Origin of the sequence: Serratia sp. JKS296 (assembly GCF_900215445.1) — a bacterium.
In the GTDB taxonomy this organism is placed as follows: Bacteria; Pseudomonadota; Gammaproteobacteria; order Enterobacterales; family Enterobacteriaceae; genus Serratia; species Serratia marcescens.
The window spans coordinates 2,047,156-2,271,605 of sequence record NZ_OCMX01000001.1; the positions used below are offsets into that span (position 1 = coordinate 2,047,156).

Sequence of the window (224,450 nt, forward strand, 5' to 3'; positions counted from 1 at the left end):
GCTAGATAAGTCTCGCCGTTTTTCTCCCGAACGTATTTATCCCCAGTGGCAACAGCTCATTGAGTGAGGACAGAATGGAAAAGATATCCGTGATAATGCCCGCCTACAACGCGGCAAACTCTATCAAAGAATCGATCCTTGGCGTGCTGAACCAGCAATTTACCGACTATCACCTGTATGTGATCGATGATGCGTCCACCGACAACACCGCCGAGGTGGTGCGGCCGTTTATCCACGATCGCCTCACCTATATACGCAATGAGCATAACCAGGGCGTGGCGGAAACGCGCAACATCGGCATTGAGGCGGCGAGCGGGGACTATATCGCCTTCTGCGACAGTGATGACGTATGGCTCCCCAACAAGCTGTCGCGCCAGGCGAGCATTTTGCAAACCCGCCGCTATGACGTGGTGTGTTCCCATTATTACACCTTCGAAGACGACCTGAAATTGATCAAAAACACCCGTGGTGCGGATGAGCTTATCGGCTATCAGGACATGTTGAAAAGCAACTGGATCGGCAATCTCACCGGCATCTATAACCAGAAGCGCATCGGTAAGGTATATCAGCAAAAAGTGGGGCATGAGGACTACTTGATGTGGCTGGCGGTGCTGCAGAAGGCGCGTAACGGCCTGGCCTACTGCATTCCCGAACCGCTGGCCTGTTACCGGTTGTCTACCCATTCGCTGTCGGGCAACAAAATCCGCGCTGCGGACTGGCAATGGCGGATTTACCGTCAGCATTTGGGGCTGTCTTACCAGAAATCCTGCTATTTGTTCGCCACCTATCTGTTCAATGCCGTGGTGAAAAGGAAATGACCATGAGGGGGATGTATCAGCGGGCGGCTCTGGGCTGTTGCGCCTTGTGGGGCGCAGCGGCTCTGGCGCAGAACTGCCAACCCAATCTGTTGACCAACCCCGGCTTTGAGCAGGGGCTCAGCGGCTGGCGAGCGCAGGGCGCGCAGGCCGACGGCGATACGCACAGTGGCAGGGGGAGTCTACGTTATGACAATGCAGATATAGCGCGATACCGTACCTTCAACCAGGCGCTGCAGGTTGAGCCCGGACAGACGATAGATTTCGGCGTCTGGCTCAAGACCCGCGGCGTGCGCGGGCAAAGCCGCGACGGCGGGGCTGGGGTTTATCTGCAGAGCTTTGATGCGCAGGGGCGCTTTCTGGAAGGCAGTTATCCGGCTGGGGTGACCGGCGACAGCGGCTGGCGGCAGGTGAACGCCAGCTATACCGTGCCGCCGCAGGCGGCGCGAATCACTTTTGGCGTTTATCTGCGTAAGGGGAGCACCGGTACCGCCTGGTTTGACGACGCCTATGCGTGTGCTCGCGCGTCTATGCCGGCGTTGTATCAGCTCGGCGCGTCGGCGCAGGGAAAGGTCGACACGTTGGTCGTCACTGCGCAGCCGCAGCATTTGCAGGTCGACAGCGAATTGCTCAATGCCGAGGGGCAGGTTGTTCACCGTAGCCGCGACCGTTATCAGGTTGAAGGGCAGCGCCGTATCGAATACCAACCGCCGGCCGGCCTGGCACAGGGGGAATACCGCCTGCGTCAGCAGGTCACCGGTCAGCAATCCCAGCCGGCACAGGGCAGCGAGCTGTCTTTTCGCGTCGGGCAGCCTGCGGCCAAAGTCGCGATCGACAGCGAAGGCTTTACCCTGCGCGATGGTCAACGGCTTTTTCCGTTGGGCATTTACGCCAACGTGGCTACCGATGAGCATTTGGCGCGCATCGCCTCGGCGGGATTCAACACGGTGCTGAATTATGATTATGGGGAAAAGAAAGATCCTTACGCCTTTTTCCGCAACGCAGGCAAGCGCGGGCTGCTGGTCATTTACTCCGTCAAAGATCAGTACCGCGGCAGCCGCTTCGCGCCGGCCGCGCGCGGTGGCGACTACGCGGCGATGACGGCCTGGTACGTGCAGCGCTTGCGCTCTCAGCCCAACCTGCTCGCCTGGTACATCAACGATGAACTGGGGCCGGAATATCTCGATAAGATCGAGGAAAAAAACCTGCAAATAAAGCGGCTTGACGGCGATCATCCCACCTTCCAGGTGTTGAACAAAACCGGGGAGTTGGACGCCTACTTTAACAGCAGCGACATTTTGGCGACCGACCCTTACCCGGTGGGGAACGATCGCGATCTGACGCGCACGACGCGTTATACCGAACTGACGGTGCAGGCCGCCCGCCAGGCACGCGGAGCCTGGGTGGTGATGCAAATCATGGATCACGCCGCTTATGACGCCCGCCGCAAGCCACATCCGCCGTCAGAGGCGGAAATTCGCAATCAGGCCTGGCAGGCGCTGATCGGCGGCGCCAAGGGGCTGTTGTTTTATTCTTATACCGATCTGTTTTATAAGCGTAAAACCGGCCGCTTCGACCAACGGGAGTTTGACGCCACCTGGCGTGGCGTGGCTGCCGTGTCGCAGCAAATCGCCGCCTTCACCCCTTATCTGCTGACGGGAAAATCGACGCCGCTGGCGGGAAGCGACCCGCAAATGCCGGCGCGGATGTTTATTCTGGGCGATCGCGCCTTGCTGTTGGTAGCCAATCCTTACTATCGAGAGGGAAGCACCCGCTTGCGCCTTCCGGCGGGTTGGCGGCAGCAGGGAGAGGGCACGGAGGTCAAGCTGACGTTGCCCGCCGTGGGTACCGCGACGCTGTGGCTTCAACGCTGAAAGCGACGAGTCAGCATCACGCGGGAGGTTTCTCCCGCGTCCTACCCCCAAATACCCCGCCTTGCCTCCCAGCTGTCCGCCTTCATCTTGATATTCTCCTTTATTCATTTTAATTCAATTAATTAACCTAATTTATCGCACCTATACTTTGGTGGTATTTCACCCCCGACGCGCGCGTCGCCTCCCGCTTTCTCTTGATCGCAATCAATTTGCCGCCGGTTGGCCGTCAGTAGGCTGGCGGCAGATTGAGCATGTCTTCTTATAACGACAAGAGCCTTCAGGAGCATTCCGGATGAGCAAATTTTTAGACCGTTTCCGCTATTTCAAGCAGTTGGCGGAGCCTTTTTCTGGCGAGCACGGCCAGACCTTGAACACTAACCGCGACTGGGAAGACGGCTACCGCAGCCGTTGGCAGCACGACAAAGTGGTGCGTTCCACCCACGGCGTGAACTGCACCGGTTCCTGCAGTTGGAAAATCTACGTGAAGAATGGTCTGGTGACCTGGGAAACCCAGCAAACCGACTATCCGCGCACCCGTCCCGATCTGCCCAACCATGAACCGCGCGGCTGCCCGCGCGGCGCCAGTTACTCCTGGTACCTGTACAGCGCCAACCGGCTGAAATACCCGCTGATGCGCAAGCGTCTGCTCAAACTGTGGCGCGAAGCGAAAGCGCAGCACAGCGATCCGGTCACGGCCTGGGGCTCTATCGTCGGCGATGCGGAAAAAGCCAAAAGTTACAAGGTGGCGCGCGGCCGCGGCGGTTTCGTCCGCTCCAGCTGGCAAGAGGTCAATGAACTGATCGCCGCCGCCAACGTCTATACCGCCAAAACCTTCGGCCCTGACCGCATTATCGGCTTCTCGCCGATCCCGGCGATGTCGATGGTGTCCTACGCCGCCGGCGCCCGCTACCTGTCGCTGATCGGCGGTGCCTGCCTGAGCTTCTACGACTGGTATTGCGATTTGCCGCCGGCCTCGCCGATGACCTGGGGCGAGCAGACCGACGTGCCGGAATCTGCCGACTGGTACAACTCCTCCTACATTATCGCCTGGGGCTCCAACGTGCCGCAGACGCGCACCCCGGACGCCCACTTCTTTACCGAAGTGCGTTACAAGGGCACCAAAACCGTGGCGGTGACGCCGGACTATGCCGAAGTCGCCAAGCTGTGCGACCACTGGCTGAATCCGAAGCAGGGCACCGACAGCGCGATGGCGCTGGCGATGGGCCACGTGATGCTGAAAGAGTTCCATCTCGATCGCGAAGTCGGCTACTTCCGCGACTATGTGCGCTGTTATACCGACATGCCGATGCTGGTGCTGCTGGAGCCGCGTGAAGGCGGCCACTACGCCGCCGGCCGCCTGCTGCGCGCCGCCGATCTGGTGGACGGATTGGGCCAGGAAAACAACCCCGAGTGGAAAACCGTCGCTATCGACAACCGCAGCGGCGATCTGGTGGCGCCGCAGGGCTCCATCGGTTTCCGCTGGGGCGAGAAGGGCAAGTGGAACCTGGAACAGCGTGAAGGCAAGGCGCAACAGGAAGTCGAGCTGCAGCTCAGCCTGTTGGGCATGCATGACGACGTCGCCGAGGTGGGTTTCCCGTACTTCGGCGGCGCCGACAGCGAGCATTTCAACAGCGTGGCGTTGGACGAGATCCTGCTGCACAAGCTGCCGGTGAAACGCCTGCGGCTGGCGGACGGCAGCGAAGCGCTGGTGACCAGCGTGTACGATCTGACGCTGGCCAATTACGGCCTGGAGCGCGGGTTGGGCGACGCCAACTGCGCCGCCGACTATGACGAGGTCAAGGCTTACAGCCCGGCCTGGGCCGAGCAGATCACCGGCGTATCGCGCCACAACATCATCCGCATTGCCCGCGAGTTCGCGGAAAACGCCGAGAAGACCCACGGCCGTTCGATGATCATCGTCGGTGCCGGCGTCAACCACTGGTATCACATGGACATGACCTACCGCGGCCTGATCAATATGCTGATCTTCTGCGGTTGCGTCGGCCAGAGCGGCGGCGGCTGGGCGCACTACGTCGGCCAGGAAAAACTGCGGCCGCAAACCGGCTGGCTGCCGCTGGCGTTCGGCCTCGACTGGCAGCGCCCGCCGCGCCACATGAACAGCACCTCGTTCTTCTACAACCATTCCAGTCAATGGCGCTATGAAACCGTCGGCACCGACGAGCTGCTGTCGCCGCTGGCGGACAAGTCGCGCTTCGGCGGCAGCCTGATCGACTTTAACGTGCGCGCCGAACGCATGGGCTGGCTGCCGTCTGCGCCGCAGCTGGGCGCTAACCCGCTGCGCCTGGCGGAGCAGGCACGCGCGGCCGGCCAATCGCCGGTCGAATTTACCGTCGACAGCCTGAAGAACGGCTCGCTGGGCTTCGCCGCCGAGCAGCCGGACAATCCGCAGAACTTCCCGCGTAACCTGTTCGTCTGGCGATCCAACCTGCTGGGCTCCTCCGGCAAGGGTCATGAGTACATGCTCAAATACCTGTTGGGCACCGAAAATGGCATCCAGGGGAAAGATCTCGGCCAGCAGGGCGGCGTGATGCCGCAGGAAGTGGAATGGCGCGAGCAGGGCGGCGAAGGCAAGCTGGATCTGGTGGTGACGCTCGATTTCCGCATGTCGAGCACCTGCCTGTACTCCGACGTGGTGCTGCCGACCGCCACCTGGTACGAAAAAGACGACATGAACACCTCCGATATGCACCCGTTCATTCATCCGCTGTCGGCGGCGGTCGATCCGGCCTGGGACTCGAAGAGCGACTGGGAAATCTACAAGGGCATCGCCAAGGCCTTCTCCGAGGTGTGCGTCGGCCATCTGGGCCAGGAAACCGACGTGGTGACCCTGCCTATCCAGCACGACTCCGCCGCCGAGCTGGCGCAGCCTTACGGCGTACAGGACTGGAAGAAGGGCGAGTGCGATCTGATCCCCGGTAAAACCGCGCCGCACATCATCGCGGTGGAGCGTGATTACCCGGCCACCTACGAGCGCTTTACCTCACTGGGGCCGCTGCTGGACAAACTGGGCAACGGCGGCAAGGGCATCAGTTGGAACACCCAAACCGAGGTCGACTTCCTCAAGCAGCTTAACTATGTCAAGGCCGACGGCCCGGCGGCGGGGCGGCCGAAGATCGAGAGCGCGATAGACGCGGCGGAAGTGATCCTGTCGCTGGCGCCGGAAACCAACGGCCAGGTGGCGGTGAAAGCCTGGGAAGCCCTGAGCAACGTCACCGGCCGCGATCACCGGCATCTGGCGCTGAACAAGGAAGACGAGAAAATTCGCTTCCGCGACATTCAGGCGCAGCCGCGCAAAATCATCTCCAGCCCGACCTGGTCCGGTCTGGAGGACGAACACGTTTCCTATAACGCCTGCTACACCAACGTGCACGAGCTGATCCCGTGGCGCACCCTCAGCGGCCGTCAACAGCTGTATCAGGACCATGAGTGGATGCGCGCCTTCGGTGAAAGCCTGCTGGTATACCGGCCGCCGATCGACACCCGCGCCGCGCGGCCGCTGCTGAACAGCAAGCCGAACGGCAACAAGGAGAAGGCGCTGAACTTCCTGACGCCGCACCAGAAGTGGGGCATTCACTCCACCTACAGCGACAACCTGCTGATGCTGACGCTGTCGCGCGGCGGCCCGATCGTCTGGCTGAGCGAAGACGACGCCAAAGATCTGGGCATTGCGGACAACGACTGGATCGAGGCCTTCAACGCCAACGGCGCGCTGACGGCGCGCGCGGTGGTGAGCCAGCGTATCCCGGCCGGCATGACCATGATGTACCACGCACAGGAGCGCATTGTGAATCTGCCGGGGTCGGAGATCACTCGCCAACGCGGCGGCATCCACAACTCGGTGACCCGCGCCTGTCCGAAGCCGACCCACATGATCGGCGGCTATGCGCAGTTGGCCTACGGCTTCAACTACTACGGCACCGTCGGTTCCAACCGCGACGAGTTCGTGGTGGTGCGCAAGATGAACCGCATTGATTGGTTGGACGACGAAGGCAACGACTACGCGCAGGGCAGTCAGCAGGAGAACAGCAAATGAAAATTCGTTCGCAAGTCGGCATGGTGCTGAATCTGGACAAGTGCATCGGTTGCCACACCTGTTCGGTCACCTGCAAAAACGTCTGGACCAGCCGCGAGGGTATGGAGTACGCCTGGTTCAATAACGTGGAAAGCAAGCCCGGCGTCGGGTATCCGCACGCCTGGGAAGATCAGGAAAAATGGAAGGGCGGCTGGATCCGTAAAATCAACGGCAAGCTGGAGCCGCGCATGGGCAGCCGCGTCGGCGTATTGTCGAAAATCTTCGCCAACCCGGACGTGCCGGCGCTGGACGACTACTACGAGCCGTTCGATTACGACTACCAGCATCTGCACACCGCCAAACAGGGCAAGCACCAGCCGGTGGCGCGCCCGCGCTCGCTGATCACCGGGCAGCGCATGAACAAGATCGAAAGCGGCCCGAACTGGGAAGAGATCCTCGGCGGGGAGTTCGAAAAACGATCGCAGGACAAGAACTTCGACAACCTGCAGAAGGCGATGTACGGCCAGTTCGAAAACACCTTCATGATGTATCTGCCGCGCCTGTGCGAACACTGCCTCAACCCGGCCTGCGTCGCCACCTGCCCGAGCGGGGCGATCTACAAGCGCGGCGAAGACGGCATCGTGCTGATCGACCAGGACAAGTGCCGCGGCTGGCGCATGTGCCTGACTGGCTGCCCGTACAAGAAAATCTATTTCAACTGGAAAAGCGGCAAGTCCGAGAAGTGCATCTTCTGTTACCCGCGTATCGAAGCCGGCCAGCCGACGGTCTGTTCGGAGACCTGCGTGGGCCGCATCCGCTACCTCGGCGTGCTGCTGTACGACGCCGATCGCATCGAGCAGGCGGCGGCGGTGGAGAACGACAAGGATCTGTACCAGAGTCAGCTCGATATTTTCCTCGATCCGCATGATCCGAAGGTGATTGCTCAGGCGCTGGCGGACGGCGTGCCGCAGGGCGTCATTGAAGCCGCTCAGCAGTCGCCGGTGTACAAAATGGCGATGGACTGGAAGCTGGCGCTGCCGCTGCACCCGGAATACCGCACGTTGCCGATGGTGTGGTACGTGCCGCCGTTGTCACCGATTCAATCGGCCGCCGACGCCGGCGAGCTGGCGCACAGCGGCGTATTGCCGGACGTCGAGAGCCTGCGCATCCCGGTGCAGTATCTGGCGAACCTATTGACCGCCGGCGATACCGAGCCGGTGCTGCTGGCGCTGAAACGCATGCTGGCGATGCGCCACTACAAGCGGGCGGAAACCGTCGACGGCGTGGTGGACACCAGCGCGCTGGAGCAGGTCGGTCTGAGTGAAGCGCAGGCGCAGGAGATGTATCGCTACCTGGCGATCGCCAACTATGAAGATCGCTTCGTGGTGCCGTCGAGCCACCGCGAGCTGGCGCGCGAAGCCTTCCCGGAAAGCAAGGGGTGCGGCTTCAGCTTCGGCGACGGCTGCCACGGCAGCGATGGCAAGTTCAATCTGTTCAACAGCCGCCGTATCGATGCCATCGACGTGACCGCGAAAACCGCGCGGCCGGAGGATGCCTCATGATCAGCCTGAAAGTGATCGCCCGCCTGCTGGATTACCCGGAGCAGGCGCTGTTTGACCATCAGCAGGCGCTGATCGAAGCGCTGGAGCCGGCCAGCGAGCTGGATCTGCACCACAGCGCGCAGCTGATTCTGTTTATCCGCCGCCTGTGCGCGCGCCCGTTGCTGGACGCGCAGGCTGACTATTGCGAACTGTTCGATCGCGGCCGCGCCACCTCGCTGCTGCTGTTTGAGCATGTGCACGGCGAGTCGCGCGATCGCGGCCAGGCGATGGTTGACCTGATGGCGCAGTACCGCGCCGCCGGGCTGGAGATCGACAGCCGTGAGCTGCCGGACTTCCTGCCGCTGTACCTGGAGTATTTGGCCAGCCGCAGCGCGGCGCAGGCGAGGGAAGGGCTGCGGGACATCGCGCCGATCCTGGCGCTGCTGGGCGCGCGTCTGCAGCAGCGCGAAAGCCCGTACGCGGTGCTGTTTGATCTGCTGCTGGCGCTGTCCGGCAGCGAGGTGCAGGCCCAGGCGTTGGAGACGCAGGTGGCGCAAGAGGCGCGCGACGATACGCCGCAGGCGCTGGATGCGGTGTGGGAAGAGGAGCAGATCAAGTTTCTCGGCGAACAAGGCTGCGCCTCCGCCCAGCAGACGGCGCACCAGCGGCGCTTCGCCGGCGCGGTGGCGCCACAGTATCTGGACCTGACGGATGCGTTAACCGGAACCAAAGGACGCTAATCATGCAATTTTTGAATCAGTTCTTCTTCGATATCTACCCTTATCTGGCCGGCGCAGTGTTCCTGATCGGCAGCTGGCTGCGTTACGACTACGGGCAGTACAGCTGGCGCGCCGGCTCCAGCCAGATGCTGGATAAAAAGGGCATGCGGCTGGCGTCCAACCTGTTCCACATCGGCATTATCGGCATCTTCGCGGGCCACTTCCTCGGCATGCTGACGCCGCACTGGATGTATGAGGCCTTCCTGCCGATCGACGTGAAGCAGAAGCTGGCGATGATCGCCGGCGGCGCCTGCGGCCTGATGACGCTGATCGGCGGCGCGCTGTTGCTGAAGCGCCGGTTGACCAACCCGCGGGTACGCGCCACCAGCAGCTTCGCCGACATCATGATCCTGACGTTGTTGGTGGTGCAGGTGTGTCTGGGGCTGCTGACCATTCCGTTCTCCGCCCAGCATATGGACGGCAGCGAAATGATGAAGCTGGTGGCCTGGGCGCAGGCGGTAGTGACCTTCCACGCCGGCGCCTCTGCGCACCTGGCAGGGGTGGCGATTATCTTTAAACTGCACATGGTGCTGGGCATGACGCTGTTCGTGCTGTTCCCGTTCTGCCGCCTGGTGCATATCTGGAGCGCGCCGGTAGAGTACCTGACCCGCCGTTATCAACTGGTGCGCAACCGCCGCTGAGCCTGACCCCGCCGCCGCCGATCGCCAGCGGCGGCGCTATTCCGATAATTCCCCCGCCGTCTGCCCATTCTCGCCGCCTTGTCGTAAACTCACTATCTCAGTTATGTTACGCTTATGCTTCCGCCGACGGACGTCGGCCCGTGGTAGCCGATAACAAGAGATACCGCCTTGATGAAAGGCTTTTTGGGACATAAAAACCGGGGATGATCCGCGTGGCCTTCGTGCCGTGCGGGAGAATCGCTTTATGGATAGTCAGGTTAATCAATAACAATAATGACCACACAATGTCGCTCACCCGAGCTGTTGCCTCTGAAAATCATCGCCACCGGGGCCGCATTGCCGCCCAACCGCGTGGCCTCCTCTACGCTCGACGCTCGCCTGGGGAAACCGGCCGGTTACGTTGAAAAACGCTCGGGCATCGTTTACCGCTATCACGCCGCCGACGACGCCAGCCAGGCCGAGCTCGCCGCCGCTTCGCTGCAAGATGCGCTGGCTCGCCGCGCCATTCCGGCAGACTCGATCGATCTGCTGATCTCCGCCTCGGCGATTTCGGTGCAGGCATTGCCGTGCACCGCCGCGCATATTCTCAAGGTGGCGGGGCTGGCGGCGGGCACGCCAGGCTTCGACATCAACAGCAGCTGCGTCAGCTTTATCTCTGCGCTGCAGGTGGCGGCGGGGCTGCTGAACGCCGGAACGTATCGGCGTATTGCCATCGTCTCAGCGGATCTCGCTTCACGCGGCATCGACTGGCAGCATGAAGAGTCGTCGCTGATCTTCGGCGACGGCGCCGCCTGCGCTATCGTAGAGCGCGGCGACGGCGCCAGCGGCATCCTCGCCAGCCTGGTGGAAACCTACCCCGGCGGCAGCGAACTTTGCGAGATCCGCGCCGGCGGCACGCGCCGCAACCCGCGCGCCGGCATGTGCGAGCAAGACTTCCTGTTTCATATGCAGGGCAAGCCGCTGTTCCGTCAGGCGTCGGCGCTGATTGAGGGCTACCTCGATCGGCTGCTGAGCGCCAGCGGCTTGACCCTGGCGCAGATCGCCACCGTGGTGCCACACCAGGCCAGCCATTTGTCGCTCGAACACATGCGCAAGCGGCTGCACGTTTCGAGCGAGGCGCTGGTAGATATCTACCGCCACCACGGCAACCAGGTGGCGGCGTCCATCCCGACGGCGCTGCATGCCGCCGTGACCACCGGGCGCTTCAACCCCGGCCAGCCGGTGATGCTGATCGGCACCGCCGCGGGGCTGGCGTTGGCCGGCATGGTGTTGCTGCCATGAGGGTGCTGGTCACCGGGGCGACCAGCGGGCTGGGGCGCAACGCGGCGCAGTGGCTGCTGGAAGCCGGACATCAGGTGCGAGCCACCGGCCGCGATGAACGGGCCGGCGAAGCGTTGCGTCAGCTGGGCGCCGAGTTTTGTGCGCTCGATCTGGCGCAGGTGACGCCGCAGCAGTGCCGGCAGTTGGTGACCGACTGCGAGTGGGTGTGGCACTGCGCGGCCAAGTCTTCCCCCTGGGGCGGCAAAGCGGAGTTTCACCGCATCAACGCCGCGGCGACGGAGAAGCTGGCGGAGGCGGCGGGGCGCTGCGGCGTGCGGCGCTTCGTGCATATCTCCACGCCGGCAATCTACTTCGATTTTCAGCCGCATTACGATCTTGACGAGGGTTACCGCGCCCGGCGCTTCGCCAATCACTATGCCGCCAGCAAGCACGCCGCCGAACAACGCCTGTTGGCGCAGGCGAAGATCTATCCGCAAACCACCTACATTATGCTGCGACCACGCGGCCTGTTTGGCCCGCACGATCGGGTGATCGTGCCGCGGCTGTTGCAGCAGCTCGAACGCGATCGCGGCGTATTGCGATTGCCCGGCGGCGGACAAGCGCTGCTGGATCTGACCTTTGCCCCCAACGTGGTGCACGCGATGGATCTGGCCAGTCGGCAGCGCGGATTGCCGTCCGGCGCCGTGTACAACATCACCAACCACCAACCGCAGCGGCTGGCGGAGATGCTGGATGCGCTGCTGCGTCAGGAGCTGGGGCTGAGTTACCGGCTGCAGGCCGTGCCCTATCCGCTGCTGCATACGCTGGCCGGCGGCATGGAGCTGTGGGCGACGCTGAGCGGCAAGGAACCGCTGCTGACGCGCTACAGCGTGGCGGCGGTGCATTTTGACATGACGCTGAACCAGACTCGTGCGATCGAAGAGTTGGGCTATCGGCCGCGTTATTCGATGGAAGAGGGCATTCGTCTGACCGGCGAGTGGCTGCGGCGGCAAGGAGGCGGACAGCATGGCTAAGGTCACCGTTTTTGACGTGGGCTATTGCACGCATATCGGCTGCATGGCGCTGCGCGGCGCCGGGTTCCGGGTATGCAAATTCCCGGCGCGCGCCTATCTGCTGGAGGTGGGGGAGCGCCGCTGGTTGTGGGATACCGGCTACGCGCGTTATTTTCAGCAGCACACGCAGTCGGGGGTGTTCAGCCTTTATCGCCGCATGACGCCGGTCTATTTCGATCCCGCCGAGTCGCTGGCGCACCAACTGCGCGAAGCCGGTTACGCCGAGGGCGATATTCAGGCGCTGATCGTCTCGCATTTTCACGCGGACCACATCGCCGGGCTGCAGGATTTCAGCCAACTCGACTTTATTTGCTCCGGCGAAGGCTGGCGGCAAACCCGTGGATTGCGCGGTTTCGCGGCGCTGAAGCGCGCCTTTATTCCCGGCCTGATCCCGGCGGATTTCGAGAGCCGCCTGCAGTTTATGGAGGCTTTTCCCTCGGTGGCGTTGCCCGCGCTGCTGGCGCCGTTCGATCGCGGTTACGCGCTGCCGGGCAGCGAAGGGCAGATCGTGTTGGTGCCGCTGCCGGGGCATGCGGCCGGCCATATCGGCGCCTTTATTCTCACCGACGCCGGCTGGACGCTGCTGGCCAGCGACGCCGCCTGGTCGCCGCAGAGTTACCAGACGCTGCGCGGGCCTTCGCGCCTGGCCAATCTGGTGATGGACGATGCGGCGGCGTACACCCGCACGCTGGAGCGGCTCAACCAGCTGTGGGCGGGCGGGCAGGTCAACATTTTGCTGTGCCACGAGGGGGATCTGTGATCCCTTTCATGACCCTTTGGCACTATTTCCGCGCCCGGCGCCTGCGCTTTGGCGATCGTGCGGCGCTGGAGGCGCATCAGGCCCGGCAGCTTGAGAGCTTTGCCCGCCGGGTGCTGAGCAAGAGCCCCTATTTTCAGCGTTTCAGCCGCCGGCCGTTCGCCGAATGGCCGCAGATGGACAAGGCGCTGATGATGGCGCAGTTCGACCGGATGAACACCGCCGGGCTGCAGCGCGATGCGGTGCTGGCCTGCGCGCAGCGCAGCGAGGCGGATCGCGATTTCACGCCGAAGATCGGGCGCTACAGCGTCGGATTGTCGTCCGGTACCTCCGGGCAGCGCGGCGTGTTTGTCGTCAGCCCGCGCGAGCAGCAGGTGTGGGCCGGCGGCATGCTGGCGAAGATGCTGCCGGACGGGCTGTTGGCCGGCGAGCGCGTTGCGCTGTTTCTGCGGGCGGACAATAATCTCTATCACAGCGTGAACAACCGTTGGCTGAGCCTGGCGTTTTACGATCTGCTTGCGCCGTTCAGCGAGCATTTGCCCGCATTGGAACGGCAGGCGCCCAGCATCATCGTGGCCCCGGCGCAGGTGCTGCGCGCCTTGGCGCTGGCGGTGCTGGCCGGGCAGGTGAAATTGCCGGTCAAAAAAGCGATCTCGGTGGCCGAGGTGTTGGAAGAGCAGGACCGCCGCCTGCTGCTGCAGGTATTTCCGGCGGTCGGCGAAGTGTATCAGGCCACCGAAGGATTTCTTGCCGCAACCTGCGCGCACGGTACGCTGCATCTGAACGAAGAGTTTTTGCATATCGAACCGCAGTGGATCGACGAACGGCGTTTTACGCCGTTGATCACCGACTTTACCCGCAGCACGCAGCCGATCGTGCGTTATCGGCTGGACGATGTACTGGTGCTGCGCAAGGAACCCTGCCCGTGCGGGCAACCGACGCGGGCGATCGCCCGTATCGAGGGGCGGCGCGACGATCAACTGATGCTGCCCGATGCGCAGCGGCAACCGCAGGCGGTGTTCGCCGATGCCTGCAGCCGAACGATCGCCAATGCGCTGCCGCTGACCAGCGATTACCGCCTGATCCAGCGCGGCGAACGGCGGTTGGAATTGATTGCCGATTGCAGCCCGGCGGCGTTGGCGCATTGTCAGGCGCAGCTGATCGCGCTGTTCGCTCGCCAGGGCATCGCCACTGAGCGCCTCGAATGGCGGCTGACGGCGCAGACGGTACTGCCGCAGTTCGATCGCAAGCGGCGGCGCATCGTTCGCCAGGCGGAGGAAACATGAAAAATACGCTGTTCAGACTAGGACACATGTTGCTCGGCTGGGGCACGGTCGGGGTGGTGTATAGCCTGACCGATCGCTTGCAGGGAGCGGGAACCTTGCTGCCGCCGTCGGCGCTTGACCGGGCGATCCCGTTCAGCCCCACGGCCATCTGGCTCTATCTCTCTTTCTTCCTCATCGTTCCGGCGGGTTATCTGCTGGCGCCGCTGCAGCGGGTCACATGGCTGACGCGGGCGATGCAGCTCACCGCGCTGGGCGCCGGGGCGGTTTATCTGCTGTGGCCGACCACCATGGCTTATCCGCAGAACGATGGCGTCGGGATCAGCGCGCAACTGCTGGCGGCGTTAACCCAGGTGGACTCGCCGCAGAACTGCCTGCCTTCGCTGCATATGGCGCTGACGGTGCTGGCGGTGTGGGCGCTGAGCGACGGCGAGCGCAAAGTGCGCACGGCGCTGTGGATGCTGTGGGGCGTGGCGATCGCGTTCTCGATTCTGCAACTGCGCCGGCATTTGTTTGTCGATTTGGCCGGCGGCGCGCTGCTGGCGCTGTTCGCCGGCTGGCTGGCCCTGCGCATGAACACCCTGCGCCGGCGCGCGGTTAAAGGAGAAGTGGGATGAGCGATCTGGCATTGCCGATAGTGTTCATGCTGTTCATCGTGGTGGCCGAGGCGGTGGCGCTGCAGTGGGGGCGTCGCGAGCCGGTCAACTGGCACGATCTGGTGTTCAACCTGAACTCCGGCCATATCATGCTGTGGCTGTTCCGCGGGCTGGAGATCACCTGCTACGGCTACGTGGCCGCGCATTTCAGCCTGGGGCTGCTGGACGCCTGGCCGCCGCTGTTGATGTGGCTGTTTGCTTTGCTGGCGTGGGACTTCGGTTTCTACTGGCTGCACCGTCTGCATCATCGTTTCCGCCTGCTGTGGGCGGTGCATGTGGTGCACCATCAGGGCGAGCATTTCAATCTGTCGCTGGGGGTGCGCAACTCTTGGTATTCGTCACTGACGTCCATCCCGTTCTTTTTGCTGCTGGCGCTGGCGGGCGTGCCATTGCCGGTGTTCGTCGCGGTCTCGATTTTTCACTACAGCATTCAGCTGTTCAATCACAACGCGCTGACGCCGAAGCTTGGCGTGCTGGAGAAAGTCCTGGTCACGCCGGCGCATCACCGAGTGCATCACGTCAAGGACATGGCCTATTCCAATAAGAATTTCGGCGGCAGCTTTATCTTCTGGGACAAGCTGTTCGGCACCTTCTGCCCGGCATTGCCGACCACGCCGTTCAGCTACGGCGTCAGCGGCGACAGGCCATCCGCCAACCCGTTCTGGGCGAGCAATCTGCCGTTCCTGCGCTATTTCCGTATGGCATGGCGCCCGGCGCCGGGCCGGCTACGCGACCGCCGTTCGGCGCTCAGCGTATTCAGCGGCGCCATGCTGCTGTTCTCGCTGGTGGTCGGTTACGTCTACCAATACGGTTACGGCTACGGCGACATCAGCTGGCCGCAAATGGCGCTGCTGGTGCTGCTGGCGTTGGGCTCGGTGGCGCTGGGCGGCATGACGGAAGGGCGATCTTGGGCGAGCGCCGTCTGGTTGCTGGTCGCGTTGGGCATGCCGCTGCTGTTTATCGGCTACCTCGGCTGGCCGCAGCGTTATTGGCATATCGCCATGGCCGCCGTGGCGTTGCATGCCCTGTGCGTCGCGCTGGGCTGGGGACGGGGGGCCGCACCGGCCGCCGTGGAGGAACCGCATGGCTGAAACATTGCCGCCGCTGCGTTTTCCCGCCGATGGCGAACAGGCATTCCACCGCGATCTCAAGCGCGCGGCGCACGCCTGCCTGGCGGGCGATCATCGCTATGCCGATGCCGCGCGATTGGCCAAGGCTGCGCTGTTGCTGGCGCTGTGCGCCGGGTTTTACGCGCTGAGCCTGCTGCAGCATCAGCCCTGGGCGTTTTTCCTCTGCTATTTCCTGTTCGTGGCCATGGGCATGCTGCTCAACGTCAACGTCAACCACGATGCTTCGCATAACGCCTTCTTGCGCGCGCCCTGGGCGAATCGCCTGGTGGGGCGACTGGTGACGCTGCCGCTGGGCGTCGATCCGGACTATTGGCGCACGCGGCACGTGGATTACCACCACGTCTACGCCAACGTCGAACACTACGATCTGGACACCGAAGAGAATGGCTTTTTCCGCCAGACGCCGTTCCAGCGCTGGCGACCGCATATGCGCTATCAGCATCTGTACTGGCCGCTGATCGCCGCGCTCTCCTTGCCTTACATCGCGTGGATTTTCGATTGGTCCGATCGGCTCGATAAAACGCCGCTGCGGGAAAAACGCGTGCTGGCGGAACGCGGCGGTTGGGCGTTGTTCGTGCTGAGCAAGTTGCTTCATGTGGCGCTGGTGCTGGTGGTGCCGCTGATCGTGGGCCACCAGCACGGCATCGGTTGGGGCTGGGTGTTGCTGGCCTATGCGGTCGGCCAGATGTGCGCCTCGCTGCTGGTGGTGTTCCTGCTGCTGGGCACCCACTGGGCGCAGGCCGAGTTTTACCCGGCGCCGACGGGTGACAGCATGCCGCAAGGCTGGTACCGGCACAATTTCGCCACCGCCTGCGACTGGCAACCCGAGCCGCACTGGCTGGAGCACCTGACCGGCGGGCTGAACTATCACCTGACGCATCACCTGTTCCCCGGCTGGAATCACCGCCACTACCCTGCGTTGGCCGCGGCGCTGGCGGAGGTGGCACAGCGGCACGGCATGGCGTATCGCTGCATCGGCTATCGTGAATTGCTGGCGCAACAACAGCGCTTTTTGCGCCGGATGGGGCAGCCGTGAAACCGCTGCGTCCGTTAGCCTATCGGCGCGACGACAGCGGGTTGCACCGCGCGCTGATGCAGGCCGCCCAGCACTATCTGGCGGCCAACGGCGATCACCGTTTCGCCGACGGCGGCATGTTGGCGAAGGTGGCGCTGCTGCTGGCGCTGTGTGGCCTGTGTTACGGGCTGGGCCTGCAGCAGCAGAACGGCTGGGCATTTTTCGCCTGCTATTTCGGTTTTATCTTTATCGGCATGTTCCTGACGGTGAACGTGGTGCACGACGCCTCGCACAACGCGTTTTTCCGTCGGCCCTGGGCCAACCGCGGGCTGAATGCCCTGGTGAGCGTGCCGCTGGGGCTGGATCCGGACTGCTGGCGCGTGCGGCACGTGCTGTTCCATCATGCCCATAACAACATCGAACATTACGATCCCGACATCGACGCCAATGGCGTGCTGCGGCAAACGCCGTTCCAGCGCTGGCGGCCCTTTATGCGCGCGCAGCGTTACTATTGGCCGCTGGTGGCGGCGCTGACGTTCCCGTACTACATCTGGCTGTTCGATTGGCTGGACAGGGCGGGCCGCACCCGCGTGGCGGCGCGCATGGCGCAGCAGGGCGCGCGCGGCTGGTGCGCGTTTCTGGCGGGTAAGGCGGCGCACCTGCTGCTGGCGCTGGCGATCCCGTGCTGGCTGCTGCCGCCGGCTATCGGCATCGGGCAAATTCTGCTGGTCTACTTGCTGAGCCAAATGCTTTCTTCCTTGCTGTTCGTGATGTTGATCATCGGCACCCACTGGGCCAAGGCCAACTTTTATCAGGCGCCGGCGCAGGGCGCGATGCCGCACGGCTGGTATCACCACGTGTTCGCCACCACCTTCGACTGGCTGACCCGGCCGCGCTGGCTGGGATACTGGCTCGGCGGAGCGAACCTGCATTTGACGCATCATCTGTTTCCGCACTGGAGCCACCGCCATTACCCGGCGCTGAGCCGCATCATCGGCGAGGTGGCGCCGCGTTTCGGCATCGACTACCGCCTGCTGGAACTGGAGGAGCTGCTGCGCCTGCAGCAACGTTTCCTCAGCGCGATGGGGCGCAAGCCGCGATAGCGTTGCATGCGGATTGTGCGAGGCGTTACGCAGTTCACTAATTGAACGATATTTGGCGTTCCAGTAGACTTTCCCTCGGCGAATCAACGACCACAGGAGGTGGAGTATGCGCAGCTTGCCGATTCGGTTATCCAATGAAATCGACGACAGTTTGAACGATATTGCCCGGCGTCACGGGATGGCCAAAACCGACGTCATACGCCTGGCGTTTGCTTTAATGACGATTGCCGACCGTGAGTGGATGAAACAGGATGGTTCCCGCCTCGGTATCGTGCGTGAAAGCGACGAGGGGCTGGAGGCAGTCGCCGTGGTGGTGGGGATTTTTCCATGAAGCCGCAACATGAGCGCCCGCAGCTCGATGCTGAAAGGTTATATTTGGATCCTTCGCTGGTCTTCGACGAAATGGAGCGGCTGCGCCTGGCGCGCCAGGTACTGTGCGGGATATTTGCGGTCAGCGTGGGCGTATTCGCCGCCCACGCGTATTGGGACAAAAACGAAGCGCTCGGTCAAGTGTTCGAGCTGGTGAAGATCGGCGCCTTGCCGCTGGTCACGCTGGTGGTCTCTTTTTACTTTCCCAACAGCGCGTCCAGATAAGGCGCCGCGTTAATGCGACTTCATGCCCGCCGCGGTCATCAGCAGGCGGAACAGCGAGGCGACCACGAACAGCCCCAGCACGCTGGCGCTCCAGATGATCACCAGCCAACCGATGCGTTTCCACCAGGGCGCCGGAGCGGCGGCTGCCGTTTTATCTTGCATAGCGTCCTCCCTCCTCAGTGATAGCCGTGCTCATGGCTGATCTTGCCGCGGAACACATAGTAGCTCCAGAAGGTGTAGACCAGGATGATCGGGATGATGAACAGCGCGCCCACCAGCATAAAGCCGAGGCTCTGCGGCGGCGCGGCGGCGTCCCACAGGCTGATGGCCGGCGGGATCAGGTGCGGCCAGATGCTGATGCCAAGCCCGCTCAGGCCGAGGAACACCAGCAGCAGCGTCAGCATGAACGGCGAGTAGTGCGCGCCGCGTTTCACCCCGCGGTGAATGCCCCAGGCGCTGAGCAGCACCAGCAGCGGCACCGGCAGCAGCCAGAACAGGTTCGGCAGCGTAAACCAGCGGGCGGCGATTTCCGGATGGGCGATCGGCGTCCAGACACTGACCGCAGCCAGCACCAGCAACAGGATCGCCAGCAGCGGCGTCGCCAGGTGATACATGCGCGCCTGCAGATCACCGGCGGTTTTCATCACCAGCCAGGTGCAACCGAGCAGGGCGTAGGTCACCACCAGCCCCAGCCCGCAGAACAGCGCGAACGGCGTAAGCCAGTCCAGCGCGCCGCCGGCGTAGGTGCGGCCTTCGACCGGGAAGCCGTTGATCACGGCGCCCACCACCACACCCTGGCTGAAGGTGGCGAACAGTGAGCCCCAGATAAACGCCTTGTCCCAGATATGGCGCTTCTCCGGCGTCGCCTTGAAGCGAAACTCGAAGGCCACGCCGCGGAAAATCAGCCCAATCAGCATCAGCGTCAGCGGGATCGCCAGCGCGTCGAGGATCACTGAATAGGCCAGCGGGAAGGCGCCGAACAGCGCCGCGCCGCCCAGCACCAGCCAGGTCTCATTGCCGTCCCACACCGGGGCGACGGTGTTCATCATCAGATCGCGGTCGCCGCTCTCTTTCACCCACGGAAACAGGATGCCGATGCCCAGGTCGAAACCGTCCATCACCACGTACATCATGGTGCTGAACACGATGATGACAAACCAAATCAGCGGAAGATCGATACCCATGTTCAGCTCCTGTCGTCCAGAGTGTCGTTGACCGCGGACAGCGGACGCGCCGGGCGGCCCTCGGTATTGTCTTCTTGGTGTTCATGCGGCTGCGGCCCTTTGCGGATCAGGCGCATCATGTAGGAATACCCCACGCCGAACACCGAGCAGTAGACGATAATGAACGCCAGCAGGCTGATGCTCATGTGCAGATCGCCGTGCGCGGAGACCGCATCCTTGGTGCGCAGCAGGCCGTACACCACCCACGGCTGGCGGCCGATCTCGGTGGTGAACCAGCCCGCCAGCAGCGCCAGCAGTCCGGATGGACCCATCCACAGAATGAAGTACAGGAACGGGCGCGACTGATACAGCCCGCCGCGCCAGCGCAGCCACAGGCTCCACACCCCGGCCAGAATCATCAGCATGCCCAGCCCGACCATGATGCGGAACGACCAGAACACCACGGTGGAGTTGGGGCGATCTTCCGGCGGGAACGATTTGAGCGCCGGCACCTGCTCGGTCAGGCTGTGCGTCAGGATCAGGCTGCCGAGGTAGGGCACTTCCAGCTTGAAGCGGGTCTCTTCACGCTGCATGTCCGGCCAACCGACCAGGATCAGCGGCGTGGCTTCGCCCGGCGGGTTTTCCCAGTGGCCTTCGATGGCGGCGATCTTCGCCGGCTGATGTTTCAGCGTATTCAGGCCGTGCGCATCGCCGATCATCGCCTGCACCGGCGCGACGATCAGCGCCATCCACATCGCCATAGACAGCATTTTGCGCATCGCCGGGGTATCGCGGCCGCGCAGCAGATGCCAGGCGGCAGAGGCGCCGACGAAGAACGCCGAGGAGAGGAAGGCGGCGGTGGACATGTGTAACAGGCGGTACGGGAAGGACGGGTTGAAGATCACCTTCAGCCAGTCGACCGGCACCACCTGGCCATTGATGATTTCATGCCCCTGCGGCGTCTGCATCCAGCTGTTGGAGGCCAGGATCCAGAAGGTGGAGATCAGTGTGCCGAGCGCGACCATGCAGGTGGCGAAGAAGTGCAGCCCTGGGCCGACGCGGTTCCAGCCGAACAACATCACGCCGAGGAAACCGGCTTCGAGGAAGAAGGCGGTCAGCACTTCATAAGTCAGCAGCGGCCCGGTAATGCTGCCGGCAAACTCGGAGAAGAAGCTCCAGTTGGTGCCGAACTGATAGGCCATCACCAGCCCGGACACCACGCCCATGCCGAAGTTAACGGCGAAAATCTTTGACCAGAAGTGGTAAAGCTCACGGTAGGCTTCATTGTGCGTTTTCAACCATAATCCTTCCAGCACCGCCAGATAGCTGGCTAAACCGATGGTGATGGCGGGGAAAATGATATGGAAAGACACGGTGAAGGCGAACTGTATTCTGGCGAGTTCCAGTGCATCAAGACCCAGCATGGCGCCTCCTAGGGTTGAACATAAATTAACCTCTTGAGTATAGCTGTCATTTTTATGTGAAAAGCTTGGCGTTAAGTTAATCACGAAGTACAGTGACTATAATAGTGACAGTTATTTTACTTTTTCATATAACAGTTAATGGTTATGACCCGATACGAGCAGCTTGCGCAGCAGATTAGAGAACAGATCCAGAACCGGGTGTGGCGGGCGGGCGACAAGCTGCCTTCGCTGCGCGAGAGCGGCAAACGCGCCGGATTGAGCCTGATGACGGTGGTGCAGTCTTATCAACTGCTGGAGAGCCAGGGGTGGATCGTCGCCCGGCCGCAGTCGGGCTACTATGTGGCGGCGCGTCCGCAGCCGCTGCCTCAGCCTTCGCGCGGCGAGAAACTGCTGCTGAGCGAGCAGGTGGACATTAACGCCTTTATTTTCGACGTGCTGCAGGCCTGCAAGGATCCGGACATCGTGCCTTTCGGTTCGGCGTTTCCCGACGCCACGCTGTTCGCCCAGCCGAAGCTGGCGCGGGCGCTGAGCAGCGTAGCGCGCAAGTTCACGCCGCACAGTTCGCTGGCCAACCTGCCGCCGGGCAACGACGCGCTGCGGCGGCACATTGCCCAACGATATGCGCTGAGCGGCATGCAGGTTGCGCCGGACGAAATTGTCATCACCGCCGGGGCGATGGAGTCGCTCAGCCTCAGCCTGCAGGCGGTGACCCAACCTGGCGACTATGTGGCGATCGAGTCGCCGGCGTTTTACGGCGCGTTGCAGGCGCTGGAACGGCTGCGGTTGAAGGCGGTGGCGATCGCCACCCATCCGCAGGACGGCATCGATCTGGACGCGCTGCAGCAGGCGGTGGAACAGTATCCGATCAAAGCCTGCTGGTTGATGACCCACTTCCAGAACCCGCAGGGCGCCACCCTGCCGGAAGCTAACAAACAGCGTCTGGTGGCGCTGCTGCGCGAACGGCAGATCTCGCTGATCGAAGACGATGTCTACGGCGAGCTGTACTTCAGCGCCGAACGGCCATTGCCGGCCAAGGCGCTCGACAGCGGCGGCCAAATTCTGCACTGTTCGTCGTTTTCCAAATGCCTGGCGCCGGGCTTTCGCGTCGGCTGGGTGGCGGCGGGGCGTTATGCGCAGCAGATCCAGCGTTTGCAGCTGATGAGCACCGTTTCCACCAGTGTGCCGACCCAGATGGCGCTGGCGGATTATCTGCTGCACGGCGGCTACGACACCCACCTGCGGCGGTTGCGCCGCCTGCTGGCCCAGCGCCAAAGCGCGATGCGTCAGGCGATCGCCCACCATTTCCCGCCGACGGTGAAGGTCAGCCAGCCCGACGGCGGTTACTTCCTGTGGCTGGAGCTCGATCCGGCGCTGTCGTCGATGGAGCTGTACCGGCGGGCCCTTTCCCGGGGCATCAGCATCGCGCCGGGGCGCATGTTCACCACCGGCGACCATTTCAACCACTGCTTCCGTCTCAACGCCTCTTTTGAATGGAATGACCGCTTTGAAGAGGCGATAAAAACCTTAGCCAAACTTATCCGGGGGCTGGCGGCGGCCGGCTGAACCGCATTTTTCCCGCCGCTTCGCCCCAGAAAAATTCATAATGCTTTTTTCGGCAATGGAATGCCGGTTTCGTTGTTAGACAGCCCTCCAGCCGCCCATTACTCTGCGATAAATTTTGTCACATTTTTATCAACGGGTAGACGAGGGGCAGTGGGTGAGTAGAATAAAAAACAAGCTAAACAAACTGTTGCGTTATCGGTTGACGCCGCTGGCGTTGATCTGCGCGCTGGGATTGAGCGCCGGCGCGCAGGCGGAAACGCTGGCTGAAGGCATCACGCCGGCCAGCGACGTCAGCCGGGTGCCGGCCGCCGCCAAGCTGCGCAAAGACACCGTGGTGGCGGGCATCTCGGAACCGCAGGGGATTTTCAACCCGTATCTGTTCACCAACGGCTGGGACGAGAACGTGACCGACGTGATCTTCAGCCGCCTGATCGGCCTGGACAGCCAGGGCAAGCCGGAAGGGCGCCTGGCGGAATCCTGGCAGGTCAGCCCCGATAATCTGACCTATACCATCAAGCTGCGGCCGAATCTGGTCTACAGCGACGGCTCGCCGCTGAAAGCCGACGATATCGCCTTTACCCTGACGCTGCTGCACGATCCGGCCTATGACAGCGACACCGATATCACGCCGGCGCACATCCAGGGCGGCGCCGAGTATAAAAACGGTACCGCCGCCGGCATCAGCGGGCTGAAGGTGATCGACGATCGCACCATTCAGATCGTCACCACCCAACCGGGCGCGACCACGTTGCAACTGATTGGCGGGCCGGTATTGTCGCGGGCTTACTACGGCAAAGACTATCAGCGCGGCAAGCTCGACAGCGTGCGCGCTTTCAACGGCAAGCCGCTCGGCAACGGCCCCTATATTTACGACAAGTACGTGCCGGGGCAGGAGATCCGCTTCCACGCCAACCCGAACTTCTACCTCGGCCCGCCGCCGATGGCGCGCTTTATCTACCGCGTCACCAACCCGGCCACCAACTTCCAGTTGTTCCAGACCGGTGAGACCGACTACGACGCCTTTACCGCCAAGCCGGACGATATCGAACAGCTCAAGCTGCTCGGCTTCGCCAATATCAACCTTTACAGCTCAAGCGATTACAGCCGCGTTGATTTCAACCTCAGACGCCCGGCGCTGCAGGACAAGCGGGTGCGTCAGGCGCTGATTTACGGCCTGGATCGGCAAAAATTGATCGCCGTGGTGTACCAAGGGTATGGCAAGGTCGCCAACCAGCCGATTTCGCCGATCTCCTGGGCTTACGACGCCAACGGCATCAATCCTTACGCTTACGATCTCGATAAGGCCAAAAAGCTGTTGGACGAGGCTGGCTGGCAGGTGGGCGCTGACGGCATCCGGCAGAAAGACGGTAAAAAGCTGGAGCTGACGCTGCTGGTGACCAAAAAGCTGATCAACGACGCGCTGGTGCCGATCGCCAAGGATAACTACCGCCGGCTCGGCGTGGTGCTGAAACCGCAGGTATTGGATTTCAACGCGCTGCTGGCGCAGCGCAAGGCGGGCAATTACGACCTGGCGTCCCTCAGCACCAGTACGCTGAACGATCCGCACGACGGCGTGCGCGATTTCATCAGCCGCGAGAGCGAGACCGGCTACCATAACCCACAGGTGGATGCGCTGATCGCCAGGGCCAACGCCACGCTGGATATCGCCCAGCGCAAGCCGCTGTACCACCAGCTGTATCAGGCGCTGTCGGACGATCCGCCGGTGATCCTGCTCGGCAACCGCGAGATTTTGAGCGCCAGCAGCGCGCGCGTCACCGGCTTTAAACCGGATATCTATAACGGATTGGTCGGCAGCCTGCCGAACGTCAAACCGGCGCCGTAACGCCCTGACGCCGCCGCGCCATTCCGGGCGGCGGCGATGGAACCTGCGATGAGAAACTTTATCTTGCGCCGTCTGTTGCAGACTATCCCGATGCTGTTGTTGGCTTCCTTGCTGATTTTTTGCATTTTCGCCCTGGCGCCCGGCGACTTTATCGACGGCAACATCAACCTGACCGCGCAACGCGCCGCCGAGCTGCGGGCGCTGTACGGGCTGGATCAGCCGTTGTTCAGCCGCTATCTGCACTGGCTTGGCCGGCTGCTGCAGGGCGACCTCGGCTTTTCACTGCAGTACCAGATCCCGGTCAGCACGCTGCTGAACCAATACATCTGGAACTCGTTCCTGCTGGCGGCGGTGGCGATGGTGTTGTATTGGGGCATCGCGCTGGCGGTGGGGGTGATCTCGGCGATGAAACCCTATTCACTGTTCGATCATCTGATCACCGTGGCGGTGTTCGCCGCCATGTCGTTTCCGACGTTCTTCCTGTGCCTGTTGCTGATCAAATGGTTCGCCGTCGATCTGCACTGGCTGCCGGCGGGCGGCATGCTGCGCACCGGCAGCGAGGCGAGCGGGCTGGCCTGGGCGCTGGAGGTGGCGGCGCACCTGCTGTTGCCGGTGCTGGCGCTGGTGATGCTGCAGGCCGGCAGCCTGACGCGCTATTTCCGCGCCAGCATGCTGGAGGTGATCCGCATGGACTATATTCGCACCGCGCGCGCCAAAGGGCTCAGGGAGAAAACGGTGATCCTCAAACACGCGCTGCGCAATGCGCTGTTGCCGATCATCACCCTGCTGGGGTTCGAGCTGCCGGGATTGTTCTCCGGCGCGCTGATCACCGAAAAAATCTTCAACTGGCCGGGCGCCGGACATATCCATATCGATTCGCTGGCGGCGCGTGATTACCCGGTATTGATGGGGTTCACGCTGTTTCTGGCCGCCTTGACCATTCTCGGCAATCTGCTGGCGGACATTCTGTACGCCTACGCCGATCCACGCATTCGCTTGAGGTAACACGATGTTGGCTACGTTGTTTTTCGGCCGCCGTCGCCGCTGGCGCCAGGCGCAACTGTCGCCACCGCCCGCGGCGCAGGCCTGGCGACGGCTGCGCCGCCACCGGCCGGCGATGATTTCGCTGGCGTTGCTGGTGCTGTTGGCGTTGCTGTGCCTGATTGGGCCGTCGTTGTCGCCGTGGCGCGACGATGCCGGCGATGTGCTGAATATCAATCAGGCGCCCAGCGGCGCGCACTGGTTGGGCACCGACTTTCTCGGCCGCGATATCTGCACCCGGCTGCTGCTGGCGGGGCGGATATCGCTGACCATCGGCCTGGTGTCGATGCTGCTGTCGGTGACGCTGGGCTACGTGCTGGGGGCGCTTTCCGGTTATCTGGGCGGCGTGGCGGATCGGCTGATCATGCGCTTCGCCGATCTGCTGATGACCATTCCCGGCCTGCCGCTGTTGATCATCATGGGCGCGATGCTGACCGAACTCGATGTGTCGCCGGACTACCGCATCTACATGGTGATGATCATGCTGAGCCTGCTGGGCTGGCCGTCACTGGCGCGGCTGGTGCGCGGCCAGATCCTGTCGCTGCGCGAGCGGGATTTCATGTTGGCCACCGAAGTGCTGGGGCTCTCCACCCGGCGGCGCCTCTTCGGCCATCTGTTGCCCAATACCGTGCCGATTTTGGTGGTGGTCGCCACCATGGCGGTGGCCAACGCCATCCTCAGCGAGTCGGCGTTGAGCTACCTTGGGCTGGGCGTGGTGCCGCCGACGCCGTCGTGGGGCAACATGATGGACGCCGCCAACAGCCTGATCGACTTTCAGCGCCGCCCTTGGCTGTGGATGCCGCCGGGGCTGGCGATCTTCGTCACCGTGGTGGCGATCAATATCTTGGGCGACGGCCTGCGGGACGCGCTCGATCCGAAAATGAGCGGGGTAAAACGATGAGTCAACCGCTGGTGGCGTTCGACCGGCTGTCGGTGTCGTTTCAGGGCGAGCAGGGGCCGGTGCGGGCGGTGCAACAGGTCAGCCTGGAACTGCAGGCCGGGCAAACGCTGGGGATCGTCGGTGAATCGGGCTGCGGCAAAAGCGTGACCGCCATGGCGCTGATGGGGCTGTTGCCGCAGCCGCTGGCGCAGATAGACGGCGGTGAGATTCGCTTTGAAGGGCAAAACCTGCTGTCGCTGCGGGCATCCAAGATGGCGGATCTGCGCGGCAACCGGCTGGCGATGATCTTTCAAGAGCCGATGAGCGCGCTGAATCCGGTGTTGACCCTCGGCGAACAGCTGGTGGAGCCGCTGATCAGGCACTTGCTTCTGTCGCCGAAAGCGGCCTGGCGTCAGGCGATTCAACTCTTGACGGAAGTGGGGTTGGCGCGCGCGGAGGCGCTGATGCGCTGCTACCCGCATCAGCTTTCCGGCGGCATGCTGCAGCGCGTGATGATCGCTATGGCGATCGGGTGCCGCCCGGCGCTGTTGATCGCCGACGAACCGACTACGGCGCTCGACGTTACGGTGCAGGCGCAGATCCTGGCGTTGCTGCGCGAGCAGAGCCGGCGACACAACATGGCGATGATCTTGATCACCCACGATCTCGGGGTGATCGCCCAGATGGCCGATCGGCTGGCGGTGATGTACGCCGGGCGCGTCGTCGAGCAGGGAACGACCCGGGAAGTGCTGGACGAGCCGAGGCATCCCTATACGCAGGGGCTGATCGCCTCGCGGCCGGTGCCGGGGCAGCGGCGACGCCGCTTGTACTCCATTCCCGGTCAGGTGCCGGATCTGGCGCGGCTGCCGGAGCATTGCGCTTTCGCCGAGCGCTGCGCGCAGGCCTCCGCTCGCTGCCGCGACGGCATTCCGCCGCTGTACGGCTCCCGTCAGCGTCAGTCCGCCTGTTTTCTCAATGCCGGAGGGCATCCGTATGTCGACTGAACCTTTGGTGGAGGTAAAGGGGTTAAAGAAATATTTTCCGCTGCGCGACGGGCTGTTCGGGCGCACCACCGGCCAACTGAAGGCGGTGGATGATGTCAGCTTCAGCATCCGCAAGGGGCGCGTTTTCGGGCTGGTGGGCGAGTCCGGCAGCGGCAAAACCACCGTCGGCCGCACGCTGCTCGGCCTGCACGATAAAACCGCCGGCGAGGTGCTGTTCAAAGGGCAGGCGCTGGATAGCCTCAACAAAGACGCGCTGCGCGCCCTGCGGCCGAAAATGCAGCTGGTGTTTCAGGATCCGTACAGCTCGCTGAACCCGCGTCTGCGCGTGGGCGACGCCATCGGCGAAGCGCTGTTGCAGCACGGCCTGGCAAGCAAGACGGAACTGCGCGAACGGGTGCTCGATACCCTGGCGATCTGCGGGCTGTCGCCGCAGCATTACGGGCGGTTTCCACATGAGTTTTCTGGCGGCCAGCGGCAGCGCATCGGCATCGCGCGCGCGCTGATCCTGCAACCGGAATTTATCGTCGCCGATGAACCGATATCGGCGCTCGACGTGTCGATCCAGGCGCAGATCATCAATCTGTTTTCCGATTTGCAGGAACGGCAGGGGGTGACGCTGCTGTTTATTTCGCACGATCTCGGCGTGGTGGAGCATCTGTGCCAGGACGTGGCGGTGATGTATCTGGGGCAGATCGTCGAGAGCGCCGACCGCGATTCGCTGTTTCGCCAGCCGCTGCATCCCTACACGCAGGCCTTGTTGGCGGCGGTGCCGACGTTGGATGCGCAACGTTCGCCGGCGTGGGCGGCCGGCGGCGAGCCGCCGAACCCCGCCAACCCGCCGCGCGGCTGCCGCTTCCATCCCCGCTGCCCGCTGGCCACGGCGCAATGCCGTGAACAGGCGCCGCATCTGCGCAGCGTGGCTCCCAGCCATCAGGTGGCTTGCCACGTGGTTGGCTAGCGTCAGGACAGATAGTGCTTCAATGCGCGCCCGGCCTGGTGGATCGCCGAATGCACCGCCGGGACGTGGGCGAGCGGATTCAACAGGCCGTAATCGTGGATCAGGCCGTTGTAGCGGGTGGCGGTGACCTCGACGCCGGCGGCGTCAAGCAGACGCGCGTAAGCTTCCCCTTCATCGCGCAACACGTCCAGCTCGGCGGTTTGCACCAGCGCCGGCGGCAAGCCCCGCAGCTGTTCCGACGTGGCGTTGAGCGGCGAGGCGTAGATGTTTTTGCGCTGCGCCTTATCGGGCGCATAGCTGTCCCAAAACCACTTCATCATGTTGCGGGTCAGGAAATGGCCTTCGGCGAACTGATGATAGGAATCGGTATCAAAATGGGCGTGCGTGACGGGCCACAGCAGGATCTGGCAACGCAGCGCCGGTATGCCTTTCTCTTTGGCCATCAGGCTGACCACCGCCGCCATATTGCCGCCGACGCTGTTGCCGACCACCGCCAGCCGTGACCCATCGACGTTGATTTTTTCGCCGTACTCGGCCACCCATTCCGTGGCGGCATAGGCCAGATTGATCGCCTGTGGGTAATGCGCTTCCGGGGAACGGGGGTAGTTGACGAACACCGCCGCCGCGCCGGAGCTGTAAACCAGATCGCGCACCAGCCGTTCATGGGTGGGAAAATCGCCCAGCACCCAGCCGCCGCCGTGAAAGAACATGAATACCGGCAACGCCTCCTTGACCCTGGCCGGTCGCACCAGATGCAGCAGAATATCCTGGCCCTCAACGTGGATGGTTTTCTCGCTGATTTCCACCTCGCGCAGCGGCACCTCGACGCTGCGTTGCGCGTCCTCCAAAACCCTGCGCGCCTCTTTGGGCTTCATCTGCTCCATGGGTTTACCGCCGGCGGCATTCAGCGCGTCGAGAAACGCGCGGATGTCGTGTTGGGCGTGCGGCTGGCTGAGATCGACGGTTTTCTTGGGCATGGTGGCTCCTTGTGCGCAGAAGAGAAGGGGCGGTCAGGATCACAGTGTAGTCGCTGGCGTACAAAGCAGGAACCGCGGTCAACGCGGCTCCTTTTGCGCGAGCATAGCGGGTGGCGTCGCTGCCGCGTTGCACCATGCTGGCGCGCCGCCGCACCCGATGGGGGCAAAAAGTGTGATAGCGAGCAAATTGGGTGAAATTATTTTTGCGAGCCCGATCAGAAATCCTGAAGTTTTTCGTAATTGAATAGGATTTCGCACGCAATGATGATTTTAGGCCTTATTTTTTAATTTATGCATTACCAATGCATAGAAAATGAATAAATATTCACTATAAGCCGTTGTTTTAACGTAAAAAATAGCAAAATCCGGCAAAAATCCCGTTTTGGCACGATAGCTGCTCTACACTCTTTATCAAACGACATGTATTTTAACTGCTCGTTAACATTTACTCCCCGTTCAGGGACCGGATATACGCCATAAATAGTGAAAAACCGATTTTATGTAACAGATTTGTTTCTAAATCAGCGGTGAGGGACAGCATTTTCTCCGCCGCGAAAGTCGGTTTTGAACAACGGTTTTTTTGCATTGTGGCGGTCTAACCGGGCTTGAGCGGCCCTTACAGTCAAAATTCAGCCTTTGCTGAGATTATGAGGTCACTATGGAACAGCCAATCGCAGTTACCCGCCAGTCTTTCGATGACTGGATGGTCCCGGTTTATGCCCCTGCCGATTTTATTCTGGTGCGTGGCGAAGGATCGCAGGTGTGGGATCAGCAGGGTAAGTCTTACATCGATTTCGCCGGCGGCATCGCGGTTAACGCGTTGGGCCATGCGCACCCGGCGGTCAAGGCGGCGCTGGTGGAGCAGGCGGGCAAACTGTGGCATCTGGGCAATGGTTATACCAACGAACCGGTACTGCGTCTGGCCAAAAAACTGATCGACGCCACGTTCGCCGACAAGGTGTTTTTCTGTAATTCGGGTGCAGAAGCCAACGAAGCGGCGCTGAAACTGGCGCGCAAGCATGCGCACGACCAGCACGGCGCCGGTAAAGATCAGATTGTGGCGTTCAACAACGCGTTCCACGGCCGTACGCTGTTCACCGTTTCCGCCGGCGGCCAGCCGAAATATTCGCAGGATTTTGCGCCGCTGCCGGGCGGCATCACCCATACGCCGTATAACGATCTGGCCGCAGCGGCCGAGCTTATCAACGATCGCACCTGCGCGGTGATCGTCGAGCCGATCCAGGGCGAGGGCGGCGTGCTGCCGGCGGAGGCCAGTTTCCTGCAGGGGCTGCGTGAACTGTGCGATCGTCATAACGCGCTGCTGATCTTCGACGAAGTGCAGACCGGCGTCGGCCGCACCGGCCACCTGTATGCCTACATGCAGTACGGCGTGGTGCCGGACGTGCTGACGACCGCCAAAGCGCTGGGCGGCGGCTTCCCGATCGGCGCGATGCTGACCACCGATGCGCTGGCGAAAACGCTGGGCGTCGGCACCCACGGCACCACCTACGGCGGCAACCCGCTGGCGACGGCGGTGGCGGGGGAAGTGTTCTCCATCATCAACACGCCGGAAGTGCTGGAAGGCGTCAAGCAACGTCACCAGTGGTTCATCGACGGGTTGAACGACATCAACCGCCAGTACCCGATCTTCGCCGAGATCCGCGGGGGCGGTTTGCTGATCGGCTGCCAATTGAAGAAAGATTATGCCGGCAAAGCGAAGCAGATCACCCAACTGGCCAACGAAGAAGGCGTTATCGCGCTGATCGCCGGCCCGGATGTGGTGCGTTTCACGCCGTCGCTGATCATCCCTGAGCAGGATGTGAAAGAGGGGCTGGCGCGATTCGCGCGCGCCGTGGCGCGCATTTGCAGCTAATCAGCGGGCTGCGCCTTCACCGGCGCAGCCTGATTCAGAAGAGGTTCGCATTATGATGATTATTCGCCCTATAGAGCGTCGCGATCTGGCGGATTTACTGACGCTTGCCGGTAAATCCGGCATCGGTCTCACTTCACTGCCGCAGAATGAAGATACCTTGTCGGCACGCATTGAGCGGGCGTTAAAAACCTGGCAAGGCGAACTTCCGCAAAGTGACCAGTGTTATTTGTTCGTGTTGGAAGACAGCGAGCGCCGGCAGGCGGTGGGGGTCTGCGCGATCGAAGTGGCCGTCGGCCTGGCGGAACCCTGGTACAGCTTCCGCGTCGGCACGCAGGTGCACGCTTCCAAACAGCTGAACGTCTATAAATCGGTGCCGACGCTGTTCCTCAGCAACGACCATACCGGGCATTCGGAACTGTGCACGCTGTTCCTCGATCCGGATTATCGCCACGGCGAGAACGGCAAACTGCTGTCGAAGGTGCGTTTCCTGTTTATCGCCGCGTTCCGTGAACGCTTCTCCCGCCGTCTGATCGCCGAGATGCGCGGTTTCTCCGATGAAAACGGCCGTTCGCCGTTCTGGGAGAGCGTCGGCCACCGTTTCTTCTCCATCGAGTTCGCCAAGGCGGACTACCTGAGCGGCACCGGGCAAAAGGCGTTTATCGCCGAGCTGATGCCGAAACACCCGTTGTATGTCGATTTTCTGGCCGAAGATGCGCAGAAAGTGATTGGCGAAGTGCACCCGCAAACCCTGCCGGCGCGCCGGTTGCTGGAGGCGGAAGGCCTGAGCTATCAGGGCTACGTCGATATCTTCGACGGCGGTCCGACGCTGGAAGCGGAGATCGACCATATCCGCGCGGTCAAGCAGAGCCGCCTGGTGAAAGTGGTGCTGGATGACACGCCGATGCGCGCCGATGCGCCGGTGCATCTGGTGGCCAACGACAACTATCAGAATTACCGCGCACTGTTGGTCAATGCCGATCTGTATGACGACCGCCTGCATATCAACGCCGCCACCGCTGCGGCGCTGGGCGTCGAACAGGGCAGCCCGGTGCGGGTGCTCCCCCTTATTGCACAGGAGAAAGCATGATGTCCCATCCTGCTCTGTTGATTAACGGCGTCTGGCGGCAGGGCCGCGGCGCCGAGTTCGGCAAGGCCGATCCGGTCGGCAACCAGCCGCTGTGGCGCGCTAACGCCGCCGACGCCGACGACGTCGCCGCCGCCTGCGAAGCCGCGCGCGCCGCGTTCCCCGCTTGGGCGCGCACGCCGTTCGAGCAGCGCGAACTGCTGGTGAAACGCTTCGCCGCCTTGCTGGAAGAACACAAGCAGTCGCTGGCGGAAACCATCAGCCGCGAGACAGGCAAGCCGCGTTGGGAAACGCTGACTGAAATTCAGGCGATGATCGGCAAAGTGGGCATTTCGCTGCAGGCCTATCAGACGCGCACCGGTTTTAGCCAGACGGCGATGGCCGACGGCGCTTCGGTGCTGCGCCACCGTCCGCACGGCGTGCTGGCGGTGTTTGGGCCTTACAATTTTCCCGGCCATCTGCCGAACGGCCATATCGTGCCGGCGCTGTTGGCCGGTAACTGCGTGGTATTCAAACCGAGCGAGCTGACGCCGTTGACCGCCGAGGAGACCCTGAAACTGTGGCTGCGGGCCGGTCTGCCGGACGGGGTGATCAATCTGGTGCAAGGCGGCCGCGAAACCGGCGAAGCGTTGGCGGCCAGTGCGGATATCGACGGTCTGCTGTTCACCGGCAGCGCCGGCACCGGCTATCACCTGCATCGCCAATTGGCGGGGCAGCCGGAGAAGATCCTGGCGCTGGAGATGGGCGGCAACAATGCGCTGATCGTCGACGGCTTCGAGGATCGCGACGCGGCGGTCAACCTGGCTATCCAGTCGGCGTTTATCTCCGCCGGCCAACGCTGCACCTGTTCGCGTCGGATTCTGGTGAAGCAAGGGGCGGAAGGCGACGCTTTTATCGCGCGTTTGGTTCAGGTGGCGGGCGAACTGCGCGTCGGCCGTTGGGATGCCGAACCGCAGCCGTTCATGGGCGGGGTGGTGTCGGCGGCCGCGGCGGAAAACATGCTGAAAGCGCAGCAACGTTTGCTGGCGCTGGGCGGCAAATCGCTGCTGAGCATGCGTCTGCTGGAGCCGGGCAGTTCGCTGCTCAGCCCGGGCATCGTCGATCTGACCGGCGTGGCCGGCGTACCGGACGAAGAGTATTTCGGGCCGTTGACCACCATCGTGCGTTATCGCGATTTTGACGAGGCGCTGCAGCTCGCCAACCGGACACGCTACGGCCTGTCGGTGGGGCTGGTATCGCCGCAGCGCGAGCTGTTCGAGCGGCTGTTGCTGGAAGCGCGCGCCGGCATCGTCAACTGGAACAAGCCGCTGACCGGGGCGTCCAGCGCTGCGCCGTTCGGTGGCGTGGGGGCCTCCGGCAACCATCGCCCAAGCGCCTTCTATGCGGCGGACTATTGCGCCTGGCCGATGGCTTCGCTGGAAAGCGAAAGCCTGTCGCTGCCGGCCACGCTCTCGCCGGGCTTGTCGTTCCGTTAATCGTCTGCGGCGGCGCGATGGCGCTGCCGCACGCTATCCCCAGGGGATAAACATGTCAGGATATGAAGTCAATTTCGACGGTTTGGTGGGGCCGACGCACCACTATGCCGGGCTGTCGTTCGGCAACGAGGCGTCAACGCTGCATCAAAACAGCGTATCGAACCCGAAGCTGGCGGCGAAACAAGGTTTGCTGAAAATGAAGGCGCTGGCCGATCTCGGTTTCCAGCAAGGGGTCTTGCCGCCGCAGGAGCGGCCGCATTTGCCGATGCTGCGTCGCCTGGGTTTCAGCGGCAGCGATGAGGCGGTGCTGGCGCAGGCGATGCGTCAGTCGCCGCGCCTGCTGTCGGCGCTCAGCTCGGCGTCGTGCATGTGGACCGCCAATGCGGCCACCGTGTCGCCTTCGGCGGACAGCGCCGACGGCAAGGTGCACTTCACCGCCGCCAACCTGAACAACAAATTCCACCGCGCCATCGAAGCGGAGACCACCACCGCCGTATTGCGGGCGATGTTCAGCGACGATCGGCATTTCGCCCACCACGAGGCGCTGCCGCAGGTGGCGTTGTTCGGCGACGAAGGGGCGGCCAACCATAACCGTTTGGGCGGTGATTACGCCAAGCGCAGCGTGCAGGTGTTCGTCTATGGTCGTCAGGAATTCGGCGGCGAAACGGCGCCGGCGCGTTATCCGGCGCGCCAGACGCGCGAAGCCGGCGAGGCGATCGCTCGCCTGCACCAATTGGATGAACAGCATACGGTCTTCGTGCAGCAAAACCCGGCGGTGATCGATCAGGGCGTGTTCCATAACGACGTGATTGCGGTCAGCAACCAGAACGTGCTGTTCCATCATCAGCAGGCGTTTTACCGCCAGCAACAGGCGCTGGATGAAGTGCGCCGCAAGATGGCGACGCTGGACAGCGAGCTGGTGGCGATCGAAGTGCCGACAGAGCGCGTCTCGGTAGCGGACGCGGTGGCGACCTATCTGTTCAACAGCCAAATTCTTACCAAACCGAACGGCAAGATGATGATCGTCGTGCCGGAGGAGTCGCGTCAGCACGCCGGCGTGTGGCGTTACCTCAACGATATGGTCGGCAGCGGCGGCCCGATCGATGAAATCCGCGTGTTCGACCTGCGTGAAAGCATGCGCAACGGCGGCGGCCCTGCCTGCCTGCGGTTGCGGGTGGCGCTCAACGAACAAGAGCTGAGAGCGGTCAATCCGCGCGTGATGATGAACGATCGGCTGTTCGCAACATTGAACGAGTGGGTCGATCGTCATTACCGCGACCGCCTGACGCAGGATGACCTGGCCGATCCGCTGCTGCTGCGCGAAGGGCGCGAGGCGTTGGATGCGTTGACGTCGATCCTCGGTCTCGGCGCCATTTATCCGTTCCAACGCTAAGGGAGGCAGCATGATCGATCTACTGCCCCTGACGCTGGAAGGGAACGAACCCGTCGAATGGCAAGGTGAAACACCGCAGCTGCGGTGGCGCTGGCAGGGGGAAGGGGTGCTGGAGCTTACGCCGCGACAGCCTTACCGCCAGGCGATGGTGATGTCGGCGGGCGTGCACGGCAATGAAACCGCGCCGATTGAACTGCTCAATCAACTGGTCGGCGATCTCCTTGCCGGCCGGTTGCCGCTGACGGCGCGACTGTTGGTGGTGCTGGGCAACCCGGCGGCGATGCGGGCCGGCAAGCGTTATCTGCACAGCGATATGAACCGCATGTTCGGCGGCCGCTACCGCAACTTCGCCGCCAGCGGCGAAACCGTGCGCGCGCAACAGTTGGAGCGTGCGCTCGCCGCCTTTTTCGATGGGGAGCAGGCGGCGCGTTTCCATTACGATTTGCACACCGCCATCCGCGAATCGCGTTTGCCGCGTTTCGGCATTCTGCCCTTTCAGAAACGCCCGTACAGTGAGCCGATGTTGAAGCTGCTGGATGCCGCCGATCTGGATGCGTTGGTGGTACACAGTGCGCCGGGCGGGACGTTTAGCCATTACTCCAGCGAACATCTCAATGCGGCGAGCTGTACGCTCGAGCTGGGCAAGGCGCGGCCGTTCGGCAGCAACGATCTGCAGCAGTTCGCCGCCATCGATCGCGCTCTGCGGGCGGCGGTCAGCGAAGGGGCGCTGCCGGCGCGTGCGGGCGCCGAGATTCGGGTTTTCCGTGTGATGCACTCGTTGATCAAGCACAGCGAAGATTTCAAACTGCATCTGGACGATGACACGGCCAACTTCACCGAGCTGGAACCGGGCATGTTGCTGTGCGAGCAGCCGCAGGAGGACTATCGCGTCGGCCAGGAGGGGGCGTGGATACTGTTCCCTAACCCCAGCGTGGCGTTGGGCCTGCGTGCCGGCATGTTGTTGAGCGAAGTTTCCCGCTCTACGCTGTATTGATTTATCCACGGTGGCGCCGTCAGCGCGCCGCCGTTATTCCTTTCATTATTTTAATCTGCTATTTCCCGCTATTTTTATTCCCGTAAGGCGAGTTTTATTCGTCACGAATCCGTGTCTTTATGCGAATGAATAGAAGGCAGTGTCAGGTCGTTATCTGAAAGCCTTAATTGCCTGGTGAATTTGTTAAGATAAAAATGTGAAATAAGTAACGTTTTTAATAACCATGCTAATTTTGTTGTTACTTTTGAATCGCGCAGAAAGCACGCAAAACGAAACTGAATTGCACTATGATGGTGCATTGCACCGTTTTGGTTATAACTTATGTGATAAAAAATTCTTATATTCAATGGGTTGAGTGATTTCTTTTTTGTAATATTTGGTTACACATAAACATGCTTTCTCCTCGTTGTTTCATGAACTTTTTGATTTTAAGTTTTGATTCATGATGCTAATGTCACATCACCCCGGCATTAGGGGAGCTCATAAAATACCAAAAGATAAAATCACAGCCCAAATTATAAATTGGGCGTGACGGGCAGGGTTCTAATTATAATATCTAGGAAAATAAATGATGAAACGCAGTGTATTAGCCTTAGCTGTCGCCCTCGGGGCGATCACCTCCTTTGCCAACGCGGCTGAAATCTACAATAAGGATGGCAATAAACTCGACCTGTACGGCCGCGTTAACGCCAAGCATTATTTCAGCGACAGTAAGTCCAACGACGGTGATATGACCTATGTTCGCCTGGGCTTCAAAGGCGAAACGCAAATCAATGACCAGTTGACCGGCTACGGCCAGTGGGAATACAACGTCCAGGCCAATCACGACGAAGCGCAGGGCACCGCCGGCACCAAAACGCGTCTGGGCTTCGCGGGGCTGAAATTCGGCAACTACGGTTCTTTCGACTACGGCCGTAACTACGGCGTGGTGTATGACGCCGAGGCTTACACCGACATGCTGCCGGAATTCGGCGGCGACTCCTACAGCTATACCGATAACTTTATGACCGCCCGTTCCAACGGTTTGGCCACCTACCGCAACCGTGATTTCTTCGGTTTGGTGGAAGGCCTGAACCTGGCTGTGCAGTATCAGGGTAAAAACGACGGTGACGGCCGCAGCGTGACCAAGCAAAACGGCGACGGTTACGGCCTGTCTCTGGATTATCAGGACATCGGCGGCACCGGCATCGGCGTAGCGGCGGCGTTCTCTGATTCCAACCGCACCAGCAAGCAAAAAGAGCTGCAGTATGGCAAGGGTGACAGCGCTACCGCCTGGACCACCGCGGTGAAATACGACGCCAACCAGGTTTACCTGGCCGCGATGTATGCTGAAACCCGTAACATGACGCCGATCAGCGTCAACGGCACTTCCGGCTTCGCCAATAAAACGCAAAACTTCGAAGTGGTGGCTCAGTATCAATTTGAGAACGGCCTGCGTCCTTCCGTGGCTTACGTGCAGTCCAAAGGCAAGGATATCGAAGGGATCGGTGATGCCGACCTGGTGAAATACGTGGAAGTGGGGGCGACTTACTACTTCAACAAAAATATGTACACCTACGTCGATTATCAAATCAACCAGCTGAGCGACGATAACAAACTGAAACTGGCCAACGATGATATCGTTGCCGTCAGCCTGACGTATCGTTTCTAATTCTGCAATTTCATTACCTTCATCCTGTGTCGGGATTGGTAATCAGGCAGGGCGCAAGCCCTGCCTTTGTTTTATCGGGAACTCAGCCTTTTGGCGCCAACCCGACCAGCTCAATGGCGGAACGCAGCGCGGCGAAACGTTGCTGATCCTGCTCCCGCTCTATTTCGGTCACCAGCTGTGAAAGAATATTGCCGCCGGATACCTTTTTATGGTTTTTGATTAACTGCAACACTGCGTCGCCTAACGCCAGGCTGACGTCGCGCAGCAGAGTTTCATATTGCTCGTTGGAATGAGCCGATACTGGCATGACCTTTCTCTGTCTCTCTCTTCTTCGGGAGCCGCAATTTAGCAAAACAGCGGCCTTATGCCTCGGAGGAAGACGAAGTTTCCGATGAAATCAGAAATTCCTCAGCATCGCGCGGGGAGGAGGTTAAAAATCGGAATATTCGCTGGCTGGCAACCAGAAGCCGTCGATAAACTCTTCCATGGGATAACAGCCGGCGTGTCGCAAGTTCTGTTCCTTCATCGCGACCAGGCATTGCGGCTCGTCGCGCAATATATCGACCACCATTTCACTGCAGCCGCCATCCAGATAACAGACAAACATCACCAATGCGTACATCGTTGCACGCCTCCTTCGTCGAGTTACCTTGTCTGCAACAGTGTAGGTAGAAAAGCGCGATTTTTCAGCATCATTGCGCGATTAATCGCCATGGAAACGCCGCTGACGACACTTTCGGAATACTCTACCCATTTCTGACGCCGTAAGCGGATGGCATATCCTTTTGTCGATGCTAAGCTTAACAAGCCTTACTTAAACGCATTACTGCAACCATCAAAAGGAGTGAATATGGGCTTGTTTAACTTCGTCAAAGAAGCGGGCGAAAAACTGTGGGATACAGTCACCGGCAATGCCTCCGCCGAAGATCAAAGCGCCAAACTCAAGGAACATCTCGATAAGAGCGGCCTGCCGGGCACCGACAAAGTTGATGTGCAGGTGGTCGATGGTAAAGCCGTAGTGACCGGCGACGCCGTCAGCCAGGAGTTAAAAGAGAAGATCCTGGTGGCTATCGGCAACGTGGCGGGGATCAGCGGCGTGGAAGACAAGGTGGCGGTAGCGCAATCCGACGCCGAGAGCCGCTTCTATACCGTGAAGAAGGGCGATACGCTGAGCGCGATCTCTAAAGAGATGTACGGCAACGCCAATCTGTACAACAAGATTTTCGAAGCCAACAAGCCGATGCTGTCGAGCCCGGACAAGATTTATCCGGGGCAGGTGTTGCGTATCCCGCAATAACGCATCGGTCTACCCAGGCCCGGTTACGTACCGGGCTTTTTTTTGTCCTCTGCAATAGGCGTCTCTTATTTCCCTGCGATCTCCATTCCAGTTACATCTCCCCTGTGTACCTGCTCGCTCGCCGGCAGGCGCGGTGTTGACCCTGATGGGGAAAATTGATAGCGTCATCCCCCGGTTGAGGCCGGAGCGACCAAGTCAGCGACGTTGGCGCCTTATTCTGAGGGGATGTTTTGCCCCGTCAAACAGCAATGCAGCAGTTGAACGAGTGAAAACCGATTTAGTGAAACAACAGCGTAACGCCTCAACGGATAAAAATTATCGAGAAACCTTGGGTGATGCGCAATTTGCGATCGTCGTGTTGGCGGTGGCGTCCTGCTCACTGATTATCTTTACGCTGGCGGTCACGCTGTGGGTGACCTGACGCGATTAACTAGGGGAGATAAAATGGAGCCTAATCTCCATGATGAAACCAAACTGCTGGCGATCATCGGCCTGTTGGTGTCCGTGCTGCTGGTGGTATCAATTCTCTTTGGCGTGACCTATTTCTCCGATCTCAGGCACGCGCATGATGATATAGACATCAAGAGCTGCTATATCAAAGCACCCTGAACCGCGCGGACGTGCCTGCACGTCGTCGCTCTGCGGGGGAGCTGTCCTGTGTTAAGCTTGGGCGGTTACCCTTGGCGAATCGGCGCCATTCAGGAGGTCTTTGCGATGAGTCAGCCACGTCCTACGCTCTCTTCACCTTCACGCGAGTGCCCCGTCGTTGACGGCGTGCGCCAGATACAACGTATTGCCGTGCGTAACGCCGAAGTGGGGGGCATTCCGATCAACCGCGCATTGCCAACCCGGGAGCGGCGCACCGTCGGCGCCTGGTGTTTTCTCGATCACGCCGGGCCGACGGTATTCAACGGCACTTCGCCCGGCATGGATGTGGGGCCGCATCCGCACACCGGGCTGCAAACGTTCACCTGGATGATAGAGGGTGAGGTGCTGCACCGAGACAGCCTCGGCAGTGAGCAGGTGATTCGCCCGGGGCAGGTTAACCTGATGACCGCGGGGCACGGCATTGCGCATACGGAACAGTCGGTGGGCGAGCAGCGGCGGTTGCATGCTGCGCAATTATGGATCGCGCTGCCGGCCGAACATGCCGACATGGCGCCACGCTTCGATCATTATCCTGACTTGCCGCAATGGCAGAATAACGGCGTGAATCATCGTTTGTTGGTCGGGGAATTTGGCGCTTATCGTTCACCGGTGTTTACTCTTTCGCCATTAATCGCCATTGATCTGGAATGGGAAGAAGCGGCAAGAATCGAATTGCCGTTGCGCGATGATTATGAAATCGGCTTTTTGCCCCTTATTGGTGCATTTGAACTTAATGGTGAAATCTTTTCACCTGATGAATTCGCCTATTTGGGCATGAAGAATAACTCTATTGGGTTAAATGCACAGAAGGGGAGCCGGGGATTACTCATCGGTGGGGCGCCATTAAACGAAGAGATCCTTATCTGGTGGAATTTCGTTGGCCATACCAAGGCTGAAATTACTCGGGCTCAGCATGATTGGGAACAAGGCGCGCCGCGTTTCCCGACGGTTAGCGGTTATTCTGGTGAGCGCATGACCGCACCACGCCTGCCTTGGAACGATGTTTGATAGCGTTAGGATATAATCGCCGCGATTATTCGGCTTATTTCGCTCTAATAAGGCGTAATTAATGTGATCGCGGCTCCAGCTTTACGACAATATAAGGGTTCTCGGCGGAAAAGTGATCTGGCGCATATAACGACAGTGAGAAGAAGTTTAGGATAATCCTCAGGAAGTCAGGTTGTCTCCCGTTAGTCAGATGTCAGTGAGGTCATTATGAGCCAGGTACTTTATCGTGCAAGATTGTCCCATGTCGTGGTTGCCACGGCGCTGTTTTGGGTCTCTGTCGCGGCATTGTTGGTCGCCGTATTAAACTAACCTCAAAAAATGACTCCTGCATAAACCCGCTTCGGCGGGTTTTTTTATCTCCGCCGATGGGATGGTGAGCGAAGGAGTTTATAATTGATGACATCTTCAATAAACGACTGGAACCACCATGAAGTTCTTTGCCGATATTTTGCTGCTGCTCATCGCAGCGCTCCATCTTTATATCCTGGTGCTGGAAATGTTCCTGTGGCGTACGCCACTCGGCAGGCGCGCATTCGGCACAACGGCGGATTTCGCCGCAGCCACGCGGGTGTTAGCCGCCAATCAGGGGCTGTACAACGGCTTTCTGGCCTTGGGGTTGGCATGGAGCTACTGGCGTGAGGATATGGCACTGCAGCTGTTCTTTCTCGGGTGTGTGCTGGCGGCCGGGGTGTTCGGCGGGTTGAGCGCCAGCCGCAAAATTCTGTGGGTGCAGGCGCTGCCGGCCACGATTGCGATGCTGGCGGTCTGGGGGGCGCGTTAACCCGCCGATTTGCGGCGGGCTTCAGGCGGATTTTTGGTGAATGACGTGCAGCGGCGGATCGATGTGCAGGTCAACGCTCAAATCCTGGCGGAAATCATAGGGTGTGATATTAAAACGCTTTCTGAACATGTAGGTGAAGTGGGACTGAGAACCGAAGCCAAAGTCCAGGGCGATGTCGAAGATCGACGCTTCACTGCTGCGCAGTTGATAGACCGCGCCGGCCAGACGGCGTTCGCGAATGTATTTACCGAGCGAAATCCCTGTCGCTTCTTTGAACAGCTTCTGCATGTGCCACAGCGAGTAGCCGGAGTACTCGGCCAGCTCTTCGAGATGGATCACTCGTCCGAGGTGAGTTTCGACCCATTTGCTGAGGGCGCAGACCAACGAGAGGTGGTGTTCTTGTATCATCAGTGCGTCAGTGTGAGACCTACATAGCGGTGAAGTATACACAACTTGCCGCCGTGGACAAAAATGCCGCCCGTGACGGGGGGCAATTATTCGGAAAAACCGTTTGACCGCCGCTTGTCAGCCGAAAGGAAAAACGGCTAATCTGGGACTGTCGCCGCCGCGGTGGGGAACGCAAAGAAAGCCGCAGCAAGAACCGCCAAAACAGAGTCAGCCGTAACAACTCAACGTTGATGGGGTGATCGCATGTTAATGACAGTGATTATTACTCTGGTTGTAATCGTGGGCGTCGGCGCTTTTATGGCGACGCCGGTGATGAGCATGAAAAATGCGGAAGGTGTGGGAGGTGAAGAACCGTGAGAGCAAGAGACATGCACGCCGCTGAGCGGGGCGAGCGCTAATCGGGAAAGCCTGGGTCAGAAACCCGGGCTTTTTGTTGCGTAACCGCTCAAACGTTTTTCCGCTCGACGGTTTCCTCTCCCCAATAAAGCTGGTCGGCGGTGGTTTTGGCAAAGGCCTTCTCCAGCGCCTCATCACTGCCTTCTTCCCAGATTTTCTGCGCCAACACTTCATCGTTCCCTGCCAGCTCAAAAATGGCTTCGGCGATTTCCACCGAAGTTTCACGCACTGTCGCCCAGGATTTCACATTGTGATTCGCCATAACTTTCTCCTGTTGGTTGTGGCTTGCGGGTGGTTTTTACCACCGCCATGCAGCAAGTATAGGCCAATCCGCCGCAGGCTTTTGCCCGCCGGTGCGCAGAATGGGGAAAAAGACGGGGAGAGCGGGCAATGGCGCGGACGCCATGCTATTCTGTGCGGCGTTTGAATCAAGAAGGAAATTTATTATGTCTGACATGCTGAGCAACGAGCAGGAACTGGCTTCCGATCTGGTCGCTTGCCAACTGGTCATCAAACAGATTCTGGACGTTATCGACGTGATTGCGCCGACCGAAGTGCGCGACAAGATGGCGGGTCAGCTCAAAAGCATCGATTTCTCCACGCATCCTGCCGGCGCCGATCCGGTGACCCGCCGAGCGATTGACAAGGCGATTGCGCTGATCGAGATGAAGTTTACCCGCAACTGAGGCGGGGCCGCCGCAGAGCGGCGGCGTCGGGCGGTGGCGGTTAATCCACCACCGTTTCGATTTTCTTGAACAGCGGGCAGTCGGATACGCCGATGAAACCGTTGTCGCCATTCACGTACTGGGCGATCGCCACGTTGCGCGCCGTCAGGTATTTGCACTGCAATCCCAACCCGCCAACGTTTTTGTTGCTGCCGATCAGCACGCCGTAGCCCGAGATCAAAAAGCCGCCGTAAATGACCGCCAACACCAATACCCACTTAATCAATTTGCTCATCGTATTTCCTCGTTATCCCTGAGAGTTCATCTAGCCACGGCGCCTATGCGAGGGCAAGGGTAACAGTCTGAAAACCGGGCGATAGCCAGAAATCTAAACGGAAAGTTAAACTTCGTTTAACTTCGCTGTGATAACATGCGCGATAGATTACCAAGATAACAATGAGGCTGCTAAATTTGTTGCGAAAAAAAATCCTCGTGATAATGACGGCCGTCGCTGCCTGCCTGTTTTTCTACCTGCTGGCGCTGGACAGCTATTGCGACGATGGTGGAAATTTTGCGTTGGGCATCTGTTCGGTGACCCGCTTCGTGCCCTGGTAAGCAATTTTTGGCAGGGATGTTCGCACGGCCGCCGCGAGTGTTAAGATGGCGGCCTGAATTTCGCAGTAGATAGGGTTGTCCATGTACGATTTAGGTTTTGGCCAGAACGGCCTGTTGTCGCTGGCCCTCGCCGCCGTGGCGTTGCTGGCCGGGCTGTGGGTCTGGTTCCTGGTGAACCGCGCCAGCGTGCGCGCCAACGAGCAGATTCGCCTGCTGCAGGAGATTGCCGAGCAACAACGCCAGCAAACGGCGCTGTTGAAGCGTATGGCGCACCGCGCCGGCGCAGACGGCGCCGCTGCTGCTGACGACGATCTCAACCCCGCGCTGGATTTCAAAGGTTTCATCCCCGAACGTTGAGCATGATGCCCCGGCCGACGGCTGCGTCGCCGGGGCGCCTCAGTAAAACACCATGCCCTGATACGGCTTTTCCCGGCATGCCGCCAGGCGGCTGGCCAAATCGCCGGCATGGATCTCCAATTGATGCCCATCGGGATCGAGAAAATAGAGTGATTCGCCTTCGCTGCGATTGCTTTTCCACTCTTCGACGCCGGCCTGGCGCAACCGCTCGCTGACCTGCTCAATGTGTTCCGGCGCGACGCTGAAGGCGTAATGGGTGTAATCGCGCTCGCGTTGTTGCATGCGCGTTTCATCCAGCGACAGGCATAGCCACAACGGCCCTAACGAAAGATAGGCGCCGCCTTGCCAGCGGGCGTGCGGGATAAATCCCAACAGATGACGATAAAAATCGAAGCTGCGATCGAGATTGCTGACGGCGAGCGTCAGATGGTTAAGGCCGGTCAACATGCATGCGTTCTCTGGGCGCTGAACAGGGAGAAAAGTTTACGCAGGCGCTAAGGAAAGATAAAGGGGACAAAGCATTAGTAGAGATAATGTGAAAACCGGCGGCGCTGTCATAAAACTGTCGTACAGACATCGTAATGTAGCGCGAACCTTACGAAAGATGGATGAAGCCGATGATTAAATGGTACGAAGAAAGCGATGCCGAAGTGAACCGCAGCATTGCGCTGCTGACCGGAGAGAACCCGGACAAGTGGTATCCCTACGGTGGTGTGAAAGGTAAAGATTACTGCAAGAATCCCTCCGATGCCTGGCCGATCATTTGCGCCAACAAAATCAGTCTGAACCCCGACAACCAAAGCGACAGCCCGCAGTGGCAGGCGCGCATGAGCACTCAGGGCGGTGAATGGCAGGCGGACAGCGCCAGCCCGCTGCGCGCGGCGATGATCTGCTTCCTGATGAGCCGACAGGTTAACTGAGTCGAACAATACCGGTGATTGGTAAGAGTTTCTCCTTTTTCTAATAACAGAGCTGTCGTTGGCGGAGGCTGTTTATGAAGCGCATCATCAAAGGTGATAAAAACTTGTCTCATCTGGTGATTGCCCATGCGGCGATCGATCGTCATGCCGAAAGCTTCGGCCAGCGCCGTCAGGGCTGGCCCTCGACCTACCTGATAAAATATCAAAACGATCGCGTGGCGGTGGAAGTGGTCACGCGTAGCCAATCTTATGTCGCCACGCTGATGATCGGCGCGCGCAATCTGACCAAACTGTGCGGTATGCCTGGCTGAACGCTGCCGTTATCCGCTTTCTCGCGGTAAAAAAATCGCGCTCCGGCCTGCCGTCTCGGGGCGCTTCTCCTTGATGCTCACGGGGTTAAGTGTTAAAAAGCCGCCCGCAGATACATTTATTGATTGGTGAAATCTTGGCCGATAGCGGCAAGGGTATACGCCATATGAGGATAAGATGGGCGGTCAGCATCAGGATACTCCGCTAAAACGCGGTTTAAAAAACAGACACATACAGCTTATTGCCCTCGGGGGCGCCATTGGTACCGGTTTATTTCTCGGCATTGCGCAAACCATTAAAATGGCCGGCCCCGCCGTGCTGCTGGGCTACGCCATCGGCGGTTTTATCGCATTTTTGATCATGCGCCAGCTGGGCGAAATGGTGGTGGAGGAGCCGGTCGCCGGCTCTTTCAGTCACTTTGCCTATAAATACTGGGGCGATTTCGCCGGCTTCCTTTCCGGCTGGAACTACTGGGCAATGTTCATTCTGGTCGGCATGGCGGAATTGACCGCCGTCGGCATCTACATTCAGTACTGGTGGCCGGAGATCCCCACCTGGGCCTCCGCCGCGCTGTTTTTCGTGCTGATCAATCTGATTAACCTGGTGAACGTGCGCCTGTACGGCGAAACCGAGTTCTGGTTCGCCATCATCAAGGTGGTGGCGATTGTCGGCATGATCGTCTTCGGCGCCTGGCTGTTGGCCAGCGGTAACGGCGGGCCGCAGGCCAGCATCACCAACCTGTGGCAGCAGGGCGGCTTTATGCCGCACGGCTTCTCGGGGCTGGTGATGGCGATGGCGGTGATCATGTTCTCGTTTGGCGGCCTGGAAATGGTCGGCATCACCGCGGCGGAAGCCGCCGATCCGCGTCGCAGCATTCCCAAAGCCACCAATCAGGTGGTGTACCGCATCCTGATCTTCTATATCGGCTCGCTGACCGTGCTGCTGTCGCTCTATCCGTGGGGGCAAGTGGTGGAGGGCGGCAGCCCGTTCGTGCTGATCTTCCATGCGCTGAACAGCAATCTGGTGGCAACGGTGCTCAACGTAGTGGTATTGACCGCCGCGCTGTCGGTCTACAACAGCGGCGTTTATGCCAACAGCCGCATGCTGTTCGGGCTGGCCAGCCAGGGCAATGCGCCGAAGGCGCTGACGCGCGTGAATAAACGCGGCGTGCCGGTGCTGTCCATCGCGCTGTCGGCGTTGATTACTTCGATCGGCGTGCTGATCAACTACCTGATGCCCGGCAAGGCGTTTGAGCTGCTGATGGCGCTGGTGGTTTCAACGTTGGTGATCAACTGGGTGATGATCTGCCTGGCGCACTTGAAATTCCGCGCCGCCAAGAACCGCCAGGGCGTCATTCCCAGCTTTAAGGCGCTGTGGTATCCGTTCGGCAACTACCTGTGTCTGGCGTTCCTCGGCCTGATTCTGGTGATCATGTATTTCAGCGAAGGGATCCGCATTTCGGTGTTGCTGATGCCGGTGTGGGTTGCGGTGCTGTGGTGCGGGTTTATGCTGACGCGCCGCAAAGGCGGCAAGCGTTAATCCGTGTGCTGCGGAGGCGTATGGCACGCCTCCGCTCCTTTTCTCGTTAGCCGCGCGGCATAAAGGCGCGGCCCTCACCGTGACCCCGCCCCAGCAGTTTCCGGCACAGCAGCAGCAGAGTGCTGATCACGTCGATGGCGACTACGCTGAGCATCAGCAGAGTCAACATGAAGAATCCAAGCAGCGAACCGCCCAGCAGCACCAACGGTGCAGGCACGCGCAGCCGGCGGAACTTCATGGCGAAATACATTTTCCAGTATTGCTTCTGCGCCAGCAGCGCGCTGCGAATACGGCGCCCCAGGCTTGAGCCTGATTTGCGGGATGTAGAACGACTCATAACTTCTCCTTTTCTGTATGCCCTACAAGTCAATCACAAAGATCTTAAGAGAGTCTTAACGGGCTCTTGGCGGCCCTGGCTTTCCATCGGAGTGAGACAACAGCATACGGCAAAAGGTCCCGAGATGCAGCGCACGGCTGACAAAGTGCGAGCTTCATCGGGTTTGTTACACTGAAAGTCATGCCCGCGCAGGGCGCAGTGGTCGGGAGAAAAGGCAGGATGAAAAGAATCAACCGTTATTACGACGCGGCCAAGGCGCATCATACGCCGGAGGGATTTCGCAACCTGGAACCTTCGCGGCGTCAGGAGGGCGATCTTCAGCGTTGGCAAGATGAACGCAAGCGGCAGGGGCTGCCCAGACCGCCGCAGCAGGGCTACGCACAATTTACCGAACGCTGGTGGCAACCTGCCGATCTCAGCGGCAGCGACGACTGCGTTTGGTGGTTGGGGCATGCCTCGATGCTGCTGCGGTTGAGCGGGCGTTATATCCTGATCGATCCGGTGTTGTCCGAACGCGCATCGCCACTGAGCTTTTACGGCCCGAAGCGCAGAACGCCACCGCCGCTGACGGTGGAGCAGCTGCCGGCGGTGGATGCGGTGCTGATCTCCCATAACCATTATGACCACCTTGACAGGCGCACGGTGCGGCAATTGGCGCGGCGTTTCCCTCAGGCCGAGTTCATCGTGCCGCTTGGCTTGAAGCGCTGGTTCCGCCGTTATCGGCTGAAGGCGCATGAGCTGGACTGGTGGCAGAGTCTGCCGTTGGGCGAGCTGACGGTCTACGCCACGCCGGCGCGGCACTGGAGCATGCGCACGCTGTGGGATCGCAATCGCTCGCTGTGGTGCGGGTGGGTGATCCACCATCCGGCGCTGCGGTTTTATTTTTCCGGCGACAGCGGTTATTCGGAACGGCTGGCGGAGATCGGTCAACGGCTGGGGCCGTTCGACGTGGCTGCGCTGCCGATTGGCGCCTATGCGCCGCGCTGGTTTATGCAGGAGCAGCATATGGATCCGCAGCAGTCGGTGGCGCTGTATCGCGAGCTGAATCAGCCGCGCGCCATTCCCATCCATTGGGGGGTATTCGAACTGGCGGATGAATCGCTGGACGAACCGCCGCAGCAGTTGAACCTGGCCCTGAGCGAGGCGGGGTTGGAGCAGCATCAATTCCTCCCGCTGAAGATTGGCGAGCGCATCGCGTTGCAGGATGCTCAGCAAGCGTTGTCTCTTCGCCCTGCGGTACAGAGGAAAGAATAAGAGCAACGGTTTGAAAGCGCGGCAGTAATTAGCAAAATTGATAAGATCGGGTGGTGATTCAAATAACCACCCGATCTTCAGGATTTAATTCAACGCCACACTTTTGCTATTCATAAGATTATTCCGGCTATTGGGGATAATGACCTTCGGATTATTTATGATGGAACCACAGGCAAGCGGGATATGTGCCGGCGCTTTGCATGCTTATGCATCCGTTGCGCAGGGCGGAGACGTCGCCGCCGACCCGCGCGCCGTTGTCGCCCGCGCCGTTTGGCGGCAGGGCTGAAAGCCGATGATGAATGGGCTTTCCGGCGGTAAATGGTCGGAGGAGCGATGAATAAATTGGCCCCCGTTCATCGATATTCAGATGTTGCATATCAAATTCCATAAAGATTCAAATTTTTTAACGCTATAAGCGGCCAAAAAGCGGAAATGATGAGACGGAAAGGCGTCAATACGATGAAAGTTTTGTTAAAACTCCAGCAGAATGCGGGGTCTGGCGCAGTGATTTTGGCAAGCAGAAAATAGCCGATGCTTCAACATCTTTTGGCCTATTTAAGCAAATGTGGCGCTCGACCGTTTCAAATATGTGCGACATGTCGTTCAGTGATTAAAAATGGCTTGCCATCGCATACAGAGTATGTGATAACGCATCTGGGTAAAACGAGGTACAGTTCTGTATATGTGTGGCATTTTCAGTAAAGAAGTTCTGAGTAAAGACGTTAGCGTTGAATACCGCTTCTCTGCCGATCCTTATCTTAGTGCCTCAAGCAGTAACGACTCTAGTTTGTCTATGTAACGCCCTCGGGCGGTTTAAACAATCCAAAGGAAATACTCAAGATGGCAAAGATCAAAGGTCAAGTTAAGTGGTTCAACGAGTCTAAAGGTTTCGGTTTCATCACCCCGGCTGACGGCAGCAAAGACGTGTTCGTACACTTCTCTGCAATCCAGGGTAACGGCTTCAAAACCCTGGCTGAAGGCCAGAACGTTGAGTTCGAAATCCAAGATGGCCAGAAAGGCCCATCTGCAGTAAACGTTACTGCTATCTAATCAGCGTCAGCTGTACAAAAAGCCCGCCTTCGCGCGGGCTTTTTCGTTTCCGTCATCCGGCGGCGATGATGATGCCGGCGTACTGGTTGCGGCCTTTGATCCCCGGATGCGTCGGATCCTGCGCGCGCCGGTGGCTGTTGCGGCGATAGCTGGTGTATTTGAAGCGCTGCGGCCGCTGCGGGTCGACGTCCGGCGTGCAGATGGTGCAACTGCCGGCGCGGTCAACGGCGGCGAAGCCGAGCGCCGCCAGCTTGTATTCGGCAATTGCGGCCAGATCCAGATGCCGGTAATGCGGGCTGATCAGCGTGGCGGGCAGCGGCAGGCGCTGTTTAAAACTCTCCACCAGCGCTTCATCGACTTCGTAGCAGCACGGGCCGGCGGCAGGGCCGATGGAGACGACCCAATCGGCGGTGTCGCCGTCCTGGCGAATGCGCGCTGCCATCTGTTCCAGAATGCCGTCAAGCAGTCCGCGCCAGCCGGCGTGAACCGCTGCGATGGCGCCGCCGTCACGGCGGCTGAACAGCACCGGCAGGCAATCCGCCGTCAGTACGCTGAGCAGAATGCCGGGCTGGCGAGTGTAGAAACCATCGGCCTCGCCGCACGCCTGCGCCGGCTGCAGCACGTCGACGATGCGGGTGCCGTGCACCTGTTTTTTTTCCGGCAGCGTGGCGCTGTAGGGCAGCAGGTGCCCGGGCAGCAGCGCGAGTTTGCTGCCGAAGCCGTGCTGAATATGGGGCACCGCATCGAGCAGCGCGGAACGATCGCTCATAAGTTATGTTCACCTGCGTGAGAAAACAAACTCTCAGTGTAGCCAGCTTTTTCCCCGCTTGGCCAGGTGTTGTTGGCGGCGAAAGCGAGCGGGGATGCGCCTTGCATCAAGCCGACGCCTTCTTTAGACTAGCCGCGCCCTGTCTTTCTGGAAGCCCATTCATGTCTTATCAATGCCCTCTGTGTCATCAACCGCTGTATTTTTCATCACAACACTGGCGTTGTGACGGCAATCATCAGTTCGATCAAGCCAAAGAAGGCTACGTGAATCTGCTGCCGGTGCAGCACAAACGATCGAAGCAGCCGGGAGACAGCGCGGAAATGATGCAGGCGCGGCGCGCGTTTCTCGACGGTGGATATTATCAGCCGTTGCAAGCGCAGGTGGCCGAGTGGCTGGATTTGGCGCTGGCGGCCGATGCAGGCACGTTATTGGACATCGGCTGTGGGGAAGGGTATTACACCGCCGCCGTGGCCGCCAGGCTGGCGCAGGAGCGCACTATGGCGGTCTATGGGCTGGATGTCGCCAAGGTGGCGATCCGCTATGCCGCTAAACGTTATCCGGCGGTCTCGTTCTGCGTTGCCTCCAGTCACCGTTTGCCGTTCGCCGACGGGGCGCTGGATGCGGTCTTGCGCATTTATGCACCCTGCAAGGCGGAGGAGCTGGCGCGAGTAGTGAAGCCGGGCGGCGTGGTGCTGACGGTGTCGCCGGGCCCGCGTCATTTGTACCAGCTGAAAGAGCAGGTGTACCAGCAGGTGCAGCTGCATGCCGAACAGGATGAACAGTTCGACGGATTCGACTGCGAGCGCAAAGAGGCGCTGGCCTATACGATGACCCTACCGGGCGCGCAGGCCGCCAATCTGCTGCAGATGACGCCGTTCGCCTGGCGCGCTACGCCGGAGGTGCAACAGCGGTTGGCCGAGGGCGGCGAGTTTGTGTGCGAGACGGATTTCGTGCTGGCGTTGTACCGACGTCGCGCTTAAGGGGCCTTGAACTCAGAAACAAAAAAACCTGCCGCGGCAGGTTTTTTTGCAGTTCGGTCACCTCAGGCCAGGTAGCCGAGGTGCTCCAGCAGGATGTTGACGCCGATACCGATCAACACCACGCCGCCGAGGATTTCGGCGCGTTTGCCCAGCAGCGGGCCGATAAAGCGGCCGATCATCATGCCCAGGGTCGCCATGATCATGGTGGCGCAGCCGATGGCCATCGCGGTGTGCACGATGTTCACCTGCAGGAAGGCCAGACCGACGCCGATCGCCATGGCGTCGAGGCTGGTGGCGATGGCGGTGGCCACCAGCAACCAGAAACCATGACGTTTGACCTTCTCTTCTTCGTCGGGCCTGTTGCGCACCCCTTCGACGATCATGCGCATGCCGAGAATAAACAGCAGCGAGAAGGCGACCCAGTGATCCCATTCCATGATGTATTGGCTGGCGAACAGGCCGATGGCCCAACCGATGAGCGGGGTGATCGCTTCGACCACGCCGAAGATCAGGCCGGTGCGGATCGCTTCGCGAAAGCGCGGTTGATGCAGACTGGCACCTTTGCCGATCGAAGCGGCGAAAGCATCCATGGACATGCCGAAAGCGAGAATAAGCGTTGCTGAAAGGTTCATGTGAAATAGCCTCGGCCGGGTGGCTCCATATACACGTAACCCACCCCCAACCAAACGACGGAGTTACGTGTCTATGGTCTCGCCAACCTTACCTGGCTGCCCGCACCACGTTTCATACGGCGAAACGAGTATGTTGATACGGGCGTTTCTGGTTTTTATTCTCCAGAAACCGGCTACTCCCCAATGACGGCGCAACCATACCATATTATTTCCGGTGCCGACAACTTTATTCTGGCGTGATTTTTGTTCTTAATTGAGACTCGTTTTCATTAATCTGAGTTCATGTGGGAATATAATGTAGACGCGGGTAACAATGTTGCGGAAATAATAGTCAGAAAGGAAATGGCGCTGCCGATTAATTATCCACAAGCAGCGCAAGGTTTGAGCGAAAGTAAAATGAGTTTTTCTTTACTTATTGATTATCAATGAAAAAGTGGTAAATCTTCTCCAGGTCGTCCAAGTGCGTCACCTGAACCAACAGCCGGCGCTGTTCCAGGTCGACGGCCAGAATGCCGTCCTCCGATAAATTCATGGCTTTAATGCGGTTATATTCGACAAACACATTGGCGAAGAAAAATCCGTGCGCTTTAAACACCATCTTGGGCGCGCGAATATAAGAAACATAGATAGCGAGCAGCGCCAAAGAAATAAGCAGATAGGTGGTTAATACCGCGCCGTTGTCGGTGACATTGCGGTAAATCAGAATGGCGATCAGGCCGACGAAAATCAGGCTGTCGAGGCGGTTACGGCGTTTGAGCGGCACTTTGAGCCGCGTTTTGCCTTTCAGCAGATCCATGCCGAATTCGTCATACAGCGAATACAGCAACAGCAGGGCGATAAACAGCATCAGTACGGCGTCGGTCAGTGACATCTCTTGCTCCACACATAAAAAAGCCGGGGGTTGCCCCCCGGCCGTTTCGAACGATTACAGGCCCAGCAGGCCAATCCAATAGCCAAAGATGCCAATGACGAAGAAGCCGATAATGATCCACAGCGCGTTGACTTTCTTGCGCAGCAGCCACATACAGGCGAAGGTCAGCAGCAACGGCACCAGGCCCGGCATCAGCTGGTCGAGGATGGTCTGCACCGTGGTGACGTTGGTATGCCCGGTCTGGTCGGTTATCTTGGACACCACCAGCGGGATATTCACGTGCGTCCACTTGTTGACCAGCGCCCCCATGACAAACAGGCCGAGAATGGACGCTCCTTCCGTCAGTTTCTGCAGGAAGCCGCCGCCCATGTCGTTGACGATATCGACCCCTTTGCGGTAACCGTAGGCCACGCCGTAGTAGCGGGTCAGCAGGCGCACCAGGTTGAACAGCACGAAGAACAGGATCGGTCCAAGCAGGCTGCCGCTCATGGCGATGCCCGCCCCAAGCGCGGCGAATACCGGCCGCACGGTGCCCCAGAAGATCGGGTCACCGACGCCCGCTAGAGGCCCCATCAAACCGACCTTGATGCCGTTGATTGCGGCGTCGTCGATCGGCGCGCCGTTGGCGCGTTGTTCTTCCATCGCCATGGTCACGCCGAGCACCGGCGCCGCCACGTAAGGGTGGGTGTTGAAGAACTCCAGGTGACGCTTGATCGCCTGTTTGCGATCGTCATTGTTTTCCGGATACAGGCGACGGATCACCGGCACCATCGAGAAACAAAAACCCAGCGCCTGCATGCGTTCGAAGTTCCATGAACCCTGGAACAGGTTCGAACGCAGGAATACGCCGCGAATATCGGCCGGCGTGAGTTTCTTTTGAGCAGTTGTATCAACCATTTCTCTCACCTATTCCTAGTCGAGTTCGTTATCGAGATCGTTCGCGTTAGCCGGGCCGGCCTGGACAACCTGAGACTTGTTGTATTTCGGGCTGAGCTGGATATACAGCACGGCCATCACCACGCCGATGACGCCGAGCGCCACCAAGTTGAAGTTGGTGAAGGCGGCGGTAACGAAACCGAGATAGAAGAACGGCATCAGGTAGCCGGCGCGCATCATGTTAATCACCATTGCGTAACCGACCACCACGATCATGCCGCCGGCGATGTTCAGGCCGCTGGTGACCACTTCCGGGATCGAGTTGAGCAGGGCGTGCACTCCGGCGGTGCCCACCGAGATGGCGACGATGACCGCCGGGATGGCGATACGCATCGCCTGCAGCAGCAGGGCACCGACATGGATCCAGCTAATGGCGCGCAGGCTGCCGCGCTCCGCCGCGCTGTCGGCTGCGTGCTGGAAGGCCACGGTGAGGGTTCGCACGATGATGGTTAACACCTGGCCGGCCGCCGCCAGCGGAATGGCCAGGGCGATACCGGCGCCGACGCTTTGCCCACCGGCAATGACCAGGATGGTCGAGATGATGGACGCCAGGGCGGCATCCGGCGCGACCGCCGCGCCGATGTTCATCCAGCCGAGCGCGATCATTTCCAGCGTACCGCCGATGATGATGCCGGTTTTCATATCGCCGAGAATGAAGCCGATCAGGGTACAGGCGACCAGCGGACGGTGGAACTGGAACTCGTCGAGGACGGAACCCATCCCGGCGATACAGGCAACGATAAATATCAGCACAATCTGAAGAGTGGTGATCTCCATTGCACTTCTCCTATGACCAAAAAAGCTCTGAGTAAAATAATCAGCGGCTGGCGCCACTAATTGAGTTTGTTAATCAGGTCCATCATTTTTAGCCGGCTGTCGGACGAGACCTTACGCACCTCCAGCTCGATACCGCGATCGTTCAGTTTCTTAAACGCTTCGATATCTTTTTCATCGACGGAAACGGCGTTGTTCACCTGGGTTTTCCCCTGGCGGAACGCCATGCCGCCGATATTGACGGATTGAATATCCACGCCGCCCTCCACCAGACGCCAGACGTCGGTCGGATTGGTAAACAACAGCATCACGCGGTCGTTGGCGTATTTGGGGTTGTTCCAGACGCGGATAGCCTTCGCCACGTCCACCACGTGGGCGGTGACGCCCGGCGGGGCAACCTGAGTCAGCAGGGTTTTGCGCACATGGTCGGCGGCGACTTCATCGCTGACGACGATAATACGGCTGACGTTGGTCTCTTTGGTCCAGCGGGTAGCGACCTGGCCGTGGATTAAGCGATCATCGATGCGCGCCAGGCCGATTTTCATGTGGTCGTTCGGCCCCAACGGCGCCTGAGGGGCAGCGGCTTTGGCGACGGGCGCTGCGGGTTTTGCGGGTTCTTCCTGCGGTTTTTTCAGCGCTTTCACGCCTTCTCGGCCGGTTTCCAACGCCAGCGCCACCAGTTCATCGAAAGCGGGGTTGTCGTCCCGCGCCATGAAGGTTTCCACCAGCATCGGGATGTTGACCCCGGTGACGACCTCATAGTTTTCTTTGTCGACCGCAATGCGGCTGGCGGCGTTGAACGGGCTGCCGCCCCAGGTATCCACCAGGAACAGCACGCCGCCGCTGGTATCCAATCCACTGATTTTCTCGTTGTACTTGACGATTAACGTTTCGGCATTCTCACCGGGAACGAAGTCTATAAAGGCGACGTTGTCCTGCTCGCCCAATAGCATCTCCGCCGTTTTCAGCAGTTGTTCCGCTGCAGCCCCGTGTGTGCCGATGATAATAGCTATTGCCACTCGCTACCTCCTCGTTGAACTCCAGACGCGGTTTGTGTCGTTTCTCCGCGCCGTCTTGGCAGTCACTTCCGCGGTTCAGATACATTATGGTAGAAAAAAAGAAACGCACGCCTAACATTTCTCACGCAGTTTCAAATGCCTGTGCGTGATACTTCACGAACGCGAGATTTATTTTAGTGAGTGAAAAAATATTTTTTGTGACGCTGCTCCGCTATTGAATGCTCGGAGAAATCTTAGCTGTCGCAGACGATATGGCGTGGCGTCACCCTAAACCGCCGTTGAAAAAGCCGCTTTGTCCCCCAGAAAAATCCTGATACAGTAATTTCCTCTTTCATCACTAAGGAGTGAAGGGCCTCAGCCCTCCCTATGGACTGTCACCGAAGTAACTGTTTTTCCAGGTTTCACCCGCCACCTGCTGGCGTTGCATATGCTGTTCGGCCCTTCGGCCATCTCCCGGTAATCCCATCCCGTCACTTTGCTATTGTCGACTGCGCCCATGCAGCGGTGGCATCGTCACGTTTGAGCGGCGTGCGCTCATTCCCACTTTTCTCTGGAGTCTGATATGGAATTTTTAATGGACCCCTCTATTTGGGCGGGGTTGCTTACGCTGGTGGTGCTGGAAATCGTGTTGGGCATCGACAACCTGGTGTTCATCGCCATTTTGGCCGACAAACTGCCGCCTAAGCAGCGCGATAAGGCGCGCGTCATCGGCCTGTCGCTGGCATTGCTGATGCGTTTGGGCCTGCTGTCGGTGATCTCCTGGATGGTAACCCTGACCACGCCGCTGTTCAGCGTCGGCGATTTCAGCTTCTCCGGCCGCGATCTTATCCTGCTGTTCGGCGGGGTATTCCTGCTGTTCAAGGCCACCATGGAGCTGCATGAACGGCTGGAAGGGCAGACGCACCAGGATGGCGCCAACCGCGGTTACGCCAAGTTCTGGGCGGTGGTGGTGCAAATCGTGATCCTTGACGCGGTGTTTTCGCTCGATGCGGTGATTACCGCCGTGGGCATGGTGAACGATCTGCCGGTGATGATGGCGGCGGTGGTGATCGCGATGGCGGTGATGCTGCTGGCGTCCAAACCGTTGACCAACTTCGTCAACGCGCACCCGACCATTGTGGTGCTGTGCCTGAGCTTCCTGTTGATGATCGGTCTGAGCCTGATCGCCGAAGGCTTCGGCTTGCATATTCCTAAAGGCTATCTGTACGCCGCGATCGGCTTCTCGATCCTGATTGAATTGTTCAATCAGATCGCGCGTCGCAACTTCATCAAGCATCAGGCGCGTCGCCCGATGCGCGAGCGCACCGCGGAAGCGATCATGCGCCTGATGGGGCAGCAGCGCGCGCAGCAGGCGGACGATGAGGTCGCCTTGCCGCGGGATGAAACCTTTGCGGCGGAAGAGCGTTATATGATCAGCGGCGTGCTGACGCTGGCCTCGCGCTCATTGCGCAGCGTGATGACGCCGCGCACGGATATCTCCTGGGTCGACTGCGAGCGCTCCCGTGAGGAGGTGCGCGCACAGTTGCTGGATACGCCGCACAGCCTGTTCCCGGTGTGTCGCGACTCTGTGGATGAGATCGTCGGCGTGGTACGCGCCAAGGATCTGCTGGTGGCGCTGGAGCAAGGGGAAGATATCGCCGAGTTTGCCGCGCGCACGCCGCCGATCGTGGTGCCGGAAACCATGGATGTCATCAAGCTGCTGGCGGTGCTGCGCCGCGCCAAAGGGCGCCTGGTGGTGGTCACCAACGAGTTCGGCGTGGTGCAGGGGCTGGTGACGCCGCTGGACGTGCTGGAAGCGATCGCCGGCGAGTTTCCGGACGAAGATGAAACGCCGGACATCGTGGCGGAAGGCGACGGCTGGCTGGTCAAAGGCGGAACCGACCTGCACTCGCTGGAACAGGCGCTGGCCTGTGACGACCTGGTCAGCCCAACCGCAGACTACGCCACTCTGGCGGGGCTGCTGTTAGCCCACTACGGCCAGATGCCGGTGGTGGGGGACACCATTGAACTGAACCACCTGCGCTTCGATATTGTCGAGGTCTCCGACTATCGCATCGAGTTGGTGCGTGTCACCCGCGCCGTCTTCGACGAACCGGCGCACTCGTAACCCATCCGCCGGAGGCTCAGGCCTCCGGCGGATGCTCTTCCGCTTTCCTGACGCGCGATTCGTACTGCTGCAACCACAGCGGGAAAACGTGGATCGGCATCGGCTTGGCGAAATAATACCCCTGCAGGGCATTGACCTCGCGTGAGCGCAGATAGTCGGCCTGTTCCGCCGTTTCTACCCCCTCCGCCACCAGCTTTAGTTTCAGCCGCTGCGCTAGCGTAATGATGGTATCGGTCACCGTGGCGTTGACCGCGTCGGTGCCGATGGCCGCGGTAAACCCGCGGTCGATCTTTAACACGTCCGGGCTAAGGTTCTTCAGGTAGCTCAGCGAGCTGTGGCCGGTGCCGAAATCGTCGATGGCCAGCATGATCCCCATGTCTTTCAGCGTCCGGATCTGGTCATGCTGGATCGCCGACAGCGCGGTGCGCTCGGTCAGCTCCAGCATCAGTGACGGCATCGGATGCGCCGGCAGCCAAATCCGGCGGATATCGTCGATGATGTTGAGCGTTTTAAAGTGTTCGGCGGCGACGTTGATGCTGATGTAGAACGACGGTCGCGGCGGGAACAGCTGCAGATTTTCCGTCACGGTGTTCATCAGATAACGGGTCAGCGGAATGATCAGCTCATGCTGCTCGGCCAGCGGAATAAACACGTCGGGGGAGATCCACCCTTGACGCTTCTTTTTCCAGCGCAGCAGCATTTCGACGCCGGCGCAGCGCCCGGTGTCGCTATGAATGATGGGCTGGCAATAGACGCGGAACTCGCGATGGGTGATGGCATGGCCGATGTGATAAGACAGGCTCATACGGTTAGCGGTGAGCAGATAGACCACATAGGCGGCCAACAGGCTGATCAGCAGCGCCAGCGGGATATGGCGCGGCAGTGCGGAAAGCGCCAGCATGCCGATCTGCGGGCCGAACAGCGAAATCGAGAACGGGTATAGCGCAGAGCCGGCGGTGTAGCGCAGATCGTTGGTCAGGGTGTCGCGGCTCAAGATTTCGCGTCGGCCGTATTCCAGGCTGCTGTCAGCCACGTTCAGCACCACGCGCTGAACGTAAGGCTCCTGTGGCTCGAGTAAAAAGTTGGACAACAGCTCGATATTAAACACGTGCAGCACGCCACTGGTTTTATCGCGTGGGGATGGCGTCCACATCACCAGCGTGGGCAGGCCTTTGCTCACCGCCAGCGAGGGGCGCAGCGCCAGCCTGGCGTTGCTGTTGACGAAGGTAGGCATGACCGCGGCCAGCTGATAATGACGGGAACCAAACAGGCTGGAGCAGTAAATAATGCCGTTTTTTACCAGCAACATGGCGCGTAGCGCCTGATTCTGCGCGGCGCGAAAGCGCAGGGTCGACGAAACGTTCTCGCAGGGCTGGTCCAGCATGTCCATGCTGCGCTCCGCCTGCAGCTGAGCCGGTGTCAGCAACTGGTTGAGCTTGCCGACGGTGCGGGTGGCCAATGTCTGTTGGCTCAGCTCGATACTTTTGACCTCTTGATAATAACGGGTATACAGCGATACCAACAGAATAGCCGCGCCCACCGCTCCGGCCAGCAGCCAACGGTAATAACGATATCGGGACGCGGCGAGGTGGGTCATCAACATCCGGTAAATCCTTGTTCGGTAATCCAGCCCCGAGTCACGGTCAGGTCATAGATCCTTAAGTTGCGCTCGGCTAATTCTAGCCTGAGGTTATACAAGATTGATGGTAACTCAGTAAATTATTTCGATTTGGCAAAACAGAAGGTCAATTTGCAGGCTAACCGCCGGATCGATGAGAGAAATGCAGGATTTTTTCTGGTGACATTGTCACAAAAAGCGGCCAATGAATTGATTACCCACAAAAAACCCCGCCGGATGGCGGGGTTGTCTGTCAGTCGCATTGCACCTTGATTGCCAGGCCGCCGCGTGACGTTTCGCGGTACTTGGCGTTCATGTCTTTGCCGGTTTCGTACATGGTCTCGATCACCTTATCCAGCGAAACGCGCGGCTCGCTGGTGCGGCGCAGGGCCATGCGGGCGGCGTTGATCGCCTTGACCGAGGCGATGGCGTTGCGCTCGATGCACGGCACCTGCACCTGGCCGGCGACCGGGTCACAGGTCAGACCCAGGTTGTGTTCCATGCCGATCTCCGCCGCCACACAGACCTGCTCAGGGCTGCCGCCCAGCAGTTCGGCCAGACCGGCCGCCGCCATGGAGCAGGCAACGCCGACTTCACCCTGGCAACCGACTTCGGCGCCGGAAATGGAGGCGTTCATCTTGTACAACGCGCCGATGGCGCCCGCCGCCATAAAGTAGCGGATGTAGATATCCGGGCTGACGGACTCGATGAAGTGATCGTAGTAAGCCAGCACCGCAGGCACGATGCCGCAGGCGCCGTTGGTCGGCGCAGTGACCACGCGGCCGCCGGCGGCGTTTTCTTCGTTAACCGCCAGCGCGAACATATTGACCCAGTCGATCACGTTCATCGGATCGCTGGACAGTTTGTCCGACGCCACCAGCATGCGGCGCAGCGCGGAGGCACGGCGCGGTACGCGCAGCGGCCCCGGCAGTACGCCTTCGGTGTTCAGACCGCGATCGATACAGGCGCGCATGGTTTGCCACACGTTGCCGAAGTAGGTCTCGATCTCTTGCTTGCTGTGCAGCGCCAGTTCGTTCTGCATCACCATGCCGGACAGCGACAGGCCGGTCTCGCGGCAGTGGTCGAGCATTTCGCGCGCGGAGTTGAACGGATATGGCATTTGCAGTTCTTGCTCGGCGGCCTTGCCGAAATTCTCCTCGTCGACGATGAAACCGCCGCCGATAGAGTAATAGGTCTTGCTGTACACTTCTTTATCGCCGGCGAAGGCGTGGATCTGCATGCCGTTTTCGTGCAGCGGCAGGTTGTCGCTGCGGAAGACCATGCCGCCGTCGCGAGGGAAATCGACTTCATGCAGGCCGTTGGCCAGCATCAGGCGTTGACGTTGTTCTACATCGCGAATAAAACCCGGAATGCTATCGATATCGACGGTGTCCGGCATGTTGCCGGCCAGGCCGAGAATGATGGCGATATCGGTATGGTGACCTTTGCCGGTCAATGAGAGTGAGCCGTAAACGTCTACGGCAACACGCGTGATAGAAGGCATCAGGCCTTTATTTACCAGATCGTCGACAAACTGTTTGCCGGCTTTCATCGGTCCAACCGTATGAGAGCTGGACGGGCCGATGCCGATCTTAAACATGTCGAAAACGCTAATCACGCTAAAACTCCTTAAAGAGACGTATTGTTATGGCTGCGGCGGTCAAAAACCGCGCAGGGAACAGCGATATTGTAAAAGGGCCGTGCGGGTTCAGCTGCCTTTTTCGCATGAAATTAAATAATCCTTGGTGTCGCTTTTTTTACTGATTACCCGGGGCGAACCCTTGTGCGGGGTATCCGCTTTCGCCCAAGCTCCATTAACGGTAATCGCGCCAGCTTTCCGTGCTGAACGCCGCCGGCTTAATCCCTGTTTCTACAGTGGTTTATCTCGGACGGTGGTATTTTACAGGTATTTCGTAAGGTTTAAGAGAGGGTTTACAGTTTTTTTAAAACCATTCAAACGGAACGGTAGTTGAAAAAGCGATCAAATGAAGTGATATCGATCGCTTTACCCGCCGCGGAGGCCGGCAACCGTGCCAGATTGCGAGTCAGATCACGTAATGCGGGCTAAATACTGACCTGTTGCGCCAGGCGCCGAATGATGGCGGCGGTCAGCCCCCAGATAAACTGGCTGTGATACCAGGAGAGGTAGATGCGGTGGGTATGGCCGGCGCGATGAATATCCAGCGGATAGTAACGCGACAGGGTCAGCGCTTCCCGCAGGGGCATCTCGAACACATCCGCCACTTCGCCTTCATTGGCGTGGAACTGCACGTCCGGTGGGATGAGGCCGACGATAGGGGTAACCTGAAATCCGGTGCTGCTGTCGAGCGGCGCCATTTGGCCGAGGACAGTCACCGCTTGCGGCGGTATCGCCACTTCTTCCTGCGCTTCTCGCAGCGCCGTGACGATCGCCGATCCGTCTTCGGCGTCGGTTTTTCCGCCGGGGAAGGCCACTTGACCGGCATGTTTGCGCAGCGAGTCGGCACGGCGGGTCAACAGCAGCGTCGGCTCGGCGCGGCAGACGATCGGGATCAGCACCGCCGCCGGGCGCACATTGTGCGAAATCTGCGTCGCCTGCGGCAGCTGCAGTTGAAAGCGGCTGATAAAGGCGCGCAGTGAGGCCGGTGAGTTCGATGGGATCACGACAGGGCATACTCCCCTAGCTGCGGCAAAATGCGGCCAACCTTGTCGAAGGTCTCCTGGTATTCCGCCTGCTCCTGGCTGTCCGCCACGATGCCGCCGCCGGCGGAGCAGTGGATGCGACCGTTTTCGGTGACGAGCGTGCGAATGGTGATATTGGTGTCCATGGTGCCGCAGGCGCTCAGGTAACCGATGCTGCCGCAATAGGCGTTGCGGCGCTGCGGCTCCAGCTCTTCGATGATTTCCATCGCTCGCACCTTGGGCGCGCCGGTGATCGAACCGCCGGGGAAGCAGGCGCGCAGCAGTTCGGCCGCCGAGGTATGGTTTGGCAGGGTCGCGGTGATGGTGCTCACCAGGTGATGCACAGCGGGGAATGGCTCCACGGCGAACAGTTCCGGCACCCGTACGCTGCCTGGTTGGGCGACGCGGCCGATATCGTTGCGCAGCAGATCGACGATCATCAGATTTTCAGCGCGATCCTTGGGTGAATCGGCCAAACGGCGAGCCTGCGCGGCGTCCTGTTCCGCGTCCGCCAACCGCGGCAGCGTGCCCTTGATCGGGCGGGTTTGGATGCGTTGCTGCTCCAGCCACAGGAAGCGCTCGGGAGAGACGCTCAGTACGCTGTTGTGCGGCAAGCGCAGGAAGGCCGAGAATGGCGCGCGGTTGCAGGCGCTCAGGCGGCAGAACGCCTGCCATTCATCCCCCAGATAGTCGGCGGAGAACCGTTGGGCCAGATTAATTTGGTAACAGTCGCCGCTGCGCAGGTAGTGCTGAATACGTTGGAACTTCTCGCCGTATTGCCGCCGGCTCATATTGGCGCGCCAGTCGCTCAGCAGCGTGAAAGGGCGTTCTGTAGGCGCAGTTTGGCTATTGAGCCAGCGCCAGCGCTGCTCGACATCGCCATAGCTGAGCAGCGTCAGGGTTTGCAATTGGTGGTCGGCGATCACTGCCCAGTCATAAATGCCCACTGCCATATCCGGCAAGGCGAGGTCGGCTTCGGCCAACTGCGGCAGGGTTTCCACCCGGCGCCCGAGATCGTAGCCGAACAGCCCCAGAGCTCCGCCCTGAAACGGCAGGTCCGGATTAAACGCCGGCTGCCAGCCTTGCGCCGCCAGTTGCTGCTGCAGCAGGGAGAACGGATCTTCCTGCGACTGAATGGTGACGCTGTCACTTTCAATTGTCGTGCCGGCACCGTGGGTGGTGAGTGTAACGCGCGGTTGTGCGACCAGGATATCGAAACGGTTATGCGAATGGTCGGCGAAGCCCGAATGCAGCAGCATCGCCCAAGGTTGCGATGAAAGCGGGGCGAAAAGCGTCATCAGGGCACGGCGGCTGTAGGGCAAAGATTTTATGTTTGGGGCGGTTACGCTCATGAACGTCAATAAACCTGGATGTGAGGACGGCGATATCTGGCGGCTAGTGTGCCATAGACGGTCACGTCATGCATGTTTTGCCATGCGCGACATGCAGCACAGTTCACATAAACGGCAGTTCAATAAACCTGAAATAAGGCATTTTTTGCGCCATTGATTATACTTCGATATGTTAAAAATTTAACATCAAATGCACTGGAAGCCTATTTATCGAGGGCGCAATACCCGAGAAATATAAAAAAAGATTCGTTAATTTCATAAATTTATTATTTCTGCTTGTTATTAGAAGCGGGAGGGATGTTGTTATGCCCGATTTTAGCCAACGTCGCCGCCCTTTGGAATTAATGGCTTAATTACTCAGCGCTTTTCTGGCGCTGGTTTGAGAAAGAAAGGCCGGTTCGGTCCCATTAGTCACTGCGGGAATTTGCAGGTTTCACGCCTATCCCAAGCGTACGCTGACCGAATGAGTCTTTTAGAAAAATAAAATTATTATTTTGTTACATTATCATTGAAGAGCTGACTATGTCGTTAATGCTGAGCGTGATCGTCCCGATGCACAATGCGGGGGAGTTATTGGAGCCTTTCCTGGCCTCGCTGCTGGCCCAGCGTGAGCAACGGTTGGAGGTGATCATCGTCAATGATGGTTCCACTGACGGTTCGGGAGAGATCGCACACCGTTACGCGGCGGTACATCCGCATATTCGTGTGATCGATCAGGCCAATGCCGGTGTTTCTAACGCGCGTAATGCCGGGCTTGCCGTTGCCCAAGGCAAATATGTGGCGTTTCCCGATGCCGACGACTTGCTGGCGCCGGAGATGTATTCCACGCTGCTGGAACAGGCGGAACAACATCAATTAGACGTGATGCAATGTAATGGCGAACGCTATTTTACCAGCCAAGATGAATTGCAGCTGATTTTTCCTGAGGCGCGTTTGCGCACCACCGACGTTATCACCGGCGTGCAGTGGTTTGAACGTGCGCTGAAATCGCGAAAGTTTATTCACGTTGTATGGCTGGCAATATATCGCCTCGACTTTATTCGCCAGCATCGGCTTTATTTCGAGCCGGGATTACATCACCAGGATATTCCCTGGACGACGGAAGTCATGTTTAATGCCAAACGGGTCAAATATTTAAGTACGCCGCTGTACCGTCAACGGGTGCACGACAAGTCGATCAGTAACCGTCGCCGCATCGGTAAGGCGAACGTGGAGTATCAACGCCACTATATGAAAATCGTAGAAATGCTGGAGCGGCTCAACCAGCGCTATGCGGGCACTGTCGCCATTCGTCCGGCTTTCCATTGGCAAATCACCCGCGAAGCGCTGGGCATTTGCCACAGCATTCGTCGTGAGCCGGAACCGGCCGCTCAGAGTCAGATCACCGAAGAGTTCTATCAGCGCGGCATCGACAGAGCGATGTTCGCCAATGCGCGCGGCCTGAAGCAGGGGTGGCATGTCATGCTGTGGCGGCATCGCCTGAAGCAGTGGCGCAACGATAACGGCTGTTCGCAACCGGCCTGAGGCACCAGACGTTGGGATCCGCCGCGTTAGCGCGTATACTCCTTCTCCCTTTTGCCGGAGAGAACGACACATGCATGCAGGTATGCCATTACTGAATCACGCGGAGCAGCAGGAAGCGGCGGATCGCATCCATCAACTGATGGAGCAGGGCATGAGCAGCGGTGAGGCCATTGCTCGCGTTGCGCAGGAAATTCGCGAGAAGCATCAGGGCGCTCAGGTTGCGGTACTGTTCGATGATGAAGACGAGCAGCATGAGGCCGCACCGGAGGCGTCGCGGGATGACGATGCTGAAGAAGACGAAGACTATTGACGTTATCGGGGCCGCGCATGCGGCCCCGTGAGTATCAGCCGTTGACCGCCACGGCGGCGGCGGCTTGTTTCGCTTGCTCCACCGCCAGTTCCGTCGTGCTCGCCGTCGCCAGCGCCACGCCCAGGCGACGCTGCCCGGCGATCTCCGGTTTGCCGAACAGACGCAGCTGGTTGTGCCCGCGCAGCGCATTTTCCAGGCTGCTGAAACGCACATCGCTGCTGGTGAGCTGCGGCAGGATCACCGCTGAAGCGGAAGGGCCGAACTGGCGGATGGCGCCAATCGGCAACCCGAGAAACGCGCGAACGTGCAGGGCGAACTCGGACAGATCCTGTGAGATCAACGTAACCATGCCGGTATCGTGCGGCCGCGGAGACACTTCGCTGAAGATCACGTCGTCGCCGCAGACGAACAGCTCCACGCCGAACAGTCCGAACCCGCCCAGGGCTTTCACCACCTTCTCCGCGATAGCCTGAGCACGGCTCAACGCCGTAGCTGACATGCGCTGCGGTTGCCAGGATTCGCGATAATCTCCGTCTTCCTGACGATGGCCGATCGGCTCGCAGAAATGTACGCCGTCCACGGCGCTGATGGTCAGCAACGTAATTTCAAAATCAAATCTTACCAACCCTTCGACGATCACCCGGCCGCCGCCGGCGCGTCCGCCCTGTTGCGCGTAATCCCAGGCGCTTTGCAGCTGCTCAGGCGTGCGGATCAGGCTTTGTCCTTTGCCGGAAGAACTCATCACCGGTTTGACGATGCACGGGTAGCCGATGTGCTCGACCGCTTGCCGGAAAGTCGCTTCGCTGTCGGCAAAGCGGTAGCTGGAGGTGGGCAGGCCAAGTTCTTCCGCCGCCAGACGGCGGATGCCTTCGCGGTTCATGGTCAGGCGCGTGGCTTCGGCGCAGGGCACCACGCGGTGGCCCTGACGTTCAAGTTCGACCAGCATGGCGGTGGCGATCGCTTCGATTTCGGGAACGATATAGTCCGGCCGCTCTTGTTCGATAACGGCTTTCAGCGCGTCACCGTCCAGCATATTGATGACGTGACTGCGGTGCGCCACATGCATGGCGGGGGCGTCGGCATAGCGATCGACGGCGATCACTTCCAGACCGAGGCGCTGGCATTCAATGGCGACTTCTTTACCCAGCTCCCCGGAGCCGAGCAACATGACGCGGGTGGCGGAAGGACGCAGGGCGGTTCCAATCGTTAACATAGTTTCGTACCTGGATCGGTGAAAGTAAGCGGATTGATGATCGGCGGGCAGTATATACGAAAACGATTGCGTTCACAGCCGCCACGCCAGGTTTGTTGCTAACTTACTGTTTTTATAACAAGCAGAAATATTTGCCCTGCCTGGGCGATTGTGCGTTAATAAGCGACGGCGAAAGAAGGCCTATATATAGCAAGGTTTTCGCGTCTCGTGCCGTCAAGGCAGGTTTATCAAGTAAAGGAAACACAAATGAGCAAGATCACTGGTCACGTTAAATGGTTCAACGAAAGCAAAGGCTTCGGCTTCATTACGCCTGCCGACGGTTCTAAAGACGTTTTCGTTCATTTTTCCGCTATCGTTAGCGATGGTTTCAAGACCCTGGCTGAAGGCCAGCAGGTTGAATTCTCCATCCAGGACAGCCAACGTGGCCCTGCCGCAGCCAACGTCGTTGCGATTTAACGACTGCGTTGCCAAGAAACCCGCCGCCGGCGGGTTTTTTTATGCCCGCAGCCCGTAACGCCGCCCATCTCTGTTATCATTTACCGCTGATTCGGCGCCAACCTGCGGGCGCGCCGCCATTCCATTCGTCATATAAGAGTTATCGCCGTGAGCACAGTTTCTTTTTCTTCCCTGCCGCTGCCAGCCGAACAGTTGGCCAACCTCAACGAACTGGGGTACGCCGAAATGACGCCGGTGCAGGCCGCCGCGTTGCCCGCTATCCTGCAAGGGCGAGACGTGCGCGCCAAGGCGAAAACCGGCAGCGGCAAAACGGCGGCATTTGGCATTGGCTTGCTGAATAACATCGTCGTTACTCAGGTTGCCACACAGGCGCTGGTGCTCTGTCCCACCCGCGAGTTGGCCGATCAGGTGAGCAAAGAGCTGCGTCGCTTGGCGCGTTTCACGCAAAACATCAAAATTCTGACGCTGTGCGGCGGCCAACCGATGGGGCCGCAGCTCGATTCGCTGGTGCATGCGCCGCACATCGTGGTGGGGACGCCGGGCCGTATCCAGGAACACCTGCGCAAGAAAACGCTGCAGCTGGACGAGCTGAAGGTGCTGGTGCTGGATGAGGCCGATCGCATGCTGGACATGGGGTTCGCCGACGACATCGACGATGTGATCAGCTATACGCCGCCGCAACGTCAGACGTTGCTGTTTTCCGCCACGTACCCGGCAGGCATCGAGCGCATCAGCGCGCGCGTTCAACGCCAGCCGCTAAGCGTCGAGGTGGACGATGGCGAAGCGCAGACCTCCATTGAACAACGCTTTTATGAGACTACGCGCGATCAGCGCCCAGCGCTGCTGGTGTCGGCCATTCGCTATCATCAACCTGCGTCTTGCGTGGTGTTCTGCAATACCAAACGCGACTGTCAGACGGTGCTTGAGGCCCTGGAGGCCCGCGGCATCAGCGCGCTGGCGCTGCATGGCGATCTGGAACAGCGCGACCGCGACCAGGTGTTGGTGCGTTTCGCCAACCGCAGTTGCCGGGTATTGGTGGCGACCGACGTCGCCGCACGCGGGCTGGATATTAAAGAGCTGGAGCTGGTGGTCAACTACGAACTGGCGTTCGATCCCGAAGTGCATGTGCACCGTATCGGCCGCACCGGCCGCGCCGGCATGAGCGGGCTGGCGATCAGCCTGTGCACGCCGCAGGAAATGGCGCGTGCGCACGCGATTGAAGACTATCTGCAGATGAGCGTCGACTGGTCGCCGGTGTCCGAGCTGAGCGGGGCGGCCAACGGCTCGCTGGAGGCGGAAATGGTGACGCTGTGCATCGACGGCGGCCGCAAGGCGAAGATTCGTCCCGGCGATATCCTTGGCGCGCTGACCGGCGACGCCGGGCTGACGGCGGCGGAAGTGGGCAAGATAGACATGTTCCCGGTGCATGCCTACGTCGCGATCCGCAAAGCCAGCGCGCGCAAGGCGCTGCAACAGTTGCAGCAGGGCAAAATCAAAGGCAAAAGCTGCAAGGTGCGGCTGCTGAAATAAGCCGAAGGCGGGCGGCGGTTTGCCTTCCCGCCACGATCTATTTATGCTGTACATAATTACAGTGATTTGAGTATTTGAGGACGCACGCATGGCGGTTGAAGTTAAATATGTGGTGGTGAGAAACGGTGAGGAAAAAATGACTTTCGCGAGCAAGAAGGAAGCCGACGCCTACGACAAAATGCTGGATCTGGCGGACAACCTTGGGGAGTGGCTGCTGCAGGCGCCGCTGAACCTGGATGACGAACAGCGCGAAGGGCTGAGCTTCTTCCTGGCGGAAAATAAAGATGCGCTGGGTCTGATTCTGCGCGGCGCATCGCCGGCGGAAACCCTCAAGAAACCGGCGGAAAGCAAAGCGAAAAAAGCGGCCTCTAACCCAAAAGAGGGATCTGCGTCAGAAAAGCAGGCGGCATAATGACTTATGTTGCGGTGTTGTGATGAAAAAGGATCTAAAATGAGCCGTGAAATAACTTTCTTCAGCCGCTTTGAGCAAGACATTCTGGCCGGGCGCAAAACCATCACCATTCGGGATGCCAGTGAGTCGCACTTCGAACCGGGCGAGGTATTGCGCGTCAGTCGCAATGAGGACGGCGTATTTTTCTGCTTTATCGAAGTGCTGTCGGTAACGCCGGTGCGCCTGGATGCGCTGACCGAACGCCACGCGCAGCAGGAGAACATGTCGCTCGGCGAACTGAAGCAGGTGATCAAGGAAATCTATCCGGGCCTGGATGCGCTGTTTGTCATTGAGTTCGTCAAACGGTAACCCTTTGCCGACGCCCTGTTGTGAGCCAGGGATGGGCGCCCGGATAGCGCTAATCACAACGGGAGGACATATGAAAAAAACGGGTTTGGCTATCGCCTTGTTGGCCATGATGGGAGCATCGACGGCGGTGTGGGCGCAGGATCACGAACAGCGCGCCGCCAAGGTAGGCCAGTGTGCGGGTCTGCAACCGGCGGATATCGCCGCCCAGGTTAAGCGCGACTTCTTGCAGAACCGCATTACGCGCTGGGAGTCGGACAAAAAGCTGCTGGGCACCGCAACGCCGATCGCCTGGGTTAGCCCGGATGCCATCAGCGGCAAGGATCAGATATGGCAGGTGCCGTTGACGGTGCGTGGCACCAAGTCAGATAAAACCTACAACGTGACGCTCAACTGCAACACCGGTGAAATCGCCTACAGCGCCCCGCAGTAACGCTTTCCCGGCAATAAAAAGCCCGCCGAGCGGCGGGCTTGATGTCCTCGGACGGCGTCAGTCGCTGAATGGGATCACCAATTCACCCGGTTTCACTTCCAACCCTTTCGCCAGTTTTTTCGCCAGCGCTTCGGTTTTGCTGTTGTCAGGATTCAGCACATAAGCCGGCTTTTGGTCGAAGTAGGATTTCAGCGACTGGTTCAGATACGGCGTCAGCGCTTTCATTACCGTCTGCATTTTTTCCGGCTGCACGCTGTAATCGGTCAGCTCCATGTCCTTCAGGAAAATGGCGCCCTGCGCCCGGTCGTAGACCGGCTGCGCCTTCAGCGTCAGCTTCAGATCCGCGGTCTGCGGGCCGAGAATCGACGTGATGTTGACCTTGGCGTCGCCGGAAAGGGTGACTTTACCCGGTTCGCTGCGGCCGATTTGGCTTTGCAACTGAGTCAGCACGATGTTGGCGTCCAGCAGGCCGGGCACGCCGATCTGCTTCTGGTAGTCATTATGTTTCTGCAGGTAATCATTCACTTCCTGCTCGCTCAGGGTGTACTGGGTCAGTTGATTGCAACCGGCCAATACGCCGGCGAACAGCAGGGCGGCTGCGCCCATCAGGATCTTCTTCATTAATGCCTCATTGCGACTGCTGGCGAAAAGTGCTGCAGATAATTGATTAATCATTATAAACGTTCCGCCTGCGCGTGAAAACGGCAGGCGGCGATGTGCAGAGGATAGTGCGCGCAAAAGCGGGCGACACCTATCGGATAACGCCGAAAGCGTCAGCGCCGCAATCGCAGCGCCAAGAGGATCACGCCGGCCAGGCAGGCCGCTCCCCCCAACAGCGGGAACAGCGGAATGCCCCACAGCTGCAGTGAGGAGTGCATCAGATAAGGCGCCAGGCCCAGGGCAAAAGCGGCGGTGACAATGGCGATAGCCAGGGTGACGGCGGCGCGTTCCAACGCCTTGCTCAACTGGCCGAGATTACTGACGTTGATATCGGCATTGAGCTGCCCGCGTTTTAGGCGGCGCACCAACAGCCGCAGGGTTTGCGGCAGTTCTTCCCCGGCGTCGAGCGCTTCCCCGCCCAGGGCCAACAACCGCTGGCGCACGGCGTCAGGGGCATAGCGTTGCAGCACCGTTTGTTGCAGCATCGGTTTGAGGGTGGCGACGATGTCGAAGGCCGGATCCAATCGGTGCAGCACGCCGTCGGCGGTGATTAACGCCTTGAACAGCAGCATCAGATCGGGCGGCAGCGCCAACTGGTGTTCACGCGCCATCACCAGCAGGTCGGTCAGAGCCTTGCCCAACGTCAGGGTGGTGGCGGCCTGTTTGTCGAGAAAGTTTTGCGCCGCCAGCTCCAGATCCATCAGATCCAGCGGCTCGCTGTCCGACCAGGCGATCAGCGTGTTGACGATGCCTTCGGACTGACGATCGGCAATGGCCTGCAGCAGCAGGAGCAGCTGGTTGCGCCGCCGTTCGGACAGCTGGCCCACCATGCCGAAGTCGATGAAGCCGACGCGGTCGCCGCTCAGCGCCATCACGTTGCCGGGGTGCGGATCGGCGTGATACAGCCGGTGCTCCAGCACCATGCTCATAAAGGCGCGGGCGCCGCGCTGCGCCAGCAGCGGGCCGTCAAAGCCCGCTTCCGCCAACTGCCGGGGGTTCTCCGGCGCGGTGCCGGGCAAGTACTCCTGCACTAACAGACGTGGGGAAGACCATTGCCAATAGATTTTGGGCACGACCACGTCGGGTTCACGCGCGAACATGCCGGCGACGCGATCGCAGTTATGCCCTTCATGGGTCAAATCCAGTTCATGATTGAGCGCCGTCGCTAGCGCTCTGACCATCTGCCGTGGTCGATAGCGCGCCAGCGCCTGACTCTGCTGCTCTACGGTTTCCGCCAGCGAGGCCAGCAGACGCAGATCGGCGTGAATGGTTTTCGCCAGGCCGGGCCGCAGCACTTTCACCACCACTTGTTCGCCGCTGTGCAGGCGCGCGCGGTAGATTTGCGCCATCGACGCCGCCGCCAGCGGTGTGCGATCGAATTCAGCAAACAGTTGCTCGGGATCATCGCCGAGATCGGCAACGATCTGCGGCGCCAGCGTTTCCCATGGCAGCACCGCCGCCTGGCTGTGCAGGCGATCCAGTTCGTCGGTCCAGGCCGGATCCAACAGGTCAGAACGCGTGGCCAGGATCTGGCCGAATTTGACGAAGGTTGGGCCTAGCGCCTCGAGCGCTTCGCGCAGCCGCTCGGGCAGGGTTTGTGCGTCCAATTGGGCGGGTTCAGCGCGGGCGCCGCGCAGCAAAGCCCCCAGGCCCAGCAGACGCAGAACGTCTTGCAGGCCGTAACGAATCAGAACGGAGGTAATTTCCTTCAGCCGCGCCCGATCGCGAGCGGTGGCGAGCACCATTTTCAGCATCAGTACGCCATATCCTTTGGGTTATTCAAACGTTATTGTTCCATGTCCAGCAGCAACGGCACTTCGCTGCGTTGCGCCATGCGGTTGCGGTAGGTTTCCACGTTGTCCGGCAGCGCAACCCCGGCGACGATCGACAACGAGCGCAGCAGCGGGAACAGGTGGATATCGTCCTCGGACAGCTCGCCGTTTACCGCTTCGGCGGAGACGATCAGCGGTGACAGGGTTTGCAGATCGGCCTCCAGCTGGGCGATCAGATCGGCGCTGTTGGCGAGATGCTCGGCGAAATCACCGATTGACGCCTGCTTTTTATCGATAAAATAACGGCGGGCGCTGTCGGTGGCGAACTCTTCGAAATCGGCATGCGCAATACGCGGCAACAGCAATTTTGCGCTGTACTCGCCGACCCGCTGCAGCCACTCGGCAATGGCGGGGTTGGTGCAGCCGGTCAGCACCGGCTTGCCGTCCAGGTTATCGACATAGCGTACGATATCCAGGCTTTCCGGCATCGCTTCGCCGTTGTCTTTGACCAGGATAGGCACCATTTTTTGGCCGATCAGGTTGAGCGGGGTCGTCTCATCGTCGTTGAGCAACGTGACCAGGCGAATCGGCAGACGTTTCAGGCCGAAAATCATGCGGGCTTTAACGCAGAATGGGCAATGATCGTAAATGAACAGTTTCATGCTTGCTCCGGGTTGTCAGGTTTTAACAGCAATAGTTACCACAGCTTATCGAGGCTGTCTTGACGTGCGTGTTTTGGATGGTGCGTTATTGCGATATTGCCCGCGCACCGGCGCGGGCTAGGGGGCGTTATTTCTTGGCCGGTACCGAGTTGAGCACATCGATCAGGTGAATGCGAGCTTCTTCCAAGTCGATTTTGTCACGTTCGTTGGTGGCGGTGACGACCTGCAGCTGTTTGATAATATCGTTTTTCAGGCCGGCGTCGCTGGCGAGGATATGGGCCAGGGCTTTTTCCACCAGGGTGGAACGCGCATAAATCATGCGCAAGTTCAGTATCATATGTTCGAGTAGTTGCGGTAATTTTGCTTCTTCGTTCATGCCGACGGGCTCCTGTGGGTGTTTTTACTAACAGGATAGCAGCTGTTGCCGATTCGGCCGGATTTCTATGGCGTTAACCGCCACGCAGCATCATCGATGCACTGCGCCGCGGGCTGAACTGCCAGTACAGCGCCAGCAACGTAGCGAAGCCCACGGCTCCAAGCAGCAACCAGGGTAACTCCGGCATGTTCATCGTCCGTCCGGTATCGTACATCCAGCCGCCGCCGGTGTAACCTAACGCGCCACCCAGCGCCAGACCAAGGCGGCTGAAGCCCATATAGCTGCCACGCGCACGTGGATCGGCCAGTGAAGCGCTCAGCGTCTCGCGCGCCGGTTCGGCGATGATCGATCCCAGATAGAAGCAGCAGATCAGCGTGAACACGCCCTGCAAGCTGGTGGCGAGACCGATCGGCAACAGGCTGAGCGTCATCAGCAACAGGCCCGCCATCAGGCGCTGCTCAAGCCGGAAGTGTTTTTCTCCCCAACGCGCCAGCGGATAGAGCAGCGACAACGACAGCGCCGCTTCAATCGCATACATCCATTTCACCGCCGCCGGTGAGCCGGCGATTTCGTTAACCACGATCGGCATCATCAGCATCACCTGTACCGCCAACATGTAATAACCGGTCAGCGTCAGGACATAGGTGAGGAAGCGGCGATCGCGCACGACCCGCAGCATGCCTTCCTTCATCGGTATACGCACGGTAGAGATGCGGTAAGCCGGCAGTAGCCAAGCGTTCCAGCCAGCGGCGAGCACGAAGATCGCCGCCCCCACCCAGCAGACAAAGTGGAAATCGTACTGCAGCAGCCAACTGCCGAGCAGCGCGCCGACCACCGCACCCGCGCTGTCCTGCATCATCAGCAGCGAGAAAAAACGGCCGCGTTCATGCGGGCGGGTCAACTTGATTACCAAAGCGGTGCGCGGCGGATCGAATAACGTGCCGCCCAGGGCGGACAGCGCGCAGGAGAACCACAGGATCCAAGGCTCATCCGCCATCGCCATGGTAGCGAAACCGGCGGCGCGCAGCAGCATGCCGGTGACGATCATCGGCTTGGCGCCGAAGCGATCGGCGATGGCGCCGCCAAAGATGCCGAGCCCTTGTTGCAGCAGTTGGCGCAAACCCAGCGCGATGCCGACGATCAGCGCCGCCCATCCTAATTGATCGACAAAGCGGATCGAAATAAGCGGGAACACGACAAAGAAGCCTAAAACCACCAGCAGGTTGTCGAGCAACAGAAAATATTTACCCAAGCTGCGCGCTTGCGACACCAGAGACATGCATCACCATGAGCAATTAAGAGAGAGGGGGAAGGCAACCCCACCATTCTCTACCCAATTGCCGGACGGCGACAGGGGCGGAGTAGATAATATTTTTTTATCGTCAAGGTGTTACCTGCGCTGCAAAATAGGCGGAAAAACACCGTAAAACGCGTATTCGGTGATTTACTGAGCGACCGGGATTTTACCTCGAGGGCGGGCTACGGTTATATTGAATGCAGGGAAGTGCGGTTCTGAGGCGCTATTGGCTAAATAAAGTCATGGCATTAGATCGGCGCCGGATAATTAACCATGCGACTTCCCAATAAATACTTCTTATCGAACCGTTTTGACTGCGGGGGAAATGATGTTCGGCTACCGCTCTGCATCGCCAAAAGTACGTCTTACTACCGACCGGATGGTGGTCCGTTTAGTGCATGAACGGGACGCCTATCGTCTGGCGGATTATTATGCCGAGAACCGAGCCTTTCTCAAACCCTGGGAGCCGGTGCGCGACGAAAGCCACTGTTATCCTTCCGGCTGGCAGGCGCGTCTGGGCATGATCGCTGAAATGCAAAAGCAGGGCAGCGCCTACTATTTTATCCTGCTCGATCCGCAAGAGCAGGAAGTTCGCGGCGTGGCGAACTTCAGCAACGTGCTGCGCGGTTCGTTTCACGCCTGTTTCCTCGGTTATTCGCTGGGGGAGAAATGGCAGGGACAGGGGCTGATGTTCGAAGCCTTGCAGTCCGCCATCCGCTATATGCTGCGCCAACAGCGCATGCACCGCATCATGGCCAACTATATGCCGCACAACCAGCGCAGCGGCGCATTGCTGACGCGTCTGGGATTCGAACGCGAAGGTTACGCCAAGGATTACCTGCTGATCGACGGCCAGTGGCAAGACCACGTTTTGACGGCATACACCAATAAAGAGTGGCTCCCCCCACGTTGAGGCCAAACGATGAAATATGAATTGAACGCCAGAGAGGCTCGGGTTATCGGCTGCCTGTTGGAAAAACAGGTCACGACCCCGGATCAATACCCGCTTTCGCTGAATGCCATTACGCTGGCATGTAACCAAAAAACCAACCGTGAACCGGTGATGGATCTGAGCGAAAGCGAAGTGCAGCAGCTCCTCGATCTGTTGCTGCGCAAACATTTCCTGCGCACCCTCAGCGGGTTCGGCAACCGGGTAGTGAAGTACGAACAGCGGTTTTGCAACTCCGAGTTCGGCCAACTGAAACTTTCGCCCGCCGAACTGGCGGTGATCGCCACCTTACTGCTGCGCGGCGCGCAAACGCCCGGAGAGCTGCGCACCCGTACCAATCGGATGCACGAGTTCAGCGATGTCAGCGAGGTCGAACAGGTGTTGCAACAGCTGGCCACGCGAGAAGATGGCCCGTTCGTGGTGCGCCTGGCGCGTGAGCCGGGCAAGCGCGAAAGCCGATTCATGCATCTGTTCAGCGGCCAGATTGATGAAGCGCCGCCCGCGGCGTTCGAATCCGAGGACGACGGCGAACTGAGCGCCAGGGTTAGCGCATTGGAAAGCGAAGTGGCGGAACTGAAACGGCAGTTGCAACACCTGTTGGTGAGGGATGCGAATGACTAAATTGCGTGTAGGCGTGGTGGGATTGGGCAGTATCGCGCAGAAGGCTTACCTGCCAATCCTCGGTCAGGCGGCGGATTGGACTCTGGTGGGCGGTTTTTCGCCCAATCAGCAAAAAGCGAAGCCGCTGTGCGACAGCTACCGCATGGCCTGTTTCTCTCGGTTGGACAGCCTGGCCGAACAGTGCGACGCGGTCTTTGTTCACAGCAGCACCGCCAGCCATTTTTCGGTCATTGGCGAGCTGCTGAACCGCGGCGTGCACGTTTACGTCGATAAACCGCTGGCGGAGACGCTGGAGCAGGGCGAGCAGTTGCTTGAGTTGGCCGAGCGGCGGGGCAAAACGCTGATGGTGGGGTTCAACCGCCGTTTCGCACCGCTTTACCGGCAGCTCAAGCAGCAAATGAATCAGCCGGCCTCCATTCGCATGGATAAACATCGGGCGGACAGCGTCGGCCCGCACGATCTGCGTTTTACCCTATTGGATGATTACCTGCACGTGGTGGACACGGCGCTGTGGCTGGCGGGCGGAGGCGAGCAACTGCTGAGCGGCAGCGTGCGCGCCAACGCCGCAGGCGAAATGCTGTACGCCGAGCACCACTTCGCCTGCGGCGACACGCAGGTGACGACCAGTATGCATCGCCGCGGCGGCAGCCAGCGCGAAAGCGTGCAGGCGGTGACCGACGGCGCGCTGTATCAGTTGACCGATATGCGCCACTGGCTGCGTGAAGATGCGCAGGGCGAGTTGGAACAACCGGTGCCGGGCTGGCAAAGTACGCTGGTGCAACGCGGCTTCGACGGTGCGGTGCGGCATTTCCTTGATGCCGTCGCCAATCAGAGCGCGCCGGAAACCGGCGGCGAACAGGCGCTGCTTGCCCAGCGGGTGGTCGAGCGTTTGCTACGGGATAACTCTATGTAACATATGGCGGTAGCTATTCTTTTCCGGATGCGTAAACTGAGCCGATTGTTTCACTGACGCCTGCTGTTGCAGGCGTTGATATTTACGGTACCTATCAGACAACCACATGAACCTACTCAAATCCTTGGCTGCCGTCAGCTCGATGACGATGTTTTCGCGGGTGTTGGGCTTTGCCCGCGATGCGATCGTCGCGCGGGTGTTCGGGGCCGGCATGGCAACGGACGCCTTCTTCGTGGCGTTCAAACTCCCGAATCTGTTACGCCGTATCTTTGCCGAAGGCGCGTTTTCGCAGGCCTTCGTGCCGATCTTGGCCGAATACAAGAGCCAGCAGGGTGAAGAAGCGACGCGCACCTTTATCGCCTATGTCTCCGGGCTGCTGACGCTGGTACTGGCGGTGGTGACGGTACTGGGGATGTTGGCCGCGCCCTGGGTTATCTATCTCACCGCGCCGGGCTTTACCGATACGCCCGACAAGTTTGCCCTGACGTCGGCGCTGCTGCGCATCACGTTCCCCTATATTCTGTTGATCTCGCTGGCGTCGCTGGTGGGGGCGATCCTCAATACCTGGAACCGCTTCTCGATCCCGGCCTTTGCGCCAACGCTGCTTAACGTCAGCATGATTGGCTTCGCGCTGTTCGCCGCGCCGTATTTCCACCCGCCGGTGCTGGCGCTGGCCTGGGCGGTGGTAGTGGGCGGCGTGCTGCAACTGGGCTACCAGCTGCCGCACCTGCGCAAGATCGGCATGCTGGTGCTGCCGCGCCTCAAATTGGGCGATGCCGGAGTCTGGCGGGTAATGCGTCAGATGGGGCCGGCGATCCTTGGGGTGTCGGTCAGCCAAATCTCGCTGATCATCAACACTATCTTCGCATCGTTCCTGGTATCCGGCTCGGTGTCCTGGATGTACTATGCCGACCGCCTGATGGAATTTCCTTCCGGCGTGTTGGGTGTGGCATTAGGCACCATCCTGCTGCCGTCGCTGGCCAAAAGTTTCTCAAGCGGCAACCACGACGAGTATTCGCGCCTGATGGATTGGGGGCTGCGCCTGTGTTTCCTGCTGGCGCTGCCGAGCGCCATCGCGCTGGGCATATTGGCCAAACCGTTGACCGTCTCGCTGTTCCAGTACGGCAAGTTCAGCGCCTTTGACGCGGCGATGACGCAGCGCGCGCTGGTGGCTTATTCGGTGGGGCTGATGGGGCTGATCGTGGTTAAAGTGCTGGCGCCGGGCTTCTATTCGCGGCAGGACATCAAAACGCCGGTCAAGATCGCTATCATCACGCTGATCATGACGCAGGTGATGAACCTGGCGTTTATTGGTCCGCTGAAGCATGCCGGCCTGGCGCTGTCGATCGGCTTGGCGGCTTGCCTGAACGCCTCGCTGCTGTATTGGCAGCTGCGCAAGCAGAAGATTTTCCAGCCACAGCCGGGTTGGGCGCTGTTCCTCACTAAGCTGGTGATCGCCGTGCTGGCGATGTCGGCGGTGCTGATTGGCGTGATGTGGCTGATGCCGGCTTGGGATCAGGGCAATATGCTGGAACGTTTGCTGCGTTTGGCTGCGGTGGTGGTGGCCGGTGTGGTGGCCTACTTTGGCGTGTTGGCCGGGTTGGGCTTCCGCCCGCGTGATTTTGCACGCCGCGTCGCCTGAGCCGAATGCAAGAACAAAAAAAGGTCGCCTTGGCGACCTTTTTACTTTCCGCGCGGTGCGGCTTACATGCGTTCGACGGTTTCGATGCCCAGCGTATCCAGCCCGGTTTTCAGCGTTTTAGAGGTCAGCAGCGCCAGCTTCAGGCGGCTCTGACGGGTTTCTTCGCTGTCGGCGTTCAGGATCTGGCAGTGCTCGTAGAAGCTGGAGAACAAGCCGGCCAGATCATACAGGTAGCTGCACATGACGTGAGGCGTGCCTTCACGTGCAACGGTGGTGAGCACCTCTTCGAACTGCAGCAAGCGGGTAGCCAGCGCAATTTCACGCTCTTCGGTCAGCGTCAGCGGCAGTGTCAGGCTGCTTTCGTCGATCCCGGCGCGCTTGAATACCGATGCCACACGGGTATAGGCGTATTGCATATAAGGCGCGGTATTGCCCTCGAAGGCCAGCATGTTGTCCCAGTCGAAGACATAGTCGGTGGTGCGGCTTTTCGACAGATCGGCGTATTTCACCGCGCCGATGCCGACCACGCGGGCCACGGTCTTCATTTCATCTTGCGGCATGTCCGGGTTTTTGCCGGCGATCAGCTGTTCGGCGCGTTCGATGGCTTCATCCAGCAGATCGGAGAGCTTCACCGTGCCGCCCGAGCGGGTTTTGAACGGCTTGCCGTCTTTGCCCAGCATCATGCCGAACATGTGGTGCTCCAGCGAGACGGACTCCGGCACGTAACCGGCCTTGCGCACGATGGTCCAGGCCTGCATCAGGTGCTGATGCTGGCGGGAGTCGATGTAATACAGAACGCGGTTGGCGCCCAGAGTTTCGTAGCGATACTTGGCGCAGGCGATATCGGTGGTGGTGTAGAGGTAGCCGCCATCCTTTTTCTGGATGATGACGCCCATCGGGTCGCCGTCCTTGTTCTGGTATTCGTCGAGGAACACCACGGTGGCGCCTTCGCTTTCCACCGCCAGCCCTTTGGCTTTCAGATCGGCGACGATGCCCGGCAGCATCGCGTTATACAGGCTTTCGCCCATCACGTCGTCTTCGGTCAGCGTGACGTTCAGGCGGTTATAGGTCAGCTGGTTTTGCGCCATGGTGATGTCGACCAGCTTGCGCCACATTTTCAGGCAGTACTGATCGCCGCCCTGCAGCTTCACGACGTAAGCGCGCGCGCGCTCGGCGAACTCGGCGTCTTCGTCGTAGTGTTTCTTGGCTTCGCGATAGAACTGTTCCAAATCGGACAGGCCCATATCGCTGGCGTTTTCGTTCTGCATTTTTTCCAGGTAGGCAATCAACATGCCGAACTGAGTGCCCCAGTCGCCGACATGGTTGGCGCGAATCACTTTATGGCCCAAAAACTCCTGGGTACGCGCCGCGGCGTCGCCGATGATGGTGGAGCGCAGGTGGCCGACGTGCATCTCTTTCGCCACGTTCGGCGCGGAATAGTCGATAACGATGGTTTGCGGTTCAACCGGCGCAATGCCCAGCTTCGGTGCGTTCAGCACCTGATCGGCCTGGCGGGCGACCCAATCGCTGTTCAGGAAAATGTTGATAAAGCCGGGACCGGCGATTTCCACTTTACCGGCGACGTCGCCGAGATCCAGCAGTTGCACCACTTTTTCCGCCAGCTGACGGGGCGGCATGCCCAGCTTTTTGGCGACTGACATCACGCCGTTGGCCTGGTAATCGCCAAACTGCGCCTTGGCGGAAGGGCGGACCTGCGCTTCGCAATCGGCTGGCGCGCCAGCGGCGATCAGCGCCTGGCTGACTTTATCTGAAAGAAGAACCTGAATATTCACCGGGTTACCTTAATGACGAACGAGGGGCTGAAGCCAGCCCCTGCGGGATTCAACGGTGGCGGGCGCGATGGGCGACCGCCACAAAACAGCCTGTAATTGTAACCGATCTGACGAAGCCCGTCAGCAGTTGGCGCGGCCGCTGCGATGAAACAGTTGTCGGGTGCGGCGCGTTGATTGCCGAAGGTGAAAGCAGAATGACCTGAACAGAATGTACGAAGGGGAGAGTTGCGAAGCTAGCGTTTTTTATTGCGGCGACCGGCATCCAGCGTGTTGACGCTGCGTGATTTGAAATGACGGTAGATGGCGTATACGGCGATAATTATCAACACCAAGGATATCGTCAGCAATAACATAATGATCATCTCGAATTTAAATTTCCTCCAAAGTAGCGGAGTTGTCTTGGTGAATCAATTGTCTGGGGGTAAATTAAGATAATCCTTAGCTTCCCATCAATTAATGGGGTTTATTTTCTTTTTTTACAATAGGTTGTGCTTATGGTTTTATGTGACTTCGATAAGTGAATCAGGTTTGATTAAACCAGACTATTCAATCGACTTGACCAATGGAGTGCAGAGGGTTTTGTGCAAAATAACTTAAATCATAACGTCATGAAGAGAAGGTATAATGGCTTGCGAAAAATCTTATTTTTTATTTTTCTGTTGCTTTAATAAGCTGTCATCTTAATAAGAAACTGGTTTTTATTCTCCCCGTCCGCAACCAAAAATCATTCTGAACCGCCGCCGAAAAACGTCGCCACGGTGGCGAGCGCTGCCGCCACCGTGTAAATTACGGCGTTTAACTTTGCGCTCCGTTGTTTTGAGGTTTCTATGACCACTCCCTTGCAGACCGTTGCCGAGCTTGACGATCTGACGCTCGATTTGCCGCGTTTCGAGCAGGCGCTGTATCAATTTGCCGCCAAATTGCGGCTTGATCTGGCCGCGTTCACCGCCGATCACATCTCCCTGCGCTGTCACCAGAATGCCACCGCTGAACGTTGGCGCCAGGGGCTGATGCAGTGCGGGACACTGCTATCCGAATCGATGATCAACGGGCGGCCTATCTGTCTGTTCGATTTGTCTCAGCCGCTGGCCGTAGGGCCGTGGCGGATAGACTGCATCGAGCTGCCGTATCCTGGGGAGAAGCGCTATCCGCACGAAGGCTGGGAACACGTCGAATTAGTGCTCAGTGGCGATCCTCAGACGCTGTACGCTCGGGCGTTGAGCCACCTTGCCGATGAGGCATTGTTGGCGCCGGGGATCAAGCTGAAGCAAAGCTCGCCAAAAGGCGAGGGCGAGCGGCTACCGAACCCGACGCTGGCCATCACCGACGGAACGGTCACGATCAAGTTTCATCCGTATTCCATTCGAGACATCGTCGCCAGCGAACAAGGTTAGCCAGGCAGCGCCGCACAGGCTCGCGCCATGCGATCGAGCGCTTCATCGAGCAGGGCCCATCGGCAACCAAAGTTAAGCCGCACAAAGCGCCGATCGCCGAAATCCAAACCGGCGCTTAATCCAACGCCCGCGCGCTCGAAGAACTGATGCGGATTGTCCACCGGCAACGCGCCGCAGTCGATCCAGGCCAAATAGGTGGCTTCAATCGGCAACAACTTCAATCCCGGCATGGCGTTGATGCGTTCTGTCACCCGATCGCGATTGGCGCGCAGATAAATCAACTGCTCGTCCAGCCAGGGTTGCCCGTATTGATAGGCCGCCTGGGCGGCGACCAGCGCCAGCAGATTGACCTCCGGCACGATGCCGCTGCGCGCGCGTTTCAGCTTTTGTCGCAGCGCCTCATTAGGGACGATCGCCATCGAGGCGCCGAGCCCGGCGAGATTAAACGTCTTTGACGGTGACATCAGCGTCACGCTGCGTTGGGCCGCGTCTTCATTCAGGGTGGCGAAGGGGATATGGCGCGCGCCGGGCTCAAGCAGCAGTTCGCAGTGAATTTCATCCGAACAGACGATTAAATCGTGTTCGCGAGCGAACCGGTGGTGCTGCAACAGCTCCTCTCGGCGATACACGGTGCCACCGGGGTTCTGCGGGTTGCACAGCAACAGGAGTTTTTCGTTGCCGTTGAGCCGATCATGCATCGAGGAAAAATCCAGCCCCCAACGCTGGTTGACCGCTGTTAGCGATACCGAAAGGTGTTTACGCCCGGCGAATTTGGCCGCTTTGCGAAACGGCGGATAAATGAGCGAGGGGGCCAGCGTGCTCTGATGTTCTTCGGTGCAGGCTCGCACGCACAGGTTCAGGCCGCACACCAGGCCAGGCAGGAAAATGATCCATTCAGGCTTGATGTGCCAATCGTAGCGCTCTACCATGCGGCGGGTAAAAACCTCAATAAGATCAGGGGATGGGTGGGTGTAGCCGAATACGCCGTGTGCTACGCGGCGCTGCAAGGCTTCGATCACCGCCGGCGGTGAGGTGAAATCGCTGTCGGCGACCCAAAGCGGGATGATGTCGCTGCCGCGATATTTATCCCACTTAACGCTGTCACTGTGACTGCGGTCTACCCATTGATCAAAATTGAATGCCATAGTGATAACCCTGAGCCGGTTTATGCCTATGCATGAGCCTACGTGAGAAATGAAGAAATGAACAATTGCCGCCGTATGTTGGCCGTTATCTGGGGGTGACAATGATAAAACTGGAAGTTTGTTGCTTTAGCGTCGACTGTGCGCTGACGGCCGAACGGGCGGGCGCCGATCGCATCGAGTTGTGCGCCAGCCAGAGCGAAGGGGGATTGACGCCGAGTTATGGCACGCTGCGTCTGGCGCGTGAGCGGGTTTCGATCCCGGTGCATCCGATCGTTCGCCCGCGCGGTGGCGATTTCTGTTACGGCGCGGTGGATTTCGAAGTGATCAAACAAGACATCCGCCAAATTCGCGAGATGGGGTTCCCCGGTGTGGTGGTTGGCATGCTGGACGACGAAGGGCACATCGATCTGCCGCGCATGCGCGAAGTGATGAGGCTGTGCGAAGGCATGGCGGTGACGTTCCATCGCGCGTTCGATATGTGCCAGAATCCGATGGTGGCGCTGGAGCAACTGACCGAGCTGGGTGTGGCGCGCATTCTGACCTCCGGCCAGCAGCAGAGCGCCGAACTTGGCCTGCCGTTGCTGCGCGATTTGCGCCAGGCCAGCCAAGGCCCGGTGATCATGGCGGGGGCCGGTGTGCGCCTCAGCAATCTGCATAAGTTTGTCGATATCGGCCTGCATGAACTGCACAGCTCTTCCGGCCATCTGGTGCCGTCGACCATGCGTTATCGCAAGGCGGGCGTCACCATGTGCTCCGATAACGAGTTTGACGAATTTAGCCATTATTGCGTGGATGGCGAAATGGTGGAGGCGATGAAAAACGCGCTGGCCTTGGTTGATCCTCTGGCGCAAAGCGCATAAACACGCAGTTAGCCGCGTTTGACAACCGGTTTCCGGGCCGTAAGACCCCTTTGCGTGTCACTGAGTCCTCGGCGATCACGCAAGTACCAGGCCCCGGCGTTTTGCCGGGGCTTTTTTTATGTTTTGTAAAGACCATTAGCCGTTTCAACGCGGTATCTCGGTCGACCAACCCCCCATCTCTTCTTGCGATCGTCATGCCCTGCTGATAAGTTTGTGAATTAAAATCCTTTAAATATCACAATATTAAATGATTTTTTGATATGCATTGATGCAGTGAATTATTGGCGCCATGCCTCTCAATGCTGCGTCTGCATTTTCATGTCCGAACACGGCTTGGCTGATGGCCGAAACATCACAGCATCAATGAGGAGAGCCGTCAGCTCGACTGCAGAGCGCGTTGGCGGCGGACTTAACAAGGAGATAATGATAATGACCCGAACGGCACACTGTTGGACCGCTGCGCTTTTACTGACGTTGGCCCTGACCGGCTGCCAGACCGCCAAGCGGCCCGTTTCTACATTGAGTAAGCCGCCCAGCGCAGAAGAAGTTGCGGAGCAGGATAAGCGGCAGCGTGAGGCCGAGCGCATGCAGCAGTGCCAACGCGAACTGGATGCCATGCGCGGCATGGATAACGAGAAATATCAGAAATTCAAACGCGAGTTCGATACCTTGATGAGCGGTGCGGCGCAGTATGCCGGCGTGCGCCAGCGGATCAATACGGGCACGCAGGAAACCGTCGATGCGCTGTATCGTTATCGCACCAGCCGTCTCTGCGCAGACATCAGTTCTGCCATGATGACCGGTCTGGCTGAGCGCGGAGAACGCGCCCAATGATCCCTCGTGCGAGAAAGGCACTGCTGAGCCTGATGATATCGCTGGCGCTTGCGCCAACGCTGGCCGTGGCGGATGACGATGTGCCTGCATTATTGCAGTTTGCCGAGCGCTACCAGCAACAGGATGCACCGGCGGCTGACGTCGCGGTTACCCCGCCCCGGGAAATCCAAAAGCCGGCGTCCCGGCCGGTTCAACTTCGTGAAACGGCTGCGCAGAGAAAGCAACTGACGCAGTTGCAAAAGGCGCTGCGTGAGAAAGAGACTCGATTGGAACAACAGCAAGCCGCTATTCAATCACTGCAGCAGGAGCTGACCGCGCTGCGCGTTGCGTCATCCCTGACGGTTGCCGATAAACCGGCACCGGCTCCCGATCTGAGCGCGTTGAGCGACTTCGCCAGCGGCGTGCGACAGGCGCTGAACCTGACGCCGCAGGAGCGCAAGGCTCAGGCGCAGATCGCCGAGGCGCAAGCCGCGTTAGCGCGGCAAAAGCAACAAACCGCGGAGCGAGATCGGCGCATTGCCTTGCTGGAACAACGGCTGGCGGCCTTGCCCAAACAGGCGGAAAACGTTCGGCAGCAGGTTTGGGAGGAGAAGCTGGCGGCGGCGCAAACCGCCAATGATAAAGCGCGTCAGCGTTATGAGCAGGACAAAAAAGCGGCCGCCGCTGAGCTGGAACGACAAAAGGTCGAGGCCGCCAAGTTGACGGATGAACTGCAGCGGCAGCTGGCGCAGCTGCAGAAAGAACAGGGCGTCCAACGACAGCAGGAGGGGCAACAAGAGAAAAGCCTGAAGACGGCGCTGGAACAACAAAAAGCCGAAGCCGCCAAGGCGGTGGGCGAGCTTCAACAGCGGCTGGCGCAGCTGCAGAAAGAGCGTGATGACCAACGTCGGCAGGCCGAGCAACAAGAGAAAAGCCTGCAGGCGTCGTTGGCAAAGCAGGCGATAGAAGCCGCCAAAGCGACGGAGGAACTGCAGCGGCAGTTGGCGCAACTGCAGGAAAAAAACAAAGCGCAAACCGAGCAGGCCAAAATGCTGGAACAACGTCTGGCGGCGGTGACGGCGGAAAGCGCGCAGGTAGCGCAGAAGAGGGATGAAGCGACGCAACGGGCGGATAAAACGGCAGCGGAGCTGGCTGCCGCCCATCAGGCTCAGCAAGCTTTGCAAGACGAACTGAGCGGGCTGAGATCGCGGGCCAAATGGTTGCCGGAAGTGAAAACGCTGAAGAAAAAACCGGAGCAACAGAGCTATGCTGCCGGCGTCGCCTTGGGGCGCGATATCCAAACGATGCTGGCTGAGCGTAAAAATTGGGGCATCACACCCGATAAAACCATGTTGCTGGCCGGCGTGATCGATACCTTCAACGGCCATTACCAGTTGAGCGATGCGCAGCTGACCCGCGCGCTGGCGGAGTCGGAAAAAGCGGTGAGTGACGCCAGAAACCAGGCGGCGAAGACGCAGACCAGCAAGGGTGAGGCGTTCGTTGCCGAGTTCAAAAAGAAGAAGGGCACGCAGAAATCGCCTTCCGGCTTCTGGTATCGCATCGATTATACGGGTGATGAAACCATTGCGGAAAACGCGCGGGTAGACATCGTGGTGAAAGAGAGCTTAACCGACGGCAGCGTGATTCAGGATATGGATCGCAGTGGAAAGGTGATGTCTCAGCCGCTCTCCGCCTATCCGCCGTTGTTCCGCGAGGCGATCGGTCATCTGAAAAATCACGGTTCGCTGACGATGGTGGTGCCGCCGGCGTTGGCGTACGGTGAAACGGGCTATGCGCCGCAGATCCCGCCGAACGCGACGATGGTCTATGAGTTGCGGATTGTCGATGCCAGCAACGGGTAACTGGGGGCCGGCGCAGGCCGGCCCGATTAAGCGAGCGCTAGGGTTTTTTTGCAGTCAGCACGGCGCGCAGGGGCGCCGGATAGCCTTCCACCGTTTTGCTGCGATCGTTCGGATCGAGGAATTCGGCCAGTGATTCGCTGGTCATCCAGTCGGTGCGGCGCTGCTCTTCGAGACTGGTGACGCACATATCGGCAATCTTCACGTCGACGAAACCGCACTTCTCCAGCCAGCATTTCAGCGCCTCGGCGGAAGGAATGAAATACACGTTGCGCATCTGCGCATAACGATCGCCCGGCACCAGCACCTGGTGGCGATCGCCTTCCACCACCAGCGTTTCCAGCACCAGTTCGCCTTCAGCTACCAGCTGATTTTTCAGTTGATACAGATGATCGAGCGGCGAGCGGCGGTGATACAGCACCCCCATTGAGAACACGGTGTCGAACGCCGCCAAATCCGGCAATTGCTCGATGCCGAGCGGCAGCAGGTGGGCGCGCTGATCGCCGCCCAACAGCTTGCGCACCGCTTCGAACTGGCACAGGAACAGTTGCATCGGATCGATGCCTACGGCGAGATGTGCGCCGGCGCCGATCATGCGCCACAGGTGATAGCCGCTGCCGCAGCCGACATCGAGAATGGTGCGTCCGGCCAGCGGAGAAATGTGCGGCAGCACGCGATCCCATTTCCAGTCGGAATGCCATTCGGTATCGATATCGATGCCATACAGCGAGAACGGCCCTTTACGCCACGGCATCAGGGTGCGCAGCATTTTCTCGACGCCTTCAAGCTGGCCCGGCGACAGGCCGGGCTCCATCTCAGCGCGCACGCCGTGCAGCAGATCGAGACGGGTGGGGGTCAGCATCGGCAAATGTTCCACCGAGTTGAACCACTGCTTGAATTTGCCGTGCAGCGATTCGCGTTGCCAGGCGCTCAGCTGTGCGGGCAGCGTATCCAGCCAGTGGCTGAGAGGGCTCTTGGCAATGCGCTGATAGAAATCACCGAATTCGATCATTGCGCATCCCCCGCTTTCAGGGCGATCAGTGAACCGAAGTTGAAGCACTGGAACCACACCTCAGCATGCTCGAATCCGGCCTGTTGCAGACGCGCTTTGTGCGCTTCCACTGAATCGGTCAGCATCACGTTTTCCAGCATGCTGCGTTTTTGGCTGATCTCCAGCTCGCTGTATCCGTTGGCGCGTTTGAAATCGTGGTGCATGTTGAACAGCAGCTCGCCGACTTCGGCGTCTTCAAAGCTGAATTTTTCCGACAACACCAGCGCACCGCCCGGGCGCAGGCCACGATAGATTTTCTCCAGCAGGCGCAGGCGATCGGCCGGTTCGAGGAACTGCAGCGTAAAGTTCAGCACCACCATCGAGGCGTTCTCGATGTCGATGTCGCGAATGTCGGCTTCGATGACGTCAACCGGCGTGTCGGCGCGGAAGGCGTCAATATGGCGGCGGCAACGTTCCACCATCGCCGGCGAATTGTCGACGGCGATGATAGTGCAGCCGGGCACCTTGATATTTCGCCGCATTGACAGCGTCGCTGCGCCCAGTGAGCAGCCCAAGTCATACACCCGGCTGTCGGGTTGCACAAAGCGTTCGGCCAGCATGCCGATCATCGAGATGATGTTGGAATAGCCGGGAACCGAGCGTTGGATCATGTCGGGGAACACTTCGGCGACGCGTTCGTCGAAGGTCCAGTCGCCCAATTTGGCGATGGGAGCGGAGAAAAGGGTATCGCGGTTTGGCATAGCGGCAAATCAGTTCAGAATTCGAAGCTGCGTAGTCTAACAGAAAAGCGCAAAAAAGCGGAGCGGAAGCAGGCGGCACGGCCGCCTGATGATAAAACGGGATCAGTGCAGGCTGAAAATCAGATCCCAAGGCAGATAGAAGATATTTGCCAGAACCATCAACAACAAAGAGATATAGGTCGCGGCCATGCCGGAACGGCGCCAGCGAACCTCACGGTTGCGTAAACCGTAGTAATGCACCAGCCGCCCGGCCATCAGCATCAGGCCGCAGAGGTGAATCATCCAGATTTCCGCACCGTTCATTTCCATGATCACCAGCAATACGGCAGCGATAGGAATGTATTCAACGGCGTTGCCATGCACGCGTATGGCGGTCTGCAATTCGTAGAAACCGCCGTCGCCGTAGGCTACGCGGTACTGCATCCTTAATCTGACTACGTCATAAGAGAGTTTGATCAACAACAATGCGCCGAGCACCACATAAAGCGCGCTTACCATTTTTAACTCCGTTCCCTAACCAAAACTGGCAGTCAGCATCATAGCCGTCATTGTATTCACTGTCGCGGGGAAATATTTGATGTTATTGGTCAGATTAATAGGTCAAAACAGTGCATCTTGTTCTGGCCAGTCTGGCGGCGCAGGCAAATCAGGGATCGCCAGGCGCAACTGCTGCCAAATTTTTTGCGCCTGCTGGGGCGAATCGCCGTTGTCCGGCGTATGAATAAACAGATAGGGCTGATGCTGTTGCTGCCACTGCGGCAGTTTTTGCTGCCAGGCTTCGAACCAGCGCAGGTTATCGGCCAACTGGTCACCGCCGATAAAGCGCACCAACGGTTGGTCGGCGGTGACCAGCGCGTGTACCGGCAGCTTCGGTTTTTTCTGCTGGGCATCGCGTACGGCAGCGGTGTTGGGGGCGGCGTGATGCACCGGGCGGCTGTCGAGGATCACCCGATTGATGCCGCGCTGGTGCAACCCCTGATTCAACGCGCGCTCTTCCTCGCCCTTGGCGAAAAACGACGGATGACGCACTTCTACGCCGTAGGTGAATTCCTGCGGCAGGCTTTCGAAGAACTGCCACATGCGCGGCAGCTCATCGGGGCCGAAGGCGGCGGGCAGCTGCAGCCACAACTGGCCGATGCGCTGATGCACCGGGCTCAGACAGTGGTAAAACGCCTGCAGCTCGGCGGCGCAGTTGCGCAGGGCGGCCTTGTGGCTGATGTCCGACGGGAATTTGAAGCAGAAGCGAAAATCGTCGCCGGTCATGTCGCGCCAGCGCTGCACGATGTCCAGTTTCGGCAGCGCGTAGAAGGTGGTGTTGCCTTCCACGCAGTTGAAGTAGCGGCTGTAATCCGCCAAATCACGCAGCCCGATACGGTTCCAGGCTGCATGTTGCCACTGCGGCAGTCCGATGTAGATCACGGCGTCGTCTTCCTTTACTTGTGCTTGGTTTGTCAGGCTACAACTTAACGTTACCGGTCGAGCGCGGCAAGAATTTCGCCGGTGTCGCGCACCCGCGCCAAACGCGGGAAGATGTGTTCGAACGCGAAACGGTGCATTTCCGCGTTCTGCGCGCTGCAGACGTCTTCGGCGATCACCAGCTCATAGCCGTGTTCCCAGGCGGCGCGGGCGGTGGACTCCACGCCGATATTGGTGGATATGCCGCCCAAGACTACGGATTTGATGCCGCGACGGCGCAGCTGCAAGTCCAGATCGGTGCCGTAGAAGGCGCCCCATTGGCGCTTGGTGATCAAAATATCGTTATCGCAGACCGCCAGCGGCGCGGGGAACTCCCACCAGGTGGCCGGCAAACCGCCGGCGGGCGCGGGAGCCGGTTTATCCACCGGTTGTTTCAGCGCCTCGGCGAAGGAGTCTGACCAACCGACGCGCACCAACAGCACCGGCGCGCCCAGCATGCGAAAACGCGCGGCCAGCAGGGCGGCGTTCGCCACCACCTGGTCGGCGCCGTGCGGGCCGCCGGCGTAGGGCAGAATACCGTTTTGCAAATCGATCAGCACCAGAGCGGTGGTTTGGGCGTCAAGTTTCAGCATGGATTTCATCTCGTTGCGAAGTGGATAAAAACTGTTCGGCGCGTCGGACGAGCTGCGTTCGGCGCAAAACCGGGGGAGAATCAGGCTACGTGAAAAAACTGTCGCAGGTTAATGGGAAATTTGTTAACCGATGTGTTGATTCGGACAAAAACGCGCCATTTAGTGCAGTAACAATGCTGTGTTCGCACTTATCGGGCGGATGAATTTCCTTTATAATGACTCCCTTTTTTCAACACTCTTTAATCCAACGACCTATGCCGATTTATGAATATGCATGTGGTGCTTGCAACCATCGGTTAGAGAAATTGCAAAAATTTTCCGATGCGCCGCTGGCAGACTGCCCGGCGTGTGGGCAGCCCGCGTTGACCAAGTTGATCTCATCCTCCGGCTTCCAGCTTAAGGGCACCGGCTGGTATGCGACGGATTTTAAACCGGGTAACAAGTAGAATTTATCAGATAACAGCCGCGCGACAGGGGCGCAGTAGCCCGGCGCGGCATCGGCTGTGTAAAAGGATAGCGTATGCGTACTGAATATTGCGGGCAGTTGAATCTGTCCCACGTGGGCCAGGAAGTCACTCTGTGTGGTTGGGTCAATCGTCGTCGCGATCTGGGCGGCCTGATCTTTATTGATATGCGCGACCGCGAAGGCATCGTGCAGGTGTTCTTCGATCCGGACCAGAAAGTGGCGTTCGACAAGGCCTACGACCTGCGCAATGAGTTCTGCATCCAGATCGTCGGCACCGTGCGTGCGCGTCCGGACAGCCAGATCAATAAAGATATGGCCACCGGCGAAGTGGAAGTGTTTGCCCACGCGCTTGAGATCATCAACCGCTCCGAGCCGCTGCCGCTGGACTCCAACCAGGTCAACAGCGAAGAAGCGCGCCTGAAATACCGTTACCTCGATCTGCGTCGCCCGGAAATGGCCGAGCGTCTGAAGACTCGCGCCAAAATCACCAGCTTCGTGCGTCGCTTCATGGACAGCCACGGCTTCCTCGACATCGAAACGCCGATGCTGACCAAGGCGACGCCGGAAGGCGCCCGCGATTACCTGGTGCCGAGCCGCGTGCACAAGGGCAAATTCTACGCGCTGCCGCAGTCTCCGCAGCTGTTTAAACAGCTGCTGATGATGTCCGGCTTCGATCGTTACTACCAGATCGTCAAATGCTTCCGCGATGAAGATCTGCGTGCGGATCGTCAGCCTGAATTCACCCAGATCGACGTCGAAACCTCCTTCATGACCGCCGAGCAGGTGCGTGAAGTGATGGAGAAACTGGCGCGTGAACTGTGGCTGGACGTGAAGGGCGTGGATCTGGGCGATTTCCCGGTCATGACCTTCGCCGAAGCGATGCGTCGCTTTGGTTCCGACAAGCCGGACCTGCGTAACCCGCTGGAGCTGGTGGACGTGGCCGACCTGGTCAAGGACGTCGAGTTCAAAGTGTTCTCCGGCCCGGCCAACGACGCCAAAGGCCGCGTGGCGGCGATCCGCGTACCGGGCGGCGCACAGCTGACCCGCAAGCAGATCGATGAGTACGGCGCTTTCGTCAACATCTACGGCGCCAAAGGCCTGGCCTGGCTGAAGGTCAACGACCGCGCCGCCGGCATGGAAGGCGTGCAGAGCCCGATCGCCAAATTCCTCAGCGCGGAAGTGCTGGAAGCTGTCCTGGCGCGCACCGACGCGCAGACCGGCGACATCCTGTTCTTCGGCGCAGACAGTTTCAAGATTGTCACCGATGCGATGGGCGCGCTGCGCCTGAAGCTGGGACGCGATCTGGGGCTGACCCAACTCGACAGCTGGGCGCCGCTGTGGGTGGTCGACTTCCCGATGTTCGAAGAAGACGAAGAGGGCGGCCTGGCGGCGATGCACCACCCGTTCACCTCGCCGCGCGACATGAGCCCGGAAGAGCTGGCCGCCGCGCCGGTCAACGCTATCGCCAACGCTTATGACATGGTGATCAACGGTTACGAAGTGGGCGGCGGTTCGGTGCGTATTCACCGCAGCGAAATGCAGCAGACGGTATTCAGCATTCTGGGCATCGACGAACATGAACAGCGCGAGAAGTTCGGCTTCCTGCTGGACGCGCTGAAGTACGGCACGCCGCCGCACGCCGGCCTGGCCTTCGGCCTGGATCGTCTGGTGATGCTGCTGACCGGCACCGACAACATCCGCGACGTCATCGCTTTCCCGAAAACCACCGCGGCGGCCTGTCTGATGACCGACGCACCGAGCTTCGCCAACCCGGCGTCGCTGCAGGAGCTGGCGATCAGTGTGGTAAAGAAAGTCGGTGCGGAACAAGAGAGCGAGTGATGAGTTACAAGCGCCCTGAATCTATCCTGGTAGTGATTTACGCGAAATCCAGTGGTCGGGTGCTGATGTTACAGCGGCGCGACGATACCGAGTTCTGGCAGTCGGTCACCGGCAGCCTGGAACAGGATGAGTCGCCGCCGCATGCCGCACGGCGTGAGGTCATGGAAGAAGTGGGCATCGATATCGAAGCAGAGCACCTGCCGTTGTTCGATTGCCAGCGCTGCGTGGAGTTTGAACTCTTTGTCCATTTGCGACATCGCTATGCGCCGGGAACCACGCGCAATAAAGAGCACTGGTTCTGTCTGGCGTTGCCCGAGGAGCGCGATCCGGTAATTACCGAGCATCACGCTTACCAATGGCTTGAGGCGGCCGAGGCCGTGAAGTTGACCAAGTCGTGGAGCAATCAGCAGGCGATTGAAGAGTTCGTGATCAATTCAGTCCAGTAGTTTTTTTCGGAGATTTTTTATGGCAGGTCATAGTAAGTGGGCCAACACAAAGCACCGTAAAGCGGCGCAGGACGCCAAGCGCGGTAAAATTTTCACCAAGATTATTCGTGAGCTGGTCACCGCCGCGAAGCTGGGCGGCGGCGATCCGGATTCCAACCCGCGTCTGCGCGCGGCGATGGACAAGGCGCTGTCGAACAACATGACGCGCGACACCATGAACCGCGCGATCGCGCGCGGCGTGGGCGGCGATGATGATACCAATATGGAAACCATCATCTATGAAGGTTACGGCCCTGGCGGCACCGCCGTCATGATCGAATGCCTGAGCGACAACCGCAACCGCACCGTGGCGGAAGTGCGTCACGCCTTTACCAAATGCGGCGGTAACCTGGGTACCGACGGTTCCGTGGCTTATCTGTTCACCAAGAAGGGCGTGATCACCTACGCACCGGGCCTGGATGAAGACAGCGTAATGGAAGCGGCGCTGGAAGCCGGTGCGGAAGACATCGTGACCTATGACGATGGCGCCATCGACGTGTTCACCGCCTGGGAAAGCCTGGGCGCGGTGAAAGACGCGCTGACCGCGGCGGGCTTCGAAGCTGAAGCGGCGGAAGTGTCGATGATCCCATCGACCAAGGCCGACATGGACGCGGAAACCGCGCCTAAGCTGCTGCGCCTGATCGATATGCTGGAAGACTGCGACGACGTGCAGGAAGTTTACCATAACGGTGAAATCTCCGACGAAGTGGCGGCGACGCTGTAATCCGGTAAAACGGGCGCCGCCGTTCGGCGGCGCCGTGCATGCAAGGTGGATGTAGATATGGCGATCATACTCGGTATCGATCCCGGCTCGCGCGTCACCGGCTATGGCCTTATTCGCCAGCAGGGGCGTCAGTTGAGCTATATCGCCAGCGGCTGCATCCGTACGGTGGTGGACGACATGCCGACGCGGCTGAAGCTGATTTACGCCGGCGTCAGCGAGATCATCACCCAGTTTCAGCCCGATTTCTTCGCCATCGAACAGGTATTTATGGCCAAGAACCCGGATTCGGCGCTCAAGCTCGGTCAGGCGCGCGGCGTTGCGATTGTCGCGGCGGTGAATCAGAATCTGGAAGTGTTCGAATATGCGGCGCGGCAAGTCAAACAAACCGTGGTCGGCACCGGCGCAGCCGAAAAGGCGCAGGTGCAGCACATGGTGCGTTCGCTGCTCAAACTCTCGGCCAACCCGCAGGCGGATGCCGCGGATGCCCTGGCCATCGCCATCACCCATTGCCATCTCAGCCAGAACGTGCTGCGGATGAGCGAAGGGCGGTTGAACCTGGCGCGCGGGCGTTTGCGCTGACGCGAAGCGATGATTGCTCAGGCTGGATATTCATCCAGCCTTTTTTATGTTATAAGCTTTACCAGCAACGGCATGGCAGGGCGCCATGCCCGGTCATTCTGCAGGAGGGTAAATGATAGGTCGTCTCAGAGGAAATATTCTGGAAAAGCAGCCGCCGCTGGTGTTACTGGAGGCGAACGGTGTGGGTTATGAAGTGCACATGCCGATGACCTGCTTTTACGAGCTGCCGGAACTGGGGCAAGAGGCCATCGTGTTTACCCACTTCGTGGTGCGTGAAGATGCGCAGCTGCTGTACGGTTTCAACGATAAGCAGGAGCGCGCGCTGTTCCGCGAGCTGATCAAGGTCAACGGCGTCGGGCCGAAACTGGCGCTCGCCATCCTGTCAGGCATGTCCGCGCAGCAGTTCGTCAGCGCGGTGGAGCGCGAAGAGATCACCGCGCTGGTCAAGCTGCCGGGCGTAGGCAAGAAAACCGCCGAGCGCCTGGTGGTCGAGATGAAAGACCGCTTCAAAGGGCTGAACGGCGATCTGTTCAACAGCAGCAGCGAGATCAGCCTGCCGTCCGCCGCGGAGAAAGCGCCTGAGGCTGACGCGGAGGCCGAAGCGGTCTCGGCGCTGGTAGCGCTGGGCTATAAGCCGCAGGAAGCCAGCCGCATGGTCAGCAAAATTGCCAAGCCGGGTGCCGACTGCGAGACCCTGATCCGTGACGCGTTGCGCGCTGCTTTGTAAGGCCGCTAAGAGGTAGATAATGATTGAAGCCGATCGCCTGATCTCCGCCGAACCGATCAATGAGGAAGAAGTCCTCGATCGCGCCATTCGTCCCAAGCTGCTGACCGAATACGTGGGTCAGCCGCACGTACGCGAGCAGATGGAGATCTTCATCCAGGCGGCCAAGCAGCGCGGCGACGCGCTCGACCACCTGCTGATCTTCGGCCCGCCGGGGCTGGGGAAAACCACCCTGGCCAACATCGTGGCCAACGAAATGGGCGTGAATCTGCGCACCACTTCCGGCCCGGTGCTGGAGAAGGCGGGCGATCTGGCGGCGATGCTGACCAACCTCGAACCGCACGACGTGTTGTTCATCGACGAAATTCACCGTTTGTCACCGGTGGTGGAAGAAGTATTGTATCCGGCGATGGAAGACTATCAGCTGGATATCATGATCGGTGAAGGGCCGGCGGCGCGTTCGATTAAGCTCGATCTGCCGCCGTTCACGTTGGTGGGAGCCACCACCCGTGCCGGTTCGCTGACCTCGCCGTTACGCGATCGCTTCGGCATTGTCCAGCGGCTGGAGTTTTATCAGGTGGCGGATCTGCAGCACATCGTCTCGCGCAGCGCCGGGTGCCTGGGGCTGGAGCTGTCCGACGAGGGCGCCCATGAAGTGGCCCGCCGCGCGCGCGGCACGCCGCGTATCGCCAACCGCCTGTTGCGCCGGGTGCGTGATTTCGCTGAAGTGCGCGCCAACGGCGTGATCAGCGGTTCGGTGGCGGCGCAGGCGCTTGATATGCTCAACGTCGATGCCGAAGGCTTCGACTATATGGATCGCAAACTGCTGCTGGCGATTATCGACAAGTTTACCGGCGGCCCGGTCGGGTTGGACAACTTGGCGGCGGCGATCGGTGAAGAGCGCGAAACCATCGAAGACGTGATTGAACCGTTCCTGATCCAGCAGGGCTTTATCCAGCGCACGCCGCGCGGCCGCCTGGCGACGCAGCATGCCTACCGGCACTTTGGTCTCGAACGCGAAGAGTAAATTTTTAATCCGCCAATAAGAAAGGGCCGCAGATGCGGCCCTTGTCATATCCCGGCTTTAATCAAGCCTGCTGTTTTTTGAACAGGCTCAGCGTGAACAGCACGGCGGCGCTCAGCACTACCGAAGGGCCGGCCGGCGTATCGTAAAACGCCGAGAAGGTCAGGCCGCCGGTGACGGCCACCATCCCGAGCAGCACCGCGACGCCGGCCATCTGTTCCGGCGTGCGCGCGAAGCGGCGGGCGGTGGCTGCAGGGATGATCAGCAGCGAGGTGATGATCAGCGCGCCGACGAATTTCATCGCCAGGCCGATGGTCAACGCGGTGACCAGCATCAACACGGTGCGCGCCCGCGCCAAATTGACGCCATCGACGTGCGCCAGCTCCGGGCTGATGGTCATCGACAGCAGATCGCGCCATTGCCACCACAGCACCAACAGCACCACGGCGACGCCGCCGGCGATCATCACGATGTCGCTCAGCGTGACCGACAGCAGATCGCCGAACAGGTAGGCCATCAGATCGACCCGCACGTTGGACATCAACGCCACCACCACCAGCCCCAGCGACAGGGCGCTGTGGGCCAGAATGCCGAGCAGCGTATCCACCGAGAGCTGCGGGCGACGTTCCAGCCACACCAGGGCCAAAGCCAACAGCAGCGTAATGGCGATCACCGCATAGAAGGGATTGATGTCCAGCAGCAGACCAAAGGCGACGCCGAGCAGCGAGGCGTGCGCCAGGGTGTCGCCGAAGTAGGACATGCGGCGCCAGACCACGAAGGAACCCAGCGGCCCGGCGGCGCTAGCCAACAACACGCCGGCCAGCCAGCCGGGAAGTAACAGTTCAATCATGCTTCGCGGCTCCCGGTTTTCTTCAAGACAATTCTTCCCTGCAGATCGTGGCGGTGATTGTGATGGTGGCGATACACCGCCAGTTGCTCTGCGCCGCGGTTGCCGAACATGGCGATGAATTCAGGATGCATCGACACCACCTCCGGCGCGCCGGAGCAGCAGATGTGCTGATTGAGGCACAGTACCTCGTCGGTTTTCGCCATCACCAGATGCAGATCGTGCGACACCATCAGCACGGCGCAGCCCAGCTCTTTACGCAGCTGATCGATCAGATCGTACAGCGCCAGCTGGCCGTTGACGTCCACCCCTTGCGTGGGTTCGTCCAGCACCAGCAGCTGCGGTTTGTTCAGCAGCGCTCGCGCCAGCAGCACGCGTTGGTTTTCACCGCCGGAGAGCTTTTGCATTGGCTGGTCGAGCAGGTGGGCGGCGTGCACGCGCTTGAGCGCCGGCAGAATGTCGGCTTTCTTTACGCCAGGTTTAAGACGCATAAAACGGCTGACGGTCAGCGGCAGGGTGGCGTCGAGGTGCAGCTTTTGCGGCACATAGCCGATGCGCAGATCGGGCTCACGCTCCAGCGTGCCGGCGGTCGGTTTGACCAATCCCAGCACCACGCGCACCAGCGTGGATTTGCCCGCGCCGTTCGGGCCAAGCAGCGTGAGAATACGGCCGGGTTGCAGGCTGAGGGAAATGTTCGACAGCACCTTGCGGCTGCCGAAGGCGACGGAGATATTTTTTAGCGTTATCAGTGTAGACATCTCGAGATTACAGGTTGCAGAACGAAGCGAATGTTATAATATCACGCCTTGTTGATGAAAACGATGGGATTACTGATGATGGCAAAGAAAAATAAATGGCTGCAGCGTACGCTGTTGGCCAGCGCACTGTTGATGGCCGGCCCGCTGAGCAGCGCTTCCGCTGCGGTGGTGACCTCGATTCGCCCATTAGGCTTTATCGCTTCGGCCATCGCCGACGGCGTGACGCCGACCGAAGTGTTGCTGCCGGACGGCGCTTCGCCGCACGATTTTGCGTTGCGTCCTTCGGATATCCAACGCTTGCGTTCCGCTGATCTGGTGCTATGGGTTGGGCCGGACATGGAAGCGTTCCTGAACAAGGCGCTGGTGCCTATCTCGGCGACCCGAAAGCTGGCTGTCAGCGAACTGCCGGCGGTGAAGCCGTTGCTGATGAAAGGCGAAGATGACGACGATCATGATCATGCAGGCGAAGCGCATAACCATGCCGATGACGATCATGGGCATCATCACGGCGAGTACAATATGCACGTTTGGCTGTCGCCGGAGATAGCAAAAGTGACCGCGATCGCGATTCACGACAGATTGTTGGAACTTATGCCGCAAAATAAGGACAAATTAGACGCAAACCTGCGCCAGTTCGAGAATCTGCTGACGCAAACTGACAAAAATGTTGGTAACATGCTTACGCCTGTGCAAGGTAAGGGTTATTTTGTTTTTCATGATGCTTACGGCTACTTTGAGAAACACTACGGTTTGAGTCCGCTGGGCCATTTCACCGTCAATCCCGAAATTCAGCCTGGAGCACAGCGCCTACACCAAATTCGAACACAGTTGGTTGAGCAGAAAGCGGTATGCGTTTTTGCTGAGCCACAATTCAGGCCGGCCGTAATCAATGCCGTCGCCAAGGGTACCAAAGTGCGTTCCGGAACGCTGGACCCGCTGGGCACCGGCATCGCGCTGGGGAAGGACAGCTACGGGAAATTCCTGGCTCAGCTGTCAAACCAGTACGTGAGCTGCCTGAAGTAAAGCTTATGAGGATAATATCGAGTGCAGCAGATAGTCCGAACTATCGCTCTGGCGTATAACAACCTGCCACGGCCCCACCGCGTCATGCTGGGGTCGCTGACAGTCGTCACATTGGCCGTCGCTGTTTGGCGGCCTTTTGTTTACCACCCAGAACACAACCCCATCGCCAAGAGCGTCGAGTTAGAATCCAGCCAGATGCGGTCATTGCTCCCCGAAGCCAGTGAACCGATAGATGCCGACCAACCCACCCCCGATGACGAAATCCCGCAGGATGAGCTGGATCAGAAAGATGCCGGCGACGACGGTGTGCATGAATATGTGGTTTCCACCGGTGACACCCTTGGCAGCATTCTGACGCAGTACGGCATCGATATGTCGGATGTCACCTTGCTGGCTTCGCAAAACCGCGATCTGCGTAATCTGAAGATCGGCCAACAGCTGTCGTGGACCGTGAACGATGCGGGCGATCTGCAGCAGTTGACCTGGGAAGTTTCGCGCCGCGAAACCCGCACCTATGACCGCGTCGGCAATAGCTTCAAAGAGTCTAAAGAGGCGCAGCAGGGCGAATGGCGCAACAACGTGATCAGCGGCCGGGTCAACGGCAGCTTCGTCAGCAGCGCCGGCGACGCCGGGCTGAGCCGTAACGAAATCAATGCGGTGATCAAGGCGTTGCAGTGGCAGCTCGATTTCCGCAAGCTGCGCAAAGGCGACCAGTTCTCCGTGCTGATGTCGCGTGAGCATTTCGACGGTAAGAAATCGCAAAGCCAGCTGTTGGGCGTGCGTCTGCGCACCGGCGGCAAGGATTACTATGCGATCCGCGCCGAAGACGGCAAATTCTACGATCGCCAGGGCTCTGGCCTGGCGCGCGGCTTCATGCGTTTCCCGACCATGAAGCAGTTCCGCATCTCCTCCAACTTCAACCCGCGCCGCGTGAACCCGGTGACCGGCCGCGTGGCGCCGCACAAGGGCGTCGATTTCGCCATGCCGGTCGGCACGCCGGTGCTGGCGGTCGGCGACGGTGAAGTGGTGATCGCCAAGCGCAGCGGCGCAGCGGGCAACTATGTGGCGATCCGCCACGGCCGCCAGTACACCACGCGTTATATGCACCTGAAAAAACTGCTGGTGAAACCAGGGCAGAAGGTGAAACGCGGCGATCGCATTGCGCTCTCCGGCAACACCGGCCGCTCCACCGGGCCGCACCTGCACTTTGAACTGTGGACCGGCCAACAGGCGGTGAACCCGCTGACGGCCAAGCTGCCGCGTTCCGAAGGGCTGGGCGGCAAAGACCGCAGCGATTATCTGGCGCAGGTGAAGGAAGTGGTTCCTCAGCTGCAACTGGATTAACGTCCCCCTTTTTCCGGCGCTTCGGCGCCGCTAATTTCATCGGCCTGATTGCGGGCCGATGCTGTTTTATCTGGGCGGTTCGCGGTTGTTAATTGCAAAATCGGTGCTGGCAATTATGATTAGCCGAATCGCTAAGCCAAGAGCATGTGCATGCAAAACGAGAAGAAATCGAACGTAGAGTTCATCCCGCAGTTTCAAAAAGCCTTTTTATACCCGCGCTACTGGGGCGTGTGGTTGGGAACCGGCCTGATGGCCGGCGTTTCGCTGGTGCCTGCGCGTCTGCGCGATCCGGTGCTGGGGGCGGTCGGCAAACTGGCCGGCAAGCTGGCGAAAGGCGCGCGCCGTCGTGCCCGCATCAACCTGCTGTATTGCTTGCCGGAATTGCCGGAAAGCGACCGTGAGCACATCATCGACCAGATGTTTGCCTGCGCGCCGCAGTCGATGGTGCTGATGGCGGAATTGGCCTGTACCAAGCCCGAGAAAGTGCTCAAGCGCGTGCGTTGGCACGGTGAAGAGGTGTTGGACAAGATCCGGGCGGAAGGGCGCAACGTGATTTTTCTGGTGCCTCATGGCTGGGCGGTAGATGTGCCGGCGATGTTGATGGCCGCGCGCGGCCAACCGATGGCGGCGATGTTCCACAACCAGCGCAATCAGCTGATCGACTACCTGTGGAATGCCGTGCGTCGTAAATTCGGCGGCCGCATGCACGCGCGCAATGACGGCATCAAACCGTTTATCAGTTCAGTTCGGCAGGGGTATTGGGGTTATTATCTGCCCGATCAGGATCACGGCGCTGAGCACAGCGAGTTTGTCGACTTCTTTGCCACCTATAAGGCGACCTTGCCGGCGGTCGGGCGGTTGATGAAAGTGTGTCGTGCGGCGATCGTGCCGTTGTTCCCGGTATACGACGGCAAAACCAGCATGCTGGATATCTATATTCGCGAGCCGATGGACGATCTGGCCGACGCTGATGACCCACGGATTGCCCGCCGTATGAATGAAGAAGTGGAAAACCTGGTGGGCCCGAATCCGGAGCAGTACACCTGGATCCTCAAACTGCTGAAGACGCGCAAGGAAGGGGAGATTGAACCCTACTCGCGCGACGATCTGTATCGTTAATCCTTTCTACCGCTAACGCCGGTCGGGCTACACCCCGGCCGGCGTCACTTCAGATGTGCACCATACAGCCGCGGGCCCGCAGGATGTCGACGATTTTAGGCGTGTGGGTGAAATCATTCCAGCGCAGATCCAGCTTGCGCAGCCGGCTCAGTTCGCCGAGGCTTTCCGGCAGGTCGCTCAGGCGGTTGGCGCGCAGATCCAGGCTTCTCAGCGCCGTCAGCTCACCGATATTTTTCGGCAGGCGCGTCAGCTGATTGAAACGCAGGTTCAGCTCGCTCAACCGCGGCAGCCGGCAGAAGGCTTCCGGCAGTTCGGCGATGGCGTTGTTGGCCGCGTCGAGTATCTCCAGCTCACCGAGCTGTGCCATTTCCGCCGGCAGCGCGGTCAGGGCATTTTGCATGATATGCAGTTCGCGCAGCGCGCGCAGCTGCCCGATTTCGCCGGGCAGGCTGCGGATGCGATTGTTGTATAAACGCAGCTCCTGCAACGCCGCCAGCCTCGGTATCGCCAGCGGCAAAACGGCCAGGCGGTTGTCGGTCGCATTGAGGTAAACCAGCTGCTGTAGCTGCGCCAGCGAGTGCGGCAGATCGCTAAAGCCGTTGTCGCTCAGATAGAGGTATTTCAACCGGTGCAACTGCCCCAGTTCCTCGGGGAGTTCGCTTGCGCGATTGTGGCCAAAGTCGAACATCTCAAGCTGTTGCAACTGGCCAATCTCCGGCGGCAGGCGGTCGAGCTGATTGCAGGAGATGTTCAACACCTGTAGATTGCGGTGCCGGAAGAGGGGGGCGGGGATGGCCGCCAACTGATTATCATACAGGCTTACCTTGCGCAGCGCGTGGCCGGCTAACTGTGACGCGTCGAGCTGCGTCAGGCCGTGGCCATCGAGATCGAACTCATCACCGCTCGCTGCGGGATTGCGTTGGTGGAGCATGGTGTTCTCCGTCGTTTATGGCGGTACCGGGGCAAAAAAAATGCCGGCCAACGTGAGCCGGCCGGCATGTCGTCTGCGGTGTGGATTACTCGACGCGCAGAATACGGCTGGTATTGGTGGTGCCGACGGTTTCCATCACGTCGCCCTGGGTGACGATCACCAGATCGCCGGAGACCAGGAAGCCTTTGTCGCGCAGGCGATTGACCGCTTCATTGGCGGCGATCACGCCGTCTTTGTGGCTGTCGAAATACACCGGTGTCACGCCGCGATACAGCGCAGTCAGGTTCAGCGTGTGCTCATGGCGCGACATGGCGAAGATCGGCAGGCCGGAGCTGATGCGCGACATCATCAGCGCAGTGCGGCCGGATTCGGTCATGGCGATCAGCGCGGTGACGCCTTTCAGGTGGTTGGCGGCATACATCGAAGACATGGCTATCGCCTCTTCGATGTTGTCGAACTGTACGTCCAGGCGGTGTTTGGAAACGTTGATGCTCGGGATCTTCTCGGCGCCCAGACAAACGCGCGCCATCGCCGCTACGGTTTCCGCCGGGTATTGGCCAGCGGCGGTTTCCGCCGACAGCATGACGGCGTCGGTGCCGTCCAGCACGGCGTTCGCCACGTCCATGACTTCGGCGCGGGTCGGCATCGGGTTGGTGATCATCGACTCCATCATCTGGGTCGCGGTGATCACCGCGCGGTTCAGAGTGCGGGCGCGGCGGATCAGTTTCTTCTGAATGCCGACCAGTTCCGGATCGCCGATTTCGACGCCCAGGTCGCCACGGGCAACCATCACCACGTCGGAGGCCAGAATAATGTCGTCCATCGCTTCGTCGGTGCAAACCGCTTCGGCGCGCTCAACCTTGGACACGATCTTGGCGTTGCAGCCCGCATCGCGCGCCAGGCGGCGGGCATAGTTCAGATCTTCACCGGTACGCGGGAAGGAGACCGCCAGGTAGTCGACGCCAATCTTGGCGGCGGTCACGATGTCCGCCTTGTCTTTTTCGGTCAGGGCTTCGGCCGACAGGCCACCGCCGAGTTTGTTGATGCCCTTGTTGTTGGACAGCGGGCCGCCGACGGTCACTTCGGTAAACACTTTCATGCCCTGAACTTCGAGCACTTTCAGCTGAACGCGGCCGTCATCGAGCAGCAGGACGTCGCCCGGCACCACGTCGGCTGGCAGGCCTTTATAGTCGATACCGACTTTTTCTTTATCGCCTTCGCCTTTTGACAGGTTGGCGTCCAGCAGGAATTTATCGCCCACGTTGAGGAAGATTTTGCCTTCCTTGAAGGTGGAAACGCGAATTTTCGGCCCTTGCAGATCGCCGAGGATAGCGACGTGACGCCCCAGTTTGGCAGCGATTTCGCGCACTTTGTCAGCGCGAGCCTGGTGATCTTCCGGGCTGCCGTGGGAGAAGTTAAGCCGAACTACGTTGGCGCCGGCGGCAATGATCTTTTCCAGATTATTGTCGCGGTCTGTAGCCGGACCCAGGGTGGTAACGATTTTGGTTCTTCTGAGCCGTCTGGACATGTATTACTCCGTTGACTGGTGAAGCAAATATTGGTGTTGCGATAACGTCGGATAACGAAACCAGGCGTGAAATGTAATTTTACAACACTGATATTTCACCCGGGTTACCCGCATGAGCATGTTAACAGGGTACCGCCTCTGATGCCGTCATTCAAATGTCTGTTGAACGGCGATTTTTTCTTCGTCGGGTCACGAATCAAAACTGTTGGGAATGACCACGCCTTTATCAAAGCGCGATTCTTTGAGCGCTTCTTTGACCCGCTTCAAGTTATCTCTGAATTTAGCCCCTCGGCGCAAGGTAAATCCGGTGGCGAGCACGTCAATGAGCGTTAATTGCGCGATCCGCGACACCATCGGCATGTAAACGTCGGTGTCTTCGGGCACGTCGAGCAGCAGGGCCAGGGTCGCCGCCTGGGCGAGCGGGGTGTCGCGCGAGGTGATAGCCAGCACCGTGGCGTCGTTCTCCCGCGCCAGGTGGGCCATCTCCACCAGATTCTTGGTGCGGCCGGTGTGTGAAATCAGCACCACCACGTCGCCTTCGCCGGAGTTCATGCAGCTCATGCGCTGCATGACGATGTCATCGAAGTAGACCACCGGAATGTTGAAGCGGAAAAATTTGTTCATCGCATCGTGCGCCACCGCCGCGGAGGCGCCCAGCCCGAAGAAAGAGATCTTTTTTGCCTGGGTGAGCAGGTCAACCGCACGATTGATTGCGGCAATATCCAAATTTGCCTTTACTGTATCCAGGCTGGCCATTACCGATTCGAAGATCTTGCTGGTATAGGAATCGACGCTGTCATCTTCCTCAACGTTACGGTTTACGTAGGGCGTGCCGTTAGCCAGGCTTTGGGCGAGATGCAGTTTGAAATCGGGAAAGCCTTTGGTATCAAGGCGGCGGCAAAAGCGGTTGACGGTAGGTTCGCTGACGTCGGCCATGCGCGCCAGCGTGGCGATGCTGGAGTGAATGGCGGTCTGCGGGGAGGCCAGGATCACCTCGGCGACTTTCCTTTCAGATTTGCTCAGGCGTTCCAGATGGCTCTGGATTTTGTCCAGCGTATTCATATAACGAGAGTCACTCATGGTTTTATCCCTGTGGCTTTCAAGCAACAGCGTCGAATTTCGCCCGTGTTCGCCGTGCAAGCAGACGCCAAACGAGCGGCTGTAACCTGGAATCGATAGGGTATGTCGATTTCAAACAAAGGAGAAATCAATGCCGGTTTAGTGAAAATATACTACGTGCTGGTAACCGTTGGCAGTCTCGACACGGCGTATGCAGGGTTTTTTCACCAGAATATGACCTGTGTCTAACTTTCATAATGGTAACAGAGCGTCAAAAAAGACGAAAAATTACAGTTTTGCCCGTGGTGAGGGCGTTGGCGTAGATTGGCGCTTTCCACTGGAATCTTGAGGCCTTTTTTTCTGCTTTGCTCCGGGTTTGCTGGCCGTAGTCAAACAGAGTACATTAGTAATGTAAGAAAATTACAAATATCCTGCAACGAGGAGATGAACATGGCGGTAACCTCTACAGCCCAGGCGTGTGACCTGGTTATTTTCGGCGCGAAAGGTGATTTGGCGCGCCGTAAGCTGCTGCCTTCCCTGTACCAGTTAGAGAAAGCCGGACACATCCACCCGGATACGCGGATCATCGGCGTCGGCCGCGCGGAGTGGGATAAACAAGCCTATACCGAAGTGGTCAAGGAAGCGCTTGGCACCTTCATGAAGGAAAAACTGGATGATGAACTCTGGGCCACGCTAAGCGCGCGCCTGGACTTCTGCAACCTAGACGTCAACGACAGCAAGAACTTTACCAAATTGGGTAAAATGCTGGATCAGAAGCACCGCACCACCATCAACTACTTCGCCATGCCGCCAAGCACCTTTGGCGCCATCTGCAAAGGGCTGGGCGAAGCCAAGCTGAACCATGAGCCGGCGCGCGTGGTGATGGAGAAACCGTTGGGCACCGATCTGGCGTCCTCCCGCGTGATCAACGATCAGGTGGCGGAGTTCTTCAATGAGTCCCAGGTCTATCGCATCGACCACTACCTCGGCAAAGAGACGGTGCTGAACCTGTTGGCGCTGCGTTTTGCCAACTCGCTGTTCGCATCCAACTGGGATAACCGCACCATCGATTCGGTGCAGATCACCGTGGCGGAAGAGGTGGGCATTGAAGGGCGCTGGGGCTATTTCGACCAGGCCGGCCAGATGCGCGACATGATCCAGAACCACCTGCTGCAGATCCTGACCATGATCGCCATGTCGCCGCCGGCGGATCTGACGACCGACCGCATCCGCGACGAGAAGGTCAAGGTGCTGCGCTCACTGCGCCGCATCGATCAGACCAATGTCCGGGAAACCACCGTGCGCGGTCAGTACACCGCCGGCTTCGTCCAGGGCAAGAAAGTGCCGGGTTATCTGGAAGAGGAAGGGGCGAACAAGAGCAGCAGCACCGAAACCTTCGTCTCTATCCGCGTGGATATCGACAACTGGCAGTGGGCCGGAGTGCCGTTCTACCTGCGTACCGGTAAACGTCTGCCGACCAAATGTTCGGAAGTGGTGGTGTACTTCAAAAACCCGCCGCTGAACCTGTTCAGCGATTCTTACCAGCAGTTGCCGCAGAACAAGCTGACCATCCGTCTGCAGCCGGACGAAGGCATCGAAATTCAGGTGCTGAACAAGGTGCCGGGGCTGGATCACAAGCACCGTCTGCAGACCACCAAGCTGGACCTGAGCTTCTCGGAAACCTTCAACCAGGAGCACGTGGCGGACGCCTACGAGCGCCTGCTGCTGGAGACCATGCGCGGCATTCAGGCGCTGTTCGTGCGCCGCGATGAAGTGGAAGAAGCCTGGAAGTGGGTCGACTCCATCATGGACGCATGGAAAGCCGACAACGAGGCGCCTAAGCCTTATCAGGCGGGCACCTGGGGGCCGGTGGCCTCGGTGGCGATGATCACCCGTGACGGCCGCTCCTGGAACGAGTTCGAATAATACGTAATGCCGGCGGCCTGTCTGCCGGCTTTTTTTTGCCTGCGATCTGCGCGTGGGCCACATCACTTACGGTACGGCCGGACGTCCGCGCATGCGGAGCCCTGTGGCAGGGGCGTGCCATTGTTAACCGCGAGTAATGGAGAAATAACGATGAAAAACTGGAAAACCAGCGCCGAGCAGATCCTGACGGCGGGGCCGGTGGTGCCTGTTATCGTGATCAACAAGCTGGAGCAGGCGGTGCCGCTGGCGAAAGCGCTGGTTGCCGGCGGCGTGCGGGTATTGGAGGTGACGTTGCGCACCGCCTGCGGGCTGGAGTCTATCCGCGCTATCGCCAAAGAGGTGCCGGAGGCGATCATTGGCGCCGGTACGGTGATCAACCCGCAGCAACTGCGGCAGGTGACCGAAGCGGGGGCGCAGTTCGCCATCAGCCCGGGGCTGACCGAAGCCTTGCTGCAGGCGGCGACGGCGGGGTCAATCCCGTTGATCCCGGGCATCAGCACCGTATCTGAACTGATGCTGGGCATGGATTACGGCCTGCGCGAATTCAAATTCTTCCCGGCGGAAGCCAACGGCGGCGTGAAGGCGCTGCAGGCGATCGGCGGCCCGTTCCCGCGGGTGCGCTTTTGCCCGACCGGCGGCATTACGCCGAACAATTACCGCGATTATCTGGCGCTGAAAAGCGTGCTTTGCATCGGCGGTTCCTGGCTGGTGCCGGCGGACGCGCTCGAAAAAGGCGACTATGCGCGCATCACTGAACTGGCGCGCAGCGCCGTCAGCGGCGCCGCGTTGTAACCCGCACCAGGCCTGGGGTTGGCGCTTATTTGCGCACCCGCGAATACCGCAAGGCTCAACGCTCCGTTGGGCCTTTTTTAATTTTTATCGTGATTAACTTTCTTATTTTTAACCCGTTTTTTTCTGCTTTTTTATGAAAACGGCAGTTTGCTTTCTTATTTTGGCTGTGGTAAAAATATCTCAGTTGAAAATTTTACTTTTATGAGGATATTGGGCAAATCGCACGGTGTGCGGCTGATAATAGAGAACTATTATGATGACTATTAACGGAACTACCCTCAGAACCTCTACGTGCCAACTCTTCCTGTCTGCGATCCTTGCCAGTGAGCATCACTGGTGCAGCGAACTATAGCGTCTTTCTCCCTTAACCGGTGCTGGTAGCGGGCTTACGCCTTCGCTCTACCGTTCAGCCGGGCAAACATTCTTTTTGCGTTTGGGTCAGTTTATCCCCAGGGATCTCTGCGTCTTGCGCGCCGTACTGCGGCCGTTCGACGAGATAAATCGGGATAAATATGCCTTGGCGCGCGTTATTCGCCGTTTGGGAGAAAAATTATGATTTATTGGATCTTTTTAGGTTTGGCCATCATGACCGAAATCATCGGCACCTTGTCGATGAAATACGCCAGTGTCAATGGCGGCATGATCGGGCATATCGTGATGTACGTGATGATCACCGCGTCTTATGTGTTGCTGTCAGTAGCGGTAAAACGCGTGGCGTTGGGCGTGGCTTATGCGCTGTGGGAAGGCATCGGCATTCTGTTCATTACCCTGTTCAGCGTGCTGTGGTTCGACGAGCCCATTTCGGCGCTGAAGGTACTGGGTCTGGCTACGCTGATCGCCGGTATCATGCTGGTGAAATCCGGTACCCGCAAAGAGCGAAAACAGGTCAGCCCGCGAGGTGACAACCATGCAACAGTTTGAGTTGTACCACATTGGGTTCCTGGGATTGGCCATCGTGCTGGAAATCATCGCCAACATCTTCCTGAAGATGTCGGACGGTTTCCGTAAAATTTGGCTGGGATTGCTGTCGCTGCTGTCGGTGCTCGGTGCGTTCAGCGCCCTGGCGCAGGCGGTGAAGGGCATCGATCTGTCAATCGCTTACGCGTTGTGGGGCGGTTTCGGCATCGCCGCCACCATCGCCGCAGGCTGGATCATGTTCGGCCAGCGGTTGAACGCCAAAGGCTGGATTGGCCTGGCGCTGCTGTTGACGGGGATGGTGATCCTCAAACTGTCCTGATAGCGGGCAATAAAAAACCGCAGGCGTTGCCGTCTGCGGTTTTTTTTCGTCTGCGCGTGGCTTACAGCGCGGCGATGATTTTGATTTCCACCTTGTACTTCGGATTCATCAGCTGAGCCTGCACGGTGCAGCGCACCGGCGCGCTGCCGGCAACGACCCAGGCGTCCCAGGCGGCGTTCATCGCGGCGAAGTCGGCGGTATTGGCCAGGAAAATGGTGGCATCCAGAATACGGCTTTTGTCCGAGCCTACGCGCGCCAGCAGCACGTCGATGGCGGCGAGGGCGTTGGCGGTCTGCGCGGTCGCGTCATCATCCAGGTTCTCCGGCACGCTGGTGTAGTAAACGGTTTCGTTGTGCACCACGGCTTCGGACCAGCGCTGATCGGGATCAATTCTTTCGATATTCATTTGCTTATCTCCATATCATAGTCCCGCTAAGGGTAGCACAGCCGGTGATGAAAAAGCGCGGCGATAAAGTGGGTGGTAGCCGGGCGGCAGGCTTGGCATAATCACCGCTGAATGACACCGGCAGAGAGACAGCGTGACAGACGATTTTGCAACAGACGGCGCATTGGCGCAGGCTATCAAGGGATTCAAACCGCGTGAGCCGCAGCGGCAGATGGCGCAAGCCGTCACCGAGGCGATCAATTTCAAGCAGGAGCTGGTGGTGGAAGCCGGCACCGGCACCGGCAAAACCTTCGCTTATCTGGCGCCGGCGCTGCGCGCCGATCGCAAAGTGATCATCTCGACCGGTTCGAAAGCGTTGCAGGATCAGCTGTATGCGCGCGATCTGCCCACCGTCGCCAAGGCGTTGAAGTACAAAGGCAAGCTGGCGCTGCTGAAGGGGCGCTCCAACTACCTGTGCCTGGAGCGGCTGGAGCAGCAGTCGATGGCCGGCGGCGAACTGGCGGGGCAGACGCTGATCGATTTGGTGCAGCTGCGCAAGTGGTCGTCACAGACCAAAGAAGGCGACATCAGCACCTGCAGCGAAGTGGCGGAAGACAGTTTCGTTTGGCCATTGGTGACCAGCACCAATGACAACTGCCTGGGCAGCGATTGCCCGCTGTATCAGGATTGCTTCGTGGTCAAGGCGCGCCGCCGTGCGATGGATGCGGATGTGGTGGTGGTGAACCATCACCTGTTCCTGGCGGATATGGTGGTGAAAGAGGGGGGTTTCGCCGAGCTGATCCCGGAAGCCGAGGTGATGATTTTCGACGAGGCGCACCAAATCCCCGACATCGCCAGCCAGTATTTCGGCCAGCAGCTCACCAGCCGCCAGCTGCTGGATCTGGCGAAGGATATCACCATCGCCTACCGCACCGAGGTGCGCGATGCCGCTCAACTGCAAAAAAGCGCCGACCGTCTCAGCCTGAGTACGCAAGATTTTCGCCTGAATCTGGGAGAGCCGGGGTTCCGCGGCAATCTGCGTGACGTGCTCGGCGAACCCAACGTGCAGCGCGCTCTGTTGCTGCTCGATGATGCGCTGGAGCTGTGTTATGACGTGATGAAGCTGTCGCTGGGGCGTTCGGCGCTGTTGGACGCCGCCTTTGAGCGCGCCACGCTGTACCGCGCGCGCCTCAAACGCCTCAAGGCGGTGACGGAACCGGGCTACAGCTATTGGTATGAGTGCAATTCGCGCCACTTCGTGCTGGCGCTGACGCCGTTGACGGTGGCCGACCGGTTCCGTGAAATGCTGGACGAGAAGCCGGGCAGCTGGATCTTTACCTCGGCCACGCTGTCGGTCAACGATCAGCTGGGCCACTTCACCGAACGGCTGGGGCTGACCAAGGCCAAAACGCTGCTGCTGCCGAGCCCGTTCGACTATGCCAAACAGGCGTTGCTGTGCGTGCCACGCTTTTTGCCTTCGCCGAATCAGCCCGGCGGGGCGCGCCAGCTGGCGCGCATGCTGCGGCCATTAATCGAAGCCAACAACGGCCGCTGCTTCTTCTTATGCACCTCGCACCAGATGATGCGCGAGTTGGCGGAAGAGTTCCGCGCCACGATGACGCTGCCGGTGCTGTTGCAAGGGGAAACCAGCAAAGGGCAACTGCTCGCGCAGTTCGTCGCCGCCGGTAACGCGCTGCTGGTGGCGACCAGCAGCTTCTGGGAAGGGGTGGACGTGCGCGGCGATGCGCTGTCCTGCGTCATCATCGATAAGCTGCCGTTCACTTCACCGGACGATCCGCTGCTGAAGGCGCGCATTGAAGATTGCCGCCTGCGCGGCGGCGACCCGTTCAATGACGTGCAGTTGCCGGATGCGGTCATCACCCTGAAACAGGGCGTCGGCCGTTTGATCCGCGACACCGACGATCGCGGCGTGCTGGTGATTTGCGATAACCGTCTGGTGATGCGCCCTTACGGCGAGGTGTTCCTCAATAGCTTGCCGCCCACGCCGCGTACCCGCGATCTGAAGCAGGCCATCGCCTTCCTGCAGGCCGCCGATGCGTCGGCCACGTGAAAGATGAAGGGCTTACGGGGCTGTGCTACAATGCGCGCCCTGTATGAAAAACCCAGTTTTATTCCCGCCAGAGGTTGGCATGTCCACGCGAATTTTAGCGATCGATACCGCGACGGAAGCCTGTTCCGTCGCCGTCTGGAATCAAGGCGAAACCCACGCCCTGTTTGAGCTGTGCCCACGTGAGCATACGCAACGAATTTTACCTATGGTGCAGCAGGTGCTGGCGGAAACCGGTCTGGCGCTCAACCAGCTCGATGCGCTGGCCTTCGGTCGCGGCCCCGGCAGCTTTACCGGGGTGCGCATCGGTATCGGCATCGCTCAAGGCCTGGCGCTGGGCGCCGATCTGCCGATGATAGGCGTTTCCACGCTGCAAACCATGGCGCAGGGCGCCTGGCGCGTCAGCGGCGCGGAGCGCGTGCTGGCGGCGATCGATGCGCGCATGGGTGAAGTTTACTGGGGGCAGTTCGAGCGCCAGGCGGACGGCAGCTGGTTGGAAAGCGAAGGCGAGGCCGTGCTGTCGCCAGCGCAGGCGCTGGAGCGTGCGCAGCGCCTGCAGGGCGAATGGGCCCATGTTGGCACCGGGTGGCAAACCTACCCCGACTTGGTCAAGGGTTCCGCGTTGAGCCTACGTGACGGCCAAATGCTGTTGCCGCAGGCGCAAGACATGCTGCCGCTGGCGCTGCAAGCCTGGCAAGAAGGGCTGGCGGTAGCGGTGGAAAACGCCGAGCCGACCTATCTGCGCAATGAAGTCACCTGGAAAAAACTGCCGGGCCGCGACTGATCGCGGCGTATTGTGCTGATGTTGATGCCGGGCGATGAGGGGCTGCAACTTGAACGATGAAACGCGGTCAAAGTTACAGCCATTTCAGGAGATTGCGACCATGTTAATCCGCACTGCAAGTAAAAAGCTGTCGCTGCTGGCCGTCGCCTGCGGCGCGCTGGTTTTATCCGGGTGCGTCACCGTACCGGATGCGATCAAAGGCTCCAGCCCTTCGCCGGTGACTCAGCTTTCCTCGGTACAAAATGCGCCCAACCTGTTTACCGGCGCGGAAGCCCGTTTCGGCGGCACCGTGGTAAACGTCGCCAACGAACAAGGGCGCACGGTGCTGGAGATTGCGGCGGTGCCGCTCGACAGCGGTGCGCGGCCGATACTGGGCGAACCGTCGCGCGGCCGCTTGCTGGCCACGGTAAACGGCTTCCTCGAACCGGTCGATTTCAAAGGCCAGCTGGTGACCGTCGTCGGCGCCATTACCGGCCTGAAAGAGGGGCGAATCGGCATGACGCCGTATCGCTTCGTGACGATGAACGTGACCGGTTTCAAACGTTGGCATCTGGTGCAGCAGGTGGTGATGCCGCCTGCGCCAATGGGCCCCTGGGGCTGGCGCGGAGGTCCGTGGGGACCCGGTTGGGGCGCAGGCTATGGCTGGTATAACCCTGGCCCGGCACAGGTGCAAACCATCGTAACCGAGTAGCATACGCTTGATGTGAACACATTTGACAGGGCGGCTCAGGCCGCCCTTTTGTTTTTTGGGATAAGGAATATCCGACAATTAGTGACGTACATCGCAACCTGAATAATGTTTAAAACCCGAACTGGTCTGCTGAGTTAAAATATTGTTATGGTTAGGCTGCGAGTTTGAGGGCTGCGATGATAATTAGTAATGATTTCAGGAGTAATACCTTGGATAAGGTCTGGTTAAAACGGTATCCGGCAGATGTGCCCGCAGAGATTGATGCCGATCGCTATTCGTCGTTGATCGAAATGTTTGAGCATGCCGTGCAGCGCTATGCCGATCAGCCCGCCTTTATCAATATGGGCGAGGTGATGACCTTCCGCAAACTGGAAGAACGCAGCCGGGCTTTCGCGGCTTACCTGCAAAATGAACTGGGCCTGAAGAAGGGCGACCGCGTCGCGCTGATGATGCCTAACCTGTTGCAATACCCCATCGCCCTGTTCGGCATTCTGCGCGCCGGCATGGTGGTGGTCAACGTCAACCCGTTGTATACCCCGCGAGAGCTGGAACACCAGTTGAACGACAGCGGCGCCAGCGCCATCGTCATCGTCTCCAACTTTGCCCATACGCTGGAAAAAGTGGTGTTCAACACTCAGGTCAAGCACGTGATCCTGACGCGCATGGGCGATCAGCTGTCGGCCGCCAAAGGCACGCTGGTCAACTTCGTGGTTAAATACGTCAAGCGCCTGGTGCCCAAATACAACCTGCCGGATGCCATTTCATTCCGCAGCGCGCTGCAGCGCGGCCGCCGTCTGCAATATGTAAAACCGGACATCATTAATGCCGATCTGGCCTTCCTGCAATACACGGGCGGCACCACCGGTGTGGCGAAGGGCGCGATGCTGACGCACCGCAATATGCAGGCCAACCTCGAGCAGGCCAAAGCCGCCTATTCGCCGCTGTTCCGCGAAGGGCAGGAACTGGTGGTGACGGCGTTGCCGCTTTATCACATTTTCGCGCTGACGGTGAACTGCCTGCTGTTTATCGATCTGGGCGGGCGCAATTTGCTGATCACCAACCCGCGCGATATTCCGGGGCTGGTGAAGGAGTTGGGTAAATACCCGTTCACCGCCATGAGCGGGGTGAATACCTTGTTCAATGCGTTGCTGAACAATGAAGAGTTCCACAAGCTCGATTTCTCTACGCTGCGTTTCTCGGTCGGCGGCGGCATGTCGGTGCAAAAAGCGGTGGCCGAGAAGTGGGAAAAAACTACCGGTAAACACCTGCTGGAAGGCTATGGCCTGACGGAGTGCGCGCCGCTGGTGGCCGGTAACCCTTACGATCTGAAACACTACAGCGGCAGCATCGGCCTGCCGGTGCCGTCGACGGACATTCGGTTGGTGGACGACAATGGCCACGATGTGCCGCCGGGCGAACCGGGCGAACTGTGGGTCAAAGGGCCGCAAGTTATGTTAGGCTATTGGCAGCGCCCGGAAGCCACCGACGAAGTGCTGAAAGACGGCTGGTTGGCGACCGGTGATGTGGTGACCGTGGACGAGCAGGGGTTTGTGCGCATCGTTGATCGCAAGAAAGACATGATCCTGGTCTCCGGTTTCAACGTTTACCCGAACGAGATCGAGGATGTGGTCAGCCAGCATCCGAAAGTGCTGGAATGTGCGGCGATCGGCGTGCCCAGCGAGGCCTCTGGCGAAACGGTGAAGATCTGCGTGGTGAAGAAAGACGCCTCGCTGACCAAGGAAGAGCTGTTGACCCATTGCCGTCGGCACCTGACCGGGTATAAAGTGCCTAAAATTGTTGAGTTCCGCGATGAACTGCCGAAGTCTAACGTCGGCAAGATTTTGCGGCGAGAACTGCGCGATGAGTTAAAAACGCCGAAGCCGGCCGATGCCGCCTAGGCGTCGCTCTCGCGCCTGACTATCAACAACGCCGGTGAATGCCGGCGTTGTTGTGTTTGAATCCTACAAGAGAATGATGTTTTGAATTATCAGTTGATCACTACCGATGCCGGATTGCAGCAGGTCTGCGAGCAGGCGAGAAAGCATGCCCAGATTGCGCTGGACACCGAGTTTGTCAGAACGCGCACCTACTATCCGCAGTTGGGCCTGATCCAGCTCTACGACGGTGAACAACTCTCCCTTATCGATCCTCTCCCGATCAAGCAATGGCAGCCGTTTGTCGACCTGCTGGCCGACACCGCCGTGGTGAAGTTCCTGCATGCCGGCAGTGAAGATCTCGAAGTGTTTCTCAACGCCTTTAAAACGCTGCCGACGCCGATGGTCGATACCCAGATCCTGGCGGCCTTTACCGGCCGGCCGCTCTCCTGCGGCTTCGCGACGCTGGTGGCGGAGTACATGAAGGTTGAGCTGGACAAGAGCGAGTCGCGCACCGACTGGCTGGCGCGCCCGCTGACCGAAAGGCAATGCGTGTACGCGGCCGCCGACGTGTTCTATCTGCTGCCGATGGCTAAACAGCTGGTGCAGGAGACCGAAGAGGCCGGTTGGACCGCGGCGGCCAATAATGAGTGCCTGCTGCTGTGTCAACGCCGTAGCGAGGCGCTGGCGCCGGAAGTCGCCTACCGCGAAATCAGCAATGCCTGGCAGCTGCGCCCGCGTCAGCTCGGTTGTTTGCAGAAGTTGGCGGAATGGCGGCTGCGCCAGGCGCGTGAGCGCGATCTGGCGGTGAACTTCGTGGTGCGTGAGGAGAACCTGTGGCAGGTGGCGCGCTATATGCCGTCTTCGCTGGGAGAACTGGATTCTCTGGGGCTGAGCGGGCCGGAGATCCGTTATCACGGCAAAACGCTGCTGGCGCTGGTGGCGGAGGCCGAAGCGCTGGAGGAGTCCGAGTTACCGGCGCCGTTGGCCAACCTTATCGATCAGCCGGGCTACAAGAAGGTGTTCAAAGACATCAAGGCGGCGATCGCTACCGTCAGCGAGCAAAGCGGGTTGAGCAGCGAGCTGCTGGCATCCCGTCGCCAAATTAACCAATTGCTGAACTGGCATTGGAAACTGAAGGACGGCGAAAGTCGCCCTGAATTAATCAGCGGCTGGCGCGGCGATTTATTAATGGCGCCGTTGCAGGACATCCTGAAAGATTATTAATCGCTGATTATCACCTGGGCAGGGTAGGGAAACTCTGCTCGGGTGAATATAGGCAGGAAATAATGCGTTGAAGGTAAATCTGGCCAGAATTTACTTTAAACGAGGCGGCGGCAAAGTTAATTGGGAATAGTCCCAAAGGGAAAAATCGCTTTTTTGCTACCGATAAAGCTTAATAACTGGATGCACATACAGTTACCCCCTGCATAAAATATACAGGGGGTAATTAATGCGTCGCAATCATTTAGCTGCTTCTTCCGATTCCGGCAATGTCACGTTAAGTTCAAGTACCGAAATATCGTCCCCTTTCTGCTCGAACTGCACGTGCAGCATTTCAGGATCGATCTGAATGTATTTGCAAATAACCGCCAGAATATCGCGTTTCAGATCAGGCAGATACGGGGGCTCACTGTCCCCGCGGCGACGCTCTGCGACGATAATCTGCAGCCGTTCCTTGGCTATATTGGCTGTCTGTTTTTTGCGGGACAGAAAGAAGTCTAATAAGGCCATGGTTTATCCCCCAAAAAGGCGTTTCAGGAAACCCTTCTTCTCTTCTTCAATGAAGCGGAATGGGCGTTCTTCCCCCAACAAGCGGCAAACGGTATCGTCATACGCCTTACCGGCGTCTGACTCGGCATCCAGAATGACAGGCTCACCCTGGTTGGAAGCGCGCAGCACGGACTGGTCTTCCGGGATCACGCCCACCAGCGGAATGCGCAGGATTTCCAGCACGTCTTCCATGCTCAGCATGTCGCCACGGCTGACGCGGCCCGGGTTATAACGGGTCAGCAGCAGGTGTTCCTTGATAGGCGATTCGCCTTTCTCGGCGCGGCGTGATTTGGAAGAGAGAATGCCCAGGATACGGTCGGAGTCGCGTACCGAAGACACTTCCGGGTTGGTGGTGATGATAGCTTCGTCGGCGAAATACAGCGCCATCAGCGCACCGGTTTCGATACCGGCCGGTGAGTCGCAGACCACGAAGTCAAAATCCATCTCGCCGAGATCGTTGAGGATTTTTTCAACGCCTTCGCGGGTCAACGCGTCTTTGTCGCGTGTCTGCGAAGCTGGCAGGATATAGAGGTTTTCAGTGCGTTTGTCTTTGATCAACGCCTGATTCAGCGTGGCATCGCCCTGAATCACGTTCACGAAATCATAAACTACCCGACGTTCGCAGCCCATGATCAGGTCAAGATTACGCAGACCGATATCGAAATCGATCACGACGGTTTTCTTGCCTTTCTGGGCCAGGCCGGTAGCGATGGCCGCGCTCGAAGTGGTCTTGCCAACGCCCCCTTTACCCGATGTAACAACAATAATGCGTGCCATGAAATGGATTCCTTGTCAAAAGGGCTTAATTTAAAGGTTGTATGGTTAAAGCGTTATCCAACAGGCTGAGTCGTACGGCCTGCCCGACGTAATCGGACGGGATTTGGTCGCTCAACCAGTACTGCCCTGCGATAGAGACTAGCTCAGCCGCCAGGTGGGTGCAAAAAATCTGACATTGCGTGTCGCCTGACGCGCCTGCCAGTGCGCGACCGCGCATCATGCCGTAGACATGAATATTGCCGTCGGCAATCAGTTCGGCGCCGGCGCTGACGCTGCTGGTCACGATAAGATCGCTGTTGCGGGCGTAAATCTGTTGGCCGGAACGGACAGGCGTACTGATGATGCGCGTTTTGGCGGGGGCGTTATCCGCCACCACAGGCGCTGGCGCAGGCTCCGGCGCCGCCATTTTCTGGCCTTTGCCTTCGCTCAGCAGCGGCAGCCCTGCGCGGGCTATCGCGCGCTTTTGACGCTCATCTCTGCAACCGCTGATACCCACAACGCGCAGACCTGCCGCCGCGACAGCCTGTTGAAGTTCTTTCCAGTTCGCATCGCCTTCCAGCGTTGCGACGTTGATAACAACAGGAGCGTTTTTCAGAAAAGCGGGCGCTTGCTCAACTTTTTCCTGTAACGCCTGGCGTATTACCTCGGGCTGCGAATTATGCAAATGAACAACCGATAGGGTAAAACTGCTGCCTTTTAGCTCAATTGGCGATTGTGACATCTATCCTGACTCAGTCTCAGCAACTTTAAATCCCCGGAATACCACTCGGGGTGCGATATTCCGATGTACTATAAGCATGTTATAGTCAGAGTTATATCCAGGCAAGACGCTCCCTCAATTAAATAGAGTTAAAAAAATGCTTTGTGTGATCTATAGAAGCCCGAAACGCGATCAAACTTATCTTTATGTCGAAAAAAAAGACGATTTCTCTCGTGTGCCGGAAGAGCTGATGAAAAGTTTCGGCGTGCCGCAATTCGCCATGATGCTGTCGCTCGATGAGCGCAAGAAATTGGCCTCGGCGGATATCGAAAAGGTGAAGCAGGCGTTGAAAGACGAAGGCTATTATCTGCAGTTCCCGCCGCCGGTTGAAAACCTGCTTAATCAGCATCTGGCGGGCGATAAGGCCTGAGACAGTCGCCACGGCCAGGGGAGGCGCGATGACACGTTCGGCGAGAAAGACCGTATTGGCCGCCTGGTTGGCGCTGGGCGGAGTGCTGATGCCCGGCGCATCGCAGGCGGCGCAGGAGACGACGCTGGCGGCGAGCGGCCGCGATCCGGCGCAGTTCCCGGCGTATGTCGATCAACTTAAGCGCCGGGCGCGGGAACAGGGCATCAGTCAGGCGACTCTTGATCGCGCGTTTGCGCAAATCCACTTCGTCGATCGAGTGATCAAGGCCGATCGCAATCAGCCGGAGCAGAAGATCACCCTGGACGATTACCTGCGGCGGGTGATGTCACCCGCCAAGGTGCGCCAGGGGCGAGAACGGTATCGGCAGCGCCATGCGCAATGGTTGCGGGCCAGCGAGCGCTATCGGGTGCCAGGGCGTTATATCATCGCGTTGTGGGGGATGGAGAGCGCCTACGGCAAGATTCAGGGGCGGGAAGACGTGGTGTCTGCGCTGGCGACCTTGGCGTTTGAAGGGCGCCGTGAAGCTTTTTTCAGCCAGGAACTGATGGCGGCGCTGCAGATAGTCGAGCAGGGGCACGTCGGCGATACGCCGCTGAAAGGCTCCTGGGCCGGCGCGATGGGGCAATGCCAGTTTATGCCGAGCTCCTTCTTGCGCTACGCGGCGGATGGCGACGGCGACGGGCGCATCGATATCTGGAACAACATTGACGACGTTTTCGCGTCTACAGCCAGCTATCTGTCCAAAGAGGGCTGGCAGCCCGGCATCGGCTGGGGGCGCGAGGTCAAACTGCCCGCCGGCTTCAATCCGACCGAACTGGGTTTGAAAGACGCGCAGGCGCGCAGCGTCAACGACTGGCAGAAACGCGGCGTGCGCCGTGCGGATGGCAGTGCGTTGCCGCATGCCGTGCAGCGCGGTTGGATTATCGCGCCGGATGATCTGCAGGGGCGGACGTTCCTGGTCTATGATAATTTCCGCACCCTCATGCACTGGAATCGCTCTTACTATTTCGCCCTCGCCGTGGGTATGATGGCAGACGCGATCGGGCATTGATCCGGCACACCAATAATCGGCTTGGCGCGCCAAGCCTCTACAGTTTGGGAGAAGCGGTATGTATCAACATAGAGACTGGCAGGGTTCGCTGCTCGATTTCCCGGTGAACAAGGTGGTCTGCGTCGGCAGCAACTACGCCGATCATATCAAGGAAATGGGCAGCGCGGCGTCCGTCGAACCGGTGGTGTTTATCAAACCGGAAACGGCGTTGTGCGATATTCGCCAGCCGGTGGCCATCCCCAAAGAGTTCGGTGCGGTGCATCATGAGGTGGAGCTGGCGGTATTGATCGGCACACCGTTGAAACAGGCCAACGAAGATCGCGTTGCGCGGGCGATCGCCGGTTATGGCGTGGCGCTCGATCTGACGCTGCGCGATCTGCAAGCAGGCTTTAAAAAGGCTGGCCAGCCGTGGGAAAAGGCCAAGGCCTTCGACGGTTCCTGCCCGATGTCGGGATTTATCCCGGTGGCGGAATTCGGCGATCCGCAAAACGCCGAGCTGTCGTTGACCGTCAACGATCAATTGCGCCAGCAGGGCAATACGCGCGACATGATCACGCCAATTCTGCCGCTTATCAGCTACATGAGCCGCTTCTTCACGCTGCGCGCCGGCGACATCATCCTGACCGGCACGCCGCAGGGCGTGGGCCCGATGGCCTCCGGCGACATGTTGAAAATCAGCCTGAACGGCAAAACGCTCAGCACCCGGGTGATCTGACCTCTCTTCGCCGCCGGCATCGTCGGCGGCAAAGCTTGCATCTTGCCGCTAATATGTCTATATAGTCCCCCCTCGAACCTGTGCGCAGGTGACTTATCCATTTACCGAAACCGGACGCTAACATGTCACAACTCGCTTTTTGGCAACAGAAAACGCTGGCGGAAATGTCAGAACAAGAGTGGGAATCGCTGTGCGACGGGTGCGGGCAATGCTGTTTGAATAAGCTGATCGACGAAGATACCGACGAGATTTATTTTACCAACGTAGCCTGCAACCAGCTCAACATCAAATCCTGCCAATGCCGTAACTATGAGCGGCGCTTCGAGCTGGAAGAAGACTGCATCAAACTGACGCGCGAGAACCTCACTACCTTCGATTGGCTGCCGCCGACCTGCGCCTATCGCCTGATCGGCGAAGGCAAGCCGCTGTTTCCCTGGCACCCGCTGATCAGCGGCTCCAAAGCGGCGATGCACGGCGAGCGCATCACGGTGCGGCATATTGCGGTGCGCGAGAGCGAAGTGGTGGACTGGCAGGATCATATCCTCAACAAGCCGGACTGGGCCAGGTAACGCGGATGCCTTGACAGATGTTGCTCGGCAACACGAGTTTTAATGCCAGAGGGCGGCGTGTTAAGACATCCCGCCCTCTTGGCTATTGAGCTCACGCGCATGAGACTCTTGCTTCACGCTTTTTTGTCGCGGCGATGCCAGTTAGCCAGATTTTTCAGCGGCTGCTTCACATACGGGCTGGCCTTGATCAGGCTGAACAGCAGTTTATTCACCACCGTACCCACTTTGTCCATTGGCCGGTCGACATCGAGAAACAGCACAGCGCGCAGCTCGTCGGTATCATTGCGAACTTCGTGTTCGTAGGAATCATCAAACAAAATCACCTTGCCTTCATCCCAGTGCAGAATTTGGTCGTCAACGCGGATCCAGAGCTTGTCCCGATCCTTTGGCACGATCAATCCCAGATGCGCACGCACGACGGCTCGAGTCGGGCCTTTGTGAGGCACGATGTGATAGTGCGGTTTAAGAATCGAAAACATGGCGGTGCGCATGCCGGGGATCTCGCTGACCGCCTCTGCTGTGCGCGGGCAGATGGCGCAGTTTTCATCAACCCGTTGCCCGTAGACAAACAGCCCGAAGGTTTTCCAGTTATCGCCTTTAGAGATGCGTTTCTGATCCGGTGATATTTGGTGGAACGCTGGGATATCCTCCGGGTGTTCCAGCAACCGATCCAACTCCTCGCGAATGGCCGGCCAACGGGCTTCCAGCGCCGTCACCCAATTAAATTCATGATTGCCGATCCGCGGCGTGGTGGAGATGAGCGAATGGCGAGTCTGAAATTCGCCGTTCCAGCGCAGGAATTTTTTCCCGGCTTTGAGCAGCATGCGCCGCAGGAAGGGGCGCTGAGACGAAGGCGGCAATGTGGTATCCGGCATAGTATCGTGTCCTTGATGTCATATGATGTGCTGTAGTCAGCCAAAACCTGGCTCACAGGAAGAAAGGGCGAAAGTCAACACGTCATTCAGCATAGGGAAAGCATCGCGAACGATTTTAATCTTTAGTGCGCGAATGGCGTTGATGCTTGGTGCCGGATAGAGAGAAATTCCAACAATTTATTTAACGATGGTAAGGGCTTGCGTGAGGGGGGAAGAGGGGAAAAAAGCCCCTGCAAAGATGAGGGGCAAGACACACAACAACACCAGGGAAATCGGTAGTACTCACTTTGCCGATACTATAAGGATTTTATGGGTAAACTTCACCAAAATATTGTGCTCTGAATGTGACAAAGGTGCAGTCGTTCATAAGTAACGGTAATTTATTGATGCTCGAAGGCTGAAAGGTATGTGCCAGAGCGGCCTGTTTTTAGTCGCCGATATGGCAGAAGTTTAATGTTATGTAAATTACGCCCTTAGCCGTGCCGGGATGCTTCTTTTTAAACGATAAGTTGGGTAATTTGGCCGCTCTCCCGCAAGTTCGAGAGTATAACAATGAAAATGATCCGCCTGTTTGCCGTAGCTGGAGCGCTGATCGTGCTCGTTTACTTCCTTACACATACCTGAGGTGGCTTTATCTCGGAATGTGACAGCAATAACTAAAAAAACGGCGCCTTCCGGCGCCGTTTTTTGTTTGTCTGCCGATCAGCGGCCGAACAGGTCGCGGCGGCGTGGGCGAACAAACTGCGCGACCAGCACAATCAGCGCCACCAACAGATAGGCACCGAAGATGCCGACCAACCATTGCGGCATTTCCAACGTCAGGAATTGCCATTGACGCACGGAGCAGTCACCGGAAGCGTGAAACACCGCCGGCAGCCATTTGTCCAGCGGCAGCCAGGACGGGAAGCTGACGAAGAAATCGCAGGTATTGAATGGCGAAGGATGCAACTGGATCATGGTGTGCTTCCACGCCAGCTGTACGCCTTCCCAGGCGCTGTAGATCCACAGCAAGATCGCCGCGTAGCGCAGCGGAGTTTTCGGCGCGATGGCGCCCACCAGCGAGGCGCCGAGGATGCCGAACAGCGCGCAACGCTCGTAAATGCACATCACGCACGGCTGCAGCAGCATAACGTGCTGGAAATAGAGCGCGACCAGTTCCAACACCAACGCTGTCAGGGCCATCAGCAGCCAGGCGCCGCGTCCTTGTGAACAGCGGTTAAAGAATTGCAACATATCTAGATTCTTCCATGCAGTAAGCAATTGAACCGGCAGTGTAAACCAATTCCTCTTCGCTGCCAGCCACCTGGGCCGGATTCAGCGTAAAAATAGTCGGTTCACCCTGCCGGCGCCGTCTCAGTGGCCGACGGCGTCGATGGACGGCAGCGTCAGCCAATGCCACTGCGTCAACAGCTCGGTCGCCGGTTCCAAGGTGAACTGGACGCACAGCAGGCCAACCACCGTCAGCACCACCGTATAAGGCAGGGCCATCCATACCATGCGGCCATACGACAAACGCACCAGCGGCGCCAATGCCGACGTCAGGAGGAACAGAAACGCCGCCTGTCCGTTAGGGGTGGCGACCGATGGCAGGTTGGTACCGGTATTGATGGCGACCGCCAGCAGCTCGAACTGCTTCAGCCCGATCGCGCCGGTTTCCAGCGCGGTGCGCGCCTCGTTGATGTAAACCGTGCCGACGAACACGTTGTCGGAAACCGACGACAGCAGGCCGTTGAACAGGTAGAACAGCGAAAGCTGAGAGGCGGGCTCGGCGCGCAGCACAAACTGGATCACCGGGCTGAACAGGTGCTGCTCGATGATGACCGCGACCACGGTGAAAAACACCGTCAGCAGCGCGGTGAACGGCAGCGCTTCCTGGAACGCTTTGCCGATGGCGTGCTCGTCGTTCACGCCGCACAGGGAGGTGGCGAGGACGATCACCGACAGGCCAATCAGCCCCACTTCAGCCAGGTGGAAGGCCAGCGCCAGCACCAGCCAAACGCCGATCAGCGCCTGCATCACCAGTTTGAGCCGTTCTTGTTTGCTACGGCCCGCAGTGGCCTTGCGGTCATACTCTTTCAGCACGTCGCGCACCGCTTCCGGTAGCTGCGCGCCGTAGCCAAACAGGTGAAAACGTTCTACCAGCCAACACACCAGCAGGCCGCACACCAACACCGGCAGCGTGACCGGCGCCATACGCAGGAAGAAATCGATAAAACCCCAGCCCGCGTTTTTGGCGATGATCAGGTTTTGCGGCTCGCCCACCATGGTCATGACCCCGCCGAGCGCGGTGCCGACGCCGGCGTGCATCAGCAGGCTGCGCAGAAAGGCGCGGAATTGCTCCAGCGTCTGTTTGCGCTCTTCGCCGGTAAAATCGCTGTCATCGCCAATGTCGCCGTCAGGGCGGTTTGACGTCACGTTGTGATAGATGGAATAGAAGCCGGTGGCCACGCTGATCACTACCGCCACGACCGTCAGGGCGTCGAGGAAGGCGGAAAGGAAGGCGGCGGCCAGGCAGAACGCCAGCGACAGCAGGGTTTTCGAACGGATGTTGAGCAGCAGCTTGGTGAACACGAACAGCAGCAGCTGCTTCATAAAGTAGATGCCGGCCACCATAAAGATCAGCAGCAGCAACACGTCCAGATTATGTTCGATTTCCTGCGAAACCTGCACCGGGCTGGTCATGCCGATGGCCACGGCCTCGAGCGCCAGCAGGCCGCCCGGCAGCAGCGGGTAGCATTTCAGCGCCATCGCGAGGGTAAAGATGAACTCGGCCACCAGCAGCCAACCCGCGATAAACGGGCTGGCGAAAAAGAACACCAGGGGGTTGATCGCCAGAAAAATGAGAATGGTCAGTTTGTACCAGTCGGGAGATTGCCCCAGGAAATTTTTGAGCAGGGCGCTACGCAGGGTTGTTTCCATTGTGCTCTATGCATCCTTCAATCAGTCGTAGCACGTACCCTAACAATGCGGTGGGGGCGTGCGCAACCTGAGCTTGTTTTACCATGAGAAAATTCCTCCGACCGGTATTTTTGCTCGTTTTTTGCCACGTTATGCACACTTTCGTTTATTGTTTTTCGCTCACGCTATGTCATGTCAGCACGATCTGGTATGATGAGCTGATTACTTTTACTGATTTTATCGTCGCAACGGAACGTCAAACACATGGTCATAAAGGCGCAGAGTCCTGCCGGTTTCGCGGAAGAGTACATTATTGAGAGTATTTGGAATAATCGCTTCCCCCCTGGCTCTATTTTGCCCGCGGAGCGTGAGCTTTCGGAGTTGATTGGCGTCACGCGCACCACGTTACGTGAAGTGTTGCAACGTCTGGCCCGCGATGGCTGGTTGACCATTCAGCATGGCAAACCGACCAAAGTGAACAATTTTTGGGAAACGTCCGGCCTCAATATCCTTGAGACGGTGGCTCGTCTCGATCACAAAAGCGTCCCTCAGCTGATCGATAACCTGCTGTCCGTGCGCACCAATATCGCGTCGATCTTTATTCGCGCCGCGGTGCGCAATCATCCGGAGCAGGCCCAGGAAGTGTTGGCGAAGGCCGCCGAGGTTGAAGATCAGGCGGACGCTTTCAATCTGCTCGATTACGAGATCTTCCGCGGTCTGGCGTTCGCTTCCGGCAATCCGATCTACGGCCTGATCTTCAACGGTCTGAAAGGGCTGTACACCCGCGTGGGCCGTTACTACTTCTCCAACCCGGAAGCGCGCAAGCTGGCGCTGACCTTCTACAGCAAGCTGTCCACGCTGTGCCATGAGAAGCTGTACGACCAGGTGATGGACACCGTGCGCAACTACGGTAAGGACAGCGGGGCGATTTGGCAGAGCATGCAGGGCACCATGCCGAGCGATCTGACCGAAGCGCGCCGTTAATCGCGAGTCAATGAAAAAGAAAGGGCGCCATTTTGGCGCCCTTTGTCGTTGCGGCGGTTACAGCGGCGTAGGCCGCGGCGGGCAGCGATCGAGCAACTCTACACTGCCGTCTTCATTTTGTTGCTCGAGGATCACGTCGAAGCCCCACAGGCGATGCAGGTGCTTCAACACGTCGCGGCGGCTCTTATCCAGTGGCGCGCGTTCCTGCGGGATGTAACGCAATGTCAGCGAGCGGTCACCGCGCAGATCCACGTTCCAGATCTGAATGTTCGGCTCATGGTTGCTCAGGTTGTATTGCGCCGACAGCTCCTGGCGGATCGCCCGGTAACCGGCTTCGTTATGGATCGCGGCAATCTCCAGATAGTTGTTGCGATCGTCGTCCAGCACGGTGAACAACCGGAAATCACGCATCACTTTGGGTGACAGGAACTGGCTGATAAAGCTCTCGTCCTTGAAGTCGCGCATGGCGAAGTGCAATGTCTCCAGCCAGTCTTTTCCGGCGATGTCCGGGAACCAGTAGCGGTCTTCTTCGGTCGGCGATTGGCAGATGCGCTTGATGTCCTGGAACATGGCGAAGCCCAGCGCATAAGGGTTGATGCCGTTATAGTACGGGCTGTTGTACGGCGGCTGATACACCACGTTGGTGTGGCTGTGCAAAAACTCCAGCATAAACCGCTCGGTCACTCGGCCCTCGTCGTACAGATGGTTGAGGATGGTGTAATGCCAGAAGGTGGCCCAACCCTCGTTCATCACCTGAGTCTGCTTTTGCGGGTAGAAATACTGGCTGACTTTGCGCACGATGCGCAACACCTCACGCTGCCAGGGTTCCAGCAGCGGTGCATTCTTTTCGATAAAATAGAGGATATTTTCCTGCGGTTCGCTCGGATACCGGCGCGCCTGCTCCGGCGACTCTTCACGTTCGACGCGTGGCAAGGTCTTCCATAACGTATTCACCTGGCTTTGCAGATACTCTTCGCGGCTTTTCTGGCGCGCTTTCTCTTCCACCAGGGAGATTTTCTGCGGGCGCTTGTACCTGTCGACTCCATAGTTCATCAGCGCGTGGCAGGAGTCCAGCAGTCGCTCCACTTCATCGACGCCGTAGCGCTCTTCGCATTGGCTGATGTAGTGGCGGGCGAACAGCAGATAATCGACGATGGAGCTGGCGTCGGTCCAGCTGCGGAACAGATAGTTATTCTTGAAGAACGAGTTGTGGCCATAGCAGGCGTGCGCCATCACCAGCGCCTGCATGGTGATGGTGTTTTCCTCCATCAGGTAGGCGATGCAGGGATTGGAGTTGATGACGATTTCATACGCCAGCCCTTGCTGGCCCTGTTTGTAGCGCTGTTCGGTTTCGATGAACTTCTTGCCGAAGGACCAATGGGTATAGTTGATCGGCATGCCGACGCTCGAATAGGCGTCCATCATCTGCTCGGAGGTGATCACCTCGATCTGATGGGGGTAAGTGTCGAGTCGGTAATGCTTGGCGACGCGGTCAATCTGCTCCAAATACACCTGCAGCAGTTCGAACGTCCAGTCCGGTCCATCGCTCAGACGTTTATCATCCTTAACCTTTTCTTCATGTGTTGAAGTAGTCATCAGCGCACCCTCATTATTCACGGGTCTTGCTCAAACGGCAGACCCTGTAACAAGCATAGTTCAAGTCATAATTAACCATTGCAAATCAGTGAAATAAAAATGCCGGTACGCAAAGGAGCGAACGGCGGTCGATCCGGCGCCCGTCCCGGCAGAAGGCGGCGCGGCACCGCACTCCCTCTTCGAGTATAACCCTGCGGCAGGGGGGCGCAACACAATGCCTGTTGCACGACAAGGATTGAAAATTGTTATGTTATATTGTAACTTTTAGTTTTCATGGTAACGGACAAGGAGCGCATTTTGGCGAGGCATTTTGGCAAACTGGCGGTGGCGCTGGCCGCGCTGTTTATCAGCGGGCAGGCGTGCGCCCACGGGCATCATTCACACGGCAAGCCGCTGACGGAGGTGGAAAAAAAGGCGGAGGCGGGTGTATTCGACGATAAGGACGTCAAAGATCGCAACCTGGCGGATTGGGAGGGGGTGTGGCAATCCGTGTATCCCTATCTGCTCAATGGGGATCTTGACCCGGTGTTCAAGAAGAAAGCGGCACAGGACAAGCGCAAGACCTTCGCCGAAGTGAAGGCGTATTACCGCAAAGGGTACGCCACCGATGTAGATACCATCGGCATTGAAAACGGCGTCATGGAATTTCACCGCGGTGACCAATCCAGCGCCTGTCAGTATAAGTACGCCGGGCATAAGATCCTGACGTATGTTTCCGGTAAAAAGGGCGTGCGTTATCTGTTTGAATGCCAGGATGCCGGCAGCCTGGCGCCGAAATTCGTGCAGTTCAGCGATCACATTATCGGCCCGCGCAAATCGGCGCATTTCCATATCTTTATGGGCAACACGTCGCAGGAAGCGTTGCTGAAAGAGATGGATAACTGGCCGACTTACTACCCATTCCAACTGCAAACTAAAGAAGTCGTGGATGAGATGCTGCATCATTGATGCTGCTCGCTCCCGCAACCACAAGCCCGCCTGTGTGGGCTTGTGCTCAGTCAAACGGTCTGATTTGCAGGTAATCGTCCGTCACTTCCATTTCAAATAGCGTTTTATCTGCCAACAAGGTCGCACGCATTCGTTCCCGGGCTTGCCGGTAGCGTTCATCCAATTGAATATCACCGGCGCTTTCCCATGCGACTCGGCTTGGCCATTGCGCATAGCCGATAAACTGCCCGCCCATATCCCGATGCAGGCGCGAGCCGAGGCTGGCGCTGCAGATAGATGCCTTGGGTCAACGCTAGCCAAGCCTGGCGAAAGGCGTGTTCGTGTCCGGGTTTGACTGAAAACTGGTAAATGGCGATGAACATAAGGCGTTCTCCACAATAGCGACAGTGTGAACTTTAGGCGCTGCTTCTGGCTTTAACGTTCATATCGTGCTGCAGCGTTCAACATAAGCGGGCGGGCTAAGGGCTCGGGTGTTTTATTCCAGTAGTGAAAGCAAGGTTAACGGCAGCTGAAATTTTGCGCGATTTTTCTGCTGCGGAGGGAGGAGGCTCTTTTTGTTTGTTATGTTGGTATTTTTTATTTTATTGGGTTTTTATTCTGTTTAATTGTTGGCTGGTATTTTTATATTCTGTTAAATCAATGTTACTTATCACGCCTTTTTTGAGTGCTATCATTGATAGCGTTGATATCAATTCAGTGGCGGTATGACGCCATAATCCCCTCTAAACCGCATCTTATCGCTATTTTCAGACGGCTATTGCAAATGCATGGCTCATCGACGATAAATTAATTGTGAATATTGTCACGTTTGATGACGAAGTTGTTGGACGGATTTTTTCACTGAGTTAATTTCCTGTGAGCAGAAGATTATGCTTTGTGAAGCCTTGAGCTGGAGTCAGCGATGCGAGTGGTAATTTTAGGTAGTGGAGTGGTGGGCGTAGCCAGTGCCTGGTATTTGGCGAAGGCGGGGCATGAGGTGACGGTGATCGATCGTCAGCCAGGCCCCGCACTGGAAACCAGCGCGGCGAACGCCGGGCAGATTTCACCGGGTTATGCCGCACCTTGGGCGGCACCGGGCGTGCCGCTGAAGGCCATCAAGTGGATGTTCCAGCGCCATGCGCCGTTGGCCATCCGCCTCGACGGCAGCAGCTTCCAACTGAGCTGGATGTGGCAGATGTTGAAGAACTGCAACACCGAACACTACATGACCAACAAAGGCCGCATGGTGCGTCTGGCGGAATACAGCCGCGATTGTATCAAGGCGCTGCGTCAGGAAACCGGCATCCAGTACGAAGGTCGCCAGGGCGGCACGCTGCAGCTGTTCCGCACTCAACAACAGTTCGAAAACGCCGCGAAAGACATTGCGGTATTGGAAGATGCCGGCGTGCCTTACAGATTGCTGGAAGCCGGCCAACTCGGCAGCGTCGAGCCGGCGCTGGCGCAGGTGGCGCACAAGCTGACCGGCGGCCTGCAGTTGCCGAACGACGAAACCGGCGATTGCCAGCTGTTTACGCAACAGTTGGCGAAGATGGCAGAGCAGGCGGGCGTCACTTTCCTGTTCAACCGCAGCGTCGATCGTCTGCTGGTGGAGGGCGACAAGATCGCCGGCGTGCAGTGCGGCGAGGAAGTGTTCAAGGCCGACAGCTATGTGGTGGCGTTCGGCTCGTACTCCACGGCGCTGCTGCGCGGCCTGGTGTCCATTCCGGTTTACCCGCTGAAGGGCTATTCGTTGACCATTCCTATCACCGACGAAGCGGCGGCGCCGTTCTCTACGGTATTGGATGAGACGTATAAAATCGCCATCACACGCTTCGACCAGCGCATTCGCGTTGGCGGCATGGCGGAGATCGTCGGTTTCAATACGCAGCTGGAGCAAAAACGGCGCGAAACGCTGGAAATGGTGGTGCGCGATCTCTACCCGAACGGCGGCCGAGTGGAAGAGGCGACGTTCTGGACCGGCCTGCGGCCGATGACGCCGGACGGCACGCCAATTGTCGGCCGCACCTCGCTGAAGAACCTGTATCTCAATACCGGGCATGGCACGTTGGGCTGGACGATGGCCTGTGGCTCCGGGCAGTTGTTGTCCGATCTGATGTCCGGCATTACGCCGGCGATCCCTTCCGATGACCTGGCGGTGGCGCGTTACAGCGCCGGGTTTCGTCAGCAACACGCGGTTCCGCTGAACGACGTGCATCCCGCACGTTAATCGTCGACGCTGTCATAGACTTTCCCGGCCACGCGCAGGCGCGCGTGGCCGCCGTACGCTGCCCCAAGGAGAAGCGATGCCCCGTCCCATAACCGCCACGATGCATCTCGGCGCGATTGAAAATAACCTGCAGGTGGTGCGCCGTTTCGCCCCCGGCGCCAAAATCTGGGCGGTGGTCAAGGCTAACGCCTATGGCCACGGCATCAAACACGTTTGGCGCAGCATGGCGCAAACCGACGGCTTCGCCATGCTGGATCTGGCCGAAGCGGTGCTGCTGCGCGAGTCGGGTTGGCAAGGGCCTATCCTGTTGTTGGAAGGCTTCTTCCAGCCGCAGGATCTGGCGTTGCTCGACCGTTATCGCCTGACGACGGCGGTGCACAGCGACTGGCAGTTGGCGGCGATCGCCGACGCCACGCTGAACGCGCCGCTCAATGTCTATCTGAAAGTGAACAGTGGCATGAATCGGCTGGGGTTCGCACCCGAGCGGCTGCATGAGGTGTGGCGCAGGGCGCAGGCGGTAGCCAACATTGCCGAGCTTACGCTGATGAGCCACTTCGCCACCGCCGACGGCCCTGAAGGCGTGACCCGGCAAATGGCTACCATCGAGGCGGCGGCTACCGATATACCGCTGCCGCGCTGCCTGGCCAACTCGGCCGCCACGCTGTGGCACCCTTCGACCCACGGCAGCTGGGTTCGTCCTGGGATCGTTCTCTATGGCGCTTCGCCGAGCGGTTGCTGGAATGACGTTGCGGCGACGGGGCTGCAGCCGGCGATGACGCTGAGCAGTGAAATCATCGGCATACAGCAGCTGAAGTCTGGCGATCGTGTGGGTTACGGTGGCCGTTACAGCGCCGCAGGCGCACAGCGTATCGGTGTGGTGGCCTGCGGTTACGCCGACGGCTATCCGCGTCATGCGCCGACCGGTACGCCGGTATGGGTTGACGGCGTGCTGACGCGCACCCTGGGAACGGTATCGATGGATATGCTGGCGGTGGATCTGACACCCTGTCCGCAAGTCGAACTGGGCGCCGAAGTGGAGCTGTGGGGGAAACGTCTGCCGGTGGATGAGGTGGCCACGGCGGCAGGGACGTTAGGCTATGAGCTGCTGTCGGCGTTAGCGGCGCGAGTGCCGGTCGCCACCGAAGCCTGAGCCGGGGCTCAGGCGACTTTTCTGATCTGCCCTTTAATCTGCTTGCTGAGCCGCCGCGCGTGCAGCGCCAGCAGGCAGCCCGCCAGCATCACCAGCGCCAGCGACAGCTTGGGTTGCAGCGGCAACGCCATCGCCACCAGACCCAGCGCGGCGCCGCCCGCCATCTGCACGAAACCGACCAGCGCGGACGCGACGCCGGCCTCATTGGAGTAGGGTTCCAACGCGTAGCTGGTGGCCGGGCCCATCACGAATGCCAATCCGGCGCAGGCGCTGGCGACTGGCAGCATATACGCCAGCCAGTGCGCTTGCGCCGTCGCGGGCAGCAGCATGACGCCCAGCAGCAGACCCAGACAGCCCAGCCCCATCAAAATGCCGCCGGTCGCCAGACAAACCGGGCGGCCGACCTTGTGGATGATGCGGTTGGCGAAGAAGCTGACCAGCATGATCCAGAAACCGTTGGCGCCGAACACCAGCGAGAATTGCAGCGGTGTCAGGCCAGCGGTGCCCATCAGCACGTTCGGTGCCAGAGAAACGTAGGTCAGCGCCATGCCCATCGCCCCGGAGTTCACCACCGCAAAGGAGAGAAAACGCCGTTCGCTGAGGATGCGCGCGTATTGACGCACCGGCAACCCCTTGACCGGCACGGTGTCGGCAGGGCGAGTTTCCGGCAGGCGCAGCGCGATGAGCGCCAACACCAGCAGCGCGTAGCCGACCAGGAACCAGAAGGGAGCGCGCCAGCCGAAGGCTTCGGCGAGCAGGCCGCCGAGCAGCGGCGCCAGCGCCGGGATGATGTTCAGCGTGCCGTTAAGAAAGCCGAAAGCGCGGGCGGCGTCGTCGCCATTCAGGCGATCGCGCACGCCGCTGAAGGCGACGACGGCGGTGCAGCAAACCGCCACCCCTTGCAGCAGACGCGAAGCGATGAAAATCGTCGGGCTGGTGGCCAGCGCCGCCATCGCGGCGCCGATCATGTAGAGGATAATGCCGGCCAGCGCCACCGGTTTGCGGCCATAGTTGTCCACCAGTGGGCCGGCAATGACCTGGCCGAGGCCAAGCACCAGAATAAATAGCGATATGGTGGATTGGATCAGCGCTTCGCTGCTGCCCAGACCGACGGCAATAGCGGGAATAGTCGGCAGATAAAGATCGATGCCTAATGGGCCGAGCAGCACCAGGCTGAGAAGCATAAACAGAAACTTTTGCATAACAGGAAAGGCACGTCCGAGTGACAAAGAGGGCTAGAGTAGAGACTCTGGCGGCAAATGAAAAGGGGCAAAGCGGGTCAGCGCTGCGCCCCCTGGCGGTAATAGAGCGCCGAGACGGTATCGGCCACATAACGGGCCTGGTGGCGAGCATCATCCAGCGCCCGATGCGGCATACCTTCGAACGGGCGGGCCTTTTTCGGGTTAAAGCCGTGCAGTTCCGCCAACGTGATCACCGTGCGCACGTCCTGGGTATCCCAGAATTTCCACGGGCAGGGCATTTCCAGCTGCTGGAAGGCGTGTTCGAGGATCGCGCAGTCGAACTCTTTGCCGTTGCCCCAGACTTTCACCGTGTCGGTGCTGTTCATATGGATGAAGCGGCTAAGGCTGCTCAGCACGCGCTTCAGGCTCTCGGTGCCGCCGAAGGCCTGCTTGCGCGCTTCATCGGACTGTTTCGCCCACCAGGCGACCGTGTCAAGGCTGATGGTTCGGCCCGGTTGGTCTTTCTGGCTGCTGACGGCGGCTTCGAATTCGGCGCCCAGTTCCCCGGTTCGGGGATCGAAAAACACCGCCGCAACCACCAGAATGACGGCGCTGGGTTTTATATCCAGGGTTTCAATGTCTAACATCAGATGGTGCATCGGCGTTTCCGGTGGTGGGCGTGGTGGCTTAATGTTACTACAGAACGTGTGCCGATGCGGCCGGTGCGCACATGAAATCCTTTTAAAGCGCCTCGTTCAGGTTATGATGCTCGTGATACTCTTGTCAGGTTGGTCGCTATCGGTGAGAACGCTTATCTTTATTCTGTGCATGGCCGGCTACTTGCTGTTGCTGGGCTACCTTAGCATGTTCGTCACGGACAAGATCTGTGAGAAGGCGGGTAACTACACCAAAATATGCCGTGTCGTAGACATTTCCGAACCTCATATTCCCAAATAGCCCCAGTTTATCCCAGATAGTCGGTGGTAATCAGCGGCGTCAGGATGGCCGCCAGCGCCGTGAGCGCCCCCCATTGCCGCCAGCCCAGCCGCGCCAGCCAGTCATGCCGCTGCGGCGGCGTGGCCAGTTGCCCGACGGCCACGGCGCCGGTCAGCAGCAGCGTCAGAATCAGCAGCACCAGGCAACGGCTCACCAGCGTGAACTCAACATGCAGCACATTGGCGTAATACAGGCGCATCAGAATAAAATAGCTCAGCAAGATCCAGGCGAAAACGACGTTCTTCTTGAGCACCTGCTGCAGCATCAACGCGAGAAACAGGCTGTGAAACAGCGACAACAGCGGAGCCTCGATCGGGTGCCGAACGCAGACGTTGTAGACCGCCATATAAATATTGAAAACCAGCAGGATATAGACCACATAAATGTACCAGCCGTAGATGACCTTGAGCTTTTTCGGGTTCGGCGGCAGGGAGAGTGCGTCCGGTTTCATTAATGCCTCCTGATGATGCCATGCAAACGCTGTGGTTGAAGACGGCGCGGCGACATCGTAATTTAAAATCCACAGGGTATATATCACCCGAGCGCTAAATGACAATTAAACGCGGGATCGGCTTTATTTCCGCGTTGGCCTGGAACTCTTTAGCGCCCGCGGGGTCGATTGGCGTACGAATGCCTGGCGGTTTTTGCACTATGATGATAGATATAATTTATTGATATGAAAGATTATAAAAACACTTCGGGCACAAAAATCCTGCTGCTGTTCAGCCTGGCGTTTTATACGCTGTTGCCACCGTTGCTGACAGCGGCCGTGTTCAACCGTTTCAATCTTAATCCGTTCGCGATCGTCAAATTTTTTCACTTCAACCCGTTTTTGGCCGATCGGGGCATACCCGGTTATCAGACTTTCTTCTACTTGCTGATGCTGTGGTTGGGGTTGAATGCTTTGCTCTGGCTGCTGGTGTGGGGGGCGGGGCGATTGTATCAGCGCTGGCGATCGCCGCGCGGCGGATAGTTTCCCAAAGGGGAAAAGTTGCGTAGGGAAATGACTTTACATTCAATAATGAGACGTATTATCATTTGATTCGCCGGTGAGGGGAAAAGGGTTGTCTCCTTCTGTGCCCCCCGATCCGGCACGACATTGCTCACATTGCTTCCAATTTTCATGCCAGCCTTGCGCTGGCACTTTTTTATCCCACGCCAAAAACCATGACGCCGGTGGTCAGCCTCTTTTCATTAACATGACTGTTTAAAAGCCACCGCGCGACATTGGGGCGTTAGAACAGCGAAAACAGCAACACCACCGGCAGGCTCAACGGCCAGGTTAACCCGATGGTCAGTGCGCTGATGCAGCGAATTTTGACGGTGTCCCGGCTAACCAGGTAGGTGAAAACCATAGAAACTAACAGACCAATAAAATAACAGTATTGCGTTGCAACCCACAGCGGCGACATGAAACCCGATCCCAGTTGTATTTTTACGCGCGAATTCTAGGAGCTTGGCCGGGGATAATCAATGACCAAAGGCCCTTTATTCAAACCTTTATCCATAAGTATGCATAATTTATTTCTATAAAGAACGTAGGGTTATTAACGGCTTTGCGTTTATTGCCAAAAGAAATCAACAGCATAGTTACCGGTAACATTTTGCGTCAGGCAAGTCTTCCTTCGGGGGTGAACTCCGCTGAGCAGTAAAAGAGTCGGTGAAGGGGGAAACGCGGTGGGGTTATGACTCATAAAAACTAATGATGTATTTGCGGACAGCAAGTCTAAGGTGAGGTGGCGTCGGGTTTTGACGGTACGTGAACCCTTCAGGTGCCGGTTTTAGCGCATCAGTCGCGATGCGCCGCTTGCCCGCCTGGGAGGGGGATGGTTGTCGTTACGGGGTTAATGAATGTTAAGACCGTAGACGAACAGCCACGAAAACAGCAGCGCCAGCAGACATGCCATAAAAACGATGGAGATCATTTCCTTCACAACTTCATTCCTTTTCCCGGTGGACCAAATTTACTTCTCTTTGTTTTTGCGCGAAATTTTAGATCGGTATGGGTAAAAATCCTAGTTTTAATCCTTTTTTTTCCCGGCCTTGCGGCGTAAGCCGCTTCGATAAGCCGTGGCGGCGGTGGAAAATCGGGGGCGTTAACTCGCCGTCGCTATTGCTGAACGCCATGAGTCTGACTATATAAAATAGGGACCGCGTGGCGTCGAAGGCAGCCAGGCCCGCCCCTTAAGGGGCCATTCATCTGCCTGCGGCGCTTTCCTATGAGATGAAGGAGTCGGCAATGAGCACAAAACCAACTATCGTGCTGGTACACGGATTCTGGGGCGGCGCCGCGCACTGGAGTAAGGTCATCATCGAGTTGTCGCGCAGGGGATATACGGCGATTCATGCGGTGGAAATGCCGTTGACGTCGCTGGCTGAGGATGCGGAACGTACGCGCAAGATGGTCGCGCAGCAAGCGGGGCCGGTATTGTTGGTCGGGCACTCTTACGGCGGTGCCGTGATCACGGAAATGGGCAACCAGCCTAACGTGGTTGGCCTGGTCTACATCGCCGCATTTGCGCCGGATGCCGGTGAAAGTGCCGGCGGTATTACGCAAGCGCATCCTCCTGCGGCAGTCGAGAATCTGGCCCCGGACAGCGACGGTTATCTGTGGATTAAAACCGACAAGTTTCACGAAAGCTTTTGCCAGGATCTGACCGGCGACGAGGCGTTGGTGATGGCGGTGGCGCAGAAGGCTCCGCTGGCTGATACCTTTGGCAACACCATCGGCGAACCCGCCTGGAAACATAAGCCGTCATGGTATCAACTTTCCAGCGACGATCGCATGATAGCGCCGGAGAATCAGCGGCGCATGGCGCAGCGGCTGCAGGCCAAGAAAGTGATGGTGCTGAATGCCAGCCATGCCTCGCTGGTTTCCCATGCCGATGAGGTGGCGAGTTTGATTGACGAAGCGGCCGGTTTGAAATAAAGCAGGGGCAGGAAGGTTCTCCGGACTAAAAGGTGACATCCTGCGGCAGATTATCCCTTCGCTGCCTATTACGCCGGACGAAAGCGCCGGCGTAATAGGCGCTAATTAGGGATAGGCGCTGATGTCGCTATAACAGCATCATCAACACGACGGCGGCGGCAATAATGGCGTAGAGGTCTGCCTTACGCATATCGCCTTAGCGCCCGTTAACGCCGATCATTTCTATCGCCGCGCGATGCAGCCGCTGAAAATAATCATCGGGCTGCTTTTCTATCTCCTGGATAAGGCTGGCGAGCAGGTTCTGTTTGGTTATCGGCTTGTTGGCGGTCAACACCAGCAGCACGTTTTTGCCGAGCAGGCAACATATTTGCTTATGGTATTCATCAACATCGTGCTTGTTGAGGCCATAGAGGGTGTAGTCGATCATGATGTCTAACCTGCTGACAGGTAAATGCCCGCCGCAGCGGGCTGAGAAGCCATAGAAAAATAAAATGAGGCAAATTTCGCTTAGGAAGAGACTTAAGCGATGGGGTAACGATAACTGAATGGGAATATTCCTATCAAGCCGTGCGGGGGCAGAGGCGGATGTTTAGGAATAACCTCAGAAGAACAAATAATAGAGAGGACCGTTCTGGGGAATCTGACTTATTATTGTTGTTGTCATTGTTTAAAAAATAAACATGGGTTTTGCAAATATATAATGCGAAAAAGAAACAGCCGGAAAACGGCGCTTTCCGGCTGTGGTGACATTCACGCGGCGTTATTCACACGGTCTGCTTACGGAACAGTTCGCGGAATACCGGATAGATATCGTCCGGTTCGCGGATATGCTGCATGGCGAAGTTGTCGAATTTCGCCTGCAGATCCTCGTATTCGCGCCACAGCGTTTGGTGAGCGCGGCGAGTGATTTCTATGTAGCTGTAATAACGCACCATCGGCAGGATCTTTTTCGCCAACAGCTCATGACACAGCGGTGAATCGTCGGCCCAGTTGTCGCCGTCCGACGCTTGCGCGGCATAGATATTCCATTGCGCCGGGTCATAACGCTCTTCGACTACGTCATTCATTAACTTCAGCGCGCTGGAAACGATGGTGCCACCGGTTTCCTGCGAATAGAAGAACTCCTGTTCGTCCACCTCTTTCGCCTGGGTGTGATGGCGAATGTAGACCACCTCGACGTTTTTGTAGGTTCGGCTCAGGAACAAATAGAGCAGAATGTAAAAACGCTTGGCCATGTCTTTGGTCGCCTGGTCCATCGAGCCGGACACGTCCATCAGGCAGAACATCACCGCCTGGCTGGAGGGCTCCGGCCGGCGCTCATAGTTTTTGTAGCGCAGGTCGAAGGTATCGATAAACGGCACGCTTTCGATTTTCTTGCGCAGTTCGGCAATTTCCTTGCGCAGCCGCTCCTCTTCCAGCAATTGCACCGGCTCGGTATTTTCCAACTGGTTCAGCGCATCTTCCAGCTCGTGCAACGCGCGTCTTTTACCGGCGGTCATGGCGGTACGTCGCGCCAGCGAGTTCTGCAGCGAACGCACGACGCTGATGTTGGCCGGCACGCCATTGGCGGTATAGCCAGCACGATGGGTTTTGAACTCGGTCAACTGCTTGTACTGATTCTTTTTCAGATTGGGCAGGGCGAGATCCTCGAACAAAAGATCGAGGTACTCGTCTTTGGAGATTTGGAAGACGAATTCATCCTGGCCTTCACCATCCTGGCTGGCGTTGCCCTGGCCGCCGCCACCGCCTGCGCCGCCCTGAGGCCGCTCAACGCGATCGTTCTGCACGAAGTGGTCATTGCCAGGGTGAACGCGATGGCGTGTGCCGCCGCGCCCCTGATGAAACATCGGTTCGTTGATATCGTCAGTGGGGATGGAAACCGACTCCCCGCTGTCTACGTCGGTGACCGAACGCTTGTTGATGGCTTCGGCAATCGACTGTTTGATTTGCGACTTGTAACGGCGCAAGAAGCGCTGGCGGTTCACCATGCTCTTGTTTTTGCCGTTCAGCCGCCGGTCAATGAAATAGGCCATACTTCCCCCAAACGACGTTGCCAACTCTTCATGTCCCGGTCGCGACAGCGCAATGTGTTAGCCCCTCCTTGGGCTGCGCTGCAGCGTCCATGACTGTGGACATGGCCCTGATAATGCCGCTTACCTGAGGCGTTATGAGGATTTTCTGACCCGCAGATACCATTCACACAACAGGCGCACCTGCTTGCGGGTATAGCCTTTCTCCATCATGCGGTCGACGAAGTCGTCGTGTTTTTTCTGCTCGTCCGTCGACGTTTTGGCGTTAAACGAAATCACCGGCAACAGCTCTTCGGTATTGGAGAACATTTTCTTCTCGATCACGGTGCGCAGCTTCTCGTAGCTGGTCCAGTTCGGATTGCGGCCGTTGTTGTTGGCGCGGGCGCGCAGCACGAAGTTCACGATTTCGTTACGGAAATCTTTCGGGTTGCTGATACCGGCCGGTTTTTCAATTTTCTCCAGTTCGGCGTTCAAAGACTCGCGGTCGAACAGCTGACCGGTGTCGGGGTCGCGATACTCCTGATCCTGGATCCAGAAGTCCGCGTAGGTCACGTAACGGTCAAAAATGTTCTGTCCGTATTCCGAGTAGGATTCCAGATAGGCGGTCTGAATCTCTTTGCCGATAAACTCGGCGTATTTCGGAATCAGATAGCCTTTCAGATGTTCGAGGTATTTCTCGGCCAAATCCTGCGGGAACTGTTCGCGCTCGATCTGTTGCTCCAGCACATAGAACAGGTGTACCGGGTTGGCCGCCACCTCGGCGTGATCGAAGTTGAATACCCGCGAGAGGATTTTAAAGGCGAAACGGGTGGAGAGGCCGTTCATGCCTTCGTCAACCCCGGCGTAGTCGCGGTACTCTTGATAGGACTTGGCTTTCGGATCGGTATCCTTGAGGCTTTCGCCGTCATACACGCGCATTTTCGAGTAAATGCTCGAGTTTTCCGGCTCTTTCAGCCGCGACAGCACGCTAAAGCGCGCCAGCGTTTCGAGGGTGCCCGGCGCGCAGGGCGCGTGAGTCAGCTCGCTGTGGTCCAGCAGCTTGTCGTAAATCTTGATCTCTTCCGACACGCGCAGGCAGTAAGGCACCTTGACGATGTACACGCGGTCGAGGAATGCTTCGTTGTTCTTGTTGTTGCGGAAGGTCACCCACTCGGATTCGTTGGAGTGCGCCAGAATAATGCCGCTGAACGGCAGGGCGGAGATGCCTTCGGTGCCGTTGTAGTTGCCTTCCTGGGTTGCGGTCAGCAGCGGATGCAGCACCTTGATCGGCGCTTTGAACATCTCGACGAATTCCATAATCCCCTGGTTGGCGCGGCACAGGGCGCCGGAATAGCCGTAGGCGTCCGGGTCGTTCTGCGCGTGGTTCTCCAGTTTACGGATGTCCACTTTACCGACCAGCGCGGAGATGTCCTGGTTGTTCTCATCGCCCGGCTCGGTTTTGGCGATGGCGATCTGTTCCAGAATGGAAGGGCGCACTTTCACGACTTTAAACTTGGTGATGTCGCCGCCGAACTCATGCAGGCGCTTCGCCGCCCACGGCGACATGATGGTGCCGAGATAGCGACTTGGGATGTTGAACTCTTTTTCCAGGATCGTGGCATCTTCCTGCGGATTAAACAGGCACAGCGGATGGTCGTTGACCGGGCTGCGTTCGCCGTTGGCGCTGAGGGTGTAGATGGGCACGCGCTGCATCAACGCTTTAAGACGTTCTGCCAGCGAGGACTTGCCGCCGCCCACCGGGCCCAGCAGGTAAAGGATCTGTTTCTTCTCTTCCAGGCCCTGCGCGGCGTGTTTCAGGTAAGAGACGATCTGTTCGATGGCCTCTTCCATGCCGTAGAATTCTTCGAAGGCCGGATAGCGTGCGATCACGCGGTTGGAGAACAGGCGCGACAGGCGTGATTCTAGCGCAGTGTCGACCATCACAGGTTCACCGATAGCCATCAGCAGACGTTCGGCCGCGTTGGCATAGGCACTGCGATCTTGCCGGCAAATGGTAAGAAATTCCTGCAGTGTGAACTCTTCGTCCTTGGCAGCTTCGTAGCGCTGGCGATAGTGGTCAAATATGTTCATGATGCCCGTCCTTTCGTTATTAGCACAGGTTAAAGAGAGCGTGTGATAGTGTTCTGGCTCCCGAAAGATGAGAATACGCCTGAGTACAGCAACCCGTATGCCAACTTGGTGCGCTTATTATCGCGAGTTGCGCTGTATGCCACTGGGCCCAGGATAAATTCACCTTCTGATTTAAGCTTAGTTTGCTTGCCGGAAAATTTCCTGCCGCAGAAAAAGCTTTTTTTAAGTCATATCAATGACTCAGTTATTACCGTGGAAGCCAAATGCCTTGTCTGGCGCGGCCTGCGGGATAAAACGTCATCGTTCCGCCATGATTAATTCATAATTCCGCTATAAGTTATTCGATCTTGGTCGTTTTCCTTTGTAAAGATTAGGCACGCAACTAAATTTTCACATAAACTATCGCGGCTATTAACCCTGTAATTTATGGAAAAAGAACCAGTGAAGATTTCAAAACTCAAAACGCTAGCAATTATCGCTTCCGCAATGGTTTGTGCGCAAAGTGCTCAGGCAGGGACCTGGTCACTCGGTGCTGCCGCGCTGGTTAGTCCGGACGCGTATCGCGGTTATCAGGACCGCGTTTATCCGGTGCCCGTCATCGACTATGAAGGTGACGACTTCTACTTCCGTACTCTGACCGCCGGTTACTACCTGTGGAAAGATCAAGAAAACCAGCTGAGCATCATGGGTTACTACACGCCATGGGGCTACCGTCCGGGCGACAGCGACGACGATCGCATGAAGCGCCTCGACAAGCGTCGCGGCACGCTGATGGCCGGCCTGGCCTATTCGCACAACGCGGAATGGGGCACCCTTCGTACCACTTTCACCGGCGACACGCTGAACAACAGCAACGGGCTGGTGGGCGATGTCGCTTATCTGTACAAGTTTGATCTGGACGCGCTGACGCTGGTCCCGGGCGTGGGCGTGATGTGGAACAGCAAGAACCAGAACAAATATTACTACGGCGTCAGCGCCAATGAATCACGCCGCAGCGGCCTGGACAGCTACACTCCTGGCGATAGCTGGGCCCCGTATCTCGAATTGAGCGCCAATTATCAGATCAACAAAAGCTGGAACGCCTTCTTCGTCGGCCGCTATGTGAAGTTGTCGGATGAAGTAAAAGACAGCCCGATGGTGGATAAATCTTACACCGGTTTGTTGATGACGGGTGTGAGCTACACCTTCTAATCACGCATTGCACGGTTATCGTGCATGGCGTGCATCAAAAAGGGGCGCCGGCGCCCCTTTTGCACATCAGTGGTGCGCTTCCGCGCACGGTTCCTCAGGCCTTCTTACGGCTGCGGAAGGTGACTCCCAAACGGGCGGGTTGCTCGCCGGCAGCGACCAGCGGTTTGCTGACACGCCCTGTCTCGATGCAGACCATGGTCTTGTAACCGTCGTTCGGCATATCCCCCATGCTGCAGGAGAGTTCCACGCCGGGGTTCCAGGCGATGACGTCGCTCATATGATGGTGGTGAACCTCGATGGTGCGAGCGAGCGCCGGATCGCGGATCTGGCTGAAAGCTTCCGGGCGGGTATAGACGCGGTCGGTTTGGCCGACGAAGGTCACTTCGCCCGTCTGGTGCGCCTCTGCGCCGCCTGCCACCTTGTCGATATAAGGCTCGCCCAGACCCGCCACGCTGACCCGATCGATGTCGCCGACCTGGAAGTAACTGTGCAGCGCCGCCGTGGCTTGATAATCGCCGTGCGATTCCAGCTCGATTTCGCACTCTTCACCCAGCTTGAAGCGAGCAATCAGCGTGAAGGCGTGCGGCCACAGTTTGCGGGTCTGCTCATTGTCTTTCAGCGTGAAGGTCAGGATGACGCCGTTGTCATCTTCATCGTGCGCCGTCAGACTCCAGGGCTGGTTGCGGGCAAAGCCGTGGGAGGGTTGCGCCACCGGGCCGAACCACGGCCAGCAGATCGGCACGCCGCCGCGGATGGCCTTGCCTTTGGCGAAAGGCGTATTGTTGCTGAGCCAAATCACCGGCTGCTCCCCGCTAGGTTGCCAGGCCAGCAAATGCGCGCCTTGCAGCGCGACCGCCGCGCGTACTTTCGGGTGCGACACCACAACCACGCCCAACTCATCGAGTTGCCGCTGGCTGATATAAGGAGAAATCTGTTCGGAAACGGGCAGGGTGAAAATTTTCTCGTTCATTTCATGACCTATTGTTTGCCGGAGATACAAAGAAACCTATAGCTTTCGGGTCACGGCCAGGCGGCAAGCACAGGAACCCTCAAGAGCTTACCGAAGTAAGTGGCTGGGGTGAGCGTGTGCAGCCAACAACGCGGTGACTCGAAAGATGACGGGTAAAAAAAGGGCGACAAAAATGTCGCCCTCATTATCAGCTTAACATCATGCCATTACTTGGAGATGTGAGCGATCAGATCCAGAACCTTGTTGGAATAGCCGGTTTCGTTGTCGTACCAGGAAACCAGTTTCACGAAGTTGTCGTTCAGTGCGATACCGGCTTTGGCATCGAACACGGAAGTCAGCACTTCGCCGTTGAAATCGGTGGAAACCACGTCGTCTTCAACATAGCCCAGAACGCCTTTCATAGAGCCTTCAGCGGCGTCTTTGATGGCTTTCTTGATTTCTTCGTAGGTAGCCGGTTTTTCCAGACGCACGGTCAGGTCAACAACGGACACGTTAGGCGTCGGTACGCGGAACGCCATGCCGGTCAGTTTGCCTTTCAGCTCTGGCAGAACCACGCCAACCGCTTTCGCTGCGCCGGTAGAAGAAGGGATGATGTTCTGGGATGCGCCGCGGCCGCCGCGCCAGTCTTTGTGAGACGGGCCATCAACGGTTTTCTGAGTCGCGGTGGTGGCGTGAACGGTGGTCATCAGGCCTTCAACGATACCGAAGTTGTCGTTGATGACTTTAGCCAGTGGCGCCAGGCAGTTGGTGGTGCAAGAGGCGTTGGACACGATGTCCTGGCCGGCATATTTGTCAAAGTTGGCGCCGCGAACGAACATTGGGGTCGCATCTTTGGATGGGCCAGTCAGAACCACTTTTTTAGCGCCGGCGGTGATGTGTTTACGTGCGGTTTCGTCGGTCAGGAAGATACCGGTCGCTTCAGCAACCACATCAACGCCCACTTCGTTCCACTTCAGGTTAGCCGGGTCTTTCTCTGCGGTAACACGGATGGTTTTGCCGTTAACAACCAGGTGGCCGTCTTTAACTTCTACCGTACCGTTGAAGCGGCCGTGAGTAGAGTCATACTTCAGCATGTAAGCCATGTACTCTGCGTCCAACAGGTCGTTGATTGCAACGATCTCGATGTCAGAACGCTCTTGAGCAGCACGGAAAACAATGCGACCGATACGGCCAAAACCGTTGATACCTACTTTGATAGTCATATATTCCACCAGCTATTTGTTAGTGAATAAAAGGTTGGTTGTAAAATTACAAAAACCTTACCCAGCGTCAAGCGGAATCGTGTCAATACTTGCGGCAAGTCAAACCGGAGGGGTGGTTTTGCACGCTTATTGCACAGTCCATTTGCGCTCGGCCTCATCCGTTATATGGGGACAAGCCGCCAAGTATAAAGTCAGCATACGCAAGATGTGTGATCGTTATCACATATCATCGTGACGTGGCCTTTATGGGCTACAGTTTAGGCCAAAAACCCCTGCAGCGGTGTTAATTTTTTGTTATTATTAATCATTGTTTTCGTTGACATTATCCACATTCAGAGATAAGCACAAATGGCTAAAGAGACAACCCCCGGTCATCCGGTCACGGAACTGAATGAAATCCAACGTTATGTGACGCAACAGCGTGGCACCGAAGCGCCGTTCAGCGGCAAATTGCTGCACAACAAGCGCGAGGGCGTGTACCATTGCCTGTGCTGTAACCAGCCGCTGTTCTATTCCGAAACCAAATACGATTCAGGCTGCGGCTGGCCGAGCTTTTATGAGCCGGTTTCCGCTGATGCAATCCGTTATCTTGATGATAATTCACATAATATGCATCGTGTTGAAATCCGCTGCGGCCACTGCGACGCTCACCTGGGGCACGTTTTCCCCGATGGCCCGCAGCCGACTGGCGACCGCTACTGCGTCAACTCCGCCTCGCTGAGTTTCACCGATGGCGAAAATGGCGACCAAACGGCCGGTTAAGTGGTAATTTAACCAACAAAATCGATTCAGCTAATTATTCATCCGTAAGCGAGAAAGGCTCTGATGGACGTGAAAGATCTGATTGCGGCGATGACGCCCGAGATATACCAGCGCCTGGTACAGGCGGTTGAGCTGGGCAAATGGCCGGACGGCGTGGCGCTGACGCCGGAGCAGAAAGAAAACAGCCTGCAGGCGGTGATGCTGTGGCAGTCGATGAACAACGTCGATCCGCAGCACATGAGCATTGGCACCGACGGGCAGATCGTGATGAAGAGCAAGCAAGAGCTGAAACAGCAGTTCGTTGCCGAGCCGCTGGTCAAACTCAAACCGCAGTAAAGCTCCTCCCCTAAAGCGGGGCGATGTCGCCATCGCCCCGTCGATTTACCGTTTCTCGCCCTTTATGTTCAGCGATTCCGCCAACTGCTGCGCCAGCCGGTTGTTATCGTCCGCGCCGTATTCCCAGAACATCGCACCGCCCAATCCCTGGCTTTTGATGTACTCGGCCTTGATGGCCACCGAACGCGGGTTCTCGTAGGAGATAGCGAACAGCGGTTTGCCTTCGGCGGATTGCAGCGTCAGGTATGGCACTTTGGCATCGTCATCCCAGTGCTCGCGGAAACGCCGCTGCGGATCGTTGAGCAATTTGTTGACGATATCGTGGTATTTAAAATAAGTGTCTTTGCTGAGATCCAGCCCCAGTGCGTTGAACAGAGCGGTTTCTCGCGCACTGAAATAAGGCTGCGTCACCGGATGTTTGGCGGCGTCCGGCTTGTCCCAGTCGATGCCCGGCTCGGTCGCTCGTTTCGGCACCCGGCCGTAGAAACCGATACCCAGGTTCATCTGCGCCGGTTTTAATCCGGCGGCAAGATAATGTTTTACCACGGAATCGGCGCTGTAGCGGTCGGCGGCCGCCACGGTTGGCCAACGCGTTGAATCGTACAGGTTGGCATTGAAGTACTGCGTGCCGTAAGCCATATCGTAGGTCATCAGATTGATGTAGTTGAGGTAAGGGGCAATACTTTTCACATCGACCCATTCCTGCGGGCTTTTGACGTTGGCCCCGACGGCGATGGTTAACAGCTTGCCTTTACCCAGCGCCTGATGAAGCTCTCTCAGCAGCAGGGTGAAGTTGTCGCGGTCTGCCGGTTGGCTTTCCACCAAACCCCAGGCGCCGTTTACCGGGTATTCCCAGTCCAGATCGATCCCATCCAGCCGGTACTGTGCGATCGCCTGCAGCGCGGAGCGAATGAATATCGCGCGGTTTTCCGCGGTGGCGGCGGCGCCGGAGAAACCGCGTGCACCCCAGCCGCCGACCGACAACAGCACTTTCAGCTCGGGGTTCTGTTTGCGCAGCACCGGCAGCCGTTGCAAATCGGCCGTGACTTTCGGCGACAGGTAGATCTGGTGGCGGCGAGCGGGGTCTTTCAGCGCCGCATTGGTTTCGTCTTTCTCGTCGTTGTAAATCAGGCCGAACGAATAGTTGAGGTGGGTGATTTGCGTCACGTCCAGCTTGTCGATGTCGCCACCGGGGCCGGCGGTGATGTCGCCGCCGCCGTTGAAGTAGCCGACGGAGAGATAGGCCGCCTGGGCCGTGCTTGCGCCAGCCATAGCCAATTGCACCGCCGCCAGCAAAGGCAGCAGTTTTCGGGTTATTTTCATGTCAGTCTCCTTGTGGTCGGCAAGGCCGACCGTACCGCCAGGGGCGGGCACAATAAAGCCGGGCTCAGCGGGCCCCGGATGCGTATAACCGATTGACGCCAAAAGCGTCGCAGTCATAACAGCAAAAGCGCCTGCCGGTCACAAGCCGTTGGGGAAGAAGAAAGGCGGGATTGTGAGCAGCGTCGATAATTTCGCCGCCGCGCAGAGAGGGCGCCGGTGGCGCCCGAGCGGATTTAGTTGGCGAGAAACTGTGACAGGGTAACTAGCTGCGCGCCGGCGCGCGCCATGTCCTGCAGCGCTCGCTCACTGTCGTCCGGTTGCAGATTCACGCCGCGGCAGCCGTCGACGATCACCTGCGTCGGGTAGCCGGCAGCCAGTGCATCCAGCACGCTGAACTTCACGCAGTAGTCGGTCGCCAGGCCCATGATCGCCAGCCGCTGGACGCCCTGCGATTGCAGCCAGCCGTGGAGTTCGGTTTGCGCACGGTGGCCGTTATCGAAGAACGCGCTGTAGCTGTCGATGTTCGTATCTTGCCCTTTGCGAAAGACGGCATTGAGGTGTTGCCGCTGTAACTGGGGATGAAAATCGGCGCCGTGGCTCCCTTGCACGCAGTGCACCGGCCACCACACCTGCGGCAGGCCTTCCAGCTCACCGAGGGTGCCGACCTGCGCATCGGAGTTCACCGCAAAGCTGCGGTGATTGGCGGGATGCCAGTCCTGGCTGGCCACCACCGGCTCGCCCCGCGCCAGGCAGGCGGCGATCGCCTGATTGGCGACCGGGATGACGGCGTCGCCCTCCGTGACCGCCAGCGCGCCGCCGGGGCAGAAGTCGTTTTGCAGATCGATCAACAACAGGGCCGTTTTCATCGCCGCTCCAGAGTTCAGTAGGTTAACCGTTGATGCTCAGCTCGCCGCGCAGATCTTGCTGCATCATGGCGCGGATTTGTTCCGGCGTCAGCGGCTGGCTCAACAGATAGTGCAGCTTGGTCAGGGCGGCTTCCACCGTCATGTCGAAACCGCTGATCACCCCGGCGTGCGCCAGCGCGTTGCCGGTGGCGTAGCCTTCCATATTGACGCGCCCGGAGATGCACTGCGTCAGGTTGACCACCACGATGCCGCGTTCAGAGGCCGCACGCAACTCGTCGATCAGTTCGGCCTTTTGCGGCGCGTTGCCGACGCCGTAGGAGCGCAGGATCAGCGCCTTGACCGGCTGCAGCAGGAAATTGCGCACCACCGCGCCGGAAATGCCCGGATAGATGGTGACCACGCCGATCGGCTGCGGCGTGATGTCATGCACCTGCAACGCGCCATTGCAGGCCGGGCTGTCGATGCCTTGCTGGCGGCGAATGTGGATGCCGGCTTCCAGCAGCGGCGGCAAATTCGGGGAGGCGAAGGCGTCGAAGCCGTCGGCGTGCGCTTTGGTGGTGCGGTTGCCGCGGAACAGCTTGTTGTTGAAGAACAGGCTGACTTCGTTCACCGGATGGTTGGCCGCCAGATACAGCGCGTTGAGCAGGTTGGTTTGGCCATCGGAGCGCAGCTCCGCCAGCGGAATCTGCGAGCCGGTAACGATCACCGGTTTGGCCAGGTTTTCCAGCATGAAGGAAAGCGCAGAGGCGGTGAACGCCATGGTGTCGGTGCCATGCAGGATCACGAAGCCGTCGTAGCGATCGTAGTTCTGCTTGATGTCGTCGGCAATGTGCTGCCAGTCTTCCGGCGTCATGTCTGAAGAGTCAATCAATGGCGCGTATTCATGAATGGTGAAATCCGGCATCTCCGGCCGATGGAATTCGGGCATCAGCGCCAGCTGGCGCTGTAGGTGGCCGGAAACCGGGATGTAGCCATGATCTGAGCGCTGCATGCCGATGGTGCCGCCGGTGTAGGCGACGTAAATGGATTTCTTTTGCATGGTTATGATTTTAACAAAGATAAGATGGGCTGAATTATAGGGACATGGCGGCAGAAAAAAAGCCCGGCGGTGGCCGGGCTGCAGAATTATTTGTTAGCGGACATCTCCGCAGGTGAGACAGATCGCATAACGGTTTTGCGGATCGTTGAGGTTATTGAACAAGCCCGGTTGTTCTTTCACCGCGTTGGCGACCGAGGCCAGCGGGGCGGGCAGCATGGCCTGAATCGCGGCCGGCAGCATGGCGTGAATGGAAACGCCGAACTGGCTGAGCACCATATCGCTCAGGCTTGGGGTATCGACGAACCAGTCGAGCTGCCACTGCTGCAGCTTTGCCAGCTCGGCGGCTTTCTTCACCGCGTCGTCGAAATCGCCCAGTTGATCGACCAGGCCGTTGGCCTTGGCGTCGCTGCCGAGCCACACGTGGCCCTGCGCGATTTGGTCAACCTGCTGCGGGGTCATCTTGCGTGATTTGGCGACCAGATCGAGGAAGTTCTTATACCCGTTTTCGATGTTCAGTTGCATCATCTGCGAGAACTCCTGCGGCAGCGCCTTGGTGACCGCGATATCGGCCAGCGGCGAGGTCGCCACGCCGTCGGTGTGCACACCCAGCGTATCCAGGGTTTTCTCGTAGGTATTGATGATGCCGAAAATGCCGATCGAACCGGTCAGGGTGCTCGGGCTGGCGATGATATAGTCGGCCGGCGTCGAGACCCAGTAGCCGCCCGACGCGGCCATGCCGCCCATCGACACCACCACCGGTTTGCCGGCGGCGCGCACGGCGGCCAGCTCGGAGCGGATCACTTCGGACGCGCTGACGCTGCCGCCTGGGCTGTTGACACGGAACACCACGGCCTTGACGGCCGGATCCAGACGCGCCTGGCGCAGCTCGGCGGCGGTGGTGTCACCCCCGACGTTGCCCGGCGTCTGCGGGCCGTCCATGATGGCGCCGTTGGCGAACACCACGGCGATCTTGCCGCCCTGGTTGGCGTCCGGCTTCGGCTGATAGTCATAGATGCTGATGGCGTTGAAATCGTTCACCTGTTTGTCCCAGCCGAAGGTCTTGACCAGCTGATTTTCGATCGCGGTGCGCGACGCCAGTTCATCCACCAGCTTATTGTCCAGCGCATAGCGGGCGGTGTCGCCACCGGCCGCCTGCAGGCCGCTCAGCACGCCGGCGGCGCCCGGGAACAGCTGCTGCGGCGTCAGTTGGCGGTTGGCGGCCACGGTCTCCAGGTAGTTCTGCCACAGGCCGCCGATCCAACGGCTGTCCGCTTCGCGCGCCGCCGGGGACATATCGTCGCGGATCAGCGGTTCGACCGCCGATTTATAGGTGCCGACGCGGAAGATATTGGTGGTGACCTTGAGCATGTCCAGCAACGACTTGTAGTACAGGTTGTTGGTGGCGAAACCGTGCAGATCGACCGCGCCCTGCGGTGACAGGAAGACCTTGTTGGCGTAGCTGGCCAGGTAGTATTGCGTTTGGTTGTAGCTGTCACCGATGGCGAAGATCGGTTTGCCGCTGTCGCGGAACTCGCGCAGCGCTTTGCCGATATAGCGCAGCGACGGCTGATCGGCGCCGACGAAATCATTCAGCTGCAACACCATGCCGGTAATGTTTTTGTCGTCTTTGGCCTTGCGGATGCTGTCGACTACGTCGAACAGCGAGTTCTCCTGCAGGCGGCTGCTGGAGGCGCCCAACAGTTCACGGCCCCATTGCCGCACCCGGTTGTTTACCGAAGGCTGATCGACCACCACGCCGCTTAAATCGACCAGCAGCGCGCCGCGCGCCGGGGCCGTCGAGGTGGAGGAACTTTGGAAGGACAGATAGATGCCAACCCCAACCAGGATCAGCAGGACCAGGAACAGGTTAAGGATCAGTTCCCTGATAAAATTCAGCAGACGCCATGTCCACCGGAAAATGCCGGCAATAATTTGCCACAATGTGCGCATGTGCTCTCCAACAAGAGTCGAGAATGTTCCGCTATCCTAATGAGCGGCCGGGTAAATGTCAGCTTTAAATCGTGGCACACAGACGCTATCGCCAAGGCTGTAACTCGTCGTTTAGCTATGTTAACGTGGCCGGAATGAAAATTGTTATCAGGAGTTTACGATGGATGCTCTGGATCTTTTATTGAATCGCCGCTCGGCTTCGCGCCTGGCGGAACCGGCGCCGGCGGGGGAAGTGCGCCAAAATATCATCAACGCGGGACTGCGTGCGCCCGATCACGGCGCGCTGCAGCCATGGCGTTTCGTGATGATCGAAAATCAGGGCCTGGAGCGTTTCAGCCAGCTGCTGCAGGCGGCGGCGAAGCAGGATCAACTGGACGAAGCGGCGATTGAAAAAGCCACCAAGGCGCCGTTCCGCGCGCCGCTGATCATCACCGTCATCGCGCATTGCACTGAAGAAACCAAGGTGCCGCGCTGGGAGCAGGTGGTTTCCGCCGGTTGCGCCGTGCAGGCGATGCAGATGGCGGCGTTGGCGCAGGGTTTTAACGGCATCTGGCGCACCGGCGCCTGGACCGAGCATGCGCTGGTGCGCGAAGCCTTCGGCTGCCGCGAGCAGGATGAGATCGTCGGTTTCCTCTACCTGGGCACGCCGCAGTTGAAGGCCGCCACCAAAGTGACGCCGCCAGACAGCACGCCTTTCGTCAGCTATTTCTAAGTTTTTTCCAACGGGGCGCGGCGAAAATGCGCCAAACCCCGCAAAATTGCATGGTTTCTGAGCAGGCCGCTCGCTTATCCGCGGCGCGCTCTTATCAATCCCCTCGGCAAGCGCTACCCTATGTTATCTTGAGTGCCGTTACCGAAGGGAGTGGACTATGACATCGCCAGCGATCCGTTTAACCCAGTACAGCCATGGCGCTGGCTGCGGCTGCAAAATCTCACCGAAAGTTCTCGAAACCATCTTGCACAGCGAGCGGGAAAAATTTGTCGACCCGCGTCTGTTGGTCGGCAATGAAACCCGCGACGACGCGGCGGTGTATGACATCGGCAACGGCGTCGGCATCATCAGCACTACCGACTTCTTCATGCCGATCGTCGACGATCCGTTCGATTTCGGCCGCATCGCTGCCGCTAACGCCATCAGCGACGTCTACGCCATGGGCGGCAAACCGATCATGGCGATCGCCATTCTCGGCTGGCCAATCGCCAAACTGCCGCCTGAGGTGGCGCAGCAGGTGATCGACGGCGGGCGTTTCGCCTGCCAACAGGCAGGGATCGCGCTGGCCGGCGGCCATTCCATCGACGCGCCGGAACCTATCTTCGGCCTGGCGGTCACCGGCGTGGTCAATACCGAGCGAGTGAAAAAAAACAGCGCCGCACAGGCCGGCGCGCAACTCTATCTGACCAAGCCGCTGGGTATTGGCGTGCTGACGACAGCCGAGAAGCAAAGCAAGCTGCGCCCTGAGCATCAAGGGCTGGCGACGGACGTGATGTGCCGCCTTAACAAGCCGGGCGCCGACTTTGCCGAGGTGGCGGGCGTCACGGCGATGACCGATATCACCGGCTTTGGCTTGCTGGGTCACTTGAGCGAGGTATGCCAGGGTTCCGGTCTGCAGGCGACGGTCTGGTTCGATCGGGTGCCGAAGCTGCCGCACGTCGAGGCGTATATCGCTGAGGGCTGCGTGCCGGGCGGCACCGGGCGCAACTTCGACAGCTATGGCCATCTGGTGGGCGAGATGAGCGATTTGCAGCGCCAACTGCTGTGCGATCCGCAAACCTCCGGCGGTTTGCTGTTGGCGGTATTGCCGCAGGCGCAGGCGCAGGTGCTGGCGATTGCCGAGCAGCACGGCATCACGCTCAATCCTATCGGTGAGCTGCATGCCGCACAGGCAGGTAAACCGCTGATCGAGGTTGTGTAGTGTCCAAGATGCAAGGCAGGCCGGACAGCGCCGATTATCAACGCATTTTTCTGCAGGACGTGCCGCTGATTGACGTGCGCGCGCCGATCGAGTTTCAGCAAGGCGCCTTCGCTCAGGCGGTGAACCTGCCGCTGATGGTCGACAGTGAGCGGCAGGCGGTGGGCACCTGCTATAAGCAGCATGGTCAGCAAGCGGCGATCGCGCTCGGCCACAGCTTGGTGAACGGCAAACTGCGCGAACAGCGCACCGCCGCCTGGCTGGCGGCCTGTGCGCAGCGACCCGAAGGCTATATTTACTGCTTCCGTGGCGGGTTGCGCTCGCAGCTGGTGCAGCAATGGCTGCATGAGGCCGGCGTCGAGTACCCGCGTATCACTGGCGGTTATAAGGCGCTGCGCAATTATCTGCTGGGCGTGTTGGCGCAAAGCGCGGCATTGCCGATGGCCCTGGTGGGCGGCAATACCGGCAGCGGCAAGACGTTGCTGGTCAACGAACTTGCCGACGGCGTCGATCTGGAAGGCGCGGCGCGCCATCGCGGTTCATCTTTTGGCCGAACGCTGGCGGGGCAAAGCTCACAGATCGATTTTGAGAATCGTCTGGCTGTGTTATTGCTGAAAAAACAGCATGGTGGCAGCCGCCGTTGGGTGCTGGAAGACGAAGGGCGGATCATCGGCAGCAACAATCTGCCGTTGCCGTTGTTCAACGGCATGCAGCAGGCGCCGGTGGCGGTGATCGACGATCCGTTCGATATTCGTCTGGCGCGCCTGCAGGCCGAATATATCGACGGGATGCGCGAACAGTTCGAACAGGCCTATGGCATGGAAGAGGGCTGGCGACAGTATGACGACTATCTGCACCACGGCCTGTTCGCCATACGCCGCCGCCTGGGGCTGGAACGCTTCCAGCAACTGACGCAGCGGCTGGAAGCGGCGCTGCGGGCTCAGCGACTCAGCGGCCAGGGCGAGGCGCACCGTGAGTGGTTGGCGCCCCTGTTGCAGCAGTACTACGATCCGATGTATTGCTATCAGTTGGAAAAGAAAGCCCAGCGGATTGTCTTCCGCGGGAACTATGCAGAAGTAAGAGAATTCTTGATGACGTTCAGCCAGAAAAACGGTGATTAATGCGACTGTTCATAGCCGAGAAACCGAGTTTGGCGCGCGCCATTGCCGACGTCTTGCCCAAGCCGCATCGCCGCGGCGACGGGTATATCGCCTGCGGCAACAACGACGTGGTGACCTGGTGCGTCGGCCACCTGTTGGAACAGGCTCAGCCTGACGCTTATGACAGCCGCTATGCGCGCTGGTCGTTGGCGGATTTGCCGATCATCCCCGAAAAATGGCGGTTGCAGCCGCGGCCGTCGGTCAGCAAACAGCTCAACGCCATCAAAAAGTTGCTGCTTGAAGCCGATGAAGTGGTTCACGCCGGCGACCCGGATCGCGAAGGGCAACTGCTGGTGGATGAGGTGCTGGACTACCTGGATTTGACGGCGGAAAAGCGCCAGAAGGTACGCCGCTGTCTGATCAACGATCTCAACCCGCAGGCGGTGGAGCGCGCGGTTGAACGCCTGCGCGACAACCGTGATTTCATTCCGTTGTGCGTGTCTGCGCTGGCGCGTTCGCGCGCCGACTGGCTGTACGGCATCAATATGACCCGTGCCTACACGCTGCTGGGCCGCAACGCCGGTTACGACGGCGTGCTGTCGGTAGGCAGGGTGCAGACGCCGGTGCTCGGATTGGTGGTACGGCGTGATGAAGAGATCGAAAACTTTGTGCCAAAAGACTTCTTTGAGGTCAAGGCGCACATCGTTACGCCGAAAGAAGAGCGTTTCGTGGCGCTGTGGCAGCCCAGCGAGTCGTGCGAGCCTTATCAGGACGAAGAGGGGCGTTTGCTGCACCGGCCGTTGGCGGAGCACGTGGTCAAGCGTATCGAGGGCCAGCCGGCGCTGGTCACGTCCTATAACGATAAACGGGAATCAGATACCGCGCCGCTGCCGTTTTCGCTCTCCACGCTGCAGATCGAAGCGGCCCGGCGTTATAACCTCAGCGCCCAACAGGTGCTGGACGTTTGCCAGCGGTTGTACGAAACCCATAAATTGATCACCTATCCGCGTTCCGACTGTCGCTACCTGCCGGAAGAGCATTTCGCCGGCCGTCACGCGGTGCTGAACGCCATCAGCGTTCACCAGCCTGAGCTGTATCCGCAGCCGGTGATCGACAGCGATCGCCGCAACCGCTGCTGGGACGATAAAAAGGTCGATGCGCACCACGCCATCATTCCCACCGCCCGCGCCGGCAAGATTAATCTGACGCAGGATGAACGGAACGTGTATGGGCTGGTGGCGCGCCAGTATCTGATGCAGTTCTGTCCGGATGCGGTATTCCGCAAATGCGTGATCGAGCTGGATATCGCCGGCGGCAAATTTATCGCCAAGGCGCGATTCCTGGCGGAAGCCGGCTGGCGTACGCTGCTGGGCAGTAAGGAGCGCGACGAGGAAAACGAAGGTGCCCCGCTGCCGGTGGTGGCTAAAGATGATGAGTTGTTGTGCGAGCGCGGTGAAGTGGTGGAGCGCCAGACGCAGCCGCCGCGGCCGTTTACTGACGCCAGCCTGTTGTCGGCCATGACCGGCATCGCGCGGTTCGTACAAGATAAAGCGCTAAAGAAAATCCTGCGGGCGACCGATGGTTTAGGAACGGAAGCGACGCGAGCGGGAATCATCGAATTGCTGTTCAAGCGGGCGTTTCTGTACAAGAAGGGACGCTATATTCACTCCAGCGAAACCGGGCGCGCGCTGATTCACTCGCTGCCGGATCTTGCTGCGCGTCCTGATATGACGGCCAACTGGGAAGCCACGCTGACGCAAATCAGCGAGAAATCCTGCCGCTATCAGGACTTTATGCAGCCGTTGGTCGGCACGCTGCAAGAGCTGATTTATCAGGCCAAGCAGAGCCGGGCGAGCATGGCGTTTCGTGGATTGCCGCCGCCGCCCTCCAGCGGGGGCAAAAAACGCAGGAAAAGCGCCGGCAAGGCGCAGGAGAAGAGTGAATGAAGCGTGGACTCACTGGGGTATTGGCTGCCGCTGCCCTGATGTTTTCCGGCCTGGCCGCCGCCAATCGCGGCGATGTGGACGTGGTGTTGCCGGTTTCGCCGGAGATTTGGGGCACGGCAAAAAGCGGCGTCAACCCGCCGCCGGCGCAGCCCTGCAACCGCTGTTGCGTCTACCAGAATCAGAACTATTCCGAAGGTGCGGTGCTTAAAGTGGAAGGGGAAGTGCTACAGTGCGTGCGTGAGCCTAACACCATCGGCACCAACCCCTTGATTTGGGTGCGATTGAAGAAGTGACGATGTAACCTATCGCCGCGTTCAGCGTGAATCGCCTTGCGCGGCGATATACTCCGCCAGCAGTGGAACGTCAGCGGGTGCCAGAGCGTATTCCTGCGCCTGTTGCGGCGTGACCCAGACCAGCGCCGAGTGGCAGCGCTGTTGCAGTTCACCGGAGAACTCCGCGACTTGCCAGGCGTGCAGCCGGATGAGGCGTTCGCCTTGCTGCCACTGATTGCTGCCCACATAGTTGCCGATACGGGCGCAAATCCCCAATTCTTCATCCAGCTCGCGCGCCAGCGCCTCTGGCTGGCTTTCGCCGGCTTCAACCTTGCCGCCGGGAAACTCCCACAGACCGGCCTGATCGCTGCCTGCGCCGCGCTGGGCCAGCAAAATGCGGCCATTTTGTTCCAGAATGGCGGCTACCACGTCGATAATTTTCATTGGCTTCACAGAGTAAAACCCCGGCGAGCGCCGGGGTGATGGGGTTACAGCGTAAATTCCGCCCAGACCGGCGCATGGTCGGAAGGTTTCTCCATGCTGCGGGTTTGGTAATCGATGCCGGTGGCGATGCAGCGCGAAGCCAGCGGGGTGCTGGCCAGCAGCAGATCGATACGCAGGCCGCGGTTGTCATCGAACCCTTTGGAGCGGTAGTCGAACCATGAGAACTCGTCGTTGCGCCCCGGGTTGGCGTGGCGGTAGGTATCGACCAGGCCCCAGTTCAGCAGGCGATCCATCCATTCGCGCTCTTCCGGCAGGAAGGAGCATTTACCGGTGCGCAGCCAGCGTTTGCGGTTGTCTTCGCCGATGCCGATATCGTAATCGCTGGGGCTGATATTCATGTCGCCCATGATCAGCACCGGGGATTCCGCCGATAGCTGCTGCTCCAGGTAGTTTTGCAGATCCTGATAAAAGCGTGTTTTAGCCGGGAATTTGATCGGGTGGTCGCGGCTTTCCCCTTGCGGGAAGTAGCCGTTGATCACCGTCAGCGTGCCCTGCGGCGTAGCCAGATCGGCCATGATGATGCGACGCTGCGCGTCTTCTTCATCGGTTGGGAAACCGCGGCGCACGGCCAGGGGCTCCGCTTTGGTCAGCAGCGCCACGCCGTAATGGCCTTTTTGCCCGTGATAGAACACGTGATAGCCGTGCTGGCTGACTTCTTCCAATGGGAACATGTCATCGTGAACTTTGGTTTCCTGCAGACCGATCACGTCGGGCTGGTGCTGTTCGATAATTGCCGCCAGCTGATGCGGACGCGCGCGCAGTCCATTGATATTAAAAGAGACAAACTTCATGAGCGGTGCCGTTTTCACGAGAAAAATGTGCTGTGATAGTAGCAGAGTTTGGCGGGAAATGTAACGCAGACAGCGGCGGGACCGCTGACTGCGCAGCGGGTTTATTTCGCCCAGCGGTCGTAATTTTTAGGTTGATAGTCGTCAAACTGTTGCAGCAGCGTCTGTGCCGATTCGCTGATGTGCAGGGTGCCGAGATAGTCGTGACGCATAAAGCCCTGATCGGCGACGTGCTCGAGGAACTGGCTCAGCGGGCGGTAGAATCCGTTGACGTTCAGCAGGCCGACCGGCTTGTTGTGATAGCCGATTTGCCCCCAGGTCCAGATTTCAAACAGCTCTTCCAGCGTGCCGATGCCGCCGGGCAGGGCGATAAAACTGTCCGCCAGCGCCGCCATACGGGCTTTGCGCGTATGCATGTCTGGCACCACTTCCAATTCAGTCAGGCCACGATGCGCCGTTTCCGCTTCAACCAGGCGCTCGGGGATAATGCCGACCGCTTCACCGCCTGCGGCCAACACCGCGTCCGCCACGATCCCCATCAATCCTTTTTTGCCGCCGCCGTAGATTAAACGGCGCCCCTGTGCGGCCAGCAGTTGCCCCAGTTGACGAGCCTGCTCGGCATAAGCGGGATTGACGCCTTCGCTGGCGCCACAAAAAACGCAAATATTGTTTCGCATCCACCTGTTCCTTACTGCACTAAAGAAGCCAGTGGTATAGCGAATTGTCGGCCGGAGTTCAAGTTACGGCTGGGAGAGAGGAACAAAACGGCTGGATGAAAGCGGTTAATAAGGGGAGATAACTTGATTTATTGATATGAGAACATTAGATGCAACGTGTTTTAAGTAGGGTTTGGGATTTTCTTCAAGGGATGGTGGTGGGGGAAGGATGATTCGTCGCTGTGCGACTCACCCTGCGGGCCGCGCTGAAGCGCGTTGTCTCACTGCGTGAGACTCGAACCTTGGTCGAAGCTTCTCATCCTCCCCCAATGCGGAGCATTATGAGGCGATGTGCTTGTAATTCGGTTGGGGGATTTTCTGCAAGAGATGGTGGTGGGGGAAGGATGATTCGTCGCTGTGCGACTCACCCTGCGGGCCGTGCTGAAGCGCGTTGTCTCACTGCGTGAGACTCGAACCTTGGTCGAAGCTTCTCATCCTCCCCCAATGCGGAGCATTATGAGGCGATGTGCTTGTAATTCGGTTGGGGGATTTTCTGTAAGAGATGGTGGTGGGGGAAGGATGACTCGTCGCGGTGCGACTCACCCTGCGGGCCGCGCTGAAGCGCGTTGTCTCACTGCGTGAGACTCGAACCTTGGTCGAAGCTTCTCATTCTTCCCCAATGCGGAGCATTATGAGGCGATGTGCTTGTAATTCGGTTGGGGGATTTTATGCAAGAGATGGTGGTGGGGGAAGGATTCGAACCTTCGAAGTCTGTGACGGCAGATTTACAGTCTGCTCCCTTTGGCCGCTCGGGAACCCCACCATGGTATTCATGGATTTACAAATTGTTGTTCCGGTTTCATCCGGAAGAAACCTGGCCGGTTTCTTTACTGCCTCTTCGCTCCTGGCGGAGAAAAGATGGTGGTGGGGGAAGGATTATTCGTCACTTCGTTCCTCACCCTTCGGGCCGCGCTAAAGCACGTTATCCTTCCCTTTCTGATTCGCTTTAACTCAATGCGTAGCAGCAACGAGAAGATGGTGGTGGGGGAAGGATTCGAACCTTCGAAGTCAGTGACGGCAGATTTACAGTCTGCTCCCTTTGGCCGCTCGGGAACCCCACCATATACATGGCTATTTAACTGGCCTTGCTTGCGAGAGCGCTGTCTCGGTAAGCGGGGCGCATCATATCAAATGAAGCGGATGTGTAAAGTATTGAAATGCAGAAAATGAATCGTTTGCCGTTTTTTTATTCTTGGCGGTGCATCCCTGAACGAAATGCACCGATTTATTGAACGATTACAGAATAACGGTGCGGTTGCCGTAGACGAAGACGCGCTGCGCCAGCACCTGATACAGGGCGCGGCTGAGCACATTTTTCTCCACGTCGCGGCCGGCGCGCATCATATCCTCGGCGGAATAGGTGTGATCGACGTGGATCACGTCCTGCATGATGATCGGGCCTTCGTCGAGATTGTCGTTAACGTAGTGGGCGGTGGCGCCGATGATTTTTACCCCGCGCTCGTAGGCCTGGTGATAAGGCCGCGCGCCGATAAACGCCGGCAGGAACGAATGGTGAATGTTGATTACCTGATTCGGATAATGTTGCACGAAGGCCGGAGTCAGCACGCGCATATATTTGGCCAGCACCACGTAATCCGGCTGATATTGATCGATCTTGGCCGTCATTTCGCGGTCGTGCTGTTCGCGCGTCAAGCCTTCGTGGCTCACCAGATGGAAAGGAATATCGAAACGCTCCACCAGCGATTGCAGCGTGTCGTGGTTGCCGATTACGGCGGCGATCTCAACGTCGAGGCCGCCATAGGCGCTTTTCATCAACAGATCGCCCAGGCAGTGCGCCTCTTTGGTGACCAGCACTACGATGCGCCGGCGCCCGGTGCTGTGCAGTTCACGCAGCGAACCTTCCGGCAGGGCGCTGTCCAGATCGGCCAGCAGCGTGTTGTCGTTGAAAATGCCTTCCAGCTCGGTGCGCATGAAGAAACGCCCGGTGCGGTGATCGACGAACTCATTGTTCTGGACGATATTGAGTTCGTGCTTGTAACAGATGTTGGTGATCTTGGCGATCAGCCCTTTGGCGTCCGGGCAGATGGTGCGTAACACTTTCCGTTGTACATTTTGGTGCGGCATGGGTTTGAGGATCCTGTCTGATACTGAACGGCCTGTCTGCGCAGGCGTAAACGTGAAGCGCCGGCCGGCTAGCGCCCGCAGCACTTCTTGTATTTTTTCCCTGAGCCACAGGGACACATCGCATTTCGGCCGGGCTGGGGTTTGGTGCCGTCGATATAATACCAACGTTGATCGCGACGAAGGAAGCGCGAGCGCTCATGCATCGCCTGCGGTTCGCCGCTTTCGCCATCGGTGAAACGGGCGATGAATTCGACGAAGCCTTCATCCGGCTCATGACCGGCTTTCTCTTCCACGATCGTCAGGCCCAGCCACTCGGTATTCTTAAAGCTGTCGACGATTGCATTGCGCCACGCTTCGGCGCCACAGTCGGGGTGCCAGGTGGCGATCAAATAGTCGACGTTATGATTCACGTAGGCGGTGAAGCGTGAACGCATCAGTTGGCCGGGCGTCGGCGCCGGCTGACTGCCGCTGATAAAAGGGGCGCAGCACGCGTTATACGCCAGTCCGCTGCCGCATGGGCATGATTCGGGCAAAATGACTCCTGATAAAACGAGGCTCAAAATGAATTTAGCGCATATGTTACCTAACAATATTCGTCAGTGACAATCTACCCTGAAAGCAGGGAACACCGTTTACCGAGAGGATGGCGCTATGCGGCAAATCAAGATCGGACTGGCGCTGGGAGCGGGCTCGGCTAAAGGCTGGGCGCACATCGGCGTGATTAATGCGTTAAAGAAGCTGGGGATTGAGGTCGATATCGTTGCCGGCTGCTCTGTCGGCGCGTTGGTGGGGGCCGCGTTCGCCAGCCATCGCCTGCCGGCGATGGAGCAGTGGGTGCGATCGTTCAGCTATTGGGACGTGATTCGCCTGATGGATTTTTCCTGGCAGCGCGGCGGCCTGTTGCGCGGCGAGCGGGTGTTTAACGCCGTCGGACAGCTGCTGAAGATCAATGATATCGCCGATTGTGCGTTGAAGTTCGGTGCCGTGACGACCAATCTCAGCACCGGGCGTGAGCTGTGGCTGACCGAAGGCGATATTCATCAGGCGATACGCGCTTCCTGCAGCATGCCAGGCCTGTTGGCGCCGGTATGGGCCGACGGCTATTGGCTGGTGGATGGCGCGGTGGTCAATCCGGTGCCGGTGTCGCTTTGCCGCGCCATGGGCGCCGATATCGTCATCGCGGTCGATCTGCAGCATGACGCGCACCTGATGCAGCAGGACCTGTTCTCGATACGTATCGAGGAAGAAAGCCCCAACGATGCGCCTGCGGCTACCTGGCGCGGGCGTCTGCGGGAACGCGTCGGCAGAATGCGTAAGCGCAAACCGGCGACGGCGCCGACGGCGATGGAGATTATGAGCACATCGATTCAAATGCTGGAAAATCGCCTCAAGCGCAACCGGATGGCGAGCGATCCGCCGGATGTCTTGATCCAGCCTTTTTGCCCGCAAATCTCAACGCTGGATTTCCACCGCGCCGATGAAGCGATCGAGGCGGGGTTGCTGGCGGTTGAAAAACAACTGGATCGGTTGTTGCCGTTGATAAAAAATAGATAATTCTCGGTTCTTGGTTGGCAATGCGCAGTTGGTCTGTTTCAGACGAGCATAAGTGACCTTTTTGAGCCACTATTACACTATGGAAAGGGACGAGGCTCGGCTGATGGCATTACCACTCACTCACAAGCGCATCTTGATCGTTGAGGACGAACAGGTTTTTCGTTCCGTGCTGGTCGGTTATCTGACCTCGCTGGGCGCTGAAACCGGCGAGGCGACCAACGGTTTACAGGCGCTGAGTGCCGTCGATGACTTCAAGCCGGATCTGATTCTGTGCGATCTCGCGATGCCGGAAATGGGCGGTATCGAATTTGTTGAACATCTGCGTTTGCAGGGGCTGCAGATCCCGGTGCTGGTGATCTCGGCCACCGACAAGATGGCCGACATCGCCAAGGTGCTGCGGTTGGGCGTGCAGGATGTACTGCTCAAGCCGCTGACCGATCTCAATCGCCTGCGTGAAGCGGTGCTGGCGTGTCTATACCCCAATATGTTCACCTCCCAGGCGATTGAAGAGGTTGAACTGTTTCAGGACTGGGATGCGTTGAGCAAAAATCCTTCCGAAGCCGTCAAACTGCTTAAGCAACTGCAGCCGCCGGTACAGCAGACCATTGCGCATTGCCGGATCAACTATCGGCAGTTAACCACCGGCGAAAATCCCGGCCTGGTGCTGGATATCGCCGCCTTGTCAGAAAAGGATCTGGCATTCTATTGTCTGGACGTCACGCGCGCCGGCGATAATGGCGTATTGGCGGCATTGCTGTTGCGCGCATTATTTAATGGGCTGCTGCAGGACCATCTGGCTAATCAACAGCATCGTTTGCCGCAAATGTCGGCATTGTTAAAGCAGGTTAATCAATTATTGCGGCAGGGGAAATTAGACGGTCAATTCCCTCTGTTGTTGGGATATTATCACGCCGAAAATAAAAACCTGATTCTGGTTTCCGCCGGGCTGCATGCCAACGTCAATACCGGTGACAATCAAATCCAGTTGAGCAACGGCGTGCCGCTGGGGACGCTGGGGGCTACCTACATGAATCAGATCAGCCAGCGTTGTACCGCCTGGCAATGTCAGGTATGGGGCAGCGGTGGCCGATTGCGACTGATGCTCAGCGCTGAATAGCAGGCAGCGATCGGCGCGATCTTAAGCTATTTACTTATCTGTAATTAAACCGTTTATTTATTCTCCGGATTATCCGAACGGGTAATAGTCCTAAATGTTTTCTATTTGTGTTCTGGTTAATGCTCGGCGCGCATAAGCTGGTATACTCCGAAGGTTTTTTTATATCGAGCCCAAGCTCATAAAATGAGCGCTTTAGCTTTAAGAGAGGAAATAATGCCTGCTGTAAATCGCAAAGTCAGAAAAGCCGTGATCCCGGTTGCAGGCTTGGGTACGCGGATGTTGCCGGCCACCAAAGCCATTCCGAAAGAAATGCTGCCGCTGGTTGATAAACCTCTGATCCAATACGTCGTCAATGAGTGCATTGCGGCGGGGATTAACGAGATTGTGCTGGTCACCCACTCCTCCAAGAACTCGATCGAAAACCATTTTGATACCAGTTTCGAACTCGAAGCGATGCTGGAAAAACGCGTCAAGCGCCAATTGCTGGACGAAGTGCAGTCGATCTGCCCGAAAGGCGTTACCGTGATGCAGGTTCGTCAGGGTAATGCCAAAGGCCTGGGGCACGCGATTATGTGTGCCTACCCGATGGTGGGCGATGAACCGGTCGCGGTGGTGCTTCCGGATGTGATCCTCGACGAATACAGCGCCGATCCGAAAAAAGACAATCTGCACGAAATGCTGCAGCGCTTCGAAGCCACCGGCGTCAGCCAGATCATGGTTGAACCCGTGCCGCATAAGGATGTCGGAAACTACGGCGTAGCCGACTGTAAGGGCGTTGATTTGCAACCGGGCGAAAGCGCGCCGATGGTCAGCGTGGTTGAGAAACCGTCGCCGGATAAAGCCCCTTCCAACCTGGCGATTGTCGGTCGTTACGTGTTGTCTGCCGATATTTGGCCGCTGTTGGCGAAAACGCCTCCAGGCGCCGGCGATGAAATTCAGCTGACTGACAGCATCGAAATGCTGATGCAGCAGGAAACGGTGGAAGCGTATCACCTGAAAGGCGTGAGCCATGACTGCGGTAACAAACTGGGTTACATGCAGGCCTTCGTGGAGTACGGCATGCGTCATGCCAGCCTGGGCAAAGAGTTTTCTCAGTGGCTGCAGCAGGTTGTTGCCGCTGACAAGAAGTGATTTGATCTTTCGTCTTAATTTGAAAAACTAGGATTTTCACATGAAAGTAACAGTTTTTGGTATTGGTTATGTGGGGCTGGTACAGGCCGCCGTGCTGGCTGAAGTTGGCCATGACGTTATGTGCATCGATGTTGACGAGCGAAAAGTCGAGAACCTGAAAAAAGGGAATATCCCGATTTTTGAACCGGGCCTGACGCCGCTGGTGCAGCAAAACTATGAGGCCGGGCGCCTGCATTTCACCACCGATGCCAAAGCGGGCGTGGCGCACGGGAATATCCAGTTTATCGCCGTCGGTACGCCGCCGGATGAGGACGGTTCCGCCGATCTGAAATATGTCACCGCGGTGGCGCGCACCATCGCCGAGCACATGACCGATCGCAAAGTGGTGATCGACAAATCTACCGTGCCGGTCGGCACGGCGGACAAAGTGCGTCAGGTGATGGCGGAAACGCTGGCAAAACGCGGCAGCAACGTGCCGTTCGACGTGGTGTCCAACCCTGAATTCCTGAAGGAAGGCGCTGCGGTGGCTGACTGCATGCGCCCTGAGCGCATCGTGATCGGTACCGATAATAAAGAGGTGATCGAGCCTATTCGCGAGCTGTACGAGCCGTTTAACCGCAATCACGATCGTATGATCATGATGGATATCCGCAGCGCGGAGCTGACCAAATATGCCGCCAACTGCATGCTGGCGACCAAAATCAGCTTTATGAACGAAATGTCCAACCTGGCGGAAATGTTGGGCGCGGACATCGAGAAAGTGCGTCAGGGCATCGGTTCCGATTCACGCATCGGTTATCACTTCATCTACCCTGGCTGTGGCTACGGCGGTTCTTGCTTCCCGAAAGATGTTCAGGCGCTGATCCGCACGGCGGAGCAGATCGGTTACCAACCGAAGCTGTTGCAGGCGGTAGAGCAGGTCAACTACCAACAAAAAGACAAGCTGAACAGCTTTATCAAAGACTATTTCGGCAGCGATTTGAAGGGCAAAACCTTCGCACTGTGGGGCCTGGCGTTCAAGCCGAATACCGATGACATGCGTGAAGCGTCCAGCCGTGTGCTGATGGAGCAGCTGTGGGCTGCCGGCGCCACCGTCCAGGCCTACGATCCGGAAGCGATGAACGAAGTTCAGCGCATCTATGGCCAGCGCGACGACTTGAAGCTGATGGGTACCAAAGAGGCTGCGTTGCATGGCGCCGATGCTCTGGTGATCTGCACCGAATGGCAGAATTTCCGCGCACCGGACTTCGATGTGATCAAGAGTGCGTTGAAACAGCCGGTGATCTTCGATGGACGTAACCTGTACGATCCTGAGCGTTTGGCGAATCGCGGCTTTACCTACTATGCGATTGGCCGCGGTGCCTCGATTAAACCGGTTATTTAAGGAGTGGGCATGAAATTCCTGGTTACAGGCGCCGCAGGGTTTATTGGTTATCACGTTGCAGAGCGTTTGTTGACCGCCGGGCATCAGGTTATCGGCATCGATAACCTGAATGACTATTATGACGTGGGCCTGAAAATGGCCCGTCTGGACAGGCTGGCGGATAAGCCGGGATTCCGCTTCATCAAGCTGGATTTGGCCGATCGTGAGGGCATGGCGGCATTGTTCGCCGAGCATCAGTTCCAACGAGTCATTCATTTGGGTGCCCAAGCCGGCGTGCGTTATTCGCTGGTCAACCCGTTGGCTTATGCGGACGCTAACCTGATCGGTCATTTGAACGTTCTGGAAGGCTGCCGTCATAATAAGGTCGAGCATTTACTTTACGCTTCCTCCAGCTCTGTTTATGGCCTCAATCGCAAGTTGCCGTTTGCTACCGAAGATTCTGTCGACCACCCTGTGTCACTGTATGCGGCAACCAAAAAAGCCAATGAGCTGATGTCACACAGTTACGCTCATTTATACGGTCTCCCGACGACGGGGCTACGCTTCTTTACCGTATATGGTCCCTGGGGGCGTCCGGATATGGCGCTGTTCAAGTTTACCAAGGCCATATTGGCGGGGGAGAGCATCGATGTATATAACCACGGTGAAATGCACCGTGACTTTACTTACATTGATGATATCACCGAGGCGATTGTGCGGCTGCAGGCGGTTATTCCGCAGGCAGATCCGTCATGGACCGTTGAACAGGGATCGCCGGCGACCAGTTCCGCGCCGTATCATGTTTATAATATCGGCAATAACACCCCCGTTAAACTGATGGAATATATCACGGCGTTGGAGCAGGCTTTGGGGGTAACTGCCCGCAAGAATATGCTGCCTATGCAACCTGGCGACGTGATGGATACCAGCGCGGATACCGCAGAGCTTTATCGTGACATTGGTTTTAAGCCGGAAACCAGCGTTGAAGAGGGTGTGAAGCGCTTTGTTGATTGGTATAAGGCATTCTACCAGGTTCAATAATTGAACGAGGGTATATGCGACAAAGGGGCCTTAGGGCCCTTTTTTTTCGCTGGAACCCCATGCAAGGAACAAAATGCGAATTAGGATATTTACTAAAAGGAAAGGGATGAGGCAGGATCACGTCGATAAGCTTTAAAATGAAAAGGCCCCCCGCAGGGAGCCTTTCAGATACGGGCCGAATCGCTATTACAGCAGGAAATCGTCCAGAGATTTACCTTGCTCTTCGATAGCTTTCTTAATCACCGCAGGAGTACGGCCTTGGCCGGTCCAGGTTTTCAATTCGCCGTTTTCGTCTTTATATTGGTATTTAGCAGGACGTGCTGCGCGTTTTGCTTTACCGGCAGCCTTGTTGGCAGCCATGGTTTGCAGCAGTTCATTCGGATCGATACCGTCAGCAATCAGCATTTCGCGGTATTGCTGCAGTTTACGGGTGCGTTCTTCGATTTCTGCTTGAGCCTGGCTGTCTTCTTCGCGACGTTCGTTCACAACAACTTCCAGTTTCTCGAGCATTTCTTCCAGCGTTTCCAGTGTGCATTCTCTTGCCTGGGCGCGCAGAGTGCGGATGTTGTTCAAAATCTTTAATGCTTCGCTCATTGTCCTAGTCTCAAATTATATTGGTGGGGGGCGTCTCGATAATAATAGAGCGCTATTTTCTTTTCTGCAATAGCCAAATTGACTTGAATACTCAAATTTACCTTTTAAAAAACCGTTAATCGGATCTGTCCGACTAATATAGGAAGGGCTGTTAACTATTACCCTTGTCGCACTTAAGTCAAAATTTCAACAGGCATGCTTTAAAAGGCGCGTGTCGCAAGGCTTTCATCGATAAGTTATCGCCGTAATTTATATCAATATTACAATGGGTTCTGTGGGCTTAATCACGTCATGGCTAGGCAGACATTGTAAACAATAGGGGTATATAGGTAAAGATTGCGTCAGGAAACGTCGGGGACAGCGAAGGTGATTAAATGCCCTGTATTGGCCCCGAGTATAATAGACTGGCGCGCCGTTGCGGTTGCGGCACCCGCCGCGGTGAAACCGTGATTATGCATTAATGGGCAAATGATCGCGGTTAACCATTAGCAAGAATTAATAGTGATGACAGGCATACATTATCCTGTAAATAGCTGTAAAAAGAACGGGCCGACAGAACGATATGTTTCGCTTGAAAGCGCATTATTACGGCGAACGCAATATTCGTTCGCTTTGGGCTGAGCCTGGGGGGCGGCTTATGGTACACTTACCGTCCTAATCGACATTTGAATATTTCTTATACCATCGGAGTTGCGGGGCCATGGCTCAACTTTATTTTTATTACTCTGCGATGAATGCCGGCAAGTCCACCGCGCTGCTACAGTCTTCATATAACTATCAAGAACGTGGTATGCGCACGCTGGTGTTCACTGCGGAGATCGATCACCGCTTTGGCGTAGGTAAGGTCAGCTCGCGCATCGGTTTATCCTCGCAAGCCCAGCTCTATAACAACGACTCGATGCTGTACGCCATGATTCAGCAAGAGCATCAACAGCAGCCGGTGCATTGTGTGCTGCTGGATGAAAGCCAGTTCCTGACCAAGGCGCAGGTTGAGCAATTGTGCGATGTGGTGGACCAACTGGACATTCCCGTATTGTGCTACGGCCTGCGTACCGATTTTCTCGGTGAGCTGTTTACCGGCAGCCAATATTTGCTGGCCTGGGCCGATAAGCTGGTGGAATTGAAAACCATCTGTCACTGTGGGCGCAAAGCCAATATGGTGTTGCGTTTGGATGAAAACGGCCAGGCGATGCACGCCGGTGAGCAGGTGGTGATTGGCGGTAACGAGAGCTATGTCTCCGTCTGCCGCAAGCATTATAAAGAGGCGATTCACTCCCTGGAATAGGGGAGAAAACGCCGCCAAAGCCCGCTGAGGCGTTTTGGCGGCGTGAGTCGAAATGCAGCGCCTCTGGCGCAATAAAAAACCCGCCGTTTGGCGGGTTTTTTTATCGGTTTACGAAACCGTTATTTCTTGGGCTTCTTTACCGCGGCTTTGGCTGCAGCCGGAGCTGCCGCCTCCTCGTCGACCGCTTCGCTGAATTCGCGGCCGTAGAAGGTATCCAGCATGATTTGCTTCAGTTCGGCAATCAGCGGATAGCGCGGGTTGGCGCCGGTGCATTGGTCGTCGAACGCGTCTTCCGACAGCTTGTCAACTTTCGCCAGGAAGTCCGCCTCCTGCACACCCGCCTCGCGGATGGAAGTCGGGATGCCCAACTCGGTTTTCAACTCGTCCAGCCAGGCCAGCAGTTTCTCAATCTTCTGCGCGGTGCGGTCGCCCGGCGCGCTCAGGCCGAGATGGTCGGCGATTTCAGCGTAGCGGCGGCGCGCCTGAGGGCGATCGTACTGGCTGAAGGCCGTCTGCTTGGTCGGGTTGTCGTTCGCATTGTAGCGAATGACGTTGGAAATCAGCATCGCGTTGGCCAGGCCGTGCGGAATGTGGAACTCCGAACCCAGCTTGTGCGCCATGGAGTGGCAAACCCCGAGGAAGGCGTTGGCGAAAGCGATACCGGCGATGGTGGCGGCGTTGTGCACGCGTTCACGGGCAACCGGGTTTTTCGCGCCTTCTTTATAGCTGGCCGGCAGATACTCTTTCAACAGTTTCAACGCCTGCAGCGCCTGGCCGTCGGAGTATTCGTTCGCCAGCACCGAGACGTAGGCTTCCAGCGCGTGGGTGACCGCATCCAGACCGCCGAAGGCGCACAGAGATTTCGGCATGTTCATCACCAGGTTGGCGTCGACAATCGCCATGTCCGGAGTCAGCGCATAGTCGGCCAGCGGGTATTTCTGCCCGGTAGTGTCGTCGGTGACGACGGCGAACGGCGTGACTTCCGAACCGGTGCCTGAGGTGGTGGTGATGGCGACCATTTTCGCTTTCACGCCCATTTTCGGGAACTTGTAGATACGCTTGCGGATGTCCATGAAGCGCAGCGCCAGATCCTCGAAGTGGGTTTCAGGATGTTCGTACAGCACCCACATGATTTTCGCGGCGTCCATCGGCGAACCGCCGCCCAGCGCGATGATGACGTCCGGTTTGAAGGAATTCATCTGCTCGGCGCCTTTGCGCACGATGCTCAGCGTCGGATCGGCTTCCACTTCAAAGAACACTTCGGTTTCGATGCCGTGAGACTTCAGAACCTTGGTGATCTGGTCGGCATAGCCGTTGTTGAACAGGAAACGGTCGGTCACGATGAAGGCGCGTTTCGCCCCGTCGGTCGCCACTTCTTCCAGCGCGATAGGCAGCGAGCCACGGCGGAAGTAGATCGATTTCGGAAGTTTATGCCACAACATGTTTTCTGCTCGCTTCGCTACAGTTTTCTTGTTGATCAGGTGTTTAGGTCCGACGTTTTCAGAGATGGAGTTACCACCCCAGGAACCGCAACCCAGCGTCAGCGAAGGCGCGAGTTTGAAGTTGTACAGGTCGCCGATACCGCCCTGAGAAGCCGGGGTGTTGATCAGAATGCGAGCCGTTTTCATTTTATCGCCGAAGTAGGCGATGCGAGCCGTTTGGTTATCCTGGTCGGTGTACAGGCAGGACGTGTGGCCGATACCGCCCATGGCGACCAGTTTTTCGGCTTTGGCGACGGCGTCTTCGAAGTCTTTGGCGCGGTACATCGCCAGGGTAGGCGACAGTTTTTCATGCGCGAAAGGTTCGGACTCGTCGACCAGCTTCACTTCACCGATCAGCACTTTGGTGTTGGCCGGCACTTTGATGCCTGCCATTTCGGCGATTTTCGGTGCGGATTGCCCGACGATGGCCGCGTTCAGGCCGCCGTTTTTCAGGATGATGTCCTGCACCGCTTTCAGTTCTTTGCCCTGCAGCAGATAGCCGCCGTGGGAAGCGAAACGTTCGCGTACCGCATCATAGATAGCGTCAACGACGATGACCGACTGTTCGGAAGCGCAGATAACGCCGCTGTCGAAGGTTTTGGACATCAGGATAGAGGCGACCACGCGTTTGATATCTGCGGTTTCGTCTACCACGACCGGCGTATTGCCGGCGCCGACGCCGATAGCCGGTTTGCCGGAGCTGTAGGCGGCTTTCACCATGCCCGGGCCACCGGTGGCGAGGATCAGGTTGATGTCAGGGTGGTGCATCAGCTGGTTGGACAGCTCGACGGTAGGCTGGTCGATCCAACCGATGATGTCTTTTGGCGCGCCGGCGGCGATAGCGGCTTGCAGCACGATATCGGCGGCTTTGTTGGTGGCATTCTTCGCACGCGGGTGCGGCGAGAAGATGATGCCGTTACGGGTTTTCAGGCTGATCAGCGCTTTGAAGATCGCGGTAGAAGTTGGGTTGGTGGTAGGAACGATACCGCAAATCAGGCCGATAGGTTCGGCGATAGTGATGGTACCGAAAGTGTCATCTTCAGACAGGATGCCACAGGTTTTTTCATCTTTATAGGCGTTGTAGATGTACTCGGAAGCGAAGTGGTTTTTGATCACTTTGTCTTCGACGATACCCATTCCGGATTCTTCCACGGCCATTTTGGCCAACGGGATACGGGCATCAGCAGCGGCGAGGGCGGCAGCGCGGAAGATTTTATCCACTTGCTCTTGAGTGAAGTTGGCATATTCGCGCTGGGCTTTTTTGACACGTGCGACAAGCTCGTTCAGTTCAGCGACATTCGTTACAGCCATAATGCTCTCCTGATAATGTTAAACTCTTTCAGTAAATAAGCCGTGCGAGCCACTAGTATAGTCATAACGGGAATAAACGGTGATTCGAATACCGGGGCTTTCCCGCGTTATTTCTTCGCATGCTGCTGATTTGCTTAAAGAGCTTTACCCTACGCCAACCGGAGGGGCAGGCAGTGAAGAGAACGGAACCGGCTGGATTGCCACCGACTTTGTTCTACTCCCTGACTACGACTAAGAGCTTACCCACTGTTGGGTAGTTGATTTGTGATCTAAATCATGAAAAGTGCAAGCTGACACCTTTCAGCTTGGCGGTGTTGAGAGTGATTATCAATAACTGTGATCGATGACTCTTTTTTCAACATAAAAAATCAAAAGGCCATACATCACTTTAACAAAGGGTATTTGTTTTGTTGCCTAACTTGCTGGCAGTCAAAAATGCTGCTTTCGCCGGATGGATTACCCGCGGCAATTCCATTACATTAGCGCGCATAGGCAGCACACCTTTTATAGCACTTAACGCGGAGCCATCTGTGGGCCAATCTCTGTTGGATCTTTCCGGCTTTATCAAGTTCTTTGTCGGTCTGTTTGCGCTGGTCAACCCGGTGGGCATCTTGCCGGTGTTTATCAGCATGACGAGCTACCAGGCGGAAGCAGGGCGCAATAAAACCAACCTGACCGCCAACCTGTCGGTCGCCATTATTCTGTGGACATCGCTGTTCCTGGGCGAAGGGATCTTGCGGATGTTCGGCATCTCCATCGATTCGTTCCGCATCGCCGGCGGTATTCTGGTGGTGACCATCGCCATGTCGATGATCAGCGGCAAGCTGGGAGAAGACAAACAGAACAAACAGGAAAAATCGGAGAGCGCGATCCGCGAGAGCATCGGCGTGGTGCCATTAGCGCTGCCGCTGATGGCGGGGCCGGGGGCGATCAGTTCCACCATCGTGTGGAGTTCCCGTTATCACAACTGGCAAAGCCTGCTCGGCTTTACGGTCGCGATCGCCTTGTTCGCCTTTTGCTGCTGGTTGTTGTTCCGCGCCGCGCCGCTGTTGGTGCGTTTGCTTGGGCAGACCGGCATCAACGTGATCACCCGTATCATGGGTCTGTTGCTGATGGCGCTCGGGATCGAGTTTATCGTTACCGGCATTAAGGCGATATTCCCCGGCCTGTTGTAATACCCTTTGTTTAGCCGCGCACCTTTCGCCTTGGCGCGGCTAAAATTAATTTTAAAGTTTAAATTATTTATTGGTTCGCATTATTATAGTGCACAGGATGAATAAAATTTATGCGGTTGCACTCTTATGTTGCATAAATCTCATGTTGCTGTGCAAAAAAAACGCTAAGCGTTATTTCAGACACTTTTCCTCCCCCATTTCCGCGCGTTTTGCCCCCACTCAACGGTAAAGCTGTTGTTAAATTAATCACATCATTCTGTGGGGCTTGTCTCACTTTCATCCAGGTGTTATTAGTGATTAACCGACCATAGGCAGGTGTTTGTTCTTTGAATGCCTGGATTGTTAACTGAATGTTTCTTTGTGCGGTAATGAGATTGCGTTGATGGTTTCAAATGAAATGATTTCGTCTTTTTTTCCTTTAAAATCATAGCGATGATTTTGTTTCTCCGCGTCCCCTAGCTTGGGGGCCGGATCGGGCTTCGTGCGATAAAAGAGAATTGCTTAACATTTTCGTAAAATTTATTGGCTATGGAATTTGGCTTCTGCTAATTTCCGAGCAACTTTCCCGTGGTCAATTAACTGAAATGCGCCATAAAAACGGGAATGATTTTTGCTGGTATCCGTTTATTTAGAATTCTTATAAACACTTCACAAACTTCGATAAGCGATGCTTGTCGGTGAAAAGGAGCCTCGATTATGCAGCAAACCCTGAAGCGCACTTCTTTGACCTTGTTGATTAGCGGCGCGCTGAGCGTCGGCGCCATAAATAGCAGTTTGGCGGCGGAAGTGCCGGCCGGCGTTCAGTTGGCGCAGCAGCAGAATATTGTGATCAACAACGGCAGCGAAGTGGCTTCATTGGATCCGCATAAGGTCGAGGGCGTACCGGAAAGCAATATCATTCTTAACCTGCTGGAAGGGCTGGTGAGCACCGACGCCAACGGGCATGTGGTGCCGGCGGCGGCGGCGAGCTGGGAAAACCAGAATTATCAGCAATGGACCTTCCACTTGCGCCCCGGCGCGGTGTGGAGCGACGGCAGTCCGGTGACCGCGCAAGACTTCGTCTACAGCTGGCAGCGTCTGGCCGATCCGAAAATCGCCTCTCCCTATGCCAGCTACCTGCAATACACCAAAGTCGACAATATCGACGACATCCTGACCGGCAAGAAGCCTCCGCAGACCCTCGGCGTCAAGGCGCTGGACGACCAGACGCTGCAGGTGACGCTGAGCGAGCCGGTGCCGTATTTCATCAGCATGCTGAGCCACACGTCGCTCAAACCGGTGAAACGCGCGGTAGTGGAGAAATTCGGCGATAAATGGACGCTGCCCGCCAACTACGTCGGCAACGGCGCTTACCGCCTGAAAGAGTGGGTGGTGAACGAGCGCATCGTACTGGAGCGCAGCCCGAGCTACTGGAACAACAAGCAGACGGTGATCAATCAGGCGACCTTCTTGCCGATCGCTTCCGAAGTCAGCGACGTCAACCGCTTCCGCAGCGGCGAGATCGACATCACCAACAGCGCGATCCCGCCGTACCTGTACGTCAAAATGAAGCGCGAAGTGCCCGAGCAACTGCACGTTAACCCTTATCTGTGCACTTTCTATTACGAACTCAATAACCAGCGGGCGCCGTTTACCGATCCGCGGGTGCGTGCGGCGGTGAAGATGACGCTGGATCGCGACATCATCGCCAACAAGATCATGGGCCAGGGGCAGATCCCGGCCTACAGTTTCACGCCGACCTTTACGGAAGGCGCCAACTTTACGCCGCCCGCGTGGGCCGGCTGGAGCCAGGAACAGCGCAACGCCGAAGCCAAGAAACTGCTGGCGGAAGCGGGTTACAGCGACGCCAAGCCGCTGAAGTTCTCGCTGCTGTACAACACCTCCGATCAAAACAAACAGCAGGCGATCGCCGCCGCGTCGATGTGGAAAAAGAACCTCGGCGCCGACGTCACGCTGCGCAATCAGGAGTGGAAGACCTCGCTGGAAAGCCGCCATCAGGGGCAATACGACGTGGCGCGCGCCACCTGGTGCGGGGATTACAACGAGCCCAGCGCGTTCCTGAACCTGGTGCTGTCCAACAGCAGCATCAATACCGTGTTTTATAAGAGCCCGGCGTTCGACGCCATCATGGCCGCCACGCTGAAGGCGCCGGATGAGGCCGCGCGCGCCGCGCTCTATCAGCAGGCAGAAGCGCAGCTGGACAAAGACTCCGCGTTGATCCCGGTGTATTACCGCGTCAGCGCGCGGTTGATTAAGCCGACGGTAGGCGGGTTCACCGGCAAAGATCCGCTGGACTATACCGACGTTAAAAATCTTTACATTATCAAGCAGTAAAAGGGGTATTCCTCTCGCTAGCTCGCGGAGGAATATAGGGAAGGCCGGCCGCCGCATTCGTTCCGCGGCGGCGGGAAACAGAGTCCGCTTACGGGCAACGCAGGTTCCACGAAGAGCCTGTGATAATAAAAACTGGAGTCGATAAGTATGACCAACATCACGAAGAAAACGCTCATTGCCGCCGGCGTCATCGCCGCGCTGGGCATCACAGCAACCACCTCCGCCTTTGCCGCCGACGTTCCTGCAGGCGTGCAACTGGCCGACAAGCAAGAAATCGTCAAAAACAACGGTTCCGAAGTGCAGTCGCTTGACCCGCATAAAATCGAGGGCGTGCCGGAAAACAACGTGACCCGCGATCTGATGGAAGGCCTGGCGAACAACAGCCCGGACGGTTCCATCGTGCCGGGCGTCGCGGAAAGCTGGGATAACAAGGATTTCAAAGTCTGGACCTTCCACCTGCGCAAAGACGCCAAATGGTCTAACGGCAAGCCGGTGACGGCGCAAGATTTCGTCTACAGCTGGCAGCGCGTAGTGGATCCGAAAACCGCGTCGCCTTACGCCAGCTACCTGCAGTACGCCCATGTGGAAAACGTTGATGACATCATCGCCGGCAAAAAAGACAAGTCGACGCTGGGCGTGAAGGCCATCGACGACCACACCTTCCAGGTGACCCTGAGCGAGCCGGTGCCTTATCTGGTTGAAATGACCCCGCACTACGCCATGAAGCCGGTTTACAAAGACGCGGTGGAGAAATTCGGCGAGAAGTGGACGCTGCCGGCCAACTACGTCAGCAACGGCGCTTACAAACTGAAAGACTGGATTGTCAACGAACGCATCGTACTGGAACGCAACCCGGAATATTGGGATAACGCCAAAACCATCATCAATAAAGTGACGTTCCTGCCTATTTCGTCGGAAGTGACCGACGTTAACCGCTACCGCACCGGTGAAATCGACATGACTTACAACAACATGCCGATCGAACTGTTCCAGAAGCTGAAGAAAGAGATCCCGAAAGAGGTGCACGTCGATCCTTATCTGTGCACCTATTACTACGAAATCAACAACCAGAAGGCGCCGTTCACCGATGCGCGCGTGCGTGAAGCGCTGAAGCTGGGCATGGATCGCGACATCATCGTCAACAAGGTGAAAAATCAGGGCGATCTGCCGGCCTACAGCTTTACGCCGCCATACACCGACGGCGCCAAGCTGACCGCGCCGGAGTGGTTCGGCTGGACGCAGGAAAAACGCAACGAAGTGGCGAAGAAACTGCTGGCCGACGCCGGCTACGGCCCGGGTAAACCGCTGACCTTCTCCCTGTTGTACAACACGTCAGACCTGCACAAGAAGCTGGCGATCGCCGCCGCCTCCATCTGGAAGAAAAATCTGGGCGTGGACGTGAAGCTGGTGAACCAGGAGTGGAAAACCTTCCTGGATACCCGCCATCAGGGCACCTATGACGTGGCGCGCGCCGGCTGGTGCGCCGACTACAACGAACCGAGTTCGTTCCTGAACATGATGCTGTCCGACAGCAGCAGTAACACCCCGCACTACAAGAGCGCCGAGTTCGACAAGCTGATGGCCAACGTGTTGACCGCGAAGAGCAAAGACGAGCGTGCCGAACTGTATCAGAAAGCGGAAGTTCAGCTGGATAAAGATTCCGCCATCGTTCCGCTGTATTACTACGTGAACGCCCGTTTGGTGAAACCTTACGTTGGTGGCTACACCGGCAAAGACCCGCTTGATAACGTGTACGACAAAAACCTGTACATCATCAAGCATTGATACGGTAAGAGCCGGCGGCGCAGGCCGCCGGCCCATGTTGAGAATAATAAGCCGTCATCAGGCTGTCGCACAGGGTTAGGGCAATGCTTAAATTTATACTTCGTCGCTTATTGGAAGCGATCCCGACACTATTTATCCTTATTACCATCTCATTCTTCATGATGCGCCTGGCGCCCGGCAGTCCATTTACCGGGGAACGCGCATTGCCGCCGGAAGTCATGGCGAATATCGAAGCCAAATATCATTTGAACGACCCGATCTGGAAACAGTACGGTCATTATCTGGCGCAGCTTGCGCAGGGAGACTTCGGCCCGTCCTTTAAATATAAGGATTATTCGGTCAACGATTTGGTGGCCAGCTCTTTCCCGGTCTCCGCCAAACTCGGTCTGGCCGCGTTTTTGCTGGCGGTGGTGCTGGGCGTGAGCGCCGGCGTGATCGCCGCGCTGAACCAGAACACCAAATGGGACTACACGGTGATGGGGTTCGCCATGACCGGGGTGGTGATACCCAGTTTCGTGGTGGCGCCGCTGTTGGTGCTGATCTTCGCCATCACGTTGAAATGGCTGCCGGGCGGCGGCTGGAACGGCGGCGCGCCTAAGTTCATCATCTTGCCGATGGTGGCGTTGTCGCTGGCCTATATCGCCAGCATCGCCCGTATCACGCGCGGCTCGATGATTGAAGTGCTGCACTCCAACTTCATCCGCACCGCGCGCGCCAAAGGCTTGCCGATGCGTCGCATCATTTTCCGCCACGCGCTGAAGCCGGCGCTGTTGCCGGTGCTGTCCTACATGGGCCCGGCGTTCGTCGGGATCATCACCGGTTCGATGGTGATCGAAACCATCTACGGTCTGCCGGGGATCGGCCAGCTGTTCGTTAACGGCGCGCTGAACCGCGACTACTCCCTGGTGTTGAGCCTGACCATTCTGGTGGGCGCTCTGACCATTCTGTTCAACGCGATCGTCGATGTGCTGTATGCGGTCATCGATCCGAAAATCCGTTATTAATCTGGAGCACGCGAATGATGTTGACTAAAAAGAACAGCGAAGCTCTGGAACACTTCAGCGAGAAGCTGGAAGTGGAAGGGCGCAGCCTGTGGCAAGACGCGCGTCGGCGTTTTATGCACAACCGCGCGGCGGTCAGCAGCCTGTTCATACTGGCGCTGATCACGCTGTTTGTGGTGCTGGCGCCGATGCTGTCGCAATTCGCCTACGACGATACCGATTGGGCGATGATGTCCGCCGCACCCAGCGTTGAATCGGGGCACTATTTCGGCACCGATTCCTCCGGGCGCGATCTGCTGGTGCGCGTGGCGATCGGCGGGCGCATCTCGCTGATGGTCGGCGTGGCGGCGGCGCTGGTGGCGGTGATCGTCGGCACCCTGTACGGCGCGATGTCCGGCTATCTGGGCGGCAAGATCGACTCGGTGATGATGCGCCTGCTGGAGATCCTCAACTCCTTCCCGTTCATGTTCTTCGTGATCCTGCTGGTGACCTTCTTCGGCCAGAATATCCTGCTTATCTTCGTGGCGATCGGCATGGTGTCGTGGCTGGACATGGCGCGTATCGTGCGTGGCCAAACCCTTGGTCTGAAGCGCAAGGAGTTCATCGAAGCGGCGCTGGTGTGCGGCGTCTCCACGCGCAACATCGTGCTGCGGCATATCGTGCCGAACGTGCTCGGCGTGGTGGTGGTGTATGCCTCGTTGCTGGTGCCGAGCATGATCCTGTTCGAATCCTTCCTCAGCTTCCTGGGGCTGGGCACGCAGGAGCCGCTGAGCAGCTGGGGCGCATTGCTCAGCGACGGCGCCAACTCAATGGAAGTTTCACCGTGGTTGCTGCTGTTCCCGGCGGGTTTCCTGGTAGTCACTCTGTTCTGTTTCAACTTTATCGGCGATGGCCTGCGTGACGCCCTCGACCCGAAAGATCGTTAAGGAGTGCCACCATGAGCACCATTGAACATCCACAACTGCAAACCGCCGTCGGCGTTAAAGCGTCGCCGCTGCTGGACGTGAAAGATCTGCGCGTCACGTTCTCCACCCCGGACGGCGACGTGACGGCGGTGAACGATCTGAACTTCGATCTGCGCGCCGGTGAAACGCTGGGCATCGTCGGCGAATCCGGCTCCGGCAAATCGCAGACCGCGTTCGCCCTGATGGGGTTGCTGGCCAGCAATGGCCGCATCGGCGGTTCGGCCAAATTTAACGGCCGCGAAATCCTCAACCTGCCGGAAAACCAGCTCAACAAGCTGCGGGCCGAAGAGATCTCGATGATCTTCCAGGACCCGATGACCTCGCTCAACCCGTATATGCGCGTTGGCGAACAGCTGATGGAAGTGCTGATGCTGCATAAGAAAATGAGCAAAAGCGAGGCCTTTGAAGAGTCGGTACGCATGCTTGACGCGGTGAAAATGCCGGAAGCGCGCAAGCGCATGCGCATGTATCCGCACGAGTTTTCCGGCGGTATGCGCCAGCGCGTGATGATCGCCATGGCGCTGCTGTGCCGGCCGAAGCTGCTGATCGCCGACGAGCCGACTACTGCGCTGGACGTGACCGTTCAGGCGCAGATCATGACGCTGCTCAACGAGCTCAAGCGTGAGTTCAACACCGCCATCATCATGATCACCCACGATCTGGGCGTGGTGGCCGGCATCTGCAACAAGGTGCTGGTGATGTACGCCGGCCGCACCATGGAATACGGCAGCGCGCGCGAGGTGTTCTACCAGCCGAGCCACCCGTATTCCATCGGTCTGTTGAACGCGGTGCCGCGCCTCGACGCCGAAGGCGAAGCGTTGCTGACCATTCCCGGCAACCCGCCGAACCTGCTGCGGCTGCCGAAAGGCTGCCCGTTCCAGCCGCGCTGCCCGTACGCTATGGAACAGTGCGCGAGCGCTCCGCCATTGGAGCAATTTGGGGAAGGGCGCCTGCGCGCCTGCTTTAAACCGGTGGAGGCGTTGGTATGACAGCGGTAACCGACAAGAAAGTGCTGCTCGAAGTGGCCGATCTGAAAGTGCACTTCGACATTCATGACGACAAGCAGTGGTTCTGGCAGCCGCCGAAAACCCTGAAGGCGGTCGATGGCGTTACGCTGCGGCTGTTCGAGGGGGAAACCCTGGGCGTGGTCGGCGAATCCGGCTGCGGCAAATCCACCTTCGCGCGCGCCATCATCGGCCTGGTGAAGGCCACCAGCGGGCGCGTCGCTTGGCTGGGTAAAGATCTGCTGGGCATGAACGACGCCGACTGGCGCAAAACCCGCAGCGATATCCAGATGATCTTCCAGGATCCGCTGGCCTCGCTCAACCCGCGCATGACCATCGGCGAAATCATCGCCGAGCCGCTGCGCACCTACTACCCGAAAATGCCGCGTCAGGAAGTGAAGGACAAGGTTAAGGCGATGATGCTGAAGGTCGGTCTGCTGCCTAACCTGATCAACCGTTATCCGCACGAGTTCTCCGGCGGCCAATGCCAGCGCATCGGCATCGCGCGCGCGCTGATCCTCGAACCGAAGCTGGTGATCTGCGACGAGCCGGTTTCCGCGTTGGACGTGTCGATTCAGGCGCAGGTGGTAAACCTGTTGCAGCAGCTGCAGCGCGAAATGGGGCTGTCATTGATCTTTATCGCCCACGATTTGGCGGTGGTGAAGCACATTTCCGATCGCGTGCTGGTGATGTACCTGGGCCATGCGGTAGAGCTGGGCACCTATGACGAGGTGTACCACAATCCGCAGCACCCATACACCAAGGCGCTGATGTCGGCGGTGCCGATCCCGGATCCGGACAAGGAGAAGGAAAAGCAGATCCAGCTGTTGGAAGGGGAGCTGCCTTCGCCGATCAATCCGCCGTCCGGCTGCGTGTTCCGCACTCGCTGCCCGATCGCCGGGCCGGAGTGCGCCAAGACGCGTCCGCTGCTGGAGGGCAGTTTCCGTCATGCGGTTTCGTGCCTGAAGGTCGATCCGCTGTAATGCGCCGCTAGCCGGCAACAAAAAGCCCCGCTGAATAAGCGGGGCTTTTTTTATCCGATGCGCTGGCGGCGAATCACTCTTTCCACAGAATGTGGCACAGCTTGTGGTCTTTCTCGCGGCAGATCAGCACGCGGGCGAACACGTCGTTGATCGGCTCGCCGTCGCTGTCCGCCAGACCGATCACCACTTCGGCGAAGAAGTCCGGGTTCAGGTCGTAATCCACGTGCTCGCTCCAGTCTTCGGAGGGGTCGTACAGTTCTGCGCCGCCGCGCTCTTCAAACTGCAGATTGAACAGCAGAATATCCGCCGGATCCAGATTGTCGCCGGCCAATTCGAGGAAAATGTCGTAGGCCTGTTCCAGCGTTTCGTCTTCGGTAAGGCGGTTATTCAAATCCATAAAAAAATCCTGATAACAAATGATTTGGCGCTATTAAAGCACGCTCGCCGCGGCTTTTACAGCAACGGGCTGAAAAAGTAGAACAGGCGTTCGACCAGGCGATGCCAGAACGGGCGCTTCAGCCACTCTTTGGCGTTTAACAGTTTGGAACGGGCGATATAGTCTTCCTGCACGCAGGCCAGATCGCTGCCGAAGCCGTCGTCGTCGATCACCAGGGTGATCTCGAAGTTGAGCCACAGGCTGCGCATATCCAGATTGACGGTGCCGACCAGGCTGAGCTGGCCGTCGACCAGCACGCTTTTGGTGTGCAGCAGGCCGCCTTCGAACTGATAGATTTTCACGCCGGCTTCCAGCAGCTCGGAGAAGAACGCCCGGCTGGCCCAGCGCACCATCATCGAATCGTTGTCGCGCGGCACGATGATGCTGACCTCGACGCCGCGCAGAGCGGCGGTGCAGATGGCGTGCAGCAGATCGTCGCTCGGCACGAAGTACGGCGTGGTCATGATCAGCTGCTCGCGCGCGGAATAGACCGCGGTCAACAGCGCCTGGTGGATCATTTCTTCGGGGAAACCGGGGCCGGAGGCGATCACTTGAATGGTGTGGCCGCTTTCCTGCTCGAACGGCATGATGTTGACGTCCGGCGGCGGCGGCAGAATGCGCTTGCCGGTTTCAATCTCCCAGTCGCAGGCATAGACGATGCCCATCGTAGTGGCCACCGGGCCTTCCATGCGCGCCATCAGATCGATCCATTGGCCGACGCCCGCATCCTGCTTGAAGTAGCGCGGATCGACCATGTTCATGCTGCCGGTATAGGCGATGTAGTTGTCGATCAGCACCACCTTGCGGTGCTGGCGCAGATCCATGCGGCGCAGGAATACGCGCAGCAGGTTAACCTTCAGCGCTTCGACCACTTCGATGCCTGCGTTGCGCATCATCGCCGGGTAGGGGCTGCGGAAAAATGGCAGGCTGCCGGCGGAGTCCAGCATCAGGCGGCAGTGCACGCCGCGCCGCGCGGCGGCCATCAGCGATTCGGCCACCTGATCGACCAGGCCGCCGGGCTGCCAGATATAGAACACCATTTCGATGTTGTGGCGCGCCAGCTCGATGTCGCGGATCAGCGCTTTCAACGTGTCGTCGGTAGTGGTGAGCAACTGCAGCTGGTTGCCCTTGACGCCGTCGATGCCCTGGCGGCGGTTGCACAGCTGGAACAACGGTTCGGCGACTTCGCTGTATTCGGTGGCGAAGATGCGGCGGCTCTCTTTCAATTCCTTCAGCCAGCGCGCGGTCGACGGCCACATGGCCTTGGCGCGCTCGGCCCGGCGCTTGCCCAGGTGCAGTTCGCCGAACGATAAATAGGCGACGATGCCGAACAGCGGCAGAATATAGATAACCAGCAGCCAGGCCATGGCAGAGGGAACCGCACGGCGTTTCATCAAAATGCGCATCGTCACGCCGGCGATCAGCAGCCAGTAGCCGAACACCATGAGCCAACTGATTACGGTATAAAATGTTGTCATAAAGGCGAAAAATCCCGTTCGCAAACCACCAATGATGAGTGTACGCACAGATCGGGCAAGGCGAAACCTTTTATCGGCGCTTATGTTACATAAATATGATGAAGTTAAGGCACTTGCCGAAATTGAAAGGGCGGCTTTTGCCCGCGTGGCGTTCGCTGTGCCGCCGATAACGGCGGCTTGGATCGCGGGCGGAAAGGGCTATAATGCCCGCGGTTGGCATTAGACGAACGAGTGACGGAATTATGAGACGCAGTAGAAATGAAGTGGGCCGCTGGCGCATGTTGCGGCAGAGCCAACGTCGGCGGCATCGCTGGCTGGAACGCCAGTCGTGCAGCAATCGCCATATTATCCGGGTGCGGCGGCGCCTGGACGATCAGCATCGGCGCGCGCTGCTGTTTGCGGTATCCTGCGAGTGGTAAAACGAAAACAGTCCCGTGAGGGACTGTTTTGTTATGGCGTCTGAGTTATTTGCCCAAATAGGCGTTGAGCATCCAGACCTGTTTTTCCTGCTCTTTGATGTAATCGCTCATCAACGACGCGGTGCCTTCGTCGCCAGCGTCTGCCGCCACCGTCAGCAGCTCACGCTGCTGTTGCAGCAAGATTGAATACCCTTCCAACAGGCCGCGCAGCGTACCCTTATCATCGGTCACGTTGGTGTGTTCCTTGATGTCGGCGGTTTTCAGATAATCGCTGAAAGCGTGACGCGGCTGCGAGCCCAACGTCAGAATACGTTCCGCCAGCTCATCCACCTTGGTCAGCAGATCGTTATATGTCTCTTCGAATTTCGCGTGCAGTTCAAAGAACTGCGGGCCGGTAATGTTCCAATGATAGCCGCGCACGTTCATATACAGCACCTGATAGTTTGCCAACAGCGCATTCAACGCTTCGGCGAGTTTTGCCGATTGTTTACTGTCAAGGCCGATATGGGTTTTCGCTGCTTTCTTTGCCGTTGCCATAATAATCTTCTCCTGATTATTTGTTCCGATAGTAGACAGAATCAATTTCCATAGCTGTTACAGTAACCGGATTTATCGCAGGGTTAAATACGATAACAGGCATTATTGCCATCGCTCAAACCGATGACGATAAATCCGTCGAGCAAATTGCCGAATCAGTTTACGCAGGTTCCGCAGGCGAAAAAAGTCGCTTTTCTCGGTTACTTGCGCAGCGCCAGTTTTACCACACCTGCGCCCAGCGCCATTAACAGCGCGGCGGCGATCAGTACCGAAATAAAGGCGCGATCAAAGGCCAGACGCGCCAGCTGCGTCAACTGCTGCGCGCGATCGGCCGCCATTCCGGCCGCCAGGCGCAACGCTTCGTCGATGCTGTCGTAGGCTAAATCGCTGACCGGCAGCGCCGCCGGCAGCGCCAGGCTGTGACTGTAGACCGCCGTCATCAGCCCGCCGAGCAACGTCACGCCCAGCACGCCGCCCAGCTCGTAGGAGACGTCTTCGATAGATGCCGCCATGCCGGATTTCTCCTCCGGCGCGTTCAGCATGATGGCGGTGGAAGCGGCGGTGATCACGCCGCCGAGGCCGAAGCCCACCAACGCCAGGCTCGCCAGCTGCGGCGCTATGCCGCTCTGATAGAACAGGGCGAGGCCGGCGATGCCGAAGGCGGTCAGGGCGAAACCGCCGAGAATGATGCTGCGCTCACCATAGCGCGGCAGCAGCAAACCGGCCATTGGCCCCGCCAGCGCCGAGGCCAGCGGGATCGGCAAGATGAACAGCGCCGCCTGCAGCGGACTGAGGCCGAGCACCAGTTGCAAGCGTTGGCTGAGCACCAGCTCGACGCCGATCAGCGCCACCATCGACAGCAATGCCACGCCGATGCCGCCGGCGAACAGCCGGTTGTGGAACAGGGAGAAATCGATCATCGGGTGGGTGCTGCGCTGCTGACGACGCACGAACAGCGCTAGGAACAGGGTGCCGATCAGGGCCGCTGCGAGCAAGGCGCTGACGTCAGGCGCCGGCTTGCTCAATTCCTTCAGCGCATAGATAGCGCCGACCAGGCCTATCATGATCTGCACCGAGCCGATGATATCGGCGGGGCGCGGGTTATCGCCGCCGCAGCGCGGGATCAGTTTCCATGCCAGCGGCCAGACCAGCAACACCACCGGCACATTGATCAGGAACACCGAGCCCCACCAGAAATACTCCAACAGCAGGCCGCCGACCACCGGGCCGATGGCCGCGCCGCCGGAGGCCACCGACGCCCAGATGCCGATCGCCAGCGCGCGTTCGCGTTCGTCGGTAAAGACGTGGCGTACGATGGACAGCGTGGCGGGCATCATCATTGCCGCGCCAACGGCGAGGAATACCCGCGCGGCGATCAGCCACTCGGCGGTAGGCGAGAAAGCGGCGCACAGCGACGCGACGGCAAACACCGGCAGCCCGGCGAGAAACAGCCGTTTATGGCCGATGCGATCGCTCAGCATGCCGGCGCCAGGCAACAGACCGGCCACCACCAATGGGTAGGCGTTGACGATCCAGAGCTTTTGCGAGGCGCTGGCATCCAGCGCCTGGGTTAAACGCGGCAGGGCGGTATATAACACCGTCATATCGATGACGATCAGGAACAGGGCGCTGGCGACCATTGTCAGGATTAACCAGCGGTTCTTGGCGTACATAAGTCATAATCCAGTTAACGTGGGCGGCGCGAAGGCGCCGCCATTGTGGTAACCCTCCGGCGATGCCGGGTGGTATACTGGCGATAATATATATCCATACGTTCGTATTGAAAAGAAGGGTTTCTTAATGGGACGTCAACGCAGCATCGATCGCGACAAGGTTTTGGACACCGCCGAAGAGATCGTCGCCACCCAGGGCGCCGCCGGCCTGACCATCGACGCCGTCGCCAAAGCGATGGGGATCTCCAAGGGCGGGGTGCAGTACTGTTTCGGCAGCAAAGACGCCCTGATTGACGCCATGTTCGATCGCTGGGGCAGTGCCTACGAGACGCTGTTCGCCGCTATCGCCGGTGACGATCCTTCGCCGCAGACCGGCGTGCGCGCGCATATGCTGGCGACGCAAAGCTCGGATCAGACCGCCAGCGCCAAGGCCGCCGGGCTGATGGCGACGCTGATTCAAACGCCGGAGCATCTGGCGAGCACGCGCGAATGGTATCGCAGCCGCATCGCCGGTTTGGATTTGACGACGGAAGGAGGCAAGCGCGCGCGCCTGGCGTTTCTCGCCACCGAAGGCGCCTTTATGCTGCGTTACTTTGGTTTGATGGATATCGACCAGGCGGAATGGGAAACGATGTTCACCGATATGCAGGCGTTGATTTTAACTGAGGGTGCCTATCGCACTGATAGCTAGTAAAGCCCGCAGTGAAAGGCGTATGTTTATCGCACAAGATATTCCCTCGAAGAACTTTTTAGCCAGCCACTCCGTGCTGGCTTTTTTTTGTTCGCAGGCAAGCGCCCCAGCGGGGCCCCCTGAAGGAGGGGGCGGGGGAAATTATTTACGGGCGTCCAACAGCGCTTGGGCGTTCTCTGCGGTAACGACGGTCCACGGAATGTAGTAATGCTTCTGCGTGCCGCCCTCCCATTTCAGATCCTTGGCGTACTGCTTCCAGATGTCCGACTGCGGTTGATAGCTTTCACCTTTCACGGCGCGCAGCGCGACGTCGATGGAACCCTGCATCTGGCCTTTGGCATCTTGCAGAATAGAGACCATTTCACCGGCCTGCACCGCATGAATCGCGTCAGAGACGCCGTCAACGCCGGCAATCGCGAAGTCCTTCACATTCAGGCCGGCGCCTTTGATCGCTTCGATAGCGCCCAGCGCCATCTCGTCGTTCTGGCCAATCACGCCGTTGATTTTACCCCGGTGTTTCTGCAGCCAGTTTTCCATCAGCGGCTGCGCTTCCGCGCGTGACCAGTTGGCCGTTTTGCGCTCAAGTACCGTGACCTGGCCGGCGCCGCACTCGGCAATCGCTTTATCATTGCCTTTGCCGCGCTGGATCTCGCCGCTGCCGCCTTTCGGGCCTTCGATAATCACCACGTTCACCTTCCGGCTCTTGCAGTCGAGTTTGTCCAGGACGGCTTTGGCTTCCAGGTATCCCCCCAACTCGTCATTAGACACCACTTCAGACGTCATCGCGTCCGTGTTCAGGCGCGCGTTGGTGACCACCACCGGGATTTTGGCTTCGTTGGCATTGGTGACGATATCGATATTGGCCTCAAAATCCATCGGGTTGACGATAATGGCATCGGCGCGCGTCTGGATAGCGGTGGCGGCCTGATCGTTTTGCACCGATGCATCATAACGCCCATCGTAGAAAGTCAGTACGGCTTCGCCGCTTTTCACCGCCGGGTGTTCCTTGCCGAACCTTTCCATCAATTGCACGAACTCGGCTTTGTTGCCGTACATCAATACCGCGATTTTTACCGGGGCGGCCTGAGCCGCCGACAGGCTACCGAGCATCATGGCAGAGGCAAACAACGCTATCTTGGTCTTATTCATGGTTTTCTCCTGGTAGAGTTGGGTCTGATGTTATTAATCGCGCTGTTGCTTACGCGATGGGTCGAGCAATACGGCAAGAACGATCAATGCGCCTTTGATAATTTGTTGGTAATACGATTGCACGCCGAGCAGATCGAGGCCGTTATTCATCACCCCGATAATCAGCACGCCGAAGAAAGTGCCGACCAGCGTACCGACACCGCCGGCCATGCTGGTGCCGCCGATCACCACCGCCGCGATGGCGTCTAGCTCATACCCTGCGCCTGCGTTGGTCTGCGCCGAACCGGTGCGCGCCGTAAGGATCAGGCCGGCGATGCCGGCCAGCGCGCCGCACAGCGTATACACCAGTATTTTGATGCGGGTGACGTTAATCCCCGAGGTGCGCGCGCTTTTCGGGTTGCCGCCGACGGCGTAGATGTAACGCCCGAAGAGGGTTTTATTCAGCACCAGCCAGGCGAGGGCGAACAGCACGATGAAGATGATGACGGGCACCGGAACGCCGCCGACATAGCCATTGCCTAACCAGCGGAAATCGCTGTTCAATTGCGATACCGGATTGCCGTTGGTGGTCAACATGGTTAACCCGCGCGCCGCGGAGAGCATGCCCATGGTGACGATAAACGGTTGCAACCGGTAACGAGCCAACACGGTGCCGTTCACCAGGCCGCAGACGATGCCGATGCCCAGCGCCACGATCAGCGGCGCCATGACGGCGGTCGCGGTGTCGCCGATAGCCAATCCGCTGTTGTTGGTGGCGAAACGGGCGGCGACGATCCCGCTTAACGCCAGCACCGAGCCGACGGAGAGATCGACGCCGGCCGTAATGATGACGAAGGTCATGCCGATCGCCAGAATACCGTTGATCGAGACCTGGCGCAGGACGATCAGGGTGTTTTCATTGCTGAGAAAATAATTGCTGCTCCAGGCCCCCTGGGCGACCTGATATTCGCCAATCAGCGCCACGATCAGGCACAGCGCGAAGAAGGCGATGATAATGCCGTATTTGTGCATACGGCGTTTATTGCGGGTGAAAAATGAAATTCCTGGTGATAAGGAGTGGGCGCTGCTCATTTTTTTTCTCTCTCTGTTAAACCGCAAGTTTCATCAGTGCTGCCTGGCTCGCATCGGCCGCCGAAAGCTCGCCGGCCAACTGCCCGTCACGAAACACTAGGATGCGATCGCTCATGCCGATAATTTCCGAAAGCTCGGAGGAAACCATGATGATCCCCTTGTTTTGCAAGGCGAACTCCGACATAAATCGGTAGATCTCTTTCTTGGCGCCGACGTCGATGCCGCGCGTCGGCTCGTCGAGCAACAACACCTCCGGATCCAGCAGCGCCCAGCGGCCCAGCACCACTTTTTGCTGGTTGCCGCCGCTCAGGTTGCCCACGGGCTGTTCGCCATCGTGGGTTTTAACGTTGAAGCGCTGGATCATGTCGCGGGTTCGCGCTTGCTCCCGTTTTTCGCTGACGAACCCCATTCGGCTGATGCCGGCAAAAGAGGCGATATTGATGTTTTCACTGACGGAACGGCACAGCACCAGGCCGGTTTCCTTGCGATCTTCCGTCACGTAGGCAATGCCGCTGTCGATGGCCTCTCGCGGGGAATGGCGGTTAAGCGTCTTGTCGCCTAAGCGGATCGTGCCGCTGTCGGCATGCTGAATGCCGAAGATAAGATCGAGAAACTCGCTGCGGCCCGATCCCACCAGGCCGTAGATGCCCAGGATCTCACCGTGCTTCAGTTGCAGGCTGATATCCTTTATCTTGCTGCGCCAACACAGGCCGTTGACCTCCAGCAAGACCTCTTCGCCGGGCTGGTTGAATTTGGCGAACTCGCTGTCGTACTCGCCGCCGATAATGTGTTCGATCAGCTGCTCACGGGTAATGTCAGCGATATAGCCTTCATGGATATAGGCGCCGTCGCGGAAAATGGTGTAGCTGTCCGCGATTTGGAATATCTCTGACAAACGGTGAGAGACGTAAATAATGCCTTTACCTTTCGCCGCCAGTTGCTGAAGCGTCTGAAAGATTTTTTGCGCATCCTCCTCGCCAATCGCCGAGGTGGGTTCATCCATGATGATGATGTCGGCGTTGGCATGCGACAGCGCTTTGGCGATCTCGACCAGTTGCTGCTCGGCGACGCTCAGGTTGCGCATTTTTTCTCGGGCGTCGATCTTGAAATCGAGTTCCTTGAGCAAGCTGGTGGTGCGCTGGTTGAGCGTCGCGAAATCGACGAACCCCAGGCGTCTCGGCTCACGGCCCAGCCAAATGTTTTCGGCCACCGTCAGATCCGGGATCGCGCTCAGCTCCTGCTGCACGATGGCGATGCCGGCGTTGAGGGCTTCCCGGGGATGATGAAATTCACAGCGTTGGCCATTGATAAAAATGTCGCCGCCATCGGGTTGAATAAAGCCCATCAGAATGCTGAGAAAGGTGGATTTACCCGCGCCGTTGCCGCCGCACAGGGCATGGATGGATCCACGCCGCAGGCAAAACTCCGCATTCTTGAGCGCCACGACCGGGCCAAAAGCTTTCCTGACGCCGCTGACCTCCAGCAGGTAGGCGGGCGCTTGCGTCTGGGGATCTCGCGTCACAGTTGCACCTCCGGATAGGTCTGCTGCAAGCGTTGCAGGTACCGTTGATAAAGCGTCTCGTATTGCGCCTGTCTGCCGGCATGTGGCCGTGCGCGCGTGGTCTCATCCAGCGCAACGAAATGCCGGCACAGTTCGGCCAGCAACGCGCCGGCGTTCCGCTGCGGATCGTCGGCCAACGTCGTCGCCCACATCGCCTGAATGGCGCCGCCCAGCGCGGCGGTCTCTTTGGCTTTCAGACAGACTACCGGGCACCCCATCACGTCCGCGACGATTTGTCGCCAGGCGGCGCTGCGGGCGCCGCCGCCGGTGAGGCGGATCTCGCGCGCTTCAATGCCCTGACGGCGAAACAGCTCGATGCCATAGCGCAGGCCATAGGTGGCGCTTTCGACCACCGCCAGGCAGAGATTGGCGCGGGTAAAATTGTCGCTATCGAGGTTATGCAGACTGGCGCGCGCGTGGGGCAACGGCGGAACGCGTTCGCCATTGAAGAACGGCAGCATCTCGACACCGCCTGCGCCGGGCGAGGCCTGCGCCAATAAACCGTTAAAGCCGGCAAGGTCTTCGTCCAGCAGCGTTTGTACTGCAGTGGTGGCCGAGGTGACATTCATTGTGCAAATCAATGGCAGCCACCCATTGGTGCTGGAGCAGAAGCCGGCAATCATGTCCGATTCCGCCGTGACGGGGGCGGCAGACCAGGCGAATAGCGTGCCGGAGGTGCCCAGGCTCAGGGTGAGGGTGCCGGCCTCGATGTTGCCGGAACCGATGGCCGCCATCATGTTGTCGCCGCCGCCGGTCGATACCCGCACCGTTGGGCCGAGGCCGAGTTTTTCCGCGGCGGCGGAGCGCACCGTGCCGATGCAGCATTCCGCGCTTTTGAGCGGTGGCAGGGCCTGCCACAGGCGGCCGCTGTCGTCGATGAGATCGACCGCGGATTTGCTCCAACGACGGGTGCGCACATCGAACAATCCGGTGCCGGAAGCGTCGCCATATTCCGCTACGCGCTCCCCGGTCAGCCAGAAATTCAAGTAGTCATGGGGCAACAACACGGTGTGCAGTTTTGCCCAGAGCGCCGGATGGTGTGTCTTGAACCAAAGGATTTTTGACGCGGTATAACCGGTGGCGATCCGCAGGCCGAGCGTTTCCAGCGAGCCGTTGGCCCCGCCGAGCTGCTGCAGGAGCCGTTCGTTTTCCTCTGCGGTTTCGGTATCGCACCACAGCTTGACGCTGTGCAGCACGTTGCCGTCTGCGTCCAGCGGCACAAACCCATGTTGTTGGCCAGAGACCCCCAGAGCATGAATCTCCCGTGCATCAACGCCGGCGTTAGTCACGGCTTGGCGAAAAGCGATGACCAGCGCCTCAATCCACCAGTCGGCCTCCTGTTCGCGCCGGCCATTGGCTTGGCTGATGAGACGGTGAGGGGCGTTGCCCTCACCGAGGATCACGCCCTGTGTGCTGTCGACAATCACGACTTTCGTGCCTTGCGTACCGCAGTCTATGCCAGCATAGAGCGCCATAGGATCACTCCATTTCCAGCATGATTTTGATGTCCGAGGCATGTCCCGCCGCCGCGCGCTCGAAGGCGGCCACGCTGTCGGAGAACTTGTAGGTTTGGCTTATCAACGGCTGGACGCGCAATTTGCCGCTGCTCAACAGCCGCAGCGTGCGCGGGTACATGTTGGCGTAGCGGAAAATGGTCTTGAAGGTGATTTCCTTGGCCTGCGCGGCGACGATATCCATCGGCGCGGCATCGATCGGCATGCCGACCAGCACGGCGGTCGCTCCTGGCGCCGCATGTTCGGCCAGCGTAGCGATAGCCGGTTTGGCGCCGCTGCATTCAAACACGACATCGGCGCCATTGCCGCTGGTGAGCGCGGCCACTTTCCCCGCAAGGTCGCCGGTTTTGATATTGACGGCGTGCAGCCCCTCATAACTGGCCGCCACGGCGAGTTTTTCGTCAAACAGGTCGCAAATAATGACGTCCGAGCAGCCGCCCGCCAGCGCCGCGAGGGCGGTGACCACGCCGATCGGCCCGGCGCCGATCACCAGCGCGATATCGCCGGGTTTGATCCCGGCTTTGGTGGCCGCTTGCATGCCGATGGCTAAGGGTTCCACCATGGCGCCCTCAGCGAAGCTGACGTTGTCCGGCAATTTGAACGTGAAGGCGGCGGGGTGGATGACGGTTTCGCGCAGGCAGCCGTGCACCGGCGGCGTCGCCCAGAAGCGCACGGCCGGATCAAGGTTGTAAATGCCGGCGCGCGTCTGGGCCGAGTTGAGATCCGGAATACCGGGCTCCATGCAAACGCGATCGCCGATGCTGAGATGAGTGACGTTTTTACCTGTCGCGAGCACTACGCCGGAGGCCTCATGGCCGAGCACCATCGGGGCGTTAACCACGAACGGGCCAATGCGGCCATGTTGGTAATAGTGCACATCACTGCCGCAGATGCCCACGGAATGAATTTTTATCTGCACATCATCGGGCCCCAGCGTTTCGGCAAGCTGGACGTCCTCAATAGCGATTTCCCCCGCTTTGGCCAACACTAATGCTTTCATATTGCCTCCTGGTGAATCATTTTTATGGTAACGATATCATTTCAATGCGGCGATAGTGGGCTAAAGCGGGGGGTTAAACTGTGATCGATGTTGGAATTACTCGACGGGAGTTAATTTTGCTGGTGGGTTGTTATTCAATATGGGGATGAAGATCACAAAATCGGCGATGCAATGACGGTTTTAATATCAGCATGCTGATATCGATACCGTTACTTTGCAGGGGAAATGATGAGCAAACAACAACGTGCCATAGCCGCTACGCTGGAATACTTGCGCGAGGCGGACATTGTTCTGACCGAAGAAGAGCAGCAACGTATTGAAATTGCGACGTTTGGCTTGGCTGACTATCCCGTCTCAGGGCTGCAACTGCTGACCTATGTCAACTCACCTCGGTATTGTGCGAAAGAGTTGGTGCTGTTTCCTGAGCAGACTTGCCCAGAGCATTTGCATCCTCCTTTCGCCGGCACGCCCGGCAAGCAAGAGACGTTTCGCTGCCGTTGGGGCGAGGTGTTTCTGTTTGTCGACGATGAAAACCTGACGCTTAATGACGCCGGCGGTGAACCGGTATGCCGGGTGCCGGAGGGCGCGGAGCCTTGGTATACCTGCAATCGCTATATCCTCTTGCGGCCTGGCGAACAATACACCATCGCGCCCAATACCCGGCACTGGTTTCAGGCGGGGAAGCGGGGCGCGGTGGTGTCCGAGTTTTCTTCCGAGAGCCGTGACGAGCTGGATATCTTTACCGATCCCCGGATTAACCGCCTGGCAGGCGTAAACCATTAGCGCGACGATGAAAGTTCTGTCATGATGTTGTTAATGGTACAAAATGATAACCTTAAGCTAAGGAGCTGCATTTGGCGGTGGGGCGAGGACGGAAAGCGACGCTGGCTAGCGTGGCCGCACAGGCAAACGTCAGTAAAATCACCGCGTCGCGGGCATTTTCACAGCCGGACAAGGTTCATCCGGAAACGCTGCGCCGCATTCGGGAGACCGCTGCCGAACTCGGTTATGTGGTCAATGCTGCGGCGCGCAATCTGCGGGCGAAAAGCAGCAGAACCATCGGCATCGTCAACCCTGATATGGCCAACCCGTTCTTTGGCGGCCTGACGCGGTTGATGACGCTTGAAGCGCAAAAAATGGGATATGACACTCTGGTGTTCGATTCCTATGAGTCACAGGAAAGCGAAGACAGAATCATCGACAAACTGATTGGCTACAACGTCGATGCGATCATTCTCTCGGTCATTTCCAACGATCATCTGTACCAGCCTTCCTATCTAAAGCGGTTGGAAACATTGAATATCCCGGTGGTATTGATCGACCGTGAGCTGGACAATCGCCACTGCAGCGGAGTGTATATCGATAACCTGGACTGCGGCCTTCAGGCGGGGCGCTGGCTTCTGGAACAGAAAGCGCAGCGGGTGGTGGTGGTGTCCGGGCCGGAGAACTCCAACGTTGCACGGGACAGGGTTACAGGGCTGCAGGCGGCGCTGCAAGGGAAAGTGGCGTCGTTTGAAGTGCTGTATGCCGATTTCTTTATGGATATCGCCTGGCAAGAGACGAGCCGTTGGCTGGCCAATAACCGCGCCCCGGACTTTTTCGTTGGCTGCAATAACCAGATCTCCCTGGGCATTATCAAAGCCTGCATCGAACATCGGCTGCCGTTGATGCAGGACGTGTCGTTGTTCAGCATCGATGAGGTTTCACATGCTGAGATCTACGGTTTTCATTTCCCGTGCGTGTCACACGACTTGCAAGAGATCGCCTGGCAAGCGTTGAATCTGGCGATCCGTCGTATTGCCGACCCCGAGATCAAGCCGGGCAAGGTGGTGGTACGGGGGAAACTCGTCGCGTAACGGCGCCACCATTCGCTTATCCGTCATTTTTCAGCGTGTTGCGCTGTTTTGGGCTCATCACGCCCGGCGGGACGGATGAGCAGCCACAAACCGCTTCCTGCCGCCGCCGCGCCTAGCAACATGGGCCAGGAAAGAGGTTCATTGAACATTAACCCTGCCCAGCAGAAGGTGACGAAGGGGCTGAGAAACAGCAGGCTCGTCACGCGCAGCGCAGAAGTGCGCCTTAGACAAAACCAGTACAGACCGTAGCCGGCCAGGGTCGCCAGTAGCGCGGTCCAAAGCGCGCCGATCACAAACCCCGTCGTTACCGTTGGCAGCAGCGGGCCTTCCGCGCCGGCCATGGCGGCGAAAGCCAGCGCGGAAACCGCGCTTTGTATCCCCAGCGCGGCTGGCAAACTCATTGCTTGCGTTCGCGGCAGCCGTTCCTGCCACAGCGTTGCCAGCGCCAGCGACAGCATCCCCGCCAGCGGCAACAGGTAGCTCCACAATGGGGCGTCTCCCCATGAGATGGCGCTGCCGGTCGCCAGCGCTACCCCGCTAACTCCCAAGGCTAACCCGGACCAAACGCGGCCATCGGGCAAGCGGCGTTGTAACAGCATGCTCAGCAGCGCGGTGCCGAGCGGGAGCAAATCGGCGATGAGCGCGGCCAACCCGGCCGGCACGCCATATTCGATGCCTTTGCTGACGCCGGTCAGGTAACCGGTCATGGCGAGCAACCCAATCCCGGCGTGAACAGCTATCGTCAGCGGAGATGCGCGCCTGATGGCGCGCAGACTAAGCGGCAGCAACACGAACGCGACCACCACGCAGCGCCAGAACGCCACCAGCAACACCGGCGCGTAATCGGCGGCGAAGCGGATGCCGACGAAGCCGGAGCTCCAGGCCACGATCAGCAGGATCTCGGCCGCAGCCAGCCAGAGGGCGGCTCTGCCGCGATGTTTGCCGCAGCGGGAAGAGGGGCGAAATGGTGCCAGGGACATGATGGTCACCTCCTTTCCGCCCGATGGTAGTGAGTGGCTATAATTTAATAAATCGAATAATTTTCGCCCAGTTGTTTAATGAGGTTAAATCATGCGGCCGACATTGGATATCGATCTCTTACGCACTTTTCACGCTATTGCGCGTTTGGGGCAATTTCGCGCGGCGGCGGCATTTGTCAATCGCAGCCCCGCCGCCGTGAGCGTGCATATCCGGCGTCTGGAACAGGTGGCGGGCGGCCGCCTGCTGGAGCGTGACAATCAGTCCGTGGCGTTGACGCCGTTGGGAAACAAGCTGCTGGCCTCGACGCTCGGGCTGCTGAGCGCCCATGACGATATTCTGCGGGAACTGCAGGGCGCGCCGCTAAGCGGCCATATCAAATTGGGCTTGCCTGATGAGTACGCTTCTCATGTGATACGCCATATTTTGCCGCGGTTTACCGACAGTTTCCCCGCGGTGGAGCTGGAGGTCTCTACCGCTGCCAGTCAGGCGCTGGCGGAACAAGTTGGCCGTAATCGGCTGCATCTCGCGCTGGTGGTTCAACCTTCGGGGAAACAGTGCCAGACACCGCTCGCGGTGACTGCGCCAGTGTGGACCGGAGGCCGTTCGCTGGCGCTGCAGGCTAACCGGCCACTGCCGCTGGCGTTGCATGCCGCCGATTGCCCTTATCGTGAGGCTATGATCGATGCATTGACCAGGGCGGGAAGGCACTGGCGGGTGGTTGTGAGCAGCCCGTCGGCCAGCGTGGTGGCGGCTGCCATCGAGGCGGGATTGGCCGTCACGCTGCTTGACCGCGCACGGGTTTCGGCGGCGATGCGGATACTCGACGAATTGCCGTCGGTCGCACCACATGAAGTGCAACTGCTCCGTTCTGCCACGGCCGCCAGCCAACCGGCGGTGGCGATGCTGGAAAGCGTCATCGGTGAGTATTTACGGGGGGGAACATGAATATCGGCCGCGTGGGGAAGACGAATCGAGCACGACGGTGACGCAGAGATGTGGCTAGCGCCGGGAACGCTGTATTGCGGGGCGTTCCCGGTATTCGGAGGGCTGGAGATCAGAACACCTGTTTGAACGGTTTCACCGTCACGTCGGCATAGACGCCGGCGGCGACGTACGGATCCTGCTGCGCCCAGGCCTGGGCTTCCGCCAGCGAGGCGAATTCGGCGATCACCGTCGAACCGGTAAAGCCGGCGGCGCCGGGATCGTTGCTGTCGATGGCCGGGTTAGGGCCGGCGACCACCAGGCGGCCGGCGTCGCGCAGCGCCTGCAGGCGCGCCAGGTGCGCCGGGCGCACCGCCAGACGGTTTTCCAGCGAGTTGGGGACGTCTTGCGCGTAGATCAGATAAAGCATGTTTCACCTTTAAAATCATGGCTATAAAACGGTGCTACCAAGGTAGCGCAAAAGGCGCGGCAGGGGAACGGCATCGGGCGAATTTCCCGGCGGATTGGCGCTTATGCCTTGAAGCCGCTACTTTTTATTCGTATAGTGCGGCGCGCTTAAACTGATATGCCATTGAGGTGAGGACATGACGGAACTGGTAAGGGAAAAACTCGATTTGCCGGCGGGCAAAAAAAAACTGCTGCTGCATTCATGCTGCGCGCCCTGTTCCGGCGAGGTGATGGAAGCGATTCAGGCCTCCGGGATCGAGTACGCCATTTTCTTCTATAACCCCAACATTCACCCGCAAAAAGAGTATCTGCTGCGTAAAGAAGAGAACATCCGTTTCGCCGAGCAGCACGGGGTGCCGATTATCGATGCCGATTACGACACCGACAACTGGTTCGCCCGCGCCAAGGGGATGGAGAATGAGCCGGAGCGCGGCATTCGTTGCACCATGTGTTTTGACATGCGTTTCGAGCGCACGGCGCTGTATGCGCATGAACATGGTTACGACACTATCTCCAGCTCGCTGGGCATCTCGCGTTGGAAGAACATGCAGCAGATCACCGACTGCGGCATCCGCGCGGCGGAAAAGTATCCCGATCTGGTGTACTGGGATTACAACTGGCGCAAGAAGGGCGGTTCGTCGCGCATGATAGAGATCAGCAAGCGCGAACGCTTCTATCAGCAGGAATACTGCGGCTGCGTCTATTCGCTGCGTGACACCAACCTGCACCGTAAGGCGCAAGGGCGGCCGCTGATCAAGCTGGGCGTGCTTTACTATGGCGATGAAGAATAACGCTGACTCACCGCAATTAACCCGCTCCGGCGGGTTTTTTACTTTTTGACGCCTGGCCAAACGTTAATGAAGCGTGTCGCCCAGGCGGTAAAAAAGCAACGGCCAGGTTAATATCCTTATGAGTTTGCTGGTTTTAGCCGCGCATACTGACGATTAAAGCGATAGTTTGCCTTTCGTTATTGAATATGATTGCTATTTGCATTTAAACTTGGCGAACCAGAGGAAACAGAATCATTATGCCGCTAAAAAAGATGTTCCTTAATCGCCGTATATCCGTGCCTTTCGTCTTATCCGTAGGCTTGCACAGCGCCCTGGTGGCGGGATTGCTTTACGCTTCGGTAAAAGAAGTGGTGGAGCTGCCGAAGCCAGAGGACGCGCCGATCAGCGTCATGATGGTCAACACCGCCGCGATGGCCGAACCGCCACCGCCGGCGCCGGCCGAGCCGGAGCCGCCGCAGGTCGAACCTGAGCCGGAGCCAGAACCGGAACCTATCGTGGAGCCGCCGCCAAAGGCGATCGTGAAGCCGGAGCCGGTCAAGCCGAAACCAAAACCTAAGCCGAAGCCGAAGGTCGAAAAACAGGTCAAACCGGAGCCGAAAAAAGTCGAGCCGCGCGAACCGTCGCCGTTCAACAACGATTCGCCGGCCAAGCCGATCGACAAAGCGCCGGTGAAACAGGCGCCTGCCGCGCCGGTGCAGGGCAACTCGCGTGAGGTCGGGCCGAGGCCGATCAGCCGCGCCAATCCGCTCTATCCACCGCGGGCTCAGGCTTTGCAGATCGAAGGCAACGTGCGGGTACAGTTCGATATCGACAGCGACGGGCGCGTCAGCAACGTGCGTATCTTGTCGGCCGAACCGCGCAATATGTTCGAGCGTGAAGTGAAGCAGGCGATGCGTAAATGGCGCTATGAAGCCAAAGAAGCGAAAGATCGCACCGTCACTATCCGTTTCAAGCTGAACGGCACCACCGAATTGAACTGAGTTCGGTCACACCAAAAAGAAAGGGTCGCCTCGGCGACCCTTTTTGCATTTGCGGCGCAGCCGCAGGCTTACTCTTCGAAGCCGACGCGGAAGTTCATTTTGCCCTCGGGCAGCGCGCGCGAGTTGCCTTCCGCATCGACCGCCACATAGGTGAACACCGCTTCGGTCGCCCGGTAACGCTGGCCGATCGGGGCGGAAGAAACTTTCTTTACCCACACTTCGATATTGATGGTGATCGAGCTGCGCCCGGTGCGGATACAGTGCGCATAGCAGCAAACCACGTCGCCTACCGCCACCGGTTTCAGGAAGGTCATGCCGTCTACGCGCACCGTCACCACGCGCCCTTCGGCGATCTCTTTTGCCTGGATGGCGCCGCCGATGTCCATTTGCGACATCAGCCAGCCGCCGAAGATATCACCGTTGGCATTGGTATCGGCCGGCATCGCCAGCGTGCGCAGCACCAGCTCGCCGCTGGGTAAAGGTCGTTGTTGTGTCATAGCAGTCTGCTTTTAAAAGGAGGGAATAACATCATACTGCCCGCGGCAAGCGCCGCAGGCATTAACAATTTTGTAACTATTTTTTCTGTTCTTCCGGCATGTGCCGGTAAATATAGATACCGCTGAGGAGGGTGAAGACCAGCGTCAGTACCGTCAGGCCAAAGACTTTGAAATTGACCCAGACGCTTTGCGGCAGCCAGAAGGCGACATAGATGTTCGCCAGGCCGCAGGCCAGGAAGAAGATCGCCCAGGCCAGGTTAAGGTTGCTCCACACTTTGTCCGGCAGCGTCAGCTCTTTGCCCAGCATGCGCTGAACCAGCGGTTTTTTGAGCACCCATTGGCTGATCAGCAGCGCCAGCGCGAACAGCGCGTAAATCACCGTGACCTTCCATTTGATGAACAAATCGTTGTGGAACACCAGCGTCAGGGTGCCGAACACCAGCACCATCAGGAAGGTGATCAGCGTCATCTTCTCGACCTTGCGGTATTTCACCCAGGTGAACACCAGCGCCAGCGCGGTGGCGACAATTAACGCGCCGGAAGCGACGTAAATGTCGTACAGCTTGTAAAAAGCGAAAAAGACAATTAGCGGGAGGAAATCAAGAAACTGCTTCATAAATCAATCCATCATCTGTTCATCGGCCGACTATACCGGATTCGGCGAGCTCTGTGTACCGCCGGGCGTTGCCGATTATCGGCGTTTGGCCGGCGGATTTCTGCCGCGAAAGCAGGAATTTGCATAAACTTACGCAAGAAAGCGCCGGCAGATTGCCAGCGCGGGCCGCAGGCCGCATAGTAAGCGTCATAATAACCAGATAATTTACCGCGGAAAACAACATGCAGTGGAAATCTCTCCAGGCCCTGACGCCTGGTTTGACGCATTTATTGGGCTATCAACGCAGCTGGCTCAAGCCGGATATTCGCGCCGGCCTTTCCGTCGCCGCCGTCGCCCTCCCGGTGGCTATCGCCTACGCCGAACTGGCCGGGGTCAGCCCGGTAGTGGGGCTCTACTCCTGTATCTTGCCGATGATGGCCTACGCGCTGTTCGGCTCGTCGCGCCAGCTGATCGTCGGGCCCGACGCCGCCACCTGCGCGGTGATCGCCGCAGTGGTGACGCCGCTGGCAGCGGGCAATATGGAACGCCATTGGCAACTGACCATTATGATGACCGCCATGATGGGCGGCTGGTGCCTGCTGGCCAGCCGGTTCAAGCTGGGGGCGCTGGCGGATTTGCTGTCGCGGCCGATCCTCAGCGGGCTGCTGAACGGGGTGGCGATCACCATTATTGTCGATCAGATCGGCAAGGTGTTGGGGTTCACGGTGCGCCCGGCACAACTGATCGAGCGCATCTATGCGCTGCCCGGTAACTTGCTGCACAGCGACTGGCTGACGATGGCGGTGTCGTTGCTGACGCTGGTGACGCTGCTTGGATTTAAAAAATGGCGGCCTAACTGGCCGGCGCCGCTGTTCGCTATCGTGCTGGCGGCGTTCGTGACCTGGGCGGGCGGCCTGCAGCAGCATGGCGTGGTGACGGTGGGCGGTTTCAGCGGCGTGCTGCCGATCGTCCAGTGGCCGGATTTCCAGCCCGGTTTGCTGCGCGACATGGTGATCCCGGCGCTTAACCTGGCGGTGGTGAGCTTTGTCAGCATGATGCTCACCGCCCGCAGCTTCGCCGCCAAAAACGGTTATGAGGTAAACGCTGACGCCGAGTTTCGCGCGCTGGGGCTGGTGAATATCGTCTCTGCGCTGTCGCAAGGTTTCGCCATCAGCGGCGCGGATTCGCGCACCGCGGTGAATGATGCCAACGGCGGCAAGAGCCAACTGGTGTCGATCATCGCCGCCGCGGTCATCGCCTTTGTCTTGCTGTTCCTGATGGCGCCGCTGCAGTTTATTCCGGTGGCGGGATTGGGTGTGGTGCTGATGTATGCGGCTTGGTCGCTGCTGGACATCCGTGGCCTCTGGATCTTGCGCCGTCGCAACGCGCAGGCGTTCCGCCTGGCGCTGTTTACCTTCCTCAGCGTGCTGCTGGTGGGAGTGATCAGCGGCATCGGGCTGGCGGTGTTGCTGGGGCTGATGCAGTTTCTGCGCACCGTTTTCCGGCCGACGGAACAGCTGCTGGGCGTCAACGATGAAGGCATGATCCATTCCATGGGCAATAACAATGGGGTGAAGGCGGTACCTGGCGTCATGATGTATCGCTTCAATTCGCCGCTGACCTATTTCAACGTGGCGTATTTCAAACGCCGTATCCTCAATTTGGTCGACGGCACACCGTTCCAGCCACGTTGGGTGGTGGTGGATGCGGTGGCCAGTTTCACCCATGCCGATATCAGCGTGCTGGCGGCCATCGACGAACTGAAACGCGACCTGTTACAGCGTAACGTAAAGCTGGTGCTGGCGGGGCGCCGCACCGAGCTGACGCGTTGGTTCCGCATCAACCGCTTAGGGCGCGATAAAGAGTTGATTTTGGTACCGGATCTGTATCTGGCGCTGAAGCTGATTCAGAGTAAGGAGCAGGCGGAAGCCGCCGTGGTGGGGTAAACAAAAAAAGGGGCGCGCCGAAGCGCGCCCCTTGGTTTTTGCTGACGCCGGCGTTAGCCGCGCAGCAGCATATACAGCCGGAACAGGTAGATCAGCAGCAGAGCGGAGACCAGATTGCTCAACGCGGTCAGCACCACGCTGGCAACGTTCGGCGTCAGCACCGACAGATGGCTCACCAGGAACAGCACCAGCAGCTTGGCCGCCAGCCACAGCATCATCGCCGGCACCAGCACGCGCGCATTGGCGAAGGCCAATTTGCTGCTCAGCTTGAGCGAAGCGAACACGCCTTTTTTATCGACGGAGGCGATCACCGGCGCCAGCGCGAAGGCGATCGCCATCAGCACGCCCGGCACCACAAACAGCGTCAGACCGAGCTGGATCAGCAGGGTGCAGATAAACAGCAGCAGCAGCAGGCGCGGCAAGTCGGGCGCCGAGGCGCCGAGCGCGCGCAGGGCGCTGGTGCGTTGCCCTTGCGACACCAGACGGATCAGCGTCAGCATCCCGCCGACCAGCAGCACGTTGCCGACCAGCGCAGAGAAGGTGGCGGCCGCCGACACTTTCAGCAACACCATCTGCTGTTCCGGCGTCATCTGCTGGATCACTTCCTGAATGCCCATGCCGGTAGACGAAGCAAAATCGCTGGTGGTGGCAGCGAGCGTCGCCAACTGTTCGGCATCAGGGCTGAAGGCCTGATTCAGCAGCACGGAGATAAACGCCGTCAACAAAGCCAGCATCAGGATGCTGGCCAGTTGGTTGCGTAAAAAGTTAAAACTGTCACGGTACAAAGCGTTGGCCGTGATAGGCATGCAGACTCCTTGGCGTCGGGAAAACAGAGATAAATCAGTGGGTGATTGTACCCTGTTCCACGCCGCTGTGGCACCCCGCGAATTGCACTACGCCTATTTCTTCAACGATCGTCGCGTCAGACAGCGATAGCGGCAAGGGCACCGGCAAGGGCGGCAGGCCGTAGCGTTCCCGGGCGCGATCGCAGGCTTCGTTGCGCAGGCCGTTTTCACCGGACTGATCGAACTCCCTGCACGGGCTGGGCCGATTAAGGTAGATCGAGCAGGAAACGGCTTTACCTATTTCACCGTCCAGCGCGGTACAGCGGGGGGACTTGCTGTTGGTCCCCTGCATGCAGCGCAGGAATGGGGTCAAAGGCTCTGTTAAGGAAAGGGGAACGGTGCCGCCGCCGTCTTCGGCTTCGGCCCAATAGAATGACACTCGAAAATAACCGCAGCATGCGCCGCAGCTGACACAGGGATTAAGGATTTCGCTCATCTTGATTGCCCACCGACTCCTCACGGCACCAACCAAAACCAACACGGAAAATGAAATTACCTCAGCCGCATTTTTCTCCGCAACAGAAATTTGAACATGTAGATAATTTGCAACAAAATCGTTTTTTTGATGCAGATCAATCCTTGATTTATTAGACGGTTAGGTAACCTTGTTTTTGGTGGGATTTTAAATTTTTACACATAAGATGTGATCTCGATGGGATCACAAATACCCGAAAGTAGGTATATTCCCCCTCGAGCGATTAACCACACAAATGGAATGGATAATGAAAAAGACAACTCTGATGGTATTGGCGACGATGATGGCGCCTATGTTGGCAAGTGCGCATCAGGCCGGTGATTTCCTGTTCCGCGCGGGCACCGCGACGGTGCGTCCAAATGCAGGTTCGGACAACGTACTGGGGTTGGGTTCGCTGGATGCGAAAAACAACACTCAGCTCGGTCTGACCTTCGGTTACATGGTGACGGACAACATCGGCGTTGAGTTGTTGGCCGCAACGCCATTCCGCCACAAGGTGACGCTGGGCGGCACTGATTTGGCGACCGTTCACCAACTGCCGCCTACGCTGATGGCGCAATACTATTTCGGCGACAAGCAGGACAAACTGCGTCCTTACCTGGGCGTCGGCGTTAACTACACCACCTTCTTCGACGAGAAGTTCAACGACTACGGCAAAAGCGCCGGGTTGAGCGACCTCGATCTGAAAGATTCCTGGGGCGTGGCGGCGCAGGCTGGCCTGGATTACAACCTGGATGAGCACTGGATGCTGAACATGTCGGTGTGGTGGATGAACATCGAAACCAAAACTCGCTTCAACGATGCGAACGGTGGGCACCACAGCTTCGATACGCGTCTGGATCCGTGGGTGTTCATGTTCGGGGCGGGTTACCGCTTCTGATGAAGGCCGCAAGCAGGGAGGCGTTGCGCCTCCCTGTGTCGGTATTATTTAACCTGCATCACGTTTTCAACCGATTTCACGCCGGCCACGCCGCGTGTGACCTGCACCGCACGGTTGGCGTCATCGCTGGAGGTCACGAAGCCGCTCAGCTGTACGCGCCCTTTAAAGGTTTCTACGCTGATCTCGCGTGACTTGATGTTTTTATCCGCCAGCAACGCCGATTTCACTTTGGTGGTGACCACGGTGTCATCGATATAACCGCCTGTTCCCTCTGATTTTGCCGTCGGCGCGCAAGCGCTCACCGCGACCGCCACAACGGCTGCCATGCACAAGGCTGAAAGGGTTTTAAACAGCTTCATAAATTACTCTCCATGCAATGTTATGGTTGAAATTCGCTACGGTTTTTCGCCGCAGCGAGCGCATTCCCCAAATCAAACGAAGAAATGCATAGCGAACAACGTTCATTGTGAGACAAGACCTGGGTTTGTTCAAATTTTTGATGTAAATAAATGGAACAAACTTTGAGGGGAAACAAGCTGTTAAAGCGAGCGCCGGCAGGGCGCTCGCTAAAGAGGATCACGCCCGGGTGGCGCGCTTCATATTGCTGACGAAGGCCGCCAGCCTGGTCAGCATCTCCGCCGGATCGGCATGGTGCTGTTCGATGATTTTGACGATTGCCGAGCCGGAGATCGCGCCGGCGGCGCCGGCCTGCAGCGCCGCCTTCACCTGCTCGGGTTCGGAGATGCCGAAGCCCTGCAGCGGCGGCGCGGCGTGATACTCGCGCAGCTTGTTCACCAGGTGATGCAACGGCAACTGCGCCCGGCTTTCGGTGCCGGTCACCCCGGCGCGCGACAGCAGGTAGGTGTAACCGCGGCCGTGCGACGCGATTTCACGCAGCAGATCGTCATCAGCGTTCGGCGGGCAGATAAAGATCGGTGCGATACCGTGGCGAGCGGCGGCGGCGCGGAACGGCGCAGACTCTTCAAACGGCACGTCGGCGACCAGCACCGAATCCACGCCCACTTCGGCGCAGCGTTGGTAAAACGCATCGATGCCTTTATGGAACACCAGATTGGCGTACATCAGCAGGCCGATGGGAATGGTCGGGTGCTTCTGGCGGATGGCCGCCAGCATCTCGAAGCACTGGGTCGGCGTGACGCCGGCGGCGAAAGCGCGCAGCGTCGCGCTCTGGATGGTTGGGCCATCCGCCAGCGGATCGGAGAAGGGGATGCCCAGCTCCAGCGCGTCCGCGCCGGCTTCGATCAGGGTATCGATAATCTGCAGCGACAGCGTCGGATTAGGATCGCCCAGCGTCACGAACGGGACGAAGGCGCCTTCCTTGTTGCTTTCCAGGCGTTTGAACAGTTGCTGATAACGTTCCATCAGATTTCTCCCCGTGCTTTCAAAATGTCGTGAACGGTAAATATGTCTTTGTCGCCGCGGCCGGACAGGTTGACCACCAGGATCTGTTCTTTCTGCGGCGTTTCACGGATCATTTTCAGCGCGTGCGCCAGGGCGTGCGAGGATTCCAGCGCCGGGATGATGCCTTCATGGCGCGACAGCGCCTTGAACGCTTCCAGCGCTTCGTCGTCGGTGATCGACACGTATTCGGCGCGGCCGATGCTGTTCAGGAAGGCGTGTTGCGGCCCGACGGACGGGAAGTCCAACCCGGCGGAGATTGAATAGGATTCTTCAATCTGGCCTTCGGCGGTCTGCATCATCGGCGCTTTCATACCGAAGTAGATGCCGACGTGGCCGTGCTTCAGCGGCGCGCCGTGCTGGCCGGTCTCGATGCCCAGACCGGCGGGTTCCACGCCGATCAGCCCGACATCGGCATCATCGATAAAGTCGGCGAACATACCGATGGCGTTGGAGCCGCCGCCGACGCAGGCGATGACCGCATCCGGCAGACGGCCTTCGCGCTCCAGCACCTGCGCTTTGGTTTCTTCGCCGATCATGCGCTGGAATTCACGCACGATAGTCGGGTACGGATGCGGGCCGGCGGCGGTGCCGAGCATGTAGTGCGCGGTTTCATAGCTGCCGGACCAGTCGCGCAACGCTTCGTTGCAGGCGTCTTTCAGGGTGGCGGAGCCGCTGTGCACCGGGATCACTTCCGCGCCCATCAACCGCATGCGGAACACGTTCGGCGACTGGCGCTCGACGTCTTTGGCGCCCATATAGATGCGGCATTTGAGGCCGAGCAGCGCGCAGGCCAGCGCCGACGCGACGCCGTGTTGGCCGGCGCCGGTTTCCGCGATGATCTCGGTTTTGCCCATGCGCTTGGCCAGCAACGCCTGGCCCAGCACCTGGTTGGTCTTGTGCGCGCCGCCGTGCAGCAGGTCTTCACGCTTCAGATAAAGCTTGGTGTTGCTGCCGGCGGTGAGGTTTTTGCACAGCGTCAGCGCCGTCGGGCGGCCCGCGTAGTTCTTCAACAGATCGATAAATTCCGTTTGAAACGCCGGATCGCGCTGGGCGCTGACAAAGGCTTCTTCCAGTTGTTTCAGGGCCGGCATCAGAATTTGCGGCACGTATTGGCCACCAAATTCGCCGAAGTAGGGGTTAAGCAGCGTCATGAGAGTTCCCGTTATTATCCGTTATTAATATAGAGCCGTATTCAGTAGGCGCGCAGGGTCTGGAAGACCGAGGCCAGGCGCGCGGGATCTTTGATGCCCGGTTCGCTTTCCACGCCGGAGTTGAAGTCCAGCCCGGCGCAGCCGAGCTTGGCCGCTTCGACGCAGTTGTCGGCGCGCAGGCCGCCCGCCAGCATCACGTTAGTCAGATCTTCGCCTTGCAATACCGACCAGTCGAAGCGTTGGCCGGTGCCGCCGGCGCCGTTGTCGAGCAGGTAGCGATCGACATGCTGCAGATCGCGCGCCGGCACCCGATCTTTCACGCTCAGCGCTTTCCAGATGCGGCAATCAGCCGGCAAGCGGGCGCGCAGGGCGTTGATATAAGCCTGGTCTTCCGCGCCGTGCAATTGCACCGCATGCAGGCCGAGGCGCTCAACGGTCAACGCCACGGTATCGACCTGGGCGTCGCAGAACACGCCGACATACTTCAGCGGCGCGCCGGAGATCACTTCGCGGGCGCGGGTGATATCCACATAGCGCGGTGAACGGCCGACGAAAATCAGCCCGCCGTAGATGGCGCCGGCCTGATACGCGGCGGCGGCGTCCTGCGGACGGGTCAGGCCGCACACTTTGTTGTCGCCCAGGATCACGCGGCGCACGGCGGCGCGCAGATCGGGTTCAGACATCAGCGCGCTACCGATCAGGAAACCGTTGGCGTAATGGCTCAGCTCGCGGATCTGCCCATAGTTGTTGATGCCTGACTCGCTGATCACCGTCACGCCATGCGGCACGCGCGGCGCCAGTTGGCGAGTGCGGTCCAGATCGATGCTCAGATCGCGCAGATCGCGATTATTGATGCCGACCACGCGCGCTTCCAGCGCGATCGCGCGCTGCAGCTCTTCTTCACTGATCACTTCGGTCAGCACGCCCATATTCAGGCTGTGGGCCACCGCCGCCAGCTGGCGATACTGGTCGTCGGTCAACACCGACAGCATCAGCAGGATGGCATCGGCCTGATAGTAGCGCGCCAGGTAAATCTGATACGGATCGATGATAAAGTCTTTGCACAACACCGGTTGGCTGACGGTTTTACTGACCAGCGGCAGGAAATCGAAGCTGCCCTGGAAGTATTTCTCGTCGGTCAGCACCGAGATCGCCGAGGCGAAATCTTTATACACCGTGGCGATCTCTACCGGATCAAAGTTTTCGCGAATCAACCCTTTGGAAGGCGAGGCCTTCTTGCATTCGAGAATGAAAGCCGTCCGGGTGCCCTGCAGCGCGTGATAGAAGCTGCGTTCGCTCGGTACGATGTCGTTCTGAAAGCCGGCCAGGGGCTGTTGCTGTTGTCGCGCCGCGATCCATTGCGCTTTGTCGCGGACAATCTTGTGTAGCACGGTTTCCTGCATCATTTATCCTCTTGCCGCCAGTGCGATGACACGCTCATAGGCCTGCCCGCTGTTGATCATATCCAGTGCCTGCCGCGCATTTTGGCGCAGGTCTTCATGTCCGAATAACTTCAGAAGCAACGCGACGTTGGCCGCGACCGCCGCGGCGTGCGCCGGCTCGCCTTTACCTTGTAACAGCCGCGCCAAAATGTCACGGTTTTCTTCCGGCGTGCCGCCCAGCAAGGCTTCCAGCGGATAGGTTTCCAATCCGAAGGACTGCGGCGTGAGCTGGTAGCTGCTGATTTCGCCGTTGTTCAATTCCGCTACGTGCGTCGGAGCGTGGATCGCCACCTCGTCCATGCCGCCGCCGTGAACCACCGCCGCACGCTGATAACCCAGCACGCGCAGGGTTTCGGCAATCGGCAGCACCAGTTCCGGGCTGTAAACGCCGATCAGCGCCAGCGGCGGGCGCGCCGGGTTGATCAGCGGGCCCAGCACGTTGAACAGCGTGCGGGTCTTCAACTGCTGGCGCACCGGCATGGCGTGACGAAAGCCGGTGTGGTACTGCGGCGCGAACAGGAAACACACGCCGAGATCGTCCAGCGCCTTGCGCGCTTCTTCCGCCGGCAGATCCAGGCGGATGCCGAACGCCGCCAGCAGATCCGAAGAGCCGGAACGGCTGGAGACGCTGCGGTTGCCGTGTTTGGCGATCTTCGCGCCGCACGCCGCCGCCACGAAGGCGCTGGCGGTGGAAATATTGATGCTGTTGGTGCCGTCGCCGCCGGTGCCGACGATATCGGCGAACAGATAGTCAGGGCGCGGGAACGGCTGAGCGTCGTCCAGCAGCGCTTTGGCGGCGCCGGCGATCTCTTCCGGGCGCTCGCCGCGGACTTTCATGCTGATCAACGCCGCCGCCAGTTGGCTCGGCTCCAGCTCGCCGCGCACGATGGCGCTGAACAGCTGTTGGCTTTCCTGCTGGCTCATCGACTCGGCGCGGTACAGTTTCTCAAGAATAGGTTGCATCGTCGTGTTCCTTATATTACTTCGCCAGCGCCCAGGCCAGGGTCTGCTCAAGCAGGCGCGCGCCGTGGGTGGTCAGAATCGATTCCGGGTGGAACTGGAAGCCGCACACGCGGCGGCGGTCGTCGCGCACCGCCATCACCATTTCGCCGAAACGGGCGTTGACGGTGAGATCGGCCGGGATATTGCTGCCGACCAGCGAGTGGTAGCGCGCCACCGGCAGCGGATTGGCCATACCGGCGAACATGCCTTCGCCATCGTGAGCGATCGCCGAGGCTTTGCCGTGCAGGATCTCGCCCGCCTGGCCGACCTGGCCGCCATAGGCTTCGACGATCGCCTGGTGGCCGAGGCAGATGCCGATGATCGGCAGTTGGCCGCGCAGACGCTGCAGCAGTTCCGGCATACAGCCCGCTTCGGACGGCGTGCCGGGACCGGGCGACAGCATCAGCACCGGCTGTTCCATCTGTTGCAGACGCTCGATGATCACCTCGGCGGCGATCTGATTACGGTAAATCACCACCTGGTGGCCGCTGGCGCGCAGCTGATCGACCAGGTTGTAGGTAAAGGAATCGACGTTGTCGAGCAGCAGGATATCGGCCATCAGAACACCTCCTTGGCATGGTGCGCAGTGGCGATGGCGCGCAGCACGGCACGGGCTTTATTACGGGTTTCGTCGGCTTCCGCCTGCGGGACGGAATCCAGCACCACGCCGGCACCGGCCTGCACGGTGGCGATGCCGTCTTCAACGTAGGCGGAGCGAATGACGATGCAGGTATCCAGATCGCCGGTGGCGGTGAAGTAGCCCACCGCGCCGCCGTAGCTGCCGCGGCGCGTGCCTTCGGAGGCGGCGATCAGCTGCATCGCCCGCACTTTCGGCGCGCCGCTGAGGGTGCCCATGTTCATGCAGGCCTGGTAGGCGTGCAGCACGTCGAGATCGGCGCGCAGGGTTCCCACCACCCGGGAAACCAGGTGCATGACGAATGAATAGCGGTCCACCTTGGTCAGGTCGGCCACGTAGCGGCTGCCGGCCTGGCAGATACGCGCCAGATCGTTGCGCGCCAGATCGACCAGCATCAGGTGCTCGGCTAGCTCTTTGTGGTCGGTGCGCATTTCCAGCTCAATGCGGCTGTCGAGATCCAGATCCAACGAACCATCGGCGCGGCGGCCGCGTGGGCGAGTGCCGGCGATCGGGTAGATTTCGATTTGGCGATTGCCCGCGTCGTATTTCAGCGCGCTCTCCGGCGAAGCGCCGAACAGGGTGAAGTCATCATCCTGCATGAAGAACATGTACGGGCTGGGGTTGTTGTCTTTTAAGGTTTGGTAGGCCGCCAGCGGCGCCGGGCATGGCAGGGAAAAGCGGCGCGACGGTACCACCTGGAAAATCTCGCCCTGGCGGATCGCTTCCTGCAGCTCGCTGACCACCGCGCCGTACTCTTCGTCGCTCTGGTTACAGCTCAGCTGCATGTTTTCCAGCGTTTGGTGCGGGATCGGCTGCGGGGGTTGTTGCAACTCGGCCTGCAGCTGTTCCAGGCGTTGCTGCAAACGCTGCGCTTCACTCGCCTGCTCACTGAAGACGCTGGCCTGCAGACGGGCCGATCCGCGTTGATGATCCAGCACCAGCAGGGTTTCCGCCAGATAGAAGCAGAAGTCCGGGCAGCGTTGATCCTGGCGCAGTGCCGGCAGGTCCTCGAACCCGGCGACCAAATCGTAGGCGAACAGGCCGCCCAGCATCACGGCTTCGCGCTCGTCCGCCGGAGAGTCGACCAGCGTCAGCAGCGTGCGCAGCGCGTCGAACACCGACAGTGAACGCAGGCGGGCGTCTTCGTCCTGCACCGCGTCGATCGCCGGGAAGGTCAGTTCGCGGCCGTTGGGGCGCGCCTGATTGCGCACCTCGGGCGGCAGCGCTTCGTCCAGCAGCGGCAGCAGCGCCGCGCCGTTGGCGGTCAGCGCCTGCACGCTGACGGTGTGGCCCAGTGCGGTAATGCGCAGCGCGCTGTCGATGACCAGCAGGCTCTGCAGATTCTGTTTGCTGTTGATTTCCGCCGACTCCAGCAGCAGGGTGGCCGGACGGGCGCCGCACAGCTGGTGGAAAAGGGTGGTGGGATCGCCCCGGTAGCTGGCTTGCGCCTTCAGCAATGTCAGTTGTGGTTTGGTGTTCATCATCGGTGGTTCCAGTGAATTCTGTCCATAAAAAAGCCCGCATCAGGTGCGGGCTCAGGAAATCTGCATTGTCAGATGACAGCTATGCGCGATTACACCGCCCGCAAGAGGGAGGTACGCCACCAACCGTGAAGAGAAATGTATGTGTTCATTTGCAGACTCTCTTTGTTAACTCTCATCCGACACGGCCGTTGCCGTGAACTTGTGTACTAGTTAACTGGTTCGCGAGGGCAAAGTCAACCCTCTTTTTGCACAATGTTTTAGCGGTCAGCGTGAATTCTATTCATCGTCTGCCTGGCGCAGAATAGATTTCCGTCCGGCCGCCGATCGCGGGTATGATAGAAAACCAAGCCATTGCCGGATAGCCGTTTTGACAGACAGTAACCCCCCATCCATCGCCTTTACTCTGTACGACCTCCACAGCCACACGACCGCCTCCGACGGCTACCTGACGCCGACGCAGCTGGTGCTGCGGGCGGTAGAGATGCGCGTGGGCGTGCTGGCGATCACCGATCACGACACCACCGCAGGCTTGGCTGAGGCCGCCGCCGCTATTGCGGAGCAGGCGTTGCCGCTGCGGCTGGTCAACGGGGTGGAGATCTCGACGCTATGGGAAAATCATGAAATTCATATCGTTGGGTTGGGCGTGGACGTCGCGCACCCGGCGCTGGTGGCGCTATTGGCGGAACAAACCGAACGTCGCCATCGGCGCGCGCAGGAGATCGGCGCACGTCTGGGGAAAGCGCGCATTCCCGACGCCTATGCCGGCGCCCAGCGGTTAGCGGGGGCCGGTGCGGTGACCCGCGGCCATTTCGCCCGTTATCTGGTGGAGATTGGCGTGGCGGACAACATGGCGCAGGTGTTCAAGAAATATCTGGCCAAAGGCAAAACCGGCTACGTGCCGCCGCAGTGGTGTACAATAGAACAAGCCATTGATGCGATTCATCAATCGGGCGGCCAGGCGGTGATAGCGCACCCCGGCCGTTATGATCTGACCGCGAAGTGGTTGAAACGTTTGCTGGCGCATTTCGCCGAACACGGCGGCGACGCCATGGAAGTGGCGCAGTGTCAGCAGGCGCCGCATGAGCGCGCGCAGCTGGCGAAATACGCGCAGGACTACCACCTGTTGGCCTCGCAAGGCTCTGATTTCCATCAACCTTGTTCGTGGATCGAACTGGGGCGCAAGCTGTGGCTGCCGGGCGGCGTCGAGCCAGTGTGGCGCGATTGGCCGCAACCGGGCCAGGCGGTCTGATTTTACGCGCGTGGCAACGCGCGCGGGCATTATTTTAGGAGCAAGTCATGAGTCAGCTTTTTTATATTCATCCGGATAACCCACAGCCGCGTTTGATTAACCAGGCGGTCGAGGTGCTGCGCAAGGGCGGAGTGATCGTTTATCCCACCGATTCCGGCTACGCGCTGGGTTGCATGCTGGAAGAGAAGGCGGCGATGGAGCGCATTTGCCGCATCCGTCAACTGGACGGCAACCACAACTTTACCCTGATGTGCCGCGATCTGTCCGAATTGTCGACCTATGCGCACGTCGATAATACGGCCTTCCGCCTGATCAAAAACAATACGCCGGGCCACTACACGTTCATTCTGAAGGCGACCAAAGAAGTGCCGCGCCGCCTGATGAATGAAAAGCGCAAAACCATCGGCCTGCGCGTGCCGTCGAACCCGATCGCATTGGCGCTGCTGGAGGCGCTGAACGAACCGATGATGTCCACCACCCTGATGCTGCCGGGCAATGATTTTGCCGAGTCCGATCCGGAAGAGATCAGCGATCATTTGGGCAAGGTGGTCGATCTGGTGATCCACGGCGGCTTCCTCGGCCAACAGCCGACCACGGTTATCGATCTGACCGAATCCACGCCGGAAGTGGTGCGCGAAGGGGCGGGCGACGCGGCGCCTTTCCGCTGATGTAAAAGGTTGCCACCTTGCCCATTGTCTGAAAATCGGCTGAAGCGAGGCTATTTCGCGTGAAAGCCGCTATTCTTGACTACTTCAGAATTGATAATGGGCAGGATGCGCAGCAATGATTAAACAGGTTTCTTTTTTAGCGGCCTTATTATTTTCCTCAATGGCAAATGCGGGGTTTTATTCAGGCAGCGGTTTGCTGGCGGAATCCGGCGGTTACGTAAAAAATAAAAGCGGTGAAGCCACCGTGGCCGAAGCGCTGAATGGCGGCATGTTCATGGGATACGTCGCCGGCGTATTCGATACTTATTCCATGCAGGGCAATCGCAATATCTGCCCGGAAGCCGGGATGAGCATCGGCGTAGCCGCCGACGCGGTGATGCAGTATTTGAACGAGCATCCTGAGCAACTGCATTATTCCGCACCGTCGGTGATCATGCTGGCGTTAAGCGCCGCCTATCCCTGCGTGCGCCATTAAGTTCCCATTCCAATTAGTGCGCATTTTTTCATAAGGTGCGCCCAGGGGACTTTCCGCACGAACTTCAATAGATCAATACCTGCTGCGCTGTCACCTTATCCCCGTCGGTATTCCCCGAACGGGTCGGGGAGAGACGCGCAGGAGGTAATATGACCGCATTTCACAGTGCCAACATGATGCTCGATTATCAGGATATCGGCTCAGGGCCGCTCACGTTGGTGTTGCTGCCCGGCTGGTGCGAACCGAAAACCGTGTTTGAGCCGTTCATCGCTCTGGCGGCCGAACGCTATCGGGTGATCAGCATCGACTGGCGCGGCCATGGCCTGTCGTCAAAAGCCACGGAGATGTCGCTGACGGCGGACGACTTGCTGGAGGATGTGCGCCAACTGCTGACGGCGCTGCGTTTGGATAACGCGGTCACTCTGTCGGTGGCGCACGCCAGCTGGCTGGCGGTGGCGTTGGCCGAAGCGTTGCCGCAGCGGGTGCGGGGCATGGTGTTTCTCGACTGGATCATGACGCAGCCGGAGCCGGCGTTCTTTACGGCGGTGAGCCGCATGCAGCAGCCGCAGCAGTGGCTGGCGGCGCGCGACGCCTTGTTCGACTTCTGGCAGGGCGGCATCCGTCACGATCGGGTCAAACGCCATCTGGAGGTCGAGATGGCGCAGGAAGATTACCGGCTCTGGCGTGCCGCCGGCGTGGCCATCGAACAGGCCTATCGGCAATACGGCTCGCCGCTGCAACGCCTGGCGGGCATGAGCGCGCCGCCGCCGTGTCGGCACATCTACTCGTTGGATCGCCGCGACGACTACCTGCGGCAACAGCAGGCATTTGCCGCCGAACAGCCGTTTTTCTCCGTGGTGCGTCTAGGCGAGGCTCGCACTCACCTCGGCATTTTGGAACGGCCCGACGCGGTGCTGTGGGCGGTGGAGGATTTTTTGGCGCCGTGAACGCTGTCTGAAGGGGGCCACCGCCGATAAAGTGGGTTTCAACACCTTAGAAAGCCTGTATAATACGCGGTTCGATCCTGATAAGCGTATTATGACCGTCGTGGCGCTTGGCCGCGGCGGTATCCCCCCGACGCCTGTGAAGGCGCAATGTTTAAATTTATTTATCAATTAAAACAATGACATAATAAATTCTAAACCTGAGTGAAGTTGGTTTGTGTGACAGCCTTTAGCTCAAGTTGTATCCCCGAATGTGTTACACATCTAACTAAACATTTCCTCTGCTTACCCCTCTAAACACTTTTAAGGTTGCTGAACTTGGGGTAGTTGATGCGGAGGTTTCGTCTGTTTGCTTTACCACACAACTTGTTGTGTGATGACTATTGCTATAGGTATAAATTAGTCATATTATTTTGTGACAAAAAATATAAATATTCAGGTTGGTGTTGCTATGAAAGTATCTGATGGGATTCTGGTGTTATTAATAACTGCATGTTTTTATACTTTTGGATATTCATTTTATTTAGGGTATTATCAAGAAAAAGGAATACCACATGAATTTATAAATATCGACGTGGCTATTATGCTGAAGTTTGGTTTCTTTTCATGTTTGATTTTTAGCATGGTTAGTATGTTGATGGATTTTTTAGTTAGAAAAGAGGATAAAAAAACCATCCTTTATGAAAAGGCAAAAAAATTCCTTACTAAAAACTTAATTTTCATAATAACTATTTTTATTTTTTCAATTAACGCAGTTGCGCGTGGTGATTGGTTTTCAATTATTCCTGCTTATATGGTTTTATGGATTTATTTACGGCAGGATATTGATGTGAGTTTTGGAGATAAAGGTACTGATTGGAGAAAATGGATACCTAGTTTTAAACTTAAAGAGATTAGTAGTACAGGGATGAGTATATTGGCGGGGAAATTAAAGGTTCACTGGTATTATTACTACTTTAGTTGGTTTTTGGCTCTTGCTTTTTTACTATATAATATTGGTGGCTTAGCGTCACACGCAACTCGTGTTACATTGGTTTGTAATAAAGATTTTGATGTTTTAGAAGTGTATGCTGACGCAGTGCTTGTGACAAAAGATTATAAGTCATTTAAATTTATGGACAAGAATGATTGTGACTTCAGTATTCCACCAAAAGAAAAGAAGTAGATAGGGAGGTACAAACACGATAGTTGTACTAAAGTTTTATTTCAATGTGCTTATATACACAAGGATAAGTATGGACTCCAATTTAATTTCTGGTCTTCTTGGTGCCGTTATAGGTGGGTTGTTCACTCTATGGGGGACGCTAATAGAAGGACGCAGACAAAATAAAAGTCAAGAGCTAGCCGCGCTTGAGAAAAGAAAACATGTTCTTGTTGGGGTAAGGTCAGAGATTACAACTAACGAATGCAATTCCCATGAAGTCTAGATCCCTTGTGGTGACGATAGGTCCGTATGGGCCTTATACGGTTCGCCAACTCATTGCCAAATGTGGAAGTTCAATATCAAAGGCGCTTAGCGCCAGTCTTATCTTTAGGCGTCTTTTCGATATTGTGCTGAATGTGGTCACCAGAGTTAAGTTTTGGCCCCTTTACATTTTAGCATGCGAAATATGCAGGGCCTACACCGCCCATCGATAAGAACAGAGCCAAGCACACGGCTAAACCAAATAAAAGGACAAACACAATGAGCACCAAGCCAGTAATGAAAAGCAGCACACTCGATATTCTGAAAGCGCAGCTGAAAAACAGCTTGAATAAACAGGTCGAGGAATCAAAAGAGAAAGTAGCCACCGCCAAAATTGAGAAGGCCAAGGCCGCCGGGGAGGTGTTGGAAGAGCTGATCACAAAACGTGCCGCAGAGAGCACCGCACAGGCCGCCGGTAAGACTGACCGCACCATTAAATCACGTGGGATAGCGTTGTGTGCAGCAGCTCAAGGTTACAGCGCCAACAATCGCCCGGTTAGTCTGCTGACCAAATCAGCCAAGAGCGCCAACGGTCGCCGCCGTGTGTGGATCAACAAAGCCGCCAACCCTGAAGGGATGAAAGTCACTCTGATCTGCAAAGCAAATGGCTCTATCGTGGCTCCCAACGGCTACCGTCTTGCACAGGCGACGATTGATTACATGGAACGCGTGGGCATGGTGGTGACTATCGAAGGCGGGGCGTAATGATGAGCACTATCCGAGATACGATCAGCACACAGACGCGCCAAAAGGGGGAGATGAATAAGATCAGAGTTACATTAAGGGGCTTACCTGTAATGGGTAGCCCCTTTCTTTTTTGGGTTATGTTCGCCTGAACAGGGCCACCTCTACAGGTGGGTTTATTGGGAAATATTCGGAGACCGGTCTGGGAGATTTAGGGGTAAATTGGATATTGTTGTTTGACGCGTACCCCCGCTGGTTCGCCACACCCTCTCGATCTTGCTCAAATATCGTACATAACATAATAAATCAGTGCGTTACAACCCATCCTCGCCAGCCCGCTGGCTCGTCTGGACACAAGCTTGCATCTCAATTTCAATCTACTCCATTAAATTCAAGTGGTTAGTAAATACACAATAGCATTCTGTCTTTATTGGGCAAGAACAATAGGCGCACAGCGCCGGATGTAGCGGTATACGTCGCACAGCGGCAATGGATATGGCCCATATGCGGCCCATACGGGCCGCTGTGGCGTTGCACAGACGCTGGCAACCCGCAAGGCTAACTGGCCCTGAGGGCCTCTCTCGGGCACTTGGCGGGCCTGAAGAGGCCCTCTCTTTTGGGCGAAAATAAAATTATCGAGCGTAGCGAGATGGGGGCAATGAAATTGGCCTAGCAACCATACCACACATAAAAAGCGTCAGAACGCATAACAAAAACGTCAATGCACTGTTTTTACTGGATAAATTAATCTCTCTTTTTGGGCATACCTGAAGAGTCCAATCAATGACGGCACCACACGATTGGTTGATAATTGTACAGGCTGGGCTTGTTGAATACCTGTTGTGTAGCTGATTACCGATCATTAAACCGCATTTAACCCCCATTTAATTCAATAAATACACAAGTGGTTTTTAGTACGTTTTTGTTATTTACAACTCATTGTTTTTGATCAAAAAATTATCCATTGAGTTAGGGCTTACAGATTGGGAAGGGAGTTGATCAGATGAACTTTGTAGACGGATGCAAGAGCATTGAACAAGTGAAAGCGGTAGCGGCTGAGTTAGCCAAACAGGGGAAGGGCAATCCGATCTTCCGCGATGCGTGGCTATTGGGTTTTGAGTTGATGCTTCGTGTATCGGATTTGCGTGAGCTACGTTATGACGATGTGCAGGGGGAGCATGTATCGATTACCCAACACAAGACGGGGAAAGTTATCCGTGTTCGTCTGACTGATACCGCCAAGCGCATCATAGCGGCCCGTGCAGAGTCTAACCCGTCGCATGTGTATGTTCTTCAGCTTGATTCTAAGCGCTCCACAGGCCAGCCGGTAAGCCGTTCTAAGCTGCATGAGGAGATTAGCCACGCCGGGCACAAGTTGGGATTGAACCTATCCACTCACTCTATGCGTAAATCGAAACCAACAATCGGTTATGAGGATGGGGCGGATATCGCTGTAATCTCCAAAGCGCTGGGGCACAAGTCGTTGGCGTCTACTTTGCATTACATCGGCGCTACACAGGCCAAGGTGGATAATTTCGCTGATAAATATTCATTGGGAGAGTTTGTATGAAATACACCAAGATCTTCACCATGAAAATGATCATGCTGTTGGCTGCGGTAGCTGTATCGCCAGCACATGCCGGTAGGATTACGATCAGCAATCCAACTAGTGAGAAGCTATCCAACGGGAAAACGCTTTGCATCTACGAGGATTCGATCCACAGCTTCCAATACGTTACCAAGGGCAAATGCCCTTATGCAAAGACGTTTGATACAGAAGACTCTAAGTGAAAAAAGTTATCATTTAAACCAGTTCACCCCTATTCAGGCATGAAATCTGAGTTTTGGAATATTAAATCGGTTAAATATGCCGTTTTTTTCTAACGTTTAATAAAACGTCGAACGATCGGTTTTTTCAGTTTTTTCAGTAAAATCTGTTCACGCTTATTGACAAGCTTGCCGCGCCAGTCAGGGCGCGTACTGCGAATTGCAAGTTACATTTCACCCCCAAGTTATCCACAAATTAGCCCGAGTTTGTTCACTTGCAAACGCCGTTTTTTCTCACTATCTTGTTACCCAAGGAATTAAGGGGCACTACATATAGTGTTTTGAAACTCCTTGGCAATAAAAAAGCCGAATCCACATTGTGAACTCGGCTTTCCTAGAAGCAAGGCCTCTAAGAGTTTGGCGACCCTTAGTTAACCGTTAGCTAGCTACTTTCTTACATTCGACAAATCGGATTGTAGACAGCATAGACGGGCCTTGTAAAACCTTTTTGTGCCCTGAAGGGCTAAGGCAATACAGAATGGCTATTTGTTACAACCGACATCGGTACTCTCCAATGTTTGTTCAACTACCTGAAGATCAAGGTGGTTCTGGTCGTCATAAGTGCTGCGGTTGCGCTTATGAACAAGGCTTTCAGCACGGCTTTAATCGTAGCCCTCAAGTATGGGTTGACCTTGATGCTTTGCCTGACAGCCAAGCCGGAACTGTTCGCCACAAAAGCCCGCAGGCAGCATATGCCAAAGGCTATAACGAGGGCGTAATGGCATCTTACAACCAGTCTTCCATTGCTGGTTGAAGAAACCAAACATCGAGGGCGCATATGCGCCCTCACACCTAAAATCTAAGAGAGGTTGTCCTCATGTCAAAACGTAAAGTTGTCCGTAGCGCAATTACTGGTCAGTTTGTGCCTGAAGCTGAGGCAAAGCGGCACCCTAAGACTACCGTTACGGAGACGATCAAGTATCCAAAGAAAGAGAAGAAATGATATGAGAAGCGCCGTAAGGCGCTTCATTTAAAGTTGAAACTTTGGGAGATATGAGAATGGCTAACAATCTGTTCGTTACATATGACCTGATCAAAACCAAAGATTATGAGGCCGTATACAAAGCAATTAAATCTTTGGGAAATTGGGCTAAGGTTACAGAATCCAACTGGTATGTGAATTCAGCTTATACGACTGAACAGGCTGCAAGGATTGTGAGAGCAGCAATGGATAATGATGATAAGCTAATAGTTGTGGATGCTAAGAATAATAGCTTCCATTGCTATAATATATTACCAGAGGTTGTTAAGTTTATGCAGAATCACTGGTATATATAATAGTTTCACTGGCGTGTCTGGTTCTGCCACCGTGACACGCCAACCTCCTGTCTCTGCACATGATATGTCAACTGATGCAATCAACAACACACAATAGCTCTTTGAGGAGCGGTCTGTGTGTGTACCGTGAGGTAATCCCCAACGATTGGGTCCGACTATGCCCCACAACGAACTGGACCAGAGCCGCGTTTGAGACGCTGGCAATCGCTGTGCTTATAAATGTGTGGCGCAGGCTATGAATTCGGCGTTTTAATCCAAACTCGTCATAGGTCGGGATTTCCAGACTGTCCAATATAGCAACCCACCCATTCGTGATCGTTGTGTAATCAGGTAGGCCCCCAAACACCAGATCCTTGTCTGAGAGTAGGGCTATGCGTTTGAACAGGCCCCCCTCCAATTTTTTGTGGACTGGGATTTGGCGCTGAGCGTGATCGGTTTTACCTTCCTCGATGAATATGTAATGTCTGCCCGTTTCATCATCGCGCCGTATGTGCCGCTTACGAATGTCGGCAATCTCCGCACGACGAGCACCGGTATAAATGAGCGTGAGGAAGTAATCTTTTCTCCAGTCTGTGTCGGGGAGGGTGGACAGAGCCTTTTTCAACTTTTGCATTTCACCAGCGCTATAGTGACCCCCTCGATTAGGAATCACCTCATAGGTTATTCCGTCAGTAGGTGAGATCGTCAAAATGTCCTTGTGATCGACAAGGTACGTTTTGAACAGTGAGCGCCAGATCTTCAAATGCTTGTGGACGTGTTCGCTTGAGATTAAATCCTCCTCCGGGACATCATAGGCAACGCATTCGGCTAGAGTCATGCTGGAGTAGGGTGATCGAGTTCGTGTGGGGAGATTCTCGGCAATCTTCAGTGCTTCCCTTATGTGCTGCTTGGTGACGCTATCAACGGGAATATCTCCCACAACGAGGAACAGAACATCGTAGAATCGTTGATTCTCACTGGCGACTGAACGCCGCCATTTCTGCCCCTTGTCTGCAACATACATTTTCCAAACTTCAGACAGCTTTACAGCGGACGAGGGCGATTGAACTTGTGGAGCGTGGTTTTGAATCGGCGCTTTATCTGAGAGGCTCTTTACCTGTTCTTTGAGCGAACCCAAAATTTGGCGGTACTTCAAGAAGTCATCCGAGTAAAACGCCTCATAGGCTTGATGCTTCATAGCCAACGACATATCAATCTGGCTAACGACATCGCTCATTTCATCCGGTAGCCCCTCAGGATTAATCCCCTTATGCCGTAGGGAATGCTTAAGGGCGGCCAGTCCAAAATCTGAGCCTGAATGAATATTATCTATAGTTGCTCTCGCATAGCCTGTGGCGTCATTTTTCGTCGCTTCCCGGTCAATGCTGCCGCCGAAATATTGTTTCGTTAGTGCCCCGAGTTTTGGCAGCTTTTCCACCTCTTCATAGTCGTCTTCAAGGTGGCGCAACAGGAATGTATCCAAATCTTGCTTGGTGAGGTCCTTCAGGCCGTTGAGCTTTGCCTTGAACTCGTCCACGGACATTGCTCCAGACTGAACCAACGGAATATAAGGCGCCATTTTGGACATGACCAACTGAGCCTGTTTCAAACTGTCAGTATTAAGTGATAACCGAACAAACTTTTTGGAATCGGAACAATTAAGTCTAAAATTCGTGTAATATGTCCGGCCACGTTGGATTGTGTGTGACAGTCTGTGTGACATCTTTTTTGACATAACGAATTCCAAAATGTGTGCAAAATTATATGGTTATGGGGTTTCTTGCCGTAACCAATTGAAAATATAGCATACCATGAGGCCTGTGAAGGCGACATTAGAGGTTGCTCAATGAGCGAAAAGTTACAGAAAGTTTTAGCGCGCGCCGGGCATGGCTCGCGTCGTGAAATCGAAACCATGATTGAAGCCGGGCGCGTCAGCGTCGACGGCAAGGTCGCCAAGCTCGGCGATCGCGTTGAAGTGACGCCGGCGATGAAAATCCGTCTGGATGGCCATGTCCTGTCGATCAAAGAATCCGAAGAGGTGGTTTGCCGGGTGCTGGCTTACTACAAACCGGAAGGCGAGCTGTGTACCCGCAGCGATCCTGAAGGCCGCCCGACGGTGTTCGATCGCCTGCCGAAGCTGCGCGGTTCGCGCTGGGTGGCGGTAGGGCGCCTGGACGTCAACACCTCCGGTCTGCTGCTGTTCACCACCGATGGCGAACTGGCCAACCGTCTGATGCACCCGAGCCGTGAAGTGGAGCGCGAGTACGCGGTGCGCGTGTTCGGCCAGGTTGACGATGCGAAAGTGAAGCAGCTGAGCAAAGGCGTGCAATTGGAAGACGGCCCGGCCGCCTTCCGCACCATCAGCTTCCAGGGCGGTGAAGGCCTCAACCAGTGGTACAACGTGACCCTGACCGAAGGCCGCAACCGTGAAGTGCGTCGCCTGTGGGAAGCGGTGGGCGTGCAGGTGAGCCGCCTGATCCGCGTGCGTTACGGCGACATCGATCTGCCGAAAGGCCTGCCGCGCGGCGGCTGGGCTGAACTGGATCTGCCGGCGATCAACTACCTGCGCGAGCTGGTGGAGTTGAAACCGGAAACGGTCAGCAAAATGCCGGTGGAGCGTGAGCGCCGCCGCGTGAAGGCCAACCAGATCCGCCGTGCGGTCAAGCGCCACTCGCAGGTGGCCGGCAGCGGCCGCCGCAGTGCGCCAGGCAGCAAACCGGGCAAGCCAAGCAAACGCAGCTAATCCCGCCATTCTGGCCCCGTTCGGGGCCAGAACGTTTTGTTACCAATCGATCCCCTGTTGCGCCTTCACGCCCGCGTCGAATGCGTGTTTCACCGGCCGCATCTCCGTGACCGTATCCGCCAGTTCCAGCAGATCGCGATGGCAGCCGCGCCCGGTCAGGATCACCGTTTGATGCGCAGGGCGTTGCAGGAGCGCTTCCTTCAGCTCTTCCAGTTCCAGATAGCCGTAGGTCAGCATGTAGGTCACTTCATCCAGCAGAACCAGATCCAGGCCGCTGTCGGCCAGCATGCGTTTGCCGTGCTGCCACACCGCCTGGCAGGCGGCGGTGTCGCCGGCCTTGTTTTGCGTTTCCCAGGTGAAACCGGTGGCCATCACCTGAAATTCAACGCCGTGTTGCTGCAGCAGATTCTTTTCGCCATTGGGCCATTCGCCCTTGATGAACTGGATCACCCCGGCGCGCATGCCGTGGCCGACCGCGCGGGTGACGGTGCCGAAGGCGGCGGTGGTTTTACCCTTGCCGTTGCCGGTAAACACCAGCAGCAGGCCGCGGGTGTCCTGCGCCGCGGCGATGCGCGCATCGACCTGTTCTTTCAGGCGCTGCTGGCGCTGTTGATGACGATCTTCCGCCATGAAACGCTCCTGATTATTCGGCTGCGCCGGGTTTGCGGTTCGGCTGCGCGTCGAAGCTCATGCCGGTTTTGCGGCGGCTGTCTTCGCCCATCAAATACAGATACAGCGGCATGATATCGGCCGGGGTTTTCAGCTTGTTCTTGTCTTCGTGCGGGAAGGCAGATGCGCGCATTTTGGTGCGGGTGCCGCCCGGATTGATGCAGTTCACCCGCAGATTGCGGTTTTTATACTCGTCGGCCAACACCTGCATCATGCCCTCGGTGGCGAACTTCGACACCGCATAGGCGCCCCAGTCTGCGCGGCCGGTACGCCCGACGCTGGAGCTGGTGAACACCAGTGAACCGGCGTGGGATTTCAGCAGCAGCGGCAGCAGCGCCTGAGTCAGCATAAAGGTGGCGTTGACGTTAACCTGCATCACTTCTTGCCACATGGTTATCGACAGGTCGGCCATCGGCGCGATGTCGCCGAGCAGGCCGGCGTTGTGCAACACGCCGTCAAGGCGGGGGATCTGGCGCGCCAGATCGTCGGCTATCTGCCGGCATTGCTCCTGAGTGGCGTGCAGCAAGTCCAGCGTGACCACCAGGGCCGGGGCGCCGCCCAGGGCTGCGATCTCTTGTTGTACCGCCAGCAGTTTGCTCTCGGTGCGCCCCAGCAGCACCAACTGGGCGCCGAAGCGCGCGTAGGTCAGCGCCGCTTCGCGGCCGATGCCGTCGCCGGCGCCGGTGACCAAAATGATACGTTGTTCGAGCAGATCTTGTTTGGGTTGGTAATGCACGATAAATCCTCGCCTGGGTGGCTGTTCTCCCGCGGATATCGGGGAGCAAGGGTGAAACGCGCGGCCGGGGCGGGAGCGAAGGCTCGACCGTCTGCGGGCCGCGCAGCGAATCCGTCTCATCATATTGATGAATAATGGGTGTTATATGCCTTAATCCGCAGGCATTTTCAATGCGTAGCAGGCTGAAATGGCATTCTTTTGTAACAAAAGCGCGGCGGTGGCGGCTTGGTTCGGCCGTAAATCGTCCCCATAGTGATGCTCTGTGCGCAATGAATTTTCATTTAGCCGCGACAGCAGCCGCTGCGGTTGGCTAAAATGGAAATAAGCATACTAACAACCTGTAAATAAAGGCGGAATCTGTGGAGTTTATATCTGTTTATGGCCTGTTTCTGGCCAAGGTCGCCACGGTGGTGCTCGCCATCGCTGCGTTGGCCATCCTGGCGGTCAGTTTGGGGCAACGCAAGAGCCGCCAGAAAGGGGAGCTGCAGCTGACCGATCTCGGCGAACAGTATCGCGAGATGCAGCGCGATATGCGCCTGGCGCGCATGGATGCCGCCGAGCAGAAGGTTTGGCTGAAACAGTTCAAGAAGCAGACCAAATCTGATGACAAATTGAAGAAGCAGCGCGCCAAGTCCGGCGCGGTGGAAGTGGCCAAGCCGTGCCTGTATGTGCTGGATTTCAAGGGCAGCATGGACGCGCACGAGGTCACCTCGCTGCGCGAAGAGATCTCGGCGGTGTTGGCGGTGGCGTCGGCGCAGGATGAAGTTCTGTTGCGCCTGGAAAGCCCTGGCGGGGTGGTGCACGGCTACGGCCTGGCGGCTTCGCAGTTGGAGCGCCTGCGCAAAGGCGGCATTCGCCTGACGGTAGCGGTGGATAAAGTGGCGGCCAGCGGCGGCTACATGATGGCCTGCGTCGCGGATCGCATCGTGGCGGCGCCGTTCGCCATCATCGGCTCCATCGGCGTGGTGGCGCAGATCCCGAACTTCCACCGTCTGCTGAAGAAGAACGACATCGACGTGGAGTTGCACACCGCCGGGCAGTTTAAACGCACGCTGACGCTGTTCGGTGAAAACACCGAACAGGGGCGCGAGAAGTTCCGCGAAGATTTGAACGAAACCCACGAACTGTTCAAGCGCTTCGTGCATGAGCAGCGCCCATCGCTCGATATCGACAGCGTCGCCACCGGTGAGCACTGGTTCGGTTCACAGGCGAAAGAGAAGGGCCTGGTCGACGCCATCGGCACCAGCGATGATTTGCTGATCGCCGAGCTGGATAACCACGAAGTGATCGCTGTGCGCTATACGCGCCGCAAACGCCTGATGGATCGCTTCACCGGCAGCGCGGCGGAAAGCGTCGATCGTTTGCTGCTGCGCTGGTGGCAGCGTGGGGAAAAGCCGTTGTTGTAACGGCAACGAGAGCGTGAATCAACGGGGGCCAGGCGCCCCCGTTTTCTTGTCTTAATCGACCAGGTGGTATTTTTCCGAAAGCAGGTGAGCCAATTGTTTAAACATATTAAATACCGCGGTGGTTTTGGCGGTGGGCAATCCATCGGCATCCAAAAAGTATTCGCCTCGAAAAACTAAAACGCCGCTTTTTTGTTCAACGTCGGTGGCGATCATGCCGTGCAGATAATCTTCGTGTTGGCGGATGATGTTATTTGCTTCCGCCAGCAGGGCCTCGCGGCCGATAGGTGCAGTATTCGTGCGCATTTATTAGACTCCAAACTAAAAACTCTGCGCATATTCTAACGCCGGTTCGCTTTTATCCGCAAACCGACTAAGGTTTATTTGCCGTCTGGATGGCCATGGGCGGCCGCCGGTTGGCGAAATCGGACTTTCCATGCTAATTAGGTTGCGTGACGCTTTTTATCAGGTACAGTGTGGGATTTTGCGGCGTCGGGTGGAAGGTTTTGTTTACGCCATGAATAAAACTCACACAGCCATACTTCTGGGGCATGGGTGAATAGCAGGCAGGATCAACAACTTGCGTTCAGGTTGAGCAGTTGGGCAACCAAAAGAAAAAAATCTGTTGATCTCTTGCCAGACTGCCGCAATATAAAAAAAGAGACACGAATTGCCGCGGCACGGCGAGATAAAAGACTTCTTTTTAGAAGAAATAAATTAGGTAAAGGTAAATATGGGTAAAGCTCTCGTAATAGTTGAGTCCCCGGCAAAAGCCAAAACTATTAATAAATATTTAGGAAGTGACTACGTGGTGAAGTCCAGCGTCGGTCACATCCGTGATTTGCCGACCAGTGGCTCAGCCAGCAAAAAGAGCGCTGACTCAACCGAAGACAAAGCCAAGAAAAAAGTTAAAAAAGATGAGAAGGCGGCGCTGGTAAATCGCATGGGCGTCGACCCTTACCACGGCTGGAAAGCGCATTATGAAATCCTGCCGGGTAAAGAAAAAGTGGTCGCCGAGTTAAAATCGTTGGCGGAAAACGCCGACCACATTTATCTCGCAACCGACCTTGACCGCGAAGGGGAAGCCATCGCCTGGCACCTGCGGGAAGTGATCGGTGGAGATGACAAACGCTTTAGCCGAGTGGTGTTTAACGAAATCACCAAAAACGCGATCCAGCAGGCGTTCAAACAGCCGGGCGAGCTGAACATTGATCGCGTCAACGCGCAGCAGGCGCGCCGGTTTATGGACCGCGTGGTGGGCTATATGGTCTCGCCGCTGCTGTGGAAGAAAATCGCCCGC

The 224,450-nt window shown here is 58.2% G+C and carries 226 protein-coding genes, 2 tRNA genes, 3 other RNA genes, 1 pseudogene, 1 riboswitch and 1 other annotated feature (2 of these 234 only partly in view); of the genes and pseudogenes, 133 read left to right on the top strand and 99 right to left on the bottom strand.

The genetic code is table 11. The features are described from left to right. The 17 genes from CRO23_RS09675 to CRO23_RS09755 all read left to right on the top strand — a co-directional run. On the top strand, window positions 1-67 hold the final stretch of the coding sequence (locus CRO23_RS09675) for a glycosyltransferase family 4 protein (protein WP_097101861.1). It extends 989 nt beyond the left edge of the window; the window shows 67 of its 1,056 coding nt (coding positions 990-1,056); the start codon falls outside the window, past its left edge; its stop codon occupies window positions 65-67. Window positions 68-74: 7 nt separating this feature from the next. Further along, complete coding sequence (locus CRO23_RS09680; protein ID WP_015378195.1) at window positions 75-818, top strand: glycosyltransferase family 2 protein; 744 nt, start codon at window positions 75-77, stop codon at window positions 816-818. Window positions 819-829: 11 nt separating this feature from the next. Next, window positions 830-2,689, top strand: coding sequence for a carbohydrate-binding protein (locus tag CRO23_RS09685; RefSeq protein ID WP_033640055.1), 1,860 nt, complete (start codon window positions 830-832; stop codon window positions 2,687-2,689). A 292-nt stretch (window positions 2,690-2,981) separates the two neighbouring features. Next, window positions 2,982-6,743 (top strand): nitrate reductase subunit alpha, encoded by a 3,762-nt coding sequence (locus tag CRO23_RS09690; RefSeq protein ID WP_097101863.1) that lies wholly within the window; start codon window positions 2,982-2,984, stop codon window positions 6,741-6,743. After that, entirely contained in the window at window positions 6,740-8,284 is a 1,545-nt protein-coding gene (narH, locus tag CRO23_RS09695; protein WP_016927361.1) for a nitrate reductase subunit beta, read from the top strand. Before CRO23_RS09690 ends, narH begins: the two co-directional genes overlap by 4 nt. Beyond that, the gene (gene narJ / locus CRO23_RS09700; RefSeq protein ID WP_016927362.1) at window positions 8,281-9,003 is read left to right on the top strand and encodes a nitrate reductase molybdenum cofactor assembly chaperone; all 723 of its coding nucleotides are present in this window, start codon (window positions 8,281-8,283) and stop codon (window positions 9,001-9,003) included. Before narH ends, narJ begins: the two co-directional genes overlap by 4 nt. Before the next feature lie 2 nt (window positions 9,004-9,005). After that, window positions 9,006-9,683, top strand: coding sequence for a respiratory nitrate reductase subunit gamma (narI, locus tag CRO23_RS09705; RefSeq protein ID WP_033640058.1), 678 nt, complete (start codon window positions 9,006-9,008; stop codon window positions 9,681-9,683). Between the two features lie 273 nt (window positions 9,684-9,956). Further along, window positions 9,957-10,964, top strand: a complete 1,008-nt coding sequence (locus tag CRO23_RS09710) for a 3-oxoacyl-[acyl-carrier-protein] synthase III C-terminal domain-containing protein (protein WP_097101865.1) — start codon at window positions 9,957-9,959, stop codon at window positions 10,962-10,964. After that, a complete protein-coding gene (locus CRO23_RS09715; protein WP_097101867.1) occupies window positions 10,961-11,977 on the top strand; it encodes an NAD-dependent epimerase/dehydratase family protein in 1,017 nt (338 codons plus the stop codon). The genes CRO23_RS09710 and CRO23_RS09715 overlap by 4 nt, the downstream gene beginning before the upstream one ends. Beyond that, on the top strand, window positions 11,970-12,776 hold the full coding sequence (locus CRO23_RS09720) for an MBL fold metallo-hydrolase (RefSeq protein ID WP_049299153.1): 807 nt from the start codon (window positions 11,970-11,972) through the stop codon (window positions 12,774-12,776). Before CRO23_RS09715 ends, CRO23_RS09720 begins: the two co-directional genes overlap by 8 nt. Continuing rightward, window positions 12,773-14,059: a F390 synthetase-related protein gene (locus CRO23_RS09725; RefSeq protein ID WP_033640061.1), complete on the top strand. Its 1,287-nt coding sequence runs from the start codon at window positions 12,773-12,775 to the stop codon at window positions 14,057-14,059. Before CRO23_RS09720 ends, CRO23_RS09725 begins: the two co-directional genes overlap by 4 nt. Continuing rightward, entirely contained in the window at window positions 14,056-14,673 is a 618-nt protein-coding gene (locus tag CRO23_RS09730; RefSeq protein ID WP_049299154.1) for a phosphatase PAP2 family protein, read from the top strand. Before CRO23_RS09725 ends, CRO23_RS09730 begins: the two co-directional genes overlap by 4 nt. Next, window positions 14,670-15,803, top strand: a complete 1,134-nt coding sequence (locus CRO23_RS09735) for a sterol desaturase family protein (protein ID WP_016927369.1) — start codon at window positions 14,670-14,672, stop codon at window positions 15,801-15,803. Before CRO23_RS09730 ends, CRO23_RS09735 begins: the two co-directional genes overlap by 4 nt. After that, on the top strand, window positions 15,796-16,878 hold the full coding sequence (locus CRO23_RS09740; RefSeq protein WP_097101869.1) for a fatty acid desaturase family protein: 1,083 nt from the start codon (window positions 15,796-15,798) through the stop codon (window positions 16,876-16,878). Before CRO23_RS09735 ends, CRO23_RS09740 begins: the two co-directional genes overlap by 8 nt. Then, complete coding sequence (locus CRO23_RS09745) at window positions 16,875-17,960, top strand: acyl-CoA desaturase (RefSeq protein WP_097101870.1); 1,086 nt, start codon at window positions 16,875-16,877, stop codon at window positions 17,958-17,960. Before CRO23_RS09740 ends, CRO23_RS09745 begins: the two co-directional genes overlap by 4 nt. A 106-nt stretch (window positions 17,961-18,066) precedes the next feature. Further along, window positions 18,067-18,291, top strand: a complete 225-nt coding sequence (locus CRO23_RS09750) for a hypothetical protein (RefSeq protein ID WP_004934623.1) — start codon at window positions 18,067-18,069, stop codon at window positions 18,289-18,291. Next, window positions 18,288-18,554, top strand: a complete 267-nt coding sequence (locus tag CRO23_RS09755) for a hypothetical protein (protein ID WP_033632804.1) — start codon at window positions 18,288-18,290, stop codon at window positions 18,552-18,554. The genes CRO23_RS09750 and CRO23_RS09755 overlap by 4 nt, the downstream gene beginning before the upstream one ends. 9 nt (window positions 18,555-18,563) lie before the next feature. On the opposite strand, the gene CRO23_RS09760 is transcribed toward CRO23_RS09755, so the two are convergent. The 3 genes from CRO23_RS09760 to CRO23_RS09770 are packed head-to-tail and all read right to left on the bottom strand — an operon-like array spanning window position 18,564 to window position 21,141. Beyond that, the gene (locus CRO23_RS09760; protein ID WP_004934619.1) at window positions 18,564-18,716 is read right to left on the bottom strand and encodes a DUF2474 domain-containing protein; all 153 of its coding nucleotides are present in this window, start codon (window positions 18,714-18,716) and stop codon (window positions 18,564-18,566) included. A gap of 14 nt (window positions 18,717-18,730) precedes the next feature. Further along, window positions 18,731-19,738, bottom strand: coding sequence for a cytochrome d ubiquinol oxidase subunit II (cydB, locus tag CRO23_RS09765; RefSeq protein WP_016927375.1), 1,008 nt, complete (start codon window positions 19,736-19,738; stop codon window positions 18,731-18,733). A 2-nt stretch (window positions 19,739-19,740) separates the two neighbouring features. Beyond that, window positions 19,741-21,141, bottom strand: coding sequence for a cytochrome ubiquinol oxidase subunit I (locus CRO23_RS09770; protein ID WP_016927376.1), 1,401 nt, complete (start codon window positions 21,139-21,141; stop codon window positions 19,741-19,743). A gap of 144 nt (window positions 21,142-21,285) precedes the next feature. Here CRO23_RS09770 and CRO23_RS09775 point away from each other — a divergent pair, with 144 nt between their 5' ends. The 6 genes from CRO23_RS09775 to CRO23_RS09800 all read left to right on the top strand — a co-directional run bounded on the left by CRO23_RS09775 (window position 21,286) and on the right by CRO23_RS09800 (window position 28,430). Continuing rightward, on the top strand, window positions 21,286-22,704 hold the full coding sequence (locus tag CRO23_RS09775) for an aminotransferase-like domain-containing protein (RefSeq protein WP_004934613.1): 1,419 nt from the start codon (window positions 21,286-21,288) through the stop codon (window positions 22,702-22,704). A gap of 187 nt (window positions 22,705-22,891) precedes the next feature. Next, window positions 22,892-24,547, top strand: a complete 1,656-nt coding sequence (locus CRO23_RS09780) for an ABC transporter substrate-binding protein (RefSeq protein ID WP_441347588.1) — start codon at window positions 22,892-22,894, stop codon at window positions 24,545-24,547. A gap of 48 nt (window positions 24,548-24,595) precedes the next feature. Beyond that, a complete protein-coding gene (locus CRO23_RS09785) occupies window positions 24,596-25,552 on the top strand; it encodes an ABC transporter permease (protein ID WP_004934604.1) in 957 nt (318 codons plus the stop codon). A gap of 4 nt (window positions 25,553-25,556) precedes the next feature. Then, window positions 25,557-26,489 carry an oligopeptide ABC transporter permease gene (gene opp4C, locus CRO23_RS09790; RefSeq protein ID WP_097101874.1) on the top strand — a complete coding sequence of 311 codons (933 nt, stop codon included), beginning with the start codon at window positions 25,557-25,559 and terminating at the stop codon, window positions 26,487-26,489. Next, window positions 26,486-27,472 carry an ABC transporter ATP-binding protein gene (locus CRO23_RS09795; RefSeq protein WP_016927380.1) on the top strand — a complete coding sequence of 329 codons (987 nt, stop codon included), beginning with the start codon at window positions 26,486-26,488 and terminating at the stop codon, window positions 27,470-27,472. Before opp4C ends, CRO23_RS09795 begins: the two co-directional genes overlap by 4 nt. Then, window positions 27,462-28,430 carry an ABC transporter ATP-binding protein gene (locus CRO23_RS09800; protein ID WP_097101876.1) on the top strand — a complete coding sequence of 323 codons (969 nt, stop codon included), beginning with the start codon at window positions 27,462-27,464 and terminating at the stop codon, window positions 28,428-28,430. The genes CRO23_RS09795 and CRO23_RS09800 overlap by 11 nt, the downstream gene beginning before the upstream one ends. 2 nt (window positions 28,431-28,432) lie before the next feature. Here CRO23_RS09800 and CRO23_RS09805 read toward each other — a convergent pair whose 3' ends face one another. Beyond that, the gene (locus CRO23_RS09805; protein WP_016927382.1) at window positions 28,433-29,407 is read right to left on the bottom strand and encodes an alpha/beta hydrolase; all 975 of its coding nucleotides are present in this window, start codon (window positions 29,405-29,407) and stop codon (window positions 28,433-28,435) included. A 658-nt stretch (window positions 29,408-30,065) separates the two neighbouring features. Between CRO23_RS09805 and CRO23_RS09810 the strand changes: the two genes are divergently transcribed. From CRO23_RS09810 to ompC, 6 genes are all read left to right on the top strand, one after another. Further along, entirely contained in the window at window positions 30,066-31,280 is a 1,215-nt protein-coding gene (locus tag CRO23_RS09810) for an aspartate aminotransferase family protein (RefSeq protein ID WP_015378175.1), read from the top strand. Window positions 31,281-31,332: 52 nt separating this feature from the next. Further along, on the top strand, window positions 31,333-32,367 hold the full coding sequence (astA, locus tag CRO23_RS09815) for an arginine N-succinyltransferase (RefSeq protein ID WP_004934585.1): 1,035 nt from the start codon (window positions 31,333-31,335) through the stop codon (window positions 32,365-32,367). Continuing rightward, window positions 32,367-33,839 (top strand): succinylglutamate-semialdehyde dehydrogenase, encoded by a 1,473-nt coding sequence (astD, locus tag CRO23_RS09820; protein WP_079451584.1) that lies wholly within the window; start codon window positions 32,367-32,369, stop codon window positions 33,837-33,839. Before astA ends, astD begins: the two co-directional genes overlap by 1 nt. A gap of 52 nt (window positions 33,840-33,891) precedes the next feature. Beyond that, window positions 33,892-35,232 (top strand): N-succinylarginine dihydrolase, encoded by a 1,341-nt coding sequence (astB, locus tag CRO23_RS09825; protein ID WP_049299161.1) that lies wholly within the window; start codon window positions 33,892-33,894, stop codon window positions 35,230-35,232. Window positions 35,233-35,242: 10 nt separating this feature from the next. Continuing rightward, window positions 35,243-36,226 carry a succinylglutamate desuccinylase gene (astE, locus tag CRO23_RS09830; RefSeq protein ID WP_048796589.1) on the top strand — a complete coding sequence of 328 codons (984 nt, stop codon included), beginning with the start codon at window positions 35,243-35,245 and terminating at the stop codon, window positions 36,224-36,226. Window positions 36,227-36,794: 568 nt separating this feature from the next. Then, entirely contained in the window at window positions 36,795-37,877 is a 1,083-nt protein-coding gene (gene ompC, locus CRO23_RS09835) for a porin OmpC (protein ID WP_016927387.1), read from the top strand. Window positions 37,878-37,959: 82 nt separating this feature from the next. On the opposite strand, the gene CRO23_RS09840 is transcribed toward ompC, so the two are convergent. Together CRO23_RS09840 and CRO23_RS09845 are read right to left on the bottom strand one after the other, a co-directional pair. Beyond that, complete coding sequence (locus CRO23_RS09840) at window positions 37,960-38,184, bottom strand: biofilm development regulator YmgB/AriR family protein (protein ID WP_079451492.1); 225 nt, start codon at window positions 38,182-38,184, stop codon at window positions 37,960-37,962. A gap of 123 nt (window positions 38,185-38,307) precedes the next feature. Further along, on the bottom strand, window positions 38,308-38,499 hold the full coding sequence (locus CRO23_RS09845) for a YebW family protein (protein ID WP_004934567.1): 192 nt from the start codon (window positions 38,497-38,499) through the stop codon (window positions 38,308-38,310). A gap of 228 nt (window positions 38,500-38,727) precedes the next feature. Between CRO23_RS09845 and lysM the strand changes: the two genes are divergently transcribed. The 5 genes from lysM to CRO23_RS09860 all read left to right on the top strand — a co-directional run bounded on the left by lysM (window position 38,728) and on the right by CRO23_RS09860 (window position 41,611). Next, window positions 38,728-39,174 (top strand): peptidoglycan-binding protein LysM, encoded by a 447-nt coding sequence (gene lysM / locus CRO23_RS09850; RefSeq protein WP_016927389.1) that lies wholly within the window; start codon window positions 38,728-38,730, stop codon window positions 39,172-39,174. A 265-nt stretch (window positions 39,175-39,439) separates the two neighbouring features. Then, window positions 39,440-39,595, top strand: a complete 156-nt coding sequence (locus CRO23_RS25060; protein ID WP_016927390.1) for a hypothetical protein — start codon at window positions 39,440-39,442, stop codon at window positions 39,593-39,595. Between the two features lie 23 nt (window positions 39,596-39,618). After that, window positions 39,619-39,783 carry a hypothetical protein gene (locus tag CRO23_RS25065; protein ID WP_004934557.1) on the top strand — a complete coding sequence of 55 codons (165 nt, stop codon included), beginning with the start codon at window positions 39,619-39,621 and terminating at the stop codon, window positions 39,781-39,783. Between the two features lie 105 nt (window positions 39,784-39,888). Further along, entirely contained in the window at window positions 39,889-40,830 is a 942-nt protein-coding gene (locus tag CRO23_RS09855; RefSeq protein ID WP_079449818.1) for a pirin family protein, read from the top strand. A gap of 427 nt (window positions 40,831-41,257) precedes the next feature. Beyond that, window positions 41,258-41,611 carry a DUF1304 domain-containing protein gene (locus tag CRO23_RS09860; RefSeq protein ID WP_049299164.1) on the top strand — a complete coding sequence of 118 codons (354 nt, stop codon included), beginning with the start codon at window positions 41,258-41,260 and terminating at the stop codon, window positions 41,609-41,611. 21 nt (window positions 41,612-41,632) lie between these two features. Here the strand turns inward: CRO23_RS09860 and CRO23_RS09865 are convergent, their stop codons facing one another. Together CRO23_RS09865 and CRO23_RS09870 are read right to left on the bottom strand one after the other, a co-directional pair. Next, complete coding sequence (locus CRO23_RS09865; protein WP_004927697.1) at window positions 41,633-42,019, bottom strand: helix-turn-helix domain-containing protein; 387 nt, start codon at window positions 42,017-42,019, stop codon at window positions 41,633-41,635. A gap of 445 nt (window positions 42,020-42,464) precedes the next feature. Further along, a complete protein-coding gene (locus CRO23_RS09870) occupies window positions 42,465-42,677 on the bottom strand; it encodes a YccJ family protein (RefSeq protein ID WP_004927694.1) in 213 nt (70 codons plus the stop codon). A gap of 184 nt (window positions 42,678-42,861) precedes the next feature. Here CRO23_RS09870 and CRO23_RS09875 point away from each other — a divergent pair, with 184 nt between their 5' ends. Beyond that, window positions 42,862-43,101 carry a DUF2766 family protein gene (locus CRO23_RS09875; protein WP_004927692.1) on the top strand — a complete coding sequence of 80 codons (240 nt, stop codon included), beginning with the start codon at window positions 42,862-42,864 and terminating at the stop codon, window positions 43,099-43,101. 40 nt (window positions 43,102-43,141) lie between these two features. On the opposite strand, the gene CRO23_RS09880 is transcribed toward CRO23_RS09875, so the two are convergent. Continuing rightward, window positions 43,142-43,375 carry a YobH family protein gene (locus CRO23_RS09880; RefSeq protein ID WP_016927394.1) on the bottom strand — a complete coding sequence of 78 codons (234 nt, stop codon included), beginning with the start codon at window positions 43,373-43,375 and terminating at the stop codon, window positions 43,142-43,144. A 161-nt stretch (window positions 43,376-43,536) separates the two neighbouring features. On the opposite strand from CRO23_RS09880, the gene CRO23_RS09885 reads away from it, so the two are divergent. Together CRO23_RS09885 and CRO23_RS09890 are read left to right on the top strand one after the other, a co-directional pair. After that, window positions 43,537-43,695: a PhoP/PhoQ regulator MgrB gene (locus tag CRO23_RS09885; protein ID WP_004927688.1), complete on the top strand. Its 159-nt coding sequence runs from the start codon at window positions 43,537-43,539 to the stop codon at window positions 43,693-43,695. A gap of 81 nt (window positions 43,696-43,776) precedes the next feature. Then, a complete protein-coding gene (locus CRO23_RS09890; protein WP_033640075.1) occupies window positions 43,777-44,052 on the top strand; it encodes a YebO family protein in 276 nt (91 codons plus the stop codon). A gap of 39 nt (window positions 44,053-44,091) precedes the next feature. Here CRO23_RS09890 and fos read toward each other — a convergent pair whose 3' ends face one another. Further along, complete coding sequence (gene fos / locus CRO23_RS09895) at window positions 44,092-44,499, bottom strand: fosfomycin resistance glutathione transferase (protein WP_015378164.1); 408 nt, start codon at window positions 44,497-44,499, stop codon at window positions 44,092-44,094. A gap of 170 nt (window positions 44,500-44,669) precedes the next feature. On the opposite strand from fos, the gene CRO23_RS09900 reads away from it, so the two are divergent. The 3 genes from CRO23_RS09900 (at window position 44,670) to CRO23_RS09910 (ending at window position 46,820) form a co-directional block, all read left to right on the top strand. Then, a complete protein-coding gene (locus CRO23_RS09900; protein WP_016927397.1) occupies window positions 44,670-44,972 on the top strand; it encodes a phage protein NinX family protein in 303 nt (100 codons plus the stop codon). Window positions 44,973-45,046: 74 nt separating this feature from the next. Further along, a complete protein-coding gene (locus tag CRO23_RS09905; protein WP_004927680.1) occupies window positions 45,047-45,283 on the top strand; it encodes a DUF4060 family protein in 237 nt (78 codons plus the stop codon). Between the two features lie 175 nt (window positions 45,284-45,458). Beyond that, entirely contained in the window at window positions 45,459-46,820 is a 1,362-nt protein-coding gene (locus tag CRO23_RS09910) for an amino acid permease (protein ID WP_016927398.1), read from the top strand. A gap of 46 nt (window positions 46,821-46,866) precedes the next feature. On the opposite strand, the gene CRO23_RS09915 is transcribed toward CRO23_RS09910, so the two are convergent. Next, window positions 46,867-47,157 carry a hypothetical protein gene (locus CRO23_RS09915; protein ID WP_016927399.1) on the bottom strand — a complete coding sequence of 97 codons (291 nt, stop codon included), beginning with the start codon at window positions 47,155-47,157 and terminating at the stop codon, window positions 46,867-46,869. A gap of 219 nt (window positions 47,158-47,376) precedes the next feature. On the opposite strand from CRO23_RS09915, the gene CRO23_RS09920 reads away from it, so the two are divergent. After that, entirely contained in the window at window positions 47,377-48,411 is a 1,035-nt protein-coding gene (locus tag CRO23_RS09920; RefSeq protein WP_016927400.1) for an MBL fold metallo-hydrolase, read from the top strand. A gap of 151 nt (window positions 48,412-48,562) precedes the next feature. Here CRO23_RS09920 and CRO23_RS24900 read toward each other — a convergent pair whose 3' ends face one another. Further along, complete coding sequence (locus CRO23_RS24900) at window positions 48,563-48,787, bottom strand: hypothetical protein (protein WP_139375467.1); 225 nt, start codon at window positions 48,785-48,787, stop codon at window positions 48,563-48,565. 306 nt (window positions 48,788-49,093) lie between these two features. Between CRO23_RS24900 and CRO23_RS09925 the strand changes: the two genes are divergently transcribed. Then, window positions 49,094-49,210 (top strand): DUF2627 domain-containing protein, encoded by a 117-nt coding sequence (locus CRO23_RS09925; protein WP_002211058.1) that lies wholly within the window; start codon window positions 49,094-49,096, stop codon window positions 49,208-49,210. Between the two features lie 41 nt (window positions 49,211-49,251). Continuing rightward, window positions 49,252-49,461, top strand: a complete 210-nt coding sequence (gene cspE / locus CRO23_RS09930; protein WP_002221949.1) for a transcription antiterminator/RNA stability regulator CspE — start codon at window positions 49,252-49,254, stop codon at window positions 49,459-49,461. 52 nt (window positions 49,462-49,513) lie between these two features. On the opposite strand, the gene pgeF is transcribed toward cspE (CRO23_RS09930), so the two are convergent. Beyond that, complete coding sequence (pgeF, locus tag CRO23_RS09935; RefSeq protein WP_004927619.1) at window positions 49,514-50,230, bottom strand: peptidoglycan editing factor PgeF; 717 nt, start codon at window positions 50,228-50,230, stop codon at window positions 49,514-49,516. A 161-nt stretch (window positions 50,231-50,391) separates the two neighbouring features. Between pgeF and rlmA the strand changes: the two genes are divergently transcribed. Then, window positions 50,392-51,210, top strand: coding sequence for a 23S rRNA (guanine(745)-N(1))-methyltransferase (gene rlmA / locus CRO23_RS09940; RefSeq protein WP_033640078.1), 819 nt, complete (start codon window positions 50,392-50,394; stop codon window positions 51,208-51,210). 62 nt (window positions 51,211-51,272) lie between these two features. Here rlmA and mntP read toward each other — a convergent pair whose 3' ends face one another. From mntP to manX, 5 genes are all read right to left on the bottom strand, one after another. Then, the gene (gene mntP / locus CRO23_RS09945) at window positions 51,273-51,842 is read right to left on the bottom strand and encodes a manganese efflux pump MntP (protein ID WP_025159822.1); all 570 of its coding nucleotides are present in this window, start codon (window positions 51,840-51,842) and stop codon (window positions 51,273-51,275) included. Between the two features lie 11 nt (window positions 51,843-51,853). After that, a riboswitch (yybP-ykoY riboswitch) is annotated at window positions 51,854-52,036 on the bottom strand. A gap of 218 nt (window positions 52,037-52,254) precedes the next feature. Further along, a complete protein-coding gene (locus CRO23_RS09950; RefSeq protein WP_016927403.1) occupies window positions 52,255-52,713 on the bottom strand; it encodes a DUF986 family protein in 459 nt (152 codons plus the stop codon). 54 nt (window positions 52,714-52,767) lie between these two features. Beyond that, window positions 52,768-53,610 (bottom strand): PTS mannose transporter subunit IID, encoded by an 843-nt coding sequence (locus CRO23_RS09955; RefSeq protein WP_015378157.1) that lies wholly within the window; start codon window positions 53,608-53,610, stop codon window positions 52,768-52,770. Between the two features lie 15 nt (window positions 53,611-53,625). Next, the gene (locus tag CRO23_RS09960) at window positions 53,626-54,426 is read right to left on the bottom strand and encodes a PTS mannose/fructose/sorbose transporter subunit IIC (protein ID WP_015378156.1); all 801 of its coding nucleotides are present in this window, start codon (window positions 54,424-54,426) and stop codon (window positions 53,626-53,628) included. 56 nt (window positions 54,427-54,482) lie between these two features. Next, window positions 54,483-55,442, bottom strand: coding sequence for a PTS mannose transporter subunit IIAB (gene manX, locus CRO23_RS09965; RefSeq protein WP_004927601.1), 960 nt, complete (start codon window positions 55,440-55,442; stop codon window positions 54,483-54,485). Between the two features lie 562 nt (window positions 55,443-56,004). Here manX and CRO23_RS09970 point away from each other — a divergent pair. After that, complete coding sequence (locus CRO23_RS09970) at window positions 56,005-57,549, top strand: TerC family protein (RefSeq protein ID WP_016927405.1); 1,545 nt, start codon at window positions 56,005-56,007, stop codon at window positions 57,547-57,549. 16 nt (window positions 57,550-57,565) lie between these two features. Here the strand turns inward: CRO23_RS09970 and CRO23_RS09975 are convergent, their stop codons facing one another. The 4 genes from CRO23_RS09975 to pabB all read right to left on the bottom strand — a co-directional run bounded on the left by CRO23_RS09975 (window position 57,566) and on the right by pabB (window position 63,180). Next, window positions 57,566-59,152, bottom strand: coding sequence for an EAL domain-containing protein (locus tag CRO23_RS09975; protein WP_016927406.1), 1,587 nt, complete (start codon window positions 59,150-59,152; stop codon window positions 57,566-57,568). Between the two features lie 268 nt (window positions 59,153-59,420). Continuing rightward, a complete protein-coding gene (gene sdaA / locus CRO23_RS09980; protein ID WP_004927589.1) occupies window positions 59,421-60,785 on the bottom strand; it encodes an L-serine ammonia-lyase in 1,365 nt (454 codons plus the stop codon). 446 nt (window positions 60,786-61,231) lie between these two features. Continuing rightward, window positions 61,232-61,810, bottom strand: coding sequence for a CoA pyrophosphatase (locus tag CRO23_RS09985; protein WP_049299169.1), 579 nt, complete (start codon window positions 61,808-61,810; stop codon window positions 61,232-61,234). Then, the gene (gene pabB, locus CRO23_RS09990; protein WP_049299170.1) at window positions 61,807-63,180 is read right to left on the bottom strand and encodes an aminodeoxychorismate synthase component 1; all 1,374 of its coding nucleotides are present in this window, start codon (window positions 63,178-63,180) and stop codon (window positions 61,807-61,809) included. The genes CRO23_RS09985 and pabB overlap by 4 nt, the downstream gene beginning before the upstream one ends. A 522-nt stretch (window positions 63,181-63,702) precedes the next feature. Here pabB and CRO23_RS09995 point away from each other — a divergent pair. Beyond that, window positions 63,703-64,704 carry a glycosyltransferase gene (locus CRO23_RS09995; RefSeq protein ID WP_028127489.1) on the top strand — a complete coding sequence of 334 codons (1,002 nt, stop codon included), beginning with the start codon at window positions 63,703-63,705 and terminating at the stop codon, window positions 64,702-64,704. Window positions 64,705-64,774: 70 nt separating this feature from the next. Then, entirely contained in the window at window positions 64,775-65,014 is a 240-nt protein-coding gene (locus tag CRO23_RS10000; RefSeq protein WP_015378151.1) for a YoaH family protein, read from the top strand. A gap of 34 nt (window positions 65,015-65,048) precedes the next feature. Here the strand turns inward: CRO23_RS10000 and purT are convergent, their stop codons facing one another. Beyond that, window positions 65,049-66,227: a formate-dependent phosphoribosylglycinamide formyltransferase gene (gene purT / locus CRO23_RS10005; protein WP_049299172.1), complete on the bottom strand. Its 1,179-nt coding sequence runs from the start codon at window positions 66,225-66,227 to the stop codon at window positions 65,049-65,051. A 246-nt stretch (window positions 66,228-66,473) separates the two neighbouring features. Between purT and cspE (CRO23_RS10010) the strand changes: the two genes are divergently transcribed. The 5 genes from cspE (CRO23_RS10010) (at window position 66,474) to yebF (ending at window position 69,403) form a co-directional block, all read left to right on the top strand. Next, on the top strand, window positions 66,474-66,683 hold the full coding sequence (gene cspE, locus CRO23_RS10010) for a transcription antiterminator/RNA stability regulator CspE (RefSeq protein WP_004927572.1): 210 nt from the start codon (window positions 66,474-66,476) through the stop codon (window positions 66,681-66,683). Between the two features lie 147 nt (window positions 66,684-66,830). Continuing rightward, window positions 66,831-68,213, top strand: coding sequence for an ATP-dependent RNA helicase DbpA (dbpA, locus tag CRO23_RS10015; protein ID WP_028127486.1), 1,383 nt, complete (start codon window positions 66,831-66,833; stop codon window positions 68,211-68,213). An 88-nt stretch (window positions 68,214-68,301) separates the two neighbouring features. Next, a complete protein-coding gene (locus CRO23_RS10020; protein ID WP_016927414.1) occupies window positions 68,302-68,625 on the top strand; it encodes a YebG family protein in 324 nt (107 codons plus the stop codon). 39 nt (window positions 68,626-68,664) lie between these two features. Continuing rightward, complete coding sequence (gene yqfB, locus CRO23_RS10025) at window positions 68,665-68,973, top strand: N(4)-acetylcytidine aminohydrolase (RefSeq protein WP_004927562.1); 309 nt, start codon at window positions 68,665-68,667, stop codon at window positions 68,971-68,973. Between the two features lie 70 nt (window positions 68,974-69,043). After that, the gene (gene yebF / locus CRO23_RS10030) at window positions 69,044-69,403 is read left to right on the top strand and encodes a protein YebF (protein WP_097101878.1); all 360 of its coding nucleotides are present in this window, start codon (window positions 69,044-69,046) and stop codon (window positions 69,401-69,403) included. Window positions 69,404-69,460: 57 nt separating this feature from the next. On the opposite strand, the gene CRO23_RS10035 is transcribed toward yebF, so the two are convergent. From CRO23_RS10035 to mdtH, 5 genes are all read right to left on the bottom strand, one after another. Beyond that, window positions 69,461-70,024 (bottom strand): lipoprotein, encoded by a 564-nt coding sequence (locus CRO23_RS10035; RefSeq protein WP_016927416.1) that lies wholly within the window; start codon window positions 70,022-70,024, stop codon window positions 69,461-69,463. 152 nt (window positions 70,025-70,176) lie between these two features. After that, on the bottom strand, window positions 70,177-71,817 hold the full coding sequence (locus CRO23_RS10040; protein ID WP_097101880.1) for an ABC1 kinase family protein: 1,641 nt from the start codon (window positions 71,815-71,817) through the stop codon (window positions 70,177-70,179). Between the two features lie 32 nt (window positions 71,818-71,849). After that, window positions 71,850-72,497 (bottom strand): glutaredoxin 2, encoded by a 648-nt coding sequence (gene grxB / locus CRO23_RS10045; RefSeq protein ID WP_097101882.1) that lies wholly within the window; start codon window positions 72,495-72,497, stop codon window positions 71,850-71,852. A 127-nt stretch (window positions 72,498-72,624) separates the two neighbouring features. Continuing rightward, window positions 72,625-72,873 (bottom strand): hypothetical protein, encoded by a 249-nt coding sequence (locus CRO23_RS10050; RefSeq protein ID WP_016927419.1) that lies wholly within the window; start codon window positions 72,871-72,873, stop codon window positions 72,625-72,627. A gap of 73 nt (window positions 72,874-72,946) precedes the next feature. Beyond that, entirely contained in the window at window positions 72,947-74,152 is a 1,206-nt protein-coding gene (gene mdtH, locus CRO23_RS10055) for a multidrug efflux MFS transporter MdtH (protein WP_016927420.1), read from the bottom strand. A gap of 346 nt (window positions 74,153-74,498) precedes the next feature. Here mdtH and rimJ point away from each other — a divergent pair, with 346 nt between their 5' ends. From rimJ to murJ, 4 genes are all read left to right on the top strand, one after another. After that, the gene (gene rimJ / locus CRO23_RS10060) at window positions 74,499-75,083 is read left to right on the top strand and encodes a ribosomal protein S5-alanine N-acetyltransferase (protein WP_028127485.1); all 585 of its coding nucleotides are present in this window, start codon (window positions 74,499-74,501) and stop codon (window positions 75,081-75,083) included. A gap of 9 nt (window positions 75,084-75,092) precedes the next feature. Next, window positions 75,093-75,740 carry a YceH family protein gene (locus CRO23_RS10065; protein ID WP_049190758.1) on the top strand — a complete coding sequence of 216 codons (648 nt, stop codon included), beginning with the start codon at window positions 75,093-75,095 and terminating at the stop codon, window positions 75,738-75,740. Beyond that, window positions 75,733-76,653, top strand: a complete 921-nt coding sequence (locus tag CRO23_RS10070; RefSeq protein ID WP_097101884.1) for a Gfo/Idh/MocA family protein — start codon at window positions 75,733-75,735, stop codon at window positions 76,651-76,653. Before CRO23_RS10065 ends, CRO23_RS10070 begins: the two co-directional genes overlap by 8 nt. 106 nt (window positions 76,654-76,759) lie before the next feature. Then, window positions 76,760-78,295: a murein biosynthesis integral membrane protein MurJ gene (gene murJ / locus CRO23_RS10075; protein ID WP_033640094.1), complete on the top strand. Its 1,536-nt coding sequence runs from the start codon at window positions 76,760-76,762 to the stop codon at window positions 78,293-78,295. 62 nt (window positions 78,296-78,357) lie between these two features. Here the strand turns inward: murJ and argS are convergent, their stop codons facing one another. Then, the gene (gene argS, locus CRO23_RS10080; RefSeq protein WP_016927425.1) at window positions 78,358-80,088 is read right to left on the bottom strand and encodes an arginine--tRNA ligase; all 1,731 of its coding nucleotides are present in this window, start codon (window positions 80,086-80,088) and stop codon (window positions 78,358-78,360) included. 827 nt (window positions 80,089-80,915) lie between these two features. Between argS and CRO23_RS10085 the strand changes: the two genes are divergently transcribed. Further along, window positions 80,916-81,482, top strand: a complete 567-nt coding sequence (locus CRO23_RS10085; RefSeq protein ID WP_016927427.1) for a VOC family protein — start codon at window positions 80,916-80,918, stop codon at window positions 81,480-81,482. On the opposite strand, the gene CRO23_RS10090 is transcribed toward CRO23_RS10085, so the two are convergent. Continuing rightward, complete coding sequence (locus CRO23_RS10090; protein WP_016927428.1) at window positions 81,479-82,627, bottom strand: MalY/PatB family protein; 1,149 nt, start codon at window positions 82,625-82,627, stop codon at window positions 81,479-81,481. The two genes, CRO23_RS10085 and CRO23_RS10090, sit on opposite strands and share 4 nt — an antisense overlap. A gap of 101 nt (window positions 82,628-82,728) precedes the next feature. Here CRO23_RS10090 and cutC point away from each other — a divergent pair, with 101 nt between their 5' ends. From cutC to CRO23_RS10105, 3 genes are all read left to right on the top strand, one after another. Next, window positions 82,729-83,487 (top strand): copper homeostasis protein CutC, encoded by a 759-nt coding sequence (gene cutC, locus CRO23_RS10095; RefSeq protein ID WP_004932400.1) that lies wholly within the window; start codon window positions 82,729-82,731, stop codon window positions 83,485-83,487. A 429-nt stretch (window positions 83,488-83,916) separates the two neighbouring features. Then, a complete protein-coding gene (locus tag CRO23_RS10100) occupies window positions 83,917-84,321 on the top strand; it encodes a hypothetical protein (protein WP_028127482.1) in 405 nt (134 codons plus the stop codon). After that, window positions 84,318-86,162 carry an FKBP-type peptidyl-prolyl cis-trans isomerase N-terminal domain-containing protein gene (locus tag CRO23_RS10105; protein ID WP_255253502.1) on the top strand — a complete coding sequence of 615 codons (1,845 nt, stop codon included), beginning with the start codon at window positions 84,318-84,320 and terminating at the stop codon, window positions 86,160-86,162. Before CRO23_RS10100 ends, CRO23_RS10105 begins: the two co-directional genes overlap by 4 nt. Window positions 86,163-86,199: 37 nt before the next feature. Here CRO23_RS10105 and cmoB read toward each other — a convergent pair whose 3' ends face one another. The 5 genes from cmoB to CRO23_RS10130 all read right to left on the bottom strand — a co-directional run bounded on the left by cmoB (window position 86,200) and on the right by CRO23_RS10130 (window position 89,959). Next, entirely contained in the window at window positions 86,200-87,171 is a 972-nt protein-coding gene (gene cmoB, locus CRO23_RS10110) for a tRNA 5-methoxyuridine(34)/uridine 5-oxyacetic acid(34) synthase CmoB (protein WP_097101888.1), read from the bottom strand. Beyond that, the gene (gene cmoA, locus CRO23_RS10115; protein ID WP_016927432.1) at window positions 87,168-87,911 is read right to left on the bottom strand and encodes a carboxy-S-adenosyl-L-methionine synthase CmoA; all 744 of its coding nucleotides are present in this window, start codon (window positions 87,909-87,911) and stop codon (window positions 87,168-87,170) included. Before cmoA ends, cmoB begins: the two co-directional genes overlap by 4 nt. Window positions 87,912-88,013: 102 nt before the next feature. Further along, complete coding sequence (locus CRO23_RS10120) at window positions 88,014-88,409, bottom strand: MAPEG family protein (protein ID WP_004932387.1); 396 nt, start codon at window positions 88,407-88,409, stop codon at window positions 88,014-88,016. Window positions 88,410-88,511: 102 nt separating this feature from the next. Next, the gene (locus tag CRO23_RS10125; RefSeq protein WP_028127480.1) at window positions 88,512-89,327 is read right to left on the bottom strand and encodes a DUF72 domain-containing protein; all 816 of its coding nucleotides are present in this window, start codon (window positions 89,325-89,327) and stop codon (window positions 88,512-88,514) included. A 53-nt stretch (window positions 89,328-89,380) separates the two neighbouring features. Next, window positions 89,381-89,959, bottom strand: coding sequence for a hydrolase (locus CRO23_RS10130; protein ID WP_033634190.1), 579 nt, complete (start codon window positions 89,957-89,959; stop codon window positions 89,381-89,383). Window positions 89,960-90,213: 254 nt separating this feature from the next. On the opposite strand from CRO23_RS10130, the gene CRO23_RS10135 reads away from it, so the two are divergent. The 7 genes from CRO23_RS10135 to ruvB all read left to right on the top strand — a co-directional run bounded on the left by CRO23_RS10135 (window position 90,214) and on the right by ruvB (window position 95,803). Continuing rightward, a complete protein-coding gene (locus CRO23_RS10135) occupies window positions 90,214-90,405 on the top strand; it encodes an FmdB family zinc ribbon protein (protein ID WP_033632845.1) in 192 nt (63 codons plus the stop codon). 74 nt (window positions 90,406-90,479) lie between these two features. Next, window positions 90,480-92,264 (top strand): aspartate--tRNA ligase, encoded by a 1,785-nt coding sequence (aspS, locus tag CRO23_RS10140; protein WP_097101890.1) that lies wholly within the window; start codon window positions 90,480-90,482, stop codon window positions 92,262-92,264. Next, a complete protein-coding gene (nudB, locus tag CRO23_RS10145) occupies window positions 92,264-92,710 on the top strand; it encodes a dihydroneopterin triphosphate diphosphatase (RefSeq protein WP_004932373.1) in 447 nt (148 codons plus the stop codon). The genes aspS and nudB overlap by 1 nt, the downstream gene beginning before the upstream one ends. A 19-nt stretch (window positions 92,711-92,729) precedes the next feature. Then, a complete protein-coding gene (locus CRO23_RS10150) occupies window positions 92,730-93,473 on the top strand; it encodes a YebC/PmpR family DNA-binding transcriptional regulator (protein ID WP_004932370.1) in 744 nt (247 codons plus the stop codon). 57 nt (window positions 93,474-93,530) lie between these two features. Then, window positions 93,531-94,052, top strand: coding sequence for a crossover junction endodeoxyribonuclease RuvC (gene ruvC, locus CRO23_RS10155; RefSeq protein ID WP_004932367.1), 522 nt, complete (start codon window positions 93,531-93,533; stop codon window positions 94,050-94,052). 112 nt (window positions 94,053-94,164) lie between these two features. After that, window positions 94,165-94,779 carry a Holliday junction branch migration protein RuvA gene (gene ruvA / locus CRO23_RS10160; protein ID WP_016927436.1) on the top strand — a complete coding sequence of 205 codons (615 nt, stop codon included), beginning with the start codon at window positions 94,165-94,167 and terminating at the stop codon, window positions 94,777-94,779. Between the two features lie 19 nt (window positions 94,780-94,798). Next, window positions 94,799-95,803 carry a Holliday junction branch migration DNA helicase RuvB gene (gene ruvB / locus CRO23_RS10165; RefSeq protein WP_016927437.1) on the top strand — a complete coding sequence of 335 codons (1,005 nt, stop codon included), beginning with the start codon at window positions 94,799-94,801 and terminating at the stop codon, window positions 95,801-95,803. 61 nt (window positions 95,804-95,864) lie between these two features. Here the strand turns inward: ruvB and znuB are convergent, their stop codons facing one another. Together znuB and znuC are read right to left on the bottom strand one after the other, a co-directional pair. Continuing rightward, window positions 95,865-96,650, bottom strand: a complete 786-nt coding sequence (gene znuB, locus CRO23_RS10170; protein WP_016927438.1) for a zinc ABC transporter permease subunit ZnuB — start codon at window positions 96,648-96,650, stop codon at window positions 95,865-95,867. Continuing rightward, window positions 96,647-97,405, bottom strand: coding sequence for a zinc ABC transporter ATP-binding protein ZnuC (znuC, locus tag CRO23_RS10175; RefSeq protein ID WP_004932357.1), 759 nt, complete (start codon window positions 97,403-97,405; stop codon window positions 96,647-96,649). The genes znuB and znuC overlap by 4 nt, the downstream gene beginning before the upstream one ends. A gap of 78 nt (window positions 97,406-97,483) precedes the next feature. Between znuC and znuA the strand changes: the two genes are divergently transcribed. The 3 genes from znuA (at window position 97,484) to lpxM (ending at window position 100,891) form a co-directional block, all read left to right on the top strand. Then, window positions 97,484-98,428, top strand: coding sequence for a zinc ABC transporter substrate-binding protein ZnuA (gene znuA / locus CRO23_RS10180; RefSeq protein WP_097103089.1), 945 nt, complete (start codon window positions 97,484-97,486; stop codon window positions 98,426-98,428). A 21-nt stretch (window positions 98,429-98,449) separates the two neighbouring features. Further along, complete coding sequence (gene mepM / locus CRO23_RS10185; RefSeq protein ID WP_028127477.1) at window positions 98,450-99,772, top strand: murein DD-endopeptidase MepM; 1,323 nt, start codon at window positions 98,450-98,452, stop codon at window positions 99,770-99,772. A 150-nt stretch (window positions 99,773-99,922) separates the two neighbouring features. After that, window positions 99,923-100,891 carry a lauroyl-Kdo(2)-lipid IV(A) myristoyltransferase gene (lpxM, locus tag CRO23_RS10190; protein ID WP_016927441.1) on the top strand — a complete coding sequence of 323 codons (969 nt, stop codon included), beginning with the start codon at window positions 99,923-99,925 and terminating at the stop codon, window positions 100,889-100,891. A 49-nt stretch (window positions 100,892-100,940) separates the two neighbouring features. Here lpxM and CRO23_RS10195 read toward each other — a convergent pair whose 3' ends face one another. The 3 genes from CRO23_RS10195 to CRO23_RS10205 form a co-directional block, all read right to left on the bottom strand. Next, on the bottom strand, window positions 100,941-101,822 hold the full coding sequence (locus CRO23_RS10195) for a leucine-rich repeat domain-containing protein (RefSeq protein ID WP_097101892.1): 882 nt from the start codon (window positions 101,820-101,822) through the stop codon (window positions 100,941-100,943). Between the two features lie 85 nt (window positions 101,823-101,907). Continuing rightward, window positions 101,908-103,350, bottom strand: a complete 1,443-nt coding sequence (pyk, locus tag CRO23_RS10200) for a pyruvate kinase (RefSeq protein WP_004932339.1) — start codon at window positions 103,348-103,350, stop codon at window positions 101,908-101,910. 189 nt (window positions 103,351-103,539) lie between these two features. Next, complete coding sequence (locus CRO23_RS10205) at window positions 103,540-104,412, bottom strand: MurR/RpiR family transcriptional regulator (protein WP_016927443.1); 873 nt, start codon at window positions 104,410-104,412, stop codon at window positions 103,540-103,542. Window positions 104,413-104,859: 447 nt separating this feature from the next. Here CRO23_RS10205 and zwf point away from each other — a divergent pair, with 447 nt between their 5' ends. The 4 genes from zwf to mdtI all read left to right on the top strand — a co-directional run bounded on the left by zwf (window position 104,860) and on the right by mdtI (window position 108,364). Continuing rightward, a complete protein-coding gene (zwf, locus tag CRO23_RS10210; protein WP_028127476.1) occupies window positions 104,860-106,335 on the top strand; it encodes a glucose-6-phosphate dehydrogenase in 1,476 nt (491 codons plus the stop codon). 150 nt (window positions 106,336-106,485) lie between these two features. Beyond that, window positions 106,486-107,127 carry a bifunctional 4-hydroxy-2-oxoglutarate aldolase/2-dehydro-3-deoxy-phosphogluconate aldolase gene (locus tag CRO23_RS10215; protein WP_097101894.1) on the top strand — a complete coding sequence of 214 codons (642 nt, stop codon included), beginning with the start codon at window positions 106,486-106,488 and terminating at the stop codon, window positions 107,125-107,127. Window positions 107,128-107,679: 552 nt separating this feature from the next. Beyond that, window positions 107,680-108,048 (top strand): multidrug/spermidine efflux SMR transporter subunit MdtJ, encoded by a 369-nt coding sequence (gene mdtJ, locus CRO23_RS10220; protein ID WP_004932327.1) that lies wholly within the window; start codon window positions 107,680-107,682, stop codon window positions 108,046-108,048. Then, window positions 108,035-108,364, top strand: a complete 330-nt coding sequence (gene mdtI / locus CRO23_RS10225; RefSeq protein ID WP_016927446.1) for a multidrug/spermidine efflux SMR transporter subunit MdtI — start codon at window positions 108,035-108,037, stop codon at window positions 108,362-108,364. Before mdtJ ends, mdtI begins: the two co-directional genes overlap by 14 nt. Before the next feature lie 61 nt (window positions 108,365-108,425). Here mdtI and CRO23_RS10230 read toward each other — a convergent pair whose 3' ends face one another. Continuing rightward, window positions 108,426-108,770, bottom strand: a complete 345-nt coding sequence (locus tag CRO23_RS10230) for a RidA family protein (protein WP_015378124.1) — start codon at window positions 108,768-108,770, stop codon at window positions 108,426-108,428. Between the two features lie 133 nt (window positions 108,771-108,903). Here CRO23_RS10230 and CRO23_RS10235 point away from each other — a divergent pair, with 133 nt between their 5' ends. From CRO23_RS10235 to rnd, 5 genes are all read left to right on the top strand, one after another. Continuing rightward, window positions 108,904-110,820, top strand: a complete 1,917-nt coding sequence (locus CRO23_RS10235) for an ATP-dependent DNA helicase (RefSeq protein WP_028127475.1) — start codon at window positions 108,904-108,906, stop codon at window positions 110,818-110,820. A 79-nt stretch (window positions 110,821-110,899) separates the two neighbouring features. Further along, complete coding sequence (gene tsaB / locus CRO23_RS10240) at window positions 110,900-111,601, top strand: tRNA (adenosine(37)-N6)-threonylcarbamoyltransferase complex dimerization subunit type 1 TsaB (RefSeq protein ID WP_049299182.1); 702 nt, start codon at window positions 110,900-110,902, stop codon at window positions 111,599-111,601. A 100-nt stretch (window positions 111,602-111,701) separates the two neighbouring features. Further along, window positions 111,702-112,292: a Slp family lipoprotein gene (locus CRO23_RS10245; RefSeq protein WP_016927449.1), complete on the top strand. Its 591-nt coding sequence runs from the start codon at window positions 111,702-111,704 to the stop codon at window positions 112,290-112,292. A gap of 209 nt (window positions 112,293-112,501) precedes the next feature. After that, entirely contained in the window at window positions 112,502-114,190 is a 1,689-nt protein-coding gene (gene fadD / locus CRO23_RS10250) for a long-chain-fatty-acid--CoA ligase FadD (protein ID WP_016927450.1), read from the top strand. 81 nt (window positions 114,191-114,271) lie between these two features. After that, the gene (gene rnd / locus CRO23_RS10255) at window positions 114,272-115,393 is read left to right on the top strand and encodes a ribonuclease D (protein ID WP_016927451.1); all 1,122 of its coding nucleotides are present in this window, start codon (window positions 114,272-114,274) and stop codon (window positions 115,391-115,393) included. A gap of 237 nt (window positions 115,394-115,630) precedes the next feature. Here rnd and minE read toward each other — a convergent pair whose 3' ends face one another. Genes minE through minC form a run of 3 tightly spaced genes read right to left on the bottom strand, consistent with a single transcriptional unit; the run spans window position 115,631 to window position 117,437 of the window. Beyond that, on the bottom strand, window positions 115,631-115,900 hold the full coding sequence (gene minE, locus CRO23_RS10260; RefSeq protein ID WP_004932303.1) for a cell division topological specificity factor MinE: 270 nt from the start codon (window positions 115,898-115,900) through the stop codon (window positions 115,631-115,633). A gap of 3 nt (window positions 115,901-115,903) precedes the next feature. Continuing rightward, window positions 115,904-116,716 (bottom strand): septum site-determining protein MinD, encoded by an 813-nt coding sequence (gene minD, locus CRO23_RS10265; RefSeq protein WP_016927452.1) that lies wholly within the window; start codon window positions 116,714-116,716, stop codon window positions 115,904-115,906. 25 nt (window positions 116,717-116,741) lie between these two features. Then, the gene (gene minC / locus CRO23_RS10270; RefSeq protein WP_004932297.1) at window positions 116,742-117,437 is read right to left on the bottom strand and encodes a septum site-determining protein MinC; all 696 of its coding nucleotides are present in this window, start codon (window positions 117,435-117,437) and stop codon (window positions 116,742-116,744) included. Between the two features lie 136 nt (window positions 117,438-117,573). On the opposite strand from minC, the gene CRO23_RS10275 reads away from it, so the two are divergent. The 4 genes from CRO23_RS10275 (at window position 117,574) to CRO23_RS10290 (ending at window position 120,181) form a co-directional block, all read left to right on the top strand. Continuing rightward, window positions 117,574-117,846 (top strand): YcgL domain-containing protein, encoded by a 273-nt coding sequence (locus CRO23_RS10275; RefSeq protein ID WP_004932294.1) that lies wholly within the window; start codon window positions 117,574-117,576, stop codon window positions 117,844-117,846. 28 nt (window positions 117,847-117,874) lie between these two features. Then, entirely contained in the window at window positions 117,875-118,897 is a 1,023-nt protein-coding gene (locus tag CRO23_RS10280; RefSeq protein ID WP_049299183.1) for a lytic murein transglycosylase, read from the top strand. 58 nt (window positions 118,898-118,955) lie between these two features. Then, window positions 118,956-119,612, top strand: a complete 657-nt coding sequence (locus CRO23_RS10285) for a fumarylacetoacetate hydrolase family protein (protein ID WP_016927455.1) — start codon at window positions 118,956-118,958, stop codon at window positions 119,610-119,612. Window positions 119,613-119,734: 122 nt separating this feature from the next. After that, the gene (locus CRO23_RS10290; RefSeq protein WP_004932284.1) at window positions 119,735-120,181 is read left to right on the top strand and encodes a YcgN family cysteine cluster protein; all 447 of its coding nucleotides are present in this window, start codon (window positions 119,735-119,737) and stop codon (window positions 120,179-120,181) included. A gap of 113 nt (window positions 120,182-120,294) precedes the next feature. Here the strand turns inward: CRO23_RS10290 and CRO23_RS10295 are convergent, their stop codons facing one another. The 3 genes from CRO23_RS10295 to nhaB form a co-directional block, all read right to left on the bottom strand. After that, window positions 120,295-121,056 (bottom strand): aspartyl/asparaginyl beta-hydroxylase domain-containing protein, encoded by a 762-nt coding sequence (locus CRO23_RS10295; RefSeq protein WP_079451429.1) that lies wholly within the window; start codon window positions 121,054-121,056, stop codon window positions 120,295-120,297. A 702-nt stretch (window positions 121,057-121,758) separates the two neighbouring features. Then, window positions 121,759-122,289 carry a disulfide bond formation protein DsbB gene (dsbB, locus tag CRO23_RS10300; RefSeq protein WP_033640107.1) on the bottom strand — a complete coding sequence of 177 codons (531 nt, stop codon included), beginning with the start codon at window positions 122,287-122,289 and terminating at the stop codon, window positions 121,759-121,761. A 120-nt stretch (window positions 122,290-122,409) separates the two neighbouring features. Next, the gene (nhaB, locus tag CRO23_RS10305) at window positions 122,410-123,975 is read right to left on the bottom strand and encodes a sodium/proton antiporter NhaB (protein WP_049298923.1); all 1,566 of its coding nucleotides are present in this window, start codon (window positions 123,973-123,975) and stop codon (window positions 122,410-122,412) included. Between the two features lie 243 nt (window positions 123,976-124,218). On the opposite strand from nhaB, the gene fadR reads away from it, so the two are divergent. After that, window positions 124,219-124,938, top strand: coding sequence for a fatty acid metabolism transcriptional regulator FadR (gene fadR / locus CRO23_RS10310; RefSeq protein ID WP_025303107.1), 720 nt, complete (start codon window positions 124,219-124,221; stop codon window positions 124,936-124,938). A gap of 57 nt (window positions 124,939-124,995) precedes the next feature. On the opposite strand, the gene CRO23_RS10315 is transcribed toward fadR, so the two are convergent. Further along, window positions 124,996-126,534, bottom strand: coding sequence for a SpoVR family protein (locus CRO23_RS10315; protein ID WP_079451427.1), 1,539 nt, complete (start codon window positions 126,532-126,534; stop codon window positions 124,996-124,998). A gap of 297 nt (window positions 126,535-126,831) precedes the next feature. Between CRO23_RS10315 and zinT the strand changes: the two genes are divergently transcribed. Next, the gene (gene zinT / locus CRO23_RS10320) at window positions 126,832-127,482 is read left to right on the top strand and encodes a metal-binding protein ZinT (protein WP_016927461.1); all 651 of its coding nucleotides are present in this window, start codon (window positions 126,832-126,834) and stop codon (window positions 127,480-127,482) included. Between the two features lie 46 nt (window positions 127,483-127,528). Here zinT and CRO23_RS25265 read toward each other — a convergent pair whose 3' ends face one another. Next, the gene (locus CRO23_RS25265) at window positions 127,529-127,717 is read right to left on the bottom strand and encodes a hypothetical protein (RefSeq protein ID WP_240323800.1); all 189 of its coding nucleotides are present in this window, start codon (window positions 127,715-127,717) and stop codon (window positions 127,529-127,531) included. 666 nt (window positions 127,718-128,383) lie between these two features. On the opposite strand from CRO23_RS25265, the gene CRO23_RS10330 reads away from it, so the two are divergent. Further along, window positions 128,384-129,688 (top strand): D-amino acid dehydrogenase, encoded by a 1,305-nt coding sequence (locus tag CRO23_RS10330; protein WP_028127472.1) that lies wholly within the window; start codon window positions 128,384-128,386, stop codon window positions 129,686-129,688. A gap of 76 nt (window positions 129,689-129,764) precedes the next feature. Beyond that, a complete protein-coding gene (gene dadX / locus CRO23_RS10335) occupies window positions 129,765-130,838 on the top strand; it encodes a catabolic alanine racemase DadX (protein ID WP_049298921.1) in 1,074 nt (357 codons plus the stop codon). Window positions 130,839-130,846: 8 nt separating this feature from the next. Here the strand turns inward: dadX and CRO23_RS10340 are convergent, their stop codons facing one another. The 3 genes from CRO23_RS10340 to CRO23_RS10355 form a co-directional block, all read right to left on the bottom strand. Continuing rightward, entirely contained in the window at window positions 130,847-132,040 is a 1,194-nt protein-coding gene (locus CRO23_RS10340; protein WP_016927465.1) for a multidrug effflux MFS transporter, read from the bottom strand. A gap of 77 nt (window positions 132,041-132,117) precedes the next feature. Next, window positions 132,118-132,678, bottom strand: a complete 561-nt coding sequence (locus tag CRO23_RS10345) for a 3'-5' exonuclease (RefSeq protein ID WP_004932251.1) — start codon at window positions 132,676-132,678, stop codon at window positions 132,118-132,120. 305 nt (window positions 132,679-132,983) lie between these two features. After that, window positions 132,984-133,466: a hypothetical protein gene (locus CRO23_RS10355; protein ID WP_079451964.1), complete on the bottom strand. Its 483-nt coding sequence runs from the start codon at window positions 133,464-133,466 to the stop codon at window positions 132,984-132,986. Between the two features lie 225 nt (window positions 133,467-133,691). Between CRO23_RS10355 and CRO23_RS10360 the strand changes: the two genes are divergently transcribed. Continuing rightward, window positions 133,692-133,988, top strand: a complete 297-nt coding sequence (locus tag CRO23_RS10360) for a hypothetical protein (RefSeq protein ID WP_079451966.1) — start codon at window positions 133,692-133,694, stop codon at window positions 133,986-133,988. Between the two features lie 262 nt (window positions 133,989-134,250). On the opposite strand, the gene CRO23_RS10365 is transcribed toward CRO23_RS10360, so the two are convergent. After that, window positions 134,251-134,427 carry a GhoT/OrtT family toxin gene (locus tag CRO23_RS10365; RefSeq protein WP_015378105.1) on the bottom strand — a complete coding sequence of 59 codons (177 nt, stop codon included), beginning with the start codon at window positions 134,425-134,427 and terminating at the stop codon, window positions 134,251-134,253. An 827-nt stretch (window positions 134,428-135,254) separates the two neighbouring features. Here CRO23_RS10365 and CRO23_RS10370 point away from each other — a divergent pair. Beyond that, on the top strand, window positions 135,255-135,944 hold the full coding sequence (locus CRO23_RS10370; RefSeq protein WP_016927470.1) for an alpha/beta hydrolase: 690 nt from the start codon (window positions 135,255-135,257) through the stop codon (window positions 135,942-135,944). A gap of 196 nt (window positions 135,945-136,140) precedes the next feature. Here the strand turns inward: CRO23_RS10370 and CRO23_RS10375 are convergent, their stop codons facing one another. The 3 genes from CRO23_RS10375 to yeaG all read right to left on the bottom strand — a co-directional run bounded on the left by CRO23_RS10375 (window position 136,141) and on the right by yeaG (window position 140,044). After that, window positions 136,141-136,371, bottom strand: a complete 231-nt coding sequence (locus CRO23_RS10375; RefSeq protein ID WP_004932237.1) for a hypothetical protein — start codon at window positions 136,369-136,371, stop codon at window positions 136,141-136,143. 337 nt (window positions 136,372-136,708) lie between these two features. Next, window positions 136,709-137,977: a YeaH/YhbH family protein gene (locus tag CRO23_RS10380; RefSeq protein ID WP_016927471.1), complete on the bottom strand. Its 1,269-nt coding sequence runs from the start codon at window positions 137,975-137,977 to the stop codon at window positions 136,709-136,711. Between the two features lie 132 nt (window positions 137,978-138,109). Next, the gene (yeaG, locus tag CRO23_RS10385; RefSeq protein WP_016927472.1) at window positions 138,110-140,044 is read right to left on the bottom strand and encodes a protein kinase YeaG; all 1,935 of its coding nucleotides are present in this window, start codon (window positions 140,042-140,044) and stop codon (window positions 138,110-138,112) included. A 42-nt stretch (window positions 140,045-140,086) separates the two neighbouring features. Between yeaG and CRO23_RS25070 the strand changes: the two genes are divergently transcribed. Next, window positions 140,087-140,362 carry a hypothetical protein gene (locus CRO23_RS25070; RefSeq protein ID WP_153297016.1) on the top strand — a complete coding sequence of 92 codons (276 nt, stop codon included), beginning with the start codon at window positions 140,087-140,089 and terminating at the stop codon, window positions 140,360-140,362. 108 nt (window positions 140,363-140,470) lie between these two features. Then, window positions 140,471-141,235, top strand: coding sequence for a MipA/OmpV family protein (locus tag CRO23_RS10390; protein ID WP_015378103.1), 765 nt, complete (start codon window positions 140,471-140,473; stop codon window positions 141,233-141,235). 94 nt (window positions 141,236-141,329) lie between these two features. On the opposite strand, the gene CRO23_RS10395 is transcribed toward CRO23_RS10390, so the two are convergent. Then, window positions 141,330-142,205, bottom strand: coding sequence for a D-hexose-6-phosphate mutarotase (locus CRO23_RS10395; RefSeq protein ID WP_016927473.1), 876 nt, complete (start codon window positions 142,203-142,205; stop codon window positions 141,330-141,332). Between the two features lie 206 nt (window positions 142,206-142,411). Continuing rightward, the gene (gene gapA, locus CRO23_RS10400; RefSeq protein WP_016927474.1) at window positions 142,412-143,407 is read right to left on the bottom strand and encodes a glyceraldehyde-3-phosphate dehydrogenase; all 996 of its coding nucleotides are present in this window, start codon (window positions 143,405-143,407) and stop codon (window positions 142,412-142,414) included. Between the two features lie 348 nt (window positions 143,408-143,755). Between gapA and msrB the strand changes: the two genes are divergently transcribed. Further along, window positions 143,756-144,169, top strand: a complete 414-nt coding sequence (gene msrB, locus CRO23_RS10405) for a peptide-methionine (R)-S-oxide reductase MsrB (RefSeq protein ID WP_004932219.1) — start codon at window positions 143,756-143,758, stop codon at window positions 144,167-144,169. Window positions 144,170-144,232: 63 nt separating this feature from the next. Next, window positions 144,233-144,505 carry a YeaC family protein gene (locus CRO23_RS10410; protein ID WP_004932218.1) on the top strand — a complete coding sequence of 91 codons (273 nt, stop codon included), beginning with the start codon at window positions 144,233-144,235 and terminating at the stop codon, window positions 144,503-144,505. A 45-nt stretch (window positions 144,506-144,550) separates the two neighbouring features. Here CRO23_RS10410 and CRO23_RS10415 read toward each other — a convergent pair whose 3' ends face one another. The 4 genes from CRO23_RS10415 to sppA all read right to left on the bottom strand — a co-directional run bounded on the left by CRO23_RS10415 (window position 144,551) and on the right by sppA (window position 149,683). Beyond that, a complete protein-coding gene (locus CRO23_RS10415) occupies window positions 144,551-145,828 on the bottom strand; it encodes a glycoside hydrolase family 18 protein (RefSeq protein ID WP_016927475.1) in 1,278 nt (425 codons plus the stop codon). Window positions 145,829-146,061: 233 nt separating this feature from the next. Continuing rightward, entirely contained in the window at window positions 146,062-146,694 is a 633-nt protein-coding gene (gene pncA, locus CRO23_RS10420) for a bifunctional nicotinamidase/pyrazinamidase (RefSeq protein WP_079451980.1), read from the bottom strand. 22 nt (window positions 146,695-146,716) lie between these two features. After that, complete coding sequence (gene ansA, locus CRO23_RS10425) at window positions 146,717-147,733, bottom strand: asparaginase (protein WP_097101896.1); 1,017 nt, start codon at window positions 147,731-147,733, stop codon at window positions 146,717-146,719. Between the two features lie 93 nt (window positions 147,734-147,826). Continuing rightward, complete coding sequence (gene sppA / locus CRO23_RS10430; protein WP_048794924.1) at window positions 147,827-149,683, bottom strand: signal peptide peptidase SppA; 1,857 nt, start codon at window positions 149,681-149,683, stop codon at window positions 147,827-147,829. Between the two features lie 160 nt (window positions 149,684-149,843). On the opposite strand from sppA, the gene CRO23_RS10435 reads away from it, so the two are divergent. The 5 genes from CRO23_RS10435 (at window position 149,844) to CRO23_RS10455 (ending at window position 154,932) form a co-directional block, all read left to right on the top strand. Next, complete coding sequence (locus CRO23_RS10435) at window positions 149,844-150,395, top strand: NAD(P)H nitroreductase (protein ID WP_004932204.1); 552 nt, start codon at window positions 149,844-149,846, stop codon at window positions 150,393-150,395. A gap of 157 nt (window positions 150,396-150,552) precedes the next feature. Beyond that, window positions 150,553-151,596 (top strand): selenide, water dikinase SelD, encoded by a 1,044-nt coding sequence (gene selD, locus CRO23_RS10440; protein ID WP_049298911.1) that lies wholly within the window; start codon window positions 150,553-150,555, stop codon window positions 151,594-151,596. Between the two features lie 8 nt (window positions 151,597-151,604). After that, complete coding sequence (mnmH, locus tag CRO23_RS10445) at window positions 151,605-152,714, top strand: tRNA 2-selenouridine(34) synthase MnmH (protein ID WP_048794888.1); 1,110 nt, start codon at window positions 151,605-151,607, stop codon at window positions 152,712-152,714. Then, window positions 152,714-154,639, top strand: a complete 1,926-nt coding sequence (locus CRO23_RS10450) for a DNA topoisomerase III (RefSeq protein WP_016927481.1) — start codon at window positions 152,714-152,716, stop codon at window positions 154,637-154,639. The genes mnmH and CRO23_RS10450 overlap by 1 nt, the downstream gene beginning before the upstream one ends. Further along, window positions 154,636-154,932: a YnjH family protein gene (locus CRO23_RS10455; RefSeq protein ID WP_028127469.1), complete on the top strand. Its 297-nt coding sequence runs from the start codon at window positions 154,636-154,638 to the stop codon at window positions 154,930-154,932. Before CRO23_RS10450 ends, CRO23_RS10455 begins: the two co-directional genes overlap by 4 nt. Before the next feature lie 21 nt (window positions 154,933-154,953). Here CRO23_RS10455 and CRO23_RS10460 read toward each other — a convergent pair whose 3' ends face one another. From CRO23_RS10460 to CRO23_RS10505, 10 genes are all read right to left on the bottom strand, one after another. After that, window positions 154,954-155,355, bottom strand: coding sequence for a pyrimidine (deoxy)nucleoside triphosphate diphosphatase (locus tag CRO23_RS10460; protein WP_016927483.1), 402 nt, complete (start codon window positions 155,353-155,355; stop codon window positions 154,954-154,956). A gap of 44 nt (window positions 155,356-155,399) precedes the next feature. Continuing rightward, window positions 155,400-156,206 carry an exodeoxyribonuclease III gene (xthA, locus tag CRO23_RS10465; RefSeq protein ID WP_016927484.1) on the bottom strand — a complete coding sequence of 269 codons (807 nt, stop codon included), beginning with the start codon at window positions 156,204-156,206 and terminating at the stop codon, window positions 155,400-155,402. A 101-nt stretch (window positions 156,207-156,307) separates the two neighbouring features. Continuing rightward, the gene (locus tag CRO23_RS10470) at window positions 156,308-156,880 is read right to left on the bottom strand and encodes a TIGR00730 family Rossman fold protein (protein WP_004932190.1); all 573 of its coding nucleotides are present in this window, start codon (window positions 156,878-156,880) and stop codon (window positions 156,308-156,310) included. Between the two features lie 192 nt (window positions 156,881-157,072). Continuing rightward, window positions 157,073-157,200, bottom strand: a non-coding RNA gene (locus CRO23_RS10475) — RtT sRNA. A 47-nt stretch (window positions 157,201-157,247) separates the two neighbouring features. Next, window positions 157,248-157,375, bottom strand: a non-coding RNA gene (locus tag CRO23_RS10480) — RtT sRNA. A gap of 47 nt (window positions 157,376-157,422) precedes the next feature. Next, window positions 157,423-157,550, bottom strand: a non-coding RNA gene (locus CRO23_RS10485) — RtT sRNA. 47 nt (window positions 157,551-157,597) lie between these two features. Further along, window positions 157,598-157,682, bottom strand: a tRNA-Tyr gene (locus CRO23_RS10490). 213 nt (window positions 157,683-157,895) lie between these two features. Beyond that, window positions 157,896-157,980: transfer RNA gene (locus CRO23_RS10495), tRNA-Tyr, on the bottom strand. Window positions 157,981-158,155: 175 nt separating this feature from the next. Next, window positions 158,156-159,004 carry a formyltetrahydrofolate deformylase gene (gene purU, locus CRO23_RS10500; RefSeq protein WP_016927485.1) on the bottom strand — a complete coding sequence of 283 codons (849 nt, stop codon included), beginning with the start codon at window positions 159,002-159,004 and terminating at the stop codon, window positions 158,156-158,158. Window positions 159,005-159,072: 68 nt separating this feature from the next. Next, entirely contained in the window at window positions 159,073-159,537 is a 465-nt protein-coding gene (locus CRO23_RS10505; RefSeq protein ID WP_016927486.1) for a YchJ family protein, read from the bottom strand. 118 nt (window positions 159,538-159,655) lie between these two features. On the opposite strand from CRO23_RS10505, the gene rssA reads away from it, so the two are divergent. From rssA to CRO23_RS10530, 5 genes are all read left to right on the top strand, one after another. After that, window positions 159,656-160,558: a patatin-like phospholipase RssA gene (gene rssA, locus CRO23_RS10510; RefSeq protein ID WP_016927487.1), complete on the top strand. Its 903-nt coding sequence runs from the start codon at window positions 159,656-159,658 to the stop codon at window positions 160,556-160,558. A gap of 103 nt (window positions 160,559-160,661) precedes the next feature. Continuing rightward, window positions 160,662-161,675 (top strand): two-component system response regulator RssB, encoded by a 1,014-nt coding sequence (gene rssB / locus CRO23_RS10515; RefSeq protein WP_004932178.1) that lies wholly within the window; start codon window positions 160,662-160,664, stop codon window positions 161,673-161,675. A gap of 213 nt (window positions 161,676-161,888) precedes the next feature. Beyond that, window positions 161,889-162,806, top strand: a complete 918-nt coding sequence (galU, locus tag CRO23_RS10520) for a UTP--glucose-1-phosphate uridylyltransferase GalU (RefSeq protein WP_015378094.1) — start codon at window positions 161,889-161,891, stop codon at window positions 162,804-162,806. A gap of 40 nt (window positions 162,807-162,846) precedes the next feature. Continuing rightward, the gene (locus tag CRO23_RS10525) at window positions 162,847-164,190 is read left to right on the top strand and encodes a UDP-glucose dehydrogenase family protein (RefSeq protein ID WP_028127468.1); all 1,344 of its coding nucleotides are present in this window, start codon (window positions 162,847-162,849) and stop codon (window positions 164,188-164,190) included. Between the two features lie 9 nt (window positions 164,191-164,199). Then, window positions 164,200-165,210, top strand: a complete 1,011-nt coding sequence (locus tag CRO23_RS10530) for an NAD-dependent epimerase (protein WP_016927491.1) — start codon at window positions 164,200-164,202, stop codon at window positions 165,208-165,210. A gap of 186 nt (window positions 165,211-165,396) precedes the next feature. On the opposite strand, the gene hns is transcribed toward CRO23_RS10530, so the two are convergent. Next, entirely contained in the window at window positions 165,397-165,804 is a 408-nt protein-coding gene (gene hns / locus CRO23_RS10535; protein ID WP_004932170.1) for a histone-like nucleoid-structuring protein H-NS, read from the bottom strand. A gap of 700 nt (window positions 165,805-166,504) precedes the next feature. Between hns and CRO23_RS10540 the strand changes: the two genes are divergently transcribed. After that, window positions 166,505-167,089, top strand: a complete 585-nt coding sequence (locus CRO23_RS10540; protein WP_015378091.1) for a thymidine kinase — start codon at window positions 166,505-166,507, stop codon at window positions 167,087-167,089. Window positions 167,090-167,208: 119 nt separating this feature from the next. Here the strand turns inward: CRO23_RS10540 and adhE are convergent, their stop codons facing one another. Continuing rightward, window positions 167,209-169,881, bottom strand: coding sequence for a bifunctional acetaldehyde-CoA/alcohol dehydrogenase (gene adhE, locus CRO23_RS10545; protein ID WP_097101897.1), 2,673 nt, complete (start codon window positions 169,879-169,881; stop codon window positions 167,209-167,211). A 530-nt stretch (window positions 169,882-170,411) separates the two neighbouring features. Here adhE and CRO23_RS10550 point away from each other — a divergent pair. From CRO23_RS10550 to oppF, 7 genes are all read left to right on the top strand, one after another. Next, entirely contained in the window at window positions 170,412-171,056 is a 645-nt protein-coding gene (locus tag CRO23_RS10550) for a YchE family NAAT transporter (RefSeq protein ID WP_015378089.1), read from the top strand. Window positions 171,057-171,752: 696 nt separating this feature from the next. Beyond that, window positions 171,753-173,390 (top strand): ABC transporter substrate-binding protein, encoded by a 1,638-nt coding sequence (locus tag CRO23_RS10555; RefSeq protein ID WP_016927493.1) that lies wholly within the window; start codon window positions 171,753-171,755, stop codon window positions 173,388-173,390. 147 nt (window positions 173,391-173,537) lie between these two features. Further along, window positions 173,538-175,175 (top strand): oligopeptide ABC transporter substrate-binding protein OppA, encoded by a 1,638-nt coding sequence (oppA, locus tag CRO23_RS10560; protein WP_016927494.1) that lies wholly within the window; start codon window positions 173,538-173,540, stop codon window positions 175,173-175,175. Between the two features lie 83 nt (window positions 175,176-175,258). Beyond that, a complete protein-coding gene (gene oppB, locus CRO23_RS10565; RefSeq protein ID WP_004932150.1) occupies window positions 175,259-176,179 on the top strand; it encodes an oligopeptide ABC transporter permease OppB in 921 nt (306 codons plus the stop codon). Between the two features lie 14 nt (window positions 176,180-176,193). Then, entirely contained in the window at window positions 176,194-177,102 is a 909-nt protein-coding gene (gene oppC, locus CRO23_RS10570) for an oligopeptide ABC transporter permease OppC (RefSeq protein WP_004932149.1), read from the top strand. A gap of 11 nt (window positions 177,103-177,113) precedes the next feature. Further along, window positions 177,114-178,130, top strand: a complete 1,017-nt coding sequence (locus CRO23_RS10575) for an ABC transporter ATP-binding protein (protein ID WP_016927496.1) — start codon at window positions 177,114-177,116, stop codon at window positions 178,128-178,130. Further along, complete coding sequence (gene oppF / locus CRO23_RS10580) at window positions 178,127-179,128, top strand: murein tripeptide/oligopeptide ABC transporter ATP binding protein OppF (protein ID WP_004932143.1); 1,002 nt, start codon at window positions 178,127-178,129, stop codon at window positions 179,126-179,128. Before CRO23_RS10575 ends, oppF begins: the two co-directional genes overlap by 4 nt. A 73-nt stretch (window positions 179,129-179,201) precedes the next feature. On the opposite strand, the gene CRO23_RS10585 is transcribed toward oppF, so the two are convergent. Further along, window positions 179,202-179,525 carry an HI1450 family dsDNA-mimic protein gene (locus tag CRO23_RS10585; protein WP_004932139.1) on the bottom strand — a complete coding sequence of 108 codons (324 nt, stop codon included), beginning with the start codon at window positions 179,523-179,525 and terminating at the stop codon, window positions 179,202-179,204. A gap of 56 nt (window positions 179,526-179,581) precedes the next feature. After that, on the bottom strand, window positions 179,582-181,042 hold the full coding sequence (gene cls, locus CRO23_RS10590) for a cardiolipin synthase (protein ID WP_004932137.1): 1,461 nt from the start codon (window positions 181,040-181,042) through the stop codon (window positions 179,582-179,584). 242 nt (window positions 181,043-181,284) lie between these two features. Here cls and CRO23_RS10595 point away from each other — a divergent pair, with 242 nt between their 5' ends. Beyond that, the gene (locus tag CRO23_RS10595) at window positions 181,285-181,461 is read left to right on the top strand and encodes a YciY family protein (RefSeq protein ID WP_025159792.1); all 177 of its coding nucleotides are present in this window, start codon (window positions 181,285-181,287) and stop codon (window positions 181,459-181,461) included. Between the two features lie 45 nt (window positions 181,462-181,506). Here CRO23_RS10595 and CRO23_RS10600 read toward each other — a convergent pair whose 3' ends face one another. Continuing rightward, window positions 181,507-181,998, bottom strand: a complete 492-nt coding sequence (locus CRO23_RS10600; protein ID WP_004932132.1) for a Dps family protein — start codon at window positions 181,996-181,998, stop codon at window positions 181,507-181,509. Between the two features lie 200 nt (window positions 181,999-182,198). Further along, a complete protein-coding gene (smfY, locus tag CRO23_RS10605; RefSeq protein ID WP_097101899.1) occupies window positions 182,199-183,671 on the bottom strand; it encodes a multidrug efflux MFS transporter SmfY in 1,473 nt (490 codons plus the stop codon). 127 nt (window positions 183,672-183,798) lie between these two features. Between smfY and CRO23_RS10610 the strand changes: the two genes are divergently transcribed. Next, window positions 183,799-184,362, top strand: a complete 564-nt coding sequence (locus tag CRO23_RS10610; protein WP_016927499.1) for a TetR/AcrR family transcriptional regulator — start codon at window positions 183,799-183,801, stop codon at window positions 184,360-184,362. A gap of 141 nt (window positions 184,363-184,503) precedes the next feature. Here the strand turns inward: CRO23_RS10610 and CRO23_RS10615 are convergent, their stop codons facing one another. The 5 genes from CRO23_RS10615 to CRO23_RS10635 form a co-directional block, all read right to left on the bottom strand. Then, window positions 184,504-185,511: a substrate-binding domain-containing protein gene (locus CRO23_RS10615; protein WP_016927500.1), complete on the bottom strand. Its 1,008-nt coding sequence runs from the start codon at window positions 185,509-185,511 to the stop codon at window positions 184,504-184,506. A gap of 33 nt (window positions 185,512-185,544) precedes the next feature. Continuing rightward, the gene (locus CRO23_RS10620; RefSeq protein ID WP_016927501.1) at window positions 185,545-186,522 is read right to left on the bottom strand and encodes an ABC transporter permease; all 978 of its coding nucleotides are present in this window, start codon (window positions 186,520-186,522) and stop codon (window positions 185,545-185,547) included. Between the two features lie 76 nt (window positions 186,523-186,598). Further along, window positions 186,599-188,104 (bottom strand): sugar ABC transporter ATP-binding protein, encoded by a 1,506-nt coding sequence (locus CRO23_RS10625; RefSeq protein WP_016927502.1) that lies wholly within the window; start codon window positions 188,102-188,104, stop codon window positions 186,599-186,601. Next, window positions 188,101-189,618 (bottom strand): xylulokinase, encoded by a 1,518-nt coding sequence (xylB, locus tag CRO23_RS10630; RefSeq protein WP_097101901.1) that lies wholly within the window; start codon window positions 189,616-189,618, stop codon window positions 188,101-188,103. The genes CRO23_RS10625 and xylB overlap by 4 nt, the downstream gene beginning before the upstream one ends. 4 nt (window positions 189,619-189,622) lie before the next feature. Beyond that, window positions 189,623-190,657 (bottom strand): NAD(P)-dependent alcohol dehydrogenase, encoded by a 1,035-nt coding sequence (locus tag CRO23_RS10635; protein WP_004932112.1) that lies wholly within the window; start codon window positions 190,655-190,657, stop codon window positions 189,623-189,625. Window positions 190,658-190,885: 228 nt separating this feature from the next. Between CRO23_RS10635 and CRO23_RS10640 the strand changes: the two genes are divergently transcribed. Both CRO23_RS10640 and CRO23_RS10645 read left to right on the top strand, forming a co-directional pair. After that, the gene (locus CRO23_RS10640; RefSeq protein WP_028127467.1) at window positions 190,886-191,440 is read left to right on the top strand and encodes a D-lyxose/D-mannose family sugar isomerase; all 555 of its coding nucleotides are present in this window, start codon (window positions 190,886-190,888) and stop codon (window positions 191,438-191,440) included. A gap of 71 nt (window positions 191,441-191,511) precedes the next feature. Next, entirely contained in the window at window positions 191,512-192,513 is a 1,002-nt protein-coding gene (locus tag CRO23_RS10645) for a LacI family DNA-binding transcriptional regulator (protein ID WP_049299419.1), read from the top strand. Window positions 192,514-192,536: 23 nt separating this feature from the next. Here the strand turns inward: CRO23_RS10645 and CRO23_RS10650 are convergent, their stop codons facing one another. Beyond that, window positions 192,537-193,493, bottom strand: a complete 957-nt coding sequence (locus CRO23_RS10650) for a DMT family transporter (RefSeq protein WP_097101903.1) — start codon at window positions 193,491-193,493, stop codon at window positions 192,537-192,539. Window positions 193,494-193,584: 91 nt separating this feature from the next. Here CRO23_RS10650 and CRO23_RS10655 point away from each other — a divergent pair, with 91 nt between their 5' ends. Next, window positions 193,585-194,439, top strand: coding sequence for a LysR substrate-binding domain-containing protein (locus tag CRO23_RS10655; RefSeq protein ID WP_097101905.1), 855 nt, complete (start codon window positions 193,585-193,587; stop codon window positions 194,437-194,439). Between the two features lie 109 nt (window positions 194,440-194,548). Here the strand turns inward: CRO23_RS10655 and CRO23_RS10660 are convergent, their stop codons facing one another. Then, the gene (locus CRO23_RS10660; RefSeq protein WP_016927508.1) at window positions 194,549-194,845 is read right to left on the bottom strand and encodes a YciI family protein; all 297 of its coding nucleotides are present in this window, start codon (window positions 194,843-194,845) and stop codon (window positions 194,549-194,551) included. 175 nt (window positions 194,846-195,020) lie between these two features. On the opposite strand from CRO23_RS10660, the gene CRO23_RS10665 reads away from it, so the two are divergent. Together CRO23_RS10665 and tonB are read left to right on the top strand one after the other, a co-directional pair. Beyond that, a complete protein-coding gene (locus tag CRO23_RS10665) occupies window positions 195,021-195,674 on the top strand; it encodes an epoxyqueuosine reductase QueH (RefSeq protein WP_016927509.1) in 654 nt (217 codons plus the stop codon). Window positions 195,675-195,910: 236 nt separating this feature from the next. Beyond that, window positions 195,911-196,654 (top strand): TonB system transport protein TonB, encoded by a 744-nt coding sequence (tonB, locus tag CRO23_RS10670; protein ID WP_016927510.1) that lies wholly within the window; start codon window positions 195,911-195,913, stop codon window positions 196,652-196,654. 68 nt (window positions 196,655-196,722) lie between these two features. Here the strand turns inward: tonB and yciA are convergent, their stop codons facing one another. Then, window positions 196,723-197,151: an acyl-CoA thioester hydrolase YciA gene (gene yciA / locus CRO23_RS10675; protein ID WP_004932085.1), complete on the bottom strand. Its 429-nt coding sequence runs from the start codon at window positions 197,149-197,151 to the stop codon at window positions 196,723-196,725. 76 nt (window positions 197,152-197,227) lie between these two features. After that, window positions 197,228-197,767: a septation protein A gene (locus CRO23_RS10680; RefSeq protein ID WP_016927511.1), complete on the bottom strand. Its 540-nt coding sequence runs from the start codon at window positions 197,765-197,767 to the stop codon at window positions 197,228-197,230. Window positions 197,768-197,988: 221 nt separating this feature from the next. Here CRO23_RS10680 and CRO23_RS10685 point away from each other — a divergent pair, with 221 nt between their 5' ends. Further along, the gene (locus tag CRO23_RS10685) at window positions 197,989-199,692 is read left to right on the top strand and encodes a SulP family inorganic anion transporter (RefSeq protein ID WP_097101907.1); all 1,704 of its coding nucleotides are present in this window, start codon (window positions 197,989-197,991) and stop codon (window positions 199,690-199,692) included. 53 nt (window positions 199,693-199,745) lie between these two features. Here the strand turns inward: CRO23_RS10685 and CRO23_RS10690 are convergent, their stop codons facing one another. Together CRO23_RS10690 and CRO23_RS10695 are read right to left on the bottom strand one after the other, a co-directional pair. After that, window positions 199,746-200,498 (bottom strand): YciC family protein, encoded by a 753-nt coding sequence (locus tag CRO23_RS10690; RefSeq protein ID WP_016927513.1) that lies wholly within the window; start codon window positions 200,496-200,498, stop codon window positions 199,746-199,748. A 34-nt stretch (window positions 200,499-200,532) separates the two neighbouring features. After that, window positions 200,533-200,973, bottom strand: a complete 441-nt coding sequence (locus CRO23_RS10695; protein ID WP_028127465.1) for a YkgJ family cysteine cluster protein — start codon at window positions 200,971-200,973, stop codon at window positions 200,533-200,535. A gap of 286 nt (window positions 200,974-201,259) precedes the next feature. Between CRO23_RS10695 and ompW the strand changes: the two genes are divergently transcribed. Beyond that, the gene (gene ompW, locus CRO23_RS10700) at window positions 201,260-201,892 is read left to right on the top strand and encodes an outer membrane protein OmpW (RefSeq protein ID WP_016927514.1); all 633 of its coding nucleotides are present in this window, start codon (window positions 201,260-201,262) and stop codon (window positions 201,890-201,892) included. A gap of 44 nt (window positions 201,893-201,936) precedes the next feature. On the opposite strand, the gene CRO23_RS10705 is transcribed toward ompW, so the two are convergent. From CRO23_RS10705 to CRO23_RS10735, 6 genes and pseudogenes are all read right to left on the bottom strand, one after another. Then, complete coding sequence (locus CRO23_RS10705; protein WP_016927515.1) at window positions 201,937-202,251, bottom strand: BON domain-containing protein; 315 nt, start codon at window positions 202,249-202,251, stop codon at window positions 201,937-201,939. 217 nt (window positions 202,252-202,468) lie between these two features. Then, on the bottom strand, window positions 202,469-203,275 hold the full coding sequence (trpA, locus tag CRO23_RS10710) for a tryptophan synthase subunit alpha (protein WP_089184689.1): 807 nt from the start codon (window positions 203,273-203,275) through the stop codon (window positions 202,469-202,471). Further along, window positions 203,275-204,465 (bottom strand): tryptophan synthase subunit beta, encoded by a 1,191-nt coding sequence (gene trpB, locus CRO23_RS10715; RefSeq protein WP_097101909.1) that lies wholly within the window; start codon window positions 204,463-204,465, stop codon window positions 203,275-203,277. Before trpB ends, trpA begins: the two co-directional genes overlap by 1 nt. Before the next feature lie 41 nt (window positions 204,466-204,506). Further along, window positions 204,507-205,868, bottom strand: coding sequence for a bifunctional indole-3-glycerol-phosphate synthase TrpC/phosphoribosylanthranilate isomerase TrpF (trpCF, locus tag CRO23_RS10720; protein ID WP_172962824.1), 1,362 nt, complete (start codon window positions 205,866-205,868; stop codon window positions 204,507-204,509). A 3-nt stretch (window positions 205,869-205,871) separates the two neighbouring features. Beyond that, window positions 205,872-207,468: pseudogene (gene trpD / locus CRO23_RS25270) on the bottom strand (bifunctional anthranilate synthase glutamate amidotransferase component TrpG/anthranilate phosphoribosyltransferase TrpD). Then, window positions 207,468-209,030, bottom strand: a complete 1,563-nt coding sequence (locus tag CRO23_RS10735) for an anthranilate synthase component 1 (RefSeq protein ID WP_016927520.1) — start codon at window positions 209,028-209,030, stop codon at window positions 207,468-207,470. The pseudogene trpD and the gene CRO23_RS10735 overlap by 1 nt, the downstream one beginning before the upstream one ends. A 24-nt stretch (window positions 209,031-209,054) precedes the next feature. Then, window positions 209,055-209,158 (bottom strand) — a sequence feature (Trp leader region). Window positions 209,159-209,397: 239 nt separating this feature from the next. Between CRO23_RS10735 and rnm the strand changes: the two genes are divergently transcribed. The 10 genes from rnm to CRO23_RS10785 all read left to right on the top strand — a co-directional run bounded on the left by rnm (window position 209,398) and on the right by CRO23_RS10785 (window position 217,620). Continuing rightward, entirely contained in the window at window positions 209,398-210,279 is an 882-nt protein-coding gene (gene rnm, locus CRO23_RS10740) for an RNase RNM (protein ID WP_016927521.1), read from the top strand. Window positions 210,280-210,326: 47 nt separating this feature from the next. Further along, complete coding sequence (locus CRO23_RS10745; protein WP_016927522.1) at window positions 210,327-210,947, top strand: L-threonylcarbamoyladenylate synthase; 621 nt, start codon at window positions 210,327-210,329, stop codon at window positions 210,945-210,947. Between the two features lie 115 nt (window positions 210,948-211,062). After that, window positions 211,063-211,422 (top strand): Rap1a/Tai family immunity protein, encoded by a 360-nt coding sequence (locus tag CRO23_RS10750; protein WP_016927523.1) that lies wholly within the window; start codon window positions 211,063-211,065, stop codon window positions 211,420-211,422. A gap of 149 nt (window positions 211,423-211,571) precedes the next feature. Beyond that, a complete protein-coding gene (locus CRO23_RS10755; RefSeq protein WP_033640137.1) occupies window positions 211,572-212,369 on the top strand; it encodes an alpha/beta fold hydrolase in 798 nt (265 codons plus the stop codon). Between the two features lie 448 nt (window positions 212,370-212,817). Beyond that, window positions 212,818-213,531 carry a hypothetical protein gene (locus CRO23_RS10760; RefSeq protein WP_141398615.1) on the top strand — a complete coding sequence of 238 codons (714 nt, stop codon included), beginning with the start codon at window positions 212,818-212,820 and terminating at the stop codon, window positions 213,529-213,531. 519 nt (window positions 213,532-214,050) lie between these two features. Next, window positions 214,051-214,536, top strand: coding sequence for a hypothetical protein (locus tag CRO23_RS10765; RefSeq protein ID WP_141398616.1), 486 nt, complete (start codon window positions 214,051-214,053; stop codon window positions 214,534-214,536). Window positions 214,537-215,518: 982 nt separating this feature from the next. Further along, entirely contained in the window at window positions 215,519-216,085 is a 567-nt protein-coding gene (locus CRO23_RS10770) for a tyrosine-type recombinase/integrase (protein ID WP_097101915.1), read from the top strand. 26 nt (window positions 216,086-216,111) lie between these two features. Beyond that, window positions 216,112-216,306 (top strand): hypothetical protein, encoded by a 195-nt coding sequence (locus CRO23_RS10775; protein ID WP_373275551.1) that lies wholly within the window; start codon window positions 216,112-216,114, stop codon window positions 216,304-216,306. 550 nt (window positions 216,307-216,856) lie between these two features. Next, window positions 216,857-217,096, top strand: coding sequence for a hypothetical protein (locus CRO23_RS10780; protein ID WP_238564837.1), 240 nt, complete (start codon window positions 216,857-216,859; stop codon window positions 217,094-217,096). A gap of 245 nt (window positions 217,097-217,341) precedes the next feature. Then, the gene (locus tag CRO23_RS10785; RefSeq protein WP_048234712.1) at window positions 217,342-217,620 is read left to right on the top strand and encodes a hypothetical protein; all 279 of its coding nucleotides are present in this window, start codon (window positions 217,342-217,344) and stop codon (window positions 217,618-217,620) included. A gap of 67 nt (window positions 217,621-217,687) precedes the next feature. On the opposite strand, the gene CRO23_RS10790 is transcribed toward CRO23_RS10785, so the two are convergent. After that, window positions 217,688-219,142, bottom strand: a complete 1,455-nt coding sequence (locus tag CRO23_RS10790) for a tyrosine-type recombinase/integrase (protein ID WP_255253521.1) — start codon at window positions 219,140-219,142, stop codon at window positions 217,688-217,690. A 303-nt stretch (window positions 219,143-219,445) separates the two neighbouring features. Here CRO23_RS10790 and rluB point away from each other — a divergent pair, with 303 nt between their 5' ends. Then, window positions 219,446-220,342 carry a 23S rRNA pseudouridine(2605) synthase RluB gene (rluB, locus tag CRO23_RS10795; RefSeq protein WP_015378049.1) on the top strand — a complete coding sequence of 299 codons (897 nt, stop codon included), beginning with the start codon at window positions 219,446-219,448 and terminating at the stop codon, window positions 220,340-220,342. 39 nt (window positions 220,343-220,381) lie between these two features. On the opposite strand, the gene cobO is transcribed toward rluB, so the two are convergent. Together cobO and CRO23_RS10805 are read right to left on the bottom strand one after the other, a co-directional pair. Beyond that, a complete protein-coding gene (cobO, locus tag CRO23_RS10800) occupies window positions 220,382-220,972 on the bottom strand; it encodes a cob(I)yrinic acid a,c-diamide adenosyltransferase (RefSeq protein WP_016927525.1) in 591 nt (196 codons plus the stop codon). Window positions 220,973-220,985: 13 nt separating this feature from the next. Continuing rightward, a complete protein-coding gene (locus CRO23_RS10805) occupies window positions 220,986-221,747 on the bottom strand; it encodes a YciK family oxidoreductase (protein WP_016927526.1) in 762 nt (253 codons plus the stop codon). Window positions 221,748-222,106: 359 nt separating this feature from the next. On the opposite strand from CRO23_RS10805, the gene sohB reads away from it, so the two are divergent. Then, entirely contained in the window at window positions 222,107-223,153 is a 1,047-nt protein-coding gene (sohB, locus tag CRO23_RS10810; protein WP_016927527.1) for a protease SohB, read from the top strand. 51 nt (window positions 223,154-223,204) lie between these two features. Here sohB and CRO23_RS10815 read toward each other — a convergent pair whose 3' ends face one another. Next, window positions 223,205-223,456: a YciN family protein gene (locus CRO23_RS10815; protein ID WP_097101918.1), complete on the bottom strand. Its 252-nt coding sequence runs from the start codon at window positions 223,454-223,456 to the stop codon at window positions 223,205-223,207. 427 nt (window positions 223,457-223,883) lie between these two features. On the opposite strand from CRO23_RS10815, the gene topA reads away from it, so the two are divergent. Beyond that, window positions 223,884-224,450, top strand: the beginning of a protein-coding gene (topA, locus tag CRO23_RS10820) for a type I DNA topoisomerase (protein ID WP_004930691.1). Its footprint extends 2,031 nt past the window's final position; the window shows 567 of its 2,598 coding nt (coding positions 1-567); its start codon is at window positions 223,884-223,886; its stop codon lies off the right edge, out of view.

Excerpts from the sequence above, each read along its gene's own strand:
- CRO23_RS09680 (WP_015378195.1), top strand. The coding sequence starts at position 75 with ATGGAAAAGATATCCGTGATAATGCCCGCCTACAACGCGGCAAACTCT.
- CRO23_RS09685 (WP_033640055.1), top strand. The coding sequence starts at position 830 with ATGTATCAGCGGGCGGCTCTGGGCTGTTGCGCCTTGTGGGGCGCAGCG.
- CRO23_RS09690 (WP_097101863.1), top strand. The coding sequence starts at position 2,982 with ATGAGCAAATTTTTAGACCGTTTCCGCTATTTCAAGCAGTTGGCGGAG.
- narH (WP_016927361.1), top strand. The coding sequence starts at position 6,740 with ATGAAAATTCGTTCGCAAGTCGGCATGGTGCTGAATCTGGACAAGTGC.
- narJ (WP_016927362.1), top strand. The coding sequence starts at position 8,281 with ATGATCAGCCTGAAAGTGATCGCCCGCCTGCTGGATTACCCGGAGCAG.
- narI (WP_033640058.1), top strand. The coding sequence starts at position 9,006 with ATGCAATTTTTGAATCAGTTCTTCTTCGATATCTACCCTTATCTGGCC.
- CRO23_RS09710 (WP_097101865.1), top strand. The coding sequence starts at position 9,957 with ATGACCACACAATGTCGCTCACCCGAGCTGTTGCCTCTGAAAATCATC.
- CRO23_RS09715 (WP_097101867.1), top strand. The coding sequence starts at position 10,961 with ATGAGGGTGCTGGTCACCGGGGCGACCAGCGGGCTGGGGCGCAACGCG.
- CRO23_RS09720 (WP_049299153.1), top strand. The coding sequence starts at position 11,970 with ATGGCTAAGGTCACCGTTTTTGACGTGGGCTATTGCACGCATATCGGC.
- CRO23_RS09730 (WP_049299154.1), top strand. The coding sequence starts at position 14,056 with ATGAAAAATACGCTGTTCAGACTAGGACACATGTTGCTCGGCTGGGGC.
- CRO23_RS09735 (WP_016927369.1), top strand. The coding sequence starts at position 14,670 with ATGAGCGATCTGGCATTGCCGATAGTGTTCATGCTGTTCATCGTGGTG.
- CRO23_RS09740 (WP_097101869.1), top strand. The coding sequence starts at position 15,796 with ATGGCTGAAACATTGCCGCCGCTGCGTTTTCCCGCCGATGGCGAACAG.
- CRO23_RS09750 (WP_004934623.1), top strand. The coding sequence starts at position 18,067 with ATGCGCAGCTTGCCGATTCGGTTATCCAATGAAATCGACGACAGTTTG.
- CRO23_RS09755 (WP_033632804.1), top strand. The coding sequence starts at position 18,288 with ATGAAGCCGCAACATGAGCGCCCGCAGCTCGATGCTGAAAGGTTATAT.
- CRO23_RS09760 (WP_004934619.1), bottom strand. The coding sequence starts at position 18,716 with ATGCAAGATAAAACGGCAGCCGCCGCTCCGGCGCCCTGGTGGAAACGC.
- cydB (WP_016927375.1), bottom strand. The coding sequence starts at position 19,738 with ATGGGTATCGATCTTCCGCTGATTTGGTTTGTCATCATCGTGTTCAGC.
- CRO23_RS09770 (WP_016927376.1), bottom strand. The coding sequence starts at position 21,141 with ATGCTGGGTCTTGATGCACTGGAACTCGCCAGAATACAGTTCGCCTTC.
- CRO23_RS09775 (WP_004934613.1), top strand. The coding sequence starts at position 21,286 with ATGACCCGATACGAGCAGCTTGCGCAGCAGATTAGAGAACAGATCCAG.
- CRO23_RS09785 (WP_004934604.1), top strand. The coding sequence starts at position 24,596 with ATGAGAAACTTTATCTTGCGCCGTCTGTTGCAGACTATCCCGATGCTG.
- opp4C (WP_097101874.1), top strand. The coding sequence starts at position 25,557 with ATGTTGGCTACGTTGTTTTTCGGCCGCCGTCGCCGCTGGCGCCAGGCG.
- CRO23_RS09795 (WP_016927380.1), top strand. The coding sequence starts at position 26,486 with ATGAGTCAACCGCTGGTGGCGTTCGACCGGCTGTCGGTGTCGTTTCAG.
- CRO23_RS09800 (WP_097101876.1), top strand. The coding sequence starts at position 27,462 with ATGTCGACTGAACCTTTGGTGGAGGTAAAGGGGTTAAAGAAATATTTT.
- CRO23_RS09805 (WP_016927382.1), bottom strand. The coding sequence starts at position 29,407 with ATGCCCAAGAAAACCGTCGATCTCAGCCAGCCGCACGCCCAACACGAC.
- CRO23_RS09810 (WP_015378175.1), top strand. The coding sequence starts at position 30,066 with ATGGAACAGCCAATCGCAGTTACCCGCCAGTCTTTCGATGACTGGATG.
- astA (WP_004934585.1), top strand. The coding sequence starts at position 31,333 with ATGATGATTATTCGCCCTATAGAGCGTCGCGATCTGGCGGATTTACTG.
- astD (WP_079451584.1), top strand. The coding sequence starts at position 32,367 with ATGTCCCATCCTGCTCTGTTGATTAACGGCGTCTGGCGGCAGGGCCGC.
- astB (WP_049299161.1), top strand. The coding sequence starts at position 33,892 with ATGTCAGGATATGAAGTCAATTTCGACGGTTTGGTGGGGCCGACGCAC.
- astE (WP_048796589.1), top strand. The coding sequence starts at position 35,243 with ATGATCGATCTACTGCCCCTGACGCTGGAAGGGAACGAACCCGTCGAA.
- ompC (WP_016927387.1), top strand. The coding sequence starts at position 36,795 with ATGATGAAACGCAGTGTATTAGCCTTAGCTGTCGCCCTCGGGGCGATC.
- CRO23_RS09840 (WP_079451492.1), bottom strand. The coding sequence starts at position 38,184 with ATGCCAGTATCGGCTCATTCCAACGAGCAATATGAAACTCTGCTGCGC.
- CRO23_RS09845 (WP_004934567.1), bottom strand. The coding sequence starts at position 38,499 with ATGTACGCATTGGTGATGTTTGTCTGTTATCTGGATGGCGGCTGCAGT.
- lysM (WP_016927389.1), top strand. The coding sequence starts at position 38,728 with ATGGGCTTGTTTAACTTCGTCAAAGAAGCGGGCGAAAAACTGTGGGAT.
- CRO23_RS25065 (WP_004934557.1), top strand. The coding sequence starts at position 39,619 with ATGGAGCCTAATCTCCATGATGAAACCAAACTGCTGGCGATCATCGGC.
- CRO23_RS09855 (WP_079449818.1), top strand. The coding sequence starts at position 39,889 with ATGAGTCAGCCACGTCCTACGCTCTCTTCACCTTCACGCGAGTGCCCC.
- CRO23_RS09860 (WP_049299164.1), top strand. The coding sequence starts at position 41,258 with ATGAAGTTCTTTGCCGATATTTTGCTGCTGCTCATCGCAGCGCTCCAT.
- CRO23_RS09865 (WP_004927697.1), bottom strand. The coding sequence starts at position 42,019 with ATGATACAAGAACACCACCTCTCGTTGGTCTGCGCCCTCAGCAAATGG.
- CRO23_RS09870 (WP_004927694.1), bottom strand. The coding sequence starts at position 42,677 with ATGGCGAATCACAATGTGAAATCCTGGGCGACAGTGCGTGAAACTTCG.
- CRO23_RS09875 (WP_004927692.1), top strand. The coding sequence starts at position 42,862 with ATGTCTGACATGCTGAGCAACGAGCAGGAACTGGCTTCCGATCTGGTC.
- CRO23_RS09880 (WP_016927394.1), bottom strand. The coding sequence starts at position 43,375 with ATGAGCAAATTGATTAAGTGGGTATTGGTGTTGGCGGTCATTTACGGC.
- CRO23_RS09885 (WP_004927688.1), top strand. The coding sequence starts at position 43,537 with ATGAGGCTGCTAAATTTGTTGCGAAAAAAAATCCTCGTGATAATGACG.
- CRO23_RS09890 (WP_033640075.1), top strand. The coding sequence starts at position 43,777 with ATGTACGATTTAGGTTTTGGCCAGAACGGCCTGTTGTCGCTGGCCCTC.
- fos (WP_015378164.1), bottom strand. The coding sequence starts at position 44,499 with ATGTTGACCGGCCTTAACCATCTGACGCTCGCCGTCAGCAATCTCGAT.
- CRO23_RS09900 (WP_016927397.1), top strand. The coding sequence starts at position 44,670 with ATGATTAAATGGTACGAAGAAAGCGATGCCGAAGTGAACCGCAGCATT.
- CRO23_RS09905 (WP_004927680.1), top strand. The coding sequence starts at position 45,047 with ATGAAGCGCATCATCAAAGGTGATAAAAACTTGTCTCATCTGGTGATT.
- CRO23_RS09910 (WP_016927398.1), top strand. The coding sequence starts at position 45,459 with ATGGGCGGTCAGCATCAGGATACTCCGCTAAAACGCGGTTTAAAAAAC.
- CRO23_RS09915 (WP_016927399.1), bottom strand. The coding sequence starts at position 47,157 with ATGAGTCGTTCTACATCCCGCAAATCAGGCTCAAGCCTGGGGCGCCGT.
- CRO23_RS09920 (WP_016927400.1), top strand. The coding sequence starts at position 47,377 with ATGAAAAGAATCAACCGTTATTACGACGCGGCCAAGGCGCATCATACG.
- CRO23_RS24900 (WP_139375467.1), bottom strand. The coding sequence starts at position 48,787 with ATGCAACATCTGAATATCGATGAACGGGGGCCAATTTATTCATCGCTC.
- CRO23_RS09925 (WP_002211058.1), top strand. The coding sequence starts at position 49,094 with ATGTGTGGCATTTTCAGTAAAGAAGTTCTGAGTAAAGACGTTAGCGTT.
- cspE (WP_002221949.1), top strand. The coding sequence starts at position 49,252 with ATGGCAAAGATCAAAGGTCAAGTTAAGTGGTTCAACGAGTCTAAAGGT.
- pgeF (WP_004927619.1), bottom strand. The coding sequence starts at position 50,230 with ATGAGCGATCGTTCCGCGCTGCTCGATGCGGTGCCCCATATTCAGCAC.
- rlmA (WP_033640078.1), top strand. The coding sequence starts at position 50,392 with ATGTCTTATCAATGCCCTCTGTGTCATCAACCGCTGTATTTTTCATCA.
- mntP (WP_025159822.1), bottom strand. The coding sequence starts at position 51,842 with ATGAACCTTTCAGCAACGCTTATTCTCGCTTTCGGCATGTCCATGGAT.
- CRO23_RS09950 (WP_016927403.1), bottom strand. The coding sequence starts at position 52,713 with ATGTCACTGACCGACGCCGTACTGATGCTGTTTATCGCCCTGCTGTTG.
- CRO23_RS09955 (WP_015378157.1), bottom strand. The coding sequence starts at position 53,610 with ATGGTTGATACAACTGCTCAAAAGAAACTCACGCCGGCCGATATTCGC.
- CRO23_RS09960 (WP_015378156.1), bottom strand. The coding sequence starts at position 54,426 with ATGGAGATCACCACTCTTCAGATTGTGCTGATATTTATCGTTGCCTGT.
- CRO23_RS09970 (WP_016927405.1), top strand. The coding sequence starts at position 56,005 with ATGGAATTTTTAATGGACCCCTCTATTTGGGCGGGGTTGCTTACGCTG.
- CRO23_RS09975 (WP_016927406.1), bottom strand. The coding sequence starts at position 59,152 with ATGTTGATGACCCACCTCGCCGCGTCCCGATATCGTTATTACCGTTGG.
- pabB (WP_049299170.1), bottom strand. The coding sequence starts at position 63,180 with ATGAGCGTAACCGCCCCAAACATAAAATCTTTGCCCTACAGCCGCCGT.
- CRO23_RS09995 (WP_028127489.1), top strand. The coding sequence starts at position 63,703 with ATGTCGTTAATGCTGAGCGTGATCGTCCCGATGCACAATGCGGGGGAG.
- CRO23_RS10000 (WP_015378151.1), top strand. The coding sequence starts at position 64,775 with ATGCATGCAGGTATGCCATTACTGAATCACGCGGAGCAGCAGGAAGCG.
- purT (WP_049299172.1), bottom strand. The coding sequence starts at position 66,227 with ATGTTAACGATTGGAACCGCCCTGCGTCCTTCCGCCACCCGCGTCATG.
- cspE (WP_004927572.1), top strand. The coding sequence starts at position 66,474 with ATGAGCAAGATCACTGGTCACGTTAAATGGTTCAACGAAAGCAAAGGC.
- CRO23_RS10020 (WP_016927414.1), top strand. The coding sequence starts at position 68,302 with ATGGCGGTTGAAGTTAAATATGTGGTGGTGAGAAACGGTGAGGAAAAA.
- yqfB (WP_004927562.1), top strand. The coding sequence starts at position 68,665 with ATGAGCCGTGAAATAACTTTCTTCAGCCGCTTTGAGCAAGACATTCTG.
- yebF (WP_097101878.1), top strand. The coding sequence starts at position 69,044 with ATGAAAAAAACGGGTTTGGCTATCGCCTTGTTGGCCATGATGGGAGCA.
- CRO23_RS10035 (WP_016927416.1), bottom strand. The coding sequence starts at position 70,024 with ATGAAGAAGATCCTGATGGGCGCAGCCGCCCTGCTGTTCGCCGGCGTA.
- CRO23_RS10040 (WP_097101880.1), bottom strand. The coding sequence starts at position 71,817 with ATGCTGAAAATGGTGCTCGCCACCGCTCGCGATCGGGCGCGGCTGAAG.
- grxB (WP_097101882.1), bottom strand. The coding sequence starts at position 72,497 with ATGAAACTGTTCATTTACGATCATTGCCCATTCTGCGTTAAAGCCCGC.
- CRO23_RS10050 (WP_016927419.1), bottom strand. The coding sequence starts at position 72,873 with ATGAACGAAGAAGCAAAATTACCGCAACTACTCGAACATATGATACTG.
- mdtH (WP_016927420.1), bottom strand. The coding sequence starts at position 74,152 with ATGTCTCTGGTGTCGCAAGCGCGCAGCTTGGGTAAATATTTTCTGTTG.
- rimJ (WP_028127485.1), top strand. The coding sequence starts at position 74,499 with ATGTTCGGCTACCGCTCTGCATCGCCAAAAGTACGTCTTACTACCGAC.
- CRO23_RS10065 (WP_049190758.1), top strand. The coding sequence starts at position 75,093 with ATGAAATATGAATTGAACGCCAGAGAGGCTCGGGTTATCGGCTGCCTG.
- CRO23_RS10070 (WP_097101884.1), top strand. The coding sequence starts at position 75,733 with ATGACTAAATTGCGTGTAGGCGTGGTGGGATTGGGCAGTATCGCGCAG.
- murJ (WP_033640094.1), top strand. The coding sequence starts at position 76,760 with ATGAACCTACTCAAATCCTTGGCTGCCGTCAGCTCGATGACGATGTTT.
- CRO23_RS10085 (WP_016927427.1), top strand. The coding sequence starts at position 80,916 with ATGACCACTCCCTTGCAGACCGTTGCCGAGCTTGACGATCTGACGCTC.
- CRO23_RS10090 (WP_016927428.1), bottom strand. The coding sequence starts at position 82,627 with ATGGCATTCAATTTTGATCAATGGGTAGACCGCAGTCACAGTGACAGC.
- cutC (WP_004932400.1), top strand. The coding sequence starts at position 82,729 with ATGATAAAACTGGAAGTTTGTTGCTTTAGCGTCGACTGTGCGCTGACG.
- CRO23_RS10100 (WP_028127482.1), top strand. The coding sequence starts at position 83,917 with ATGACCCGAACGGCACACTGTTGGACCGCTGCGCTTTTACTGACGTTG.
- CRO23_RS10105 (WP_255253502.1), top strand. The coding sequence starts at position 84,318 with ATGATCCCTCGTGCGAGAAAGGCACTGCTGAGCCTGATGATATCGCTG.
- cmoB (WP_097101888.1), bottom strand. The coding sequence starts at position 87,171 with ATGATCGAATTCGGTGATTTCTATCAGCGCATTGCCAAGAGCCCTCTC.
- cmoA (WP_016927432.1), bottom strand. The coding sequence starts at position 87,911 with ATGCCAAACCGCGATACCCTTTTCTCCGCTCCCATCGCCAAATTGGGC.
- CRO23_RS10120 (WP_004932387.1), bottom strand. The coding sequence starts at position 88,409 with ATGGTAAGCGCGCTTTATGTGGTGCTCGGCGCATTGTTGTTGATCAAA.
- CRO23_RS10130 (WP_033634190.1), bottom strand. The coding sequence starts at position 89,959 with ATGCTGAAACTTGACGCCCAAACCACCGCTCTGGTGCTGATCGATTTG.
- CRO23_RS10135 (WP_033632845.1), top strand. The coding sequence starts at position 90,214 with ATGCCGATTTATGAATATGCATGTGGTGCTTGCAACCATCGGTTAGAG.
- aspS (WP_097101890.1), top strand. The coding sequence starts at position 90,480 with ATGCGTACTGAATATTGCGGGCAGTTGAATCTGTCCCACGTGGGCCAG.
- nudB (WP_004932373.1), top strand. The coding sequence starts at position 92,264 with ATGAGTTACAAGCGCCCTGAATCTATCCTGGTAGTGATTTACGCGAAA.
- CRO23_RS10150 (WP_004932370.1), top strand. The coding sequence starts at position 92,730 with ATGGCAGGTCATAGTAAGTGGGCCAACACAAAGCACCGTAAAGCGGCG.
- ruvC (WP_004932367.1), top strand. The coding sequence starts at position 93,531 with ATGGCGATCATACTCGGTATCGATCCCGGCTCGCGCGTCACCGGCTAT.
- ruvA (WP_016927436.1), top strand. The coding sequence starts at position 94,165 with ATGATAGGTCGTCTCAGAGGAAATATTCTGGAAAAGCAGCCGCCGCTG.
- ruvB (WP_016927437.1), top strand. The coding sequence starts at position 94,799 with ATGATTGAAGCCGATCGCCTGATCTCCGCCGAACCGATCAATGAGGAA.
- znuB (WP_016927438.1), bottom strand. The coding sequence starts at position 96,650 with ATGATTGAACTGTTACTTCCCGGCTGGCTGGCCGGCGTGTTGTTGGCT.
- znuC (WP_004932357.1), bottom strand. The coding sequence starts at position 97,405 with ATGTCTACACTGATAACGCTAAAAAATATCTCCGTCGCCTTCGGCAGC.
- znuA (WP_097103089.1), top strand. The coding sequence starts at position 97,484 with ATGGCAAAGAAAAATAAATGGCTGCAGCGTACGCTGTTGGCCAGCGCA.
- lpxM (WP_016927441.1), top strand. The coding sequence starts at position 99,923 with ATGCAAAACGAGAAGAAATCGAACGTAGAGTTCATCCCGCAGTTTCAA.
- CRO23_RS10195 (WP_097101892.1), bottom strand. The coding sequence starts at position 101,822 with ATGCTCCACCAACGCAATCCCGCAGCGAGCGGTGATGAGTTCGATCTC.
- pyk (WP_004932339.1), bottom strand. The coding sequence starts at position 103,350 with ATGTCCAGACGGCTCAGAAGAACCAAAATCGTTACCACCCTGGGTCCG.
- CRO23_RS10205 (WP_016927443.1), bottom strand. The coding sequence starts at position 104,412 with ATGAATACGCTGGACAAAATCCAGAGCCATCTGGAACGCCTGAGCAAA.
- zwf (WP_028127476.1), top strand. The coding sequence starts at position 104,860 with ATGGCGGTAACCTCTACAGCCCAGGCGTGTGACCTGGTTATTTTCGGC.
- CRO23_RS10215 (WP_097101894.1), top strand. The coding sequence starts at position 106,486 with ATGAAAAACTGGAAAACCAGCGCCGAGCAGATCCTGACGGCGGGGCCG.
- mdtJ (WP_004932327.1), top strand. The coding sequence starts at position 107,680 with ATGATTTATTGGATCTTTTTAGGTTTGGCCATCATGACCGAAATCATC.
- mdtI (WP_016927446.1), top strand. The coding sequence starts at position 108,035 with ATGCAACAGTTTGAGTTGTACCACATTGGGTTCCTGGGATTGGCCATC.
- CRO23_RS10230 (WP_015378124.1), bottom strand. The coding sequence starts at position 108,770 with ATGAATATCGAAAGAATTGATCCCGATCAGCGCTGGTCCGAAGCCGTG.
- tsaB (WP_049299182.1), top strand. The coding sequence starts at position 110,900 with ATGTCCACGCGAATTTTAGCGATCGATACCGCGACGGAAGCCTGTTCC.
- CRO23_RS10245 (WP_016927449.1), top strand. The coding sequence starts at position 111,702 with ATGTTAATCCGCACTGCAAGTAAAAAGCTGTCGCTGCTGGCCGTCGCC.
- minE (WP_004932303.1), bottom strand. The coding sequence starts at position 115,900 with ATGGCCTTATTAGACTTCTTTCTGTCCCGCAAAAAACAGACAGCCAAT.
- minD (WP_016927452.1), bottom strand. The coding sequence starts at position 116,716 with ATGGCACGCATTATTGTTGTTACATCGGGTAAAGGGGGCGTTGGCAAG.
- minC (WP_004932297.1), bottom strand. The coding sequence starts at position 117,437 with ATGTCACAATCGCCAATTGAGCTAAAAGGCAGCAGTTTTACCCTATCG.
- CRO23_RS10275 (WP_004932294.1), top strand. The coding sequence starts at position 117,574 with ATGCTTTGTGTGATCTATAGAAGCCCGAAACGCGATCAAACTTATCTT.
- CRO23_RS10280 (WP_049299183.1), top strand. The coding sequence starts at position 117,875 with ATGACACGTTCGGCGAGAAAGACCGTATTGGCCGCCTGGTTGGCGCTG.
- CRO23_RS10285 (WP_016927455.1), top strand. The coding sequence starts at position 118,956 with ATGTATCAACATAGAGACTGGCAGGGTTCGCTGCTCGATTTCCCGGTG.
- CRO23_RS10290 (WP_004932284.1), top strand. The coding sequence starts at position 119,735 with ATGTCACAACTCGCTTTTTGGCAACAGAAAACGCTGGCGGAAATGTCA.
- CRO23_RS10295 (WP_079451429.1), bottom strand. The coding sequence starts at position 121,056 with ATGCCGGATACCACATTGCCGCCTTCGTCTCAGCGCCCCTTCCTGCGG.
- dsbB (WP_033640107.1), bottom strand. The coding sequence starts at position 122,289 with ATGTTGCAATTCTTTAACCGCTGTTCACAAGGACGCGGCGCCTGGCTG.
- nhaB (WP_049298923.1), bottom strand. The coding sequence starts at position 123,975 with ATGGAAACAACCCTGCGTAGCGCCCTGCTCAAAAATTTCCTGGGGCAA.
- fadR (WP_025303107.1), top strand. The coding sequence starts at position 124,219 with ATGGTCATAAAGGCGCAGAGTCCTGCCGGTTTCGCGGAAGAGTACATT.
- CRO23_RS10315 (WP_079451427.1), bottom strand. The coding sequence starts at position 126,534 with ATGACTACTTCAACACATGAAGAAAAGGTTAAGGATGATAAACGTCTG.
- CRO23_RS25265 (WP_240323800.1), bottom strand. The coding sequence starts at position 127,717 with ATGGGCGGGCAGTTTATCGGCTATGCGCAATGGCCAAGCCGAGTCGCA.
- CRO23_RS10330 (WP_028127472.1), top strand. The coding sequence starts at position 128,384 with ATGCGAGTGGTAATTTTAGGTAGTGGAGTGGTGGGCGTAGCCAGTGCC.
- dadX (WP_049298921.1), top strand. The coding sequence starts at position 129,765 with ATGCCCCGTCCCATAACCGCCACGATGCATCTCGGCGCGATTGAAAAT.
- CRO23_RS10340 (WP_016927465.1), bottom strand. The coding sequence starts at position 132,040 with ATGCAAAAGTTTCTGTTTATGCTTCTCAGCCTGGTGCTGCTCGGCCCA.
- CRO23_RS10345 (WP_004932251.1), bottom strand. The coding sequence starts at position 132,678 with ATGCACCATCTGATGTTAGACATTGAAACCCTGGATATAAAACCCAGC.
- CRO23_RS10355 (WP_079451964.1), bottom strand. The coding sequence starts at position 133,466 with ATGAAACCGGACGCACTCTCCCTGCCGCCGAACCCGAAAAAGCTCAAG.
- CRO23_RS10360 (WP_079451966.1), top strand. The coding sequence starts at position 133,692 with ATGAAAGATTATAAAAACACTTCGGGCACAAAAATCCTGCTGCTGTTC.
- CRO23_RS10365 (WP_015378105.1), bottom strand. The coding sequence starts at position 134,427 with ATGTCGCCGCTGTGGGTTGCAACGCAATACTGTTATTTTATTGGTCTG.
- CRO23_RS10370 (WP_016927470.1), top strand. The coding sequence starts at position 135,255 with ATGAGCACAAAACCAACTATCGTGCTGGTACACGGATTCTGGGGCGGC.
- CRO23_RS10375 (WP_004932237.1), bottom strand. The coding sequence starts at position 136,371 with ATGATCGACTACACCCTCTATGGCCTCAACAAGCACGATGTTGATGAA.
- CRO23_RS10380 (WP_016927471.1), bottom strand. The coding sequence starts at position 137,977 with ATGGCCTATTTCATTGACCGGCGGCTGAACGGCAAAAACAAGAGCATG.
- yeaG (WP_016927472.1), bottom strand. The coding sequence starts at position 140,044 with ATGAACATATTTGACCACTATCGCCAGCGCTACGAAGCTGCCAAGGAC.
- CRO23_RS10390 (WP_015378103.1), top strand. The coding sequence starts at position 140,471 with ATGGAAAAAGAACCAGTGAAGATTTCAAAACTCAAAACGCTAGCAATT.
- CRO23_RS10395 (WP_016927473.1), bottom strand. The coding sequence starts at position 142,205 with ATGAACGAGAAAATTTTCACCCTGCCCGTTTCCGAACAGATTTCTCCT.
- gapA (WP_016927474.1), bottom strand. The coding sequence starts at position 143,407 with ATGACTATCAAAGTAGGTATCAACGGTTTTGGCCGTATCGGTCGCATT.
- msrB (WP_004932219.1), top strand. The coding sequence starts at position 143,756 with ATGGCTAAAGAGACAACCCCCGGTCATCCGGTCACGGAACTGAATGAA.
- CRO23_RS10410 (WP_004932218.1), top strand. The coding sequence starts at position 144,233 with ATGGACGTGAAAGATCTGATTGCGGCGATGACGCCCGAGATATACCAG.
- CRO23_RS10415 (WP_016927475.1), bottom strand. The coding sequence starts at position 145,828 with ATGAAAATAACCCGAAAACTGCTGCCTTTGCTGGCGGCGGTGCAATTG.
- pncA (WP_079451980.1), bottom strand. The coding sequence starts at position 146,694 with ATGAAAACGGCCCTGTTGTTGATCGATCTGCAAAACGACTTCTGCCCC.
- ansA (WP_097101896.1), bottom strand. The coding sequence starts at position 147,733 with ATGCAAAAGAAATCCATTTACGTCGCCTACACCGGCGGCACCATCGGC.
- sppA (WP_048794924.1), bottom strand. The coding sequence starts at position 149,683 with ATGCGCACATTGTGGCAAATTATTGCCGGCATTTTCCGGTGGACATGG.
- CRO23_RS10435 (WP_004932204.1), top strand. The coding sequence starts at position 149,844 with ATGGATGCTCTGGATCTTTTATTGAATCGCCGCTCGGCTTCGCGCCTG.
- selD (WP_049298911.1), top strand. The coding sequence starts at position 150,553 with ATGACATCGCCAGCGATCCGTTTAACCCAGTACAGCCATGGCGCTGGC.
- mnmH (WP_048794888.1), top strand. The coding sequence starts at position 151,605 with ATGCAAGGCAGGCCGGACAGCGCCGATTATCAACGCATTTTTCTGCAG.
- CRO23_RS10450 (WP_016927481.1), top strand. The coding sequence starts at position 152,714 with ATGCGACTGTTCATAGCCGAGAAACCGAGTTTGGCGCGCGCCATTGCC.
- CRO23_RS10455 (WP_028127469.1), top strand. The coding sequence starts at position 154,636 with ATGAAGCGTGGACTCACTGGGGTATTGGCTGCCGCTGCCCTGATGTTT.
- CRO23_RS10460 (WP_016927483.1), bottom strand. The coding sequence starts at position 155,355 with ATGAAAATTATCGACGTGGTAGCCGCCATTCTGGAACAAAATGGCCGC.
- xthA (WP_016927484.1), bottom strand. The coding sequence starts at position 156,206 with ATGAAGTTTGTCTCTTTTAATATCAATGGACTGCGCGCGCGTCCGCAT.
- CRO23_RS10470 (WP_004932190.1), bottom strand. The coding sequence starts at position 156,880 with ATGCGAAACAATATTTGCGTTTTTTGTGGCGCCAGCGAAGGCGTCAAT.
- purU (WP_016927485.1), bottom strand. The coding sequence starts at position 159,004 with ATGCCGCACCAAAATGTACAACGGAAAGTGTTACGCACCATCTGCCCG.
- rssA (WP_016927487.1), top strand. The coding sequence starts at position 159,656 with ATGCGGCAAATCAAGATCGGACTGGCGCTGGGAGCGGGCTCGGCTAAA.
- rssB (WP_004932178.1), top strand. The coding sequence starts at position 160,662 with ATGGCATTACCACTCACTCACAAGCGCATCTTGATCGTTGAGGACGAA.
- galU (WP_015378094.1), top strand. The coding sequence starts at position 161,889 with ATGCCTGCTGTAAATCGCAAAGTCAGAAAAGCCGTGATCCCGGTTGCA.
- CRO23_RS10525 (WP_028127468.1), top strand. The coding sequence starts at position 162,847 with ATGAAAGTAACAGTTTTTGGTATTGGTTATGTGGGGCTGGTACAGGCC.
- CRO23_RS10530 (WP_016927491.1), top strand. The coding sequence starts at position 164,200 with ATGAAATTCCTGGTTACAGGCGCCGCAGGGTTTATTGGTTATCACGTT.
- hns (WP_004932170.1), bottom strand. The coding sequence starts at position 165,804 with ATGAGCGAAGCATTAAAGATTTTGAACAACATCCGCACTCTGCGCGCC.
- CRO23_RS10540 (WP_015378091.1), top strand. The coding sequence starts at position 166,505 with ATGGCTCAACTTTATTTTTATTACTCTGCGATGAATGCCGGCAAGTCC.
- adhE (WP_097101897.1), bottom strand. The coding sequence starts at position 169,881 with ATGGCTGTAACGAATGTCGCTGAACTGAACGAGCTTGTCGCACGTGTC.
- CRO23_RS10555 (WP_016927493.1), top strand. The coding sequence starts at position 171,753 with ATGCAGCAAACCCTGAAGCGCACTTCTTTGACCTTGTTGATTAGCGGC.
- oppA (WP_016927494.1), top strand. The coding sequence starts at position 173,538 with ATGACCAACATCACGAAGAAAACGCTCATTGCCGCCGGCGTCATCGCC.
- oppB (WP_004932150.1), top strand. The coding sequence starts at position 175,259 with ATGCTTAAATTTATACTTCGTCGCTTATTGGAAGCGATCCCGACACTA.
- oppC (WP_004932149.1), top strand. The coding sequence starts at position 176,194 with ATGATGTTGACTAAAAAGAACAGCGAAGCTCTGGAACACTTCAGCGAG.
- CRO23_RS10575 (WP_016927496.1), top strand. The coding sequence starts at position 177,114 with ATGAGCACCATTGAACATCCACAACTGCAAACCGCCGTCGGCGTTAAA.
- oppF (WP_004932143.1), top strand. The coding sequence starts at position 178,127 with ATGACAGCGGTAACCGACAAGAAAGTGCTGCTCGAAGTGGCCGATCTG.
- CRO23_RS10585 (WP_004932139.1), bottom strand. The coding sequence starts at position 179,525 with ATGGATTTGAATAACCGCCTTACCGAAGACGAAACGCTGGAACAGGCC.
- cls (WP_004932137.1), bottom strand. The coding sequence starts at position 181,042 with ATGACAACATTTTATACCGTAATCAGTTGGCTCATGGTGTTCGGCTAC.
- CRO23_RS10595 (WP_025159792.1), top strand. The coding sequence starts at position 181,285 with ATGAGACGCAGTAGAAATGAAGTGGGCCGCTGGCGCATGTTGCGGCAG.
- CRO23_RS10600 (WP_004932132.1), bottom strand. The coding sequence starts at position 181,998 with ATGGCAACGGCAAAGAAAGCAGCGAAAACCCATATCGGCCTTGACAGT.
- smfY (WP_097101899.1), bottom strand. The coding sequence starts at position 183,671 with ATGTACGCCAAGAACCGCTGGTTAATCCTGACAATGGTCGCCAGCGCC.
- CRO23_RS10610 (WP_016927499.1), top strand. The coding sequence starts at position 183,799 with ATGGGACGTCAACGCAGCATCGATCGCGACAAGGTTTTGGACACCGCC.
- CRO23_RS10615 (WP_016927500.1), bottom strand. The coding sequence starts at position 185,511 with ATGAATAAGACCAAGATAGCGTTGTTTGCCTCTGCCATGATGCTCGGT.
- CRO23_RS10620 (WP_016927501.1), bottom strand. The coding sequence starts at position 186,522 with ATGCACAAATACGGCATTATCATCGCCTTCTTCGCGCTGTGCCTGATC.
- xylB (WP_097101901.1), bottom strand. The coding sequence starts at position 189,618 with ATGGCGCTCTATGCTGGCATAGACTGCGGTACGCAAGGCACGAAAGTC.
- CRO23_RS10635 (WP_004932112.1), bottom strand. The coding sequence starts at position 190,657 with ATGAAAGCATTAGTGTTGGCCAAAGCGGGGGAAATCGCTATTGAGGAC.
- CRO23_RS10640 (WP_028127467.1), top strand. The coding sequence starts at position 190,886 with ATGAGCAAACAACAACGTGCCATAGCCGCTACGCTGGAATACTTGCGC.
- CRO23_RS10650 (WP_097101903.1), bottom strand. The coding sequence starts at position 193,493 with ATGTCCCTGGCACCATTTCGCCCCTCTTCCCGCTGCGGCAAACATCGC.
- CRO23_RS10655 (WP_097101905.1), top strand. The coding sequence starts at position 193,585 with ATGCGGCCGACATTGGATATCGATCTCTTACGCACTTTTCACGCTATT.
- CRO23_RS10660 (WP_016927508.1), bottom strand. The coding sequence starts at position 194,845 with ATGCTTTATCTGATCTACGCGCAAGACGTCCCCAACTCGCTGGAAAAC.
- CRO23_RS10665 (WP_016927509.1), top strand. The coding sequence starts at position 195,021 with ATGACGGAACTGGTAAGGGAAAAACTCGATTTGCCGGCGGGCAAAAAA.
- tonB (WP_016927510.1), top strand. The coding sequence starts at position 195,911 with ATGCCGCTAAAAAAGATGTTCCTTAATCGCCGTATATCCGTGCCTTTC.
- yciA (WP_004932085.1), bottom strand. The coding sequence starts at position 197,151 with ATGACACAACAACGACCTTTACCCAGCGGCGAGCTGGTGCTGCGCACG.
- CRO23_RS10680 (WP_016927511.1), bottom strand. The coding sequence starts at position 197,767 with ATGAAGCAGTTTCTTGATTTCCTCCCGCTAATTGTCTTTTTCGCTTTT.
- CRO23_RS10685 (WP_097101907.1), top strand. The coding sequence starts at position 197,989 with ATGCAGTGGAAATCTCTCCAGGCCCTGACGCCTGGTTTGACGCATTTA.
- CRO23_RS10690 (WP_016927513.1), bottom strand. The coding sequence starts at position 200,498 with ATGCCTATCACGGCCAACGCTTTGTACCGTGACAGTTTTAACTTTTTA.
- CRO23_RS10695 (WP_028127465.1), bottom strand. The coding sequence starts at position 200,973 with ATGAGCGAAATCCTTAATCCCTGTGTCAGCTGCGGCGCATGCTGCGGT.
- ompW (WP_016927514.1), top strand. The coding sequence starts at position 201,260 with ATGAAAAAGACAACTCTGATGGTATTGGCGACGATGATGGCGCCTATG.
- CRO23_RS10705 (WP_016927515.1), bottom strand. The coding sequence starts at position 202,251 with ATGAAGCTGTTTAAAACCCTTTCAGCCTTGTGCATGGCAGCCGTTGTG.
- trpA (WP_089184689.1), bottom strand. The coding sequence starts at position 203,275 with ATGGAACGTTATCAGCAACTGTTCAAACGCCTGGAAAGCAACAAGGAA.
- trpB (WP_097101909.1), bottom strand. The coding sequence starts at position 204,465 with ATGACGCTGCTTAACCCCTACTTCGGCGAATTTGGTGGCCAATACGTG.
- trpCF (WP_172962824.1), bottom strand. The coding sequence starts at position 205,868 with ATGCAGGAAACCGTGCTACACAAGATTGTCCGCGACAAAGCGCAATGG.
- CRO23_RS10735 (WP_016927520.1), bottom strand. The coding sequence starts at position 209,030 with ATGATGAACACCAAACCACAACTGACATTGCTGAAGGCGCAAGCCAGC.
- CRO23_RS10745 (WP_016927522.1), top strand. The coding sequence starts at position 210,327 with ATGAGTCAGCTTTTTTATATTCATCCGGATAACCCACAGCCGCGTTTG.
- CRO23_RS10750 (WP_016927523.1), top strand. The coding sequence starts at position 211,063 with ATGATTAAACAGGTTTCTTTTTTAGCGGCCTTATTATTTTCCTCAATG.
- CRO23_RS10755 (WP_033640137.1), top strand. The coding sequence starts at position 211,572 with ATGACCGCATTTCACAGTGCCAACATGATGCTCGATTATCAGGATATC.
- CRO23_RS10760 (WP_141398615.1), top strand. The coding sequence starts at position 212,818 with ATGAAAGTATCTGATGGGATTCTGGTGTTATTAATAACTGCATGTTTT.
- CRO23_RS10765 (WP_141398616.1), top strand. The coding sequence starts at position 214,051 with ATGAGCACCAAGCCAGTAATGAAAAGCAGCACACTCGATATTCTGAAA.
- CRO23_RS10770 (WP_097101915.1), top strand. The coding sequence starts at position 215,519 with ATGAACTTTGTAGACGGATGCAAGAGCATTGAACAAGTGAAAGCGGTA.
- CRO23_RS10775 (WP_373275551.1), top strand. The coding sequence starts at position 216,112 with ATGATCATGCTGTTGGCTGCGGTAGCTGTATCGCCAGCACATGCCGGT.
- CRO23_RS10780 (WP_238564837.1), top strand. The coding sequence starts at position 216,857 with ATGTTTGTTCAACTACCTGAAGATCAAGGTGGTTCTGGTCGTCATAAG.
- CRO23_RS10785 (WP_048234712.1), top strand. The coding sequence starts at position 217,342 with ATGGCTAACAATCTGTTCGTTACATATGACCTGATCAAAACCAAAGAT.
- CRO23_RS10790 (WP_255253521.1), bottom strand. The coding sequence starts at position 219,142 with ATGTCCGTGGACGAGTTCAAGGCAAAGCTCAACGGCCTGAAGGACCTC.
- rluB (WP_015378049.1), top strand. The coding sequence starts at position 219,446 with ATGAGCGAAAAGTTACAGAAAGTTTTAGCGCGCGCCGGGCATGGCTCG.
- cobO (WP_016927525.1), bottom strand. The coding sequence starts at position 220,972 with ATGGCGGAAGATCGTCATCAACAGCGCCAGCAGCGCCTGAAAGAACAG.
- CRO23_RS10815 (WP_097101918.1), bottom strand. The coding sequence starts at position 223,456 with ATGCGCACGAATACTGCACCTATCGGCCGCGAGGCCCTGCTGGCGGAA.